This window comes from Paenibacillus oceani, from assembly GCF_014705615.1.
Taxonomy (GTDB): Bacteria; Bacillota; Bacilli; order Paenibacillales; family NBRC-103111; genus Paenibacillus_AB; species Paenibacillus_AB oceani.
On the sequence record NZ_JACXJA010000001.1, the window covers coordinates 1 to 230686 of the forward strand.

Below are 230686 nucleotides of genomic sequence, written 5' to 3' on the forward strand. Positions count from 1 at the left end.
TACTGACTTGTGTCGATAACTCGACTTGTTTTGATCTCTTGCGAGATCATCACTTGCACGCTCGTTGTTCAGTTTTCAAGGAGCAAATCGTTTGTCATCTTTTGTCGCTTTCGTTTTGCGGCGACCTCTTTAATATATCACAACCGCCTAGTACTTTGCAAGAAGTTTTTTTAAAACTTTATTGCCTTCGAGGTTGTCTAATCTTCCCTCGAAGAGGCGGAATTACAATATACCACGTATAGCCGCCTTAAGCAAGCAAAAAGAAAAAGCTTCTAAATCGAAGCTGCTTGCAGGATGTGAGACCCCATATAAGATTCAGTTATATCGTGCAGCTAATGCCGTTCCGCTTACCCGACCTTTAACGCTTCACTGCTCTAAATAACTTCCGCTCAGAACTTTGCATAAAAGCTTCTGCCGATCTAGCGGCGCCTCTGCTCCGTCCAGGTTTCCCGGGTTGCCGATTTCTTTTCTTAGACGTATCGATTAATACGATCGCGAAGCTCATCTTCACGCGGTATCCCGCTAGTTCTTAGAATAATACGAACTTCAACCCGACGAGCATAAGCAGCCCCGGGACACCCAGCATTAGCACCGTCGCGACCGTCGGCATATTGACCGGAATTCGAAAATCATAATACGAGCCGGCCAGGTTGACGAAGTACAGCAAAAAAGCAGCGACTACAATATGCAGCACGGCATAACCGATCCACTGGCGAGAATGTTTGCGGCGCATAAGGACAACAACCAAAAGAATCGATGAAATAAGCAGTACTCCGAGCCAGATCGTTCGCATGGTTACCCCTCCGCCACTCTGCTCATGCCGACATGAAGCGCATGGATATTCAATTTTTTGGCGTTTTTGAGCAGCATCTCATACCGTTTCTCCGCCGCTTCCAGCGCGTATATCGCGTAGTCAATCTGGTCTTGCTCGACCATATAATCCAGCCTTTGCTGAGCATACTGCCACTCCACCACCGCAACACGGATCTCTTCGAGCAAAATCTGCTTGTCCTTCAACAACGGATCTTCCTGCTTCTTTCTCCACTTCCAAGGAAAACGCCACAACATGTCCACCCCACCCCCATCGGTATCGAAGCTCTCGGCTTAGTAATACCTATGAAAGTAGAGGCTTTTCCAGAACGGAAATGTCGGGCGTACCGCAATTAAGAATACCCTTCGGGGAAAATCATCTTAATGTTTCTTGACGTGCAAACCCACGCGCATGCTCGCAGGAAAGGAGTGGGCACATTTGCATAAGTCGCTGGTTGATGAGGTTTTAAGTAAAACAACTCGACTCCAAATGAAGCTAGTTCCCCTCATTTTATAAGCAGAATATGTTCGCCTTGGCCAAACGCATGCACGCGGGCCAACTAACAAAATAAGAGCCTTTGGAATCTTCTATTTTCGACCTATTCGCAAAACTAAAACGAATAGAAGCGGTTTGCACCTCTTATCTCAACCAATTAGTGGGGGGTGTATCCTTTCCGCTGATTTTAGCAGCTTCAAACCACTCTTATTCCGTGTTCAAGCTGGTTTTCGGGCAAAATAAAGGTTACAAACCGCTCCTATTCGGCTCATCCTCCCCCCAGAAGAAGCAGGGCAGAAGAAAGGTGGCTTCTCTAACTTGGTTCCGGATGGCATTAGTTCCCTTAACGCTTTAGCGAGCGAACTTAATCATTCGCTCTCGTCAAATCGAGTAGGCCCATGCACAATTGCATGGGCCTCTCACAGATCCGGACGTGCGGGTCATCGCATCCGGCTCCTCCAAGATTATCCCCTTTGGGGGGTGATGTTGTAAAGCTCAAGAAGACTGCATAGACCCATTTCCTCAAACCACTTGTTTGGCATCGCGAACTGAGCATAGGTTGAATGTGAACTCCTCCATGCCCTCATACGTAGACCAGGCATATCACTGTTATCCCAACCTCGGCGCCTCATTTCACGGTGGAGCTTCCTTACCTTACTTCCAGCTGCGAAGTTGGACGGAGCGCAGACGCCTGCGAATCCAACCGTCTAATTCCCGAAAGCGTTTCTTTAAGGAGCTGAACCCATACCTAAGGGGATGGGGAAACTACTTGGGTCAAAGCTTGCAGCGACGACTTTGCGCCGCTTCACTTCCCCTTGCGGCCTTTCAGGTAAGCTTTTTCGCTACTATCCCTACGTCTGACTGCTCACCATCCATAGTCCTGTCTTATCCTTCACGGCTTTGATCAGGGTTTACCACCTTGCGATGGAAACGATGAACTCTCCTTGGGTCACGTCATTCGACTTTCACCCGAATCCAGTCCTCCTAACTTACGGGGTCTGTAGCGGTATTGGACATTCCCACTTTTCGCAAGGTTATCCGACTCCGTCAGCCATCATGGTTCGCCGCCTGTTCCGGGCTTTGCCTTCGCTACCTCCGCACCCATCCTCACGGACTGAGCACTATGCGTCAGCCACTACTTCCGCCGCCACGCGGTGTAGAGGAGACTTTCACTCCTTAGTCGAAGCGCTGCCAAGCGCACAAAAAGCCGCACGGAACGTATGCCACGTTCCGCACAGCTTATTCGCATTAACTCAGTTCCCTGCGTCCTTCGAGCGCCTTGGACAGCGTCACTTCATCGGCATATTCCAAATCCCCGCCTACCGGAAGCCCGTGAGCGATCCGTGTAACTTTGAGGCCGAAAGGTTTGACGAGCCGCGATAAATACATCGCCGTCGACTCCCCCTCGATATTCGGATTCGTCGCCAAAATTAGCTCCTGCACCTGTTCGTCTCCAAGCCGCCGCAGCAACTCCGCAATCCGAATCTCGTCAGGCCCGATTCCTTCCATAGGCGATATCGCCCCATGCAGCACATGATAGTAGCCGTTATATTCCTTGGTCCGCTCCATCGCCACAAGATCTTTGGCTTCCTGAACGACGCAGATGACGGAACCGTCCCGCTTCTTGTCCTGACAGATGCGGCACGGATCGACATCGGTAATGTTGCAGCATACGGAGCAGTAGTGCAAGTTCCGCTTGACGCTAACGAGCGATTTGGCGAAATCGAGCACATCCTCCTCCTTCATGCGCAGCACGTGAAAAGCCAGTCTGCCGGCCGTCTTCGGACCCACTCCCGGCAACCTCGAAAAGGCGTCTATTAATTTGGCGATCGGTTCCGGGTAGTACAAAACGAACGGCTCCTTTACGTTTCAATTAGAACAAGCCCGGCATCTTCATGCCGCCGGTCAGACGTCCCATATCCTGCTCCGCCATCTGCTCCGCCTTGGTAAGCGCGTCGTTGACGGCCGTCAAAATAAGGTCCTGGAGCATATCCACATCTTCAGGATCTACAGCCTCCGGCTTGATCACGATATTCGTTAGCTTGCGATGTCCCGTTGCGGTTACAGTCACAACCCCGCCGCCTGCGCTGCCTTCAACCGTTTTGGTGCCGAGCTCTTCTTGCGCCTTTACCATTTGCTCCTGCATCTTCTTCACTTGTTTCATCATCTGTTGCATATTGTTCATAGCGAGTTCATCCTCCCGGATTATTCTTTGATTACGACCAGATCTTGGCCGAACAACTTGATAGCTTCGTCTACGACGTCGTCGCCGGGCTGACCTGCCGCCTCTTGCGACTCCATGCGCATCACTTCAGGCTGCTCCGCCGTATCGGCTTGCGCAGCCTTCCAATCCTTAAGCATCGCCGTAACGAGCCGAAGCGGGGAGCCCAGCAATTCGGAGATCACCTGTTCGATCAGCTCTTTGTGAGCCGGTCTCTCTGTCGTCTCCCGGTGCATCGCGCTCTTGAAAGCTAGCAGCAGCGTATCTTCGCTCGCCGCTACCGGCTCCCCGTCCACCAGCCAGGCGTGGACCATAATTTTGCGCTCTTTTACCTGCTGCAGCACCTGTCCCCACTTGCTCAGCACCTGCTTATGCGTCGGCGACTCGGCATGCGGCAAGTAGGGGTCCAGCTTGATGCCCGCCTTCATTGCAACTGAGGAAGAAGTGGATCTGGGCGGGGCTGCGGATCGCTGGGACGATTCTTTGCCAGCCGGCGCCACCCCGCTTTTCAGAAGCTGATCCAATTTCTGCTCCAGCTGCGTGATTTTCCGGTTAAGCGCCGCGACTTCCGGATCTCCGCTTTTCTCGGCGGCCCCTTGCTGGGGTTCGACCGGGACGCTGCCCGCCGGCGAAGAACTGCACAGCTTAAGCACCGCCACCTCGAAGATCGTCTGCGGCTGGGCCGAATATTTCATCTCGGTCTGATAATGATTCAGCACGTCGATGATGTGGAACAGATGGTCGCTCGAGAACGATCCGATCATCGCACGGAACGCCCCCGGATCGGTAATCCGGTCGGTCCACTCCTCTGCGTTCGGCACCAGCCTCAGCATTAAGGCGTCCCGGAAATAATCGATCAGATTCTCCATACATTTCTCGGCGCTTTTGCCTTCCTGCATCAGAAGCTCGATGCATTCCAACGCCGCACCCGCATCCCGTCCCGCAACCGCCTCGGCCAGCCGGCCGAACTGCTCCAGTCCGATTCCTCCGGTGATGGCCAGCACTTCCTGAAGCGTGACGTCGTTGCCGGTATATGCGATAATCTGATCGAGCAGACTAAGCGCATCCCGCATCCCGCCGTCCGACAAGCGCGCTACGTATTGGAGAGCCTCGTTCTCCGCATTCACGTTCTCCTGGCTGCAAATATAGGTGAGGCGCGACACTTGCTCGTCCAACGGCACCCGGCGGAAATCGAACCGCTGACACCGCGAGATGATCGTGGCCGGGAGCTTGTGCGGCTCTGTCGTCGCAAGGATAAACATGACATGGGCAGGCGGTTCCTCCAGCGTCTTGAGAAGCGCATTAAACGCTTCCGTCGTGAGCATGTGCACCTCGTCGATAATGTACACTTTGTGCCTCACTTCGGTCGGGGCGTACTTCACCTTCTCCCGGATGTCGCGAATTTCCTCCACGCCCCGGTTGGAGGCGGCGTCGATCTCGACGACGTCCATCACGGCGCCTTCGGTAATGCGCCTGCAGGCAGAGCATTCGTTGCACGGCTCCTCCGCAGGACCCCTCTCGCAGTTTACAGCTTTGGCTAATATTTTGGCGGCTGTCGTCTTTCCGGTCCCCCGGGGACCGTTGAACAGGTAGGCGTGGGTGAGCCGTCCGTCCCGCAGCGAATTTTGCAGCGTTTGTGTAATATGCTTTTGTCCGACGATATCCCGGAAGGCTTGCGGCCTCCAAGTCCGGTATAATGCAATGTGCGCCATTGGCGTTTCTCCCCGAAAAGTTCGTTAGATCCTTCTCTAACCCATGAGGTTCATGTACTCCATTATACACTAAACCTCTTCCTTTTGACCAACCGCACGGGGTTAGCTCGGGGAAAACGGTACGATGACCGTAAATGTCGTGCCGAAGCCTTTGGAGGAAACGCGAATGCTGCCTCCTATATCGTGGATGATCCGCTGGCAGACGGAGAGCCCGAGGCCGGTGCCGCTGTCTTTGGTCGTAAAGAACGGATCGAATATTTTATCGATTAAATAAGCCGGTATGCCGGCACCCGAATCTTGAACTTCCACATGCACCTTTCTGGCCCGGGCGTCTATCTTCTCAATGATCGTTAATGTCCCCCCTTGCGTCATAGCTTCTATCCCGTTCTTGCATAAATTGATAAACACCTGCTTGAGCAGCTCCCGGTCGGCGATAATTTTCGGAATCTGGTAAACCGACTGATACTGGATCGTTACATTGTGCAGAACAGCCTGGTTGTTAATAATCGGCAATATGTCCCGCAGCACCGAGGAAATATCAATCTTGTCAAAGGTCACGTTTTTCGGTTTGCTCAGCAGCAAAAACTCGTTGACCAGCTCGTTAATCCGGTCAATCTCAGCCAGCATCAAATCCGTGTAGCCTTCCTCCCTCTCCATCCCGCTTTGATGGAACGTCCGGTTCAGCACCTGCAAGAAGCCCTTAATGGACGTTAGAGGGTTGCGAATCTCGTGGGCCGTTCCGGCGGCAATCTGTCCGATCATGGCGAGACGGTCGCTTCGCTGCACTTGCTGCTCCAAAGAACGGAGGTTGGTTACATCTTTGAAAATCACATAAGCTCCCACCACTTGGCCAAGCGGATCGCGAATGAGATTGGAGTCCATCAGCAGCTCGTAACGCTGCCGGTCGTTCGTCCAGGAGACCGCGTGGCTTCTGACCAACACACCGTCCAACAGTGTGCGCTGAACAAGACGATGCTCCTTCGGCACGGACCGGAACACCTCCTCCATCGGAAAACCTAGCGACGACTGCCGGTCGATTCCAAGAATATGGCAGGCCATGTCGCTAATATCGACCAGACGGAACTCCTGATCGACCACGAGAACTCCCAAATTGACATCCCGGACAAATGTACCCGAAAATTGCTGAAGCAAGCTCAGCTCCCCCGGCGCCAAACCGGACAATAAAAGAGCATACAGATGCCGTGCGCCCGACTCCGCACGCCCGAACCAGCAGCGGGTCGCCACCTGTTTTCCCTGTCCGGCCCTCAACTTGATCTCGATCGTGCCGTCCTCGTCCATGCTGTTCTCGCACCGCTCGCATATCGCTTCCAGACACGATTCCTCAGGCACCAGCATAAATATGGAGCCGCCTACGCCGCATCTCCCGCCGAACAGATGAGAAAAGGCGCGATTACACTCTACTATTGTGCCATCTGCATCCATAATGGCAGCCGGGACCGCATCGAGACTGCGAATAAACGTTTGCGTAGACGGCATCGTGATCCGGAATTTTTCCATGCAATACCACCTTCTATTTATAATACCGGGCTAACGTCCGGCCCGGCCCCCTTCTTATAACAATTCTACTCGGATCTGTTTTTTCCTTCCAAGCGATTCCAGTTCCAAACCAAAAAACGCCGAATCAGCGTCTCGCGACGTCTGAATCGGCGTTATTTCTCGGCAATCGTCATATTTAGTTACCGTGCACCTGCCGTTGATCTTGCGATCCGAGCGGAACCTTTACCGGTTAGCTCGAGTCAGGCACTCCTCCGGCACATGAACCATCTTGCTTACGGCTGCTTCCTTCCGGACCTGACCGGGTTCACAAGCGTCCATTGCGGAGGACCCGACCGTCAACACTTCGTGTAAAAGTCAGACCTCACATCGACAAGACCGAAAACAGGAATTCGACCCCGCTGTAGCGGATTGCGGGTACAGGGCACCGCTACCTCCCCATCTAGCACGGTAAACCTAGTATAGCGGATTGGCCGACTTAACGCAACCTTCATCATTTGGCATCTTATGAAGCGGCTCCCGGCTACTCGCTGCGGGTCGTGACTTTAAAATTGTATCGGGGCACCGCATGCTGCAACGCTTGCGCCGCTTCGCTGCGGATTCGCTCGTTCTCCTGCTCGGACAACCCCTTGGCGGTAATGACCCTTATGCTGGCATTCGCCCCGTTCATGACGATCCGGACATTCCGGACGCCCGCGATCGGCGTAACCGCATCGCGCATCATTCTGGTATCGACCTCATACGTATGGTAAGTCGGAGTCAAGGGCAAGCTCGGATTCGTGTTCGTCATGCCCAAGTAACCGTCGTTCTGGTACGACTTCGTCCTCGAGGTGCCGTCACCGCCCCCACATCCGGCAGTCAGCAGCATCGGAAGCAGCACGGCTGCAGTCAGCAAGCCTGGTCTGATCTTCATAAAGAAACAACCTCCCTTGGTTCTAGGATGACCAAGAGAGGTTGTTGTATACACGAGGAATCGTACGCCATACGTGTAAAATTAAATGCCGTATTTTTTCTTAAATTTATCAACACGTCCGCCGGCGTCGATAAACTTCTGCTTACCGGTAAAGTGCGGGTGGCATGCGGAGCAAATCTCCACGCGGAGGTTTTGCTTAATGGAACCCGTCTCAAACGAATTACCGCAAGCGCAAGTTGCCGTCGTTACATAATATTTCGGTTGAATTTCTGTTTTCATGAGCCTTTCACCTCTCTCCGCCCTGAGTCTCATTTGGACCCAGAGTTATATGGACACATGAGCGCATTATAACATGTTTTTTCCGATAAATGCAACACGTTTTGTACACCCCCATCATTTGGCTGGTGCCCGCGGCGGAATGTGCGTGTACGAGCCGATGACGACATCCGGAAGCTCCGCTTCGAATATCTCGATCATTTGCTTCATTCCGTAAGTGTTGCCGCGTTTTTGCGGTATAAGCTGCAAATAACCTTCCGGATCGATATTGAGGTTGCGCAGCTGGATCAGCCTCAATCCGGTCCGCTTGGCGAAGCCCAGCATCGCTTCGATCTCCTCTTCCCTGTCGGTTACTCCGGGGAATACGAGGTAATTGATCGATGTATACACACCCTTGGAGGTGGCGTAGGTGAGCGATTTCTCCACATTGGCCAGCGTATAGCCGCGAGGTTTGTAGTATGCATTATAATGGTCATCCAGCGCGCTGATCGTACTGACCCGCATCAGATCAAGACCCGCATCGACAATCGCCCGGATATGATCGCTTAAGCCCGCGTTCGTATTAATGTTGATATATCCGTTACGGGTCTGCTCGCGCACGCGGCGGATCGCCTCGATAATCAGCTTGGCCTGCGTCGAGGGCTCGCCCTCGCACCCTTGTCCGAAGCTGATGATCGCATCCGGAGTTTGCAATTGCTCCAGCATGACCTGAACGATCTCATCCACCGTCGGTCTGAAGTTCATCCGGGTCTGAGGCGCCGGAAATCCGCTGTCATCCGGCTGCTCCGAGATACAGCCGTAACATCCGGCGTTGCAGGAATACGACACCGGCACTGCCCCTTCCAGCCGGGACAAAAACGTGTTGGAGGCGGTTAAGCATTCGTACTCCAAGGCGCACTTGGACAAATGCTGGTACAGCCGGTTGTCCGGGTAAGCCCCGGTTAACCGGTTGACTCCAAGCTCCAGTTCCTTCGTATCGCAGTTGCGCGGATTCCACGGTTCGGGATCGTCGCTTTGCCGGGCAGCGACATAAAAAGCGCCGTCCTTCCAGGCAACCGCCGTATACCCGAATAACGGAAGCAATTGCGACTTGTCCTTCTTGGCATAGCCAGGAAGCAATAGACGCGTAAATCCTTGAGGAAGCAGCGCTCCGACCGCTTGATAGGGGCCTTCCATCGCCTGCATCGACCCGGCCTGCTCGTTCCAGCCAATCGCACGCGTTGCCGGCAGACTGACCAAGGTTGCCCCTTCCGGCAGCGGAATCAGCTCGTCTTCCCATATTTCCGTAATCATGTCACCGCTGCGGCCGAGTGCTGTCCACTCCGGATGATCGAATACGTTACCCGCTTCGTCCGCATATACCAAATACATGAGGCTTCCCTCTTTTTCATTTCAAGTATGCCGAGGCGGCTATTAAGAGGCGGAATTTTTGACCCGCTTGCCGTCCGGTTTGGCTTCCAGTGTTTCATAAAATTCACGATTCGTTTTCGTATCGCCGAGCTTTTTAAGAAACGCATCGACAAAATCGTGGGAATCGTTCATATTTTTGCGGATCGCCCAAATTTTCTCGAGCTCCTCTTTGGTTAGCAACATCTCTTCGCGGCGCGTACCCGAACGGCGAATGTCGATCGCCGGGAAGATACGACGCTCTGCAAGCTTGCGGTCCAGATGCAGCTCCAGATTGCCCGTTCCTTTGAACTCTTCGTAGATGACGTCATCCATTCTCGAACCGGTCTCCACGAGCGCCGTCGCCAAAATGGTCAAGCTGCCGCCTTCCTCGATATTCCGCGCAGAACCGAAAAACCGTTTCGGGCGATGAAACGCCGCAGGATCGATACCGCCGGACAACGTTCTTCCCGAAGGCGGTATGACGAGATTATACGCTCTCGCCAGCCGGGTAATGCTGTCAAGCAGAATGACGACGTCCTTTTTGTGCTCTACCAAACGTTTAGCACGTTCCAGAACGAGTTCGGCTACTTTGATATGATTTTCCGGTAGCTCGTCGAAGGTCGAAGCAACCACTTCCGCCTTGACGGAGCGCTGCATGTCCGTCACTTCCTCCGGCCGCTCGTCGATCAGCAGCACGAAAAGCTCCACATCCGGATAGTTCAGCGAGATGCTGTTGGCGATCTCCTTGAGCAGCAGCGTCTTACCCGCTTTCGGAGGCGCGACGATCAGTCCCCGCTGTCCCATGCCGACCGGGCTTAGCATATCCATAATACGGGTGGACACTTTCTCGGGAGTCGTTTCCAGAACGAATTTCTGCTGAGGGTACAGGGGCGTAAGGGCAGGAAAGTGAAGGCGTTCGGCAGCCGTCTCGGGCTTCTCTCCATTAACCGCTTCTACCTGCAGCAACCCGAAATAGCGCTCATTTTCTTTAGGCGGTCTGCATTTTCCCGATACGCGGTCGCCGGATCGCAAATCAAACTTGCGGATTTGAGACTGGGAGATATAAATATCTTCCGAGCTAGGCAAGTAGTTAATCGGACGCAAAAAGCCATAGCCCTCGGACAACACGTCGAGGATACCTTCCATAAACATCAATCCGCCCTTTTCGGCTTGGGCGCGTAAAATTGCAAAAATCAGTTCTTTTTTCTTCATTTGGCCGTATGAGGCTATTTGGTGCTCTTTCGCCAACTTGTACAAGTCGGTCAGTTTCAGCTGCTCCAGCTGTGCCAGATGCATATCCATCTCATTATCCACCACACTATTCGTTATTCAAACCGGCCAAAGCCATATAAACCTATCATTTCCGAATTTCTTTTAATCTATTCTTGCAACAGTCTCTACTCCCGCGTCTTCTTCCCAAATCTCCGCCCCGAGGCTGCGCAGGTTGGGCACCAAATTCTCATAGCCCCGGTATATATACTCGATACCGGAAATCTCGGTGACTCCAGACGGCACCGTTAATGCGGCGGTAAACAGCGCGGCTCCGGCACGCAAATCCGTAGCCCTAACCTTCGCAGCCGACAATATGCCACCTTCGATAATCGCTGAACGCCCTTCCACCTTAATCTTGGCGCCCATGCGAATCAGTTCGGGAACGTGCTTGAACCGGTTGTTGTACACATAATCGGTCAATATGCTGACGCCTTTGGCTTGGGTGAGGAGACTGGTCATCGGGGACTGGAGATCGGTGGCGAAACCGGGGTACACAAGCGCCTTGACGTCTACACTCTCGTATTCCGGCTGGCCTACGACGCGTATCGATTCGTCCATCTCGTAAATGTGGACACCCATCTCTTGCAGCTTGGCGGTTAACGCTTCCATATGCTTCGGAATGACATTGTCGATCACGACATCTCCGCGGGTAGCCGCCGCCGCGATCATATAAGAACCTGCCTGTATGCGGTCGGGAATGATGGAATGCCTGCAGCCGTGCAGCGAATCGGCTCCTTCAATCCGGATCGTTTCGGTACCGGCTCCTTTAATCTTCGCTCCCATGGCATTCAATAAGGTAGCTACATCTATAATTTCTGGCTCTTTGGCCGCATTTTCGATCAAAGTGGTTCCTTTGGCGCGAGAAGCCGCCAACATGATGTTGATCGTCGCTCCTACACTGACTACATCCAAGTAAATTTTAGCTCCGCGAAGCTGCTTCGCCCGGATATGTATGCTTCCGAACTCATTGCGCACTTCCGCTCCAAGCGCCTCAAACCCTTTGATATGCTGGTCGATCGGTCGAGGCTCGAAATTACATCCGCCGGGAAGCCCAATCGTTGCTTCTCCGAACCGGCCAAGCAAAGCACCCATCAAATAATAAGAAGCCCGAAGCTTCTTCACATTGCCATTAGGCATCGGCACCGATCGGATCGATCCCGGATCAATAATCATCTGGTCACCGCTGCGTACGACGCTCGCTCCGAGCTCGCCCAGCAAATCGGTATAAATATCGACATCGCTGATGAGCGGGAGATTATCGAGCACAACCTTCGTTTCCGCCAGGATCGCCGCGGGAATCAACGCGATCGCGCTGTTCTTCGCTCCGCTGATCGTTACCGTTCCACGCAGGGAGCGGCCTCCCGCGATCAAAAGTTTCCCCGTCATTCCGGCAAATTCCTCCCTATTAGGCAGACTCTCGGAGTCTTCCTCTACCATTGCCGTCTGCCGGACGGGCAGACTCCGGTATTGTACTTGTTGCACGCAAGCAGAAAGAAAAAGGAACCCCGGCGGGAAACCGTTCCCGCCGGTACAATCCTGTTATCGCTTCGCTAGACGTTTTATGTGTATGCTGGTACTTGTCGTTTTATGGATATTAAGCTTGGTTGCTGCTGCCGAACAGGCGGATTTTCGATTTCACGACTTCAACCATCGCTTTACGGGCAGGCGTCAAATATTTGCGGGGATCGTATACGTTGGCGTCCTTGGCAAGTACTTCGCGGATCGCTTCGGTGCAAGCCACTTGGTTTTCGGTGTTTACGTTGATTTTGCCTACGCCGGCTGCGATCGACAGACGAATCGCTTCGTCCGGAACGCCGGAACCGCCGTGCAGCACGATCGGCACGGGAACAGCCTTCGCCACTTGTTCGATAATGTCATAATGGATTTTCGGCTCGCCTTTGTACATGCCGTGTGCGGTGCCTACGGCAATCGCCAGGCAGTCGACACCGGTCTCTTCATAGAAACGGATCGCTTCCTCAGGCTTGGCCAAGCTCGCATGCTCTTCGTCGAGGCTGATGTCGTCTTCGACGCCGCCGATCGTTCCGAGCTCGCCTTCGACGGATACGCCCATCGCATGAGCGGCTTTTACGACTTCTTTGGTCAGGCGGATATTCTCTTCAAGCGTGTAATGGGAGCCGTCGAACATAACCGAGCTGAAGCCGGCGCGGATACATTTCATAGCGACTTCGAAGCTGCTTCCGTGGTCGAGGTGAAGAGCAATCGGCAAGCCGGATTTTTTGGCGGCTGCTTCCGCAATCGCTACCGTGTACTCCATGCCCATATATTTCAGTGCGCCTTCGCTCACACCAAAGATGAAAGGAGACTTCTCCTCCATCGCAGCTTCCATAATCGCTTGAGCAAACTCCAGATTGTTCATGTTGAATTGTCCGACTGCAAATTTATTCGCTTTTGCTTTCGGCAAAAACTCGTTCATTGAAACAAGCGGCATTTTCGTTCCTCCTAAACGTTCTTCTGAATTGGTTCCGAATGCAATACTGGACTATTATATCATACTCGTCCCTCAAATGGTAACGCCCGTCGGCGAATTGTCGGCCTGTCCCGCCCTTCGTACTCCGACGTTACATATATATGGAAGGATTTGATCTGCTCGGGCGCGATCGCCCTCCTTCCGCCGGCCGTCCGGACAAAAAAAATAGGATCCGGATTAGGATCCTATCGCCAGCCTCGGCGGGTCCGAGCGCAGTTGCTTGTTGACGGCGTGCCTCAAATCGTCAATATCGAAAGGCTTCGTAAAGTGCATAAGAGCTCCCAGGTCGGTCGCTTCCTTGATCATATCCAGCTCGCCGTACGCCGTCATCATAATGACCTTGATGCTTACGTCAATCTGCTTGATATGCTTCAAAATATCCAAGCCGTCCATACCCGGGATTTTCATATCGAGCAAAACCAGATCGGGAGATTCTTTGCGGACGATTTCGAGCGCCAATTTGCCGTTGGAAGCCTGAAACGTATTGTACCCTTCGTTGCTGAACACTTCCATCAGCAAAACCCGGATGCCGTTTTGGTCGTCGACAATCAATACCTTCTTCTTATCCAATCATCAAACCTCCTCACAACTGTGTATGAGCAGGTTTACCTCCCGCTCACACCCTCCGCTTGTTCGACGGGTACGGAAAACGCCCTATGGCGTGCCGATCCGTCTCATTACTAATTACTCATTCGCTGCGGTTCTTCGGATTCCTGCTGGATTCCAAAGAAAGTTGTCAGGTTTTACAAAAAAAGTTATTGTTTCAGTCCGTTTGGACCGCCAGCTCCATCGAAGCTCTCACAAAATGTTTGAACAGCGGCTGCGGACGGTTCGGTCTGGACGTAAACTCCGGATGGAATTGCACCGCCAAAAACCACGGATGATCCGGCAGCTCCACGACCTCCACCAGTCGTCCGTCCGGGGAAGTGCCCGATATTTTCAAGCCGGCCGACTCCAGCAACTCGCGATATTCGTTGTTGAACTCATACCGGTGCCGATGACGCTCATATACGAGCTCGTCTTCGTAGCATCGCATAGCCAGCGAGCCTTCGGCGATTTTGCAAGGGTACAGCCCAAGCCGCATCGTGCCCCCCAGATCCTCGATATCTTTCTGTTCCGGCAGAAGATCGATGACCGGATACGGCGTAGTCGGATGAATCTCCGAGCTGTTCGCCCCTTCCAGGTTGGCGACGGACCGTGCGTATTCGACGACAGCAACCTGCATGCCGAGGCAGATGCCGAAAAACGGAACGCGATTTTCGCGAGCATACCGGATCGCCGATATTTTGCCTTCGATCCCCCGGTCTCCAAACCCACCCGGTACGAGAATGCCGTGAACGCCGCTAAGCAGCTCGGCCACATTATGATCGTAAATTTCCTCAGCGTTGACCCAGCGAATTTTAACGTCGGTGTCGCAGTCGATGCCGGCATGACCCAAAGCTTCGACAATGCTCAAATAAGCGTCGTGAAGCGCTACGTATTTGCCTACGATAGCGATCTCCGTCCGGTTGCGAAGCGATTTGACTTTAGCTACGAGCCGCTCCCACTCGGTCATGTCAGGAGGATTGCGGAACGCGTCGAGCTTCAGATGCTTAACGACGATATCGTCAAGCCCTTGCTCCCGCAAAATCATCGGCACTTCGTACAGCGTGTCCGCATCCTGGCACTCGATCACCGCATCCGAATCGATGTCGCAGAACAAAGCCAGCTTCCGCTTCATCTCTTCGGCGAGCGGATACTCCGTCCGGCATACGATGACCTGCGGCTGAATACCGATGCTGCGCAGTTCCTTGACGCTGTGCTGGGTCGGCTTCGTTTTCACTTCTCCTGCAGCCTTCAGGTAAGGAATCAGCGTAACGTGAATGTACATGACGTTCTCGCGGCCGATGTCACTCTTGATTTGACGGATCGCCTCCAGGAACGGCAAGCTTTCGATATCCCCGACCGTACCGCCGATTTCCGTGATGACGATATCCGATTGCGTCTCCCGTCCCGCACGGAATACGCGATCCTTGATTTCGTTCGTAATATGAGGGATAACCTGAACGGTTCCGCCCAAATATTCGCCGCGGCGCTCTTTCGTAATGACCGATGAATAGATTTTTCCTGTCGTTACGTTGCTCGTCTTGGACAAATTAATATCGATAAACCGCTCATAGTGGCCGAGGTCCAGATCGGTCTCCGCACCGTCGTCGGTTACGAAAACTTCACCGTGCTGGTACGGGCTCATCGTTCCCGGATCGACGTTGATATACGGATCGAACTTCTGAATGGTTACCTTCAGCCCCCGGTTTTTGAGCAATCTTCCCAAGGACGCAGCGGTAATGCCTTTACCGAGCGAAGAAACGACGCCGCCTGTTACGAAAATATACTTGGTCACGTTTGTAAACCTCCGTTCAAGTCTGAAAACAAGTCCGCCCGGCTTGTCGGGCAAAAAAAATAAAAGTGACTCCCGCGAACGGGGCACTTTGTCGGATTCGTTGCCGAATTGTAAATCTACAGCCCAAAACATAGTTTACCCGGTCGCCGGGTGACTGTCAAGGGAACTTGGCGGGCGGACGGCGATCGCAAGTCCGCCCTTTCCAGCCCCTTATTTCTTGTCGTCATCGTCTTCTTCGTCGTCTTCAGCCTCTGCGGCCTCTTCGTCTTCTTCGAAGTCGTCTTCTTCCTCGGCTTCCTCGTCAATCTCTTCGATTTCGCCTTCTACTTCTTCAATCTCAGCGTCGTCGATCGTTTCCTCGTCCTGGTAGAAGTCTTCTTCCTCTTCCCCGCTGAACTCGTCTTCGCCTTCATACGACTCGTACTCTTCTTCGGCTTCCTCCTCCTCGGTGAAGTAGTCGTCGTCATCGTCGTCGTTAATAATGCGCGGATGTTTGGAGGTATTGACGCCGTCCTCGGATTTCTCGACCGGATACCAGCGCTTCAGTCCCCACAGGTTCGTGCCGACGCATGCAAACCTTCCGTCTATATTAATCTCCGTATATAACTGCGCAATCACTTGCATCACTTCTTCATCGGTCAAACCTTTGATTTTTGCGATTTCCTGCATCAGGTCCCGATAATAGTACGGGTTCTTGGATGCTTTCAACACTTCAAATGCGAGATCGACCATCGGCATCTCTTTGGCTTGTTCCGCATTGATCTTCAGCGTATATTGGCTGCTCATGGCCAGCACTTCCCTTCCAACATGGTCTGATGACAACCGATTCGTATACTTGCTCGCCCTGCCGGCCGCAAGCGACGTTCACTTCTCTAAAATGCCCATTATCTTCATTAAGTAAAACCTATTTTATACAAAAATGCAACTACCGGCGCATCCGGCAAGAAGAAGGATTCGTATCCGGCAAACAGCCGGCAAAATCCACCCGCAAAAAAAACGGAAGCCGAACTCGTCGACTTCCGCTGAGACTGTATCCGCATGGACGATGAACGACCGTTCACCACCTTGCATACGACAAGAGAGCCCTACGCGCCCTCTATTCATACTATGAGCCCGCCGATCCGTTGACACAACCGTCTGCCTAACTTTCGCGAAAAAAGGCGCTCATCTCATGCGGGCATATGGTACAGGTTCATATGATAATCGCGTAAACGACTTCAGCTGCAGGGGAGGGAATTCACTTGAGCGAATCGGCGCTGCTGCATATGCTGCACGAAGCGATCGGATCGTCCCGGGTAGCGGAGAAACGCCATATCATCCACTTCAAAACGAGATCGGCCTACACCCGGTTTATGGCCGCTTTCGAAGAAGCCGGCGAGCTGTTCCCCGTAAAATCGGTGATCCGTCCGATGAAAATCATTCATGCGATTTGCTGTACGATGAAATCCGGTTTCCCTCCGCTCCAACACCCGAGCATCCGGCTTATTGAAGAGGATATCCCGATTCGCGTCCACGCCGCCCGCATCCGGCACCCGCAGCAGCCGGTGCTGCTCCGCCAGGCCGGCAACTCCATTCCATGGGGCGTCAAGCAGATCAAGGCGCCGGAAGCCTGGAAGGAAACGCGCGGCAGCCGAATCCGGATCGGCGTCGTCGATACCGGCATCGATTATTCCCATCCCGACTTGCGGGGCCGCATCTCGCGGGGGATCAACCTGCTGAACCGCTCCTTGCTGCCGACCGACGACAACGGCCACGGCACGCATATATCGGGGACGATCGCCGCATCCAACCGCTCATCGGGAATACTCGGCGTCGCTCCTCTCGCGATGATCCATCCGGTCAAAGCGTTCGATAACAACGGAACCGCCTACGTCTCCGACATCGTGATGGGCATCGACTGGTGCGTTCATAACCGGATGCATATCATCAACATGAGCTTCGGTATGAAAAACCGCAGCAAATCGCTGCACGACGCCGTGCGCAACGCCCATAAGCTGGGTATCGTCATCGTCGCCTCCTCCGGCAACGAAGGCAAGCAGTCCTCCATCGATTATCCCGCCCGATTCTCTCAGGTCATCTCCGTAGGAGCTACGGCGCCTAACCGAAAGATTGCCTCGTTCAGCAATAAAGGACGATCGATAGACATCTACGCACCCGGCGATAAAATCAAATCGACCTGGCTGCAGCATAAATATATGGAGCTGAGCGGCACGTCCATGGCTACCTCGCACATTTCCGGCGTCATCGCGCTTATGCTGACGATCCGGCCGGAGCTAACCCCCGGGGACATCAAGTCGCTGCTGCAAAAAACGTCGAATCCGGTAACCGGGCTTAAATCCCGATCCGGCATCCGGGCTGGCGAGGTCGATGCCATGCGGGCGCTCCGGCATCTGGGAACTTAACAGGCGGGGGCAGACGCACCCCGCCTGTTCTCCGCGTCCCGCTTACATCGAGGCGGGCGCCGAAACGCCGACCATCGAGAGCACGTTGCGGATGACGACGCGAAGGGCAGCCAGCAACGCGAGCCGGGCTTGCGTCAGATCGGCATTCTCGGTGATGACCCGCTCCGCCTTGTAGTAGCTATGGAATTCGGAAGACAGCTCGTACACGTACCGGATCAGCCGATGCGGCGCATATTGGGCTGCGGCTTCGGCAATCTCGGCGGGCAGTTCTCCCATCTTGCGCAGCAGATCGAACTCCGCTTCCGACTGCAGGACCGACCAGTCGATCGTATCGAGAGGCTGCAGGGCGACGCCCTGCTCCTCCGCCTGCCGGAAGATGCTGCAGATCCGGGCGTGTGCGTATTGGACGTAAAACACCGGATTCTCGTTCGATTTGGAGATCGCAAGATCCATATCGAAATCGAGGTGGGAATCGTTGCTGCGCATCGTAAAGAAGTAACGGATCGCGTCGACGCCGACCTCGTCCATCAGGTCCTGCATCGTGACCGCCTTGCCGGTCCGCTTGGACATTTTGACCTTCTCGCCGTTCTGGTACAAGCTGACCATCTGGGCGATCAATACCGTCAGCTTTGTCGGATCGTAGCCGAGCGCGGCCATAGCCGCCTTCACGCGGGGGATGTATCCGTGATGGTCGGCTCCCCATATATTGATCATCTCGTCGTAGCCGCGGTCGTACTTCGTGCGATGATACGCGATATCCGGCGTAAGGTACGTGTAGCTTCCATCATTTTTCACTAGCACCCGGTCTTTGTCATCGCCGAGCGGGGTCGTTCGAAGCCAGGTGGCGCCTTCCTCTTCGAAGATGTGGCCACCGGTCCGAAGCTGCTCCAGCACCGGCCCGATTTTCCCGTCCGTGTACAACGACGTTTCGCTATACCATTCGTCGAAGGAAACGCGGAATCTGGCCAGGTCGCGTTTGATTTTGTCGAGCTCTTTGCCAAGCCCGTACGACTTGAAATAAGCAAGCCGCTCCGCTTTGGACAGCTCCAGCAGCTTGTCGCCCTCCTGCTCCTTCAGCTCCTGGGCAAACCCTTTGATATCTTCGCCGTAGTAGCCGTCCTCCGGCATGTCCGCTTCCCGCCCAAGCGCCTGCAAATAACGCGCCTCGATCGACTTGGCCAGGTTGTCCACCTGGTTGCCCGCGTCGTTGATGTAATACTCCCGGCTGACCTGGTAGCCCGCGAAATTCAGCACGTTGCACAGGGCGTCCCCGATCGCGGCTCCCCTGGCATGACCGAGATGAAGGCTTCCGGTCGGATTGGCGCTGACGAACTCAACCTGCACCTTTTGGCCCCCGCCCGTATTCACGCGTCCGTAATCGGCGTCCGCCGCCAGCACTTCCGGAATCACTTCATACAAGTAGCTTTTATCCATGAAGAAATTAATAAAACCCGGACCCGCAATCTCGACCTTGGCGATGTACGCCTTCTTTGTATCGAGACAGGCGATCAGCCGCTCGGCGATTTGCCGCGGATTTTGCTTCGCCACCCGGCTCAGCTGCATCGCGATATTGGTTGACAAATCCCCGTGCGCCTTCTCCTTCGGCACTTCCAGCCCGATGGCCGGAAGCTCAGCCGGCCCGGCAATTCCCGCCTCCGCTGCCGCCAGCGTAATCGTTTCCTTCAATAAACGTTCGATCCGTTCGATAGTGCTCATTCCGCTTGTTCCTCCTCAATGACTACCCTCAGCCGGATTCGCCCGGCATGTACGCCGTTCGCGTACAAATCGTAGCTCCAGGACAAGGTGCCCAATCCTCGGTCGAGCTTACGCTCGATACCGTGCGTGAAGCATTCCATCTCCATCCGGCCCTGTGGCAGCTCGTAGTAGCCTGCGGTTCGGGTACCGGAAATAAACGTCAGGTCGGACTGAACGTCCCCGTGACGAAAAACCTTGACCTGCTTGTCGTCCCACTTGACCGTCGCCGTCGTCTTCCCTGATTCCGAGTCCGGCTCCCTATAGCGCAAGTAGTACGATTCCTGCTTATGATAAAGCTCGCCAGCCGTTTCCTGGACATGGCTTTGCCCCGCTTGTCTGCTTTCGATGCGGATCCGGACCGTCCGTTTCATGTTTCCGTTCGCTCCCGCCTATGTATTCCAATAGAGGCTGTCGATTCATTGAAAACTCGCCAGAAATCTTTTCCCTTTCCACTTGGTTGTCCACATGGAATCGACAGCCTCCCAATTGTTCCTTAACCGTTCTTAGTGTATATGACGGCCGCCGGAATTTCAATCCGTCCCTGGGAAGCAAAAAAAGAGACGAAGGGTTCCCCTCATCTCTTCCCGTTACTTTTGGCATTATCCGCGAACCAGATCCTCAACGAACTTAGGCAGCGCAAACGCCGCTTTATGAAGCCGCGGGGAGTAATATTTCGTATCGATCTCCGGAATGCTCGCCTCGTCCACTTGCAGCGGATCGTAGGTTTTGCTTCCCATCGTAAACGTCCACAGCCCGCTCGGATACGTTGGAATGTTCGCCCCGTATACGCGCACGATCGGGAATATTTCACTTACGTCGCGGTGTACGGTGCGGATCAGGTCCGCCTTGAACCAAGGATTGTCCGTCTGGGCGACGAAGATGCCGTCTTCCTTCAGCGCTTCGTAGATGCCTTGATAAAAGCCGCGGGAGAACAATTCGACCGCCGGACCTACCGGTTCCGTCGAGTCTACCATAATAACGTCGTACGTATTTTTATGATCATGGATGTGCATATAGCCGTCGTTGACGATGACCTGCACCCGGGGGTTGTCCAGTTCGCCTGCGATTTCGGGCAAATACTTTTTGGAATACTCGATGACTTTACCGTCGATTTCGACCAATACCGCTTTCTCCACCTGCGGGTGCTTCAGCACCTCGCGAATGACGCCGCCGTCTCCGCCACCGACTACGAGCACATGCTTCGGGTTCGGGTGAGTGTACAGCGCGGGATGCGCCACCATCTCATGGTACACGAACTCGTCGCGCACAGTCGTCATGACCATACCGTCCAGCACAAGCATTCGGCCCCACTCTACCGTATCGATCATCGCCAAGTCTTGGAAATCGGTCTTTTCCGTGACCAGCGTTTCTTTAATTTTAGCCGTTATGCCGAATTGCTCGGTCTGCTTCTCCGTGTACCACAATTCCATTGGGGCATCCCTCTTTCCAGTTAATAAAGTTGATTATACTTGACCGCGGCCAAAAATGAAATCGCACCAGTCTGTATTATAGTAAATCGGCGCAAAAATGCAACTATGTAGGTTGAATGAAATGGACTTCTTCCAAGTAAATTCAGGAAGGCCGATCATTTCTTTCTTCTAATGATGAATAGCTGGGCTCAACTTTTTCCATACTAGTAAGACTATCGGTTTCCAAAGTAAACCAGCACCGATTAATTCATCAGGCAGCAATGAGGAAAGAGGGATCGCCATGGAGGAAAGCGTCAGCCGCAAACAAAGCCGCGCCGCCCGCGTAGAGCCGAAACCGGGCCGCCGCCCGCGAAAGGGACGTTTCCGCAAAGCGGTGACGTTTCTGTTCAGCTGCGCTCTGATCGGACTGGCGTGCCTCGTTGTACTTGCGCTTTATCTGCGTTCCCAAGCCCTTCCCGTAGGCACGTTCGCCTTGTCTTCCCAAATGTACGACATGCACGGCAACCTGATCAGTTCGTTCCAGTCCGGCAAAAATCGGGAATTCGTGCCGCTTTCGGGCATACCGAAACATTTAATAGATGCAACGCTGGCAATAGAAGATAAACGGTTTTACGATCATATCGGACTCGACGTCAGGGGAATCGCGCGGGCGGTCGTTGTCAACTTTCAGCATATGGACCGCGTGCAAGGGGCCAGCACGCTGACGCAGCAGCTCGCCCGCAACCTGTATTTAACCCAGGACCGGACCTGGTCGCGGAAAATAAAAGAAGCGATGTATGCGGTGCAGCTTGAGATGCAGCTGAGCAAAGATCAGATTATGGAGATGTATCTGAACGACGCCACCTACTACGGCAATTCCGCCTATGGTGTCCAGGCCGCCGCCAAGCTGTTTTTCGGCAAAAATGTAGGGGAGCTGACGCTTGCGGAAAGCACGATGATCGCAGGGGTGCCCAAAGGTCCCCGCTACTACTCGCCTTTCTTCGACCGGGATAAAGCCAAGGAGCGGCAGGAACTGATCTTGACGGAGATGGCCAGCCAAGGCTTCATTACGTCCAAGGAAGCGGAGGAAGCCAAGCGGGAGGAACTCGTCTACCAGCCGTCCGGAAAAAAAGCGGCAGTCGTCCAGGCGCCTTACTTCCGCGATTATGTGCGCAGGGTAGCGATCGACCGGCTCGGGATCGACGAACGGGAATTCGACGAAGGCGGCATCCGCATCTATACGACGCTGGATCTCGATATGCAGAAAACGGCGGAGGAAGCAGTGACCAGGGCGTTGCCCGATGAAGATGAACTGCAGGCGGCTCTAGTGGCAGTCGACCCTCGTACCGGTTACGTCCGGGCCATGGTCGGCGGGAAGCTGTACGGAGACAATCAGTTCAACCGTGCCGTCTCTACAAGCCGCCAGCCGGGGTCGGCCTTCAAGCCTTTCGTTTATTTAACCGCGCTTCAGCAAAAAACGGTCACGGCCGTCAGCCAGTTCAAAAGCGAGCCGACCGTATTCGAATACGATAACGGGCGCCAAACGTATACGCCGAACAATTTCAACAATAAATACCCGAACGGCCTGATCGATTTGCGGGAAGCGATCGCCAAGTCGGACAACATCTACGCGGTCCATACGATTCAGCAGGTGGGAGCGGACAAAGTCATCGAGACCGCCCGCAAGCTCGGGATTACAAGCAGGCTGGAGGCGCTTCCTTCGCTCGCGCTCGGAACGTTTCCGGTAAGCCCGCTGGAGATGGCGTCCGCCTTTGCGGTTCTCGCCAATCAGGGCGTGCGGGTCGAACCGACGGTGATCACGCGAATCGAATCGGCCACAGGAAAGCTTCTATATGAGTCGAAGCCAAAAAAAGAAAAAGTGGTTGGGCCCGAATACGCCTATGTGCTGACGAATCTAATGAAGAGCGTATTCGACCCCGGAGCTACGGCGAGCCGGGTCGCCGAACAGATCAAGCGCCCTGTTGCCGGCAAAACCGGGACGACGAACACCGACGCCTGGATGGTCGGCTTTACACCGGAGCTCGCCACCGCCGTCTGGGTCGGCTACGACCGCGATCGCACGATCAGCGCCGTGGAGTCCTACAAGGCGGCGCCAATCTTCGCCGACTTTACCGAGCACGCGCTCGAGGCGGTGCCGCCGAAGCTGTTCCCGATGCCAGACAATGTTACGAGCGTCTACATCGATCCGGCTTCCGGGAAGCTGGCTACCGACAAATGCCCGAATCCCCGGATCGAAGTATTCGTCAAAGGGACGGAACCGACCGAATACTGCTCCGATCAAGGAACGGCCGTGCCGAGCGACGGCGGCAAGGATACGCCAAAGAAAACGGGCAGATCGTGGTGGGACGACCTGAAGCGCTGGTGGAACGACTGAATGATACAGGAGGGAGTGACAGGAGCGTCCCGGCTTCCGGATGGGAAAGTTGCCGGCCGCAGTTGCAGCCGCGCCGGCAGCGGCGAAGCGGGATTTCCTCGGTGCATCGCCCTCTTTCCCGCTCCGCATCCGCCGGACACCAATACAAAAAGGCAGACGAAAATCGTCTGCCTTTTTGCTGTCCTAGTATATTGTGCAAATATACTCCAATTAGTTTAACCGAGAAGCCCAAATCTCACAACGGCTGACACACAATCGACACAAATCTTTTTGGGCCGCCCGGAATCAGGCAAGCCCTTGCTTGAGCGCTTCTCCCGAACGTTCCCACCACTCGGCGTTATGCTCGGCTAATACGCGCTTCAGCGCCGCCTTCTCGCCATCGCTCAACCCGTCGAGAATGATGCGCTGCTTCAGGGCGTAATCCATTTTATTTACGTGATCGGCAAGAATCTTCCACCCTCTGCGCGCTTCGGTATCGACAAGCATCTCGCATGCCGTGACTCCGGCATAAAACGGTCCTTCCTCGCTGCGCCCCACGTATACCCATACGATCCAGCACTTGCGGCCATTCGGCGTGTCGTCCTTATTCATCGAAAATTTGATCCCGCGCTCCACTTTGCTTTTCGCATGAATGGCACCCAGGTCGATGTATGCATCTTCCCCATCAATAATGATGCTGGACAGATTGGACAGGTCGAGCGCGCCGGCGCCGAATCCTTTATGCTCTTTATTGCTCACCACGTTCAGCGCGAGCTTTTTCCCTTTTTCACCTGTTTCCATGGCTATCACCTTCCATATAAGACCCCTAAGTAAGACTTCTTATCGAAGCCCTCTACAATGCGGACCTTCAGATTATATCGCTAAAAATTCGTACCTTTCATTTATTTTAGCTAATAATCCGGCAAATGCAAACATATACATGCTGTAGATGCTTGTCAACGGGGTGAGAATCGTTTATGATCAACCGCCTGTCCAAACGCAACACCTTATGGCTGCTCCTGATCCTGCTGATCGCCGGGACGATTACGATCGCCCAGTTCGCGGAACGCCCCGAGTCCCCCGCATCGATGTCCGCCCTGAACGAACCGCCGGCACAAGCGCTGGAGCCGCCGGCCCCCGCCGTGAACGATACTCCGAAGCCGCTCAGCAAACGCATCGTGGAGTATCATATCTCGGTGCAGCTCGACACGGAGCAGAAGACGCTGGCCGGCGCCCAGTCGCTTACTTGGAAAAATCCGGGGTCGAAGCCGGTCAGCGAGCTGGTTTTCCATCTGTATCCGAACGCGTTTCAATCCAAAAAGTCGACGTTTCTGCGCGAATCGGGAGGCAAACTGCGGAACGATCAGATGAAGGAAGACAGCTTCGGCCACATGAGCCTTGAATCGATTCAAACGGAAGACGGCGTCGATCTGATGCGCTCGATGCAGTTCATCCAGCCGGACGACGGCAACAAGCAGGACCAAACGCTGATGAAAATCCGCCTGCCCCAGCCGGTCAATCCGGGCGCGGAGACGACGATCAAAATTCGTTTCTCGGTCAAGCTTCCTTACGTGTTCGCCCGCATGGGGTATGTCGGCGATTTCGTCATGGCCGGGCAATGGTTTCCGAAAGTCGCCGTCTACGAGCCGAAAGGTACGCGCGGACGCGAAGAGGAAGGCTGGAACACCCATCAGTACCACGGCAACTCCGAGTTTTACTCCGACTTCGGCATGTATAACGTCCGCATCCAGGTTCCTACCAATTATACGGTGGCGGCTACCGGGTTTCCGACCAAGCCCGCCTCGGACGACGGCACGAAGAAGACGTATCAGTTTTATGCGGACGACGTTCATGACTTCGCCTGGGCCGCTTCCCCGAACTTTATATATTACGAGGAACCGTTCTCGGCGCCCAACGTGCCCGGCGTCAAAATCAAGCTGTACCTCGATCCCGCGCACCAAGGGCTGAAAGACCGGTACATCTATGCGGCCAAGCGCTCGCTCGCCAAATACAGCGAATGGTTCGGCACATACCCCTACTCCACGCTGTCCATCGTGATTCCGCCTCCGGGAGGCAACGGTGCGGGCGGTATGGAATATCCGACGCTGGTCACCGGCTGGGAAGCGTCCGGAGATACGGACAGCTTCGAGCTGGAGCGGGTGATCGTCCATGAGATCGGCCATCAGTATTGGTACGGCATGGTGGCGAGTAACGAATTCGAGGAAGCGTGGCTCGATGAAGGCTTTACATCCTACGCAGAAGATCTCATCATGATGAGCGAGTACGGAGTGCAGCCGAACTTTGCCATCGAATCGAGTTATATGACCTCGCCGGAGCCGCTGAAGCTGGCTTCCTGGCAATACGGGGGACATAGCCGCTACGCCGAGAACGTTTATACGCGAGCCAAGCTCGTGCTTGCCGGAATCGAGAAGCAGATCGGCCAGAAGACGATGCTGCGGGTAATGAAAACGTATTTTGACCGCTGGAAGTTCAAACATCCGACGACAAGCGATTTCCAGGCCGTTCTCGAAAGCGTAACAAAAACGAGCTGGGCCGAATACTTCGATCAGTTCGTGTATGGTGGCGGCATGACCGATTATTCCATCGAGCATGTGCAGATGCGGCCGATGAAGCAGGACGGCAAAACCGTCTACGAAACCGCCGTCCTAATCAAAAAAAATGGCGGCCATTATATGGACGTGCCGGTCCGCTTCCATTTCACGGACGGGTCCGATGTGGAGAAAGTGTGGGACGGACGGGACCCTCAGGTGCTGTATACGATTACGAGCGAAGCCCCTCTCGAATGGGCGGCGATCGATCCGCAGATGACGATGATCCTCGAGCATAAGCGGATTAATAACTTCATGCAAGTGAATGTCGACGATACATGGAAAGCGCGCCTGACGATCGGAATCGCGAAATGGATCGAGATCTTGTTGAACGGGCTCGCCTGGTGAGGAGGTGACTGCCGCCTATGATGCGTTATATGAAGAACGGCTTTAAAGATACGTTGTCGCAATCCTTCCTCCTGCTCGTCTTGTGGCTTTATCATTTCACCTGGGGCTTCCTGCTGCTGATGCTGGTCAAATCGGTCGTCGTTCCGCTGATGCACCGGTACCCGGGCGAGCATCTGTCTGCCGCCGCTTCGCAGCTGTTCCTGGCCGAAAGTCAATTCCGGCTTATGAAAACCGACATCAGTCATCCGTACATCTGGCTGCTGGTCGGAGTTGCGGCGGCGCGGATGCTGTTGACACCGGTTCTGAACGCGGGCGTCTACTACTCTCTGGCGAATCCGCATCTGAATGCCGGCTACCGCTTTTTGCAGGGCATCAAGCGGCTCAGCGGTTCGTTCTTCCTCTACTACGTCTTGCAAATGGCGATAACGCTGGCTCCCGTATATTGGCTGTTCCCGGTGGTCAAGAAAGCGTTCGCCCAGCACGCCGATTACGCTTCCCTCTCGCTTGCGCTGCTGCCCTGGGCAGCGGGCTATGCCGCATTCGGGTTTCTGATCCGCCTTCTCTTCATGTTCGTCCAGTTCGGCCGGACGACGGAAAGCGGACTCGGATCGTCACTCGGCCTGTTCGTCCGCAAGCTGCCGGCCATCGTGCTGCTGGCCTGCCTGTTGCTCGCGCTGTCCGGGGCGTTTACGGCCGCCGCCTTATCGGCTTCCCTGATCTGGGCGGGGCTGACCGCCCTGATCGTACAGCAGCTGCTCCATATCACCGATATGGTGTTCAAGCTATGGACGATCGCTTCCCAGTACCGCATCTATGCCGACTGACGGAGTAAGGCTCCCGCATTTGCAAGCAAGGCGAGACTTCCACCGTTCCCCTTTTCTTCCGCAGAAAAGGGTTTTTTCTGTGCCGTTGGGATTCGAAATTTCGATTTTTCAAAAAAATGTTGCGCAAAAGGAGGAAATCGTTGCTAAAAGGCGAATTATAATTACCCGGAAACAAAAAAATCGAACCATGCCGAATTCCCGCTTGCCGGGAAACGGGGGAACCATTCCGGGTGAATTGATCTCGCAGGAAAGTGATCATAGGGCACCTTCGACCGAACCCTCAGCTAACCTCGTAGGCACCTGGAAGGAGTCCGCTTCACTTGAAAAAGGCACTTATTATGATCACCACCGTGGTCGCACTGTTCTTCACCTCCGTTGGCAGCGCTTTCGCTGAAACGACGCTTGAGAAAACCGTGAACGAGCTGATCGGTGTGAAGTACAGAACCGCAGGAACGACCACAAAAGGCTTCGACTGCTCGGGCTTCACGATGTACGTCTTCAATCAATTCGGCGTAGATCTGGCTCATCAATCGAAAGCCCAAGCCAAAGAGGGCACCTGGGTCGACAAGAACGATCTGATTCCCGGCGACCTCGTGTTCTTTAACACCGACGGCAAAGGCATTTCCCACGTCGGCATCTACCTCGGCAACGACGAATTTATTCATTCGGCTTCCAACGAAGGGGTAGTGAAGAACAAGCTTAGCGAGAAGTACTACAAAACCCGTTATGTAACCGCGCGCCGCATCGCTGGTGACGATCTGTACAACCAGTTCATGGCGGAAGTCAAGTAATACAGGCAGCGGAACGGACAAGCCCAAGCCCTGGAGGAGCGAACCATTCGCCCTGCAGGGCTTGATTTCGTTCATCCCCGCTTCTTCCGACAGGAAGCGGCAGGGCGGCGAATTCGCACGGTTTGGGCGATTAGCCGCCGACACCGGTTTTCACCGTTTTCCCGGATTCGACCACTTGTCGGAACGTGTACGGACTGTTTGGGTGAGCGGATGCCCCGGAACGGCGGCGGGGTTGCGCTCTTCTGGCAGGAAAACGGCTGAGTCTTTGCGAATGTTTGTATCACGGATAAGCTTTCTACACTGCTTTAGGGGGACGGCCCGATGATTCTGTTTGTCCATCGCAAAGACCTGCGGGTAACCGACATGCCCGCTTTCGCTTATATCGCCCGGACCGGGCTTCCTTCCCTGCACTTGTTTATCCTCGATCCGGCCATCCTGAACGCGGAACGGGCCCGTGCGCATAGCGGACTCCGCTTCCTCGGTCTGCTCGCCCGACTTCAGTCGTTATACCGGCATCACGGTCAGACGTTGAATCTCGTATGCGGAACGCCCGAGGAGATCGTGCCGCAGATCGCGCTTGTTCACGAAGCGACGGAGGTGGTCTTCCACCGGGACAACACTCCTTACGCTAGGCACCGGGATACGAGCATCCATGAAACGCTGCACCGGCTCGGCATCCCGCTGACGACGATATCCGATCAGCCTCTGGCCGATCCCGAGGAACTGCACCGCTACGCCGGGCGGCAATCGCCGTATAAAGTGTTCACCCCGTTCTACCGCAAATGGAGCGAATTCGTGCATACGTATTTCCAGCCGCCCGTGACGACCCGGCTGGCCGATTTGCGCACGCTCGTGTTGGACGAATCGATCCGGCAGCGGTATGCGCCCCCTTACTCGCTGGAGCGGTTCCGCGGAGACGTGCGCCTGGAGGCGCCCGAAGAGAGGCTGGAACGGTTCATCGCCGACAAGCTCCCGGATTATGCACAGCGGAGGGATTCGTATGCAGATGATGCGACAAGCGGGCTGAGCGGTTACATCAATTCGGGCTCGCTCTCGGTTCGAACCGTCTGCGGCAAGCTGCTCGGGGAGCCGGACTTCGAGCCATGGAGGCGGCAGCTCGCCTGGCGGGATTTTTACTTGTACCAGTCGGTATTCGACCCGCTTTTCTTCGAATATGAGCACTATTACGACTTGTCCGGGCTCGGTGACCGGCATTTCGAAGCCTGGAGAAAAGGGCGGACCGGCATTCCGATCGTCGATGCAGCGATGACGCAGCTGAACGAAACGGGCAGCATGCCGAACCGGCTAAGAATGGTCACGGCGATGTTCCTGACAAAAAACTTGCTTGCGCCGTTTACGCTCGGCGAGCAAACGTTCCGGATGATGCTGACCGATGCCGATAATGTGCTGAACCGGGGAGGCTGGCTCTGGTCCGCCTCGCTCGGTTATGACGCCGCGCCGTATTTCCGCATCATGAACCCGGTCACCCAGTCGGAGACGTGGGACCCTTCCGGCGAATATATCCGCAGATGGCTCCCCGGCCAGCGCGGCTTATCGGACCGGGACGTGCACCGCCCGCTGCCGCATGCCGTCGTCGACCTGAAAGCCTCCCGCGCCCGCGCGATCGAAGTATACAAGCGCCTCATCGCCGAGGCTCGCGCCCGTATCGGCGTTCCGGACGGACAACCCGGCTCCGGCGATTCCGCAGACGAGTAGCAGGAGAGCGACTCCTAACATGAGTTCATTCCTGCCTTTGGGCGGTCAGGCCCCTTCTTTCCAAGCACTAACCTAGCTCTGAGCGGCGTCGGCGGCCACCGGCACAGAGCCGAGCGGAACCTCGTCAGCCGGAAAGGTTTCCGCAGCTCACAAGCCCGGCCTGGCGATCGTCCCGCCGGCAATCGTCCGGGCGAATCGTTCCGCCGCAGGCGGCAGCGGGTCCCCTGCTCTCCGGTACAGCCCGATCGGATTATCGAGCCGGATGTGCGGGACTCTCACCCTCGCAATCTCCTTTCGCCCGATGCTGTCCCGCACCTCCAGAGCGGATGCGATCGCCGCACCGTAGCCGGCCGCCACCGCCTTGACCGTCTCTCCCGGTCCGCTGCACTGCAGCCCGATGCGGGGCGCGGGCACTCCGTGCACCCGGCACAGGGCGGAGAGCCATTCCCGGCCGGAGCTCCCTTCCTCCCGCACGACAAACGGCTCGGCGAGCACCCGACCGAGCTCCGCCTCACGGTCCGCGAGCGGATGATCCGCCGGCACGATAAACCACAGTTCGTCTTCCATGAGCGGCTCCCGCACGAGTCCTTCCGGCAGGTCGCGGCCGCCTCCCACGACGGCGAGATCCGCTTCGTACCGCAGCAGCCGTTGGAAAGCGGTGCGGGAATTCACCGTCGTTAGCACAATATCCACGTCGGGATGGTCCCGCTTGAACGGCGCAATCCATCCCGGCAGCAGCAGGTTAGCCGGCAGATACGTTGCCGCGATGCGGACGGAGCCGGTATTCCCGTCGCGAAGCCGCTGTGCTTCCCGCTCGATCTCGCGTTCCAGCGCAAATAACCGCGCCGCCTGCTCCGCCAGCCTCTCGCCCGGCTCCGTCAGAACGACTCCCCGGCCTTTGGCGCGGAACAGCGTAAGCCCCAGCTCCCGCTCCAGATTGCGCAGCTGTGCCGTTACGGCAGGCTGACTAATATGCAGACGCTCCGACGCCTTCGTCACCCCGCCGCTTTCGACCACCTCATGGAACAGACGAAAGGCATGCAAATTCACGTTTCTGTCTCCATTCATAGATTTAATTTATGAAAACGAATTATATATATATTGGTTTTATGTTTCAGATTCTTTTATTCTATAACTGCGGCGCTGCATAAACAAGAACAAAGGAGGAAAGAGGAACGGCCGGTGCGGCTTTTCCGGTCGTTTTTCGTCCCCGATGAAATTTATATGTTTCGAATGTGCCAGGGAGTATCCCGTTGCTCATCCCGTCATATACCGCTGTGAATGCGGGGGACTGCTGGATACGGTCCACGATTGGCGTCATACAGATGCCGAACAGCTTAGGCGCTTGTTCGATATGCGCCGGGCGGATCGTCACACGCCGCTCTCCGGGGGCGTATGGCGGTACAAGGAGCTCATCCACCCTTCGCTTCCCATCGAGCACATCGTCACCAAATACGAAGGCAACACCGGACTATACGAGCACGAGCTGCTCCGCCGTTATACCGGCGTACGCCGTCTGTGGCTGAAGGCGCAATCGGAAAACCCGAGCGGGTCGTTCAAAGACAACGGAATGACGGTAGCGGTTTCTCACGGACTCTGGCTTGGCTGGGAGCGGTTCGCCTGCACGTCCACCGGCAACACGTCCTCCTCGATGGCGATGTACGCTGCGCTGGCAGGCAAGGAAGCCGTCGTATTTCTTCCCGCAGCCGGCGTGTCCCTCAACAAATCGCTGCAAACCGAAGCGTACGGCGCCCGGCTGCTCCGGACGGAAGGCGGCTACGACGAAGGAATCCGGTTTCTGGAGCAGTACGCCGGGCAGCTCGGGCTGTATGTGTGCAATTCGATCAACCCGCTTCGCATCGAAGGGCAAAAAAGCATCGTATTCGAGCTCGCTCACGATCTTCGGTGGAAGCTGCCCGACTGGATCGTCCTGCCGGGGGGCGCACTCAGCAACGCATCGGCGCTCGGCAAAGGACTGGAGGAGCTGCACCGGATCGGCTTGATCGAGTCTCTGCCCCGCGTAGCGGTTATTCAGGCGCAAGGGGCGTCCCCGTTCCATGCGATGCTCCGCTCGGAACGCCGGCAGCTGCATCCGGTCCTCTCCCCCGATACGGTGGCCTCGGCGCTGAATATCGGAAATCCGCCGAATTGGCCGAAGGCGCTGCGGTATGCGATTGAACGGACCGGCGGCGTTACGGCCTCGGTCTCCGACGAGGACATCCTGGCGGCCAAATCGGTTATCGATCGCAGCGGAATCGGCTGCGAACCGGCATCCGCCGCAGCGGTCGCGGGTCTGCGGAAGCTAGTGGCGGACGGCACGATCGGCCCGGACGAGACCGCCGCCTGCATCCTGACCGGCCATCTGCTGAAAGATACGGAGGCAATCGTCAAAAGCTTGTCGGCCGGCATTCCTGCCGGGAGGTATCCGGCGGCAGCCGCTACGGCCATAAGGCTGGACGCAGAACATGTAGCAAGAGCGTTACAGGCCTGAAAACGCAGCGTCCCCCCGCTGCCCGGGAATCCGGGCGGCAGAGGGACGCCTTCTTCTATATGCTGTTCTACTATGCGGATTAGGACTTGATCATATCGTGATCGACGTACCGCTCTCCGTTGATTTTGCTAAGGATGTTAATCGCAACCTTGGCGCCGTCTCCGGACGTAATGATCGTATGTACGCTCACACCTGCGCACGTACCTGCCGCCCAGATGCCCGGGATGCTCGTCTTGCCGGCGCTGTCGGCTTTGATGATCGTCTTGATCCGCGGCTCGGTGCCGGGAACGGTTTCGAGTCCGATCGCTTCCGCCAGATCGGCGAAAAGTCCGGTCGCCAAAATCACGTACTTCGCTTCATAGGAGCTTTGCTCGGTTTGCAAAGTGAATCCGCCTTCTCCGCGCTCAATTCCGCTTACTTTCCCTTGGACGATTTCCGCGCCGAATTTGACGGCTTGCTTTTTGCCTACTTCAATCAAGTCCGGACCCGATATTTGATCCACACCGTAATGATTTTCTACCCATGCCCGTTTCGTAATGCTCTGGTCGCTGTCGATGACAAGCACCTTTTTCCCCGCTTTCGCCGCAAAAAGGGCCGCGCTGGCGCCGGCAGGTCCCGCTCCTACAATCGCGATATCGAACATAAACTCGTCCTCCTTTTAAACATTGAAATGTATTTCTACACATTAGTATACAAAGTAGCACGTATAAAGCAAATGGAGAAGCGGCGTTTCATTTCAGTTCCCTCTTTATAGTGTCTCCAACCCGCCTGCTATAACCGGAGCATGCTAAAATCCGGGTCGCTCAACCGGCACCGCACGAAGGTTACCCCCTCGCCCGGAACTACGCGCGAAACTCTCCTGAACGCCGGCAGCCACCCCATCGCAGGCGAACTGCCGTCTATCACCGTGTTGCTCCACCATTCGGGTTGACAGACCGCTTCCGGAGGAAGCGGGACACCAAGGATTCCCTCCATCTGATCAAACGTCAGCTTAACGGATGCGGTTGTCTGAACGTGCAAGTAGTTTTCCAATCGTTTGTACGGTCTCATCTCTCATCACCTGTATCCACTGTATCGCAACCATCTCAACAATCCCTGAACAACTGACGGCTGCGAGGCTGGCGTACGGATTCTGACATTTGTCACCCGATCTTCATGACAATCCTTACTGACTGCCGACGTCCTGCAGCAGGTACAATAAATGTATCGAAGTGAAACGTTGATAGAAAAGGATGATTCCCGTGAAATATGCGATTGAAAGCAAGCAGCTCGTCAAACAATTCGGCGCTTTCCGTGCTGTCGACGGCATGGACCTCCGGCTGGAGAGCGGAAAAATATCCGCCCTGCTCGGACCGAACGGCGCAGGCAAAACGACCGCCATCTCCATGATGCTCGGCATGCTGAAGCCTACCTCCGGCGAGATTCGCGTCCTGGGCCAGCTAGCCGGCAGTCCCGAGCTGCGCGAGCGGGTCGGAGCTATGATGCAGGACGCTAGAGCCGCCGACGGCCTGACCGTTCGCGAGGTGCTGCAGCTGCTGCGCAGTTACTACCGCAATCCGCTCCCGCTCGACCGTCTGCTGGACGTATCGGGCCTTCACGGGGAAGCGATGAAACGCGCCTCCTCGCTCTCCGGCGGACAACGCCGCCGCCTTGCCTTCGCGCAAAGCCTGGCAGGGAATCCGCAGTTGCTCCTGCTCGACGAACCGACCGTCGGTATGGACGTCGAAGCCCGAATCCGCTTCTGGGAAACGATCCGGGAGCTGGCGGATCAGGGCACCACGGTACTACTGACGACGCATCACCTGGAAGAGGCGGACAATGTCGCCGACCATATCGCCGTGCTGGCGGCCGGGCGGATTATCGCAGAAGGCACGCCGGGCGAACTGAAGGTGAAAGCGAGTCTGCGGACCGTCTCCTTCCGGGCCGCATCGATGCCGCACGAGCATGAACTGCTGCAACTTCCGGGCGTCGAGAAAGTGGACAGCCGCGGCAGCCGTATCCGGCTTTATGTACGGAACGCCGATCTCGTCTTGCCGGAGCTGCTGCGAACCGGTTGGGGCGTCACCGATATCGAAGTGCAATCGGCCAGTCTGGAGGACGCCTTCCGGTCGATCACGGAGAAGCCCCTGGCTCAAAAACTGGCTCACAGCTGAACCTGAACCAGCTGCCTTTACCCGAAAGAGCCTAATAACCCGATTACGTTTTTATATAAGGAGGATTTTCCCTATGCTTGCCGCCCAAACAAAAGCCGAAACTTTGCGCATCGTGCGCAGCCCGTTTTTCCTGTTATTCTCAATTGCCATGCCGATGGTATTTTATTTCCTCTTTTCGGCCATCAACGGCGTTCAGACCGAAATCGCCTCGACCACATGGGGCGCCTATCTGCTCATGTCGATGACCGCCTTCAGTCTGGTTGGCACGTCCGTCGGACAATTCGGCATCCGTCTCGCTTACGAGCGACGCGACGGGTGGATGGCGCTGCTCCGCCTTACCCCGCTTCCTCCCACGGTCTGGCTCGGCGGCAAGCTGGGCGCACATATGGCGGTTCACCTGCTTATCATTGCTCTGTTGTTCCCGACCGCCGGTCTCGTCTACGGGATCGACCTGACCGCCGGGCAGTGGATCGCCTGCGGCTTATGGCTGTGGATCGGCAGCCTGCCGTTCCTGGCCATCGGGTCCTTGATGGGCTCGCTGAAAAACGCCGACGCCGCCACCGCGATCGCCAACATGGTTCACATGGGGCTGGCTATTCTGGGCGGATTGTGGATGCCGCTGCAGGCGATGCCCGACTGGATTCAGAAAATCGGCGTATGGACGCCGACCCACCGGTATGCGCACGGCGCCTGGAATATACTCGCCGGCAAAGCGCCGGATATGATCGACATCGGAATCTTGTCCGCATGCTTCCTTCTCTTTATGGTACTATCAGGGTATCTTATGAACAGACGGGAAGCGATCTAACGATGATTCGAGCGGCCAAGAAACTGTTCCCCGCATCCGAGGGCTGGTTTCCGCTTTTGCTGCTGGTGAACTTGCTGATTCCTTTGTACTTCGTCCTGCAGGAGCCCCCGGTCAAGCTGGCTCTGGGTCTGCTGCTGCTCGGCGCGTTCGTCGTCTTATACCGGCAGTTGTACTGGACGGCTTCCGCTGCGCCGGCCATGCTGATCGCCCAAACGGCGATTACGCTGACGTTGTCCGCCGCTTATCACCCGATGTTCGCCTACATCGGGTTTCTGTTCGCTTATCCGCTCAGCGAGCAGAAGACGCGGGTCATCGTCACGATCTCCGTCTCTTTTCTGGCAGGGATGGCGGCGATCCTCGTCATGCAGTACCAGATGCTCGGGCAAACGCTGCTCGCCGCAATCCTTCCGCCGCTGTTCGGCGTCTGCGTCATGCCGTTCCTCATCCGGGTGTCCGCCCAATACAAGCAGATGGCGAACCGGCTTCAGGCGGCTACCGCCCAAATCGAGAGAATGGCCCAGCAGGAGGAGCGGCAGCGGATCGCCCGGGAACTGCACGATACGCTCGGACATACGCTCACCTTGATCAGCCTGAAAAGCGAAGTGACGGAAAAGCTCGTGCACCGCGCCCCGGACAAGGCCGCCGAGGAAGCGCGCGACATTCGCATGACCGCCCGGGCCGCTCTGAAGCAGATGCGGGATCTCGTCACCGAGATGAAAGCGGTGCGCCTGGCGGACGAGTTCGCTCATGCGCTGGAATTGTGCGAGGCGGCCGGAATCGTGCTGACTCTGCCGGAACATGCGGCTGAATCCGATGCGGAACTGCCGCTCACGGCTTTGCAGCAATCCATCTTGGCGACTTGCTTCCGCGAAGCGTTAACGAACGTGGTCCGCCACAGCCGGGCCGCCCGGTGTGACGTAACTATCGATGTGGAGGACGGCTTGGTCCGCCTGAACGTATCCGATAACGGTACCGGGATCGGCAAACCTAACGCCATACCGGCAGGCGGCAACGGTCTGGCCGGGATGAGAGAACGTTTGGCGCTGGTCGACGGCAGTGTGGAGCTGTCGTCGGGACCGGCGTCAGGCACGATCGTCAGTTTAACGGTGCCGCGTGTCATCCGAAACAGTTGAAGGGAGAGAATACCTGCGTGATACAAGTGGTACTTGGAGAGGATCAGCGGCTGTTGCGCGGCGCTATGGCCACGCTGCTGTCGCTGGAGGACGATATTGAAGTAGTCGGCCAGGCGGAAAACGGCGAAGACGCCTTGCAGCTCATCCGTTCCGCCCGTCCCGACGTAGCGGTGCTCGATATCGAGATGCCCTTGAAAACCGGCCTCGATGTGGCCGAAGCACTGCGTCAGGACGGCTCTCCTTGCAAAATATTGATTGTCACGACATTCGCGCGGCCTGGGTATTTCCAGCGGGCGATAGCCGCCGGCGTCGCCGGCTACTTGCTGAAGGACAGCTCCAGCGACGAGATGTCGGACGCCATCCGCCGCGTATACGCAGGCAAGCGGGTCATCAGCCCGGAGCTATCCCTCGCCATGTGGGAGGCTTCGAGTCCGCTGTCTCTCCGCGAGCGCGACGTATTGCGCCTCGCAGCGGAAGGGCTGACGCTGCAGGATATCGGGGCCAAGCTGTTTCTGTCGCACGGAACGGTCCGCAACTATATGTCGGAAGCGATCGGCAAGCTGGGAGCATCGACAAGGATCGAAGCGATCCGCACCGCCCGGGAGAAAGGCTGGCTGGAGTAATCTTGCTGTGGAACGGGCACGCTATATAACGTTTTCGAGCAGTTGGACCTTATGCCGATAAAAGCTGTCGGCATTTTTTTGTATGCATCTGCAACATTTCAACAAGAGGCGGCGTCTGGAAGGAAGAGGACAACCTAATACATAGTCGGACCTAATCGACTCTGACTTGTACAGTCCGACCACATCAGAGGAGGCAGCACATAATGAAAAAAATGATGAAAGCCGTCACGATCGCCACGCTGGCCGTCGGAATGATCGGTACGTCCGCATTCGCCGCTACAGCCGATTGGACCGAAGTAAAAGGTATTTTCAATTCGAAAATCAAGGTAGTCATCGAAGGCAAAGGCCCTTCTGACATAACGCCGCTTATCGTGGACGGCACTGCGTACTTGCCGGTAAGAGAAATGGGCAACACGCTCGGCATGAACGTAACATGGAACGAGCAAGAATCCCGGATCGACATCCAGCAGATGAAACCTCCGGCACAAGTTCAAGCGCTCGACGGCATCGTGCTTGACGTTCAGGAAGGCAAGGACGGGGTCCGTTACGTAGACGTTCTCAATCAAGGGGCAGACGCGGTAAATGCGATCGTTCGCCTGGTCGTTCCCGCCGATTTCAAGGTGACGGACAACAAGTCCGAAACCCATGACGCTTCGATGCTGAAGGCCGGTATGAAGATCGAAGCGACCCACAGCCTTGCGATGACGAAGAGCATTCCGCCGCAAGCCAAAGCGGAGTCGATCAAAATCGTACATGAGCTCGGAATGACCGAAGGCACGATTCAATCGGTCCAATCGACCGATCACGGGCTCACGATCAAGGTTAGCGACAAAGCCGACGATCCGACGGCCGGAGTCGTGCTTCACGTGAGCAAAGATACCAAGCTGATGTCCGGGGTTATCGGCGGAGAAGCCGTCGCCCAGGATCAATTGAAGCAAGGCATGAAGGTGAAAGCTTACTACGGCCCTGTCATGACGATGAGCCTGCCGCCGCAAAGCGCCGCTCAAGCGATCTTCGTGCTGGACTCGAACGATAACGAAGCGAAGTAACTACGCCTGCCAGGGGAATTTTCCCATTTTCTAACAAAAAGACCTCAAATTCCACGGACATGTGGAGGTTGAGGTCTTTTTTCTCGGGCTTTGGGAACAACATAGGAGTCTTTGGCACATTCTATTTTCGGCATGTTGGGCTAACCGGCACGAATAGAGGCGGTTTGCCCCCTTATTTCAACCAACCCGCCCCGTCTGCACCTTTTTCGCCGATTTTAGCAGCTTCAATCCGCTCTTATTTCATCGCCCAAGCCGGTTTTTACAAAAATAAAGGGTACAAACCGCTTCTATTCGGTTCCTTCCCCGCTTGAAGCAGGGCAGTTGGCCGAGGACGCGGGCGCAGGTCCTACAGGTCTCGCTTTTACTTGTATCGGGGACTGACACTCCCTGTTAAAATTTCACGCGCGGAGCCACAATAAGGGATAACCGCTCGCTGGTGCTGGCACCAGTTTCAGCCATTTACATCCTATCTTGTTCCGCTTATACTTTCTGAGTTGAATCCATTACACACAGGATAGAGGGAATCATGAACAGGAACTTGTCAACCAGAATCAGAATCTCACTCCTCATCTTCGTGCTCCTTCTGCTGTCGCTGGGACCGGCCGCCTCGCTGCCGCTAGGGCACACAGCCGTCACTTATGCAGCGAACGAACCGGCAAAACCGGCCAAAAAGCTCGTGATGGGGACGTCGCCCGATTATCCCCCCTACGAAAGTGTAGACGCCAAGGGCGGTGGCGAAATTGTCGGTATGGATATCGATATCGCCAAATACATTACCGGCCGGCTCGGTTACGAGCTGGAGATCGCCAGCATGGACTTCAGCGGGCTGATCGCCGCTCTTCAGACCAAACGCGTCGATTTTGCCATGTCCGGCATGTCGGTAACCGAAGAGCGCAAACAAAGCGTCACGTTCTCCGACAGCTACTATACGGCGCGCAATACAATCGTATCGCATAAGGACCAGGCGTACGAAAACGTTGAGCAGCTCTCGGGCAAACTGATCGGGACCCAGCTCGGCTCGGTTCAGGATCAATATGCGCAAACCATTCCGGGAATTCAGCTGAAAAAGCTCAATAAAATCGCCGATTTGATTCAGGAACTGAACTCCCGCCGCATGGACGCCGCCATCGTTGAAGACGCGGTAGCTATCGAGATGGTCCGGGCGAATCCGAATCTCGTGCTGAACTTCCTCCCGGTATCGGAGCAGGATAACGGCTATGCGATCGCATTCCCCAAGCAGTCGGAGCTGGTCGACGACTTTAACCGGATTTTGCGAGAGATGAAGGAAAGCGGACAGCTGCAGCAACTGACCGACAAATGGTTCGAAGAAAAGGAAACCTCCGCCGGTAAAGACGCCGAGGGCAAGCTGATCGATTTCAGCGTCCTTGAGGGGTACGTTCCTTATATTCTTAAAGGCGTGTATGTGACGCTGCTGTTCACACTTGTCTCCGCGTTACTCGGATTGTTGTGGGGAACGATTCTTTCCCTGTTCAAAATATCGGGCATCCGCCCGCTGCAGTGGTTCGCCACCGCGTATACGTCGGTATTTCGCGGAACGCCCTTGCTCGTACAGCTGACGATCATCTACTACGCGACCCCGCAGTTGTTCAACTTCGACATCCCGGCGCTGCTTGCGGCCGGACTCGCGTTCGGGCTCAACTCTGCGGCTTACTTGTCGGAGACGATTCGCGGCGGCATTATGGCCGTGGATAAAGGTCAGCGCGAAGCGGCGATCGCCCTCGGCATCCCGTACCGCAAAATGATGGTGCGCATCATCTTCCCGCAGGCGCTGCGCCACATCCTGCCGGCGCTCGTGAACGAATTCGTCGCCCTGCTCAAAGAGTCGTCGCTCGTGTCCGTCATCGGGGTCGCCGAACTAATGCGCCGCGCCGACGTCGTTCGGGCCAGCACCTTCCGCGCCTTCGAAGCGTTGCTGCTCGTAGCCGTCATTTATTATGTGCTCGTGCTCGTCCTTACGTCTTTGGCGCGCATGCTGGAAAGGAGACTTCGCCGCAGTGATTAACGTAACCGATCTAACGAAAACGTTCGGCAAAAACCAGGTGTTGAAGGGGATCTCCACTCATGTGGACAAAGGCGAAGTCGTCGCCTTGATCGGGCCGTCCGGCTCCGGCAAATCGACCTTCCTGCGCTGTCTAAACCTGCTCGAGATTCCAACCTCGGGAACGATTACGATCGACGGGGCAGAGCTGACGAAGCCAAAAACCGATATCGCCCGGATCCGCCAGCGGATCGGCATGGTATTTCAGCACTTTCATCTGTTCCCGCATATGACCGTGCTCGATAATATTACGTTCGCCCCGATCGAAGTAAAGGGAATGTCTGCGGAAGCGGCCCGGACCAAGGCGCATGAGCTGCTCGCTCGCGTCGGTCTGGCGGATAAAGCGGACAGCTACCCTTCCCGGCTGTCGGGCGGACAAAAGCAGCGCGTAGCGATTGCACGCAGTCTGGCGATGGAACCCGACATTATGCTGTTCGACGAGCCGACCTCGGCGCTTGACCCGGAGATGGTCAAGGAAGTGCTGAACGTCATTCGCGGTCTCGCCGACAGTGGCATGACGATGCTGATCGTCACCCATGAGATGAAGTTCGCGCGCGAAGCGGCCGATACGATTTACTTCCTCGATAACGGGAAGCTGATCGAGCGCGGGGCGCCGCAGCAGTTTTTTACCAACCCCCAAAGCGAACGGGCCGCCCGCTTCCTGGAACAGGTTTTGTAACCGGACCGAACGAGGCTCGGGTCATTCTGTCTGGAAAAGGCTGCGCGATGCGCAGTCTTTTTGTCTTTTTTGCCCTATTTCGCAAATCCGGCAGAGAGTCAGATATGCTATACTTCCAGAAGAAACGTTTCGCTTACGGCTGGAGCCGGAAACGGCGGCCATTTCACAGCACCACCCGTAGAATCGGAAGCTTAGCAAGGGGAGAAACGACGATGAAGCTGGTATCCTGGAACGTCAACGGATTAAGAGCCTGCGTGAACAAGGGCTTTCTCGATTATTTCAAGGAAACGGATGCAGACCTGTTCTGCCTTCAGGAAACGAAGCTGCAAGAAGGGCAGATCAGCCTGGAGCTGGGCGAAGAGTACGAGCAATATTGGAATTATGCGGTCAAGAAGGGGTATTCAGGTACTGCCGTATTCACGAAAATAAAGCCGTTATCGGTCCGGTATGGGCTGGAAGAGGACCTGGAGCCCGAAGGCCGGATTATCACGCTCGAATTCCCTGCCTTCTATCTAGTGAATGTGTATACGCCCAACGCCAGACGCGATCTGTCGAGACTGGAGCTGCGGATGGAGTGGGAGGACCGCTTCCTCGCTTATTTGCAGCAGCTCGACGAGCGCAAGCCCGTGATCGTATGCGGCGACCTGAATGTGGCTCACCAGGAGATCGACCTGAAAAATGCGAAGGCCAACCGGGGCAATTCCGGATTTACCGAGGAAGAACGGGACAAGATGACCCGGCTGCTCGAAGCCGGCTTCATCGATTCGTTCCGGGACTTGTATCCCGACCGGACGGACGCCTACAGTTGGTGGTCGAACATGCCCCGAGTGCGAGAGCGGAATGTCGGCTGGCGGATCGATTATTTCCTCCTCTCCTCCCGGCTGAAGCCGGCGCTGCTGGACTCGCAAATCGACGCCCACGTGCTGGGAAGCGATCATTGTCCCGTAGTGCTGCAGATGGCGGACGAGCTTAAAGGCTAATCGGATACTTGCGCCGGGGATTTGCAGCTTTCCCTTGGAATGAATTCACCAGCTCTGCAGGCAAAAAGGGCGGCGACAAGTTGTCCGCCGACAATCTGCCACCGCCCATAACCTGCGCCCTATGCTCCGCATGAGATTCCGTCCGCCTTTATTTAAGACCATATTGCGATTTGGACTTTAATTCGTCTCCCAGAAAGACGAAGCTCGCGCTGCCGGAACCTCCCTTTCCTTCGTACGTAACGCCGATGGCGTACACCTTGCTGCCTTTTTCACCGCTCTCCGATACGATCTCGCCTTCGCCCCCTACGATTTGAACGACTTCCTTGTACTTCATTCCGTTGTTGATTCTGTCGTATTGTTCTTTTGTAATCGTACTTTTTTTGGAGGATTCCGACTTCTGTTCCGTTGAAGGGGCCGTCCCGCCCGCCGGCTTAATCTGGTTGCCGTCCTTCGAGCCGCAGGCCACCGCCGCGATCAGGATACCGATAACGATTGCTATACGAAAAATTTTCATAGTGCCTCCCGAATGATAGCAATTGTTACTCATAAAATTGTACTCACTCATCCGATCTTTTTTTTATGCGAAATGGACTATTTAGGACCTACGACTGAACAATTTCAGTACGACTCGCTCCTTTACGCCGCTTCCGTTGACTGCGGCTCCTTAACGATATGAAACCCTTTGACGATTAGCCAAAGAGGCATCACGATCTCGAATAAGGCTCCCGGAATGTATAGAATCATGCCGCTATGGCCCATAAGCTCCACGATCGCACTGGCCGACAACGAGACATATCCAATAAAGCCGAGAACCGAGATGAATCTGGGAATAAGGCTGGACCGGTACAACAAATGGCAAAACAAAAGGCTGTACAGTCCCAGCGTAATCATAGCCAGCTGAAAAGCAATGAAACTTCCTTCTTCCGCTATCACTCCCAGCGTATGAAAGTAAGAATCATCCGGAGCTCCTGCCGCGATAAATTCTTGGCTTAATCGCACGAGCAGCAGCGAACCGATTGCGCCAACAACCAGAAGTACGGCCTCTATGACCCGGAAACCGACGTAACCTACTGCGATTTTTTCGCTATGCCGCTTTAGAACCGGGAACAATACGACCGCGATTCCGACAACGGCGGCCGAATTCATAAACTCCAGCAATACCCCCGTAAGGATTTGGTTTTTGTGACTGTAGGCATTCGTGAGGTAATCCGGAGAACCTAAAATCGATTCGATCCTTGCATTTCCTAATGAATAGGCAGCTGTTGCAAATAAAAACAGGATGCCTGCAAGGACTGCCGCTTTTCTATCCGTGTTCATTTCTCCCCTTCCCTCCTCTGCGTTTGCGGGCTGGGCTGCGTGTAGCTTTGCCCGGCAATTGCGCTGTTCACCGTGCATTATAGTCGAATCCGACTCCGGCCTTACAGATACTAAAGTACGGCTTCAAAAACAAATCCCCGCAAATTTCATTCCATCGCGACGGAAAGATGCGTCATCGGAAGTTTTCGTCCGCTATAATGAAAATTATTATCACCAAAAAGGAGCACCTGCCATGCCGTCCATTGATCCATCCCGACCGGCCGGCCCCGAAGCCGCCCCTCTCTTCTGCCTTCCTGTCCGGATCGCCGAGGTAACTCCCCTTGACCGTGACTTAACCGTGGGAAACGAGCCGGGAGCTTATCGCCAGCTTGAACCCGGATCTGATCATTACGGGCAACAAGGACAGCTACAACGTTCTCAGCAAAATCGCGCTGACGATCGTATGTCGAGGACAGCGCTGGTCCGCCTGCGTGCCTCGTATCCGCCTGCGCGGCAGGTTCGGCAGATGTTCAGCCCTCCGCTTTCATCAGAAAGCGGGGGGCACCTTTTTTTTGCGTGACGGGTTGTAATGCGGCTTCTCCGTCGCCTGCACATCCATCCGCCGCAGCCGGATGGTCCGGCTTGCCGTCCGCCCCGCCAGCTCCGTAGGCTCTTTAGCTTCGCTGGTTATCCTTCCCGTATCCTTCTCACGTTCCGATTCATCAGATGCCGGACGACCTGCTGGTATACCACCTTCCGGATTCGACTCAAGTTTTGCGGATGGCGGGCAAAAAACGCATCCGGGCTGTCATACACACCCAAATCGCGCACAATCCCCTCTTTTTGCACATACGTATCGTTGCCGTCCCAATAGACGGGCGGGTTTTGGAAATCGTTCGTGGCCACGCCGTAACCGCAAAATGAACCTTCGCACTCGCTGAATGTTTGCTGCAGCTTGGTTAAGTAAGGAAGATCCAAAATAAATCCCTCCATATTCAGCCATCTTCCCTCGACATGCACTTCCACCCAGCTGTGGATGATTTCATTGGGCGACAGCCGGTAATACCAGCCTTTCATCGCGCCTTTTTGCAGCTTTTTATCGATCGTAAATCCGTGCATCCGGCAAGGCACCCCCACGGCTCGCAGCAAAGCCATGAACAGCACCCCCTTCGTATTGCATTGACCGTAGCCGTCCTGCAGCACCTCGGATGCCGGTATATCATCCGCCCGGTTATAACCGAACAGAACCGTATCGCGGACGTAGTTGTACATGTCGAGTAGTTGTTGCTGCGGCGCCAAGCGATCCCACTGCTTCGCCCGGATCAACTGCCGAATGCGGGGATGCGAGTAGTTAAGCAAAGCCGTTTCCAAGGTATACGTTCTCATGGGGAGCACCTCCTGCCCCCACTATACCGTCTCGTGTGCGTAAGAAACTTTCAAAAAGACGCTGTCTTTGCGAATATCTCTGGGTGTCATCCCGAGCAGCCGTTTGCTTGCGGCGGCAAAATGCGAGGGGCTGTCAAATCCCGCGTTCAGTGCGGCTTCTGTAATCGGCATCCCGTTCAAAATCAGGTAAATCGCCCTCTGAAGCTTATTTAACAGGATGTAGCCGCTTAACGGAATTCCCGTATGTTCTTTGAACAGATGAGATAATCGGCTGCCGGACAAGCCCAGCTTCCCGGCAAAATAACGGATGGAGTGGTCGTCGCTCTCCCCTTCTTTTAATATACCGATTAACTCCAGAACACGCGGATCAGCCATAACCGGTTGAACATAACGGACGCCCAGCAGTTCCAGGAGCTGCGTCAGGAAACGGTTATAGCCGGTACTGCCCGCAACGGTATGACTGAAGCTGCGCACAAACTCAGCGGCCGCAGCCGCCTTACCATCCGGAAATACGCCGTATCCGCGATCGCCGATCTGTTTCTTGAAGCCCACCGCCAATGTGGAGGTGCTGTCCATTAACAACAGCAGCAGCGGCTGGCCTTGCCCGTCCAGGCGGTGGCTCACATTGGAATCCAGAACGATACCGCCGCAGGTGCGAAGCGTGCCTTCCACTTCCATCTCAAACGTATCCTGCAAGGAGATCGTCGCTTGCAAAAACAAATGTTTGTGAATATCGGCATCGATGGTGTCAGTTAGTACCAATAGAATGGTGATCGGCACCGTATACGTTCATCATGCTTTGCCTCTCCTTATGCCATTGTACTTTCATCTCAGCTTGCCGTTCGCTTGTCCTGATCCGGCCTCTTCTTGAACCGTCAGCGTTCCCTGTGCCCATCTATCATGAAAGATTGTACACGCGCGCCAACGGCCTGTACAGATTCGATTCGTATAACCCTTTCCCTCTCCCCTTAACTTGTTGCGCTCTTGAAAACTTTGTGTCACACTATGAATATCAACCAGCAGCCAAGCGGCAAAGAATGCCCCGCTTCCTTTCTAACCGGAGAGGAAGCGGGGTTTTTAGGCTTGTATCAATCGAATATGCGAGGGAGGGATCGAGGAATGGGCTTCCAATTGGAACACGAGAACTGGATACGCGATCATCTAAAGCGAAGAAGAGGGGAACGTCTCGACGCTCTAAGACGGGGCCACGGCTACGGAAAGCGATTGTTCGCTGAGCAAATTTGGTGGCCGCTTGCCGGTCACTTTCACGGGATCCACCCCGAGTATGAGGTGAAGGACTGGCGGGGACGCTCTTACTTTGTGGATTTTATGTGGGTTGTAGGAGCGGTACGGATTATTTTTGAAATCATGGACAAGTCCGGATTTGGTCTGATTGTGGAGCGATCGTGCGATTGTATATGAAAAATCATATATATTTTCCTCCGAGTAGGCAAAATTAATGAATCTGTATGAATAATCATATAGAATTTATCATTTTGCATGGATTTGAAATATTCTATGCGAAAAATCATACAGAATCAAAGGTCGGCCGGGGCAAACCGACTTGGATTCACTCCAGCCTTGGTTGACCAACCGTCATATCGCGTCGAGCACCGCGCGCCGGGGTGCTTCGCGGTTCGGAAAGACGATTACGGGCAGTTGATCATACGCTCCTACCGACTATCCGTTCCGAGATCACCCCGTTCACGGAAGTTTGTTGTTCAGCAGTTTAGGGAACTCGTCCAGCAACATGTCACTGGTCAACATATCATTATAGTTCCATTTGGTATCCACAAAAGTGACTTTCCCATTTTGAACGGCAGGCAGCCTTTTCCAAATGGGGGATTCCAGCAATTCCTTGAAAGAAGTTTCGGCATCGGGATTGGAAAGATACAAGACGAACAGGCGGTCGCCGATAACCATCTCATGCAACAGCTCGGGCGAGACTGAAATGTAAGGGGACCTTTCCGCCGGTTTCAGACCTTTCACGGTCTCGGACATGGGATACCCTTCCTGCTGATACAGCAGTTCAGCCAATCCTCCTGTTTTCAAGCCAATCGCTCCAGTTGCGCTGCTTAAAAACCACTTTAAACAACAATATTTGTTCCTTGTCAAGACTCCACTCTCTCCCATTAATTTTTATTTACATTCAATATCGGGTATACCCTTCACTCGATATGTATAATATACTATTATAAAGAACAAAAAAATAAAAAAATGATCTTAAGGGGATATTTTATGGCAGCAATTAAAGGTGTCAAAAAGTTACCAGTAAGTGTGAATTCTCGGCAGGCAGCTGAATTGTTTATGAAATTAGCCAATATTTCTTCAGAAATTGGTAGACTAGATGAAAAGTTTAGACGTTCCATTTTAAAATCTGATTTAATTAATACATTAGCGTTAAAAGAATCTGTTCAGTCCACACGAATCGAAGGTACACAGGTTACTTTTACAGATATGATAGAACATAGCCACAAATCCGAACAAAAATCGGAGCATATTGAGGTGCTAAATTATCAAAGAGCACTTACTGTGGGTCAAGAGAGAATCCTAAATGGTTATCCACTTACAACCCGCCTCATTCTAGAACTACACACAACCTTAATGGATGGACCAGCAAGAGGTACCAACATTGCAAGCGGTGAATTTAGAAAAGTTCCAAATTGGATCGGACCCACAAAAAGGTTTGAAGATGCTGCTTATATTCCCGTACCCGCTAATGAAATAGAAGAATACATGAATAATTGGGAACTTTTCGCAAATAAACATCCATATGGCGAAAAATTGGAAACCTCTCATTTACCTCAAGAAGCATTTATTTTAGATGAGGATACTCATCCTCTTCTAAAAGTAGCCATTCTGCACGCGCAATTCGAATCTATTCATCCATTTTTAGATGGCAATGGACGTTTAGGACGAATACTAATCGCACTATTTATGATGCAATCTAAACAAATATCTAGCCCTATATTCTTTGTCAGTGAAGAATTAGAAAAACAACGTTCAAGGTATTATCATTTATTAAATGAAACAAGAGGAGACAATCCTAATTGGTTTAACTGGTTGAATTTCTTCTTAGATGCTTCAAAACGTATGGCCGATAAATTGAATATTTTGCTAGATAACGCTGAAGGATTAGCCTTAAATGGATTAAAAAAATGTGATACTCACAACCAAAAACAAATTTATTTATTGACTTTTAGATACCCTAACATAACTGCTAATCAAGTATCCGAACAGTTTAGAATTGCACCTTTAACTGCTAGGAGAATTTTAAATTCATTAAATGAACTGGGTCTAATCTTCAAAGACCCTGCTCAAAAAAGGAATATTGAGTATTTTAACTATGATTTGTTAGATTTATTAGATCATTAAGAGAATAACTTATACGCGAACTCGCACTTACTAATGTTGTTTACTCCAATATGAAGTAGCTAAAGAGTACTCACGAATACCCATCAACTTATACAGCACCAATTCCTAATAGTAAAGGCCAGATTCCTCAATCGAGGAATTCTGACCTTCGACTTCCTGTTGACTTCTATCCCCCCTTGCATTACACAAAAAGTACACCGCCACATGAACGATGTACTTCGAGTCACAACCTGTATATCTGCTTAAGCCTGGTCTTCGTCCCCCGTCGCAACCCGATTCTCCTCATAACTAATCCAATCGCTCCAGCTTCCCGCATACAGCTTCACATTCGTAAAGCCCGCTTCCTTCAGCGCCAGCACGTTCGGCGTCGCCGAGATGCCCGAGCCGCAGTAGACGATGATCTCGTCCGAGGCGCCGAGCTCTGCGAAGCGGTCGCGCAACTGCTGCGGGGACTTCCAGCTGCCGGCCTCGTTCAGCACGTCCTTCCAGAAATAGTTCACCGCGCCCGGTATATGCCCGGCGACCGGATCGAACGGCGCTTCCAAGCCCGCATACTGACGGGCGTCGCGCGAATCGACGAGCGCCGTACCGGTGCGGCGGCCTTCCGATGATGCACGCACCTCGTCCACACCCGCGAGCAGCTCCGGCCGCACGGCCGGCACGAATTCGCGGGGCTCGGGAGCCGGCTGCTCCCTCGTGACCAGCAGTCCTGCCGCCACCCAGGCGTCGTAGCCGCCGTCCAGCACATGGACGCGGTCCGCTCCCGCATATTTCAGCACCCACCACAGCCGGGCCGCGGCCGGACCGTTGCCGTCTTCGTAGACGACGACCGTCGACGACTTCCCGATGCCCAGACCGCCAAGCGTCCGGGCCAGCCGCTCCGGCGCCGGCAGAGGGCTCCGGCCCCCGTGCTCTCTCGCGGGATCGGCCAGATCCGCTTTCAAATCGACGAACACCGCACCCGGAAGATGTCCCCGCTCATAGGCGCTTCGCCCGTGAAGGGCATCCTTGGGCGAGAATCGAACGTCGGCGATGACGATTTCCTCTCCCGCTTCCAGACGGGCCTGTACCCACTCCGCTTTTACAAGATTCGAACCCGGCATCCTCATTGCTCCTTCCATTAGATCACATATTCCAAATGCTCCTGCGTCTTCACATCGTGAATGACCGCGTAAATATCGCTCTGAATCTTGAGCAGCTCGAGATCGTCGCGCTTGCGGGGGCGTCCGCCCGGAACGTGGAAAATCTTGCTGATCCGGCCGGGCCTCGGCGACAGCAGCACGACCCGGTCCCCTAGAAATACGGCCTCGGATACGTCGTGCGTAACGAACACGACCGTTTTTTTCTCCGCCTCCCAGATGTTCAGCAAGTCGTCCTGCAGCTGCAAGCGGGTCAAATGATCAACCGCCCCGAACGGTTCGTCCATCAGTAGCACCTCGGGATCGCCCGCAAGCGCCCTCGCGATGCCCGCCCGCTGCTTCATCCCCCCAGACAGATGATGCGGATATTTATGCTCGAACCCTTGGAGCCCGACCATATCCAAATATTTTTGGACCACCACTTTCCGCTCCGCTTTGGGAACGCCGCGAAGTTCGAGGCCCAGCTCGACGTTCCGGAACACCGTACGCCACGGATATAACGACGGGTCTTGGAACACGACCCCCCGCTCGACGCCCGGCCCTTGCAGCTTCTTGCCGCCGAAGCGCACCTCTCCCGACGACGGCAGCTGCAGCCCGGCCAATATTTCGAGAAGCGTGCTTTTGCCGCAGCCGCTCGGACCGAGAATGCTGAGAAATTCCCCGTCTTCGATCGTCAGGTCGATATTCGACAACGTTTCGGTCGGGACGGTCCCTCCGTACACTTTCGACACTGCGTTGATCGAGAATCCGGCCATACTTTCACCCCGCCTCCAGATCGTTTTACTTTTTAGGTATGAACCGCAAATCGACGATTTTATCCACGTCGTACACTTTGTCCTGGAAGCCCAGATCGACCTGGATCTGCTGCGTTTCAAGCAGCGATTTCGCATCGACGTTCGGATCGTTCTCCCACAGTACGTCCTCGCGCTTGAAGGCACTGTCCACCGCTTTCTCATCCACTTTGACATTTTGCAGGAAGTACGCCCGGTACTCGTCGAAATGGATTTTCGCATATTCCTGCGATTTGAAATAGGCGCGAAGCAGCTTCTCGATCAGTTCCGGCTGCTTCTCGATGAAATCGTTGCGCGAGGCCAGCACGCCTGTATGGAAATTCGGCAGATAGTCCCAGCCTTTGGCGAGCAGCGTCCCTTGGCCGCTAATCTCCACCAGGGAGGCGAATGGCTCGTGGATGATCGTCGCATCGACCTGGCCTGTCAGCAGACTGGCGTAAGCCGCTTCCTGCGCGCCGTTGGCCACGTAGGCTACGTCGTTTTTGCTGAGCCCGTGTTTCTGGAGAATCGTCTGCGTGTAGACGTCCAGGCCGCTGCCGAACGTGCCGGCGCCGACTTTTTTTCCCTTCAAGTCCTCGACGCTATTAATACCGGGAGCCCCGATTAAGTAAAACGGTCCTTTCGTCCGGAACATCGAGGAGACGATTTTGATCGGGGCGCCCTTGCCCGCGGCGATGATGGCGGTCGTCGTCGGGACATCGGCGATATCGACATCTTTGCTCGTAAGCCCCTCTACAGCGTTTTTGGTCGTAATGAATTCGACGTCGAGGCCCTCTTCCTTAAAGAAACCCTTCTCCGCCCCGAACCGTACCGCCAGACCGCTGATGCCGCTAAGCGGGGAATAGCGGATTTTCTGCAGCTTTCCGTTGTCCGCAGATGCGGGAGCGGAAGCAGGCGAAGCCATCTCCCCGCCGTTCCCTTTGGCGGCGCTCCCGGCGCAGCCGGACAGCATCAGCGCGGCAGCTATACTTGCAAGCAGGACGCTCCTCCATTTGTGTTTGATCATGGTTTTTTCTCCTTCTGATGGATCGGATGATTGTAATTAGGAAGACTTCCATTTCAGCACGACTTTTTTCTCCAGCGTATCGATGAACGCGATAATCAGCACGGATACGACGGTGATGATCGTAATGATCGCAAACGCCTTGGCCGTATCATACACGGATGTTGCTTGTATGAGCAGGTTGCCCATCCCTTCCTTCGATGCGGTCATTTCCCCGAACAGCGCCCCTACGAGCCCCGTAGCCGCCGACAGCCTCAGCGAGACGAAGATCGTTGGAGCTGCAGAAGGCAAAATCACTTTCCAGATCGTCTGGAACTTCGTCGCTTCGAACACGCGGGCTACCTTCAGATGCTGCTCGGCGGTCTGCTTGATCCCGGTAATCGTATTAAAGGCGATCGTGAAAAAGCAGAACAAAAATACGATGGCGATCTTATTGGACAGCCCGATCCCGAGCCACAGCATCAGCAGCGGGATGATCGTCACTTTGGGGATGGCCAGCAGCGCGGATAGGTAAGGCCGGAAGAACGTTTCGGCATTCGGTACGAGCACGAGAAACATCCCGGTCCCGATCCCGGCCAAGGCGGACAGCACGTACCCGGCGGCGAACTCCTGCAGCGTGACGAACAGATGACGAAACAGCTCGCCTTTCGTAAATAAAGCGGCGATTTCCTGCACAACCCGGGTCGGCTCCGGCACATACAAGCTGCCGACGATTCCGGCCCGGACGATATATTCGATAAATCCCAGACCGAGCAGCAGGAGCGCGATCTGACCGATGATGATACCGCCTCTGTAACGGGCGGCTTTCCCGTTGCCCATACATTTCCCTCGTTTCTCCCGCTTCGTACGGTACGATAATCAGGCGGGTTATTCCGCGACTCCCTGCAGAGCAGCCTGCTTGGCAAACCGGTTGTCCGGACGCGTCAGGCCGAAATGCTCCCGGAATGTGCTTCCCTCGTATTCGGTACGGAACAGTCCGCGGCGCTGCAGCTCCGGTACGACCAGATCCACGAACAAGTCGAGTCCTCCCGGCATGTACGGAGGGCATATGTTAAATCCGTCGGCGGCCTCCTGAACGAACCACGTCTCGATCTGATCGGCGACTTCAGCCGGATTGCCCACCACAAGCAGATGGCCTCTCGCCGTCGCGGCAAAGTAATGGAACAGCTCGCGAACCGTGATGTCCTCGCGTCCGGAAGCGCTTTGCGCCAGGGCGATCAGACGCCGGGCCTTATCGCCCGGGTGACTCGACTGCGACACATCCGGCAGCGGTCCGTCGAGCGGCAAACCGGTCAAATCGATGCCGAGACGCTGAGACAGCGGGGCCAGGTTATAATCCGTGACGAGCAGGGCGCTCAACTCCTCGTATTTGGCGCGTGCCTCCTCGCTCGTGCAGCCGACCAGCGGCACCAGCCCGGGCAGGATCGACAGCTCCCCCGGTGTGCGGCCGTATTTGGCCAGCTTGCTTTTGATCCCGGCGTAGAAGGCCTTGGCTTCCTCCAACAAAATCTCGCCTGTGAAAATGGCGCTGGAAAACCGGGCTCCCAGCTCCTGACTCCGCTCGGACGTGCCGGCGGATAGCAGCGGAATTTGCCCTTGCAGCGGCCTGGCTACGTTCAGCGGACCGGCTACCGAGAAATGTTCCCCGACATGGTTAAGCGCATGGACCTTGCTTTCGTCGACGAAGACGCCGCTTTTCTTATCCCGGATAAACGCCTCGTCCTCCCACGAATCCCAAAGCTCCTTCACGATCCCCACAAACTCGTTGGCATAATCGTAACGTTTGGCGTTGTCCCAATGCTTCTCGCGGCTGAAGTTCAGCGCCGCCCGGGTATCCGCGCCGGTTACGACGTTCCAGGCGGTCCGCCCGCCGCTCAAATAATCGAGAGACGCGGTCATCCGGGCCACGTGGTACGGCTCCGCATAGGTCGTATTGACGGTTACGATCAGTCCGATTTTCTCCGTCACGGCTGCCAGATAGGAGAGCATCGTGAACGGCTCCAGCCGGATCATTTGCGAAGGAAACGTGTACTGCTCATCCGCGCTGGAGGCGAGCCGGTCGCCGAGGAAAAAGAAGTCGAACTTCGCCCGCTCCAGCTTGAGGGCGACCTGCTTGAGAAATTCGGGGTCGAAGGCTCCGCCTGCGACCGCCTCGGGCAGCCTCCAGCCTGCCGGATGGTAGCCGGTGGAGAACAGAAACAGGCCGAGATGCAGTTGTCGTTTGGATATGCTCATGAGAGGTTCCTCCTAGGTTGGTATGCATGATGATCACAGGTTTAAATTATCAGACCGACTTTGCGGGAGATGGCGTCGATTTCGCTTAGCTCTTCCGGCGTCAGCCGCTGGTCCGCGTATTGGAGCGAATTCTGGATTTGCTCCGGCTTCGAAACGCCAAGAATCGCGGAGGACACGTAAGGATGACTGAGCACCCATGCCAGTGAAAATTGGGCCAGCGTCCAGCCCCGCTTCTCGGCCAGCGGTAAAATCGCTTCTACCAGGGCGTACGCGGGATTGGAATGCAGCAGCAGCTCCAGCCGCTTCTCGCCTGCCGCAAGCCTCGAGTCGGCCGGGGGCGCCTCGCCCTGACGGTATTTGCCGGTCAAGATCCCTCTTCCGAGCGGACTGTACGAGATGATGGCGACCTTCTCGGATTCCGCAAACGGGACGAGCTCCCGCTCGATGCCGCGCGTGATGAGGCTGTACTCCGGCTGCACGCTCTCGAACCGGTTCCATCCGTGAACGGCGCTGATACCGTGAGCTTTGGCGAGCTGCCACGCCGCGTAGTTGGAGCAGCCGATATACCGGATCTTTCCCTGCTTGACGAGATCGTCCAGGGCGCCGAGTGTTTCTTCCAGCGGCGTTTCCTTATCGAAATGATGGACTTGATACAGATCGATATAGTCCGTTTGCAGCCTTCTCAAACTGTTGTCCAGCGCGCGGAACAGATGATACCGGCTCTGCCCCTCGTCGTTGACGCCGGTCCCTACTCGGGCATGGGCCTTGGTCGCCAGGACGACGCGGTCCCGCTTGCCTTTCAGCAGCTTGCCGAGGATCTCTTCCGATTGGCCGCTTTGGTTCGGGTCCCCGACATCCATTCCTTTGCCGTAAATATCCGCCGTATCCACGACGTTGATGCCGGCGTCCAGAGCATAGTCCAGCACCTCCGCGGACGTCTTCTCGTCGATCCATCGTCCGAACGCCATCGTGCCCAGACTGACTTCTGACACTTTCAGGCCGGTTCTTCCTAATTTGCGGTATAACATAGGGATGTACGCCTCCTTGGCAGATGAAATGGTTCGATTCGGGCTCGCTCCGCTGCGGGGAACCCGTGTGCAGGCAAGCCGGTGCTGCGCTTGCGGGTAAAAGAGATCAACTTCGCCACATGACGATCTCCCCGGCGCTAAGTATGTGCGTGCCAAAGTTCGTTCCACAGCGGAAAACCGTGTGCGGGGCAAGCCGGTCTTGCGGGCAAAAGGTTGCGTCAGCTTCAGCTTCGCTGAAAACAAATCCTTCGTTGCTTTAACAAACAAGAACAGCCGGAAAGACGGCTTGTTTGGTTGCTTACAAGCGTCTCTCCGGCTGTCCGGTCGAGGAATATTAATATTACTATTCCGATGTATTAAGTAGGATAATAACATGAGACGAAACGGTTCGCAATCGTTTTTTTATTTTTGTAGATGCGTCTGTCCGAGCAGAGCCGTGTTGCGGTTTCTCGTGAAGCGGCTCCAATTGTGCTACAATTTAGGGTAAACAGGCTTAATGGAGGAATTTATGGCCGAGAAAGATGAATTGGTCCGATTCGGCGTTTCGATGCCGTCCGAATTAATCCAGCAGTTCGATCAGTACACAGCCGAGCAAGGCTATACAAACCGCTCCGAAGCGATTCGCGATCTGGTGCGCAGGGCGCTGCTGCAGCCGGGGCGTCTGCTGCCCGAGCAGATCGTCGCCGGAACGATCGTGATGGTGTACGATCATGACGTACGGGAGCTGCCGCTGCTGCTTATGGACCTCCAGCACCGGTTTCACCGGCAAATTATATCGAACATGCACATCCATATGAATCGCGACCAGTGTCTCGAAATTATTGCGGTTCGCGGCCTCCTCGCCAAGCTGAGAGAGCTGCATGCGCAAATTCAGGTGCAGCGCGGCGTACTGTACTGCGAGCTGTCGGTTACTTATGTGGACGAGCAGGAGCCGGGCGACGGCGACCACTCCCACCACCATCACGACCATGACCACGATCATGATCACGACCATCACGATCATCATCATCACCATCAGCATAACCACCATGATCACCATGCCCCTGAAAATCGCGATCATTCCGGGACGCCTTCCCCTGCAGGTGAACACGAGCATCCCCCGGCCAAGGCACATCCGAATCGTAACCGTCCGGCAGATCACCTCGAAAGATTTCATAGAAGTACGGATGCCAATCGAGAGCGCTTATAAGTTCCCGCAAATGCCGCCTAACGATAAGAGCGGTTCGCACCTCTTAATCCGGCGCCGTCGCTATCATTTTTACAATTAAGAGCGGTTTGCACCTTTTATTTCACCCGTTCTGCGCCGCAGCAGGGCATTCGGGGGAATATTGGAGCTGCAAACCGCTCTTATTTTCCGCTCAACCCGACTTTGAGACCAATAAGGGGTGCACATCGCTCTTATCCCTCCTATCCTCCAGCTTCCTGCAAAGAAACGTTGGTGCACGAACCAGCCTCTCTATTTCCCGTCTTTCCGCAGCTTATACTTGGCTATAGGGAGGAGGAACACTAGGATTCTGTCTGTTCGGCGATAGGAGCTGGCCCGGCGGTCTCCTTTTTTAATTCGTCTTTCATGGAAGCAAGAAAATTTTGTTAAAGCTCTTATTCTCCTCCGACCTTTGTGTTACAATGTCGATAAAACGTGTTACGAAAATAGAGAGACAGATGGAGGGAACCGTCTTGAAACGAAAATCTGTACACACCGTCCTCGTGGCGCTGCTCGCCTGCCTCGTGCTGGCCGGCTGCTTCTCCGGGGACAATTCCGGCGCCCGCAAGGAGGACGAGCTCGTGCTCGCCGTCGGCGCCGAGCCTGAAGCGGGGTTCGACCCGACGACCGGTTGGGGCCGGTATGGCTCGCCGTTATTCCAAAGCACGCTGCTGAAGCGGGACTCGGACATGAAGATTGCTAACGATCTGGCTACCGGTTACGAGGTAAGCCCCGACGGCACCCAGTGGACGATCAAACTGCGCAAAGACGCCAAATTTTCCGACGGCAAGCCCGTCACTTCCGCCGACGTGAAATATACGTTCGAGACAGCAGCGGCCAACGGCTCGATCATCGACCTGACCCATGTCAAAAGCATCGAAGCCGGGGACGACTACACCGTCAAATTCACGTTGAAGGAGCCGCAATCGACGTTCATCACCCAGCTCGTATCGACGGGCATCGTGCCGAAGCACGCTCATGGCAAAGATTATGCCTCGAAGCCGATCGGCTCCGGACCGTACAAGCTCGTACAGTGGGATAAAGGTCAGCAGGCTATCGTCGAAGCCAACCCGGACTATTACGGCGATAAACCGTTTTTCAAAAAGCTGACGTTTCTGTTTCTGAGCGAAGACGCCGCGTTCGCCGCCGCCAAGGCGGGCAAAGTCGACATTTCCTACATCCCGGCCGCATTCAGCAAGCAGCAAGTAAACGGCATGCGGGTCGAAGCCGTCCGTACGGTGGACAATCGCGGAATCGCCTTTCCCTATGTGAAATCCGGAGAAAAGACGAAGGACGGCTACCCGGTCGGTAACGACGTCACCGCCGATCCGGCCATTCGCAAAGCGATCAATACGGCGATCGACCGGAAAGCGCTCATCCAAGGGGTGCTCGAAGGCTACGGAACGCCGGCGTATACGGTGAACGACGGACTGCCCTGGTACAATCCGAGCGCGGCGGTAAAAGACGCCGACCCGGCGGCGGCGAAAAAGATGCTCACGGACGCCGGCTGGAAAGATGCCGACGGCGACGGAATTCTCGAGAAAGGGGCGCTTAAGGCTCAATTCTCGCTGATCTATCCGTCCGGAGACGTAACCCGCCAATCGCTCGCGCTCGCCGCCGCCGACATGATCAAGCCGATCGGCATCCGGATCGACGTGCTCGGCAAAAGCTGGGACGAGATCGGCAAGCTGATGCATGCCAACGCCATCCTGATGGGCTGGGGCAGCAACGATCCGCTGGAGATGTACAACCTGTACAGCAGCAAATACAAAGGCGTCGAATATTACAATACCGGCTTCTACGGCAATCCGGCCGTCGACGAATGGATGACCAAGGCGCTTCGGGCGACGAATGAAGCCGAAGCGATGGACTATTGGAAAAAAGCGCAATGGGACGGCACAACCGGCGTAAGCGCTCAAGGGGACGCGCCATGGGCATGGCTCGTGAACATCGATCACGTGTATGTCGTGAAGGAGAACCTGAGCATCGGCAAGCAGCGCATCCATCCTCACGGACACGGCTGGCCGGTAACCGACAATATCGAGGAATGGAAATGGACGAAGTAAGGCCTCGTATCGTAGAAAGGAAACTGGAACCATGGTTGTTCGCACCTTATCGTACACTCTGCAAAAGCTAATCCGCCTTCTCTCGCTGCTCGCCGCAATCAGTATCGTATCGTTCGTGCTGGTCAGCTCTTCGCCGATCGATCCGATTCAGGCGTATGTCGGCGCCGACATGATGCGGGTCAGTCCGGAGCAGCGGCAACTGATCGCGGAATATTGGGGGCTCGACCGTCCTCCGCTGGAGCGGTTCGCCGGATGGGCTTCCGCCTTGCTGCAGGGCAACCTCGGCACTTCGATGATGTACCGGCAGCCGGTGGCCGAAGTCATCGGCGAGCGGTTCATGAGCTCGCTATGGCTGATGAGCCTTTCCTGGCTGCTGGCCGGCCTGTTCGGCTTCGCCTCCGGCGTGATTGCCGCCATGAACAAGGACCGCTGGCCGGACAAGCTGATCAAGTGGTATTGCTACACGCTCGCTTCCACCCCGACGTTCTGGATGGGCTTGCTGCTCCTGATGGTGTTTGCCGTCTGGCTCGGCTGGTTCCCGGTCGGACTCGGGACGCCGGCGGGGGTGCTCGCCGAACAGGTGACCTGGAGCGACCGGCTGGAACATATGCTGCTGCCTGCGTTGACGCTCAGCATCGTCGGGATTGCCCCCATCGCCCTTCATACGAGGCAGAAGCTGTCCGACGTATTGGGCAGCGACTACATCCTGTTCGCCCGGGCCAGAGGCGAGCGCGGGTTCCGGCTGTTCCGCCGCCACGGTTTGCGCAATATTGCCCTGCCCGCTTTGTCCCTTCACTTCGCCGCGTTCAGCGAGCTGTTCGGCGGCGCCGTGCTGGCGGAGCAAGTGTTCTCTTATCCCGGTCTAGGGCAGGCGACGGTGGAAGCGGGCTTGCGCGGCGACGTCCCGCTCCTGCTCGGCATCGTCCTGTTCAGCTCCTTGTTCGTATTCGCAGGCAATCTGATCGCTGACCTGCTCTATCGTCTGATCGATCCGCGGATTCGGGAAAGGCGGCCTGCATGAATATTCACGAAGTAAATCCCGGAGCGGAAGCCGCGGCCGGTTCCCGGTTGTCCCGCTTCCGGTTCAACCGGAGGCAGCGGGCGTTAGGCGCCGTCGCCCTGGCCGGCCTGCTGGTCGTCTCCGTCTGGACGGCCGGCAGCCTCATGAGCGCGGACCCGCTCGCCACCCGGCTGGAGCTGCGTAATTCGGCGCCGTCGGCGGCACATCTATTTGGAACCGACTGGCTCGGGCGCGATATGTTCACCCGCACGATCAAAGGGCTGGCCTTGAGCATCAACGTCGGGATGACCGCCGCGGCCGCAAGTGTTGTCATCGCCGCCTTGATGGGACTGGCCGCCGCCCTGGGCAAAGCGGCCGACCGGGTCGTGAGCTGGCTGATCGATTTGTTTCTGAGCGTTCCGCACCTGGTCACGCTGATCCTGATTGCCTTCGTATTCGGCGGCGGCATGAAGGGCGTCGTCATCGGGATCGCCCTTACGCACTGGCCGACCTTGGCCCGTGTCATCCGTGCCGAAGTGCTGCAGCTCCGCACGGCGGAATATGTGCTGATCTCGCGCCGGATGGGCAAGTCCCGCTGGTGGGTCGTCACCCGCCATATGATGCCGCATATCGTGCCGCAGCTGTTGACCGGCCTGCTGCTCGTATTCCCTCATTCGATTCTGCACGAGGCGGCGATTACGTTTATCGGGCTCGGGTTGTCTCCGCACCAGCCGGCCGTCGGCATTATTTTATCGGAATCGATGCGTTACTTGTCTACGGGCATGTGGTGGCTCGCCTTTTTCCCGGGCTTATGCCTGCTATTGATCGTGCGTGCGTTCGATATGGCCGGAGAAAATTTGAGGCTGCTGCTCGATCCCCGGCGGATGCACGAATAACCGGCCGGATTGACGCTCCGCCGTAAAGATCGGCCGCAACAAAATCCGGCACCGAAAGGTTCGGCCAGGAGGAGAGGGAACCGTATGCCTATTCTCGAAGTGGACGATCTGTCCGTTTCGTTCATGCAATATACGCGCGGCTTCAAGCAGACCCGGCTCCAGGTGCTGCAAGGCGTCCAGCTGTCGGTCGGCCGGGGAGAGATCGTAGCGGTTATCGGGTCGAGCGGCTCCGGCAAAAGCTTGCTGGCGCACGCCGTGCTCGGCATCCTGCCGTCCAACGCTGCGATGTCGGGAACGATCCGCTACGACGGGGACGTGCTGACTGCACAGCGGCAGGAGCAGTTGCGCGGACGGGAGATTGCGCTCGTCCCGCAGTCCGTCAACTTCCTCGATCCGCTCATGAAGGTCGGCGCTCAAGTGCGCAGCTCGGTGAGAACCGGAGATCCGCTGGTCGAGCAGCGCAAGTCGTTCGAGCGGTTCCGGCTTCCGCCGGATGCCGAGAACCGGTACCCGCACCAGCTGTCCGGCGGCATGGCGCGCCGGGTGCTCGTCTCTACCGCAACGATCAGCGGCGCATCGCTGCTCATCGCCGACGAGCCGACGCCGGGACTCGATCCGGCAGTCGTGCAGGAGACGCTGAGCACGCTGCGGGAGCTGGCCGATCAAGGCGCCGCGGTGCTGCTCATCTCCCACGATCTGGAATCGGCGCTGCGCGTCGCCGACCGCGTGGCCGTCTTGTACGCCGGGACGACGGTCGAGATTGCAGCCGCGGAAGATTTCGCAGACAGCGGTCAGCGTCTGCGCCATCCGTACGCCAAGGCGCTGTGGCGGGCGCTCCCGCAAAACGAATTCCTTCCCATTCCCGGAAGCCAGCCGCAGCCGGGCGAGCTGCCGGACGGCTGCCTGTTCGCGCCGCGCTGTGCGCTGGCCACCTCCGAGTGCGGCCGGGAGCGACCTCCGATGCGGGTTCTTCGCGAAGGAAAGACGAGGTGTTTCCATGCCACTTGAAGGACGCCATCTCGGGTTCCGCTACAGCGGCGGCCCCTGGGTGCTGCGCAATATAGACATTTCCGTGGAACGAGGAGAGATTGTCGGACTGGCCGGCCCAAGCGGGCGCGGCAAAAGCACGCTGGCGCGTATGCTGGCCGGATACGAGCAGCCGCACGAAGGAACGGTCCGGCTGGACGGACAGGCGCTCCCGGAATCGGGCTACCATCCGGTCCAGCTCGTCTTCCAGCATCCCGAGAAAGCCGTGAACCCCCGTCTCAGCATGCGCCGCATACTGAACGAGGGCTGGGAGCCCGACCGGGCGTTCCGCACCTCGCTCGGCATCGCCGAGGAATGGCTGAGCCGGTACCCGAACGAATTGTCCGGCGGCGAGCTGCAGCGCTTTTGCGTCGCCCGCGCGCTCGGGCCGGATACGCGCTACTTGATCGCCGACGAGATGACCACGATGCTCGATGCGATTACGCAAGCGCAGATATGGAGCGCCGTCATTGGAATTGCCCGTGAGCGGCAGCTCGGCGTGCTGGTCATCAGCCACGAGCGCAGGCTGCTGGACCGATTATGCGATCGGATGATCGAATTGTGAACCGTTGTAAGACGTTGTGAACGGTACGTCTGCCGCCGATCGCAGCGCAGGCTGGAATCAGCCATACGCCAAAAACCTCCGGATAATCCCGCAGCCAGCGGAATCCGGAGGTTCTTTTTTGTCTGCTATGCGCTTGTCACAGGGCCTGGAACGTATGCACCTTGCTCCAGCTTTTGCCGCCGTCCGCCGTCGTGTACATCACGGACGGCCCTGTGCTGTCGGATATGATCCACCAGCCGTGCGTTGCGTCGGCGATCGCCAGCAGCTGATTGCCATAGCCTTCAAGCTGCGTCTCCCCGTTCGTCCACGTTTTGCCGCCGTCCGTCGTCCAGCCGATCGTATTCGGTTTGTCGCACGCCGGACACTGGCCGCCCATATAAGCGGTCTTCGGATCGACCACGTACAGGGCGCCCGGCTTGCTTCCCGTATTCTCCGGGCCGCTCGAATGATCGATCGGGAACCCGGGCGCCGGCCCGCCTCCCGCCGTCGAGTTCGCGATCACCGTCTGCCAGCTCTTGCCGCCGTCTGCCGTATGAAAGAGCGAATAAGACGTCTGGCTCATCCCGGAATCCCCGATACACTCCACCCATGCGTCGTCCGCTCCGGCGGAACGGATGAGGGCGCCGTTAAGCGGGGCTACCGTTTTGCGCGACATGACGCTTTGCCACGACTGCCCTCCATCCGTCGTTCGGAGCACCGAGATCGTATCCTTCACCTGCGCCACCGCCCAGCCGTTCCGCTCGTCGTGGAAGTAGGCGTCTCCCGTCGTGCGGTCGGGAACATGGAGCTCGTTCCACGTCTTCCCGCCATCCTTCGTCACCGCATTGGCGCTGAACGCTTCCGTCTTGGATACGAAATGGAGGAAGCCGTCGCTCGGGACGATCCCGGCCTCGGTCCATTGTTTCCCGCCGTCGGTCGTGCTCAGTAAAGTCCGCTTCGTCCCTTTGCCCGACCCGTCCGTCACGACCGCCCATGCTTCCTGGCCGTTCAGGGCAAACAACTGGCTCACCGTACCGGCTCCGCTGTACTGCCTCGTCCATGTCTTGCCGCCGTCGTCGGTTCGAGCGATCCAGCCTTCTCCGCCGGTCCATCCGGACTTCGGAGTGGCCAGCCGGACGGCTGTAACCTGATCCGCCCGGACCGCCGGCGAAGCGGCGCCGTTGTCGCTTCGCGGAGGAACGGTTCCGGGTGTCTCCTGCGATCCGGGAGCCGGCTGGCCCGGCCGCTCATCAGGCCCGTTGGCCGTGCCCGGGGCCGGATCGGCCGCCGAGGCAGCAGGCGTGTCCGGATCGGTTCCGGCTGCCGGATCGGGAGCTTGCCCTTGCTGGGACACACAGCCGGCGAGCACCGCCATCAGGATGCAAGCCCATAATGCAAATGCGATAAACCGCAATCGAGTTTTCATCAAAGTTCACTCCTTCTGGCCTTCTAGCTGTACTCCTTCAAGATATACCCTATTAGACGGCGTACTAATCCAAATAGTTGCCGAAGCATGGCACATCTCATCAACTAACGAACGACTGTTAGTTATACTGTCATTAATTCAAACTACATTCCCCCTCCGCTCGCCCGATGCTGCAAGAATCCTGCCGATCCCGCCGCCCCCAGCTCCTTCGGCAGACACCTTCCCCTGCTTCCTTCCCTTGCCCGGCGCGCCTAACTCTTCTTTTGAGCCGCCGCTATATGAGTTTGTACCTGTCAACCCGAGAGTACTTACATATAATATTGTAATTGATTTTCAGATTCTCCGATCCTACGGAATACTGCCAGAAAGGAGCTTACCTATGAAAGTCGTCATACTAGCCGGAGGGCTCGGCACAAGAATCAGCGAAGAAACGCAAGTGAAACCGAAACCGATGATTGTAATAGGAGAGCGCCCGATCCTATGGCACATCATGAAAATATACTCCCACTACGGGTTCCGCGAGTTCGTTATCTGTCTCGGTTACAAAGGAAACCTGATCAAAGAGTATTTCGCCAACTATTTGCTGAACGAGTCCGATGTCACGCTCGACTTCACCAAAAAGAACAACCTGCGCTATCACGATTCGAATCATGAGCCTTGGCGGATCACTCTCGTCGATACGGGTAGCGATTCAATGACCGGAGGACGGGTCAAGCGGATTCAGAAGCATGTCGGGGACGAGACGTTTCTGCTTACTTACGGGGACGGCGTATCCAATGTGAACATTCGCGAGCTGGTCAACTTCCACCGTTCCCACGGAAAGTCGGCCACCGTCACCGCCGTGCAGCCAGCAGGCAGATTCGGGTCTTTATCGATCGGAACCGGCAGCCAGGTGGAGCAGTTCAACGAGAAGCCGAGGGGAGACGGAGGATGGGTGAACGGCGGCTTTTTTATAATGGAGCCGAGCGTGTTCGACACCATCGAAGGCGATGCGACGATCTTTGAGAAAGAGCCGCTGGAGCAGCTCGCCCGATCCGGCCAACTGCATGCTTATAAGCATACGGGGTTCTGGTACGCGATGGACACCTTGAGGGACAAAAACCATCTGGAACAGCTGTGGCACTCGGGAAACGCGCCTTGGAAGCTGTGGTAGACAAGGCCGGAGGAAGATCATCCGTACGGACGGATCGGACAACGCGAAACCAACAAGGAGGGAATCCCATGAAGCCGCTCGTCAGCATCCTGATCCCCACCTATAATCGGCCGGATTACTTGAAGCAGGCGTTAAAGAGCGCGCTCTCCCAAACCTATACCCCTACGGAAATTATCGTATCGGACAACAGCGACAACGACCGGACCGATCAGGTCGTTCGGAAGCTCCAGGCGAAGGCGAAAGGTTCCCGAACTATCCAATATGTAAAAAACAGCCGGAATATCGGGCCGATCGCCAACCAGCGGCAGTGTCTGGAGCTGTCCTCCGGCGAGTATATCAATTTTCTGATGGACGACGATCTGCTGCACCCGGACAAAATCGACGCCATGCTCCCGTACATGCTGAAGGACAACAGCATCTCACTCGTCACCTCGCGCCGGACGATGATCAAGGACTCCGGCCGGGAGGTCGAAGTTTTGCCGAAGGACGAAGCGTTCCGGAAACAGTTTATCCGCGGCCGGAAAGTAAACGGGAGAGCGCTCAGCGAGAAAATGCTGCTTGGCCGGAACAATTACATCGGCGAACCGACCACCGTCTTATTCCGCAAATCCGACCTCAGCGAGCCTTTCGGCTCCTTCTGCGGCAAAACCGCTTACAACAACGTCGATGCCGCCTCCTGGCTCACCTTGCTGACGGCCAAACATGCCGTCTTCTTATCGAAGCCGCTCAGCTACTTCCGCAAACATCCCAGCCAATTGTCCAAAAGCACGCCTTCCCAAATGGCCCGGCTATGCGATTGGATCGACCATACCATTGATGCGAGAGAGAAAGGGCTTCTTGCCGACCAAGCCGTTTATACCCGGGCGATCCGGCAGCTGAAGCAGCAGCTTGTCGAGCAAATCCCCGATTGGAATAAAAAAACGAACGATCGTTATCTTGAAGAAATTCTATCCAGAATCCGGATGGTGACAGAAGCCGGAGCCCGCCTGCCCGGTTTTGCCGATGACGCCAAGGAGCTTCAAGCCCTTCTGTTCTGGTTGGAACTCCGGAAGATTTTTACTTAACCGCTTCTAGTTCTAAGTCGATGTTGAGGGAACCGGCCTCCTTATCCCCCCTTTTCGTTCCGGTGACGTGAAAGAACCTTCAGCTCCACCTAGCGTGGTTCTGAAGGTTCTTTTGCATCCTACTACCGGTTTCCCCAGGCTTCGTCCCTCACACGGACTTGGCCTCGTACGCCTGAATGCAGGACAACACGTACGCCACTTCCTCGTCGGTCAAATCGGGGAACAGCGGCAGTGTGACGAGTTCGCCCCATATCGCGTAAGCCGAGGGCGTCTCGCCCTTATACTTCATGAAGAGTGGATGCAGCGTAAGCGGCATATAGTGGACCCCCGTCGCGACGCCGAGCTCCTTCATATGAAGAATGAACGCTTCTCTGTCCGGGACCCGCACCATGTAGGCCCAATACGAGGAATGCTCGGGATGGTAAGGAAGCGCCTCACGAACTTTGGCGCATCCTTTCAGCCCCGCCGTATACTGCTTGATGATCGATTCCCTTCTGCGGTTCATCCCGTCCAGCTTCTCCAGCTGAGCGAGGCCGATCGAGGCCATCATATCGTTCATATTGTATTTGTACCCGATATCGGATATTTCATAATACCAGCTGTTCGCATCGCGGTTGTTCAACTGATTGGCCTCGTACCGCTCCCACGTATCTTTGTTGATGCCTACCCAGCGCGAATGACGCAGCGGCTTGAGCAGATCGGCATCGTCCGAGGAGATCATCCCTCCGTCGCCGGTCGTCATGCACTTTTTCTCCTCAAAGCTGTAGCAGCCGATATCGCCCCACGTTCCAAGCGTCTTCCCTTTATACTTCCCTCCGGCGGAATGCGCGGAATCCTCGATCACCTTCACTCCGCGCGGTTTCGCCCAAGCGACGAGCCGGTCCATCTCTGCCGGGTGCCCCGCAAAATGAACCGCCATCACCGCGGCGCAATCTTTGTCGTACTTCCGGTCCAGGTCCTCGAGGCTGATGCATAACGTTTGTTCGTCGATATCGACGAACACCGGTTCCAGACCGTTGTATAAAACCGCCATGGCGGTAGCCGCGAAGGTCAGCTCGGGCACGAGCACCTTTTTCCCTTTCGGAAACCGGTAAGCGGACAAAGCCAGATGGAGAGCCGCCGTACAGGAATTGACGCCGACGGACTCCCTGCACCCGACATAGCTGCTCCACTTTCGCTCAAACTCGCTGACACGGGGCCCTAATCCGAGCCAGGCAGCGGTGAAGCTGGCTTCCAAGCTTTGGAGCTCCTCCCTGCCGACGGAAGGCTTAAACAGCCTGATATTCACTAGCGGTCACTCCCCGTGTCATAAAATCTGCTTCAAGGTTTCATAGAACCCTTCCGTCCGCACTTTCATGGTAACGAGATACCGCTGCGCTTCGCCCCCGGTATCGTCGTCCTCTGCGACCACCCACCGCGTGACGTCGCCTTCCACCTGTTTCACCAGAGGCGTTCTTGTTTCTTCCTGGAAGCCGAGCTTCTTGTAGATCGCGATCGCACGCGCGTTGTCGGCAAGCACGTTCAGGTAGCCGGTCTGCAGATCGAGCACCCGGATGCTCCATTCCCCCAGGGCCAGCAGGGCGTAGATCATAATATTGCCGAATCGCCCTTTCCGGCCCCGCAGCAAATTATCGAATTCGCACTGCTTCTTGACCTCATCGTAGTGAAGGAAGCCTACCTGGGCGATCGGATTCCAATCCTCATCATCCACGAAAAATAAAATCCGGTCGTCCGCCTGCAGCACCTGCTGCTCGAGCCATTGGCGCGTTCCATGCTCCGTCACCGGGAATTGCGTCGTGAACCATTCGCCGGAGGCGCTCCGCCATTCGGTCAGCAGCCGGATTTCCTCCTCGCTGTGCAGCGTATCCGGCGTGATCGGACGCAGGCGTCCGCACGTTTTGCCGTTTACGGTGATCGGGATGCAATAAGACGGAAGCTGATCGGCGGGCGCATACTTATACCGTTTTAATAGTTCCTTCATCGCTCTAGCGTCCTTTCTTCAAGTAATCCTCAACCTTCTCTCGGAGGCCTTTGGGAATCGATATTTTTTTCATATATTTGTCGTATTCCTTCTCCGAGATATATCCTCTGGCCTTGGCAAACCGTAAAAACGTTTCCTTATCGAGCTTGGCGACTTCCCCCGCCATCTTGTGCTGCGACAGCTGCTTCGGATGATAGCGCAAATAGCTCAGCGGTTTGGTCATATAGACGCCTTTCCCTTTATCCAGCAGCGCCACCCAAGCGGCCAGATCGACCGCGTAGTAGACCTGCCTTCCCATCAGGACGCCGAACGGCTCGGTCAGATCCTTCTTGCGGAACATGGCCGTCGTCGGTTCTCCGATGTAGTTCGTTTGATCCCGCATCATGAGCCGGTTTAGCACTTTCCCGTCGACGACCGTATCGGTCTGGTACAGCTTCCGGAACGTCCACATCGGCGGGACATACAGCGGCTTGCCGTCCTTGTCGATGACCCGGCGCTGGGAAGTCACAAGCGTAACTCCCCGGTTATTGAGAAAATACGGAATCATCTTCGCGATCTTATCCGGGTGAAACAAATCGTCATCCATCAAATAATTGACGTATTCCCCCGAGGCGAGCCGCAGGCATTGCTGCTGATTGGCGATCGGACCGATATTTTTGGTATTGCGCACATACAGAATCTTCGATCCGTTCGGCTCCGCCTGATACCGTTTTACGATGAGCTCGGTCTCGTTATTATCGCTGTTGTCACAGACAACTATCTCAATGTTGGGGTACGTTTGCTGTAAGGCGCTCTTCAAAGCCAGCTCAAAATAACGGGGACGGTTGTAGGTAGGAATCAATATGCTTACCAGCGGTTTCATCCCGATCTCCCTTTCGTCTCGTCGTTCGCACTCGTTCCCATGAGCTCCTTCCACGCCGGCAGCCGGGCATCCCGGTCCGAGAGAATCGGCGCAGATACGGGCCAGTCGATCCGAAGCGTCTCGTCGTTCCACACAATGCCTCCCTCGTGAGAAGGAGTGTAGCGGTGATCCACCTTGTAAGTGACCTCGCAATGATCCGTCAACGTGCAAAAACCGTGAGCGAACCCTCTCGGTATATAAATCATCTTGTGATTGTCTTCCGTCAGCTCGATCGATCCCCATTGTCCGAATGAAGGCGAATCTCGCCGCATATCCACGAACACATCGAGAATCGCTCCCCGGCTTACCCGGACTACTTTCGTCTCCGCACAAGGCGGCCGCTGAAAATGCAGCCCCCGGATCGTTCCTTTCCGGCTGGAGTAGGAACGGTTCTCCTGAACCCAAGTCCGGTCCAAGCCGTAATCGCTCCATAGCTGCCGGTCGTACAGCCGGGTGAAATATCCCCGATGATCGTGGTGGGGCGTTCCCGTAATCTCATATACCCCTGATAAAGCACAAGGCTGGATCAACATGTCCCTAGCCTTCTTTCCCGTAATCTTGGATCTGTTGCAGGCAGACCGCTCTCATGTCGCTTTGCCGCTCGTAGGCTTTCACCCATTCGACGGTTTTCGCCAGCGCCGTATCCAGGTTCCAGACAGGATGCCAGCCCAGCCTCCGCTTCGCTTTGGAACAGTCGAGCATCAATTGCTGCGACTCGTGGGGATGCTCCCCCTCTTCCGCCTCATAGGCGCTGCTGCCGCCCCATAAATCGCACATCTTCCGGACGACGTCCGCCACCGGGAGCACGTCGCGATCATCCGGCCCGAAATTCCATTCCTCGGCAAAGGCGGGACCTTGCTCGAACAGCTTCTTCGCGAGCATCAAATAACCGCTGACCGGCTCCAGCACATGCTGCCAGGGCCGGACCGCCTGCGGATAACGGAGCTTGATCCGCTCTCCCCGGAGCAAGGCCCGCGTACAGTCCGGAAGGAGGCGGTCCTTCGCCCAGTCCCCGCCGCCGATGACATTGCCCGCCCTGGCTGTAGCGACGGCAACCCGATGACGGTCGTACGCGCCCGGAGGGAAAAACGCTTCCCGGTAGCCTGAAGTGATCAGCTCCGAGCAAGCCTTGCTGCTGGAGTACGGATCGCCTCCGCCGAGTTGGTCCGTTTCCCGGTATCCCCAAGTCCATTCCCGGTTCCGGTAGCACTTATCTGTCGTTACATTCAGCACGGCCCGGATCGGTACGCCTTTTTGAACCGCTCCTCGCACCGCTTCCAGCAGATTGACCGTTCCCATCATGTTCACTTCGTACGTCTCCGCCGGCTGTTCGTAGGAGCGTCTGACGAGCGGCTGAGCCGCCATATGAATGACAATGTCCGGAGCTGCATCTTCGAGGGCTGCTGCCAGCTGCTCCGGGTTTCGAATATCCGCCGTGTGGGAGGTCACCCATTCGTCCAATTGACACAGCTTATACAGACTGGGTTCGGTAGGAGGTTGCAGCGCATATCCGGTGACGGAAGCCCCTAGAGAGTGCAGCCAGATGCAGAGCCACGATCCTTTAAAGCCGGTATGCCCGGTTACAAAAACCTTTTTGTTGTTCCAGAAGCTTGGGGTTTTCCACTTCGTTGCCAGTACTGCCTGATTGCCCATGCGCCGCCACCCTCTGATTGTTTAATTTCATTTTCCTCTCCTAGAATGCCCGCCCTCTCTACCAGCACTCTCTCTTAACTCCCGCCACTAGCCATATAGTATGGTCCAAGCAATGAAGCCGAAACTGGCATCTATCCTTGCCCGGTCAAGAAATCAGCCTTAATCCAGTTCAACGTAAAATTGGAAAAAAATAATGCAGGTATACCATTCACTCGTCCAATCCTCTCATTCACCTGCCACATAGTATAGTTGCGAGAAGGGAGGGATTCACATGAGCAAACTGCAAGAAGAACTGATGAAGGTTTTGGCCAAAATAGGAGTCAACGAGCAAACGATGCTTCCGGTCATGCAGCGGCTCGGCGAAGTTCAGGCGAAGCTGGACTCGATCGACGACGAGCAGAACGTGACCTATATCCAGGAATTGCTGAGACAAGTGCAGGACCAGGTCGGTTCGCTGCAATGGAACGGACCTGAAGATTCCTCGATCGGGCAGGCGTTGAGCCAACTTCAATCCAGGGTAGCTTCCTTTAATCTGAATGAGCAGGCGATCGCAAACGCCTTGAAAGGCATCAGCTCCCTTCACGATCAAGCGGGAACGATGCTTCAAGAGCAACTGGCCGCATTGAAATTAAACGAGAAAGAAATATTAGACCTTCTGCAAAAATTCAAAAGATAGGTAAAGGCAGCGGCATGCAACCGTCGCTTCTATACCCGCTTGTAAAAAACAACGGCCGGGACGCACAGTCCTCCGGCCGTTGTTTTTCTTTATGCCGCTTGCTTTCGGCGAGCAAAAAAGAACCTTTGCACAGCCCGCTTGGCGGGCAGGAAAGGTTCTTCCGAAAGCTTAAGGCCGGTTGTCCTCGATGAACGCGCCGTTGTTATAGGTTGACAAATTGCTCAGCGGATCGTACGGAGCCCCGGTCGGGACATTTGCGAACAAGGATATATCGACTTCATTTACCGGCATTCCCCAGGAGTTCTCAGAGATGACGACAGAAGCTCCGTCAACCAGGAAACCTCCCTTTGTATAATAGATCACGTTGCCGACCATGTGACCGGTCGTCCCCGGATTAATATACATACCGGATCGCATCGAATAGAAAATATTGTCGCGGACCAGCAAATTGTCGGAGTTGATTTGGGAAACGATCGCACGGTTAACTACCCAGTCAGCCATCGGAAGCGGAGCTTGGTCCGGGCCGAAAATGACATTGCCCTGAACGCGGTTATTGCTTCCGCCGATTTGGATAAATTCAGCTACATACGCTATATCACTGGTCATCGTCAGTCCTTCAATCGTGATATTGTTCCCGACGACCATTAAAGGAATCAGCGGCGCTTGAAGAAACAACAAGTTCCCCGGATGTCCTTTGATCGTTACCCCTTGTTTATTTACGACAATTTGAGCGGTCAGGTTATAGGTTCCCGCCAAGATGTGAACTGTGCCGTTAACTGCAACAGCCGTAACTCCTTCTTGAATGGTGCCGTAAGGATTAGTGATCGTACCGTCTCCTCCTACGGCTCCTGCGCTGACGTATACGTCAAACGGAGGTCCGAACGTACCCGTTTCCCCGGTCGTTCCAGTAGCTCCGGTCTCGCCGGTCGGACCCGTTGGGCCCGTTGCCCCTGGTGCTCCATCCGCTCCGTCCGCTCCTGGTTCGCCGGTTGGGCCGGTCGGGCCGGTTGCTCCTGGTGCTCCATCTGCACCGTCTGCTCCTGGTTCGCCTGTCGGACCCGTTGGGCCCGTTGCCCCTGGTGCTCCATCTGCACCGTCTGCTCCCGGTTCGCCGGTTGGGCCGGTCGGGCCGGTTGCTCCTGGTGCTCCATCTGCACCGTCTGCTCCTGGTTCGCCGGTCGGACCCGTTGGGCCCGTTGCCCCTGGTGCTCCATCCGCTCCGTCCGCTCCCGGTTCGCCGGTCGGGCCTGTCGGGCCCGTTGCTCCCGGCGCTCCATCGGCTCCGTCTGCTCCTGGTTCGCCTGTCGGACCCGTTGGGCCCGTTGCCCCTGGTGCTCCATCCGCTCCGTCCGCTCCTGGTTCGCCGGTCGGGCCGGTCGGACCTGTCGCTCCCGCTGCTCCATCGGCTCCGTCTGCTCCCGGTTCGCCGGTCGGGCCGGTCGGACCTGTCGCTCCCGGCGCTCCATCGGCTCCGTCTGCTCCCGGTTCGCCGGTTGGACCTGTTGAGCCCGTTGCCCCTGGTGCTCCATCCGCTCCGTCCGCTCCCGGTTCACCGGTTGGGCCGGTCGGGCCGGTTGCTCCTGGCTCTCCATCTGCACCGTCTGCTCCCGGTTCACCGGTCGGACCTGTCGGGCCGGTCGCTCCGGGCGCTCCCTCCGCTTGTAGCAACTGGACATCATCGATCAGAAACGGGGCCGACCCGGCCGTGGACGCCTTGTCTATATACACCAGCGCTTGAGTTGCGTTCGGAGGAGTTTCTGTGGACACGGTGTAGTAGGTCAGCCACTGTGAAGCTGCCCCGTTCGGCAGCCGGCCGGGATAAATATTGTCGACGACTCCCCACCCGAGCAGATTGTTCATTGCGTCGTAGAAGGATACTTGAATGGTTATCAGGGCGTTAGAGCCGGCTCCGTCATTGGCAAACGATGCCTTCAACATGTATTTCTCTCCTGCCGATATCGGTACAAGCTGCGCTATATACCCGAATACCGCACCGCCGGGTATACGGGCGCTATATTGACCGCTATGGCTCTCTACACTCGTAATGGCGACGTTCATGGAAGACCAGGGGCTCAATGACCCGGTTTCAAATCCGCCGTTGACAATCACGTTGTTAAAAGACATGACTGCTTCTCACCTGCCGTCCCTATCTGATTTGCTAATCTCCGACCGGTCATAATGAGAGATTAGCATGTATCAGTATATGTGATGACGACAGTTTGGAGCGGGCTTATACAAGGGAAGACGGCCCATTTCTAGTCTATCAATCTTGCAGCGTAATCCGAAACCCTTCCGTCATCCTATATTTCGGATTTCGAATCGTCAGCTTCATACGGCTCTTGTCGTATCCGGTGAGTGCCAAATAATAAGTCGTAGCGTCGCCGTTTTCATCGAATTCCCATCCGAAGCCGCCGGTGCCGTCGACATCCAGATATACCCAATTTAGCTTGAAGGCGTCGCTTTTGTTTTGGAAAGACATTCGGATTTTTAACGCTTCATATAGGGTTCCGCTATTCCCGTCCGTATGCATGACTTTTTCCGTATCCAGCACCGTGACGTCAGCATCTTTAAATGACAAAGCCTTGTTCACCGTCAGCCGTTCTCCCATAGCCGGGACTTTTAGCGTTACAGCGGCGGCTTCCTCGCTTTCCAGCGTCACATGCGGAATATGCAGCACCGGATTGCTTTCGCCGTCATCCTTTCTGTCGAACTGAAACTGCCTGCGGACTCCCATATGGGGCGACCGGTCCTGAATATACGGCTTGGAGCCCTGATCCGTGATTAGATGGAGATCGCCTTGCAGCTTGTCGTTATACGGGTCTTTGGTAAACGAGCTGAGCTTATAGCCCCCTGTAGAGTACGGGTACAGGTTAACGGTAAGCTTGTCGTCCGACCAGGATGATACCGCCGTGATCGATAACGGGCCGTGAACCACAGTCGGCCCGATCTGCTCCAAAGAATGAAACCGTTCATACGACTGGAGCGTGAAGGCAATGGTCAATCCGGAATACGCATAATGAAGCCGGTACTCCGTGCCGGGCTTTATTTCGCTTTCCGGCAAAATAAAGTCTCCGTATACAATGTCGAACTTACCGCCGGTGCCCCAACCCCGATGGCTGATGTTATATGCCGCTTCTCCTGCTTGCAGCGTTACCTCGTGCCGTTGGGATCTCTCTCTCAGCAGCCGCTCTTTCTCCTCAGCCGCAGGGCCGTTATCCGGCTGCGTAAACTGCTTCCGTTCCAATGTGAAGATTACAGAGATCGTATTCCCGGAAGCTATAGCTTCATTTAGTGTGAGCCGGTAGACCTCATTCTCGGCCGTTACGCCCGGTGTTTGCATTCCGTACTTGATTCCGCCTTCCGGCTCGATGATGCCGTAACCGGGAACGTAGCCGAATAATTTGCCGATCGTCGCGGTAACCGAATCCATATTCATCGAAGCGAGCGCAGCCAGCAGGAAAAGCAGGGCGGCGGCCGCCGTCAGCCGCTTTCTCCGCCGTCTGGCCCGGACCGGACGGAAGCCGGCTTTTTCGTATACATTCGCCTTAATTCGTGCGGCGATTTTCCGGTCGACGGGAACGGACAGGTCGTCGTCCAGCAGCTTGCCGGTTTCATCGGCATCCAGCCGGTCCAGCAGCGCTTTCAGTTTGTCCTCCATTTACAGCACCCCCTCCAGCAGCGACTTCAGCTTGGCCAGCCCTCTCGATACTTTTTTGTCAACCGTATTGACCTTTAGACGAAGCGCCGCGGCGATGTCCTTCGAGCTTTGTCCCAAATAATATTTGCGGACCATAATTTCACAGTCAGGCTCGCCCAACGCTTGAATGCTCTCAATGAGCGCTTCCCTCGTTTCCTTGCCGGCAACCTGATCGGCCGGGCTCTCCGCCGCCTCGTCCATTCCGGCCAAGCTGCCGTCCTCCAGATTAACGAGCCTCTGCCTTCTGTTTAGGATCTTGTTGTAGCGGTTAATCGCTTTACGCTTGGCGATCAGCGCGACGAACGATTTGAGCGAGCTTTTCTGCGTGTCGATCGTGTCTCGGGCCTGATACAGCTCAAAAAAGATTTCGCTGACGCATTCCTCGATATCTTCCTTGTCGCAGACGGACGTCAGCTTATCGGAGACGATCGTGTACACGAGTCCCATGTAGCGGTTCATCAGCAGCTCCAGCCCTTTCTCCGGATGACGGGCGAGCTTCTCCAGTATGCGATCGTCCAAACGGTTCACCTTCCTTCACTGCCAAAAAAACGATATACCTTTATATTCCGCTCATCGCGGAAAACCTGACCACGGAAACGTCTGAGGCTAACGAAAAAAACAAAAACCACACCCGGCTCTTTGGCCGGAGGTGGCTTCCTGCACAGATGAATCAGGCCGATCGAGAGACGGCCGTGAGCGTACTTACCCGCTGCACTAGTCTTGAATCGGACCCAAGACCCGGATCGCTATCGATTCATCCGGTTTGCAATCGTCATCAAAGCGGTACTTCTCCAAAATCATCCCTCTTGTCCCTCGCTTTGCCGACCGGCTTTCCGGACTCGTTCATCAGACTCCGACCTTTCCGTTATAAAGTTGGACTGCTATTGAATGAAACGGAAACCGGTCGTCAAACTATACACTCCGAGGTCATTCTCCCCGTCCCGGCATCCGCAGCCAACCGCTATTTCTTACTGTTCCTCATAGCGGCGAGTACCTTCACGTCCCCTCCTGCACCTGCGGCAAACTTCCGGTACTCCGGGGATTCCATCGGCACGAGCGCCAGTTTGCCCTCCCCGTTGAAGTGGATGCCCCAGCCGTACTTTTTGGGCAGCATCGAAGCACGCAGGCAAGCTTTCGGCTTCGCGTAAAACTCGTCCCAGACCTGGGTTCCGCTCTCGGACAACTCTTCCCGGGTAATGCCCTTGTGCCGGACGTGTGCTTCGTACATAAGCTCTTCCATTGTATAACCGTACGGCTGAGACGAAGCCAGCTCATATTCGATACCGGGCTTCGTTTTCCCGGCTTTTTTGTCCGGAGGTACCGTGCCGGTCTCCGCCGGACAGTCCGGCGCTACCGTGATGAACGTATCATAATAGTTGAAGTCCATAGTTGTTCCTCCTTTGCTTGATCAAAAATACGGCCGAAGCCCAAGCCCAGCTGGACCAATTGCCGGAGCCGTGGCGCTCTGCACTGAAACGCGTGCTGGACCATCCGCCTGCCGCACCGGTGGACCGGACGATCACGCACGGCGAACGTCTGCCGATCGCCGGCGGGCTTGTCGTAATCGGTACCCCCGGACATACACCCGGGCATATCAGCCTGTATCATCAGCCAAGCCGGACGCTGATCGCCGCCGACGCTTTAACGGTCGAGGACGGCCGTCTGCTCGGTCCCTCCGCCGGCCAGACTCACGATATGCCGCTTGCGCTCCGGTCGCTGCTGGCGTTGTCGGAATACGACATCGACTCCGTTGTCTGCTACCACGGCGGGCTTTACCGGGACACCAATAGCCGCATTCGGGAGCGCATTGCGGAGATCGCCCGGGGCGGCTGACGCCAATCGAGCCCCGAGCGGGCAACGGCAGACCGCCATCCGGCAACCTGCTGCTGCTCGTACCCTAACCTTTCGCTCTCTGATCCGCTTGCGCCTTCGTTTTGGACACACGGTCCAGCAGGCTGACCAGGTAAGCGTCCAATCGCTCGATCATCATTTCCGTCGTGAGCCCCCCCATCCCCAGTGCCGTCCACCCGCCATATACTTCCGGAGGCCAGTAGGCGAAGTCGATCAGCGTGACGAGATCCCAATACGGGTCGTATGCGAAGGAATCGCCTGCATACTGCCGGTACAGCGTCAGAAATTCGTCAGCCGTCCTTACATCGTACAGCAGAGCCAGATTGACGCGGCAGTGACCGACATCGACGCCGGCGGGGCCGATGCACCCGTTAACCCAGTCGACAACTCCGCTAACGGCACCTCCCGACCACAATACGTTTGCCGGATGAAAGTCCCGGTGGATAAACCGTGCCGTAAACGCCGGACGTTCGCTCGTTACGATACCGGCGGCGATCTGCCACTGATCGGGCACCTTCGACCAGGACGACGTATCCAAAGAAGCGGCGTTGCAGTAAGGAGCGAAAGCCCATGGGAAATCGCCCGCCTTCACATCATGAATCTGTATAAGAGCTTGCGCCATACCGTTCAGCCAAGCGAACCTATCCTCCGGCTCCAATACGACCTTGCCTTCGAGCCGTGTCATCAGTAAAGCCGGCATGCCCGTACCGCAGCGGCTCCCCGTCTCGTCGAAGGCTACGACGGCCGGAATCCGCACTCCGGCAGCCTCGGCCGCCCGGCGCAAACTTTCCGCCTCACGAACAACCAGATCGGGCTGCTCCTGCAGCCACTCCTTATTGTCGATCTGCCGCAGCACGAAGTGCCGGACCTCTCCGTCTACACGCAGCGAAATGCCGTGAACGGGGGAGGAAACGCCTCCAAAAAGCCGCTCCGCCGAGAGCACTTCCGCTTCCGGATGAATCGCATCGACTACCCATTTAAGGGCGCGGTCCGACAACGTTGATTCTGTCGATTGCATTTGCCCCCTCCTTTATCTTAGAAAACCGTATATCCACTTGTGTTCTTTCATTAAAGAAATTCGCGGGCCTGCGGCCAATTCCCTCCACAAATTGTAAATCCCCTGCCCGCTCCAAATAGTGATCTCTAAAACTTGCTGACCCTAGGCCGAGCGGGTACGGCTTGCGGGCCATTAATATCCAAATGTCACGTGACAAAAGTGATGACACCGCTCACTACTAGGAAAGGAGGCGATAATTTATATTGATATACAAGCACTTCGTTCAAAGCAGCGGTTATCCGTTCCGAGTGCAGAAACATTCTGAAAAAGAGGGAAATGTCCATGTCGAAGAAACAATATCCCGTATATTTGTCTGTGGAAGAGCGCAACATGTTGCGAGCGATTGTTTCCAAAGGTACGGCCCCGGAAATAACGATGCGGCGAGCCCAAATTTTGCTTTTGTCCGATGAGCATCGCTCCGGCGGGAACAAAACGTTCGTCGAAATCGCCGACGAGCTGCAAATTCATGTCAACACGGTGTTGAACATCCGCAAAACGTTTGCACGCCAAGGCCTGCAAGAAGTGATTCGGCGCAAAAAGCGGATGAAACCTCCCGTTCCGCCAAAAGTAACAAACGAACTGGAGGCCCAGATCGTCGCTCTGAGCCGGAGCGAGCCTCCGTCAGGCAAAAGCCGGTGGTCGCTGCGCCTGCTGGCGAACAAAGCGATCGAACTGGAGTATATTGATTCCATCTCTTACGACACGGTCGACCGTATCTTAAAAAAACGGGGGACAGCGGCCGTACAAAAGCGTTCGTATCCTTGACAGCCCGCAGCCTTCGCCCGAAGGCCCCCCGGGCCCGGACCGGCTCTATGGCGGAACGTCAGGTTTGGGAACTGCCGCTCCCGGATTCGATCGCCTGGCTTTTGCGGTACTCTCCGGGCGGAACCCCGGTCATCTTCTTGAACATCCGGTTAAACGAAGTTACGTTCCGGTAGCCGATCCGAACACTTATATCCTGCACGCTCAGATCGGTATCCGACAACAGATCTTTCGCCTTGCGGATGCGAACCGCGTTAATATGCTCGCTGAAGTTGGCCCCCGTTTTTTCCTTGATATAGACGGATAAATAAGCGGACGACAAATTTAATTTATCGGCAAGCATATCCAGCGACACATCGTCGGCAAATTTGTTTTCCACATAATCCATCACTAAAGCTACCGTAGGATCCTGCTCTTCTTTCTTGGTCTGGATGACCGTCGTCGCCGCATGAAACAATTCGGCGTAAAACTGCTTGAATTGCTCCAGCGTGCAGCATTGTTGAACGACAGCCAGCTGCCGCCTCTGGAGCGAGGAATCCGCATCTTTCCCGAACGGCTCCAGTATTTTCGCCACCCTCGCAATTACGCCCTCGGCCAGCTGCCGCAGCTGCTGAATGCTCGCTTCCTTCTTGTTCATCTGATCCAGCATCCGTTCCATGAACGAGACGCAGAACTGGCGGTTGCCCGCCTGCAGATTCGCATACAGCTCCTGCTCCTGGGGAACCGTGAACGCCAGCTGGGGCGGGACGGAGCGGCGCTCGCGAATCAGTTGCGTCTCATCCATCGGTCTGGCCTGCTGCGCGATCTCCTGTACTTCGCGGTAAGCGTTATTGAACTGCTCCGACTGGTCGTAAACCGGACTGATCGCAATCGTCACAAGGAAAAACGCTTTGTCCCGGTCCAGAATCGTCTTCAGCTTCGACAACGTCTCCTCCAGCTCGCCGGGCGCTACCTCTCCCCGGATCAACGACAAAATCTGGTTGTTTTCGATCTGAAACGTATGCGACGAGGTCACCTTCTCCGACAGGACGAGACTGATATATTCCTGGATGTAATAGGACATCCGATCCGTCTTCATCTCGCTGTCCGCGACAGGCTGCAGCTTGAAGTGGAGCTGGAACAGCACGATGAAAAACGGTTCGTCCATCACCGCGATATCTTTCCATTCATTAATATCCGACGTAATCGATTTCAGCTTATTAATGTAGGAAAAACTCGTCAGCAGCGACTGCTTATCCAGCAGCTCTTTATGAACATCGGACTTCTCCCGCATCAGCTCGCGTATTTTCTGGTGAATCAGATCGAACTCGCGGATCGGACTTTGCAGCAAAGCCGAATCCTTTTCCATAATCGAGGTAACCATCTGCTTCACCGGCTGGTTGATTTTCCGGCTGAAATAGACGGACGCGAGCAGCCCGATAACGATCGACACCGCAAAGAGCAGCAGCAGCGTTAAGCTGGCGTTCCGGACTCTGGACGCGATGTTCGCATACGGGACCGCCGTTACGTACGTAAGTCCCCCCTCAGCATCCTTCTCGACAAAGTAGTAGTAGCCGTGAGACAAGCCATAACCGCCGCCCTCGAACACCGGAATATGCTCCGTCGTGAGATCCTCAGACGAACGGTACAGCAAAGATCCGTCTTTCTGCAAAATCATAAACTGCCGGTTGTCTTCCGTTCCGTAAAACGCCTCCTGCATCGTTTTGGCGTCCAGCAAAGCGATAATCTGATAGTTCGAAGACGGCATCCGCAGCGAGAACGGAATCAGCTCGTGGCCGGACGACGAGTTCAGCGACGTTACCGTAAATGTCGTTTGCGGATGAAGCTCGTAATTGCCCCCCCGGCGGAATTGCTCCTTCCAGTACGAGAGCGGATAGTCGCGGCTCACATAAAAACGGGAAAAGAACATATCCGCATCCACAGTTCCTTCCTTCTCCGCAATAAACGAGTTCGAATCAAAATACAAGACGATGTTGTTCAGATAAAACATCGGATTGTACGCCTCGGACCGAAGCTCCTTCAACATGACAGATGCCTGAAAATAGTCTACGTCCGACTCCCCGCTTACATGCAGCTGGCGGTTAAACGCCACGACTTTCTCATCCGTGTACAAATTAAACAGCAGCGTCTTGATTCGCTCAAAGTGGGTTTTGTACCGTTCCGCCGTATTGGTCAGCATGAGGCGGTTGTATTGGATGACCTCTTTTTGCACCCCTTTGTTGAACAGTTGAATGGAAATCACGTTAAAAATCGAAAACAGCACGATGATGCCGAGGAAGCTGATGAAGATGTTGAACATTAACGATTGACGGTTCCATGCAGCCCATTTCAAGCTTGGCCTACCCCTTTATTTCCGGCATGTCCGGGTCTTTTATAGTACTTCATTTATTGTATCGGAAGTCCAATTGCGGCAAAACACGCTTTTTTTTAGGTTATTATCTTTTTTTAATCCGGCCTAATCCGCCGCAAGAGAACGAAACAACTGTAAATACTTTTTCCCGCAGCGCTCTGCTATGCTCCAAAAAGAAAAGAACGAAAGCAGGTGGGGTCTTGTCGAAACAAACTTCCATGCCGGCGGCAGCCAGAGAGGCCGGAACCAAACCGAGGCGATCGGTGGTTTTGAAGAGAATCCGTAAAAATTGGGACTTATATGCACTGCTCGCGCCGGTCATCGCCTTTTTCCTTATTTTCGAATACGTGCCGATGTACGGCGTTCAGATCGCCTTCAAAAACTTCATTGCCACCAAAGGCATCTGGGGCAGCCCCTGGGTCGGGTTCCACCATTTCGAACGTTTTTTTGAAAGCTACTATTTCTGGAGGCTCCTCAAAAACACACTCGGCATCGGATTGTATCAGCTGTTCGTCGGCTTCCCGGTTCCGATTATACTCGCCCTGATGATTAATGAGGTACGATCCAAATCGTTCAGCCGGTTTGTGCAAACGGTAACGTACGCGCCTCATTTCTTATCGACAGTCGTTATGGTCGGCATCCTGATGATTTTCCTCTCCCCGCAAACCGGACTGCTGAACAACGTCATCACCTGGATTCGTGGAGAACCGATCGAATTTCTGACCGAACCGGGCTGGTTCAAAAGCATCTACGTCTTCTCGGGCGTATGGCAGCAAATGGGCTGGAGCTCGATCATCTATCTCGCCGCCTTAACCGGTATCGATCCGCAGCAGCACGAAGCGGCGCGGGTAGACGGAGCTACCCGCTGGCAGCGCATCTGGCATATTAATCTGCCGGGTATAATGCCGACCATAACGATCCTGCTCATTCTCAATATGGGCTCCCTGCTTAGCGTCGGTTTCGAGAAAGTGTACCTGATGCAAAACTCCTTAAATATGCAAGCGTCGGACATCATCTCCACGCACGTATACCGCAAAGGCATCATCGACGGACAATACAGCTATTCGGCTGCGGTCGGACTGTTTAATTCCGTCATCAATTTCATCCTGCTGGTGGTTGTCAATCGGATCGCCCGCAAAGTGAACGACACAAGCTTATGGTAGGAGGTATTCGGCTATGAACCGACAAAGCACCGGCGAGAAGCTGTTTGATTGGGGAGTCCATGCCGCTCTGGCGCTGATCTGCGTCATCGTGTTGTATCCGCTCGTCTTCGTCCTCGTCGCCTCGTTCAGCAGTCCCGAGGCGGTCATGCGCGGAGAAGTGTGGCTTTGGCCTAAAGACATTACGTTCGTCGGATACCAGAAAATATTCCAAAACAACGAAATTCTCACCGGATATGCGAACACGATAATATACACCGTAATCGGCACCTCGATCAATCTGGTCATGTCCGTTGCGGCCGCATATCCCCTCTCGCGCAAAGATTTGTACGGGCGCAACCTGATCTCGGCCATGATGGTATTTACGATGTTTTTCAGCGGGGGCATGGTTCCGACTTACTTGCTGATCAAAAATCTCGGCATGCTCAATTCGATGTGGGCGCTTATTATCCCGGGCGCCGTCTCCGTGTACAACATCTTGATCATGCGTACGTTTTTTCAAAACGGCATCCCTTCCGAGATGCAGGAAGCGGCCTCCATCGACGGCTGTTCCAATCTGTCCACGCTGATCCGTATCGTGCTTCCGCTATCGATGCCGATTATAGCCGTTATGATCTTATTTTACAGCGTCGGTCACTGGAACGCCTACTTCAGCGCCCTGATGTATTTGAGCGACCGCGACAAATATCCGCTGCAGCTGTTCCTTAGAGAGATTTTGATCCAGGGTCAAATGCAGGAGATGCTCGGCATCGGCGACGATTCCCATGCGAAAAGCGTGATGGAGGGCGAAGCGATCAAATACGCCGTCGTCATCGTAGCGAACCTGCCGGTACTGATTCTGTATCCGTTCCTTCAAAAGTATTTCGTAAAAGGCGTCATGATTGGGGCCATTAAAGGGTAAGGAGCATCAGGACCGCTCCTTTCCATCCAGTCGATCTCTCGTTCAAGTGCAGGAAAGCGCTTTATCCGTCAGGCTATTGAGGGCTTCGCCCTATTAGCGCATAATAACTATGGAGAAAAAGGGAGGATATTCATCCATGAACAACAAGAAACGGTGGATCGCCATGACCGCGACGGTTGCGGTAGCGGGCAGCCTGCTGGCAGCCTGCGGCAGCGACAATACATCCGGGAACGGCAGCGAGGCCGGCAAGGAAGGCGGCTCGAAGGAAACCGCCAACCTGAACGCATCCGGCATGCCGATCACGAAGGAACCGATTTCGCTCACCTTCTTTACAGGCAAGGCCGCGACCAACGGCAATAATTTCGAGGAAACGCTCGTATGGAAAGAATATGCGAAGATGTCCAATATGAACATCAAGTTTCAGCTGGTTCCGTTCGAGAACTTGACCGAGAAGCGCAACCTGGCGCTGGCCGGCGGCGACTATCCCGATGCGTTCTACTCCGCTAGAGTCCCGGCTTCCGACTTGATGAAGTACGGATCGCAAGGAACGTTCATTAAGCTGAACGACCTGATCGATAAATATGCCCCTAATTTCAAAAAACTGATGGAGAAATACCCGGATCTGAAAAAGGGATTAACGATGCCAGATGGCAACATCTACTCCTTCCCGTCGTTTTACAGCCCGGATTTCCTGCCAATGCTGATCGGCACTCCATTCTGGGTGAAGCAGGAATGGCTGACGAAGCTAGGCATGAAGGAGCCGACGACTACCGAGGAGCTGTATCAATACCTGAAGGCGGTGAAGCAAACCGACTTGAACGGCAACGGACAAGCGGACGAGATCCCGTATGCGGGAACCGGCATCAATCCGCTGATCGAGCAGCTTCGGGGCGCATGGGGTTTCGGCAACCGCGGTCTGGGCCACAAATTCGTCGACGTCGATCCGAAGACGAACGAGCTGCGCTTCTTCCGCACCGATCCGAAGTATAAAGAAGTGATTGAGTATGTCCGCAAGCTGTACTCCGACGGACTGATCGATAAAGAGATTTTCACGGTGAAGACGAGTGCTTTGTACGCCAAAGGCCAAACGGGAATTTTCGGATCGACGATCAATCCGAATCCGTCCACCCAGTTGAACCAGAGCGGGTACGTCGGACTTGGAGCGCTCAAAGGACCTCACGGCGATCAAGTGTATTCGCACGTCAAAGTGCCGGCCGTATGGCCGGGAGCGTTCGTCATCACGGACAAAAACAAACATCCGGAAGCGACTGTCCGCTGGATCGATCATTTCTTCGGCGACGAAGGCGCAACGTTCTACTTTATGGGAATCGAAGGACAGACCTACAAGAAGACGGCCGACGGCAAGCTTGAATTCGTCGACGAAATTACGAAAAACCCGAACGGCCTCACCATGGACCAGGCGCTTGCCAAATATATTACATGGCTCGGCGGCAGTTATCCGGGCTATGTCCAGGAGAAATATTTCAAAGGCTCGGAGACGTTGCCGGAGTCGATCGGAACTGGTAAAAAGGCGCAGCCTCATTCGGTCAAGGAGCTGTGGAACAGCTTCAATTTCACGGAAGAAGAGACGGAATTCCGTTCGACGGTCGGCTCCGATATGGAGACTTACATCGGCGAGATGGAAGCGAAGTTCATTACCGGCTCTCAGCCGATGTCCGAGTGGGACAAATACGTAGCCACCGTACAAAAGATGGGCCAGGACCAATATATGAAAACATACAAGCAAGCTTACGAGCGTTACAAATCGAGCAAGTAAACCGCCGGCATAACAGCAAGTCACTTCAGGAGGGTGCGGCACGATCGCCCTCCTGTTTTTGTTATGGCTGCATCACGAAAGGAGTTCAGCAATGTCCTATAAACGTTCTGCCCCTGCCATGGTTCTCGCGCTGCTCATTTTTGTGCTTCTTGCAGGCTGCAATGGAACCGCTGCCAAAACGGAACAAGCTGTCATCACGCCCGCTCCGGCCGTTCCGAAGACGACTGAGCTGCGAACAGAGCAAATACTCGATCATCAGGCGTACAAAGGCAAGCTGACGATCCGTTATTTCCATCTGGCAGGCGACAACTTGACCGGAGACAGCTTCCTGATCCAGTCCCCGGACGGCAAAACAATGCTGATCGACGCCGGACTGCCCGAGGTTGGCAACCAAGTCGTCGCCTACTTAAAGAAGCTAGGGATCGGATCGCTGGATATCGCGCTCAACACGCATCCGCACATCGATCATATCGGCGGCTACGCAACCGTTGCGAAAGACATTCCGATCAAGCAGTTTTACATGGAAAATCTCCCTTATCCGAAATCGAATCCTTACAACAATGCCATGGCAGCTCTTGATGCCAAGGACGTGCCGAAAAAAACGCTGGAGGAGGGCGATACGTTCGAGCTGGGGGAGGGCGTCCGGTTCGAGGTACTGAATCCTCCGAAGGGGGCGCTCCCGGATGCGGTAAAAACATTTTCCGCCCATGAAATCAACGATTATTCGATGGTGCTCAAAATGACTTACGGCGACCGAACGTTCCTGTTCACGGCCGATATTTACAAGCATCGCGAAGTCGAATTGTCCTCCTCCGCGCTGAAAGACAAGCTGAAATCCGACATGATGGATATTCCGCATCACGGCAGCGAGTCCACTTCCTCCTCCGAGGTATTCCTGCAAGCCGTATCGCCGCAAATCGTCATCATGAGCCAAAACATATATCAAAGCCCGAATTTGAAGGAGCGATTGGAGAAAAAAGGCGCAAAGGTGTATTCCACGGGGCTGCATGGCAACATTTTGCTCCACTCCGACGGCAAAACGATCGAAGTCGTCACGGAAAAAGACTGGGTGCCGCCCAAAAACGCAGACAAGAAGTGATCCAAAAAGGAGGACTTATTGATGACTGAACAACAGCAACCGAACCGCAAGATCAGCAGAAGGAAGCTTCTCGCCGCCATGGGCGTGACGGGGGTGGCCTTAGCGGCAGGCAACCGCTTATTCGGTACGGATGCGTCCGCTTCCGCACAAACGGTGGCGGGGGCCGTGTATAAGGACACAGAGAAGGAGCCGGCGGAGGGCAAAGGGAAGATCAAAGAGAAGGACAAGGAGGCGCTTCAAGCTCTGATCGCCGAGACGCTCCCCTTCTTCAATGTGAAGGACTTCGGCGCAGTCGGGGACGGTACGACGGACGATACGGCCGCCATCCAGGCCGCCCTGAATCAATCGCAACAAGGCCCGTGCTCGCACGTCATCATCCCCAAAGGTACATACAAAGTCATCGATACGCTGCGAATATACCGCAATACGCGTCTTACTTTACATCCCGGCGCCACGATTTTGCGGTGCCACGATTATTCGTTCCTCGTTAACGGCGACAATGGGGCAACCTACCAGGGCTATGAGGGTCACGGCAATATCATTGTCGAAGGAGGCGTGTGGGAAGGCAATATTGGGTTGTACCCCGACGCTTACAACGGCTTCGGCCTGGCCCGGGGCCGCAACATCCTGATCCGCCATACGGAGCTTCGCGATATCGTCACGAACCACGGAATCGACATGAACGCCTGCGATAACGTCTGGATCGAGGATTGCCGGTTTCTCGGATACCGCGACGGCTCGGCGGACCAATCCCGCGATTATGCGGAGGCGATCCAGCTCGCCAATCATACGCAAGCGGGCTTCTCGCAGTGGGGTGCCTTTGACGGTACTCCTTGTACGAACATCGTTATCCGCAACTGCTACTTCGGGGCGAGCGGAACGCCGGGCACTCAGCCGTGGCCGGCCGGAGTCGGGAACCATTATGCCGTATACAATTCGTTTAACTCCAATATTAAAATCACCGGCAACACATTCGCGGGCATGACGTTCGCCGGCGTTCGCAGCTTCAAATTTTCCGAATTGTTTGTGTCCGGCAACACGTTCCTGAACTGTAAACGGGGAATCATGCTGTCCAATCCGGCCGGCAATACCGAATCGTCCAAGGACGCGGCGGGCAATCAGACCGGACTGCCCCAATCGTCGGCCAACGTGATCATTTCCGGCAATATATTCCGGGGAACGCTCTCCGAAAACATCTACTGCGTCGGCTGGCCGAAAGACAACGACGTCTACGCCAAGGTCGAGTCGGTGACGATCACCGGCAATACGTTCGAGCAGGCGGTTTCGACCAGCAGCAATATTACGATGCGATGGGTAAACGGCTTGACGGTGAACGGCAACGTCTTCCGCAACGTCTATCGCGGGATCTGGCTCTCGTATGTAAGTCGTGCGAATATCGGGGACAATCATTTTCATAATGTGAAGACAGAGGCGGCCTATTCGGAAGAGCCCGACGCCGCCTATAAGAATAAAGGCCACACCGCCGACATCCATATTCATCATAATCAGATCGACCGCTGCGGCCGAACGGGGATTTACATGCAGACCGTCGACCGTTTCCAGGTCAGGGACAATACGATCCACTCGCCGGCCGTCGAAACCGACAATACCCGTCACGGCATCACCGTGGCCAACTCGGCGAAACACGGAACGGTCTCCGGCAACCGGGTTACGAAAGCTCCGACCGGCAACCAGAATCAATACGGCATCCATGTCACCTCCACCTGCAGCAACGTGCAGGTCACCGACAACTGCGCCGAAGGCAAGACGGCGCCGGTGTTCATCCAAGGCGCATCCAACTTTGACGGTATTTACATCCACGCTCCGAACGGGACGAGATATAAAATGACGATCGGCAATGACGGTTTGCCTGTTTATACGCCGGGTTGAGTGAAGCGGGATAGTTAGGGCTGCTTTTGTCTTGAAGAACAACCGTCTGGCACAGGTGATGTCCGGACGGTTGTTTGTGGTTGTGGTGCACCCATACGTTGTTGGGTACATGAGGGGAAAGGGATACCTTAGTGCTCCACCGCCCATTGATGAGGTTTTTTGGGAACAACTCGGCTTCAATGAAGCCTGTTACCCTCATTCTGATGAGCAGGTGAATCTAGCTTCGCTGAGACAAAATGCGTAGGGGCTTCCTAGTAAAATGGGAGTCTTTGGCACCTTATATTTTCAGTTATTTCGCAAAGACCGAAGCAAATAAAGGTAAAGCTTTTAAACGACTAAACGAGGTTGGCAACGGAATTCCCCATGAATCTGCTCCGCTCCACGACACCGTGAAGCGAACCTAGAGCTCTCGTTTCTGCGCAAGCCTGTTCCGTGGCTCTTGATCTCAAACCACGCGCAGTAAGAGATGTCCGTTTCTAATTCGGTGCGTGTTTTCATCATCAAGAATGAGACCGCTGTAATTTGGGGCTTCTACTCTGCTGAACAACCCGCTTCTTTCAAGGCGGCATCCATATTTTTCTTATAATCCGCCAAATATTTTTCTAAATCACTCGCGTTTCGGCTGCCGCTTCGGTTAAAGTCGTCCACGATCCTTGTGGATTGTCTGGCATAGTCCGTGATCATTTCCTTACACACCGTACTCGGATATTTCATCGTATTGGCGGGCTCCTCCGGCTCCGGCGGTTTATTAGGAACATAGGTGCTCTTCATCTCTACGACGTTGGCCCTGCCCCATTTGCTTAAAAACTGGTATTCTTCTATTTTCTTATTGTGGAAGTCCACGGCATCTGTCCGCTTAACTGTTACCCTTCCACTAATATCGTCGAGGTGAATCAGGTCGACCACAAGCGTCTCCGCCGGGGTTTCAGTCAGCAAGCCGGATAACGCGACGATCCGGTCGTTGTCTTTGTTGGAATCGTTCGCTTTTTTCAAATCTATTTGCAAGTACGGACCGTACTCATTGTAGGTCAGCCTTAGATTGCCCGCCTCGTATTCCTTCGCTTTTTCGCTCAATTTCTTCAAATCGCCGGAAAATGCCCGGGAAGGATCGGGAAGGGTTAGATCAACATGATAAGTCTCGGCATCCCATTTTACTTCCACGCCTGCTTGTCTAAGCAAATATAGCGGCACCACGGTGCGTCCGTCGCGAATAACAGCCGGAGCGTCTTCGACAACTAGCTTTTTCCCTCCGGATAAAACTTGAACGACAGGATCGCCCTTATAGTCGCCGTGCATGCTTGATGCCTGGACAACGCTGGCGCATCCTACAAATAGTAAAACGCTTGCAGTCACATACTTAAGTTTCATCTCTGCATCCCCTTGTTCCTTGTACTTTCACTCTTTTACAGTCACTGCGGCAACCTTGCCTCAATCAGCGCCCCGGGCATACAGCACCCAATACCCATATCCTAGATTACCAAATTTTACTGGATATCGTGGAAGTTTTTTTAGCGTGTTTTGTCGCATGTTGTGGATCGTGGCAATTTGAGGGCCGTAGCAAAACGAGTGTCTGAGCGGGGCGTTTCCTATTTGTATGCGGAACCTTCTTCTTCTTGCAGACAGTTCAATGAAAGGCCCAGGCAACTGAGCTAACAAGGGCCAGGCCAAGCCGTTAAACGAAAATACTAAAAAGGGCCGCAACAGGCTTGCCCATCGGCAACCTGCCACGCCCCCCCATGCTCGAATAGTTCTAACGTTAAAAAGTAGGGGTTCCGATCATCTCGGCGGGAATGCCCCGGAGGATAGGCCAGCGCCCATGTGCAACGGCCTCCCTTGGCTCGCTTGGGAGGACCTGTGAAGCAAGAAAACAGCTTGGAGACGGCCCTGTTTATGCGATTATTCCACCGGTACGACGGTTGTGCGATATATTTTGCTGAACGAAAGGTTCGTACAATCGATATCGAATGTTACGAAGAAATCAAGCAAATCTTATCGAATATAAATCCGCGTCGCGCATCCGCGCGGTCAATACCACTTCTTTGTCTGCAAATTTTGCAAGTTCACCGTTATCAAAGGTTATCACTCGGTCAATGGAATCACCGAAAATCTCGCAGCTTTCAAGTGATTCACCCGTGGACGACCGCAAAGTGAAGTATATATAACCCCGTGCCGATGTCGAAAAGTTAATCCTCATCTCACCGCTTGTGAAGGTAAACGGCTTGGTGGTTATTACTTTTTCGGTATAACCGGCGTGCAGCGAAACGAACCCATCGCAGCGTATGGTATACCGCCACAATTGTGCCGGCACATTCATCCAATGATTGTCATAACTGTATAATGACAACTCGGGCGGTTCGCCTTCTATCAGGGGAGGCGTTTCGATGAGCCCGCGTGCCGGAAAGCAGTCGCCGTAAACCCAATTCGAACCGTTTTCCCTACCGGGGCGCATAAAAGCCTCATCATACCGCGTAAAATTTAAACCGTCGCGGGAAACCATAAATACGCAGTCTGTAACCGCAAGTCCGTAGCGCTTGTGTATCTTCATGCGTTCAAGACGTTTTTCTTTTCCGCAAAGCTGCTCAAAACTGCCGCTCCATTCGGGGCGTTCTACATATCTCGACGGAAAACCTATATACATATGCGGTGCGCGGACATACGGCGAAACGCAGTTTGTATAGAGCGGATAATCCTCCGAGTCTCCAAAACAAATCAGTTCGGGGTCGCTCCATTTTTTTCCGTCTTCTGACCAAATGTAACGTATATCGCGTATTCCGGCGTTCCAGTCGTTGCCTATGATATTGTGGAACCCGCGTATATATCCGCGATATATCCCCGCAAGCTCGTCCCAGAAAACAACATTGAGAGAATCCATATATCCTTTTGTAGTGATAATATCGCCCATTGTAAAGTGAAGTCCGTCGGGGCTTGTGAACATTCGAAGCTCAATTCGCTGCCCAAACTGGGGATTATTATATTTTCCAACGCCTTTATATTTCTCGGACGCAGGAACGGCAGGGTTGTCATCGCGGAAGACCATAAAGTTATCAAAATTATTGGTATTCTTGTCTAAAATAATGTTGTTTTCGCGCGAGCCTTCCCATTCGCAGATTCCGAGCGCAGGCTTTGTCCATGTAATTCCGTCGCGGCTTTCGGCATAACAAACACGAATACCATTCGTCGTGTGATCCTTTTTGTCGGGGCTAAACATCTGCCAGGCAAGATAGTACATCCTGTATATACCGTTGTCATGTAAAATATTGTGGTAATTGCAACCGTCGCCCTCCCACGGTGCATCATGGCTTATTGCGATATGGCGGCGAGTCGGTTCATGCAAGCGGAATTCTGCCGTCGTTTTGGCATTGTCTATCAAATAGTCGTCGAAAAAGCATTCGCGTTTTGATGAAATGTTTATCATGCTACACTCCTTTATTGTCCAATATTTTTAATTTTACCAATCAAGCTTTGTTTCTGCCGCAGAGCCATTTTCGGCCTAGGCATAGCCGTCGCACCCGTCAAAATGACCTTTCGGGACAGCCCCATTTATGCCCATGCAGTTCCATTCCAGTATTTTAATGCATTTGAAATCACCGCTACTTGGACGTCTCTTCATTCTCATCGGACCACCTCCCGCTATTCCTTCCCTTCATCATATCGATCCCGGCCCCGGACGCTGGAACAATTTCAACCTACCCCATCATCGGCGATCTTTTCAATCACAATATATTAAAACCGTTGCAATGAGCGGCTTCCAGTCCCAAGTTCAACGAGTTGAATATTGTGATACAAAAAAATATCCTACGCTTCATATCCCCCCCATTTCATTTTTGCGGGAAGTGAAAAAGCCGACAGTGTTTCCTGTCGGCTTGCGAGTCGGACTGATCGTTCAGCTATCGGCGAGTTGCGGCTCTTTCTCCATGTTCCGCGTAAACAACAGCTCTCTGTACTTGTCCGGTTGTACCTAAGCGAATTGCTCCCAAAGGTGATCGTCCAAGCCAAAAAAGGGCCGCAACAGGTCACTTCTCGTAACCTGTCACAGCCCCCAAGCCCGCGTCCGACGCAGCCTTACGCCTTCTCCTCGTCCCCCGTAGCGATCGGATTCTCCGCGTACGAGACCCAGTCGCTCCAGCTTCCTCCGTACAGCTTCACGTTCCGGAAGCCCGCTTCCATCAGCGCCAGCACGTTCGGACAAGCGGTTACGCCGGAGCCGCAGTAGACGACAATCTCGTCGTCCGGGTTCAGCCCGGCGAATCTCGCCGCTTGGCCGTCCTGCCCTTTCCACCGTCCAGTTTCGTCCAGAGCGTCTTTCCAGAACCGGTTGACCGCCCCCGGAATATGGCCCGCCGCCCGGTCGATCGGCTCCTCGAGCCCCAGATACCTTCTCGGCTCCCGCGAATCGATAATCGTCGTACCGGGCTTGCCGATTCTCGACTTCACGTCCTCCATCGACAGCAGCATCTCGGACCGGACGTTCACGGTGAACGCTGTTTCCTTTGGCTGCGCCTGCTCGGTCGTCGTCGGATAACCGGCCGCTTGCCAGGAGCTGTAGCCCCCGTCCAGCAAGTATACGTTGTCATGCCCGGCGTAACGGAGCATCCACCAAAGCCGCGAAGCCATCGCCCCGCCCTGGTCGTCATAGACGACAACCGTTTTCGTCTCATCGATCCCGGCTTGTCCGGCCGTCTTCGCAAAAATGCCGAAATCCGGCAGCGGATGACGCCCCCCATGCATCCCGACCGGCGCAGACAAATCCCGGTCCAAATGAAAATAGACCGCACCCGGGATATGTCCCTGATCGTATGCCGTCTGACCCGCATCGGGTTGGCCCAGCACGAACCGGCAATCGGCTACAACGACATCCGGGTTGTTCAGACGTTCTGCCAGCCAGCCGGAGTCCACTACATTACGCATCGCAATCGCTCCTTCTCCATCTTGGGATAGCCAAACTAAAATCCTGAAAGGGAGGTCTCGCCTGGGGCCAGCCTCCCCCCTTTGCTTAATAACTGATCAAGGCCGCCATCAGCAGCCCGGTAGCAACGCTTAACCGGGAAGCGAAAATGCCTACGCTGACATTGCCGTTCGGAATTTCCGACACGACTTTAAACGGCGTGACCAGCTCGAAAATATAAAAGACGACAATCTGAAACACAATGCCAACCAAACCCCATACCAGCAAATCCAGCAGCGATACCGAATGGTACACCGCCGACGCCAGCACGATGGAGAGACCGATAATTTTGCCTCCGAGATCGTGGGCGGCCGCTTTTGCGGCGTTGATTTTACGAGGATCGTCGGTGGATGCCCCCTCGCGGATCAGCTTATATTCATTGTAAGGCGTCGTTACCATAAACACCATAATGCCGACGATCAGGATCGGCAGCGTCACGCCCAAGTAGGCGAGAAAATTCAATATATTGGACCATTGCTCACTCATGAAAAAACGTCCTCTCCATTCCCGCTATGTTGTTCCCTGCCGCCTTGCGGCCCGCATCATCCCGCCGGTTCCGGTTCAACCCCGGCCGGCGCCTCTGCTTCTCCAATCCCGACCGGGACGTAATACGCCATATTGCCGGTAATACGACCGCCTGCGCGCGCTACGATCGCCGAAGCCCGTCCCCCGATCCAGAACGATCCCCAGAGCAGCCTCGCCTCGGCCTCTCCGCCTTCATGGCGAATCGGAACGACCGGCAGCTCGACCCGCTGCTGGTAGATCATCGGCTGATCCCAGTACAGCTCCTCTCCGTCACGTTCCAGTGCCGTTCCGTCCGCTTCGTACAAGGTGACGCCTCCGCCTTCCCGCCCCAGAATCGGCTTGGTTACGTAAGGGCAACGGCCTTCGAAACGGTTCTCCATGTAGGTCGGCAGCATGTAGGTCCGAATTGCCTCCCGCTCCTCCTCCGTGTAAAACTCGCCAGCCTCGTACAAGTTCCATACGAGCGCCTGCATCGCTTTCGTCTGCGCGATCAAGGCGGACGGAGGATTCAGCACGGCCAGCCTCCGGTCCGCCATCAGACTGAGCGCATGCTCTCCGGTCGGATAACCGTCCTCGTCCCGGTCTTCGGCCAGCTTCTCCAGTGCATGGAGCCGGTAAAGCAGGTCGATCGGCTCATGCTCCCCGTCCGCCAGCAGACACAGCCGGTCTTCATACACGCGCAGATCGGATAACGCCGCGAAGCGCGCCCCGCTTAAGCCCGACTGCCTCATCAGATAACGGGTCGTCCCCGCATCCTCCTCGTGCCAGTCCAAGGCGCTGAATACGACACGGCCGGTCGGATAGCCGTTAAGCCGGTACGTTTCTTCCGCGTTCCGAAACGCCGCCGTCAGGTGGGTCGCCATATCTTCGTTCGGATCGGCCATCCCATACTGCTTGCAGATATGTCCGTTTACATGGAACGCTTCGACGATGCCGGTAGGCGTATCGCTGTTAAACTCCAGCATCTTCAGTCCTTCCTTCGTCCAGGCGAAGTCAAACCGGCCGATCACCGTCGGCAGCTGCTCGGATACCGCGATCCGGACGGCCCGCCACGTAGCTTCCGGCAGCCCGAGCTCGGCGAACAGCTCGAAGTCCGCCTGCCTAACGATCTCGGCCGTCCGCATCATCACCGCTCCGAGCCGCTCCGTCGCGACAGCCAGCTCGCGGCGTTCGTTCTCGGATATATGCAGCATCATGGCAAGCGCATATTCCTCTCCGTACATCCGGTCCCAAGTGAACGTCCCTTCTTCGCGAAGCGGCGCATACAACCGCTCCCTCCAATCTTCGTAACTCACCGGCTTCCCTCCCTTCCTTGCCGTTATCGTCCGCGGCGGCCGTCTCTTCTTCAGCTTCCGCTCGATCCGGAGCTGCCGATGCCGCCCTTAGAGCCGGTGGACACGCCGGACGACGGTTTATATGAGCTCCCTGACGAGCTGGTTACGCCGTTTTTATAATATCGCTTCTTTCCGTTCGAGTAGTAATAGCCGTTGCCGCCAACATAACTTCCGTCGTCATCGCAACGCCCGTCGTTGTTGTCATCCCAGCATTCGCCCGCCGATACCGTACGGCTGCTTCCGCAGCCGGGTGCTGCCACTAGAGCAGCCGCGACAAACAAGCTGACGAGCTTCCGGGTTTTACCGTTTTTCAACTCCAACCTCTTCACTCCCTGATCTTTCTCCCGAAGTCATCTGACCGGCTGTGCGTAATACACGTACACTTTACGGTCTTCGTCCACTTCCGCGGACGTCTTCGCCCACTCCACGCCGCCCAGCATCAAATAATCGCTCTGCAGGTGGAGCAGCGCATCGTCGTCGTCCTGAAACTGATAAACATGCACGACTGGGTAATCCGAAGTCCCCTCGATATATTCCCTAAGCTCGAGGCGAATTCCTCCCCAGTATCCGGAGAGCCCGGTTGCGCTCCCATGCGCGTTCTCCTCCTCTGCGACCTTAACATAGACGACATACGTCCGCGGTTCAATCGCACACGACGTTTTCTCGTACACGACGCGATCCTTCACCAGATAGTCGCACGCAAACCGCAGCGAGATTTCATCCTTATCGATAAAATCATAATAATACAGCAGAGGAAATCCTTTCGATTCATCGAACAGCCGGTATTCCAGTCTGGCCACTCCCGCGCCTCCTCCTTTTTTTTGGTAAACTATGATATATACGCTCGAGTCTGAAAAATGGTTTCCTGTGTCCGCAAACTTTTCGGTACAATGGCAATAAATGAAAAGGGGGCAGCCGCGATGCGGAAGGAGCAGACGGCTTCATGGATCTTCGTTCCGATGCTGGAAGAGCACGCGAAACAAATTTGCCGCTGGCGGTACCCGGAGCCCTATGCCGGATTCGATTGGCCTTCCTGGGACGTTTTGACGGAAAGGGCGGAGGAGATTGGCGACCCCGTCATCCGCCGGGAACAATATGAGGCTGTACTTGACGAGAAGGGCGAGCTGTGCGGATTCGTGCAATTTTTTCAGTTGGAGGGCTGGACCCGGATCGGCCTGGGCATGAAGCCCGAACGCTGCGGGCAAGGCTCCGGAGTTTCTTTTGTCAGTTCGATCGTGCGGCGGGCAACGGAACGCAATCCCTGGCATAAAATCGACTTGGAAGTGCAAACCGCCAACGCCCGGGCGATCCGCGTCTACCGGAAAGCCGGCTTCGTTATCGCCGATACGTACGAACGCAACTCAAGGGCAGGCCCGGATCTGTTCCACTGCATGGTATTCGAAGGCGGCTAGACGCCGGATATGGTATAATTATGGGAATGTCATGACGGAGTTGATCCCAGTATATGCTGAAAACGCAAATCACCCGCGAAGAGCTCGATCGCCTCGGCGAGGAGATTCACCAGTATTTCGAACTGCATATCGTCGAACGCGGACTCGAGTACCAGCAGAAAGGGTACGTCTATAATACCGAGGTGCTGCCCGGCCGGTCGATCGTGTCCAAAGTGCAGGGCAGCGAGGTATACGACGTCAAGCTGGATCTCGACTTCTTCGGCTTGAGCGAATGCTCCTGTCCGTATGAAGGATTTTGCAAGCATATGGCAGCTGTCTACTTCTACGCCTATTCCGTATACGGGCGGCCCGACGCCTTCGTGAAGGAATGGAAGCAGAAGCAGGAGGAGCCCCGCATTAAGCCGAGCAGCTCGAAGCTGCACCGGCAGACGGCGCTTCTTCCCTCCTCCCAGCCGGCTTCCGTCTCTCTGAAGGATACCGCTTCCGCACACGAGTGGCTGGAGCATACGGAGAAGGAATTCGAGGCGTTCTCCGAACGTCACAACAAGTATAAATACGATATCGACGAATATTACGACGCCGCCCTCCAGACGGCGCTTCGCCCTTCGACCTGGTGGGTGCCGGGAGCGAAGAAGCTGCTTACCCTGTTCGGCATCGTCGTCACTCTGAACCGATTGGAACAGGACTGCGATTCGGGAGGTCAGACGGTAGCCCCCCGTCTCATGTCCTACCGGACTACGGCGGAAGCGCTGGAACGCCGGCTGGAGGAAGCCGTGGACGACACCGATCCCGAAGAATCGATTCGGCGCTGGCCGGAGCATACGCTTCTGCTGGGCGACCTTGTCTCGCGGTCTATCGCCTCCCGGCCCACCCTGCCTCTAGTCCGCTGGATGGATGTGTACCGGCTGCTGTGGGGACGGCTGCTCGTGCACGAGCCCTGGGTAGAACGGGAGATCGCCTCAATCCGGCGGCTGCTGGCGTCTTCCGGCACGATGGCGGACAGCCAGCGGGATGACTGGCTGAAAGCCCAGGCTCATTTCGATGTGCTCGCCGGCAATGATCAGGACGCGTGGGGCCGTTTGCGGGAAACGTCCTCGTTTCATCCGGGGGAAGCTTTGTATTATACGAACGATTTCAAACGAAACGGCCAGTGGGAGAGGCTGTGGCTGTGGCTCGAATGGCTGCTGCCGCAATGCCGGAAGACGGACCGCGATCTGTTTCAGTCGCTGTGCGGCTACGCAACGGAGGCGGCCAAGCAGCTTGGCCGCGAGGACGAATGGGGGCGTGCGCTCGTCTCCATGCTCCCCGCCAGTTACTACGTCTACACCGACTTTCTGATCAAGACCGGACGCTTCCGGGAATGGGCGAGCTACCATCTGGCCGAACGCGTGGCCGTGTTCGAGCTGTACCCGGCCGACCTGCGGGCTGTCGAGTCCCAGGACCCGACGATCCTCTACCCGCTGTACCATCAGACGATCGAGAGAAGCATCGTTCAGAAAAACCGTACCGCCTACAAGGAAGCGATCCGCCTGCTGAAGAAGCTGGGCGCTTTGTACCATCAGGCCGGACAGCCGGAGAAGTATGAGCTGTTTCTGCAAAAATTGTCTCAGCAGTACGCACGGCTTCGCGCATTCCGGGAAGAACTGGCGAAAGGAAAATTGCTCCGATGAAAACGACTACGGCGCCGATAACGGTTCACGTACGATGGATTGCGTCCGGCTCCTTCTGGATGCGCGCCGAGCAGGGCGGATTCGCCCTGGATTCACTGGCGCAAAAGCAGCTGCTGTTCGCTTGGCACGAATCGTCCTTTTACGGCACGTTCATCGAAGTGCTCGAGCTGGATCGGCAGGAGGGCGTATTGCTGCCGGCTCTGGAAGCCGCCGACTACTTCGCGCTGCCTGCATGGAACCCGCATGCTCCGATCCGCTGGAGCGACGAGGCGAAGCCGCTGCATCACGTCTCCCGCCTGATTACCGAAGCGGTTAAGGATCGGAACCTCGTACCCGACTTTGCCAAATGGAAAGCCGGCGGATGGGGCTGGAAGCTGATGAACGAAGACGCCTATGCAACGGCGCTTGGCTTGTCTTCGGTGACGTATCCTCCTTATTTCGACGACTGGATTCAACTGATTATGGAGGCCCGCTACCCCGATATGGAAGTGGTCCTTCACGGTGCAGAGCGGAAGCGGCGGGCCGCGCTTTCGGCAGTCCCGCCCGCCTCCGATGCAGATGATCCGGCGGCGGAGACGACGGCAGAGACGGGTTCAGGCGAGTCTGCCGCGATCCCGCTTGAAGAGTTGTGGACGGATGAGCGCGACTGGCTCGTCTCGATCGGATGGATTCCCGACGAAGCTCCGTTCCGGCCCGCCTTGCGTCTGACCGAGCCCGATCAGGAGGAAGCCTGGTCGCTGACGGTGATTTTGCAGGACCGGAGCAATCCGGAGCGGATCGTCGACTGCGACGCGGACGGACGGCCCGCCGGCAACTGTCCGGAGGAATGGCTTCCGTTTGCCGCCTCGCGGATTCGTCAGGCTTTTGCCAAATGGACGGCCATCATTCCATGGCTGCAGGCGGATAGAGCCGAATCCGGAGAAGAGAGCTTGTCCATCCGGACGGAGATCGACTACGCGGAGGCATGGGATTTTCTTACCGACAAAAGTATTCGTCTGGCCGAAGTCGGCCAATCGGTACTGCTGCCCGCCTGGTGGGAACAGCTTCGAAAAACGAAGCCCCGGCTGAAAGCGAAAGTGCGGCCGGGCGTAGGCGGAGCCAGCCAATCGCTGTTCGGCCTGAGCGGCATCGTCCAGTTCGACTGGCGGCTCGCAATCGGAGACGCCGAGCTGGAAGAGATCGAGTTCCGCAGCCTGGTCGATGGCAACCGACAGCTGGTTCGCGTTCGCGGACGCTGGGTGCTGCTCGATCCCGAAATGCTGCAGCAGGTACAGCAGTGGATACGTCAAGTGCGCAAGAAGAAGGGATTGTCCTTTCGCGACGTGTTGGAGATGCATCTCCTCGGACCTCAGGATGGCGAAGCTTCCGGAGATGACGGCGATCCGCGCGACTCTACGGACGCCCTGCGCGTTGAAGTGGAGCTTAACGAGCATCTGCGCGGCTTTATTCGCCAATTGGGCCGCGCCCAGAGCGTGACGGAGCTGGAGACGCCCGCCGGCTTCCACGGCTCCCTGCGCCATTATCAGGTGCTGGGCGCCTCCTGGCTTTTGTTTTTGCGCAAGTTCGGGCTCGGGGGCTGTCTGGCGGACGACATGGGGCTGGGCAAAACGATCCAATGGATCACTTACCTGCTGGCCGTTCGCGAGCGGGAACAGCCGCAGTCGCCATCGCTGCTCGTCTGTCCGACCTCGGTGCTCGGCAATTGGCAGAAGGAGCTGGAGAAGTTCGCGCCGTCTCTGAACGTCCGGCTGCACTACGGACCCGGCCGGGCCAAAGGCGAGAAGTTCGCCGAAGCCGTGCAGGACTGCGATCTCGTGCTCACTTCCTACGCCTTGTCGCATCTGGACGAAGCCGAGCTTACGAGTGTTCATTGGAGCTCCGTCTGCTTGGACGAGGCACAAAATATTAAAAATGCTTATACAAAGCAAGCCACGTCGATCCGCAAGCTGGACGCCGATCACCGGATTGCCATGACCGGCACGCCGATCGAGAACCGGCTCACCGAGCTGTGGTCGATCTTCGATTTCCTGAATCCGGGTTATCTCGGCAACCTGCGCTCCTTCACGGAACGGTTCTCGAACAAGATCGAGAAGACGCAGGACAAGGAACTGATCGGTCAGGTACAGAAGCTCGTACAGCCTTTTCTGCTGAGAAGGGTCAAGAGCGATCCGGCGATCGAACTCGATCTGCCGGAGAAGATGGAGTCCAAGGCGTACGTCTCGTTAACGGTCGAGCAGGCAACCTTGTACGAGAACGTGATCGGCGATCTGTTCGAACGGCTCGACCGGCTTCCGCCGATGGAACGGCGGGGGCTGATCCTGGCCGCGCTGACCAAGCTGAAGCAAATCTGCGACCACCCGGTCGCCTATACGAAGGAAAGTCCCGCTGCCACGGGTCAAGTATCCCGATCGCAGAAGCTGGAGCGGCTGCTGGACATGGTCAGGGAACTCCGGCTGGAAGGCGACAGCTGTCTGATCTTCACGCAGTTCGTCGAAGTCGGCCATCTGCTGCAGCGGGTACTGGCTAGGGAGACGAAGGAAGAGATTATGTTCCTGCACGGCGGGACGCCGAAGGCCCAGCGCGACCGGATGATCGAACGCTACCAGTCGGAGAACGGGGGCGGAGTCTTCCTGCTGTCGCTGAAGGCCGGAGGCATCGGGCTTAACCTGACCGCGGCGAACCACGTCTTCCACTTCGACCGGTGGTGGAACCCCGCCGTCGAAAACCAGGCGACCGACCGGGCGTTCCGGATCGGTCAGACGAAGCGGGTGCAGGTGCACAAATTCGTTACGCTCGGCACGCTGGAGGAGAAAATCGACGAGATGATCGAGCGCAAACAATCGCTCAGCAAACAAATCGTCGGCGCCGGCGAGCAATGGATTACGGAGATGTCGACAGACGAACTGAAAGATCTGTTCTCTCTGCGGCGGCAATGGGTGGAAGTGTAACCCGGCATGGGTTCCTGCCGTCGCCTATCCGATCAAAAGCCCCTTCCTTGAAGGACAGGGGCTTTTGTTCATTCGTTCAGAGTGATCATTAATCCTCCAAGGTAATATAAAGGCTCACAGTTTTCGATTTGCCCCGGCACTCGGTCAACCTGTAAGAGGTTCCGTCCTCGCCCTTCACGGCCTCCAAGGAATTGCAGCTGGTTGAATAGATAATGCGATCATCCAGCTCCGACTTCGTATAGTCCACAAAGTAATGATACATATAACCGTCGAAAACCACGGATGTCGGAAGCGGCCCAGCATCGATGGTCTGACGGGCGATCCGAATCCAATCGGGCTTTTTCTGCAGCGTGTTATATAGAAACTCCGCGAACCGTTCCCGGTCCACATGGCGATTCTGGATATCGCCGTTGAGCGGGGCCGTACTGTAGCTGTACGTCTTGGGCATAAGCGCAAAGGGAGCGGCGCTGATCGATATGGACCCTTGATCTCCGTCGTAATATACCTTCGCTCCAAGCGCCTCGGATACGAACCGCAGCGGCACGTACGTGCTCCCGTTATGGCTGAGGATCGCCTGTTCCGGCGGAAGCTCCTTCTGCTCTCCGTTGACGAACAGCTTCACCGGAAATAACGCCATCTCCAGCGTACCGGATGCGTAAGCAAATGGGGCAAACGCCAGCAAGATCCCGAATAACGTACCGCATATAAATTTCTTCACTACCCTATACCTCCTTTTTTACCAAATATACACATGTAAAGTAATAAAGTTTCGGTTCATCTTCATCTTTTGCAACATTTTCCCAATCCCTCCCGTTAATAAAGGTACAATCTGAATGAAACCAACAAACGGTAGGAGGTATACCCGTTGAAAAAACCGATTCTTACCGGCCTGCTTGTAGTTGCTATGGCCGCCGCGCTAACACCGCCCGGGAATCAACCGCCTCTGCAGGTACATGCAGCTGCAAGCGAAGAAGGCAGCGACATCCAAATCCGCCTGAACGGACAGCCTTTTCGCGATGACCGCAATCCCCTGCTCGTGGAGGGGGTTACCCTTGTTCCGCTGCGCAATATCGCGGAAGCGCTCGGAGCGGAAGTGAAGTGGGACGAGACCACCCAATCGGTCCTGCTGCGCAAAGACACCTCCGAGATCGTACTCACCGTGGGCTCTGCAGACGCGGTCAAAAACGGCCAGCCGATCCGGCTGGAAGCGGCTCCCCGCCTGAGCGGCGACATCACGATGGTCCCTCTCCGCTTCATCGGCGAATCGTTTGATACGCTCGTCACTTGGAACGACGCCACACGTACCGTGTCGATCGATCCGCTGCAAGCGCTGCCGACGGTTGGCAGCTATGACAATTTGAAAGCGCTGCTGGAGAAGACACAGGTGGTGTCCGGCTCAACCAGCGACCTAAGACTGTTCAGAGAAAACAGCAGTACCGCCGTGATGGAAAAGTCGGAGACGTCGAATGCCATCAGCCAGTCGGATAGCGTCGCGGCAGCGCCTGCGGCACCCGCCGAGGCGAAAGCCAAACAGTCGGAAAGCGGCGAGTATTCCCAAACCAACACACAAGTCGAAGGCGTGGACGAAGCAGACGTCGTGAAGACGGACGGCACTTATATGTACCAGGTGAACCGGGGACGCGTCATCATTACGAAGGCGTTTCCTTCGAACGAAATGAAAGTAGAAAGCGTGGTCGATTTCGACGGTCAATCATTTCGGCCCAGCGAGCTCTACGTAGATGATAAGCACATGATCGTCATCGGCACGACCAACCGGAATGTGAATAACCCTGCCGCCGAACCGATGCCGGCTCCTGTCGAAGCCCCGGGCGGCGTCATGATCAAAATCGCGCCCGTGCTTCCTTCATCCTCCGTCACCAAAGCGGTCGTCTACGACATTACCGACAAATCGGCGCCGAAAAAGCAGCGCGAGCTCGAGCTGGACGGCAATTACGTCTCATCCCGGAAAATCGGCGACGCCGTTTATTTGATCACGAACAAAAACGCGCGTTATTCGTTTCTGGCCAAGCCGGCAACCGGCGTCGCAACCGAAGACGAGGCAAAGAAACATGCCCCCTCATACCGGGACACAGCCGTCTCGGACGAATGGAAGGCGATCGATTACGGCGAGATCCGCTATTTCCCGGACTCTCCGGAAGCAAACTATATGCTGATCGGCGGTTTTAATCTGAGCCGTCCCGGCCAAGCTATGGACGTATCGGCCTACCTCGGCTCCGGGCAGAACGTATTCGCCTCGGAGAACAACTTGTATGCCGCCGTCAGCAAGACGGAACCGATCCGCATCATGCCGGCGGAGATCCGCCACGATTCGGCGGCCCCCGCGACGCCAGGACCGGATGCCAGAATTCAAGGCTGGGTCGAGCCGCCGGCTTACGAACGTAAAACCGTCGTCTACAAATTCCGGCTGGAGCAGGGCAAGACCAAATTCGTCACTCAGGGGGACGCACCCGGTGCGGTGCTGAACCAGTTTTCGATGGATGAGCACAACGGCATTTTCCGCATCGCCACGACGAAGGGCGACATGTGGAGAACGGACGAGAATACGTCGAAGAACAACCTGTACACGCTGGACGAAGCGCTGAAGCCGCTCGGCAAAATCGAGGGAATCGCTCCGGGAGAGCGGATCTATTCGGTCCGGTTTATGGGCAACCGCGCCTACATGGTCACATTCAAGAATACCGATCCGTTGTTCGCCCTCGATCTTACGAATCCGGCGAACCCTACCGTTCTCGGCGCGCTTAAAATTCCGGGCTTCAGCGATTACTTGCATCCTTACGACGAGAACCACCTGATCGGCTTCGGCAAAGAAACGGTCGAGGTTCCGGTCAAAGGCGTCAAAAACCCGAATCCGGCGACGATGGTATATGTGCAAGGCATGAAGCTCTCGTTATTTGACGTAACGGACGTCTCGAACCCGGTTGAGAAACATAAAGAGGTGATCGGCAGCCGGGGAACGGACTCGGAACTGCTCCGCAATCATAAAGCGCTGCTGTACTCCAAAGAAACCAATTTGCTGGCGTTCCCCGTTACGGTTTATGAGTCGACGGATTCCGCAGCGGACGGCTTTACTACCGGCTCAGGCAAATTTTCGTTCCAGGGAGCTTATGTATATCGTCTTGATCTGCAGAGCGGGTTTGATCGCAAGGCGTCCATCACGCACATAAGCGAAGAGGAGAAAAAGAAGGCGGGCAACGGCTGGTACGGCAGCGATCGCAATGTAGAACGCATTCTGTATATCGGGGATACGCTTTATACGTTGTCCAAAGGGATGATTAAAGCAAACGACCTGTCTACTTTCGTGGAAAAAGACAGCTTGACTCTTCCTTAACCGGCTCGGTGAGAAGGGGAAGCCTGCGCCCCTCCAAATCGACCGTTTACACAAAAAAACCTCCAGTCTTGCGCTATAGGTCCGATTCGCCGGTTCATCCAACGAACGGGCAGCCTATAACGCAGTCTGGAGGTTTTTTACTTTAAAGCGGCCGTCCTGTTTGAACTAGATCAAGACGCTTTGGATGGCTCGCTTCCGTTCCGCGATCCGTCTACCGCTTTGTTTGCGCGCGACTTCTTGATCGCATAACCGGCACTCATAACGCCTACGACGACGAGAACAACGATCGTCCATTTCAGGAATCCTGTGCCTATCCATGCTTTCACAAAGTTCTCACCCACCATCATCTTACCAGCGGTCAAAGCGAGAACCCCTGCCCCGATATACAGCGTAGCGGGGAATTTCTCCAGCAGCTTCAGGATCAGCGTGCTGCCCCATACCATGATCGGTACGCTGATAGCCAGTCCGATTACGACGAGTATGAAGTCCCCATGCGCAGCTCCAGCGACGGCCAGAATGTTGTCGATCCCCATAACGGCGTCTGCAATGACGATGGTCCGGATCGCAGCGGCGAGCGTCGTGCCCGCTTTCACGTTATCATGACCTTTATCGTCGATTAGCAGCTTGATCGCGATCCATACGAGGAACGCTCCGCCCGCAAGCAGCAAGCCCGGTATTTTGAGCAGCCATACAACCGCAAGCGTCGCAGCAGCGCGGATCACGACAGCCCCTACCGTCCCCCATATAACTGCTTTCTTCTGTTGTTCCTTCGGCAAGTTCCGAGCTGCCATCCCGATGACTATCGCGTTGTCCCCGGCAAGCACCAGGTCAATGACGATAATGGCGAGCAAGGCAGACCACATGTCAGCAGTGAACCATTCCATCCTGATCCCTCCTAAATTGGTTGTCGGACAAGCGCCGCTTTGTCTGGACACAACAAAAACGACCTCACCCTTACTGGCAAAGGCCGTTTTTCGAAAAACGAAAAGACCTTTACCCTGTTCGGCAAAGGTCTTGCTTACAACGGTAGACGTTGCCAACAAAGCCGAGGACGGTTCGCGTCCCGTAATGACGACTTTGCTGTAGTAGCTACTCCCCTTTGATGCGATTGTTGTTATTGTAACTGATCGTTCACATTTTAGTCAAGCTTATGTGAGGTTTCTGTTTTGTATCATTTTCATGAAGCTGTACCTGTTACTTGGCTTTGGCCGCTTCGATCTTTTTGTTCGTCTCTTCTTCCGCTGCCCGGAAAATCGTATTGTAATCTCCGTCCATAACGACTTTCGGCACGGTTTTGGCATAAGGAGTGAGCAGCGTACTGTCGTAACGGGACTTGAACGGGATCGGAGCAAAGTTGTTGTAGAAAGCCGCTTTTAAGTTCTTGTCCTTAAAAAGGCTGTCTTGACCGTACACTTGAATGACCGCTTCTTTTTGCAGTACCGGCATGACTCCGATTCTCGACAGCTTCGTCTGAACTTCATCGGACAGCAGGTACGCAATCGCCTTCATCGCCTGATCTTTCTGCTTGGACATCGAACGTTCGTTCCAGCTTTTGCGATCGACGAATATGGCCGTCCAGCAAATCGCCTCGGCGCCAAATAACAAAATAAAAAGTCTTTAGCTCCCTATTTTCGGCCTAGCCGAAAGATTGAAGCGAATAAAGGCGATTTATACCGCTTATTTCAACCAACTGATGAGGTCTGCAGCTTTTCTGCCGATTTTAAAGGCTTCAAACCGCTCTTATTCGCTGCATGACGGCGGTCGGTTCACCACCTTCCTTCCGCCTATAAGCAGGGTACAGCGCCGAGTGATCACGCTGAGCAACCGGGACACTTGCTGCCACGGTTAAGGAACGCTTCTACGAGGCGAACTAGGCGAATCCTTTTCCCATCAGAATGCCTCTGCATAAACGGTAGTTTCCCTTTATTTCAATGTTTCGGTTCGCTTTTACGACAAAAGAGCTAGGCGCCGGAATGGCACTTAGCTCTTTTTGTGATTGTATCTTGACGGTTGCTGCGTCACTCGATTATTGCCGTTCGGGATGGGACAGCTCGATTACCGTCGGTGTCGGATTAAGGAGCGCTTCACGGGTCCGATCGCCGAGTTGGCCTTTATCGTTCGCTCCCCAAGTCAGAAAAGCGCCTTCCCGGGTTTGTGCCCCGCTGCTCATAAATCCGGCCGTCACCGATTGAACCGGCGTTTGGATGCTAGTCTTCACCGGAAGCGTGCGCGACAGATTCGATCCGTCTCCCAGTTGGCCGTTTTTGTTGTAGCCCCAAGCCCATACGGAGCCGTCTTCCTGCAGCGCCATGCTATGCAGGCCGCCGGCAGAGATCTGAACGATTGCGCCGATGCCGGGAACCGCCTCCGGGTAGGAACGATTCGTACGACTACCGTCTCCCAGCGCTCCTTCGCTATTGTCTCCCCACGCCCAGACCGTGCCGTCTTGCAGGAGAGCCATACTATGGAAGATACCGGCAGATACGGCCGTCACCTGACTTAGACCGCCGAGCTGCACAGGCGAGTGCCGGTCGGTTACGGTACCGTCTCCCAATTGACCATAGCCATTTTGGCCCCACGTCAACACCGTTCCGTCATTCTTGACGGCCAGGTTGTGAAAGGCGCCGCCGCTGATCGAAACGATCCCGTTCAGACCCGGCACTTGAACCGGCGTCAACCGGTCGGCCGTTGAGCCGTCGCCCAGTTGACCGTAAGCGTTCAGTCCCCACGCCCATATCGTACCGTCCCTTTTGAGCGCCAGAGAATGCAGCTGTCCGGCCTGGACCGCAATGACGTCATGTAATTCCGGCACCTGGACCGGATTCCGCTTCGACTCGGTCGTACCGTCCCCCAATTGTCCGTAGGAGTTGTCACCCCAAGCCCACACGGTCCCGTCCTCCCGGACCGCCAGAGAATGGTTATGCCCGGCAGCGACCGCATCTATCCCGGTTAATTCCGGCATTTGCACCGGGATAAAACTGGATGCCGCCGATTGACTGCCCAGGCGGCTTAACCGGGAATACCCCCATGACCATACGGCGCCGTCACGATCGAGCGCAAGCGTGTGCAGCGAGTTGGCTCGGCCCATAACAATTTTTGGGGCGTCAGCCGATGCGAGAGGCAGTGTACTTGCCATCACGATGTTGCTCATCGGCGATACGTTTCCCGCCGCATCCTTCGCCGCAATGGCGAACGAATAGGTGGTCCCGGCTGTGAGGCCCGTAATGGAAGCTGCATACGTTCCATAGGTGACGGTCGTTACCGATGCAGGAGACGTATGGTTGTAAATCACATACTCCGTTACGCCAATATTATCGGTTGCAGCCGTCCAACTAAGGCTGATGCTGTTGACCGTTCTGCTCCCGAGCTTTAGAAGAGGCGCCCCTGGAGGCGTGACATCCCGAAGCGCACTTCCCGGCGGTGGGGAGTACACGCTCCCGCTTACTGAGCTTGAACCGTAAGTAGAAGTCGTGACACTCCCGCCCGGAACCTGGACTGAACCGCCAACCGCCGGCTGCGTACCCGCGAGCGGTACGAGCAAAGGTAAAGCAAGAGTACAAACCAGCAATTTATTCGTTTCTATTTTTTTCATACCATACATTCCTCCCAAATGCTTGAGGCTCCGATCGAACAGGCGCAAACCGGACCTCTTCCGGTCCGATCTGCCTCGCCTGCCATCGGCATTTTATGCGCACTAGTCAATGCTTACCCCGGCGCTTGCATAACCTGGCAGGGTATTAACTAGACTAACACCGGTAGCAGTTGCCGAATACACCAATAACAATCGTTCGCCTTGAGCTACATCAACTGGGGTTGGTAAAGTGTGCAATCCGGTTGAAATGTTCCCGATTGAAATCATTCCTGTCATATCAGGCGTCAGATTAATGCCGTTCCCCGGTAGGACTGGCGTAAACACATTGCTGTTATAAGCCGCCTTGTATAACTGGACATGAATCGATACGGTTGTTCCTATATAGGCTGCAGCCTGTGTTGTGCTGAAAAAAGCGGAAATTGAAGATATTTTACCAGATCTGGGAACAACAAAAGCGTAATTCATCTCTGCCCCCCCAGAACCGGTTAGATCTATCGTTCCCCCTGATGGAGACGGAACATTACCGGACTTCCCGTAACCAAGAGCAACTACATCCCCCGATAATCCCCCGGCAATAGTTGTAACTGTAATAGGCGCACCTGAAGCAAACGGTATGATCGTGCCGGCTCCAGCCGGGCCCGTTGCTCCTGTTGCTCCGGTAGCTCCCGTCGGACCGGTTGCTCCTGTTGCTCCTGTTGCTCCCTGCAAGCCTGCCGGTCCCGTCGGTCCCGTTACTCCATCGGCCCCGGTCGGTCCCGTCGGACCGGTTACGCCATCGGCTCCTGTTGCTCCTGTTGCTCCCTGCAAGCCTGCCGGTCCCGTCGGTCCCGTTACTCCATCGGCCCCGGTCGGTCCCGTCGGACCGGTTACGCCATCGGCTCCCGTTGCTCCTGTTGCTCCCTGCAAGCCTGCCGGTCCCGTCGGTCCCGTTACTCCATCGGTTCCGGCCGGTCCCGTCGGACCGGTTACGCCATCGGCTCCCGTTGCTCCTGTTGCTCCCTGCAAGCCTGCCGGTCCCGTCGGTCCCGTTACTCCATTCGCTCCAGTCGCTCCCGTTGCACCTTGCGGGCCTGCGATTCCTTGCGCACCTTGCGGGCCTGTCGCTCCCGCCGATCCGCTATCGCCCCTGTCACCATTCTCGCCCTTCTCGCCCTGCTCTCCTTTTTCACCTTTCTCACCTGGATCGCCCTTGTCGCCCTTGTCTCCTTTGTCACCCTTTGGTCCCGCCAAAGCGCCCTCCGAAGCGGCTTCCACGAAAAATGCAATACTTCCGTTATGTACGACCGTAACAAGCTTTCCCGACTCCAGAACGGCTGCGCTTTCCGCAAAAACCACCGCATCCGCGTCCAGCTTGAATTCCGTCCTTGTGCCCTCGCGGTTCAATATTGCAATCATTGTCTCGGTCAGTTCCACCAATGTTCCGCGCGTAACCCGATCCAACTGCCGCTCCGACTGCCGCTCGGCATTACTTAACACGACTGCGAGCTGCGCGCGGGTGATCGGCTGCTTAGGTTTGAACGTATTATCGGGAAAACCGCTGATAACATTGAATTGTGCCGCCGCATTTACATACCCTGCGGCCCAACCGGAGATTTCGTTCGAGTCGACGAACGATACGGGCGTATTCGCAAGCGCTTCTGCCTGTGAAGTCTTGCCCATCGCGCGAACGACCAGCCTAGTCAGCCATTCGCGGCTCGCTGGCTGATTGCCCCAATCCGCTCCCGTAATCGACTCCTCGCTTCTCACGAGTATGCCTTTCTCCAAAGCAATCAGAACCCAATTCTTAGCCCAATCGTCGACCTCAAGCGACAAACTGGCCGGTAGAGGGGACGCGTCCTCATAGCCCAGAAAGCGAACGATCATAATAACGGCTTCTTGTTGACTGACCGGGCTGTCCGGATTGAAGTTGCCGATTCCGTCCCCCTCGGTTAGTCCCAAAGCAGCCGCCTTGGAGATGTATTTAAACGCCCAGGAAGAACGGTCCACGTCCGCAAAGGAAGCCGCATGTACGGTAGCGGGCTGCAAAGGACCGAAGCTGGGGAAGGACGATACCGCAAGCTGACTTACGACCAAAAAAGCCATAGACGTTTTAAAGAGGGATTGCTTCTTGTCTTTCATTCCTCATTACCTCCGAAGATTCTAGGATATTTTGAAAATACCGCCGATTGGCCAGCACCCGGCTATCGTTGGGGACATACGAAGCGGCCTGCTCGTTATGGCTGCGGGCCTGCTCCCGCCGCCCCAAGCGGTCATAGCAGACGCACAGCTGAAGATGCGGCAGCCAGGTCCAGCAGGCCAGCTCGATCATCGCGTTCGGTTCGCTCGGCTTCGGGAGAGCCAGCGCCTGCTCATACCAAAGGCACGCTTCCTCATACTCCCCGGACTGCATGAAGTAATAACCGAGCCTGCAGCACTGCTCCGCTCTCGGCAAGGCGTAAGCGAACGACTGGATCACTTTGTTCTTCGCCTCGGAGAGCCGGCCGAGTTCCGCCAAACAGTCGGCGGCCCGGGCGCAAGCGGATATTTTGTCCTCCACCCAGCCGGCGGGCATCTGCAGAAACTGCTCATATACGGCCGCAGCCCGCTCCCATTGTTTGTTGTCGCGCAGCTCGTTGGCGAAATAAAACGTGTCTCTCGGCGTGAACGTTTCATTCGAGGCCAGACGCGCTTCGTAAATACGCAAGTTTCGGGTAGAGTTCTTATGCATTCGGCGGTGAGTGATGCCAATGTCGGAGTACATAATGTTGCCAGATACTTTCAGGTATTCGTGCACCACGCCGATCCATTGAAAGTTGCGTTCCCGCCTCACCAACCTGTTTCTTCGCAGGCTTGCCGCAGGCCGCCCCTCCTCGTCGAACGACAGATTATAATGCATGGATACGGAATCGACATTCCACTCCAGAGAGGACAATACCGCTCTAAGCTTTTCGGCGTCCTCGGGCAGAACGACATCGTCCGCATCGAGCCACAGGATGTACTCCTTCGTAGCGAGACTGAATGCATAATTGCGGGCTTTGGCGAAGTCGTCCACCCATTCGAAGTCCGCGATCCGGTCGGCGTACCGGGCCGCCAGCTCTTTGGTTCCGTCCGTCGATCCGGTATCCACGATAACAATCTCATCGACCAGCTCGCGAACGTTGGACAAACAGCGCTCAAGCGTCGCCTCCTCGTTTTTGACGATCATGCACAGGCTCACCGTAACCGGCCTGCCCCATCGGTTGAGCGCTTCGTTGATATTCACGCCCCACTTCTCCTTGGCCAAAACCCGATTGCGCTCCAACTGCCGGTTGTACCAAAGGGGATCATCCGGGAACAGGGGCGGAGGCGGCAAATAACGCACAAAGCAATCCTCCGCTATATACAGGCTGAAGCCCTCCTTAAGAAGCCGATAACACAAGTCGTCATCCTCAAAAGCCTCCAACCCGAACCGCTCGTCAAATCCGCCCACGAGCTCGAAGGCGTTCCGTTTCACGAGGAGAAAACCGCTTAACAAACGGTTTACCTTCTTGCAGTGTCCCGTCCTCGTCAATTGCAGCGCTTTGGCCGTATGGTCCAATTGCTGCATATTGCCGCAAGCAACCGCCATATGCTGCTCTCCGCTTACGTCATTGCTATAGGGACCGGCCATCGCGGCATCCTCATAACGATCGAGACATACCGACAAGGAGTTCAGCCATCCTTCGGAAACGATCATGTGATCACGAAGAAAAACAAGTCGCTCCCCCTTTGCGGCCGAAGCGCCTTGATTATAGCCTTTCGCTACACCGACAGGGACTTCATTCGTAATCACCGTACAGTCCAGCTTCGACAGCCATTTGCTCTCGGGTTCGTCGATCGCCCCGTCGTTGACCACAATCAGGTCGTAAGGAGCATCTGTGTACATGCGGATTCTGGACAAACACATCTCTAGCAGCTGTTCATGCTGCGCAAGCAAAATAATGCTGACTGACATGGAGCCCTCCTTTTTCCGGCAGGGTAGCTTTGGGTACATCCATTACAAATGTACAGTCGGTTAAGAGCCTGTCCGATCGATGATCCTTGAAGCCGTTCCCGGAGCTCGACAGGAACCGACACATACGTCTATAGTAGCAAAACGATTTCAAACGATTTTTATTCGATCACCTCCTTTTGCTGAGCAAGTTCTGAGCAAATAGGACTACAAGACACTTTTTCGACAATATTTCCCAAAAACAAGCAAGAAATTTACAAAAAGTATTTGCGATCGCCAAAAAGACCCTGATCCGATCATCCGATCGGCCAGGGTCTTTTTTATCATTTCATTCCGTTTACTTCCACTCCGGACCTTTATAGCCGGAATCGTTCAATGCATCGTTCACTTCCTTCAGCACTTGAGAGCCGCCTTTGTCCATCCATTCCTTCACCATTTTGTCCCAATCGGAAATCGGCTTTTCGCCGAAGATCATTTTGGTTTGCTCGGTGTACAGGAATTTGCTCAGGTCGGAGTCTTTCGTCGCTCTTGTCTCAGAGAACACCGCATTGACCGGGTTGACATAATGCTTCATGTTTTTGTGCAGCGTTTCGAACTGGGCGGCTACGTCGCGGAGCAGCGGGATCGTATATTCTTTCGAATATCCGTTCGCGTCATCGCTTGGAGCCCACATGCGGCTATCCGGCAAGTAGTTCATCGGAGCCATTCCTTTTTCTTCGATCTCTCTTTGCACCGCGCCGTTTGCAATTTTGTAACCTTGGTTCTCAAGGCCGTTCAGCCAGTCAAAGTCTTTGTTGCTTGCGTTACGCTGTTCCAGCGTGTAGAATTTCCGGCCGTAGTCGATCATCTCGAGGATGCGTTTCACTTTGTCCGGATCGTCCTTCAGCTTCGCGCTGAGCATCACTACGCCGTAGTATCCAGGCGTCGTCGTGTAGCCTTGGCTTCCGTCCGGCGCTTTGAACATCGGAATCGGCGCCAGCTTGGCGTTCGGGTTAATGTCGACCAGACCTTGCATCCATGTCGGGTTCATACCGCGAGGCGTTCCGATAAAGATCCCCGCTTTGCCGCCGTAGAACTCCTTCGTATTGACCTGCGTCCAGTTCAAAAGCGCGAAGTCCTTGGTGATAGCGCCTTCCTTGTACAGATCGGCGAGCCATTGGACATGGTCTTTGCGCGCGTTCGAGATAAAGCCCGGGATGACCTGCCCTTGATCGTTTTTATGATACCAGGCGTTGAGGTCCCAGTACGTGCCCATCGCATATTGCGGGTTGATATTCTCTGCCATCGCGAGTCCGTACGTATCGGCTTTGCCGTTGCCGTCCGGGTCGTTTTTGGTGAACGCAATCGCCACCTGCTTCAGCTCTTCGTAGTTCGTCGGCATTTTCAGGTTCAGCTTCTCCAGCCAATCGGTCCGGATCATCGGCGTCAGTTCGTAAGTTTCGGTCAAATACTTCTGGATGCCGTAAATTTTGCCGCCCACGGAAACCGACTTGCGCACGTTTTCCGGAATGAGCTTGAACGACTCGTATTTGTCCATATATTCGTTAAGCGGCAAGAACGCACCCTGCTTCGCCCATTTGTAGAAGTTGGCGTCCGGCGCTTCAAGCACAATAATGTCCGGGATGTCGCCGGAAGCGACAACGGCGCTCAGCTTCTGAACATAGTCGGAACGGACGACGTATTGCGGCTTGTAATCGACGTTGAACTTCTCGTTAATCATCTGGATGCCCTTGCCGTCGGCCGGAGGCAGCGCTCCGTAACGGTAGTCGATCATCGAGATCGTATGTTTCTTGGAAGCCCCCGCCTGACCTTCGTTATTCGCGCCCGCTGCGGGCGGTTTCTCTGCTTCTTTGCCGGTTCCGCAAGCGACGGCCGTTGCCGACAGCGCGACGATCAGGCCGGCTGCCAATACTTTTTTCATTGCCATGTTGAATGGATCCCCTTCCCCTAATGGAATGATTGCACTTGATGATTCCCTACTTCTTTTCATAGTAGAAGTTGAACTACTAACTTCCTGGATAGACCGAATGCAATGGAGTAAAAGATCACCCCTTGACCGATCCCAGCATCACCCCCTTGGCGAAATGCTTTTGCAGAAACGGATACACGATCAGAATCGGTACGGTCGCGACAATGATCGCAGCCATCTGGATCGTCTCCGCAGGCGGAGCGTTCTCAAGCAGAATCTGTCCGTTCGCCAGCGTATTTTGCGCTTCGTTTACGACGACGATTTGCCGCAGGATCACTTGGATCGGCCACCAGCGCTGGTCGTTCATGTACAGGATCGCGGAGAAATAGTTGTTCCAGTGATATACCGCGTAGAACAGTCCGAACGCCGCCAGCGAAGGCTTGGACAGCGGCAGTATGATGCGCCAGAACGACTGCAGGTCGTTGGCCCCGTCGATATGAGCCGCCTCGTGCAGCTCGCTCGGAATGCTTTGGAAAAACTGCCGCATGATGATCAGGAAAAACGGCGTAATCGCCACCGGCAATATGAGCGCCCAGATCGAATCGATCAGGCCGGTTTCCTTCACGACCAGATAAGTCGGGATCATGCCGGCGTTAAACAGCATCGTGAACAACACCATAAACGTTACTGTGCGTTGACCGAACACCGGGCGCGACAAGACGTAAGCGAACGTCGACGTAAACGCCAGATTGACGAGCGTCCCGACGACTGTAATCAGCCCGGTCACCCATAACGAGCGGATGAACGATTTCGATACGAAAATGAATTCGTAGGCGTCCAGCACCCATTCTTTCGGGATGAGCATAAAGTCGCTCTGCATATATTCTTTGTAGGACGAGAACGATACGGCTACGACGTATACGAACGGAAACAGCATCACGAGCGCCGTAACCGCAAGCAAAATATAGTTGGTAAAATCGAGCACCCGGCTGGATATCGATTTGTCTTTCATGCTGCAGTCTCCTTTCCGGCCACCATCAGTACACGCCTTCTTCGCCGAATTTTTTGGCCAGCTGGTTCGCCGCCATGACGAGGACAAGCCCGACTACGCCTTTGAACATGCCGACCGCCGTAGCGAAGCTGTAGTCCGCCTGTTGGATGCCCTTGAAAAACACGAAGGTGTCGAGAACGTTTTGCGTCTCCTCGTTAAACGGATTGAGCATCAGGAATACTTGCTCGAAGCCGCTGTCAAGCACGGTGCCGAGACGAAGAATCAGCATGATGACGATCGTCGAACGGATCGCAGGCAGCGTGATATGCCAGATTTGCCGCATCCGGCTGGCGCCGTCCATCACGGCCGCTTCGTACAGGCTCGGATTCACTCCCGCGAGCGCCGCCAGGAAGATGATCGTGCCCCAGCCCGCTTCCTTCCAGATCACCTGCGTGATGATCATCGGCTTGAAGTAGGACGGATCGGTCATGAACGGAATCGTTTCCCAGCCTAGCGAATCCCGCAAGAAGATGTTGACGAGCCCTTCGCCCCGGAAGAAGATGATCCAAATACCCACTACGACAACCCACGACAAAAAGTGCGGCAAATAAATGATTGATTGGATGACGCGCTTGTACACCTGATTGCGCACCTCATTCAGCATAAGGGCCATCAAGATCGGCATCGGAAACGCGAATGCGATTTGCAGGAACGATAAGTACAGCGTGTTCCAAAGAACCTTTACGACCTCCGTGTCTTCGAATATGCGCCGGAAATGCTCCAGACCCACCCATTCGCTGTTGAATATCCCCTGAAACGGATTAAAATCGATAAACGCCAAATACAGCCCGAACATCGGCGCGTACTTGTATACGAGGAAATAAGCGAGTCCCGGCAGTCCGAGCAGCAGCAAGTACCGGTCTTTCCATAACCGGGCCCGCATCCGCTTCCATACCGATGTCTCTGCCTGTCCCGAAAGAACTGCGGCTGATTCCGTATTCATCTCTTTGTTTTGTCCCCCTTCTCGTCGGTCTTGGCTGTCTCTTGTCCGTAGCATACCCCGCATGCGTTTTTAATCGCAATTATCTGTTGCGGGCGCGGAGATGATAAACAATTAACGCGAAAAGATAAAGATTTCGTTAAGAGAAACAGGCATAACACGGCGGGAGTGGGGAGCGTCTCCGGAGTGTTTCAGGGAAGCGAATCGGCGAATTGGCGGATTGGGGGACCGGCAGATCGGAGCAAAAGAAAAACGACCGCCAAGCAGAGTCTGCTCGCAGTCGTTCAGGGGTACAAAAGTGCTATTTTTGATTTTCCTCCGGTCCCGGTTCGTCATCGTGATCGCGGAATTGCTTGCGGTACTGCCCGGGAGGAATTTGTACGGTTTGCTTGAAAATCCGGGTAAAGTTTTGTACGGACGTGTAGCACAGCTTCTCCGAAATGTCCTTGATCGGCATGTCGGTATGGACGAGCAGCTCTTTCGCTTTCTCCATCCGGTACTGGATCAGGTAATCTCCGAAATTGACGTCGGTCTCTTCCTTAAAGGTCCGGCTGAGCAGGGACGGCGACATCCCGAAATGATCGGCCACATGCTGAAGCGACAGGTCGGTATCGTAACGTTCGTGAATATAGTCGAGAACCTGCTGGATCGCCGACTTCTGCCTGGACGTGCGCAAGCTTCCCATATGCCGGGCGACCGCCGGGAAAATCGTTCCCGTCAGCCATTCCGTCACCTCGGTAATGCTCGTCTTGGCATACAGCTCCTTGTACGGATCGTCCGGGAAAAATGCCTTCGGATCAAGTCCCATCTCCTGAATCCGGACTTCCAGCTCTCCGATCAAGTAAGCGTACAACCCGAGCACGGTCTCCGAGTTTTGCACGTACAGCGGCACTTCCCGCATCATGTCCTCCAGCTCGACTCCGGCCGACTCCAGATCGCCTTGGGCGATGCTGGCGACGATTTTTTTCTGCCGCTTGATGATCGCGGTCCTGGATTGCTGGACGGAGGGCAGCAGCTCGCGGCTCGTGATAAGCTGGTTGTGGCCGAGCAGCAGCCGGTAGCTGAGCAGTTCCAGCGCCTGCTGGTATGCCTCGCTGATGCCCCGGTAGCTTTGCACGGGACGGCTTAAGGCGACGGTTACGGAAAATTGGAAATATTGCCGGACCTTCCCGTTAATTTGCCCGACCATCTCGCGAATCTCGCCCTCGACGGCGTCGCTGATCCGGTTCAGACCGATGACGATCGCCACTTGTCCCGGGAGCGGCGCAGCGGTAATGCAAGTGAAGGCGGGCTCTTGCTCGCACAACTCCTCGCACATTTTGCGCAGCGCGTACAGCATCAGCGACCGGTCCTTTTCCCGGTACGTTTCCCGGAACCGGCCGAACTCGTCTACGTCGACGAGCGCGACGGCGAACCAGCTTCCTTTCAGCGGAAATCCGAACTGTTCCGTTTTCTCGCGGATATCCTGGTCATCCATCTCTCCGCGAAGCAGCTGCTGGAGTACCGTTTCTTTGAAATACGGCAGCTGCTCATTCAGCCGGTGCTGCAGTCGGTCGTTCGTCTGCACGACATGATGAATAAACGAATCGAGCGCCTCCAGGCCGTCCTGCTGCGCCTTCCCGCCCCTTCCGTTCCCATTCCCGTCTCCCGAAAATTTGGCCGACAGCCGCTGAATCGGGACATACATCCATTTGGCTCCGAATAAGGCGATGAGCATCCATAACACGACCAAAATGGCGACGATCGTCCAGGTGAGCGACTGGATGCGTTTGGCCTTAACGGTTAACATCTCATTGTCGGTAAGAGCCAGATACGTCCAGTTGTTAAAAGCCGACCGCTCCATCGATACTTTGTAATCGGTGCCGTCCAAATGAAGGATCGAGGGCGCCCCGTCCGGGTCGCTCCAATACCGGTACAGCTCGGTCGAATAGATCCGGGTGCCGATCTCGTCCGGATTGTGGCTGGCGGCCACGGTCCCGTCCTTGTCGAGCACGAGCAGCCTGCGGTGCTCGCCGAGCTGCACGCTCTGCACGAAGTTGCTCAGCAGATCCGACGGGGCGTGCAGCATCAAGTACCCGTCCGGCTTCTCCGAATAAAACAGCGGCACCGGGCGAATGACCAGTAGTTCGTCCTGATTCGGATACGTCCGCGGCGAGATGACGACCTGCGTGCTGTACTGGGCGCTGATTTGCCGGACGATATCGCGGTATTGAAAATCGTCGAGGGTGTATAAGCCGTTGCCGTTGCGATTCGAATACACTTTGTTGAACCCGGTGTAGATGACGGAGATGTCGTAGCGGACTTCCGAGAAGCTGCGCTGCTTCTGCACAAGCTCGAACGCGTCCATCGTCAGATCGTACGTTTGCATGGAGGGGCCGAGCTGGACCGATTTCTCGATCAAGGAGTTGTTGGCCAGCTCGATCGAAGCTTTCTCCAGCGTCTGCAGAAACCGGTCGACCTGAAACTGAATCTGCTTCAGGATGATTTGATGGTTATGGTCCACCTCATCCTGCACCATGCTGGATGCAATCATCGAGGACAGCATACCGAGCACAAGTACAGGGACAATATAAAGGAGGAGCGAGTATAGATAAAGCTTCCTTTTAAATGTCGTATTCGCCAACAGCCGCCGCAGTTTATCCATCTCCGCTCCCCCTTTCTTTGTATCTGGTAAGCTCTGTTTGCAAGCGTTGGCAGTAGCAGTTGTTAGCACCTGTCGCTTGGTGGCAGTTGCAGCTGTTAGCGGCGGTTTACAGCTCTTATACCGGGCCAACTGACGGTTTTGTCAAAAATAGAGGTGGTTTGCAGCTTTTATTTTACGCGAATTTTGCCCATTTGGGGTTGCAGCCCCAAAATAAGAGTCTCATTTAGCTCTTAAAGTGCTTGGTTTCCCCATTTCGTTTCAGATAAGAGCTGGCAAAAGCTCTTATTCGGCGCCGTGACCGCTATGAAGGGTGAATCGCGCGCACATTTCGCAACCGTTTTCAAAAAAAGAAGCAGACCCCAATCTGTAACCAAGCGGAGCTGCGTCGTTTTTTGTCGAAATTATAGTATATTGGCTTCCGCGTGTCAATGTAAGCAAACGATATATTTGTCTGGCCCGTGATCGCTGGGAGAAGACTTCTGCCGGCGATACAAAAGCCTCTAAACGCAGTCCTTTCCAAGACGAATAACTTCGGAAAGGATGAATATTTTTTTCACATATCAACAATAAAAGGGAACTTTCCTCCAAAGTGTGCTATACTCATTGTAGTTCCTTTTTCATTTTATTTCAACATATAAGGAGATCGGTCCGATGGAGCGAGTCGCGTCGATTGCGGCGAAATTGAAAGTGTATCTGGACAGTTTACTCCGCCGGGATGATTCGGGCCGGCTGTATGTGCTGGATGATGAGCTCGGCGACCGCGCGAGCTGCTGCACGACGGCCGAAGCGGCTTGTCTGTACGTGCTGAATGCCCGCTTGAACGGCGGGACGGAGACGGATTCGGCTATCGCCGCCGAGCTGATCGACGACGTGCTGCGCCGCCAGCTTCCGTCCGGAGCGTTCGGCCAGCCCTATTACGTCAAGCGTGGCGAGACGAGTACGGTCGATATCGCCGAGATCGGCGCTGCGGCCAACAGCCTGTATCACGTCTACAAGGCGACAGGCAACGAATCGGCCAAAGCAAGTCTGATCCGATCCGCGGAATACTTGCTTACCCAGGTTGCCGAAGAAAATCCCGGCGCGGTCTACAAAAATCCGAACGCCCGCATGCACGACGTGCTGAACGGCGACATTTACGCTGCACACACGCTGGGAAGAGCCTATGAGCTTACGCAGGACCCGGTATATTTGACGCAGATCGAACGGATCGTCGCACACGTAGCCGAACGCTTCGGGCGTCACAGCCCCGGCTGGTGGCCTTACACCGAGAAGTGGGACGGATCGGTCGGCATGGGGAACAGCGTAGCGTACCAGGCGACGATTATCGCTTTCGCTCACCCGCTGCTCCCGCTCTTATCCGCGTCTCTGCAAGCTGCATGGAAACGAATCGAGGAAGAAGCGGCCGCAATCGTGCTGCAAGCGCTGCAGGACGGTCCGAACGATTATAACGAGGCCCCTTGGTGGTGCCGCGACTGGCCGAACGTGCCGGAAATTTTGCTCTCGCTCGCTCGCGTGCCGCATCTGGAGGAAGCCCGCGCTTACACCGAAGGGCGGCTGAAGGAAATGGAAGACGGCGTGACGGAGCACGGCATCGCTTATTTCCGGCCGAAAGTAAAAAACGACGATCCGGAGCGCACGCCGGTAACGACGACGTTCCGCAAGGCGGCCACCATCGGCGGCATCTTATGCGCAATCGGACTTGATTAACGAGCTGCCGGAACGTATCCGTTTCATCGTATCCTTTTGATCATCAACCAGACTATACGAGGAGTGTTTCACCCCATGAAACCGTTATTTGCAAAAAAAGGCTTGATCGTATCCTGCCAGGCGCTGCCCGGCGAACCGCTCTACCGGCAAGGCACGATGGCGCTTATGGCGTTGGCCGCCGAGCAAGGGGGCGCCATCGGCATCCGTGCGAACGGGCCGGACGATATCCGCGACATCAAAGCCGCCGTCAAGCTTCCGGTCATCGGCTTGCTGAAGCGCGACATTCCGGGATCGGACATTTACATTACCCCTGAGCTGGTCGACGTACAAGCGATCATCGAAGCCGGAGCCGAAGTCGTCGCCATGGATATGACGAATCGCGAAGACCGCGCCGAACGCGTTGTCGAGTTGATCCGCTACTGCCACGAGGCGGGCGTTGGCGTGATGGCCGACATCTCGACCGTGGAGGAAGGCGTGCTGGCCGAGTCGCTTGGCGCCGATCTGATCTCGACGACGATGTCCGGTTATACTCCTTACAGCCCGAAACAAGATGGGCCCGATCTGGAGCTCGTTCGCCAGCTGGCGCTGCGCCTGAAGAAGCCGGTTGTAGCCGAAGGCCGCATCTGGAGCCCGGAAGAGGCGGAACAGGCGCTGGAAGCGGGAGCCGAATATGTGGTCGTCGGCGGCGCGATTACACGTCCGCAGTTCATCACCCAAAAATATGCGGAGCGGCTCGGTCAATGGCTGAACCGGACGGGCGACCGCGAATAGGAAGGGATTCCGATGCAACAGAAGATGCAAAGCGACGTACTCGTTGTCGGAGGCGGGCTTGGAGGATGCGCGGCTGCGATGGCTGCCGCCAAGTCAGGCAAACGGGTTATCCTGACCGAAGAAACGGACTGGATCGGCGGCCAGGTAACGAGCCAGGCGGTTCCGCCCGACGAGCACCGCTGGATCGAGCAGTTCGGCTGTACCCGCACGTACCGGGCGTTCCGGAACAACGTGAGGGACTACTACAAGCGCAACTTTCCTCTGACGCCGTCTGCGATGGCGAACACCCGGCTCGATCCGGGCAACGGCATCGTCAGCCGTCTGTGCGTCGAACCACGCGCCGCATTGGCTGTTCTGAACGAGATGATGGCTCCCTATGTGCACAGCGGAGCGATAACGATCCTGCTGAATCACGTTCCGGTAGCCGCCGAAACCGACGATGACCGGGTCGTGAGCGTAACCGTGCGGCCTACCGCTGGCGGAGAGGAGCTGACGCTGTCCGCCCCGTACGTGCTCGACGCGACAGAATGCGGAGATCTGCTGCCGCTGGCCGGAGTCGAATATGTGATGGGCGCGGAGTCGAAGAGCGAGACCGGCGAGCCGAACGCCTTGGACGGGGACGCCGAGCCTGACGATATGCAGGCGTTCACGTACGTCTTCGCCGTGGATTACCAGGAAGGCGAAGATCATACGATCGGGAAGCCCCGGGATTACGAGTTGTGGAAGACGTACCAGGCGCCTTTTCAAAAAGACGTCATGCTCAGCTGGGCAACGTCGAACTACAGTCCTTTTCAATCGTACAGTCTGTTCCGCGTCCCGACTCCAGGCGTTTTCTCCTTGTGGGAATACCGCAGGGTGATCGACAAATCGAACTTCGTGCCGGGGACGTTCGACAGCGACATCACACTCGTGAACTGGCCGCAAAACGACTACTGGCTCGGCAACATCGTCGATGTAGACGAAGCGGAGCGGGAGGTCCATCTGGACCGCGCCAAGCAGCTAAGCCTTAGCCTGCTCTACTGGCTGCAGACGGAAGCACCGAGACCGGACGGAGGCTTCGGCTTCCCGGGCGTGCGCCTGCGCAAAGACGTGGTCGGCACCGAGGACGGCCTAGCCAAAGCGCCGTACATCCGGGAGTCCCGCCGGATCCGTGCGGAATTTACCGTCGTCGAGCAGCACATCAGCCCGGACGTGCGCGGCGCCGGACAAGGGGCCCAGAAATTCGCCGACTCGGTCGGCGTAGGCTGCTACCGGATCGATCTGCATCCGACGACCGGAGGGCGCGAGGGCTTCTACATTCCGAGCCTGCCGTTCCAGATCCCGCTCGGAAGTCTGATCCCGGTCCGGGTGGACAATCTGCTGCCCGCTTGTAAAAACATCGGCGTCACGCATCTGACGAACGGCTGCTACCGTCTGCATCCCGTCGAGTGGAACGTAGGCGAAGCGGCCGGTCATCTGGCTGCGTATTGCCTCGAGCACGGGTTAACTCCGCGTCAGGTACGCAATACGGAGCAGCATCTTCGCGACTTCCAGACCCTGCTCGTCCGTGAAGGCGTAGAGCTGGATTGGCCGGTTATCTCGCAAGTATAAACGAACAAACCTGATGGACAGCATGGCGAAAAGCCGCTTCGCTCCCGAGAAACCGTCACCGTTGGCGGCGTCTTGAAGAGCAAGCGGCTTTTGGTTGGTGTGCGGCTGCAAGCGCAAAAGCGCTCCGGCGCGCAACACCCCCCGTTTAATCGGCCGCTGCAGGCCCCTGGTTGCGACTCCGGATCAGTCCCGCCAACCCGCCCAGCAGAACCAGCAAAGCCGCAGCGTGCAGCATCACCCCGAATGAATCTCCTCCGATCGCAAGCCACAAGAGCAGCGGCGGAACGTGCAGCATCCCCGAGGTAGGCGCGAAGCCCATCAGCAACCTCACATGTCCCGGGTTATACCGCATAAGCTGGCCGACCGAGAAGGCGATCGTCATGAACGACGCGCCCATATTGATAACCGACCACAGCTCCACCGACGACGATTCGGACCCTTTCTCAGGTCCCAGGAAATCGAAGGAGAATCCGAAGCCCGACAAGTACAATAGCGAAACCGATAAAGACAGCAGTCCTCCGGCCAAAAGGACCAGAAGGAGTGCAGCATGTTTTCTTTCCGGCTCTTGTTTAACCATATACTCTCCTGCGCGCCTCCTCATAAAAAGCCCGGTTCGCCTTCACCCACGGGACTTCGGCTGCCTGCTCCTCGCTGAACAGTCCTCGTCCGAACGTTTCCGCACCTGAGCCTGCCGGAACGTCTTCCAGCTGGCTGACGCTCGCCCAGTAAAACACCATATAGCTGTCCGGGTACGGATACCGATGGCCGTCGGGCTTGGGGCCAAGCAGCCGAATTCTTTCGTAGCCGAGCACCCCGCAGGTGCCGGCGACAGCGCCCGCTTCTTCGTACAGTTCTCTTCTCATCGCCGCCTCAGCGGTTTCCCCGGGCTCCAGATGGCCGCCGGGAATGTCCCAGCCGCGCTCCTTCAGCATTGTGAGTACAAGCTTCCCTTCCAGAAAAGCCAGTACGAATGAACCCGTTATGAGCTCCAGCGCCGGCAATTGATCCGTTAACACCGAGCACGTTTCGTTGGGCAGCGGCAGACCTTTGTTGTTTTTCGATTCTCTGACTACCACGTTCATGGGTTCTCTGCTCCTTCGGGTTCCGACTTCCATCCGGGCTGCTCGAACGTGATCTCAAAGAAAGGATGGCCGGGGTCCGGACAAGGATCTCCCTTATCCCATAGCGGCCCCCTCCCTTTATCCTTGCGGTTGGCTTAGCTCTGCCTGCTCTAATTAGACGAAGGTTTGTGTATTTTCGTTTATTTTACCATTCATTTGAATCCGGTACTTGGAGAAAATCGTTTTAATCCTGCTTCCGGCCCCGGGAGGCTTGGCACAATCTTGCCTCATCGCTCCGAATGGTCCAGCAAAACGCGTCAAAATCGGATCTTCCCCTGATCCGGCATTCATGGCAAGATCAAGATCATATCCATCCGCAGGAGGTTTCGCTTATGACTACCCCATCCATCGAATACAAAATCAATACGCCGCTTCGGGCTGAAGAAGTTTCGGACGTTTTCAAGGCGTCCGGAATTAAACGTCCGGCGGATGACCTGGCCCGGATTCAAATGATGATCGACCACGCCAATCTTCAACTGACGGCCTGGGTCGGCGATACGCTTGTCGGGATCGCAAGAGCGGTCACCGATTTTTCATATTGCTGCTATTTGTCGGATCTCGCGGTGAGCAAAACGTATCAGAAGCGGGGGATCGGCACGGAGCTTGTGAAACGAACGCGGCAGCATCTGGGGGAGCAAGTGTCGCTGCTGCTGCTTTCCGCACCGGAAGCGATGGAATATTATCCGCGAATCGGCTTCAAGCGGATTGAGAACGCTTTTTTAATACCTCGAGTGAAGTGACGGGTTTAGCCCCGGCCAATCGAATATGGCGGCAGTCTGGAAGCAGGTCGGGGCGCTTCGGACTGCCGCAGCTCAAGGTAATCATTACTTGTGACGTCCACTGGTTAGCGGGCGCAGGCCGGGCCTACTCCTCCTGGAACAAAGGCGTGGACAAATACCGCTCCCCGGTATCGGGCAGCAGCACGACGATCGTCTTGCCCTTATTCTCCGGCCTGCGGGCCACCTCCACAGCCGCATGAAGAGCGGCGCCGGAGGAAATGCCCGCCAGCAATCCTTCGCAGCGCGCCAGCTTCCGCGCCGTATCGAACGCTTCGTCATTGCGTACCTGGATGACTTCATCCACAACGGAGCTGTCGTACACGTCCGGCACGAATCCGGAGCCGATGCCCTGAATCTGATGGGCTCCCGGTCTGCCGCCCGACAAAACCGGGGAATCGATTGGCTCCACCGCCACGACTTGAACGGACGGCTTTTTGCGCTTCAGCGCGTCCCCGACTCCCGTCACCGTACCGCCCGTGCCTACGCCGCCTACGAAGATATCGACTTCTCCGTCGGTGTCCCGCCATATTTCCTCCGCGGTTGTCCTCCGGTGCATCTCGGGATTGGACGGATTGGCGAACTGCTGCGGGATGAACGAATTCGGGATTTCCGCGGCCAACTCCTCCGCTTTGCGGATCGCCCCCTGCATGCCTTCCTCGCCGGGAGTCAGCACCAATTCCGCTCCGAGCGCCTTCAGCAGCTTTCTGCGCTCCAGGCTGTACCCCTCCGGCAACGTAATGATCAGCCGATAGCCCAGTGCAGCCGCCACGGAAGCAAGCGCGATGCCGTTATTGCCGCTGGTCGGTTCGATGATGACGGAGTCGTGACGCAACAGTCCTTTCTCCTCCGCATCCCTGATCATCGCAAAGCCGATCCGGTCCTTGACGCTTCCCGCCGGATTGAACGATTCCAGCTTAGCGATCAGCCTCGCCTCGAGCCGGTGTTTCCCGGCATATTGGTTCAACTCCAGAAGCGGAGTATTTCCGATCAGATCCGTTAAATTTTTGGCAATGTTCGCCATCAGACTCATCCCTTCCCACTTTCGATTAGTCGCCGGTTGTGACCCGGCCTGATGCCGCAGCAATCTCTCTGCTTTATTATACTGCAAACCGCGAAACAAGCCTAAAGACTGAAGGGCGAGCCGCTCTGTACGGCAGCGAGCTTCTAAGATAAAAATGTCCGGTTCCCGGATGAGCGGACTGGACTCCATTTCAATAAGAGTTGATGGCACCCTCTATTTTCCACCCATTCAACAGACTGAGGCGAATAGAAGCGGTTTGCACCCCTTATTTCAACCAACTCGTGGGGTATGCATCCTTTTTGCCCATTTTAAAAGCTACAAACCGCTCTTATTCCCCTAACCAAGCGAGTTTCGGACAAAATAAAAGCTACAAACCGCTCTTATCCGATTCGTTCTCGTTCATAAGCAGGGTGCAGAGCTGAGCCTGCACAAGAAACCACCTGCGATACTTGCAGGCGCCACCCGAAAGGAAGGTGAACGCCTTGCCCTACACTGCACTGCGCTGTCCTGCTCCCATTCCGGGACCTTATTAGTTCCGTAATATATGCAAAAAGCTTCTAAACGACTAAACGAAGCCAATCGCTGGCACTGTGTATCGGCGTGTTCGTCAGCTTTCTGTTTTTCATCGCGTCGGGCAGTATGTTGTATTTTAAGCTGTTTACGGAAATCCAACGATGCATGAACCTGCTTAAGAGGCCGCTTTTCCTGGTACAGAACACCCCGATTCGCTTTAACGCTTTACCCAGCATACACATTCTACGCTAAAAAAAGACGGAAACGCCCCACCCTAAGCGGCATGCTTCCGCCCAAGATGAACGCTTCCGTCCTGGTTTTCAGACCGGAGCCGGACAACCAACCCCGCCTCCCGTCTTAGCTTCTCTGTATCCTCATCCGGGTGCTCCCGCGAAAGCGATTCAGTCCGCCGCCAGCCAAGCCAGCTTCGCCGCACCCGCCAAGCCCGCCTGCTCGCCGAGCGCCGCCGGTACGATCCGGACCGGACCGTAGGCCGGCATCGTCTGCCGCTTCACCTGAGCTTCGATCCGGTCGAACAAAAAGTCGCCCTGAGCGGTAACGGCTCCCCCGATTACAACCGATTCCGGGTTCAGCGTATGAATCAGGCTGGTGAGGCCGACCGCGACGTATTCCGCATACCGGTCGATCAGGCCGAGCGCCTGCTCGTGACCGCTGCGGGCGAGCTCGAACAGCTTTTTCGCCGATCCGCCGGTAACCGACGGTCCCAAGCCGATTTCGGCGGCTTGCCGCATCAGCGCCGTGACGGATGCATACTGCTCCCAGCATCCTTTCAGGCCGCAGTTGCACGGCTGTCCGTCATGCTTGATCACGATATGCCCGTAGCCCCCGGCATACCCGCTGCGCCCGTAATACGGGGTACCGTTCTCCGTCACCCAGCTTCCTCCTACGCCTGTACCGAGCGTGATGCAGAGGAAACCTTCCGTCAGCTCTTTACCCGCGCCGATCCACGCTTCGCCGATGGCAAAGGCATGCGCGTCGTTCACGAGGGCGACGGGAAGCCCGGTCTCGCGGGCCATATTGTCGCGCAGCGGCACACCTGTCCAGCCAGGCAGGTTGGACGTCGCGTAGCCGATCCGGCCTTCCTTCACGTTGACGTAACCGGCCGTCGCTACTCCCATGCCGCGGGCTTCCCAGCCTTGGGCCGCCGCCTTCTCCTTGTAGCCGCGGGCGATGCCGTACAATTTGTCCAGCAGCGAGTCTCTCCCCGCGCCCGCTTCCGTCGGCGTGTTGTCGGCGTGCAAAATGCGCCCTTCGCTGTCCACGATACCCGACTTGATGTTCGTGCCTCCGATATCGATTCCGAATACGACCTGTTGTTTCATCGATTCCGCTCCGTCTCCGCCTGCCCCGCGATCGGCCACAACCCGTTGTCGCGCAGCAATGCCATGTAGTTTTCATACAGCTGTACCGATGTTTCATGCCCTGCATGTGCGGCGCTGCCCGGCTTGTTCATCATGCCCAAATATTGATAGCACAGCACCTTATCCGAATATTTCGATAAAATCTCCAACTGGCGGCGTACCCGCTCGGACGGTCCCGGATGGAGCACTTTGCCCGCGAACTTGAACAGCTCCAGATCGGACCAGAGCGGCTTGTTCGCGCGGTCGTGAGCTTCCCGCAGCCGTGCAAACGTCGCATCCACCGCTTCGAACGTCGTCCGGTCGACCCCGATCTCGTCTTGATAGGCGATATAATCGACCTCCAGCGAACGGAGCTGCGCGACGAACCGGTCGTCGCCGGTAATCGAACGGGTGCCATATGGGGCGATCATCACCCGCTGCGGTCCGATCTTGCGCAGGAAATCGGCCATCTCGTTGGCATATGCGATATAGTGGTCGGGGAAATGGGTGAAAATCGCTGCTTCCACCGGCAAATACCAGCCGGCAAACGAAGCATGATGACCGTACTTCGCCGCCAGCTCTTTGGCGAAATCATAACGAAGCGCCGACTTGTCTCCGGTAGTCGATAAACTGCCCATAATCGGTGTCGTATAAAAGCCGTTCCCTACATAAATCGTCAGGCCGAGACGATCCCCTGCCCGGAGAACCGCCTCCAGCGGGTCCTTACATACCGTATCCCACCGATGCGACCATATCTCCGAAGGGTAAAACGCTTTGCCATGCAGCGCAACATTCAGCAGCACCAGCGTATCCATCCCCGCCTCGGCCATCTCCGTCAGCTTGAAATCCCAATCTTCGTCGGTAAACTGCTGTGTCGTCGAGTTCCAGCAGTCCCCTTCATACGGATTCGGATGATAAAAATCGAACCAGGACCCCGTAATGCGCATAAGCGCCATGTCGCTTCCCCCTTATAGGACGATGCTTCCCGCGTCTTCTTACCTTTACTTAACTTAGCATCCCGCTTGTCGGGCAAATCCCAGCCTGAACCATTCCTCGGCAGTCGCCTGCCAGTCAAGCCTGAAGCGCGCCGCGCACGTTCCCGTCCGCTTCAGCCAATCGCCGGAATGCTTCCTCGGCCGATACGCCGGCAAGCAGCATGACGATGCTCGCCTTCATATGGTCGCCGGTGGCCGCCATCGCCGCCTCGACGGCCGATTCTTCCTCGCCTGTCGCCATGGCGACGATTCCCCGGGCGCGCTGCCGCAGCTTCCCGTTCGACGCTTCCATGTCGACCATGAAGTTTTGGTACACCTTGCCGAGCTTCACCATCACCCCGGTGCTGATCATGTTCAGCACGAGCTTCTGCGCCGTGCCGGCCTTCAGCCGCGTCGAGCCGGTCAGCGCCTCCGGTCCGACCGTCACCTCGATCGCCTTGTCGGCGAGGTCGCCGATCACGGAGCCTCCGCTGCAGGCGAGCGCGACCGTCGACGCTCCCGCCGAGCGGGCGTACTGCAGCGCGCCGACCACGTACGGCGTGCGGCCGCTCGCCGCGATGCCGACGACGACGTCTCCTGCCGCCAGGCCGCGCTCCGCCAGATCGGCGGCGCCCAGCTCGGGGTCGTCCTCCGCCGACTCGTCGGCGCGGTCCCGCGCCACGCCGCCCGCTACGAGCGCCTGCACGAGCTCCGGCGGCGTGCCGAACGTCGGCGGGCACTCGTACGCGTCGAGGACGCCGAGACGCCCGCTCGTACCGGCGCCGACATAAAACAGCCGTCCGCCCCGCCGCAAAGCGCCGGCGATCAGATCGACAGCCTCGGCGACGGCCGGAAGCGCCGCCTCCACCGCCACCGGAACGCGGAAATCTTCCGCGTTCATCAGCCGGAGAAGCTCCATCGTGGAGCATTGGTCCAAATCCCGGGTTCGCGGATTGACCTGCTCCGTATCCAGATGCCTGATACCAGGCGATTGTCGGTCCACGGAAATTCCCCTTCCGAAAATTTTCTCCATAAATCAAAAAACAAAAAGGAGCATATCTCCATTATAGAAGAGTGCTCCTTCTTCTGTAAAGCGTCGGATTCGACGCTGCGCCCAGCTGTTGCGTCAGCTGTTGCGGCATCCTGTCAACCTGCTCGGGTGCGTTGCTGCAAACGCAATCCGTAGACGTTGCCGCCCCATCAGCCCGCCTCCGCCGCCTCCCCTGCTTCCGCCGGTCTCGGCCTGCTGCGCGGCCGGTTCCTGCCGATCGAGGTCGCCAGCAAGACGCCGCCGATAATAAGCAGCGAGCCGAAACCCTGCTTGAGCGAAACCGCCGTTCCCAGGATCACATACCCGAGCGACATCGCTACGAACGGCTGCAGATTCAGGAATACCGCCGCCTTGCCGGCGCCCACGATCTGCATCTGCCGGTTCCAGACGAGCCCGCACACGACCTGCATCAGAAACGCGCTGGCAATCAGCAGCGTCCACGCCCACAGCTCGGTGCTCATGCCCGATACGTCCTCGCGGAGCAAAGCTACCGGGATCAGCATCGCGGTGCCGGATACCGTGGCGTACGAGGTGACGAAAAACGCGTCCCTGCGTTCCATCAGCTTGCGCGTCAAAATCGTCGAGGCGACAAACGTCAGCATCGCCCCGACAATCCACAACTCGCCGGCTGACAGATGAATCGAGCCGCCCTTGCCGACGACGAAAAAGACGCCGGACAAAGCGATCGCCGAGCCGATCCCCATCCGCAGCGTAATCTTCTCGCTGAGAAACAGCGGTGCCAGCAGTCCGATCATAATCGGAGACAGCGACAGGAGCAGCGACGAAGTCGTCGGGTCCGCATCCTGCATCCCGGTATAAAAACAGATTTGATTAAGCGCATTGGCGGCGCCGAGAGGAAGCAGCAGCTTCCAATCCTTCCACACCGGCCACTCGAACCGCCGTGCGGCCATCGCCATAACGACGTATACCGAGGAAGTGAGCAGCAGCCGGGAGACGGAGAGCAGCATCGGGGGGAAATGATCGACCAGAATCGCGCCGAACACAAAATTGCTTCCCCATATCGTTACGCAAACCAGCAGCAATAAATAAGAGCGGGCCATAGATCGTATTCCTTCGCTTTCATGTTGGGTCAATCGTTGTCTACTCCCATCTTACTTCGCCGCGAAAGGAAAAGCGAAGAACCCGCTCCCCCGTTTTCCACACTATGCGCCATAAACCCATATGCAATCGTTGCTATGCCCCCGTATGCTCCTCTTCACGGCTTATTTGCCGCCGCAGGGATTCGCCCGTTGTCAGCTCATCCTGACCTGAGCGTATACTAGCGCACTGGATGTAAGATTTCCCGTACCCCATGTCCGCCCGTTCGGGTATCAGCTTTGTGCCAACTGCTTCATATACGCCTTCCGGGCCAAGGCAAAGTAAAGGATCTGCATCCCGGTATACACCGCTATCACGTCGATCCCGTACTGCCATACGCTCGATCCGAGCAGATTGCCCAGCGTTTTATAGGCGAATGCCGCGTGAACCATGCCGACGACTACCGGCACGAAAAACGATATGCCGATTTGGGTCGTCGTCATTTTACGAATCTCGGCGTCCGACACCCCGATCCGGCTCAACGCCCGGAACTGCGTCTGATCCTCCTGGATTTCCGTAAACAGCTTAAAATACAGCATACTGCCCGACGCAATGAAAAACAGAAAGCTGACGAACACGCCGATGAACAGCGCCAGCGAGTTAAACTGGTGCATGGCCGCATAATCCTCGATCCGGCATTCCAGCTGCCACGAGCGTTCCTTGGGTACCGTTTCGCGAATATGCGAGGCGGCCGCCAACGACTCCTTCCAATTGCGAACCTCAAACCCGTAATACGCGTACAGCTCGGACTCCGGGACCGCCCGGCTCCATTCCTCGTATTGCCGATCGTTCACTACGATCATATTCGCAAGCTCCAGCCTCGAATTAATGATGCCGCCGTTACTTTGACCGTCGATCTGCAGCGTCACGTCCCTGCCCCCGACGACCGTATCCAACTGATCGCCCGGCTTGAAATATTCCACGGCCACTTGTCGGTTCGGATGAACGTAATAGGCATGACCCGGTTCAACCTTCAGCGTTTTTTTACGCTGCAGCTTCGCAACCCGGTTGTACGACTGCTCCGGTATGACGAGCGCTTCCGTCTTGTAGCGCATCGACTCCAGCGTGACGGGCACCTGGAAGCCGGACAACTGCACTTCGTAATCCAATTCGAGACCGTGAAGCGCGAGCTGCCGCTTCAGCTCCTCCGGATGGATGACCTCGTGAACGCCAAGCCCTTTCTCGATCACCCCGAACGATTGCGGAAACCGTTCCATCATCTGATTGCGCGTATCCTGAAACAAGACATAAAACGTCCCCGAAGCCGTCAAGATGACCGCGCATAAGATCGAAGCGGTAAACAGAGTGCGGGCGTTATCCTTGATCTTAAATAAAAGCTGGGCGATCGTGACGATATGCGTATGCCGGTAATACAACCCCGGCGTCCTCTGCAGCCGCCGCAATATCGCAACACTCGCCTGCGTAAATAAAAAATACGTGCCGACAATAACGGTGATCAGAATCGGCATCATATACGCGATAATCGTGTAGATGTGGGCCGTATACGCCATATAATAACCGCTCAGCAAACAAACGGCCGCCAGGGCGGTTAACCATTTCGAATACAGCGGCACGCTTTTCGGCTGTTTCGACGCTTTCATCAGCTCGACGATCTGGCTTCGTCCCAGATGCCGGAGCGTATACAGCGTGATAAGCTCGAACAGCGCCAAAAACCCGAGAGCGGTGATCCAGATCGCTTTAGGCGCAAGAATAAACCGGATCGGGCTTGTTACCTGCAGCAGCTGGGCAAGCACCATGAAGAACAGCTTGGTGAACAAAGCCCCGAAGCCGATACCCGCCGCGATCGCAAGCAAAGCGATCAGCGTATTTTCGTACACCACGAGCAGGGCGATTTGGCGGTTCGTCGTGCCGAACAGACGAAGCAGGCCGAACTCCTTTTTCCGCGACCTCAGAAAGGCCGACATCGAATACAGCACGAAAAAGAAGGAAAAGATGACGATGATGTACTCGCATAAAATCATCCCTTGCCGCACCTTGCTGGCTGCGGGGATATTGCCGCTCACCACGTCCGGATGGAACAGAAACGCCGCATAAATAAAAAAGATCATGACGGAAAACGTGCTGCACAGGAAAAAAGCGACATACCGGTGCCAATTGCCCCGGACGTTATTCCGGGCGAGTCGGCGAAACGTCATTGAAGTTCCCTCCCAGCACGCTAAGCGCATCCAAGATTTGCTGGAAAAAGGCCTGACGGTTCGCCCCCCGGCGAATCTCCGAGAACAGCCGGCCGTCCTTAATGAACACGATTCGCCGGCAATAGCTGGCCGCGAACGGATCATGCGTAACCATAAGGATGGTCGTCCCCTGTTCTTCATTCAACCGCTTCAGCGCCTCCATCGCGTCCTTGGCCGCCTTCGAGTCCAGATTGCCGGTAAGCTCGTCCGCCAGCACGATCGCGGGACGGTGGATGATCGCACGGGCAATCGCCGCCCTCTGCTGCTGTCCGCCCGACACTTCATACGTGCGCTTGTCCAGGATAGCCGCTATGCCTAACACTTCGGCGACTTCGCGGACGCGGCGCTCGATCTCCGCGGCTTTCAAGTTGTCCAGTACCAGCGGCAGGACGATATTATCCTTCATGGACAACGTATCGAGCAGGTTGAAGTCCTGAAAAATAAACCCGAGCTGCCGGCGACGGAAGAGGGCGAGCTCCTTATTGGACAGCTTGCTCGGGTCGGTTCCGTTCACCTCGATCCGGCCCGAGGTCGGCTGATCGATCGTAGACAGCAGGTTGAGCAGCGTCGTCTTGCCGCTGCCGGAAGGCCCCATCACGCCGACGAACTCCCCTTCGGACACTTCCAGATGGATTTGATCAAGCGCCCGGTAAGTCATTTTGCTCGATTTGGCTCCATATATTTTCGATAGCGCCTGCGCCTTTAATACCGTCATAACTAAGTTCCTCCATCATGCTACAGCGATTGTGTGCAGCCTCTATTCCCAGTGTACCCGAAGAAACCAATCCGCACGATGGGGGAAGCTTTCAAATACCGAATACGCGGCTTACAGTTTTGTCATCTAATTTTTCCGTGATATTTGCAGCGAAGATGCGGTTGCCCCCTGTCGAAATATGATATACTATGAAAAGTTCAGACTATACAAAAGTTCAGGGTGATAAAATGGCACAATTTTATGTGACGGACCTGCAGCAATCCGATACGAATGAGAAGGCTGGGCTGTACCAGTTTTTGGCCACCTTTTCCGACAAGACGAAGGCCCGGGTGTTCTACACGAAAAATCCCGACTGGAAAATTACAAGCATCACCAGACTGCTCACGGTACCTTGCCCCATCTGCCGCAAAGACTACTTCTGCAATTGCCTGGAGCGGTTCTCCGACACGATCCATAACGAGATCGTGGACAGCGGTCTGCTTCCCGAGTAAGCGTACCCGGTATCGGTTCTTCGACGCACACCCCAAAAAGTCCCTGACCGTTCTTCGGCAAACGAAGAATTCAGGGACTTTTTGCATCGGTCCGCCATCACAGGCGGCCAGGGCGCCACTTTGCGATCCATGTTAGTGGCCTTGCTCCAGAACCATCTCCATGTCGATTTCTCCGTTTTTGACACCGATGCGCAAATCGTAATCGCCAATAAACCAGCCGTCCTGCTCCTCCAGGAAAAAGGCGATCCCGTCCGCTTCCGCGCGAACCGCCGGCTTGACCGGAGCTTCCCGGATGATGCCGAGCGAGTAGTTGGGATGAACGGTGCTGTGGCCCGCCAGCTTGACGAACAGGCGCAGCTCGTCCCCGCCCTTGAGCCCCATTTCCTTTTTGTAATACGCTGCGGCTTCGTTCGTGATGTGCAGTTGCATCGCAATCCCCTCCGTTGTTCGTTTCCGTTAGGATAACCGATTCTCCGGGGAGGAACAAGGATAAACGTCACAACGGGAGGCGTCGTCCCGAAGCCTACCGCCCAACGCCAGCAGCAGGAGGATTACCCGTCCAGCGTATGAATCCCGTCCGCACGGGGAATCGTCAACGTAACGACCGTCCCTTCCCCCAGCACGGAGGAAACCTCCAGCCGGTGTCCGAGCCGCAAGCATACCTGCTTGGCCAAATACAGGCCCATGCCGGTCGATTCGGCGACACGCCTTCCGTTCTCGCCGGTGAAGAACGGGTCGAAGATGCGCGGCAGGTCGTGGCCCGCGATGCCGATCCCTTCGTCCCGGATCGAGATCCGGCATTCGCCCCGTTCCTCCGCAAGCGAAACCAGAAGCGTCTTCGTCCCTTCCTTCGGCTTCGAATATTTGATCGCGTTCGTCATCAATTGGTGAAGAATGAAGACGATCCATTTCTCATCGGTTTCCGACCAGATCGTCTCCGCATCGGTCTCGATTTTCGGGAACAGGCGGTACCGGATGCACGCCTTTTTATGTTCGTTAATGACCCCCCGAACAGTGTGCACCATCTCCACCCGTTTAATATGCAGATCGAACTCGAACTTCTCCAGGCGGGCCGTGTGGAGCATCATATCGAGTCCATGCGCCAGCTTCTCGTTCTCCTCCTGAACGCTGGTCAGCAGCTCCTTGGCCTCCCCCGTACCGGTGCGCTCTCCCTGCTGAACGAGCAGATCGATGACCGATACCGGCGTCTTCATCTGATGCACCCATTGACGGACGAACGTCTGGTGAAGGTCCTGCTGCTGCTTGTACTGCTCCAGCCGCTCCATATACTTCATATAGTTGTCGATGACCAGCTGCTGGGTCGCCCGTTGTTCGCGCGTCGCCGCTCCTTGCAGCATCAATACGTCGTCGATAGCCGCCTCCCCGCTCGTCAGCACATCGATCTGGCGGTGGAACGGACGGCTGCGGATATAATCTATCGTCAAATACACGCCGAGGCCGACCAGAGAGAGCACAGCGGCGTAGATGACCGTTTCGCGGCTGATGGAGACGTTCTGCCCGAGCAGGTCCAGCCACACGACGAGCAGCACCAGCAGCAGATTCGCCATATAGAGGACGATATACCCGAGCCGGTCGGCCAGGAAATGTCGAAACCTCACGTTCTCGCCCCCCATGTAACTTGCAACCGGTAACCGGTTCCCCGCACCGTGTCGATCGCTTTATCGATCCCGATCTCCTCCAGCTTCTTGCGCACCCGCGTTACGTTTACAGTCAGCGTATTATCGTCCACGAACGTCACGTCGTCCCACAGCGCTTCCAGCAGCTGTTCCCTCGTGGCGATTTGCCCGGCCCGTCTCATCAGCTCTTCGGCCAGCTTGGACTCGTTGCGGCTTAAGTCGATCTTGTGCCCGTTCCATTCGAGCGTTCCCCGGCCCCGGTCCAGCACCAGTCCTTCCACATCGACAATGTCCGTATTGCCGTGCGGAGCCGACGCATATTCGCCATAGGTCCGGCGAAGCGCGCTTTTTATTTTGGCCATGACGATCTCCAGATGGAACGGCTTCGTGATATAATCGTCTCCCCCGTTCTCGATCGCCATCACTTGATCCATCTCGCCGACGCGCGCCGACAGGAACAGGATCGGCACATTCGAGACGGTGCGGATTTGCCGGCACCAGTAAAAACCGTCGTATTGCGGGAGGTTAATATCGAGCAGCACCAGATGAGGCTGCAGCCCGGCAAAAGCCTGCTTGATATTCCGGTAGTCCGTAACGCGCGTTGCCTCGTATCCGTACTTGTCCAGATACCCTCCGAGAATCGAAGCGATTTTGTCGTCATCCTCTACAATCATAATTTTGTACAAAAGGGCCGCCTCCATCCGTCTTCCTCTGGTTCCATTATACAAGCAAGCTCCGGCAATACGAAAGGAAGGAGGGGATCGGTCTTATCACCAAAAAGCCCCGCCTCCCGGTCAAGACCGGACAGACGGAGCTTCGTTTGCGCCCCGCGGCCTCCGCTTGAACGTATCAAGCAGCACGGCGGCACCCAAGCTTTGCAGGATGAACACGCACGGAAAAATATCGAACCGGTATCGCGTCTGAACTTCGATGACGATATGGAGCGCCGCATAACCGAGCAGCAGCAGCACGAATATGGACGCTTCCGCGCTTGCGCCCCGGTACGCCATCACGGTCATGGCGATCAAGCCGAAAAACGCCAGCAGGACGTATTGCACCCGCTCGGTCTGAATCAGCTTTTTTTGCAAAGCCGGCCGGTTCTGTTCCGGAATGCTCCACATCGGAGCCGAATCTTCCGCCCCCCACATGGACTTCGCTTTGCTGAGAAACAGCGCCCCGACCTGCCGCTTATCGGCCATACGCTGCTTGAGCAGCTCCAGCTCCGCGCGATTCCGTTCCTCGCCTTGCGGGAACTGCAGCACATACACCGTATCGTCGTACGACCAGCCCCCGTTCGTATCCGGATTCAGACCGATCATAAACTTCCAGTACGGCTCCTGATTCGATAACGGGTGCAAAATGACGCCAGTCTGCACGAGGGCGAAGCTCGCGGATTGCTGCACGATGAAGTAGACGGCGACCGCTCCGGCCGTCTTGACGGCCAATGCGATCCACTTCCTCTCGCGGAACCCCGGCAGCAGCTTAAACAGCACGATATAAGCAACCAAGCCGATTACAAAAAAACTGCCCAGCGGCCTCATCAGATTGGCGAAACCGAAACAGAGCCCGACGGCAATCCAGTCCGCCTTCCCGCCCAAGCCCCGGCGTATCAGCACATAGACGCCAAGGAAGAAGAAAAAGACGGAAATATGCTGGTTCGTCAGCACCGAGCACATCATAATATTCGGCGCGTACACGGCGTACAGCAGCGCCGCCGCTCTCCCGCCCGTCTCCCCGAACGCACGGGCCGCCGACAAATAAACGAGGACTACCGTTCCCGCCTGAAACAACACGTTAAACAGCTTCAGTACGATCAGATCCGTACCGAACCCTGTAATGATCAGCGCTTCGTAAAGCGTAAATCCGATCTGATACACCCACCGGGTGAAATAGTCATTCGTCCCGAACGAGAAATCGCCGCTAGCCGCGCTTAAAGCCCCGGAGTGCATATCGAGAAAATCCGATACCGGCTGTGTATCGACTGTAACGATCCATATAAGTCTCGCACTGATCGCAGCGGCAAGCACCACAACCAGAAACACTCCGCGCCCGGCATAACGCGAGGCGAAGCCGAGTAACAGCAGAACGGCTGCAGCCGAGCCTGCCGTCAGAAGCAGCACGGTGAGCGGCCCCGACTCGAAATAGGAGCTCGCGCTCGCAAACGAGTGCCACAGCATCCATGCAAACAAAGCAATACCGCACGCCGCGAGGAGCCGGGCGATCCATTTACCCGCTGAGCTTGCCTTTCCTATATCCATGAGGCTTCGTCCTTTCCTTTCCGTTCCAGATGCCCGATTCGTATCCCGCTGTCCCGCCAGCACGAGCTAAGCACAGACCGTATACGACTAATATTACTCAACCGGAACTAGGAACGTAAAGGGTAATGGTAGAAAGTCACTGTGGTTTTACCTGGTTGCGCTAGCCGCCTAATTCCGTAACCAACCAAAAAAGCTTCGCTTCCGGAGCTTGTTGAACTCCAGAAAGCGAAGCTTGTTCGCCGGGTGCCGGCCTCTTACCCCTTAATGGCCCCGATCATAACGCCTTTGACGAAATACTTTTGCAGGAACGGATACAGCAGCAGAATCGGCACGGTAGCGACAATGATCGTGGCGTATTTGATCGTCTCGCCGATCGGCATCTTGTCTGCCCCGCCTACTCCGGTCATCATCGAGTCGGTGCTGTTCGTAATCAGAATCTCCCGCAGGATCAACTGCAGCGGATACAGATCCCGCGTACGCAAGTAGATCAGCGCGTTAAACCAGCCGTTCCAGTGGCTGACGCCGTAGAACAAGATCATGACCGCCACGACCGGCATGGACAGCGGCAGCACGATGCGGAACAGAACCGTGAAGTCGTTCGCGCCATCCAGCTTGGCCGACTCTTCCAGGCTGACGGGAATGCCCTGGAACGAGGTACGCATGATGATCAGATTATAGGCGCTCATCGCGCTCGGGATAATGAGCGCCCAGCGGCTGTCGAGCATGCCCAGCTCGTTGATGAGCAGGTAGGTCGGGATCAGCCCCCCGTTAAAAAACATCGTGAATACGATGATGAACATAAGCGGATTTTTCCACATCACCGACTGCCGCGACAGCGCATACGCCCCCAGCGAAGTCATCAGGATGTTCAGCGCCGTGCCGAATACGACATAGATCAGCGTGTTCACGTAACCGGTCAGGATCGACGGGTTGGCGAATACGAGCTTATACGCCTCGATCGTAAATCCTTTCGGGTACCAGATCAGCCCCCGCATCTGCACGACCCAGGACGGATCGCTGAGCGATGCGAACAATACGTACAGAAACGGATACACCGTCACTGCCGATAACAAAATCATGAATGTAACGTTAGCCCCGTCAAACAGGCGTTCCCCTATACTCCGTCTAATCATGTGTCCCCGCCCCCTTACCAAAGCTTGTTGTCGCTGGTACGGCGGCTGATGGCATTGGCCAGCACGAGCAGCGTGAAGTTGATGATGGCGTTGAACAGACCGACGGCGGCACTATAGCTGAAGTCGGACTCCAGAATCCCTTTCCGGTAGACGAACGTGCCGATGACGTCGGCCGTCTCATACGTCGTGCTGTTATACAAAAGCAGAATTTTCTCGGTGCCGACCGACATGAAGCTGCCGATCTGCAGGATGAGCAGGATGACGACTGTCGGCATGATCCCCGGAAGCGTAACGTGCAGCGTCTGTTTCCACCGGCTTGCGCCGTCGACCCGGGAAGCTTCGTACAGCGAAGGATCGATACTTGACATCGCGGACAAATAAATGATCGAGCCCCAACCGATGTTCTGCCATATGTTCGAGGAGACGAAAATCGTCCGGAACCAGCTGCTTTCGCGCAGGAAGGCGATCGGCTCGAAGCCGAACCAGGCAAGCACGTTGTTGATCAGACCGTCCCGCGCCAGGAAATCGACCAGCATCCCGGAGATGACGACGATCGAGATAAAGTGCGGCATGTACGTTACCGTCTGGACGACGCGCTTCAAGGCGGCGCTGCGCAATTCATTGAGCAATAAGGCCAAAATGATCGATGCCGGAAAAGCGAACAAAAGCTCGTATAAGCTAAGCAGCAGCGTGTTGCGCAGCAGCCGCCAGAAGTAGTAACTGTTGAAAAACGATTCGAAGTGCTGGAAGCCGACCCATGGACTGTCCCACATGCCAAGCCCCGGCGAGAAATCCTTGAACGCAATCTGCAGGCCGTACATCGGCACATAATAAAACACTACATAATACGTAATTACCGGTATAAGCATCAAGTACACGTACTTGTTTATTTTCAAATCGCGCAGAGAGCGGTGTTTGAAGCTGTTTTTGTCGACCGGCTTCGGGGGGCCGGACTGGGCTTTGGGCATAACGGACATAACGGGCCCTCCTGTCTAATCCTAGTATGGATGGTATCTCGCTGTACAGCTGCTGCGCAGGCGGGAAGCGGCGGCGTTCAAGATCGTGCCGCCATCCCGCCTATCGCGGTAGGTTTTCGGATTGGAGCGTTTACTTCCGGTTGTTGAACCGGTCGAGGGCTGCCTGCCGTGCCTTGACGGCTTCTTCAATTCCCATGCTCTTGATCGTTTGTACGAATTTATCGAAGTTTTCAATCGGCTCCGCGCCCATGATGAATTTGTTGATCATCTCGTCGCGGTACGTTTTGACGTCGTTCATAATCGATGCGGTCTTCGAGCTTTCTTCCGCCGTCAACGTAATCGGCGGCATCTGCTTGGAGTGATCGGCGGCCATCCACGCCTTCTGGGCATCGCGCTGCTCCGGCATCGTGAAATATTGCTGGATGTAGCGTTTGTCCTGAACGATCGGACCGCTCCAGCTGGCGATGAAATACTTGGCCATCGCTTGCGTGATTGGCAGCTTATCCGGGTTGTTCATGATAAGATCCGTGTACTTCGGATTGCCGTTCTCCATCTTGTAGCTTTCGCCTTCGATACCGAAGTTGAACAGCAGGTGGCCTTCCTGACCGTATTTGTAGTCCAGCCACTTGACGATTTGCTCCGGATTCGCCGCTGTTGCGGAGACCGCGGCTCCGATGCCGGAGAACGCGAACTGATATTGGCCGAGCGGCTTGTCGCCGGCCTTCAGGCCCGGATACGGAGCGCCGACGAGAGAGAAATTCGGCGTGGTCGGCTGCACGAGCGTCGTATAGCGGGAGATGCCGCTTCCCGGATAAGCCGACAACGAGCCCAGCTGATTGTTCGTCACTTTCGCGTCCTTCAGCTTCGCATCCGTAGTCGCATAGTCTCGGTCGATCAGTCCGGCTTTGTACCATTTGTTCATCGTAGCCAAAAATTCCTTAAACTGCGGCTCGATCGGTCCGTACTTCACTTTCCCTTTCTCATTGTAGAAATCCATGCCGATGCCCCAGGCGCCTACGAACAAATGGTTATATTCGTTGTCCGCTATCGAGAACAAGTACGGAATTTCGTCCTTTTTGCCGTTGCCGTTCGGGTCCTGATCGCGGAAAGCGGTCAGCACCGTCTCCCATTCGGAAATCGTGGTCGGCACTTTCAAATTCAATTTATCGAGCCAGTCTTTCCGAATGACCGGACCGTTAACGATCGCCAGCAATTCGTCGCCGAGCAGGAACGGCATCACGTAAATATTGCCTTCATCCGTTGTGATCAATTTGCGGAATTCCGGATTATCCTTCAATACTTTGGACAAGTTCGGCGCATGCTTGTCGATCAGCTCGTTCAGGCGGATTATCCGCTTCTCTTTAATTAAGCTGTCCGCCCCTTTCGGTGCCGTGCCCCAAGTATATTCGATAACGTCAGGGAGCTTGCCCGAGGCGAGCATCAGGTTGAACTGGTCTTTCTCTTGTCCGACCGGAGGATGCTGGAATTCGACCTTCGTGCCCGTCTTTTTCTCTAATTCTTTATAAGCAGCTATTTCACCGAAGCTTTTCATGGTAGCACCGACATTGGAATTCAGGGACACCCAGTAGCTGACCGATTTCGGATAAGAAACATCTTTAGGCGCTTCCCCTCCGGCAGCGGGTGCCGGATTCGCCGTTCCCGGCTTTTCTTCCTTACCTCCGCAAGCTGCAAGTACGGTTGCCATGAGCGAAACTGCTACGAGACTAGTTGTAAGCACTTTCATTTTTCTAACCATATCTTGGTGACCCTCCTATACATTTGTTTTGCGTCAGCGTTTCCGCTTGCAATTTCACTATAGAGGAGCCTGCGCTTACTGCCTACAATCCGTTGTTCGAGACGTAAACCGCCCTTCATATCGGGCATAAACCGATTTTCATCCGGACCAACCGTCCTTCACATCGCCTTGCTGGGCAAGCATTTCCCGGTATTTGCCGGGGGTGATGCCCTCCCATTTTTTGAACACCCGGATGAAACCGATGTCGGTGGCGTAACCGACTTTTTGTGCGATTTGCAGAACGGTCAGCCCGTTTTCGGCAAGCAGCCGCTTCGCTTCCCTCACTCGAACCTCGACCATATAATCGGTCAGATTGATTCCGTTTTGTTTTTTGAAAAATCCGGACACGTACTGCGGCGTCATCCCGAAATGGTCTGCGATCGAAGTCAGGCTGAGACCATTGTCCGCGCTGTTCTCCTCGATATATTGCTTCAGCCGCTCGTTCAGCCGCCCGCTCTGATCGGTCCGGGCTTCCCGGACGCTGTCGCAGATCGCCAGGCTCAACTCCTTGATCCGGCCCAGCATCTTCTCGGCCGAGGAGCTACTCATAATATGCTTCACCGGATCGGAATCGATGCCCGGCAATTGCCTGGCGTCGATTTTCAACGCGTTCATCACCTTCAGAACAGTGCTGAGCAGATTAAACAGCAGCGTCTTGCCCAGCTCCGGCGTAATGCTGCGGGCGGCCACATTGTGCTCGTATAATCCGTCCAGCAGCCGGACGACTTCCTCGTAATCGCCGCTTTTCATATAATTCATCAGCTGTGCTTCCGTCTCGATCGGATAATGATAGTACCCGCGCTCGATTTCGCGAATCTGGTCAAATAATATAACGGTTCCCGATCCGTGGATAATCCGGTAGTCCAGTGCGGACAACGCTTCCCCGTAGCACCGGCCGATTTCCGTCAAGCCGGAACGGACCGAGCTGACGCCGATGGCCGTTCGCATCCGGAACCGCTCCTCGGTTACCCGCTTCAGTTCCCGGATGATCCGGTCGCGCTCGCTGCGGGTTTCTTCTCCGTCATCCGGCACGTTCATCAGCAGCGCCAGCCGGTTGCGGTCCGTCTCCGTCACGTAGCCCAGGTCACTTAGCAGCTCGCTGCTCAGGTTAAACAAAATAAACCGGATAAGCGCCCATTCCCGTTCGCTTCCATCCGCTATAAACTCGCTGCTCTCATCCACCTCGACCAAAATGACGCATACGTCCGTATAAGGAAACCGGACGCCCATGAACTGAAGCGACTCCTCCTCCATCGATTCCGGTTCGGCTTGTCCTTTCAAAAGTCTGGACAGAAAATACGCCCTTACGACCGGGATATGCCCCTCCAGCTTATCTTTGAGCTCCTTGCCTTCAGCCATCGTCTCGGCGATCGACGTCTTGATGAACTCATACTCATTCCCCAGAACAGGAGCTTTGTCCGCCGGATTTCCGTTCATCAGGGCGAATACCATATCGCGGATCGGACTATAGCTGCGGTAGGCCATCCAATAAGCCGCCACCGTTCCGGCAATGACGACAAAAGCAAGCAGCGAAATCGCCCATACCTCGATTTCATTCACGCGCTGCAGGACGACCGCTTCGGGGACAAGCGATACGTACTTCCACCCGCTCTGTCCGGTCGTATACGAGAGCATGCTGTCTTTGCCGCCGTCGGAATAAGACTGGTAGCCGCTCCCCCCGGTAATTTCCTGGCGCAGCCGCTCCGAGAACTCATAGTTCCCTGATGTCGACAAAATCACCTGACCCGTGTCGTCCAAAATGTAGATCGAGCCGCTGTTCACCCACTCGATTTTTTTCAGCAAGTTGTAAATCTGCTCCTCGCCGATCGTCATGATGAGCGTTCCCCATACATTTTCCGCTTCTCCAAGCGGTAACGATACGGCGCTCTGAATCACGTTCCTCCGGGTCGCTCCGTCCAGCATGGCGGTTACCGGCCAATACGTCTTGAAATGATAACCGGACAGCAGATCGGAGCGCACCTGCTCCAGCGTCTTGTCGGCATACGGGTACAGCTTCGTAAAATACGTTTCCGCATCCGTCTTTACACGCGAAGTCAGGATAATATCCTCGTCCCTCATATGAATAAAAAAGCTGTCGACGAAGCCGGAGCCTTTGCCGATATTCATCAGCGCCCTGACCGCTTCCTCGTATTGGATATATTTTTCGCTGTCCCGGATCGTCCACAACGTTTGAAGCTTCGGATGCGTGGCGATCTGAACGGCGATTTGCTCGATTTCCTGCAGATGGTTATCGACGATCTGACGAACCTGCTCCAGCATGGCCAGGTTCGAACGGCTCGCATTCTCAACCATCGTCTTCTCCATACTCGTGTAAAGCGCAAAGGATACAGACACGGGTATGATCAGGATGGCGATGTAGGATAACCATAACGTCAAAAAGACACTTTTGCGGCGACGAATCATGCAAAGCCCTCCTCGTCTAGAAATGTAAGGAATTTCTTCTTTTTGCATTGAAACCGCTTTCCCCAATAAGCGTGCTCAGTAATGGGTGAAGTTTATCATATTTGCAAGATGCCATCAAATTAAATATCGATTAACCAAAACCGAAATCACACCCTTGTGTAGGGTCGGAGACGAGAAAGCGCCCGTTCTCACCGGGTTTGTGAATCGGCGTCTCCCGTCAACTGTAAATAGGTTACTAAATCATAGGATTGATTGAGGTGAAACAGAATGCCGGGGGGAAAAACAAAAATCAAAAAACCTTACAGAACCATTTCTGTAAGGTTTTTTGCCTTCGGATCGCACGCCAATATCGTATTGCAGACCATCAAGGTCAGGGCTTCCACAACGTCGCCGCAATATAGCACGCTCCGCCGAGCTCGTCATTGTAGTAATAGATGATGACGAGCGTCCCGTCCTCATGCAGCACCGTACGGGGATAACCGATATCGTGGCTGCCCGCTGCGGCGTTCAGGACGATATCCTCGCCCCAGGTTTGCCCTTCATCCGCGCTTAGCTTGGCTCTCATGCCATACGGCGCGTTCCGGTATGCATACGTCATGCACAGCCGTCCGTCGTGCAGCCGGGTCAACGTCGGCGGATTGCCACCGTGTCCCGTATCGGCTACCGGGCGGCACACATACGTCCACGTCGCCCCGTTATCGGATGAGCGGTACAGATCGATCCAGTTGGCCGACACGTTGTCTTCGCCCGTTCTGCGCTCGCGCGTGGCGACCAGGATGTCGGTATCCGATAACCGGACGCTGGCAGGCATGATCGAGAAGCCGTTGCCCGATTCGGGACCGACCCAGGAGACGAACTCGAACGTCCTGCCGCCGTCCGACGCGCGGGCGCACAATACCCGACTGCCTGTCTCCGTTCCTTCCGCCGTCGGCGCCGTAAGGAAAAACAGACATTCGTCCGGACCGGACACCAGATAGTCGGTGCGTGCCGCCAGACCGATCTGCCCCATCATCGGGATCGCAAACGGTCCATCCCACGAGTGGCAGCGATCGGCCGACGTGTAAAACCACGATCTCGAGCCGCCCGTCAAATCCTGTCTCGCACACATCAAGGCAAAATCCGGGTGGGTGAAGTCGATCGCCTGCTCCACGGGAACGGGTTCGTTCCCCCCTCCGTTCTCTCCCGCCTGCGAATCGGAATGTTCCCCCGCCGACAATCCTTTGTTGCCCGGGGTACGAACCGGCATTTCGACTGATTGCCAGCTCTCCCCTCCGTCCAGGCTGCGCGCCTGCATGGCGACGAACGGCCTCGTTTTGTCGCGGGCGTGAAACCCGCCCTCCGTGCTATGATAGCCCAGCGTATAACCGACGACGATCTCGTCGCCCCACGACCAGATGCCGTAGTTGGCCGGCCAGCCGGCGTATCTTCCCGCTTCTTTATAGATGATGACTGTTTTCATGAATGTCCTCCATCACACGTAATTCAATCCTTTCGTATAGGGAAACGGAATCGGCAGGAAGTCGGAAGCCGCCTCTAGCCATTCCCGGTCCGGCGCAAGCTCCTCCGGCCGCTTGTCGAATAGGAGCGCGGTCAGCTGAGCCGAATTCAGCGCAACTTTTTTACAACTGCCGATCGCGATGATGTATGTGCCGTCTTCGCCGACGCGCACCTGCGGCACGTCTCCTTCAATGTCGGCTGCCCGGCCCCAATACGGGCGAAGCTGTTCGAGCAGTGCGGCCGGATTCACGATGTGAACGGTGCCCGAATTGCACTCATCCGCAGACGTGCCGGCTCCGGCCAGCAGCCGCTCCATCTCTTCCTCCTGCCAGCCGACTGTAATGTCGAGTTTGTCCGCCAGCCCGTTCGCGAGGGCGTGCAGCACAATCGAACAAACGTCCTCCGTCCGGCCTGCCCATTCGAGCACATAGCTGTTGCGGGCTCCGTAATCGACTCCGTCCCGCAAAAGCGCCAGCACACAGAAGGCGACGGCCTTGCCGTCCCGTTCGGCGATCAGCGTCGTCTGCTTCATCCGCTGCATCGACGTTACCGCAGCCGCGGCATGCAGGTCCGCCAAGTCCCATACGCTCTGCTCGTAATGGACAGACTTCGAAGCGGACAGTTCCTGCAGCCGGAACCAGTCCGCTGCATCCGCCACCCTGCACTGTACTCCCGGAGACAAGCAGGGAGCGAGCGCTTCCGTCCGATCCGCAGACACCGTGTGCCTGCGAAACGCGCCGAACGGATGACAGCCCGCATCTGTGTACAAGGAACGGGTGCCTGAGACGAGCAGCAGGGAGGCCCCGGCTTTAGCGATATGCCGTTTGGCATAGTCCAGAATGAGACTGGCGCAGCCTCTTCCCCTGAAGTCGGGATGCGTGCATACCGCACCGTACGAATACACCTGCAGACGCGCATCCCCAATCCGGATCAACGACGGTACCAGCCCGGCGAACGAGACGAGCCTCCCCTCGTCATAGCCGCCGACCGCCTGACCCAGGCTGCCGGAAAACAACTTCGGCGACGAAACCGCAAGCGAAGGGCGGTCGTCATTGCGAAACGTCTGGTCGACAAGCAGAATCGCTTCCTTCATATCGCCGCCAGTCAACAGGCGAATATCCATAGGCTTCTCTCTTCCTCCATCGGCACGAGTTGCCTAGCGTGTTTCCCCATGCGGACTGCCGCCTTGCGGGGCTTCGTATTCCGAAACCGCTGCTGGCGGCAGTCCGACCCTGGCAAGAAGCCGGTCATGTTATCATGCTATGCGTGTGCCCTGCCGTTCTCTTATTTCATCCGTTTCCACGCGGCATTGTAAATGTCCTCGATCTCGCTTGCCCCGCCTGCCGCGACTTCCTTCGCGAATGCGTCAAGCTCGCTGAGCGGACGGCTGCCGAGGATGAACTTATCGACGTTCTGAGTGACGATCGTGTCCACCTTCGTCGTAAGCTGCTTCAGCTTCTCCCGTTCTTCCTCAGTGAACGGCGGGTCCAGCGGCTTTTCGATCACTTCCTTGCTATCTTTCTGCTGCTTGACGCTGTCGGACCATATCTTCAGCTCCGGCGGGGAGATCGTCAGCATCGGCGTATCGTCGGTGAACGTGCTGAATGCCAGCAGTCCCGTTCCCAAGAAAGATTGCATCGCCCGGTACGGGTCCTGCTTATCCTTGAACTGATCAATCAGGCTCGAAGCGATCGTCACTTTGTCGCCCGAACGGGTGAAGTGCTCTCCCGGCACGCCGAAGTTGGTAATATCCGCGCCTTCGTCCGTATACATCCAGTCGAACAGCTTGACGATTTCCTCCGGATTTTTCACCTTGCTGCTGATCGCATAGGAATTAAAGCTGGACGGATTGTCCATATAGTTCCGTTTATTGCCGGACGCGTCCTTGAAGACCGGCAGCATGTCGAATTTCGCCTTCGGATTGACCTGCTGCAGCGCGGCGTTGAAATTAACTGCAAACGTATAGTTGTCGTAGAAAAACAGCGACTTGCCGGAGCTGAGGTTCTGCTGCCACTGCTGAGCCGTCAAGTTCGTAAAGTTCGGATCGAGCAGCTTCTCCTTGTACAGCTTGGTCAAATACGTCATCACTTCTTTGAATTCCGGATGCGCCGGACCGTACAGGTACTTATCCGACTTCGGCTCGTAATAGATGGAGAAGCCGCTGCCGAACGCGTACGCCAGGAACCGCAAATTGTATTGCGAGCCGCTGCGCATCGTCCACGGATACGAGTCCGGATACTTCGCCTTGAACGCCTTCAGCACCTCGTACAGCTCCTCGAACGTCGTCGGCGCCTTTAAGCCCAGCTCCTGCAAAATATCGGTACGGATCATCGGGAAGTTGCCCACATTCGCCGCCACCGACTTGCGTGCCATGATCGGGAAGCCGTAGAAGTTGCCGTCGATTTTCAGCTTGCTCGCCTCCGGCTCGCTCTCCAGCCGTTTCTTTAAATTCGGCGCATGCTTGTCGATAAGCGGAGACAGATTCAGGAAGATGCCTGTGCTCGCGTAGTTCGTAATATCGGTCCGCGATACGTGCAGCACGTCCGGAATATTGTTGGTGGCGATCAGCGTCTTCTTTTTCGCCTCGTAATCGCTGCTCGGCACGCCTTCCATATTGACCTTCACGTTCGTCTTCGCCAATATCTGCTTCAGCGCAGGAGAGTCTTTCAGCACCGGCTGAATCGAGCTGTCGCTTCTCATCACCGTAATCGTTCTCGCTTCCGGCGTCTTGGCGGCCGAACCGTCCGCTTCGCCGGCTTTCCCGTTCCCGGTGGAGGAGGAGCAAGCCGACAGCATCGCTACCGCAGGCAGCAATACGCTCAGTGCCGCGGGAAGTACCCGTTTCTTCGATCTCATCTCAAAAACACCCCTTCTGATTTCGTTCAATCAGCCTTTCAACGAGCCCACCATGGAGCCTTTGACAAAATATTTCTGGAGGAACGGATACAGCGCAAGTATCGGCAGGATCGCAACCATCACGACTGCATATTTAATATTTTGGTCGACGACGAGCGTACCTACCACGCCGCTCATCTCCGTCGATTGGGCCGACATGTCGCCCTGGATGACAATATTGCGCAGTATCATCTGAATCGGATATTTGCTGCTTTCATTCAAATAGATCAATGCCGAGAAAAAGCTGTTCCAGTGTCCTACAGCGTAAAACAACGTCATCGTCGCAAAGAGCGGCGCCGACAGCGGAAGCACGATTCTCAGGAACACTTTCCAATCGTTAGCACCGTCGATATGGGCCGATTCGATCAGTGCATCGGGAACCGCCTGGAAGAAGGTGCGCATCATGACCATATAGAAGACGTTGATCGCCGGCGGCAGCACAATCGCCCACAGCGAGTTGAGCAAGCCGAGACTGTCGACCACCAAATAGCGGGGAATCATGCCTCCGTCGAAAAACATCGTAAACACGATCATCATCGCGAATATGTTTTTGCCGTAAAAATGACTGCGCGAAAGCGGATAGGCGCATAGCGCGGTCATCGCCAGATTGATCGTCACGCCGACGGACGTATACAACAGCGTATTTTTGTACGCCTGCACGATCGGAGCACTGGAGAAAATGATCTCGTACGCTTTCAAAGTCACATCGACCGGATAAAATCCGACCTCTCCCCGGCTGACCGGCCCTCCCGAGCTGATCGAGATAATCGCCATATAGTACAGCGGATACAGCATCAGGAACACGACGCCGATCATCAGAAGGGCGTTGACGATATCGAACAGCGAAATACGCCTTTTGCGGAAACGGGACATAGCTACACCACCGCTTTTTACCATAGACTGGTCCCCCCCAGCCATCTCGTGAACCGGTTCGCTCCTACGACCAATATATAGGCTACGACCGATTGGAACAGGCCGACGGCGGAGGCGAAACTAAGATCGCTTCCGAGCAGCCCTCTCCGGTACACATACGTCTGGATGACGTCGGCCGTCTCATACGTCGCTCCATTATAGAGCAGCAATATTTTCTCGTAGCCGACGGACAGCGAATTGCCGATCGCAAGCAGGAACAAGATCGTAATAACCGGAACGAGGCTCGGCAGCGTCACATGCAGCGTCTGCTTCCACCGGTTCGCTCCATCCATCCGGGCCGCTTCGTACAGCTGTGGATCGATGCCTGTAAGCGCGGCCAAATAAATAATCGTCCCCCAGCCCACCTGCTGCCAAATATCCGAGGCGGTGTAAATTGTCCTGAACCAGGATGGCTCGATCAGAAATTGAATCTGCTCCCCACCGAACCATTCGATCAGCCGGTTCAGCATCCCGTCCAGCGCCAAAAAGTTGACGAGCATCCCCGAGATGACGACCGTCGACAGAAAATGGGGCAAATACGCCACCGACTGCACGAACCGTTTGAAAAGCTTCGCCCTCAGCTCGTTCAGCAGCAGCGCGAGTATGATCGGCGCCGGGAAATTAAACAGCAGACCGTACAGGTTGAGCATAAGCGTGTTGCGTAACAGCTTCCAAAAATAAGGGTCGTACAAAAACACTTTAAAATGCTCGAATCCCACCCACGGGCTTTTAATAAATCCGCTGAACACGTTGTAGTTCTGAAATGCGATAACGTTGCCGAAAATCGGAATGAAATGAAACAACACGAAATAAATCGCGGGCAGAGCAAACATCGCATATAAATATTTGCTTCTCCTAAGCTGCCTCTTCCAATGCGGGGTCCCTACTCCGGCCATCTGTGTGCCGTTCACCTGGCAAGCCTCCAATCTCTTACTCACACACAAGAGATAGTTGGTTCTTTATGGAAGAACCCTATTCTCCATAATATCCGGCCCAATGCCCTTCGCCTTCCTCGTCTCTCCTTTCCGTACCGGCGGTACCGTTATGTCGTTGCTTTTTTAGCATAGCCGGCCGGTGAAGCGCTTTCTATTGTCAGTAAGGCGAAAACCGTCCCAATTTCCCGCCAATCGGAACAGTCTCAGATTTCCTTGCGAGTCTCAAAATCCGCTATTCGGGCGAAACTTCGCCTTCCTGCAGCATTTTCCGGTAGTCCTGAGGCGTAATCCCCTCGTATTTTTTGAACAGGCGGAAAAAGGTGGAGCGGCTGACAATGCCTACTTGTTCCGCGATCTCATCATTTTTGAGCGCCGTCGTGGCAAGCAGCTCCTTCGCTTCCGCGATCCGTTTGATCTGGATATACTCCGTCAAATTCGTGCCGGTCGATTCCTTGAACAGCTTGGAAATATATTTGGCCGATAAATTCATTTCCCCCGCCACTTGTTCCAAATACAAATCGTTCCTGTAATTGTCGTCGATATATTGAATCATCTTCATGACGATTTTCGCCGCTTTATTGTCCTCCTGGGACGTTGCGTTGTCTATGATTCCCCGGCAAAAGCGCAGTAGCAGCGACAAATGCTCCTGCAGATCGAGAAGCTGGGAAGCCCGGCCGACCAGGATGAGATGGTCGTTCTCCGTCAGCAGGCGCTGAGGAGGGATGCCTTTCTCCATCAGAAATTTGACGCCGATATTGTACAGCTCGACGAGCAGCAGATTCATGTACCAGTTCGACGTTCCCTTCTCCAGGTTCAAGTCGACGATAGCCCGGATCTCCTCTTCCAGCACCGGCATCTCCCCGCTCCGCAGCGCATTGATGATCTTGCGCTCCTCAACGAAGCCGAAATGGTAGTACTGCTCCAGAGGAAAAAAGGAGGCTTCGATAATCTGGGTATCGCTGTTCTCGTCCGCCTTGGCGAGCGCCAGCCGGCCGTCGCCGTACGACTTGGCCAAATCGCCGATCTGCTCGTAGATCCGGCCGACCCCGACGGCCAGCCGGCAATACCGGGTATCGTAATCGAACGTCTCGATCAGCGCCGAGAGGGCTTGGTCGAGCGCGGTGCGGTCCTGCCCTTCCTTCAGATTAACCATCGCCGCGTACATCTGCTTCTGGGCGTCGATAACGTAGGCCGACACGTGCCTTTGCAAAATGCCTTGAATGATCTTTTTCATATTTTCCTGCACGATGAGCCGATCCGTATCCTGGATCTCCTCATAAAACGGCTGCTTGAAATGAAATTTGACGCAGACGCATACATACTGGCCGTTCTCAAAGCCGATTTCCTGCATCAGCGCCTCATGCTTGCCGAGCCGGTTGCCGCTTAACACATAAGTAAACGCGTTCTCCAGAAACTCGCCGGAAAATTTCTCCCGCCGATGCTGGGCGTCGAGCAAGTTGCGGATCGGATTGTACAGCTTGTTGCTGAATATAAAGGAAAACAACACGCCGAGCACGATCAAAATCGCCGACATCCATTTGATCAAGGACAGGATGCCGCTGGCCAAGCCGGTATACTCCTCGGCCGGTGTTACCGAGTAATAGTTCCAGCCGTATTCCGAGCGGTATACGTTCACGATGAAGCGGTTCTTATCCAGCTTCAACTCGGTGTAGCCGTCGTCCATCCCGCCTACGGATTCCGTAATCCGCTGGAAGACGGAGGGCTGCAGCAAGTCCGGAGAGCCGGTTACGACGCGCTGACTCTGGTCCGTCACGAGAAACGCACTCGAATCGGCCACCCGGTTCTGCTGCAGAAAGCGGTTGATCTGCGTAGCGGATATGGTGGCGACGAGTACGACCCGGTTGCCGGCTATATATTGGGACAGGACGAAAGGGATCACCGTTTCGCCGCCTTCTTTATACGATTTGCGCACCTCGGTCGGCTCCAGCACGCGTAGCGAGAAGTCGCCGCGCAGCAGGTCGGACCAATAGCTTTCTTCATAGTCGGCAAACCGGCTGAATTGGGTGAAAAACGAATGAAAACTTTCCATTCCGTCGCTTTTGTATACCCACTCGCTATCGGTATATACGAACATATCGTCTACGTAAGGACTGACAATGTTGCGATTGGACGCCAGCCATTTGACGATACTGGTTATTTTTTCTTTCTCGTCGAAGCTTTGCTGCTGATAAGGGACCAGATAGCGCTGTACCGTGTCGTTCATCAGGAAGTTCATCCCGGTCTGCTCGGTGGTGCGCAGCACGTTGTCGATCGCCTTGGAAGAAGAGATCAGATTCGAGCCAATTTTGTCGACGGTCTGCTGCTTGAACAGCGCCACGTTGGCCATATAAATCCCCGAGCCGATGATCAGGATCGGGACCAGTAGAAATAAAAAGTAGGAGAGGATGCGAAAGTACAGCTTGTTGGTTCTTGCCGGCAATCTCCATTTCCCGAATGTCATCTTGTTCGAACCACCCTTTTCTCTCGTTGAACCTATTGTATCAGCAAGGCCGGAGCAAGCATAGACGGGGAATCGCGGCAAGTCCGGCGCGCCTGCGTTGCAGATGCTGGGCAAGCAGCAGCTCCTGCCGGCAGCCTCCCTTCGTAGGTGCTGTACGAGTAGGCTTTTGGCTGAGTCGCTCGAGACCAACGGCGAACTTGCCGCGTAACGGATATGAAACGCTGGGCAGCATTCCTCGAGCCTAACGGCAAACTTACCTCGTAACGGACACCAGCGCATCTTAGACAGTCTAAATTGAAAAATTCCAAAGCTAACGGACAAAAACGACGCTTACAATGCCAAAGGCGCTGTAAATATGGAGTTATCGGCTGCTTAAAGACTCATATGTCCGTTAGAAATCAAATTTGCTCATTTCTTACGTTTTAGCGGCTGTGGTGTCCGTTAGCCGTCGCCCAGCATCGCTCGAGCCTCTGCAATAAGTTAAACCGTCCGGCACATACACCGGACGGTCTTTAACATGCAAAGCTATACATTCGTGCGTTGGAAGGAAGGGGGTACCGGGCTCCAACCGCTCGTCTGCAAGCTTTGCCTTTTGAAGTTTAATAGTTACAACAACGCGATTTCAAATGCGGTCTGAGTATGATTCTGGTGAGCAGCTTGCCAAATCACTTCTCCAGCGAATCTTTCTTCTCAGCCGAGCTTAAAGCCCTGGATCGCAACGACGCCGCAGCGCGCAATTTTGTCGCCCGGACGATGCGGCCACAGGCTGGTCGGCTTGCTCAGATCGTCCGTCATCTCGCCCGGATGCTGAATGGACAGAAACAGCGTATTCTCATCCGGCGTGAAATACGGCCCCGTCAGCTCGCTCTCAACCGGTGCCGAAGCGAACTGCAGCGCCTGCGCCATGCCCGGCCCGTGAGTCGGGACGACGAACAGCCCGTTGTTCATAAACGTTTTGTACACGCCCTTATTGTGGCTGCTGGACGAGATGTCCGTTACGATCCACAAGTTGCCGTTCGAGTCGAACGCCAGGTTGTCGGGCGAGCTGAAGCCGGACTGACGGCCGCCGGCGATGAAAATTTCGAAGTCGAACTCGGTCGCGCCAAGATCGTCGCCACTTTCGAAAATACGGGTAATGTGCCCGTGAATGTTGCCGTGCGTATCGTTATTCGTATGGCTGACGAACACGGTGTTGTCGAACGGGGAAATCTCGATGTCCTCCGGACGGTCGGTCGGCGTCCCGCCTACGATCAGCGCCGCCTCGTGGCAATTCGTCACGACGTCGCCCTCGTTTTTGAACTTCGCCAGCAGTTCCTCGCGGGTCCCTTTCACCCCGGTAGGAGCTTTGAACTTCTCGTTCGCCAGCAGCTTGGAGACCGCTTCGTACGTTACCGGCGCCCATTTGCCCGATTTGAGATTGGCTACATACAGCGTGCCTTCCTCCAGCAGGGCGGAGTTGGCGCGGTCTTTCATCGGATCGTACTTGCCTTTGCTGACGAATTTGTATACGCAAGCGTCCTTCTTATCGTCCCCCATATATACGACGACCCGGCCGTCCTTCGTCAGACCCATCGCCGTGTTTTCGTGATTGAACCGGCCCAGGGCGGTATGCTTCCTCGCGTATTTTCCGTCGAACGGATCGATCTCCACGACCCACCCGTAATGAGTGAGCGGCAGCCCGGCCCGCTCCGCCGTCTCCGAGAAGTTCTCCTCGCACGACAGCACGGTATTCCACAGCGTGACGCCTCCGGAGCAATTGGCAAAAGTCCCCTTGACCGCGGTTGCGTGGCCGACTGCCGCAGTCCCTTTGGCCGGACCGGTCAGCTCGAACGGCGAGAAGCCGTTGATACGGCGGGCGTATTGGGAGCCTGTATCCATTTTCCACGAGCCGTCCATGTCACGGAACACCTCGATAACCGACATCCCCTGGTAGTACAAATCTTTCTCAATCTGCTCCTTCGACCAAGCGCCGTCCGCGGCGATCGGTCCGATCGAGAAAATGTTCGTATATTCGTGGTTGTTCACGAGCAGGCCGCGCGTGTTCGAGTCGTGAATCGGGAAGTAGGCGTTGTAATCGGAGCCTTGTCCGAATTTCTCGCCGGCTTTGTTGATCACATCGTCAAACGCCGCCACTACGTCGTATTTGAATCCTTTGGGCAGCAGCAGCGCATCTTCCTTCGACGGTGCGATCGGCTCGAAGTATCCGCTTACTTTATTCGTCTTGAAGCCAAACAGATGATCCGCCGTAGGCGACATGGCGGACGCTTTCCCCTCCAGCACGCCAAGCCCGGCGGATGCGGCGGCCAATGCGGCGGCTCCTGTCCCGATATACGATAAAAATGTGCGGCGGTTGATCTCCTTCATACGTACCACTCCTCGTCCACGATAATGTCCGCTAACGCGCTTTCTGTATTCCACGATAAGGGACGAATGTCATCGCAGTGTTTGGCGCAGATGAAGAAGTTGTTAAGACGATCTCCACGAGCGGACGAGCGACGAATGACGAAAAAGCCTCAAGCTCCTCTCTAACAGGGACTTGAGGCTTTACATATATTAGGACACGCTGGAAATCGCTCCGCTGTCTTGCGTCTCTGCTTCCAGCTTGCGGACGATCAGACGCGATACGCGCATGTGGTCCACTTCATCAATAATCATCTCGAAATCTTCAAACTGCACGCGTTGGTTTTTCTTAGGCGGGATTTCGACCTGCGCATACATCCAGCCGCCGATTGTATCATAATCATCCGATTCGATCTCCAAGCCGAAGTAATCGTTAAATTCCTCGATATGGAGCATGCCGTCCACGGAATGAGTGTATTCGTCCCTTTTCTCGATGCTCGGCCTATACTGGTCGAATTCGTCGTGAATTTCCCCGACAAGCTCCTCCAAAATATCCTCCATCGTCACAATACCGGACGTTCCGCCGTATTCGTCGATCAGCAGCGCCAGCTCGGTCCGGTTCTTCTGCATCATTTTCAGAAGCGTACTGATGGACATCGATTCCGGAATGCTCATAATCGGGCGTACGACTTTGCGAATGTCGTCAAGACCGTCACGGGCTTTTAGCAAATCCTTAATGTGCACAAATCCGATGATGTTATCTTTGTCGGGATCGCACAGAGGGTATCGGGTACGCATCTCTTTGGTGGCGATCTCCATATTTTCTTCAAACGACCTGTCGGCGTACAAGCAGGCCAGCTCCGTGCGGGGTATCATAATCTCCCGGGCTACCGTCTCGGTAAAATCGAATACGTTGTCGACGAGCGCCAGCTCCGTATTGTCGATCAGCCCGTTCTTATGGCTTTCCTTCACCAAAAGACGAATCTCTTCTTCCGTATGAACTGCGTCGTGCTCGGATTCCGGCTCGATTCCGGACTTGCGGAGCATCCAGTTGGAAGCGCCGTTCAGCACCCAGATGAACGGGTACATCAATTTATAGAACACTACCATCGGAACCGCCGACCATAGTGTGACCTGTTCGGACTTTCGAATCGCGTACGTTTTGGGTACTTGCTCACCGATTGTAATATGGAATGCTGTCACGATCGTAAAGCCGATTATAAAAGCAATGACATGAATAGCGCTGTCCGGCAGATGAAACGACTTCAAGGTCGGTTCAATCATTCGTGCAATCGTCGGTTCTCCCAGCCAGCCGAGGGCAAGCGACGTGAGCGTAATGCCGAGCTGACAGGCAGACAAGTAGGCATTCAAATTGCCCAGTATACCGCTTGCAAGTTTGGCGCTAATCCTTCCTTCCAGAGCCATCGCATCGATACGATTTGTTCTCGCTTTCACCATCGCGAATTCCGCAGCTACAAAAAATCCGTTTAACAATACCAAAACTAACGCAATCAACAAATTGAGTACTATCGGTCCTCCAGGGTCACTACCCAAATAATTTCCCGTCCGCCTTTCTTGAGGCAGACAGGTGCACCTCCCTTATTCTAAAAATGAATGTAACTCCATTATAAAGGAACGTCAGTAAACATCAAACGTTCGCTCGAGTTCGAAAAGAGGCGTCTCGAACCAAAATGTCAGAACATTCGGCAAAAAGGGATCGTTATTCAATGTTTATTCGCGTTTCCTGCTCTTTGTGCGGGTTGCTTTCTGTTTTCGAATTCCGGCAAGCCCAAATTAGGAGTCCGTTCCCAGATTTTGCAGAAATAACGTCGCATTCAAAAACCGTCTAGCCAGCGACTGGAAATACGTCGTCTGCACCGAAACCATCGCGATCAGCACCGTATTGCTTACCGCTTCTCTCTGCTCGGCGTTGAGGCTGTCCAGCGTTTGCACGTAGGAATCGGTAATTTTCTTGATCATATGCTCCATCATATGATCGTGATTTTGTTTTCCGCTCTCGTGGCCCGCCAGGTCGAGCACCTGGTCGTTGTTTTTGTCCAGCTCCTCGAACAGGTACGAGTAGGCGGCGTACAATCGCAGCGGGCGAATGAGGTCATCGGAGTCGTCCTGCGGATTTTGGAAGACGAGCGTCAGCAGCTTGCGGATTGATTCGAAATCAAGCGTCGCCTTCAGATCGTCGATGATGAACAACACGGCCGTTTGGTCGACCGAATACTTTTTGCCGATTCTGGGCGGTCCGATCAGGTCTTTGAAATCCCGCTTCACCCAATTTTGCACTGAAGTGACGGAATAATAGGTGTATTCGATCTGGTTGCCCAAGGCAACAATATCCGTAAGGGAGAAACCTTCTCCGGTTTGCTTCATTTTGATAATTTTCTCGAAGATCGGCGGCAGCGACGTGGAGATAAAGGCGCCGAGCGTTTTCCCGTGCTCCATATCGGCCTTGTGCGACTTGGCCCATACTTCCTGGAGCGTTGCAACCGGCGTTTTATCAAAGCTTCCTTGAAGCGACAGCAGCAAGGTAGCCATTTGTTTTCGGGTCAAATGAAAAGTTTCCATTTTGGATCAACCTCCCGTTCGAGGTGTAAGTTCTTATGAACTAATCATATGACGCTAAAGTAATTATGTCAAAGGCTTCATAAATCGAAGTGCGTCCCTATCTAATGCCGCTCACCACCCAGAATGAACCGATTTACTAAAATTCGGCCCAAAACGGACTTTGCGCACCGGATTCAAATCCGATATTATAGGTTCATAAGAACTTGTATATGTAGGGTTCTATTAAACAACTTTCCTGACTGGAGGACAGAATGATTACTCTGAATTTGGTGTTGGTCGCTTTGCTGATCGCCGCCACCGCTTTTTTCGTCGCTACGGAGTTCGCTATTGTCAAAATCCGCCCGAGCCGCGTCGACCAAATGGTGCTCGAAAACCGGAAAAATGCCCATGCCGTCAAAAAAGTAACAGAAAATCTAGACGGTTACTTATCCGCTTGCCAGCTCGGAATTACGATCACGGCGCTCGCTCTCGGCTGGCTCGGAGAGCCGACCATCGAGAAGCTGCTCCATCCTATACTTGAGCCTTTCCATATGCCTGAGGAAGCATTGCACATTTTATCGTTTGCTATCGCCTTTATTCTGATGACTTACTTGCACGTTGTTCTCGGCGAACTTGCCCCGAAGACGATCGCCATTCAGAAGGCGGAATGGATCGCTACGATTACGGCAAAACCGATCATGTTTTTCTATAGAATGATGTACCCGTTTATCTGGCTTTTAAACGGCTCGGCCAACTCGCTCGTACGCCTGATGGGCATGAAGCCCGTTAAAGAACACGAGGACGCGCACTCCGAAGAAGAGCTGCGCATTATTTTAACGGAGAGCTACGAAAGCGGCAAAATTAATAATACCGAATACGGCTACGTGAACCGGATCTTCGCCTTCGATGACATGCTTGCCCGCGAAATTATGGTTCCGCGAACGGATATGGTCTGCTTGCATCTGGACCGTACGCTGGAAGAAAACTTGCGCATCATTAAGGAAGAGCAATATACCCGTTTTCCGGTTATTAGAGAAAGCAAAGACGTTATTATCGGAATGGTGAACACGAAGCAGTTCTTCCTCCGCTATGACGACAACCCGAATATCGAGCTTTCTGAACTGATTATTCCCGTCATGGCGGTTCCGGATTCCATTCCGATCAAGTCGTTGCTTCGCAATATGCAGCAGGAACGCACCCATATGGCGATTCTCGTGGATGAGTACGGCGGCACCTCCGGAATGATTACGATTGAAGACATCCTGGAAGAGATCGTCGGCGAGATTCGCGACGAATTCGATGGCGAAGAGAAACAGGACATCGAGATTCTGGACGAAACCCATATGATTGTTGACGGCAAAATGTCGATCGCCCATATGAACGAGCTGCTTGGCATCCATATCGAGAGTGAAGGTCCCGACACGATCGGAGGCTGGCTGTACGGCCAGCATGCGGAACTGAAAAAGGGAAGCGAGTGGCATTTCAGAAACTACACGTTTCGGGTCAAAGAGAAAGAACGTCACCGGATCCGCAAAATCGAAATTATCCGACACGCCCTGCCCGAGGATGCGGACGACGAATCCGATACGAACCGAGGAGATCGACATGGGAACGACATGGGAGCTACTTAAGAAAGGCAATACTTCATCTTTGATCGCCGCGCTTGGCAACACCGGAGTCGCTGTGGTGAAAGGGATCGGCGCCGCCCTGAGCGGAAGCGGGACGATGTTCGCTTCGGCGATGCATTCAGTGGCGGACGCGATCAACCAAGGGTTCGTCTTCGCGGGCAGCGTGCTCGCGGAGCGGAAGCCGACGAAACGGTTTCCGACCGGCTTCGGCCGTGTCATCAATCTGTTCTGCATGGCGGCAGTTATGGTCGTATCGTTCATGGGGTACGAGACGATCCGCGAAGGATTCCATCTGCTGGCCCATCCGGCCGAGGCGACCAACTTCTGGCTGAACTTCTTCATTCTGCTTATCGCCATCGGTATTGACGGAGCAATTTTATGGAAGGCGATGAAGGAGATTGTCCGCGAGACCCGCTCGGGCGCCAAAGGACTGGCCGTCCTGTCCGCCTCGTTTAGCAACGTAGGGCGTGCCGCGCCTCCGACCCGCTTGGTCTTCTACGAGGACATCGTAGCTACGACCGGGGCCGTATTGGCACTCGCCGCCGTCATGGCGACGCAGTTCTCGGATTTTAAGGCGCTGGACGGGATCGCTACGATTCTGATCGGATTTTTGATGATCGGGGTGGCGTTTAAGGTCGGATATGACAATATGGTGGGTCTGATCGGGGTGGCTGCCCCCAAAGATATCGAGGATCGGGTTGCAGGGGTTCTTCTGTCCGACCCCGACGTCTCCGATATTAACCGGCTGCGCATACTTCAGGAAGGCCGCACGTACCACGTCGACGGATACGTCGAGCTCCGCAAAGGGCTGACGCTGGCGGAAGCCGACGACATCAAGTGGAGGCTGAGAGCGCTGCTGCTCGAAGACCCGGACATTACCGACGTCACACTCGGCATCCTCGAGGATGATGACCGGCAGAGCTGGCGGCCCGGCGATACGGTTGTGCACTAAGAAATAAGCAGCATTTTTAGAAAAGCGGCTAAACGAAGCCTTTGCAACGAAGAATGGCCCCTGTATGTGTAAGGGGTAACTTTTTCTTGGTTCAGATTGTCTCGGTCTGATTTAGCGCACTGAAACATTCCAAATCTTCAGAGAAACCGTCCGGTAAAGGGATCCGGACGGTTCGTTGACGTGCAGACCCACACGCTGGTGCGTGGGCGGGCGCCTTCGCTTCAACAGCTCGTAGGATGAGGCTTTGGAGGGTCATACCAACTCCTTCAACTCCACTCCGAATGAAGCCCTTACACAGCTTTCTTGGGAGCGGGTGGGGTTCACCTTTGCCAAAACGTATACACGCAGGCTCTGAACAAATTAGGAGTCTTTGCACCTGCTATTTTCGCCTTTTTTGCATAACGTAACCGAATAGAGGCGGTTTGCACCCCTTATATTAGCCAACTAATGGGGGATGCAGCCTATTCGCCGATTTTAGCAGCTTCAAACCACTCCTATTCCGTGACCAAGCGGCTTTTCCGACCAAATAGCGGGTACAAATCGCACTTATTCCCGTGCCTCCCCCCGCTTGAAGCAGGGTGGCGAGGCTCAACTAATCGCAAAATGACTTGGGACAGCCTCTTCCCCATTCGACACGGAACATATCTTCGTTCAGAAGCTCTCTTATCTTCGGTATGTGTCTTTGGTCACCGTATTCGGCTCCGGCGAGTCTACGCCGATGACATTCGCGATCTTGAGCGAGTCGTCGGCAGGCAGTCCGAGTCGGGAACGGAACGCCGTCAACGCCGTCTTCACATCCTCCTCGGTCGGCACGATATACGGACTGTCCCATCGTCCTTCCAAAGGAACAAATTCCAGCCGATCTGGCTTCAACTTGCCATATTGCAAAATCCATTCGCGCAGCAGCGACACCGGAATGTCGGTTTTGACGCTCTCCCCGGCAATATCCAGCACGCTTCCCCACTGCGCGATCCCGTTAAAGGAAGTCAGCTTGTCAAGCAATTGGCCGAGCACCTGGTGCTGCCGCTCGTTGCGGGCGAGATCGGACGATTCGGCGGTACCCTGATTCGATTTGCGGTAGCGGACAAAATCGAGCGTTTCCTTGCCGTCCAGAATTTGCCGGCCTTTCTTCAGATTAATATCGGTTCCGTCCTCCGTGTCCACATACCTCATATCCATATCCACATCGATATTCAGACCGCCCAGCGTGTCTACCAGCTTGCGGAAGCCGTCGAAGTGGATGACCGCCATGTAATCGATCGGGATGTTAAACAACTCGCTGAAAAACTGCTTCGTATTCGGAATGGCGGCTTCCTTGTCTTTGTTATAGTGATAAGCATAGTAGTAGTTCGCTTTCTGCGAAGAGATCTGCTTCGGCTTCAGCCGCATATCTCTCGGCAGGGAAACGACCGTCGCGTCCTTCGTCTCCGGGTTTAGCGCAACAAGCATAAGCGCGTCGGTATTCATCGATCCGCCGCCGCCCTCCCGGTTATCCACTCCCGCTAGCAGGAATGAGATCGGTTTCATCGGTTGTCCGGTGGTTTCGCCGCCTGCAGGCTGCCCCGGTTTGGCAGGCTGGGCGGCCGCCATCCGGTTTAGCGCCGTATCGGCTTTGTTGTACAGATAGCCGGTGTACACAGCGACGCCGCCTACAAGGACTCCTAGTACGGATACGGTGGCGATTACTATTTTTTTGCGTAATCTGTTTGGTTGTTTCTCACCCATGATGTTCCTCCGTAATGGCAAACGACTGGTTTCGACAGCAGTTGTCGGAATTTGAGCTCCATAGTTGTAGACGACCGACAAGGTCATCGGGTTTAATCGAGATAGTAAACGAGATTCCAGCCTCGTTGCAGATGCCGATTTGAACAGACGGCAGATCCATGGTATAATAACAGGACTTTTATGGAAGTGTGTGGTGGTTTTCTTGTTGATGAGGCCTATAACCGAACATCCATATATGTATCCAAACCCTTGACCGCAACCGGTCAAGGGTTTTTGTTTCCTACGGGAAAAATTGATGCAGGGGGTAACAAATTGTGACCGAGGGGAACAACAAGGCGTCCATGCTCGCCGTATGGATCAGCCTGGTCAGCAATATCGCATTAACGGTCATGAAGCTGCTGGTCGGCTTTTTGTTCGGCTCTCCCGTACTGATCGCCGATGGCGTCCATAACGCGGGAGACGTTATCGCTACGGCTGCAGCCTTAAGCTCCATGCGCATCTCCAAGCTGCCCGCCGACGACGATCATCCGTATGGCCACGGCAAAGCCGAAGTGCTCGGCTCCGGAATCGTCGCCATTATACTCGGGCTTGCCGCCATCTATATCGGGTATCATGCGGTACTCGCCTTCTTTCACGAACCGACCGAGTCAAGCTGGATCGCGCTGATTGCAGCCGCGATCTCCCTGATCTGGAAGCAGCTTCTCTACGTATACACGATGAAGCTGGGCCGTCAAACGAACAGTAAAGGGCTGATCGCCACAGCGTACGATCATCTGGCTGATGTGTACGCTTCGATTGCCGCCGTCATCGGGATCGCACTCGCCCTGATCGGAGACCGCTACGATATCCCGCTGCTAGCCTACGGTGATCCGGCCGCCGGTATCATTGTCTCGATACTCGTCTTGAAGCTCGCCGTGCATATGGCCCAGGAAGCGATCGATATTTTGATGGAAAAAACAGTGAGCCAGGAGCAGCTTGCCGAATACACCGAGCTCGTGCGGAGCGTCCCGCAAGTGATGCGCATCGACCGGCTCCGGGCGCGGGAGCACGGCCATTACATTCTGGTCGATGTGCGCGTCAGCATACCGGCGGAGCTAAGCATCCAGGAAGGCCACGACATCTCCCGCTCGATCAAAAAAGCGATCATGGACCGCTGTCAGGACGTCGACGAAGTGCTCATCCATCTGAATCCCTGGTATCCGGTCGGCTAACCGTTCATACTGCCGATCCCGAAGGCATCGCGCTGGCCGGCATCCCCCCCGCCTGGATCATCAGAGCCGGATACTGATACGCCTGCGGGTCCCGCTCGCACAGCCGGGTCCACGCATCGACGCATGCCGGATCGAAGTGAGTCCCTTTCTGATCGTTCAGAAAGGCGATCGCTTCCAGATGAGACCGGGCTTGCCGGTAAGAACGGTTGGAAGTCAGCGCGTCGTACACATCGGCCACGGCGACGATTCGGGCCAGCAGCGGGATGCGTTCCCCGACCAGCCTATCCGGATATCCGCTGCCATCCCACCGCTCGTGATGATGCCGGATGATGTCCAGCTCCTCTTTCATAAAGCCGAGACCGCGGCACATCTCGTAACCTTTGGCCGGATGCTGTTCGATGGCCGCCCGTTCCTCTGCGCTCAGCCTGCCGGGTTTGTTCAGGATCGCATCGGGAACGTAAATCTTGCCCACGTCATGAACGATGGCGCCTTGGGCCAGCGCGCGCAGCTGCTCCGGTTCGAGCTGCAATTCCTCCGCCAGGCGGAGCGCATACATCGTCACCCGGAAATTGTGGCCGGCCGTGTACGGGTCTTTCGTCTCTGTCGCCACGATAAGCGCTTTCACGCTGGGACTGATGCTGTTCGTGATCCGCTCGATCGGATCGTTGGTGAACAAAGCTTTGACCGCATCGACGATCGATTTCTTGGACGCATACTGAAGAAAAAGACCTATGAGCATTACGATCATCGAACCCAGCAGCAAATAATGGTACAACCACCAGCTAAGCATCCACACTTGCCCGGACACCATAATCATCTGAGCGGCGAACAGCCACCCCGTACTGTATATAATCGACGCCTGGAGCGGAAACCGCGAATAACGATAAGACTGGTAATACCGGTACATCGTCACCAAATTCAGAGCAAGCGTGCCGATCGTCACAATCGCCTTGAGCGGGTTGCGGTTCCAAGGCACCACGGAGACGATATCCGGAAACAAGATTCCGGCCAGAGCGAATACGCCGAGGGCGACCGTCCAGACCGGCACGAGCCAGTCCTTATATTGCGAGAGACGGACTACGAGCGGGTTATCGGAAGACAGCGAGGACAGCCACAGCCAGATCGAAGCGAGCAATACGCTCAGCTGGGCGGCGACGGCGGGAAGCACCGTGGAATGCATCACAAAACCGGGTGTGGAGAAACCGTGTAGAGCGAACATCTCGGCGAGGGAAATAAAAGCGAGCGCCAAAAAGCTGACTTCGATATTGCGAAGCCGGCTGCCGGCGATTCCTACCAGAACGGCGATTACAACGGACAGGAGCGCGACGACGCTGACGATGTAAAAATGTCCGTGTGGGCTTTTCAATTCAACGTCCAACTGCGACCACGATTTCATAAACTCGAACACGAGCAGAGGCAAAACGATTGCAAGCAAAGGACCGACAAAGCCATGGAATCGCATACCGGGATTTCTCCTTCTTCACTGTCGAATCATCTGCAACTATTTTACCATAAAATTCTTAAAATCTGATAAAAGCGGCGGGCAAATCGGCAAAAAATCGCTCGACGAAGCAGCTCAGTCAAGCCGTTATTCCGGCTGGGCGAAAACAGCCCAAAAAGGCCGCTTTTCGGGTAGAAAAGCAGCCGGTCGTATCATGCCGCGACATTGCCCTGCAAGGCGGCTAATCCGCCAGATTCACAAGTGCACGGCCCAACATCCCGCCGCGCAAAATCGTCTCCAAATAGACGGGCAGCTCGTCCAATCCGATCTCGCCCGCCACAAGCGGCTCATAGCCGCCGGGCGGCTTCCACTCCCGCGCCAGCCGGCCCCAGATCCGGGTCCGCAGCTCATGCGGACAGTGGACGGAGTCGATGCCGAGCAGGCTGATGCCGCGGAGAATGAACGGATACACGGTAGCCGGGACATCGGCTCCCCCGGTCAGGCCGCTGACGGCAACCGCACCTCCGTAGCGCACCGCGGCCAGCAGCCCGGCCAGCGTCGCCCCGCCGACAGGGTCGACCGCGCCGGCCCAGCGCTCCTGCTGCAGCGGCTTGCCGGCAACGCCCGCGAGCTCCTCGCGGCCGAGCACGTCGGCTGCGCCGAGGCCGCGCAAATAACCGGCCGCGTCCGGCTTGCCCGTGCCTGCGGCAACCTCGTAGCCGAGGGCCGCCAGCAGCAGGACGGCGGCGCTGCCTACTCCGCCGGTCGCGCCGGTCACGGCCACGGGGCCGCCCTCGCCGGGCCGCACGCCGTGCTCCCGCAGCCGCTCGATCGACAGCGCCGCCGTAAATCCGGCCGTGCCGAGAATCATCGCCTCGCGCGCGCTCAGCCCCTCCGGCAGCGGCACAAGCCAGTCGCCCGGCACGCGGGCCAGCTCGCTGTAGCCGCCGAAGTGCGAGACGCCGAGGCCGTAGCCGGTCGCAAGGACAAGGTCGCCCTCCAGAAAGCGGGGGTCTGCGGAGCCTACGACCGTGCCGGACAGATCGATCCCGGGAATGAACGGATACCGGCTGACGATTCTGCCGTCTGTCTGAACGGCCAAGCCGTCTTTGTAGTTCACCGACGAATACGAGACCCGGACCGTCACCTCTCCGGGAGGCAGTTCGTCCTCCGTGATCGTCCGGACGCGGGACACGCACCGTCCCTCTTCCTTTTCTACATAAAGCGCGCGAAACATGGTCATCGTCCTGTCCTCCGCTTTATTATTGCTGAACTGCCGCCTCTTACGGCTGCTGCAGCTTGCTTCTTGCCGCCTCCACGAGAGCGTCGAAAAAATCGTCGTCCTCCTCCAGAAGCGCCTCGGCGGCTTCAATCTCCTTCTCGATGCCGGAGTCGCGGGCGAAGTTCAGACTGTAGCTCCACTCTTTTCCTTTGGTGCTGTGCAGCGTCACTTCATAATTGGTCCGGTGCCCTTCAATAGTAAATAACACTTTGCCCACAAATCCGTGTTCTTTCGTATGCGACATATCCGCATCAGTAATGTCCCACTTCATAGCTATCCCTCCGATTCAAGCCATCTTCTCATCGTGAAAAAGAAACGAGGATTCCCGGAAAGCGCGGAACGCTGGCCTGGAACCCTCATTATATCATGCTGCTCCGTAGTTCCGGAACGATCGTCGGCGGTACGTTCACAAGACGCGGAAGAACGCTCAACGAAGACGTTCCCCGTTTCCCGGTCGATGCCGTATGCTACGGTCCCGGAAGAAACCAGCAACCCGTATGATCAGGATGGGGAGGGGTGACGCACGATCTGGTTCCACCGCCAAAACAAACGGATACTGAAGACGAACAGACCTACAAAAGCGATAAAGTAAACGATCCCTCCGAGCTGGCCGTATAATTTGAACCACGGTCCCGCCAGGCTTCCTCCGAACAGTCCGGCCATGCAGACGGCCAGCGACAGCCACCAGCCGATCACGTCGCCTCTTCCCGGCACGACGCTCTCTTCCTCTTGAAGCGGCTGACGGGGGTGGCGCTTCCGCTTTTTGCGGGTTTTCCAGAGCGAACACAAACTCACGACCGCGAGAAAACAAAAATGGACGAACACCGTGATAGGCACTGCCGCGTAGTTGCCGAACCGATACACTTCCATGACGCTTCGGAACGATACCAGGGTCAGCAGCAAAATCATCCAGCCGCTCATCATATTGATTCCCCGCAGCTTGCCGGTATTCAGCATCGACGACAGCCCCGCCATAAAGCTGAAATACAGCACAATGATTTTCATCAGAAACGCCGGCATCCAGAATCCGATCAGTACGACATCGAGCCGGTCCAGGAAGTCGGTGATATTGATTTCCTGCATCATCGTATAGGCCGGGTACATCGCCCGTCCCGTAATCGTATGCCCCAGTATGGCCGTACACAGAAGCATCATGACCGTCAGTACAAACGCCGAGGTGACGATTCCGAGCCTAAGCGATTCATAGTATTGCCGGCTGCTCCGGATGTAATTGAGGAACGCCCCGAAGATGAAAATATCGCCCGCCCATCCGGTGCTGAGCACGCCTCCTTTGAGTATGACCCCGGACCCTTGCGACAGGATGGGCAGCAGATTGGACAGATCCGTCTCGTTGACCAGCAGGAGCGGCAATATGACGATGCTGATCATAAAAATCGGGAAAAACAAGTTGACCGAACGCGCAAACTCCTCCAAATTGCCTGTAGCGTAATACATCAGCACCAGCATCGCGGACAAGTAAATGAACTCCGTCGGCGTCCTCTGCAAAACCGCCGTACCGACGAAATCCCCGAACATCCGCAGGTCCCGGATAATCAGATGCAGGATGTACCACATCACGAGAATATTCAACAGCTTGCCGGCCCATTTGCCGCAGACACTCTCGCTGATCTCGAACATATTTTTGCCCGGATGCGCCGCCGACAGCTTGTACAGCAAAAACGCGATACAGATCGCGTACAGCATCGAAAATATAAAATTGAACCAGGCGTCCGGTCCTGCCACCTCGGACAACGTCTTGTACAGACTGATCATCCCGCCGTTAATATAGAGAATGCTGCATAACATGAACAGCTGGTACCCGCTTATCCGCTCCGTATTCAACTTTGTCCCCCCTTCACGAACTGTTCGACATAAGGTGTAATATATTTCGTAATCGTCCGGGTAGGCAGCGGCCAGTCCAGCCCAAGCCAATATAATGCGAGCATGCCCAGACTCAGGACGGTGAACGCTCCGTACAGCCAACGTTCCGCAACATGCATGGAACGCAGCGGCTTCCATTCCGCTGCGACGGTCCCGGCAATTCCGAGCAGGATCAAAAGCTTAAACAAAGAATCATTCATGCGGATGCTCCTTCAGTCCGATGTTCTTGGAGAACATCCCGGTCCTGTTAATCACGATATGAACCTTCACCTCATACTGGGCGCCTTCCAGAGCAGCCGGCCATCTGGAGCTCCATTCGCGCTTCCAGAGAGTCGGATAAGCCCGGTTCAACAGGAGACCGAAGCCGGGAATATCGACCTGCCTCTCCCGGGCGAGCCGCTCCACCGTCCTGATTTCTCCGGCGATCTTGCTTTCAAGCCGCTGCTCCAGCAGCTCCACCGCATTTTTGTGCTCGTATTCCTTGTTGTCCAGCGCTTCCAGAATCGTGCCTTCTCCCGCCGCCTCAATCCGATAATGGAGAATGCCGTCCGACAGGTACGGCTTGATCGTGCACTTTCCTCTGCGGATCGTGACGCTTACGGGCCCTTGATCCGTTTCCACAGTCTCGAGATACGGCTTGAACGTGCTGCGGCTCAGCCAGCGGATGCCTACGGCCTCGTCTTCCCTGGCGACCCCGATCATTTTCCCTTGGCGCGCATAGGCATATCCGCCAATCTGGATTTCCTCGTTCGGTTTGGAACTGCCTTTGCTCTTAACCACCTCGACGTAGGGAAGGATGGCATCCTTGCCCTGCACGTTCAACTGGTGGGCCACATCCTTCACTTGGATCTTGATGACTCCGTCGGATTTCAGCAGCTCCCGTAACGCTTCGGCGGGAAACCGCTCCAGCTTGGGCGCAGCGTTCAGCATCTCATAGGCGTTGCCTTTCGTTACGGCCATGAAGCTCGTCAGACGGTTTTCCGCAAGCCGCGCCGTAATGTCCAGCGCATCGGGAAGGTTCTCTTTCGCCAGCTCTTCTCCAATCAGCAGCACCTTCCGGTGTCCGTAAAATAAACGGCGCGCCATTCGCGCTTGCATCCGCTCGCTTGCCTCTCGTATCGTGCGGCCGGTGTCGGAGTCGATCGTATACGGACGGTCGCCGCCGCTTCCGCCTCCGCCGCCTGTCGCTCCGCCCATGTTGCCTACGAGCGGAATCATGACGCTTACCCGATAGCCTTCCTTATCTTTATCGATAGCGGCGGCCATCACAATCGCAATATCGTTCACTTCGGTCCGGTCCCAGCAGCCGGTCGCCAGCAGCAAAACAAGGAACAACGCGGCTATCCGGACTCGCGGACGGCGCGGCATTCGCTTCTTCATTTCCGATCCGGCTCCCCTTCCTTGGCCTTGCCGTGATGTGGAGCCTGGTCTTCATTCGTCATCTCCGGCTCTTTACCCATAATCCCGATATTGCGGCTGTCGGACTCGTTAGCCTTGCCCAGCCGGTTGAAATTCCGGACGTCAAGCGACATCGGCCGGCGCTTCATCATCCACCAGGGCACGCGGATGAACGTATCCTTCATGTCCGAGAATGTCAGCGGGCTGACCGGGGCCAGATAAGGGACTCCGAACGATCGTAGCCGCGCCAGATGCCCGATAATGATCATCCCCCCGATTACGATGCCATAAAGGCCGAACACCGCAGCAAGCAGCATTAGCGGAAACCGCAGCAGCCTGACCGAGATCGCGGCGTTGAACTTCGGGATCGCGAACGAAGCGATCCCTGTGATCGATACGACTATGACGAGCGGCGCCGATACGATGCCGGCTTCTACGGCCGCTTGACCGACTACGAGCGCCCCCAGAATACTGACGGCTTGGCCGACCGCCTTCGGCAGCCGGACGCCCGCTTCCCGGAGCGCTTCGAACGACAGCTCCATGATCAGCGCCTCGACCACCGCCGGGAACGGGATCGCTTCGCGGGCCGCCGCCACACTGAGCAGCAGCGTCGTCGGCAGCATCTCCTGGTGGAACGTCGTTACAGCGATATACAGGGCGGGCGTCGTCAGCGCAATGAACATGAACAAGCTGCGGACCGACCGGAGAAACGACGAAATCTGAAACCGCTCATAGTAATCTTCGTTCGCCTGTAAAAACGACCAGATCGTCACCGGCACGATGAGCGCGAAAGGCGTGCCGTCCGTCAGGATGACGACGCGGCCTTCCAGCAGCGCTCCGGACGCCGTATCCGGACGTTCCGTGTACATAATCTGGGGAAATGGCGAATAGCCGTGATCCTGAATCATTTCCTCCAAATAACCGGATTCGAGCACCCCGTCCATATCGATCGCTTCGATCCGCCGGACGACCTCCTTAACCAGCTCGGGGTCGGCCAAGCCGTCAATGTAAGAGACGACGATATCGGTATTCGTCTCCTTGCCGACGATCAGCGGCTTCATTTTCAGTCTCGGCGATTTGATCTTGCGCCTCAACAACGTCGTATTCGTCCGCAGCAGCTCCGTGAACCCTTCGCGGGGACCGCGTACGGTCGACTCCGTCTCCGGCTCGGTCACGCTGCGGTGCTCCGCCCCGCGGAGACCCATAATCAGAGCTCTGCCACTGCCGTCCACGATCAGTCCGACATCGCCGCTTAGCACACGCTGCATGCAGTCGCCGAAATTATCCGACTCGGAGATTTGCGACACCGGCAGCGTCCGGTTCAGCACTTCGTCCAGCTCCGTCCGGTCGCCCTTGCGGATCATCAGACTGCCGATCACCCGGTCGACAAGCTCTGTGTTGGACATGCCGTCCACATAAAAGATAAGAGTCTTAACTCCGTTCTCCATCTGGAATTCCCGGATGACAAAATCCGAACATTCGGCCATCATCTTGTGCAGCCGGTCCGCGTTGTCCTCTACGCCTTCGCTAAGCCGCACTTTTTTCAAATTCTCGATGTACAGCTCGTCTTGAAGAGGCTCTCCGGACGAAGAGCCGCGCTTATTTTTCCGGCCCATGTTATTCCTCTCCTTCCCGGAAACATCACCCGCATCCTTGCTTCGGTTCTACTTACTTTTCCATGTTTTGCGCAAAGTTATTACACCTTTTCCAGTATCCCCCGCCGTCCCGTTTATCCGGACACGCCAAAAACGCCGGAACCGGCAATCCGCATACACAGGCAAAGCCTGACTTGTACGGGACTGCGAGGTTCCGGCGCTAACGGGCCGTGCGCGGGCTGCCGGTCTGTGACGGAAGCCGGCAGCTACTCGCGGCAAGTTCGTCCTGCGGGCTTACTCTGGCATCCTACCGTTCGGAATTCGCCTGCTCGCTGTTACGCAAGGCGCTGAGCTCCTGCTTCTCTTGGGCCAGCATCTCCTCGGCCAGCTCGACCGGAGCCTGATTCAGGCTTAAACCGGCCTGGTCGATCGCGCGCTCGGCTTTGGCGATCGCATTTTCCGCTTGCGAGATGGTCTGCTCATTCGGATGCGACTGCGCCTGGGACACGGCGTTATGTACCGTTTCTACCGAGTTTTGCGCCTGCGAGATCGGATTTTGCGATTGCAGGCTCGTATCGTATCTGGTTTTGCTCATGCAAGTCTCCTCCGGTTCGGGTTGAAATCAGTTGCTTCTTACGCGGGTTTACGTCCTTACTATGACGAGTCTGGGCCGGTTTTATACCCAAAATGGGAATCCCGCACTACATCCGCAAGCAGGAAAAAACACCCTCTTCGTCAAATTGATGTAATCAGGTGGGAGGGATCGCATTGCTGCGCATTTTCATCAGCTCGACTATACGCGACTTGCATTTCGTCCGGGCTAGCCTGGCCGGACAAATCGAATCGACGCTCGGCCACAAGGCCGTAGCCTCGGAATCGATCGAATTTAATTTCACCGGGTCCGGCAATATTATAGAGAGCTGTCTCGAAGAAATCGACAAATCGGACGTTTACGTTCTTGTCATCGGGGAGCGCTACGGAAGCATCGTATCCGAGTGGGGCATCAGCATTACGCATGCGGAATACCGGCATGCCCTCGCGGCGCGCAAGCCCGTGCTCGTTATCGTGATGAATCGGATCTGGATCTTGTATCAGGACGACTCCCCTTCGCTAGAGCCGCAGCTGAAGCAGTTTATCGACGAAGTGTCGAGCCATTTTGCCCGCAACGTCAAGCCGTTCGACAATGCCGATGACGCTTTCGGCTATATTCGGGCCCAATTGTCGATTTTACTCAAAAATTATGTGCGTACCGGACTGAATCCGCTCGACGTTCATGATATAATGAGGACAAGCAAGGTTTATGAGAGCGCTAACCGGTTCTTCGTGTCGCTGATGGAGAACAGCCAGCACGCCTCTCCCGATTATGCGAGAGTGCTGTCGGTCTTCATCCAGGAGCTGCAGACCGGAGAAATCCGCAACCATCTGGTGCAGATCCAGCTCAGTCAGGTGACCGGGGCGACGCTGTACAAGCTGTCGGCCGATGGCGAACGTCTGGTCAAGCTGGGCAGCGCAGGCAATGTGGGCGGCAAGGAATCGTTCGGGGTAGGCGATACGACGAGTTATGTGTGCCAGACGTATATAAGCGGAAAAACGGAATTATTTGAAGTTGAGAAACTCGGGTTTCGTGAATATATTATTTGCATACCCATTTCGAAGCATTACATCGTCACTTTGCACTGCTTCCTGGAGAAGCAAAGCCGGAGCGCTTTCAACTCCCGGATGGTGCTTGACGAGGTTACTCATAAAAACCAGGTGCTGCTCGGCATCCTGGCACTATTTCTGGAAAGGGTGTGAGTACGATGACAAAACGGCCGAACGGTACGGAGAAGGCGGTCCGCGCCAAGAAAAGGATCGAAGAAGAACGGGAAGCGGTATATACGAGCGGGCCTTCCGTGTTGAAGGGCGACATCGTGTTCAAGAAATTGGCGTCCGTGCCCACCTCGTTCCTGCATCCCCGCGATGCGTTCGCTAAGATGAAAGCTTGAGCGGCACACGCGGGACGCTCCTGCACCTTCGCCCCGGATCGGGGTGAAGGTTTTTTTCTTTTTTTCGTTTGGGGCCGGGTCGTCATCGGTTCAGTTTCCAGGAGAGGAGTCGGTCCGTGCATAAGTCATGTTACAGTAGGCGGATCATAGGGTAAATGGAAGAACTTATTCAGAGTAGCGGAGGTTGGGGGCTATGGACAAAACGGAGGCAGCATTCATGAAGGAGGCGTTGTCGCTGGCGTGCGGCAATGCGCAAGGAGAGCGGGGAGGACCGTTCGGGGCCGTCGTCGTCAAGGACGGGCGGATCATCGGCCGCGGAGCCAACGAGGTGACTTCGGCGAACGATCCGACGGCCCATGCCGAGGTGCAGGCGATCCGGGACGCGTGCCGCAGCCTGGGCGATTTCCGGCTAACCGGCTGCGACGTGTATACGAGCTGCGAGCCGTGTCCGATGTGCCTCGGCGCCCTGTACTGGGCGAGGGTGCGCGCCGTCTACTACGCCCTGGACCGGGCCGATGCGGCCGCAGCCGGATTCGACGACAGCCTGATCTACGAGGAGATCGCCAAGCCGCTCGAAGAGCGCCGGCTTCCAATGATCCGGCTGGAGCCCGACCCGTCGGCGGCGAATCCGTTCGAGCTGTGGTGCCAGTCGACGATTAAGACGGAGTACTGAGCAGGCAGGGCGGCTGGGGGCGCGGCTCGCGCAAACGGCATGCGCTTGCCGCTCTCCGGCCCGCGGCCGGTCGGCAGGCTGCCACCTGCGGAACCGTGTCAGCGAGAAACCCTCTCGCGTGGCGGCCAAGGAGGGCCCACCCGGAGCTTGGCCGAGCAGTGTGGGGCAGAGCTACAACTAGCGATCATTAGAGTCTTTAGAGTCTTTAGAGACTCTTATTGTCCATCCGCTCGCTGGTTTGGAGTAAATAAGAGATGTTTGGAGCCGCTATATTGAGGCAATTATGCAATATCCGATCTTTCGCCGATAATAAAAGCTCCAAACATCCTCTATTTTGCTGGACCGGCCGGTTTTTCACGAAATAGCGGTCTCAAAAACCTCTTATAGGCGTGCCATATAAGGAGACTGACTGCACATGGACGCGATGCGGGTCTTCGCATCGCTCCGCACGATCGGCTTTAATCCCACCGGTCCAGGCTACAATATGTACTATGTGTTAACGTGGTACGCGTTGTGTGTGTTGAGCGTGTATTCTGTGTTTTGTGTTTTGTGTTTTGTGCTCTGTGTTCTGTGTTCTGTGTTCTGTGTTCTGTGTTCTGTGTTCTGTGTTCTGTGTTCTGTGTTCTGTGTTCTGTGTTCTGTGTTCTGTGTTCTGCGCTCTGTGTTCTGTGTTCTGCGCTCTGTGCCCTACGCTCATAACAATAACCGACTACACTTGACCAAGCGCCGAAAGCCTATAGCCACAGCCTACTCCCCAAACAAGTCCAGCTGGACGGGAGGCGTTGGAAGCTCCGGGTAGTCCAGTCTCAGCAGTTGCGCCAGCTCCAGCGCGTTCGACGCTGCGTCCCCGCCGGAGTTGTTGTTGAATAGCACGCATATCTCCTTGGTTCCCTCCTGCAACAAACGCAGACGCTCCACCCACTCCGCAAGCTCCTCCCGGTTATAACGGTACAAATAGCGCACATCCCGCCAATTCGGCTCGCCGCTGCTGTGCCAGCCCTCCGTATTGCGCCCGTGAAACCGGACGACCGTCAGCTCCGGATGCGTAGGTACAAGCACGATCGGCACCGAGCCGATTCCCGCCTGAGGTTCGTCGCAGATGCTGTGCGCCCAACTCTCCCGTTCCATGAACGCAAGCGTACGCTCTCGCATCTCCGGCTCAAACCAGGTGCGGTTGCGGAATTCGAGCGCAAGCGGCACGTCGCCCATTCGCTGCTTGGCTTGGCGCAGCGTCTCGACATGCTTCCGCGTGCAATCGAACCAGGGCGGATACTGGAACAGCACCGCCTTCAGCTTCCCCGCTTCCCGCAAAGGTCGGATAGAAGCCAGAAAAGCGGCGAACAGAGACTCCTCCGAATCGTGCGGCGGCTTGCCTCGCTGATGCCCGGTCATCCCCTGATACGCCTTCACGATAAATCCGAAATGCACAGGCGTCTCCTGCGCCCATTTCTCATAATTGCGCTCCGGCTGGATGGCGTAAAACGAACTGTCCACCTCGACGATCGGAAACGTCTTCCCGTACACGCGCAGTTTGTCAGGCGTCGCCGTACCGTTCCGATACAACGCTTCGTGATCGCCCCAACCGGTAAGTCCGATTCGAATCATAACCTTCTCCTTGACTCCTTAAACCGGCGCCCCCCTCTCGCTCGAAGCTCCGGACGAGTATACAAGCTGTCGCTTCTATTGTACCACAAGGACAGCAAGATTTTTTTGGGCAGACCCGGTTTCAAAGGGCAGGGATCGGTTTAAAGAGGAAGTAAGAGGGCATGTGCAAGGACGCCCCGGCGCTTGCCCGCATGCGATCCGACAAGGCGCCGAGGTCAGCTGGAGCACGCTCTCCGCCCAATCAGGCGTGCAGGAGGCACGCAGGGACGACCGTAATCGTTAGCCGGCGAAACTTCAGTACCGACAAATTTTTTGAAGGTGGTGCAGGAGCATGGGATGGATGATTATGATTGTAGCGGCCCTATTGGTGATCGGATTGTTTGCCGTCCGCAGCACGGGATGGAAGACAGTGCTCGCCTCCAGCGGAGGCAATGCTGACGAGCTGGAGACAAAATGCGCTTATTTGAAATCGAACAACGTCAAATGCCGGATTCAGTCCGAAGTCGCCGAGCAAGCTGGGATTACCGCGCAGCACAACCTGAACGGGGGGAATTACTCGACCGTTAAGCTGTACGTTCACAAAAAGGACGTAGAACGGGCTAACATTCTGCTGGAGCAGTTCGAACGGGACGCGCGGGCTATGCAGTGGTAACAACCGACACAGCTAACTAACCCTATACGCATACAACCATACAGGCATACAAAAGGGAGGCCCTCCCGACATTTCTGGTACGGGGCCTCTTTTTTTTGCGTTTCCGCCGCTTCCGGGCAGTCCCTTACTTGTCCGCCTGCTCCTCCAGTCTCCGAAACACTTTAAGAAACGACTCCGGCGGCTGCGCTCCCGACAGCCCGAACTTCCCGCCCACGATAAAAAACGGAACCCCAGATATGCCGATCTTTCTCGCCATGGCGAAGTCCTCCTCCACCTGCCGCTCTCCCTCGCCGCGATCCAGCCGTTCCCCCAGTTCCGCAGACGCAAGCCCGTTCTCTTCGGCGATCTCCAGCAGCACCGAGCGACTGCCGATGTCCCGGCCTTCTTCGAAATACGCCCGGTTGATCGCCTCAACCAGGTCCATCTTCGCCGAATCCGGCGCGATCGCGATCAAACGGTGGCTGAGCTTCGTATTCGGCATCATGTCGACCTTGTCGAAATCGAACTTCACGCCTGCGGCGGCTCCCGCTTCGACAACCCGGCTGATCTTCCCTTCTTTGGAAAACTGCTTCCCGTACTTTTGCCTCATCGTGCTCATAAATGGAAGGCCTTCCTCCGGCACGCTCGGATCGAGCATATACGCCCGCCAGCGGATCGTCACCGGCTCCCCGCTATATTCTTCGAGCGCCCGAAATAAATTTGCCATGCCGATCCGGCACCAGGGACATACGTTATCTTGAAAAATATCGATGATCATCGGCTATCCACTCCTCTTGATGGATTGCTCGGCTGCAAACCGTAAGCAGCTCGGCCGGGCTTTACCGATAGTGTAACCGAAATCGGGCCAAGGGGAAACGTATGGTATAGTAAAAACGTATAGTAGACGATAAAACGAATATTCACGGGCAGGAGGGTGTGCAGGGGATGTTTCAACGCGATTACATCATGCGTCTGATCGAGCAGATCAGCAGTTCGATCGGCGCCATACTAGGCATGAAAAAGCAGCTTAAGCCGCAGGAAGCGATGGAGCTGGTGGGGGAAACGTACAAGCGGCTGTTCGGGATCAATCCCGGTCTCGTCCGCGCTTTATCCGAGCGCGATCTCGTTGATTTGCTCAGCCGGGACGGAGAGTCCGCTTCGGAGAAAATGTTTTTGATCGCCGGCCTGCTTAAGGAAGAAGCCGAGCTGTGCGGCATGCTGGAGAAGCCGGACGACGAGTACCGGCTGAATCTGAAGGCGCTGAACTTGTCACTGATTGCCCACAAAGATCATCCGAACGTGGAAGGATGGGATACGCAAGGCCAGATCGAGGAGCTGGTTGAGCGGCTTAGCCACTACGAGCTCCCGCGCGGTACGAAAGAGCTGCTCTGGCCGTACTACGGCTCTGCAGGACGATACGCGGATGCGGAAGACGTCTTGTTCGAGCTGCTGGATGACTCCCGGGAAGAAGCGGAGAATGCCGCCCCGGGCTTCGACCGTACCGCCTATATCCGGCTGCTGGACGAAGCCTGTCATTTCTACGAGCGGTTGCTGGAGACGGACGAGCAGGCACTCGAAGCCGGACGGCTGCCGATCGGCGAAGTGCGCGACGGGCTGGCGGAGGTGCAGGCCAGAGCGGAAACGCTCGCGGATCGGAAAATCTGAGAACCCACCCTCCCGCCTGCCTGCCTCCCTGCCTATGGCGGGCAACTTGGAGCGTCACCGGCCAAGCCGCCCGATAATCCCCGGTTGCAGTCGGCTCCTCCCGCTCGCTTGCCCCAAGCCGCTTCTCAAGGCAAGGCCATTCGCTGATTCCTTGATGCTTTACTTCCCGTCCTCGCGCTTCTCGAACAACCCGAGGTCACGGGCTTTGCGGGCCGCATCTTTGCTGCTGCCGCCGCCCATCTTCTTCAGCACGTTGCCGACATGCACCTTGATCGTCCGGATCGAGACGACCAGCTTGTCGGCAATGGCCGATTGCGGCATGCCATTATCGATCATCTCGAGAACCTGCAGCTCGGAAGGCGTAATTTTTTCCTTCAGTTCCTTCTGTTCGTAGGTTTTTTCCAACTGCTTCAGCCTCCGGAATTCTTCCCGCATCTGTGCGGCTGCGGCCGCGCTAATCGGCGATTCGTTCCGGTAGGCGTCGCGGATCGCGTCCGGAATCCGTTCAAAGTCCGATTTGATCAAATAATCGGCCGCTCCCGCGCGGAACGCGTCGAACATCAGCTCCTTCAGCTCCATCGAGGTCAGCATGAGCACTCTCGCATGATTCCCGCTCATCAGCACTTCCTGAGCCAGATTGATGCCCGCCACCTCGTCCGCCAGCATAATATCCATCAGCACCACGTCGTATTCGAGCTCGCGGATCGCCTTGGCAGCGTCTTCAACCGTGCCCGCGCTGCCCGCGATCTGCAGGCCCGGCTGAGCTTCCAGATAAGCGGTCAGCCCGCGGAGCCAATCCGGATCGTCTTCGATGATGAGTACGCGTATGTCGTTCATCGTCTTCCGCCCCTTTGTTTCTTCTTCGGAAACCGCATAACCGCCGTAACGCCTTTCCCCGGCTGGCTGTATAGATCAAACGTGCCGCCGTGCTTGCGCATCACCTGGTAGCAATACGACAGCCCCAGCCCGAAATTCATCCGGCGTTCTCCCTTTGTCGTAAAAAACGGCTCCATTACCTGGCTGAGCAGCTTTTTATCCATACCCGGTCCCGTATCTTTGATCTCAAACACCGTGTGGTGCTTCACTTCGTACGCTTTCACAAAGATGTCCCCGCCTCCCGGCATCGCCTCGATCGCGTTGGAGAGCACATTGTTCCAGGTCTCCACCGTCTGCGCGCGGTCGCACAGCAGCTCCATGTCCGCCGGAACCCCGAGGTGGATACGGACGTTCGAATTGCCTGTGTCGAGCTGATCGCGGAGCGCCTCCAGCATATCGAGCGGACGGTGCCGTCCCGGCCGGAGCGCCAGCTCCTGCGTCTGGTCCTGCACGCGGGCGATCATCTCCTGCACGTGCCGGGATGCCGCAAGCACGACGTTAATATCGGCGGCCAGCTCGGGCTGATCCGTCCGCTCCGCGTAGGCGCGTATTTTCTCGCCGAACAGCTTCATTTTGCCGACATCGTTCTTGATCGCGTGGTTCAACACGGCGGTTCCCGACGTTACGGCGCGGATAGACACATCCAGCTTGCGGGTCTGGATCAGGACGCGGACGCCCAGAAACCCGTAATTAAATATAGCTATCGTAAACACAAGCACCGCAAATGCGATAATCCAAGTATTGTACCGCCACATTTCAAAAAGACCGAAGCTTGGAAGCACATAGTTCATCACCGCACAAAGCAGTACCGCGGGGACGATCGCAAGAATCGTCAACCGGTCGCTCAGCTTCGTCGTTGCATGCGTCTGCCGCTTGAATACGATCCACAGTGAGCCGAATGCCGCGTACGGAAGCGCCCATGCGGCCGTCAGCCGGAATGGTATCGGGTGAATCGGACGGACGAGCAGCATGGTAAGCGCTATTGGCAGCAGTAACGCAAGCGCCAGCCACATATTACGCCGCCGGGTCAGCCAGGACGGCGGGTTGTAGCTTACCGCGAACAAAACGAACGTATAAGGCAATCCGTAATATTGGAGCAGCGAGGACAGCTTACGCAGCCCCTCCATCACATCCAAAAGTCCGGCCCCCGCTTCTCTCGCCAGGGCCAGCGGTATCAAGGTATCACCAAGCAAAGCCGACAAGGCCCCCGAGCCGCCGCAAAAAGCAACGCCGCTGAGCCAGCGGATCGAGCTTTTCTTAAAGTCCGATATGAGCAGCACGACAGCTACGCTCCATAAAGCTATAAGCACAAACAGCATAATCGTTGTCCCTCTCCCACGCAAACAATACCCATTCCGACAATATTATACCACGGAATTCTTTCCCCCCTTATAGGAAGCAAGTATAATAAATTTAGAAATAGTATTGGATTCGGTAGTAGGGGGAGAACGGCTTGGTCAAATCGGGAAGTGTGTGGCTCCGGATCTTGCTCGCGGCATGTATCGGAATCGGGTGGGCAGGAGTGCCGGTATATGCGGAAAGTCCCGCAAGCTCCGGGAGCGAATTATGGATCGAGGACAGGTTCGAATCGGAATCGGGATTGTGGAGCATGTTGGGCGCGTCTGCGTTAGCGGATGGCAGCTTGCGGCTGACGTCCTCGCTTCAGGATCAGGTCGGAACGATCTGGCTGAAGCAAAACATCGCCCCGCCCTATGACGTATCGTTTCAGTTCCGGATTACGGATCCGTCCCCATACGGAACGGCCGACGGAATCGTCTTCATGTTCAACAAGGAGAAAAACGAATTTCCGGTCAAAGGCGGAGGGATGGGATTCGAGGTGGGCAGCGGATACGGGGTCGAATTCGATACCTGGGCCAATTACGAGCATGCCGAGTATAGTCCCAACGTCTCGTTGTTCCACAACACCCCGGTGCATTGCTGCGACCCTGAACAATCGTCTCCCCGTTTAGCCTATATAGATCAGGCATATATCGCTTTGGATCAGTGGCACGATGTCACGGTTCAAGTCAGAAACGACGGTGTGAAGGTCGTCTGGAACGGCGATCCGGTGATCGATTACTCCGGCCAACTGGACGGACGGTTTAGCGGGATCGGCTTCTCCGCCAGCACCGGCGATGCGGTCAGTACCCAAGAGATCGACAACGTCACGATTGCTCGGCCGTTTCACGCCTCCTCGTCAGTTGGCGAACTTCTGGTTGCAGCGGACAGCCCCTACGGCTCGTACGACTGGATTATACCTTCCGGAGCGACGGAGCTGCCGCTGCGCCTCGTCGTGGCCGACCGACGTTCGCAGCTAACCGTAAGCGGCGCGGCGTATACCGTTACGAACAGCACGTATTCCGATTCCGGCCCTCTCATTCAGGAAATGATCATCCATCTCCCCGAATCCGAGCCGGGAGCGAGCCTGCTTATTACGACAGCTTCGGATGACGGTCTTGGGGAAAACTCGTACTCCTTTACCATCCGCCGTCCTCCTGCGGTACAGCCGATCGGATACGCCTTGCTTAGAGGCGATGGGCGAACCCTTGAGCTGTATTCCAAAAAAGCGCTGTACACCGACACGGGCCCGATTCCTCTGGAGTCGATCAAACTAAACGGACTGCAGACGACCGTCCAATCGGTTTCTTTTGGCGAGGGGCCGGGCGAGATTCATCAGGTGTTCGTCACACTGGCACAACCGGTTGCGGCAGGCAGCCCGTTCACGATCAGCATTTTGCCCGGAGCGTTGGAGGATGCCGAAGAGAACCAAGTGATCCAGTTGGAAATCCCCGTCGTTCAGGAGAACGGATTGCGGGCCGCGTACGAAGACGACGACGGCATTCATATCGACGATCTGATCGGGACGATTACGTCCGGCTACCCGGACGTGAACGGCTTGCCCGGCTTTGACCGGTACGATGTGCTGATGCTGCTCCGGCTCGTTCTTCCTCCGGCGTCTTCGGATTAAGCCGTTAGCGGTAAACTTCGCGTGCAAGCAAATAAGAGCCTCCCGCCACACAGTCAGTGGCATCGGAGGCTCTTTGTTATTTGGCCGGGCTTTATTTCGCGCCCGGATCGTACGAGCTTTTCAGTGACACGATGCGGTTGAACACCGGCTTACCCGGTGCGGAATGCTTGGAATCGACGTTGAAATAGCCGTGGCGGAAAAATTGGAACTTGTCCTGCGGCTGGACGGAAGCCATATCCGGCTCAACGAAGCCGCCGAGAACCTCCAGCGAGTTCGGATTGAGACGCTCCAGGAGCGTATCGGCATCGACCTTCTCATCCAGCGCAAGCGGCTCGTAAAACCGGAATTCCGCCGGAATGCCCTTTGTCGCGTCGACCCAATGGATCGTTCCTTTCACCTTGCGCCCGGTAAAGCCGCTGCCGCTTTTCGTCTCCGGATCGTATGTGCAATGAATCTCGATGACGTTGCCGTCCGCGTCCTTGATGACTTCCTCGCACTTGATGAAGTAAGCGTGCTTCAGACGCACCTCGTTGCCCGGGAACAGGCGATGGTACTTCGGCGGCGGATTTTCCGCAAAATCGTCCCGCTCGATCCAGATTTCCCGGGAGAATGGAATTTGCCGGGTGCCCATCTCTTCATTCTCCGGATTGTTCTCGGCGTCCAGCATCTCCACTTGGCCTTCCGGGTAATTCGTGATGACGACCTTCAAAGGCTGAATGACCGCCATCGTCCGGGGCGCCTTCAGCTTCAGATCCTCACGCAGGAAATGATCGAGAAATTGCGAGTCTACCGTAGACACGGCTTTGGCCACACCGACCTCGCGCATGAAGCTGCGGATCGCTTCGGCCGTATACCCGCGTCTGCGCAATCCGGTAATCGTCGGCATCCGCGGATCGTCCCAGCCGTCGACGACTTTGGAATCGACGAGCATTTTCAGGTAACGCTTGCTCATGATCGTATTGGTCATGTTGAACCGGGCGAACTCGTACTGGCGGGAGACGTGCTCCATCTCGCATTCGCGGATGACCCAGTCGTACAGCGGACGATGGTCCTCGTATTCGAGCGAGCACAGCGAGTGGGTGATGCCCTCCAGCGCGTCCCCGATCGGATGCGAGAAGTCGTACATCGGATATATGCACCAAGCGTCTCCGGTTTTATGATGATGCGCATGGATGATCCGGTACAACGCCGGGTCGCGCATATTGATGTTTGGCGAAGCCATATCGATCTTGGCGCGGAGCACTCTCTCCCCGTCCGGAAACTCGCCGGCCCGCATCCGGGCGAACAGGTCGAGGTTTTCTTCGACGGAGCGGTTCCGGTACGGGCTGTCTTTGCCCGGCTCGGTCAGCGTCCCTCTAGCCAGCCTCATTTCCTCCGGCGTCTGGTCGTCCACGTAGGCCAGTCCTTTGCGGATGAGGAGGACGGCCCGGTTGTACGTCTCTTCGAAATAGTCGGAAGCGAAATGCAGCTCCTCCCATTCGAAGCCGAGCCAGCGAATATCGTTCAGGATGCCGTCGACGTATTCGGTATCTTCCTTAACCGGATTCGTGTCGTCAAAGCGCAGGTTCGTCCGCCCGCCGAATTCGTCGGCCAGCTCGAAGTTCAGGCAGATCGCCTTCGCGTGGCCGATATGCAAATAACCGTTCGGCTCGGGCGGAAACCGGGTGACTACTTGCGCGGTCCGGCCCTCTTTCATGTCTTCTGCAATAATGGTTTTGATAAAGTTCGATGATTCCGTCTTCGGCTCCATCTCCTCGTCTACCTTCCCTTCTCGCCGATTGGGGCGCGCTCTAGATTATCTCTCTATCATACACAAAACCGGAGGAAAATTATACTGGAACGGCCGGGTTTTGCCTCATTTGAATGGAGGTCGCGATTGGCAGCGTTTACATGATGGTTTCGCCGAGCAGGGATGCGATCAGCTCTACGGCCGCCTTGGCTGTCTTGTTCCTTAGGTCCAGCACCGGATTGACTTCTACAAACTCGGCGCTGGTTAAGAGGCCCGAAGCAGATAATATCTCCATGGCCAGCAGACTCTCCCGCAGACTGATGCCGGCGGGCACCGGGGTCCCTACTCCGGGAGCGTCCTCCGGGTCCAGTCCGTCCAGGTCGAGGCTGAGATGAACGCCTTCCGTCCCGGCGGATGCGAGACGCACCGCCTGCTCCATCACCGCAGATATGCCGATCCGGTCGATCTCGTGCATCGTGTAGACGGTGACCCCGTGCTGCTTCAAAAAGATACGCTCGCCCGGGTCGAGCGACCGAGCGCCTACGAGAACGACGTTGCGCGGATCGATGCGGGGAACGCCGCCGCTGCCGATTCCGATTCCGGTCAAGGCGGGATGCCCGAACCCGAGCGCCGCAGCCAGCGCCATGCCGTGAATGTTGCCGGACGGGGAGGTGTCCGGGGTATTGACGTCTCCATGCGCATCGTACCAGATGACGCCGATCCGCTCCTTGTACCGGGTCACCCCGGCGAGTGTCCCGATCGCAATGCTGTGATCTCCGCCCAGAATGAGCGGGAACCAGTCTCCTGCCGCCGTTATGGCTGCGACTTTCTCCGCCAGCTCCTCATTCACCCGGACGATCTCGTACGCATATTTCATATTGGTTTCGGGCAGCGTGCTCGAGTATGCCTTGGCTCTGCGGACCACGAGGTCGCCTTCGTCCTGAACGGCGTAGCCGAGCTGCTCCAGTCTGGCCTCAAGACCCGCGCACCGGATCGCGCTGGGCCCCATATCGACTCCGCGCCGGTCGGCCCCGAGGTCCATCGGGACGCCCAATACGGAAATCTGTTTGCATATATTCGGGTTCATGTGACCGCTCCTTTCAACACGCGCTCGATCCGGTCCAGGCCCCAGTCGAGCTCCTCCCGGCTGATCGTCAGCGGTGGCGCCAGCCGGATCGTGGTCGCATGCGTTTCTTTGCACAGCACGCCTTGTTCCATGAGCCGCTCGCAGTACGGCCTTGCCTCGACGGTCAGCTCCAGCCCGATGAACAAGCCTTTGCCGCGGATCTGGCGCAGGATGGGGCTTTGGACGGAGCGAAGCCGCTGCATCGCATGATCGCCCAGCTCCCGGGAGCGCTGCGCCAGCTGTTCCTGCTCGAAAACATCGATCGCCGCTACGGCACAGGCACAAGCCAGCGGGTTGCCGCCGAAGGTGGAACCGTGGGAGCCCGGGTCGAATACGCCGAGCACGTCCTTGTCCGCCGCTACCGCAGACACCGGGTATACGCCGCCGCCGAGCGCTTTGCCGAGAATGTAGACGTCCGGGACGACGTGCTCCCAGTCGCAGGCGAACGGCTGGCCGGTACGGCCGAAGCCAGTCTGGATCTCGTCGGCCATAAGCAGGACGTTGTGTTGTTTGCATAAGGCAGCGGCTTTATTTAAATACCCTTCCTCCGGCACGATGACTCCGGCTTCGCCTTGAATCGGCTCGACCAGAAAGGCGGCCGTGTGTGGCGTAATCGCTTGCTCCAGCGCCGCAGCGTCGCCGTATGGGATGGTGGTGAAGCCGGGTGTGAACGGACCGAATCCTCTTCGGTATGCCGGCTCGGTCGAGAAGGACGTTACGGTCACGGTGCGACCATGAAAGTTGCCTTCGCATACGATGATGTCGGCTTGCCCGTCGGGGATATTTTTCTTATCGCAAGCCCATCGACGAGCTGCTTTTATGGCGGTTTCGACTGCTTCGGCACCGGTATTCATCGGCACGATTTTCGATTTGCTGGTCAGCCGCGCCAGCTTCTCGTACAAGGCGCCGATCGGCTCGCTGTGGAAGGCGCGGGAGGTTAACGTAAGGCGGTCCGCCTGCTCTCGGAGGGCGGCGATCACCTTGGGATGCCGGTGCCCGTGGTTCAGCGCGGAGTAGCTGCTCAGCATGTCCAGATAACGCTTGCCCTGCGTATCCTCTACCCATACGCCCTCTCCTTTCACGAGCATGACGGGAAGCGGGTTATAGTTGTTCGCGCCGTATCTTCGAATGTTGTCCATGGCGGAATGGTTGGAACTCATGCTGCTCGCCCCTTTCCGTGGTGGTGAAGCTGTTCCAGTGCAATCCTTGCGGGTTCTGGTGAAATGGCGGTCCGCTCCTAGCCCGGATGATGCCTTCGATCGCCGTTGTTCCCGGATTTTTTGGATGGAAGCTTCTAGGGTGAAAATCCGGGAACAAATGCGAACGCTTCGCTTCTACGGCATTCATCCGGGCTCTCCACTTGGATTCACTGGAAGTGAAGGAGTATCCTTCGGATGCAGCTGTTTAATATAAGTGTAAATGCAATCCTTGCGGGCTCTGGTGAAATGGCGGTCCGCTCCTAGCCCGGATGATGCCTTCGATCGCCGTTGTTCCCGGATTTTTTGGATGGAAGCATCTATGGTGAAAATCCGGGAACCAAATGTGAACGCTTCGCTTCTACGGCATTCATCCGGGCTCTCCGCTTGGATTCTCAGGAAGCGGGGGAGTATCCTTCGGATGCAGAGTTTATGTACACAGTATATGCGGTGTAACTGCTTCGGGTACGGATATGCGGAACAGAGGGAACAGTCGTGAAACGGTGACTACTGAAGGGGGCCTCGGGAAGGAAGCACGAAAAGCCGGACGAATAGGTCCGGCAGTTTTTATGAGGGAGAATACTATGGGAGCTGCTATCGAATGAGGAAGATATCGTCCCGATCCGCTCTCAGCAGGGCGGATTGTGGCGAGATGCCCAATTTGCCGGTTACTTGGATAATATCGCCGACTTGGAGCGAAGCCGCCTTCGTGGACAAAAGCAGCGAGCCGGTCTCGTCTTCCACAACGAACTGACAGAAGCCGTTCGCTTGGGGAGTAGGTACGGACACTACTTTTCCTTTTATCGTAACGGTGTGGCCCGGCAAATCCTTGGCTTCGAGGATCGACAACAACGGCAAGCTCATCGGCTTAGCTGCCTCATCCGGTTGGGCATGAAGGATCCGGTCTGCTGCTGTCGTGTCGTCGAATTGTCCCTGAACCGTCTCGTGGGCGATGAGTAAAACAATCATCAGAATCGGGGCCAGCCATATCCGGACTTTTCGGATCATGAATGCATACCTCCTAAGCGTTGTTCGCTTATCGGACTATGCTTCTAGCTTAACCACCGATTGTTATCGTGAATCGCAAGTTTTGTAAATATTTTGCTAACGGTGGTGCATAGGCGGGTTTGCAGCTTGCAGACGCGATGACAGGGGGTGAATCGGTGGCGGTTTATGTGGTGCGCGATTTCAAGGGATGGGTCGATGCGTGTTCCATCGAAGATGCTGAACGTGCGGTTTCCGCGAAGCGCTGGAATGCGGCGGCGTTATTCGGGAATGTACAGCTGCTCGGGCTGGCCGGACGCTTTCCGCAGTTCGTTGGCCAAGTAATTGCGGCGGATTTTGTCTTCGCGGGAGGCCTGATCGAACTCGTGGCTGAGGAAACGCTCGATCATTTCGTTCACGTCCTCCGCTTTCAAGTTATATCTCATCACTGTACTCCACCCTCCTTCGTCTCCGTAGGAATCGTTCAGATCGATTCGAACGCCGTTGACTACGATATCGTTGCGGTATTGATACAGATGGATGCCTTCCGCTTTATGCCCTCGGCTCCAGGCGTACGTTTGCCAGTAGCGGGTGCAGACTCCGGCTTCGCGGACAGCCTCGATCACACGGTAGGAACCGTACACCCCGGTCAAATATCCGGGAGAAGCTTCGGAAGCGGCGCGGATGTAGTCGATCACGACGGGCATCTGATGGGTGGTTGCATCGAAATCTACCGCATAATAAACCGCGCTGCCTTCCGGCTGCCCGATCGCGTGAGCGGTTCGAAGCGCAGTCGCCCCGTCAGCCAATCCCGCCGCTCGCCCTCCAAGCGCCCGGTCGGCCGTCATCTCGAAGACGGAGATGACCTGCAGCCCCGCCTCGGAGATCAGCTCGGCTTCTTCGCGGGTCAGCCGCTTCCAGCCCGTCGGGACGAGGTATCGGCAAGCAAATTGATAGCCGTCTCGGGCAAAAGCCTCGGCCGAAGCTTGTTGGAGCGGCGTCGCGCAATCAAGTCCTTTCATTGGTGGATTCACCTCCGGGGGGATGAATGGATTTGTTTTGGATCTGCCCGGCGGCAGCCGCTACGAGAAAAGCGTTGGCGAACGTCAGAAAGTATGTCCGCCAGTCGTGGGCAACTTGTACCCCGATCGCAAACTGGGCGGCGAGCAACACGATCCAAGCGACCAGCACGGCATACAGATCCGTGGGCACCCGCCACTTTTGCAGGATGCGGTCGATTAGAACTTTGGTATATTGCACGATGTAGAAGGTCAATAAAGAAGCCCCGCCGATGGTCAGCAGGGCTTGCCAGGTAAATAGTTGGGTGTCTGGCACAATGTTACTCCCCCTTCGTCTTGATGACCATTGCCAGAACTGCAATGATCACGCTGCCAATAATCGTTGTCGCCGCCCAGTACACGATTTTTTCCAGCCGGTCTAGCCTCTGGTGGGCGGATTTGGTGGATTGGAGCGCTTCCTGAGCGATGTCGCGGGCATTCATCATATAATCGATTTTTGTCTCAACGCGCGCTAACCTTTCTATAATCTGCTCTTGGGTTTCAACTGGCAATCGAATCGCCTCCTCTTCACCCCTTACGGCAGGTTAAATGGAATGCCCCGATTGCTCGGGGCTTGTGTGGTGTGACGTAATCTTTTCAAGGTAACCTCTTTCTTCTGTAGTTACAGTTAGAAGATGTTGTGTTCCTAGCGGCTGCTCGTTTTCGGCCCCTTAAAGATGCCTTACTCTTCCTTGACTACAACAAATACTAGCTTGTGTTTTCTATTCAGAAAACGTGCTGACAGTCAACCTGACGCTCATTCCGTCGACGCAACTCAAGACTGTGTATATGGCTTCCAGCAAGTCTGCCTCATTAACCCTGCTGAAGTCTTCTCGGATGATCCTACCACTACGCGGGAGTAATGCATTATATTTGGCATCTGCTATTGCTATCGTCCCCTAATCTTCAAATAAGATAGCCCCGATTGCTCGGGACACCCGTTGATTCTGTATACATCATGTGTTGGAGCTTCATTTACGTCATTCCTTTCGGATTAGTTTTACGTCGAGAACCAAAGGTCTCTTACGTATAGCTGCGACATTCCATCGGAGTACGCGGTGTTGTATAGAGTTATGCCTGTTTTGGCCGACGTTCCGGTTAGCGCAATATCAACGCCTAGAGTCCGCATTGATGGCGACGGATAGCGTGATGATTCAATAATTTGTCGGTGAATCGAAAAATCACGATTAATTTGTAAATGCCACTCTCCGCCGTCTCTGTCGTCACGCGCGTATACCATTATGTTAAGACGTTTATAAGAACTCATATTAACGTTGCCAAGGTTCCACGTGAGCCGCGTCACACCGCCATCGTTAGCAAACAAGCTTAGCGAGCGTCCATATATAACATTTGCAGGTTCGTGGAATATGTTCGCGTCGCCGTATTTTTCCGGAGCATATGGGACCGCCGGGTCAACGATGAGTCCTTGGCGGAGCAGGTAAAGTTCCGGCTTAACAGTGACGTCGACCCACGAAACTCCTCCCCAAAACTTCATCTTCGTACGTTCGACCCATTGTGATCCATCCCACGTTCGAACCGCTTTGGGAACGACCCAAGAGGATCCGTTCCACCATTTCATTTGCGGCATTGCTTACGATGCCTCCCTTCGTTAAGCTGATGTGTCGATCCAGACGTCGCCGACTTGTAGCGGAGTAGGAGCGGTAGCTTGCACGGATACTCTATGCGAGTTTTGCGAGTGCCACATAACAGATCCTGCTCCGGGCAAACACTCTGCTAAATTTAGCGATATGCCTCTGTTGCTGCCTCCGGACTCGTAGAATCGAAGGCTGTTGCTGTAAATGTTCATTATGGTATGTGGTCCGCTTAACGTTGAACCTGACGCTGGGTTTCCGAGATAGAATGTACCGCTGTTTGCGAATATACTCCCTGCGCCAGTTACGACGAGACTTCCGTAAATATTTTGCCCACCGCCGCTATGGATGAACTCCCGCACAACCGTGCCATCCCACCACGTCGGCGTAGCAGATGAGTGCACGCCGAATGGAATATTCGGTGTTCCGGTAATTACTGTGCCACCGCCATTTTGATCTAAAAAAATCATATTCTCGGTAGAATCATCACTCTTCGTACCACTCAAAGCAGCGCCCTTTCCTATACGCGCTCCTGCACTATGGACTACGTAGCCAGTGAACGCCCCTCCATCCGAAGTCATAATCGCGTACCATGGTGTCCAAGAGCCCGTTCCTCCCGTTGCAGAAGGGTTACCGCTGCGAACGTACATCGCGGAATTGTTGTATGACTTCACGATCTGAAATATCGTATCCCCACCTCTGCAAACAATCATCTGACCGTGGCCATATTGTGGAGGCGCATCCGGATGGGGATCTTGGAGGCGATAGAAGCCGGATTCGATGACGTCGTTTAATGAGGAACCGGGAGGTACATATGCATCCGGTTGCACCGCATTCGCACCTTTATCAAACGCCTCTTTAACCGCCCGCGCCGTAGCCGCTTTATCCGTCGCTGTGCTGTTCACCGCATCGACCAGCGTTGTATGGCCGTATCCCCCACCTGTAGTTGCTTTTACATCGGCATGCTCCGTGATTTCTTGTTTACGCGCCACATCATCAGCCGCCGCCGGTGCCGCCGCCTTAAAGCGGCCGCTGGCATCCCGCTGCACCATCATAGAAGCTGTCGCTGCACTCGTAGCGGCGTCCAGCTTCGCCTTGTCCGCTGCGGACATCCGTCCTGGGGCGGTAGTAGAAGCAAGTTTGGCAACCTCCGTATCCAATTTATCCGCATTTTCGTTTAGATCAGCAATATCAACGACGTCTGTGCCTTCGGGCTTCTTTAAGTTCAGGTTCGGCGTCAGTTGCATCCAATCAGCCTCCTTCTATGTCTGCAGTACGTTCCAAATTATGCGCTGGCGCTGACCATTCAAGCGGCAACACCCCCAAGATGTAGGGATTAATCCCACCGTTACGGGAAGAGTCATTACTAAGGTAACCACGATATGGCTTGATTGAACGGGGAAACCGCTACTTGTATTCGTTGACTGTTCCCCTTTGCAAAGTCATTCATGTATAACTGGCTGCCAAGCCGAGCTAGGAAGAGGAAGACCAATATATGCATTGGATCTTCAGGTCGAGTCAATTGTTGCGATCCTTCTTACGTTGAAGTGTCGATCCAAATGTCGCCAACCTGCGGATTTGCATGAGGCGTAGTAGATACGAATAATCCTCGCTGGTCCCAAATCTTATAGGAGTTAGTGCCCATCGACCAGCCACCTATTTGTAATCGTTGGGTATTCGCATCGAGACCGAAGTGGCAGGCGAAATTATTCGGTATATGAAATGACATAAAGGCATCAGAGGTTGTGCTATTGCTGCGTACTTCAAGAGTTACTGTCTGACCACTTACCGCCTCCATTTCCCCGGATGCTCCAGCAAACAAACCGAGGCCATTAACGGTAATATTACCGAAAGTGGTAATTCCATTGATTGTTTGGCCGCCCCCATCATGAATAAGATTACGCATAACTGCTCCGTTGTACCACGTCGGAACTGCTGACGAATGGATTCCGGAAGGTATTCCAATCCCTCCAAATATGGAAACATTTTGATCATTTACGTGGGCCAGTAGCGTATTGCTTCCATTCGTTGTCTTACCCACAAGACCGACCATGTTTCCGAGGTACAGTCCAGTGCCGGGGGACATCTCTACGTTCCCTATGAATGTTGTGCCTTTCGATGTAACTAACGGAGCCCACGCAGAGTATAATCCCGTAGGTGTACTTACCTGCGGAGGATTACCGCAACGTATGTACGTGTACGTTGGATCACTATACGCAAAAACAAGTTGTGTGATTGTGTCAGAACCTCCACGAACTACAAGCATATTCCCGTATTCACAAGCAATATGAGGATTGTTAGAGTGTGACGTCTGTAAACGGTAGAATCCCGGAGCTATAACATCGTCCAAGTTCATACCGATAGGTAAAATATTAACCGCAACTCTACTCGCTTGATCAAACGCCTGCTTGACCGCATTAGCCGTCGCTGCCTTGTCTGTAGCGACGCTACTCGTGGAGTCGACCAGCGTTGTATGTCCATATCCCCCACCTGTAGTCGCTTTTAAATCGGCGTGATCCGTGACTTCTTGTCTACGCGCCACGTCATCAGCCGCCGCCGGTGCCGCCGCCTTAAAGCGGCCGCTAGCATCCCGCTGCACCAGCGTGGAGGCTGTCGCTGCGTTAGTAGCGTTATCCAGCTTCGTTTTGTCCGCTGCAGACATTCGTCCGGGGGTGGTAGTGGAAGCTAGTTTGGCAACCTCCGTATCCAATTTATCCGTATTCTCGTTCAGATCGGCAATATCAACAACGTCCGTGCCTTCCGGCTTTTTTAAGTTCAGATTCGGCGTCAGTTGCATCCCATCACCCTCCTTCGTAGGTTCGCAGTTCGCTCCAGGTTTTTGAGACGGCATCCGACCAATGAAGCGATAACAAATTGCCCCATGTGGTGTACGTGTAGGCGAACGAATAAGCCAAATGAGCCGGCTTAATGTCCTCCAGCATCCGGATAAATCCGGCCATATTGGACGGTATCCCTTTCACGCCGACAAATTTAACCTCAAAGCGGCTCTCCTCCGGGTACTCGATCACTTCAACCTCGCCACCGGAAAATGAAGCGGCTGCTTCAATGAGCATTCGCTTCGTTGTGGTTCCGGTTCCCCGCAGCTTGGCACGGATTAACTCCCGCCTTCGCGCAGGAGGACTTGCGGAATCCGTAGAGAGCCCCAATTCCTTTTCCCACCCGTCCAGCCCCCACGTCGCCGAATCCACAAAAAACTGCTTCAGCGTTTCATCCAAGGCGAACCGAAGCTGGCCAAGCTCGGCTGCATCCACCGACTGAATCGCCTTCATCACTCTGCTGTTCCGGTAGTACTCCGGAATTATCCGCATGAGGTCGGGAAGCGAAATCCCCTCCTGACCGTCCCCGTCAGCCAGCTCGCTAAAGGTCAGTACTTTGTATACGTCATGCTCGTATGACATCCGGCTAGACCCCCAAATTCACAGTTCCAAGAACCGGTATTTGTTCCGCGTCCAGCGGCACGTTGGCCGTTCCGCCATCGAGGGCTAGGCCTGTGTGGTCCGTCACTCCGGGCGTATTCAGCAGAAGCGTGGCGATCCGGGCGTAGCTCACATACGAAGAGGTGAACGCCGTTTCCTTGAAATAATCAACCATAGCCGCAGAGAAGGCATCGACTACGTTCTGGATCGTAAACCCGGCAGCCAGCGTAACCGTTGCGGCAATCGATATCGGCTTTGCCGTTGCCGACACGATGGTTGGATTCGCTCCAATCGGACGGACCTGCTCCAGGTAAGCGGCTACTTCGGCCAGCGTTTGCGGACCGACGGGCTGACGATCCGCGTCCACTACGGCTACTTTTACGGTTCCGGGGCCGTCCCAGAGCGGGAATACTTGGGCATCCCCGATCCCCGGCACTTCCATCGCCCATTGCCGGTATTGGTGCACGTTGCCCGATGTTGCCGGCTGGCGCACCTTGGCGAGATAACGCTGGAGAAGCGACTCGTCATCCTCCGTGTTTTGTCCTCCCGTCGTGGGGATTTCGTTGCGAACACTGGTTACCCCGGGCACGGACGACGCTAATAGACTGATCGCAAGGGCGGGCACATTGCCTTCTTTTCCAGCACGAACCGCTTCGATTGCTGCGCTGCCTGCTCCCTGCCCATTTAAAGTAACCGGACTTTTCGTGGCAAATGAGATCGAAGGCGTTCCGGTTACCGGGTCCGCCAGCGTCACCACTACCGTTCCGGCAGGTACAGTCGCCCCCGCCTTTCCGCTGAAAATGACTTGGCCGGTCGACCGGACAGCGGGTTTACGCGTCACCCCATGCTCCTCGCAACGCAAATCCAGGTACGTCCCAAACGTAGTGCCCGCAAAGCCGCGGCGCAGCGCCTCCTGGGCCCAGATCGCCGCTTGGGCGAGCTCGATTGCAGCCGGGGAGACGGCGTCCCAAATAAAAGAACCCTCCGACTTGTCCAGATCGGAGGGCAAAGCGTCAAGCATCCGGCGCAGAATCTGCTCTTCGCTCTGATCTTGCAAATAATTCGGCAATGTCGCCATCAGGCTGTCACCACACTTCCGTCTATCGTTGTTTTTTGCCCGCGTACGCTCGTAACTTCGCATTGGAAGCTGCAGCGATCGCCTTCCCACGTAAACGAAAAACCGCCGACGCTTCCCGTCCGCGGGTCTGTCTTCAAAGTCTCTGTCGCAATCCGCACAATCTCCGATTCGTTGGCGGTGCGGGGGAGATTCCGGGCGATCAGTCCGTCAAATTCCTGGCCGTAGTTGCGCGAATAGGCCAAGTAGGTGTATCTTTCGGTGCGCAGCGCCTTCTTGCACCATTCGATCCAGGCGTCGGTCTCGGCAGAGCCGGCAATCTTGCCGGTAGGCGTCACGACGAAGTCGCCGCGCTCGTAATCGAAACGCCAGCTCCGTCCGAACCGGACAGCTCCGTTTGTCGTTTCATTGGCTTTCCCGTCCGGGGCGCCGGAGCCGCTAGGAAACAGATTAGGCATTTCCCTTCACCACCTTGCACAACACGACGGCTTCCGAACCGCCTGCAACGGGAACGGCCAGGACGCGGTCGCCCGGCTTTAAGCCGTTCTTGAACATCAGTTCCGCCTCTTCGACCTCGGCAGCCTGAAACGCAAACGAGCCGCTGCCCTGCACATCGCGGCCGTCTCCGTCTTTTAACCCGGAAACTGTGCCTGTCATCGTAAATGCAGGCAGCCGCAGCGTCGCACGCCAGTCTGCAACCAGATAGTCCTGGATCTCATGCTTAAACCCGTCCAGCTTCAGTCCGCTCGCCGTCATCGTACCCAGCTCGGACGGGACGCCGCTTAGAGCGCTGGCTGCATGCCCGGACATCCGGAAATCCAGGAGAGAGGCGAGGTTTTTAAATGGATCCATCCAAGTAGTACCTCCTCTTCACGTAGTCGTACGAAGCGAGCTCCAGCGTCATTTTTCCGGGCTGTCCGAGCTCGTGCCGGACGGAAGTCACGATCAGCTCCATTCCGCTGCCGATCAGCGCCACTTTGTCGCCCGCCCGGATCGTGTTGACATCCGGAGAAGTGACGCTAAACGTCTCCTGGATGCCGGACAGCAAACCTTTCGCCGCTTTGACCGCTTCGCTGACGGTTGTAAGGGTACTGTCCAGCACGACCTTTTGCAGCGTGCCGAATTGGTCGGTATCCGCCTCCTCGACCGCCAGCACTTCTGTCGCGCTTTCCGGGTCGCTTTCGTTGCCGAGCACCTTCACCTTCGTCACGGTTCCTTCCAGCGTCCTGCGCTGGGTAAGCGATTCGATGTTCCCGTTCGGCTCCAACGCCCAAACCGCTTCAGCGCTGCCAATCTCGAACAGCTCCAGCCCGTTTGGCGTCATCCGGGGACGGTACAAGGCTCCGCCTTTGCGGGCGGTTTCCTTTAAGTCTGCTTGGATCATCGAATAAATGGGTTGGGAACGATACACGTTTTTGCGGAGAACCTCGGCCGTATCGACGAAGTTATTCAAGGTGATGCCCCAGTCTGACGCATAACGCTCCAGTCTTTGGGAGGCCGTCTGCCCGGCCGGGAACAAGTACTCGTCCTCCGACTTGGCCAAATAGATCGTGGAATCGTAAATGGTCACCGCCAGCTTGTCCGAGCTCCCATAGACGTTCTCGCATTCCCAGACGACTCCCGGATGGAGCAGATACACCATATTCGTACCGCCAATCGGCACGCCGGATACGCGGATTTCCTGACCGGGCCGGATACCCGGAAAATCTGCCGTGAGCCGCATATTTACGCTCGCCCGGTAAGCAATCTCGTCCAGAGATTCCTCCAGCGTCAAACTTTCGACGAGATCGCCCAAGGCGTACTGTTTATCCAATATGACCTCATAAAACCGGCTTGTTTGCTCGCTCATTCAGGCATCACCAGCTCTTGTCCGGGATAGATACGGTCGCTGTCCGGTCCGACCACACCTGCGTTGGCGTCGTAAATTTCTCTCCAGCGGCTGCCCGAGCCCAGATTGAGTTTCGCGATTCCCCACAGGGTGTCGCCGGGCTTGACCGTATACGTTTTGGGGACCGGCTTGATGTCCGGCCGGGGCTCGACCGCAGTGGTTCCTCCGCCGATTTCGGAAACGGAACGGACTTTATATTCTCGCCATGTGCGAAAGGTCAGGTCAAAATACACATCTCCCGGCTCGCCGCCGCGGAAGCTGCTGTTATGCGAGGCGATCATCACGAGCACGTTCACATCGGTATTCGTAATGATCAGTCTCAGCGGCTGCCTGCTGACCATCCAGGTATTGAGCTGATTCATGGCATGCTGCGGATTCGGGACCTCTGCCGTTCGGCAGTAGCCCGGCTCGTGCTGGATCGGGAAAAAGGACGAAAACGAAATCTCCTTGATTTTCTCGCCGCCGGGAATGTCGAACTCGCCTTGCAACGCAAGCGTCAGCGTTTCGTAGCTTTTGTCCCGCTTGATGTTGATCTCCGGCGGGTTTACGGGGAAATGCAGTTGGAGTCCTGTCGGGTCTTCGAGAAAAATGTCCATATCCGGCAATTTGACTGTGGTTGTCATGTCGCCACCCTGTTATCCATAGCCAGCTTCATTTTGCTTACGATTTCCCATCCGATTTTCCTGGCCAGGCTTTCCTCGTCGATTTCTTCCTTCGGCATATTCAGCTGCACCCCTTCGACGGAGATGTTGTATGTCGGCGCCGGAAGGTCGGTATTATTCGGGACTGCCGGGTAGCCTGGACCGGGGGGCGGCAAGGGTGTGGAGGCGGGATATAAACTCAGGTTGGATGCCGGACTAGACAACGCTGCAGAGTTTACAGGAGGACCGCTCTCCTCCTCCTTTTTCTTCTTGCCAAACCAACCGCTATTGTTTATAAAACGCCCGGCTTTCTCACCCAGCCAGCCTCCGACCATTCCACCTACTACCGTGCCTACACCCGGCAGGATGGCCGAACCGATGATCGAGCCCACTGTGGCGCCCCCTGCACTGGCAAGCGTATCGACAACCGCAGCCGTTTTGTCTTCGGCCGCTGCGATACTCATCATCCCAAGCGCAGTTCTCCCCAGTGGATTCGATCCGCCTAAATATTTCATTGCGCTTTTTCCCAGTTTGCTGAGTCCTTCAAAAGCTTTAAAGCCCCCCGAACCGCTCACGAAGTTGTTCGATCCCGGCCCTGGACCTGGCGGTTTTTTGGAATCAGGAGAGGTTGACGGACGCGTTTTATCGTCCAGATTTGTTGGTTGATTATCTTTAATGTCGGATTCTTTACTTGGCCCCGGTGTTACCGGCTTTGTTTTATCTCCAAGTGTTTCTTCTGGAATTTTAGGTGGTTGGGTGGTGTCAGCCTTTGTAGGAAAAGGTACTACATCCGCTTTACGACGCGGCTTCTTCTCCGAGTCCGCTATTGGTTTATTGGCCTCTGCTGTGGACTTGTTACTGGGTAAGTTTGACTTTGTTCGTTCACCTGCAGATTTGTCCAGCGGACTGCGCCTTGTCCCCCCGTCTCCACCTCTGGTTCGGGTTCTAGGAATTCTTCGAGCTGAGGACCTTTTGTTGCCGCGATCCGGGCCATCTGAAGGGGGCGTTTTTTTGTCATCGCAGCAGCATTTACATACGCAGACTATTTGTTGGGCTGCGTTGGAGGACTTATTTTTATTAAATATCTCTTTGGTTTTATTTACAATGTCCCAAGTATCGTTTATTACGCCAATGTAACCCGTAAATTTAGATATATCGTCCGCCACTTCTACCGCTTGTTTCCATTTACTTTTCTCATCCTTATTTGATAACTTCTCGAGTAACTCATTCATTTTTTTTACAGACTCAGTAAAATCATCTTTTGAATCTTTGTTGTCACTACTTTGAATACTTATGGATATTGAGTTTTTAGGGTTGTTAGGAAACTTAGCCCCAACCATACGCAAAACAGCCAAAGCCGCCCTCCGCGCATACTGCTCCAGCCTGTAAAACGCCACGCTCGTGCGATCGGCGCTTTCCCGAAGCCGGTCCTGAGACCGGAGCAGCCGATCTATCGTATCGCGAGCCGCCATATCGGCCATACTCTCACCGCCTTCCCTGCTTGGTTCCCTGCGCCGCTTGGGTCAGTCTGGCCTCCGCGGCCAGTTCGAGCTCCATGCTGGCCAGCAGAAACAACTGCTCGCCGCGCGGCAATTGCCAGAACGCTCCGGGGCGCAGATGATGCCTCACCCAGATGGCGTGAAGCATACCGGCCAGCCCCCCGGAGTCGATCAGTTTTTTACTTCGTCTAGCTGCGTGTTGAAGCCGCTCAGATCGAGCACTTCATCGCCGAGGGCGGACAGCTCGCCCGCGAGCAGGATGCGCTTGATCACTTCCTCCCCGCCGCTCGCCTCGTATTTCGCCAGCAGCCGGGAGTCTCCCCAGTTCGGGGAGACGGTGGCCGCGGCGATGAGGGCGACGTTGAACTGCTCTTCGTCCAGACGCTCGGACTTCTGTCCGCGGCGGTCGGAGCGCTCGGTGCAGCGTTCGCGCAGCAGGTACACCTGCTTGCCAGTCAGGCCGCGGAGCGTGACCGGGATGCCGAGACGCGGCAGCGTAACGGTTTTCTCCGGGAGCCGGTCGGCGTCGAGCAGCTTTTGCAAAATTTGATCGTCCATCATCGTCGGAGTCCTCCTACCTATTCATGATCTATATAAACCCGGCGTTAGGTCAAAGCCGGGGCAAGTAATTGCAGATTCGCGAAATAATCCGTCACCTTGACCCAAAAATCCCGTGCCAAGCCATAAGCACAGCCGATTCCAAGCCGGAGTCCCGCATTACACCGCCTGAATACGATCCAGCAGCTCGTAGCCCTCGAATGTAAAGGACACTTCCTCCTTCACCTCTTCGCCGGCGGTCCAGTTCGCGAGCTGCAGCTTGTCCAGCATGACGCTGCTCAGCTTGACCGTCTCGTAGCCGTACGCCTCCGGATCTTCGAGCTTGGCGTACATATCGAACTTGGCGAAGCCGCGGGCGATCATATCGCTGGTCACTTTAAACCCGCTCACGGTCCCGGTTCCTTTCATCGGCCCTTTCTTGTGGCGGACCCACGGGTCGCCGGCGAGGTTCAGCTCGCGCTTCTGCATTTCCACGCTGGCTTCCAGGTGGTTAAAATTCGTTTGCCAATGGCCGTCGATAAAAATTTTGCCGTACGTACCCATAATGACGCGGCTAGCATCCATACTCATCGTTTAGGTCCCCCTCAAAGCACGATAAACGTGCCGAAAATTTGTTCCATCGCATCCGTCAGACGAGCTTCCCAGCTCAAAAACACTTGATCCGGCCCCGGAGTGAACACGGCGGACGGACCGTAATATTGCGGATTCAGGTACACATCCCAGCCTTCCGCCTCGATGACGCCGGATTGAGCCAGCGACTGCATATATTGCTTGGCGGCGCCGATCAGGGCAAGCCGGCCTTCGGCGGTGTTGTTCACTTTGCCGATATAGCTGCCTTCCGCAGAGGCGGTCAGGTCGGTTTGGATCGCGTCCATAACGCGGACGGTTCGGATTTTTTTCCACGCGTTGTTCTGGCCTTGCCGCAGGCTCGACAACGAGTTGACGCCGCGAAGCGCCTTGACCCGTTTGCCGTCGTGAACGAAGAGGAAGACGCCGGCCGTTACCGCCTGCTCCTGTTCGCCGCGCGTCCAGCGGCGGGTAACGTCCTGGAACGGGGATACCGCATAAGTGGACGATTCGCTCAGCTTCTGCCCGGCGATCAGCCCCGCCACATATGCGGACAACTGGGCCGAGCTGTAGCTGGCACCGTTCAGGATGGCGCCTGTGCCTACGTTGACTACGGCCTCATGGTTAAAGGCGCTGCTGCGCGCCACTGCCGCGCTGACCGCCGAAGACGAGGTGTCGTCTGCGGACGAGCCGCCAAGGACGGCCATAACGGTTTTGCCTTCGGAGCGGACCCGGTTCACCCACGCGACGACGCTCGTCTGAATCGCGGAATCGGCAATCCCGTCGAGCGCGAGCAGGTTAAATTCCTGCGTCTCGCATGCGGAGAGCGCATAGGTGTAATCGCCGGCGGCGATGCCGTCGATCCCGGAGTCGCCGCCCGCAAACGGGAAGCTGCTGCCATCCTTGAGCTCCCCGCTGCCTTCGGCAAGCTTCGATGCGACGACCCACTTGTTGGCCGGGTCGGCATTGATCGCGTCCACTGCCGCTTGTGCGGTGCCCGACGCGAACGTGAATGTTTTCAGAAGCGTCGTCCCTTCAAGCAGGCGGATGTCTTTCTTCGCCGAATCGACCGGATTCGTCTGCACGGTGACTTGAAAACCGTTGCCGCGCGCCCCCGGATATTTCGCTTCCAGCTTCACGATCGCCACCGGTGTAGCCGCGTTGTCCTGAAGCGTACAGGACGCCTTCGCCGCGTCTGCGTCGGCAAGCCGGTACGCGAGTACGGTTTTGGCGCCGCCGAACAAGGCGAGCTTCAAAGCGGAATAAGCGGTCGCCCCGTCCGATTCGTCGCTCGTATACGTTTCGTCCGCAGCGGACAAGCCGGTGATCTCCACAAACTGCTTGACCGGTCCCCAATGGGCTTTCAGCGGAATCGCCACGACGCCGCGCGCGCCCGGCTGGACAGCGGACAGCGCCGCCGCCTGAAAATTCATGTACATGCCCGGCAAAACGGGCGTATCGGTCGTGCTCCAAGTTCCTCCAGCCATTAGCGCTGCACCTTCCTTTGTTGAAATTGGCGGATCAACCGCCCGGTTTCTTCAATCGTTAAAGCCGATTTTGTATTGCCGTGCAGAGCGCCGGTCAATACTTCGGGCTTCACTGCAAACAGCGCCTCTGCGCCTGCCAGCAGCTCCTCCCGGGTATATGCCGGCCGTTCGCTTTGCTCCGCCTGATCCGCAGCTTGCTGCTGCGCGGATTTTTTAAATGCCATGCGAGTCGTCTCCTCCTTCGTATATTGCCTGCCGGATGCCGGATGCGGACGTAGCGGCCTTCGACCCGGACCCTCCGTGCTTGTTACTTAACGAAAGCCGCCGTCATAATGGACCTCCCGGATAAGCGGTCCGGTCGGAGCCGCCTTCCGCACCTTCTGGCGCAGCGTAACGGTCAGTTGGCCGGTCGTCAGGCCATCTGCACGGTAATCCCCGATGACCGTAACCGGTACGACATACTCCTGCGTTGCGGGGTTGGCCTCCAGCTTGGTAACGCCTCCGAGCCCGGATGCCAGCGCGCCGACCATAGCCGCCTGCTCCGCTTCATCTTGGCTGAGCACATGGCCGATCACCGTGCGGTGAAGCTCGATCATCGACGCGCTGCGGTTCTGCGCATCCACCTGCTCCAGCCTCCATAGAATCGCGGGAGCCGTATAGGCTTGCGGCCACCGCTGCCGGTAGACTTGCCAACCGGCTCCGGCCTTGTCCTCGGTCCAGACGCATAAAGCTTCCAGCGCCTCATCTGCCGACGCCGAGGAAGCGGCTTCTCCGGTTCCAACAGCGGCCACGGCCAACCGGAGCGTCCGGACCGAAGCCGGAGCACCGCCGCCGTCCGTTATTCCGGGCTCGGCAACCCCCTCCAGCCGGCATGTAAACGCCGGTCCGGACGGCCCGCCGGTCAACTGTACGCCATGCAGCGCAAGCACCGCTTGATCGGCGAGCGCATCCATAACGCTGCCATCGCCGGGTTCGCCGTACAGCGCTACCTCGTACACGCGTTTAACCCCGGTCCATAAGTTTTCTGGTGTCTCACCATTCAGTTTCACGGTCGCATACGGCTTCACAGTCGTACCCGACGGCTCCTGAATGTCGTAACAACGCCCGCTCAGGGCGGTCAATTCGGCGGCAAGCCTTGCTTTAATCGCTGCGCGCATGTTGGTTCCACCCCAGTCGTTCCTTCATCTGACGCAATAATCCGCCGCGGCCGGCATTCCTCGGAGCCGGTCCGTCACGCGGCCGTATGCTGTTCCCTCGTGCCCGCAATTTTGGCGCTCACCCCCTTTCACAGCCGTCGGTCTCTTCGACGGTTTCTTTGACGCACACCGGCAGCATGCAAAATTGCCGGCTCGCCTCCCACCTGCCCCACACGCAAGCCATACACTTGTCCGGCTGCTTGAAGGTGCACCCATCCTTGGGCTCAGGAGCTTGGATCATCGCGATTCCCCCTTTCCGGTTGGCTCCGGGTATTTTCCGCCGCCGTTGCCGGATCCGACTCGCCGCACGTTCTGCGGGCAACAAAAAGACCGCCTTATGTAGGGCGGCCTGTTCGGATCTATTCGGATCTGTATGTGCTAAAGACTCCTATTTCCCTGCTCCAGCCTGTCACGCTTTGCCTCTTTGTTTCGTTTCGGCTTATCTTGCTGACTCCAGTATATAGCAGGAACGTATGTTCTCACAAATTTTGTCGCGCTTGTCCTTTTTGTCCGAATCGTAAACCTGTCATCCGCCCCCCTCGATTCCCACCTATCCATCCTTCCTTCCAGCTTCCCTCCTTGCCGTTCCCCTCACGATCTTCTCCTGCTTTACCCGGTACGATAGATCCGCGTATGAAGCCGTCCTCTCCTTCGTCTCAGGCGTCCGCCGGGTTTGCAGCGTTCAACGCTTTCCACTGCCAGGATTACGAAATATCCTCCCGCTTCTCCCCGAAAATGTCCTCCGCAAGCGTACGGACCAGCTCCCGCTTCATCTCGTGCAGACGCTGCCGCGATACCCCGATATGCCGGGCAATCTGATTCATCCGTTGTCCTTCCATCAGACAGGCGAGCACGGTTCGTTTGCGATTGTCCTGGACCCGCTCCGCCGCAGCGTCCAGCCGCGTCACTTTTGCTTCCAACTGCTTCAGGCGGCTCCAATGTTTCTCGCGCTTGTTCGCTTCGCGGTGGACCGTGTCCGCATGCCCTCCCTTTCCTTTCGGCATCGCCGCGTCCAAACCATACACGCCGGTCATCCCCGCCCCGACCTGTTCGAGCAGCCCGCGCAGCCGCTCGATTTCGCGAAGCATCCACGGATAATCCTTCAGCTCTTCTTCCACCTGCTCCATCTCTTCCGTCTTCGCCGCCGTCCGGTCCAGATCGGTCTCGTACGCTCCGCTTACGATCCTTCCGGTCTCCCACTGCGGACATGCCTCGATTTGGCCGATGGAACATTGATGCACGCGGCATATGCTCTTCGATCCCCACAAGCTGCCCGGACAACGCCCGCATACCTCTTCCCTGTAAACGTCAAGCTGCTCGACAGTCGCCTTTTTCATCGCATAAATCCCCTTTCCCGTTGCATTCATACGCTTTACGCGTCCTTTATTCCAACCCCAAAACCCAAACATACGTTCGCATGTCTATATTATGTACGCGTATCGCGTACTTTTCAACCGTTTTTCGCAAAATCTTCCTAATATATTGAAAAAAGGTGCGCGGTATGCGAATATAGAAGTGGGTTTGCAGATGGAAAATGAGAGAAGAGGAACGGAGCGTGGCCCGATGATCGGTGAGACGATCGCGCAACTGCGTAAACAAAAGCGCTGGTCCCAGCAAGCGGTGGCGACCCGGCTGCAAATTGCCAAAAGCACATACGCCGGTTACGAATCGGGATACCGCACCCCTTCTCTGGAGACGCTGAAGCAATTGGCGGAGCTGTTCCACGTCAGCCTGGACAGGCTGGTCGGTACGCAGGAGGAGACGTTCAACACTGAGAACGCGGCCGAACGAACCGAAGCAGCGCCCCCTCACCCTGCAGAAACCGGCGACCCCGGGCTGGGCATATGGTTCAAGGAGCTTCTGGAAGCCCCGGAGGAGAGACGCGACGAGCTTCGCAAAATATGGGAGATTATCAAGACGAGGGAAGCGGACCGGAAACCGGGCGATAAGCAAGGGGAATGATTCGGGTTGCTCGGGACCCGCAGGAGCTTGGACCTTGGACTGGAGCAGGCAGGAGATTCGATTACACAACCCTTTGCCCCGTACTATCCGGATTCAACACACAAATCGCCAGCGGAAAGCGGACATAAGGCGCACTTTACGGAAGTTTAGCGGACTTTCAACAATGACATGCCCTGGCAGGGCTTTTATTTTCCGCCAAAATACGAACATATATTCCCTAATATGAAAGGAGATTCCGTTATGTACCCTTACACGCCCACGCCCTTGGAGCAGTCGATCGAGCGGTTATTTCAGGCGATGGAGATCGCCGAGCCGCACCAGCTCGACCCGGAGGCGATCGCGCATCGGCTGAGCATCTGGGTTCATTATGCGCCGTTCTCAAGCCAGGCGATCGATCGCAGCGGCCTGCAGTCGATCGTGCTCGATAACCGCTTGTCGAAGCAGGAGCAATGGCAGGATTTCGGCCACGAGCTGTGTCATCTGCTGCATCATGCGGGCAATCAGCTCGCGATGGGCGAGTCGTTTATCCGGTTTCAGGAGACGAAGGCGATGAATTTCGCTTATCAGTTCTGCATCCCGACGTTCATGCTGCTCAAGACCGAGCTTCCGCGGCTCGAAGCCGAGGCCGTGACGACCATTAGCGGCACATTCGGGGTAACGCCGGAGTTTGCCAGGGAGCGTCTGAAGCGTCATTACCGTCAAGTGACGTCCAATCGTCTCGCGGAGAAGCTGACCGCCTTTTTTCATGCAGAGGAAATTGTCAAGCGGACCGAGGGAATCGACTATATCGTGCCGACCGGACGCTCGAAAATGCTGTTCTGCCGCGAACGCGGCGTGATCGGCTACATGAGGGACCGCGATGAATCCGAGTAAAGTGATTCCGGTCGTCACGACCGGGTATACGAGCAAGTTTTTCACGCTGGATCTCGACAGCGCCGACTTGTCCGGCAGCGCGCACCTGCAGCTTTGCGGTTATTCGGAAGCTTTGTTCGCCCTCCGAATGGGCGATAGAGGGCTGGATTCGCTTGGCGTAGCGCCCGGCGATTATGTGCTGTTCAGTACGACGTCCGCGCTCCGATCGTCCGGGCAGCTGTCCCTGGTCCGCCAGGAGGGCGAATATATCATTCGCGAGACATACTGGTCAGGGGACACGACCCTGCTGCGCGTCCCGGGCGACGTCTTCCCTCCACTGAACCTGCCGACCGAAAATATCCGCATCGCCGCCGCTCTCTGCGATGTGATCAAGGACAACGAGCTGGCTCCCGTTGTCCATTTTGGATAAAGCGCCTCTTGCAGTCCGCCCTGACCGGACCTTCGCCGTAGAAGCAAGCTTCCGGTGAAGGTCATCCTCATAATAATGTTCCGTTACTATTTTGTACGCCTCCGCACCGTCCCACTACAAACCCCATTCCTTCCCTCCCACAAGCAGTAGAGAATTCCGGCATACGGCAAAACACCCTTGACACCATCCGCCTATCCGGCCTACTCTTATACTTAGCCGACTAATGAACGGAAGGGGCGAAAATATCCGATGAACCCTAATATTCCGAATGACCGTGATGCAAACACGACTTCCCGAGAGCCGCGGGACCCGGGCCCGCCTGAGTCACTCACCCGAATGATGGCCAAACTGACGCGCCAGCACCAATACAACTCCCATCTGCTGCTCAAAGACCATGAGGTACATCCCGGACAGCCGCCGCTGCTGTTCCTGCTGTCCCGGCACGAGGGACTGCGGCAGAGCGAGCTGGCCGAGAGGCTTCGCATCAAGCCGGCCACCGTCACCGTCATGCTGAACCGGATGGTGAAGAACGGCCTCGTCGAGCGGCGGACCGATCCGAAGGACCAGCGCGTCTCGCGCGTTTATTTGACAGACCGGGGATGGTCTGCCGTGGAAGAGGTAAGAATCGCGCTGCAGACGAGCGAAGCGCACGTGTTCGAAGGGGTCACGCCCGAGGAGAAAATGCTGCTGCGAAGGCTGCTGCTCCATATGATCGACAACGTGACGAAGTACGAGCAATTGCTTAGCCGTCAAACTAAGGAGGAATAACCCGGCGATGCAGAAAGTCAAATGGACCCGCTACTTAAAGCCATACTGGCTCCCTGTGCTTCTGGCCCCTCTGCTTATGCTGGTCGAGGTGTACATGGACCTGCTGCAGCCGAAGCTGATGGCCGATATCGTCAATAACGGCGTGATGCAAGGCGACATCTCCTACATCCGCCAGACGGGGCTGCTCATGCTGGGCATCGCCCTGATCGGACTGGTCGGCGGGATCGGCTGCTCGATCTACTCCAGCATCGCTTCCCAGCATTTTGGAGCCGATCTGCGGAAGGACGTATTTACCAAGGTGCAGTCGTTTTCCTTTCAGAATCTGGACCGGTTCCAGGCCGGATCGCTCGTAACCCGGTTGACCAACGACATCGTGCAGATGCAAACGCTCGTGCAGATGACGCTGCGTATCCTGGTGCGCGCGCCGTTCCTCGCGATCGGGAGCTGCGTGATGGCTTATATGATCAGCCCGCGTCTCGCGCTTATTCTGGCCGTAGCCGTGCCGGTTCTGTTCGTCACCCAGTACGTGCTGATCCGCTCCTCCTTCCCGCTGTTCGCCAAAGTGCAGGCCAGGCTCGACGGCGTGAACACCGTGCTGCAGGAAAATTTGTCGGGTATCCGCGTGGTGAAGGCGTTTGTCCGCTCCGTCTATGAGAACAGCCGCTTCGGCAAGGCGAACGCCGATTTCACCGAAATCGCCATCAAAGCTTCGAGAATCGTCGCGATCAACATGCCGATCATGATGTTCATCATGAATGCGAGCATCGTCGCCGTTCTCTGGTACGGCGGGGGGCTGAACTGGGAAGGCTCGCTGCAGATCGGCGATCTGATCGCGTTTATCAACTACGTGACCCAACTGCTCTCCTCGCTGCTGATGGTCGGCATGATGATGGTGGCCGTCTCGCGCGCGAAGGCGTCCGCCGACCGGGTACGCGAAGTGCTCGAGACCGAGCCGGACATTCAGGATGCTCCGCATGCGAAGGACGGCGTCATCCGGGCCGGACGGGTCGAATTCGACCGCGTCTCCTTCGGATACGACCCGAAGCGAGGGTACGAGCTGACGGAGATCAGTTTCACCGCCGAACCGGGGCAGACGGTCGCCATTCTCGGCGCCACCGGGTCCGGCAAATCGTCGCTCGTCAGTCTGATCTCCCGGTTGTACGACGCTTCCGGGGGCAGCATCCGGATCGACGGCGCCGATATCCGCAACATCCGGCTCGGGCATCTGCGCACCAAGGTCGCCACCGTGCTGCAACAATCCATCTTATTCAGCGGGACAGTGAGAGACAATATCCGCTACGGCAAGCCGGACGCTTCCCAGGAAGAGGTCGAGGAAGCGGCGCGGGCGGCGCAGGCCCACGACTTCATCTCGCAGATGCCGGACGGGTACGATTCGATCATCGGGCAGCGCGGGGTCAATTTATCCGGCGGGCAGAAGCAGCGGGTATCGATCGCCAGAGCTCTGCTGACCCGCCCTTCCGTACTCATCCTAGACGACAGCACGAGCGCTGTCGATCTGGGAACCGAATCCCGCATCCAGCGCGCTTTGAAGGAGCTGATGAGCTCCAGCACGACGATCGTGATCGCCCAGCGGATCTCTTCGGTTATGGACGCGGACCACATCCTTGTCATGGAAGACGGGCGGATCGTCGCCCAAGGGACGCATGCCGAATTGATACGCACGAGCGCCGTTTACCAGGATATATACCAGTCCCAGCTCGGAAAGGAGGAGATGAGCCATGGCGGAATCGCCTAACCGGAATTCAGGCGCCATGGGCGCTCCGGCTTCGCCGCCGATGGGCGGACCCGGTCCGATGGGCATGGGCGGCAGCGGTCACGGAAGGGGCATGATGCCGAAAGCAAAGCCCAAAAAGCTCGGGCCGACGCTGAAGCGTCTATGGAACTACCTCGGGCGGCAGCGGGCCGGACTTGTCGCGGTTTTCATTCTAACCGCCCTCAGCTCCGGCATCGCCTTGATCGGTCCCTACCTGATCGGACGCGCCATCGACCTGTATATCATTCCGAGAGACTACGACGGACTATTATGGCTGTGCTGCTTCCTGCTCGGCGTATACGCGTTCAGCGCGGCGATGGGCTGGGTTCAGGGCTTCGTCATGGCCGGCGTCTCGCAGCGTACGGTACGAGAGCTGCGGCGGGATCTGTTTGCGAGGATGCAGAAGCTGCCGCTCCGCTTCTTCGACAGCCGGACGCACGGCGAGCTGATGAGCCGGACGACGAACGATATCGAGAACGTATCCAACTCGCTGAACCAGAGCGTCTCCCAATTAATCAACAGCCTGCTCACGGTCGTCGGTTCGCTCGCTCTGATGATCGGCCTGAACGTCTGGCTCACCTTGGTTAGCCTGGTGACGATCCCGGTCATTATGTTGGTGACGGGCCAGATCGCGAAGCGGACGCGCAAACATTTTACCGCCCAGCAGCAGCACCTCGGCGAACTGAACGGATATATCGAAGAGACGGTAACCGGTCAAAAGGTCGTCAAGTCGTTCCATCGCGAGGAGCAGGCGATCCGCCAATTCCAGTCTCACAACGAACAGCTGAGGAACGTCAGTATCCGCGCGCAGATTACGTCCGGCCTGATGGGCCCGGTCAACAACGTCGTCAACAACTTCAGCTTCGCGCTGATCGCGGCGATCGGCGGCTGGATGGCTTTGCGCGATCTGACGACGATCGGGATCGTCGTCAGCTTCCTGAACTACTCGCGCCAATTCACGCGGCCGATCAACGAGCTGGCCAACCAGTTCAATATGATCCAATCCGCCATCGCCGGCGCGGAGCGCGTATTCGAGATTATGGATGCGCCGTCCGAATACGAGGAGGAGGAACGCGGCGGAACGAAGCGGGATTGGATACGACGCGACATCCGCGGCGAGGTCCGGTTCGATAACGTCACGTTCGGCTACAGGGAGGACGTCCCCGTGCTGAAAAACGTGACGCTGATCGCGAAACCAGGCGATACGATCGCTCTCGTAGGTCCGACAGGCGCGGGGAAAACGACGATCGTCAACCTGCTCACCCGGTTTTACGATATCGATCAAGGCTCCATCACGGTTGACGGCGACCCTGTACGGCACTGGGACAAAAACCGGCTGCGTGAGCAGCTCGGCATCGTGCTCCAGGACGCCTACCTGTTCTCCGAGACGGTGCGCGAGAATATCCGGTACGGCAGGCTGGACGCCACCGACGAGCAGATCGAAGCGGCGGCCAAGCTGGCCAATGCCGACGGATTTATCCGTAAGCTGCCGAACGGCTACGACACGGTGCTGTCTGCGGAAGGCGGCAACCTGAGTCAAGGGCAGCGTCAGCTGATCACGATCGCCAGAGCGATTCTGGCCGATCCGGCGATCCTGATCCTCGACGAGGCGACGAGCAGCGTAGACACGCGAACGGAGATGCATATTCAAGAAGCGATGAAGAAGCTTATGAAGGGCCGCACCAGCTTCGTCATCGCCCACCGGCTGAGCACGATCCGCGAAGCGGACCAGATCCTCGTCATTCAGGGCGGGGAGATTATCGAGCGGGGCAATCATCAGGAGCTGCTCGATCAGCAAGGCTTCTATAACGAGCTGTACACCAGCCAGTTCAAGCGCGTCGTGTGATTGACCAAGAGAAAGAGCTTCGGCAGCAATCGCCGAAGCTCTTTAGTATCATTCCCCGCAATCAACCTATAGCCTGCATCCGGCTTAAGGACCTGAAACTTATTCCGCGCTTCCAGCCGCAGTCACGACCCGCTTCACACGGCCGACCTGCCCGTCCTGCAGCCGTACTTTGATGCCGTGAGGATGATCCGGCGATTTCGTCAAAATATCTTTGACGATTCCCCGGGTCGTTCGGCCTGTCCGCTGATCCTGCTTCAGCACAATATCGACTTCCAGTCCGGGCTTGATCCCGGCCCGTTTTGTTCCGTCTATTGCCATCACACTCGCACCGCATCCGACACTCCGATCGGGTCCTTTCTGTCGTGTCCTTACGTTATTCCGCCGTCCTGCCTGGACCGCGCAGGCGGTTTATTTGAAATATTTCGATTCGATTTTGCGTCCGGTGTAGGCCATCAGAATAAACATCGCTACGATCAGCACCAGTTTCCAGGGCTGCTTGAACAGATCGAAGAGGTCGTAGCCGACGACCGAGACCATCAGAATCATAACCCCTTTGCCAAGGGCAGTTGCCGTGATGAACGTATGGAACGGCACCTTCGAGATGCCCGATACGAGATTGACGAGAAACGACGGCGTAAACGGGAAACATGCCAATAAAAAAATAGGCATAAACCCGTGCCGCTCCAGCCAGTGAATCAGCCTCGTCGACCTCGGGCTCTTCCGCTCGATGAAGTGGCGCAGCCGGCCGCCGAAACGGCGCACGATCCAGAACACGGTGACCGCTCCGCTGAACACTCCGATCCACGATAACAAAAAACCCTCGCCCAGCCCGTATATATTCACATTGGCGATCAGAATCGCCACCAAAGGCAAAAATGGAAGGAGCGATTCAAGCCATGCCGCCAGTATGCCGGGAAACGGACCCAGCGCCTCGAACTGGTTCAGCATTCGCTGTACGTCTTCCAAAGTCACTCCAAACAGATCTAAACTTCCGCTCATCCGATTTGTTCCACCCCTGTACAATTACTACAACTATACTATCCGATAACGGGGAAATGCAAATCAGACGTCGGTCGCGTTCGAACCTGTCCCTGAGTCGGGGCAGCCGCCGGCCGCAAAGGATGCGACGGGCACGAAAAAGCCCTGCCCGGTATAGGAGCAGGGCAAGGCCATACGCTTACTGCGGACAGGGCTTGCGCTGGAGAGAATATGCATGCACTTACAACGCCAGTTTTCCTTTTCTTTCGGCCGCTTTTGCAGAGCCCGCGTCTCTCCGGCCCGCCGGCCGTAAACGGGGTGACTAACCGGGCGAAGCGACCGGGATCGGTTTTATTTTTTCTTCTCTGCAATCAATTTGTTGGCGGCTTCCTCGGCTTCGCGCAGCGCGCTGTTCATATCGCTTTTTCCCGCGATTACATTCGTCCCGGCCGTGTTCAGCTGAGGGCTCGCGAGCTTGTCAAATTCGTTCGAGTACGCAAGATCCGCAGCTTTGTGCTTGAATACGGCTTCCAGACGTTTCCCCTTCAGCTCCTCAACCGCGGTTCCGAACGATTTCACGAGGTCCGGATCGGTCAAGATCGGCATTTTCCCGGTTTTGGACAGCTCCAGCTGCCCCTCTTTCGATGTCATGAGGTGAGCGACGGCGTCCATGGCGGCTTCTTTATGCTTGCTCGATTTGGATACGACAAAATAGTACGGTTTGTAAAAGCCGGACACCTCCGGCTCTTCCTTCGATTGCGGCATCGCGGCGATATCCCAGTTCAGCGGGCTTCCGCCCTTGCGCGCGCCTTCGAGCAAACCGACCATAATGCTGAAGCTTTGCTGGAGCATGGCGAGCCTCTGCTCTTTGTAAAACGTTTCGTTCGTCAGCTTCTCGTTCCCCGGAATGCTGTTGATGTCGTTCAACAAAGTGAGCGCTTTTTTCCACGAATCGGTCTGGAACGAGGCGAGCCCGGTTTTCGGGTCGATGACGGGATACCCCCACTGCATGCCGGTCGTGTGCAGGTTGATCGTGCGCATGCCTGCGTATTGGACGCCGCCGTCCAGCCGCGTCATTCGCTTCACAAGCCCGACGAATTCGTCCACCTTCATATCGTCCGTCGGATACGGGACGCCGAACTTCTCAAACAAATCTTTATTGTAGAACAGCATCATCCGGTCCATATAAAACGGCAGGGCGTACAGCTCCCCTTTGGCGCCGATCCTTTTGCCGCCTTCGATCATCTGCGGATTGACGTTATCCAGCCCGATCCGCTTCGCTTTCACGAATTCGTTCAAATCCTGGGGGTAGTCGAACTCCAGCAGACCGGACAAGTTCGGGTAATCGGTAAAGACGATATCCGGGACATTGCCCGACGTGATCAGGTTTTGCAGCGTGCTCCCTTTCAACTGATCCAGATATTCGAACGAAATGTGCGGATACTTCTTTTGGATAGGCGCTACGATATGGTTATCGATGACTTCCTGCGAAATCACCGTGTTGAAGTTGTTGATCTTTAGGGTTACGGGTTCGGGAGGAAGCTCGGCTTTCGTTGCGGCGTTATCCGCCGTTTCTTGGCCAGCGCACCCGGACAAGATTGCGGCCAAGCAAACGACCGCGGCCGTTCCCGCCCGAATTCCTTTGGGAGTTGCCATGCAGACCCTTCTCTCTATATTATTTTTGCGCAGCGTACCAAGCGTTCACTTCCTGTGTAATCGCATCGCCGCCAAGCCTTTTCCAGTCGTACACATAATTGTCGAACTCCTCGATCGGAGCGGCTCCCGCAATGATGCGCAGAAACGTCTCGTCCCGGAGCTTGTTCAGCGCCTCGCCCCGCTCGGTCATAGTCGGAGTCGGTGTGGACGTATAACGGTTCGGCAGGAACCGGTCGTTCCGGATGATGTCGTCGATGATCGCCCCGGACCCGCCAGGACCGTTCTGGGCGTATTCGCCCCACAGCTTTTGGTCCCCGCTCAAATACTGCATGGTCCGTTCGTATACGTTGCGTCGTTCGGGGGCGAGTTGCCCGGCCTGCAAGGTGCCGTTTAGTACGGCCGCTGCCTGCCTGTAATTTTCAATATTGTTGTCCGGCAAATAGATCCGGATCGGCGCCATCGACCAGGTCGCCGACTTGTCCTCCCGGCTCGGGTTGATAAGCGTATAGAACAGTTCCTCCGACGTATTGAAATAATAAGCGTTCAGCCACAACTCCAGCATGTGAAGCAGCGCTTCGGGGTGCTTCATCCCTTTTTTCACAACCCAATAATATTTGTATATATTCAGCTGCAACGGATACAGCAACGGGTCGCCGTCCGCGGATGGAATCGCATACGCCTGCCATTCCCGGTCCGGAGTCAAGCTGGCAAGCGGATAGTTCGCAGAGCCCCGGGCCCCCGCCATCATGCCGATTTTACCGGAGCCGATGCCCTCGAATACTTTGAATGCAGGCTTGACCGTAAACTCCGGATCGATCTGCCCGGCTTGGAACAGCTCCTTCAATTGGAGCAGTCCCCGCTTCATCTCCGGCTGAATCGTACTGTAGGCGAGCTTGCCGTCCTTACCCTCGAGCCAAATGTCCCAGTAGGCATGGTAGCCGGTCAGCAGGCCGATCGCCAGTCCCAAATCGCGGTCGAGCGCGAGGCCGAACGTGTCGTGCTTGCCGTTCCCGTCCGGGTCTTTGAATGTAAACGCTTCAGATATGGCCCATACGTCATCCATCGTTTTCGGTGCAGACAGCTCCAGCTTCTCCATCCAGTCCTTGCGAATCCATAGAATAGGAGGGCTTTCCTTGGCCGTCCCGGTGAAAGGAATCGCCATCAGCCTGTCATCAATCTCAGCCGACCGGATCACCTCCGAACCGGCATCCCGAATGACCTTTTTTACAATTTCGGGAGCGTGGTTGTCGTAAACGGACGTCAGATCCTCGAGCAAACCGGCCTGGGCGAGCTGCTTGAACTGCGCCGGAGTAGCCGCAAAAAAATCGGGCAGCTCGCCGGACGAGATCATCAGATTGCTTTTCTTCACATACTCCGACTCGGGAACCGTCCAAGCGGTATTGATCTTGATGCCGAGATGACGCTCGATATAACGGGTCCAGGGGTTGTTTCTAATATCGTCGCCGCGGGCATATTTAACCGACGGAATGCTGAAGGCGACCGTAGTGAATTCAATAGGCGGATCGTACTTGGCTGGCGTCCATGCCTCCAAAAGGATCGGGATCGGACCGGGTTCAGTCGCCTTCGGCTTCTCCGCGGTATTGTCGCTGTAGTCGCAGGCCGCCACAAGCAGCATCACGGCCAATCCAATCCATATGGCCCAAGACGACCGTACCTTTCTCATCGCTATCCCCCCGTTAACTGGTAGGCTAGGCTCCGGCTACAGCAGAGACACCTGCTTCCAGCCCGTAGGACCCGTACCCGATTGCTTGACATATTGGATTCCTGTGGCTGTGTCCGTATACTCGGAGCCCGGAGGCGCGGACAGTACGCTTTCCGGCGTGCCGTTGTCCTGAATCCGGTAATAGCCGGTTGTCGCTTCCACGTTGGCGCCTTCTACGACGCCGAGCGCGTAATCGCTCAGCTTGTTGCCGAACGAGGATACATCGATGATCCGAATATCGGAAGGCTTCACCCCGCCCGCATGCGGGAAAAATTCGATGCCGTAATCTTGCGTTTTCGTCTCCTGACTGTCGAATACGCGCCCGCCCTGTACTGTCACCCGGCTCGCGCCGCGTATGACGATGCCGCCGATGGTGAGCAACTGCGCGTTATTGTATACGTTCGGGTTAATCACGTCGACGTTGGTTACCAAGCCGGCTCCGTTGTCGATAAGGATGCCGCCGCTGCCGTTTTCCTTAGAGGTATGATTCGTGACGGTTACGTGATGTCCTCCCGTAATATTGACGCCGTGCAGCTTATTGTTGCTCGTGTCCGCCCCGATGATCTGAAAATGACGGGGATACTGTCCGGGAACGTTCGTCCCTGTCAGAATGCCGTGCCCCTGGTTGTTGTGGAACTGTCCTCCGATCACCTGAACGTTAGTGGCAGGCGTACCTGCGGGAGCCGGATAACCGTCCGTCGAAATTTGCAGTCCCGCCCCCTGGTTATGGTGCGAATTGCAGTGTACGAACTGAATCCGGTCGGCCCCCGACACCCCCATGCCGGGCTGAGCTCCGAGATGTCCGGAGACGTTGCGCGCCTCGCAGCCCTCCACTCGCAGATCGCGTGTGCCGTTGGCCACATAATAGCCGGGTTTGCTGACGCCGTCCACGACACAGTTGCGGAGGACGCCGTTCGTCCCTTGCGATGTGGCGATGCCATTCGTCATCCGCTGTCTTGCCGTCAGTTGGGCCGAATCGCCGATGACCCGCACGTTGTCGACCAGTACGTCGATGCAATGGTTCAGGGCGACGATGCCCGCATTGCTCGGTCCGAATCCTTTGACAGCCTGAAACGTTAAATCCCGCACCACTACATTGCGCACCGGCTCCACCGTCGTCGAGGGCGGAGTCGTTTTGTTTACTAGCAGTGCGATATAGTCTGTCTCCAGCGAGATAACGGACGCTCCGGTCCCTTGCAGCACGATATTGTCCACTTCCGCCCGAATCGCCTGGTTAACGATGTAGGTTCCGCTCGGAATCCAGACAACGGTCGTTCCGGTCGTTCCGGACTTGACCGCTTCGATCGCCGCCTGGATGGCGCACCAATCCGTCTCGTCCGACAGCGCCTTGGCGTGAGGATACCATACTCTGGCGGCCGCCAAGGTTGCGAACGTATCGGATAACGGATGATTGTAGCCGTCTCCGAACGCCCCGAACCATTTGACATCGACCGATTCCCCGACGATCCGTTTGAATCTCGCCCCGGAAGAAGAAACGAATACCGTGCCGTTATTGTCGGCGGTTGTCGCGTCAGCCGGATCGTAGACAAACATCCCTTCCCGTCCCCGGTCCGTTACGTAATATAGACAGCTTTCGTCCGCCGAAGCAATCGTCCGAAGTTCAGCGATCGTGACCGGGACGACGGAATCTCCGGCCCAGGCCGGCCCCGGACCGTAAACGGCAGCCCTCACGCTCCCGGCTCCTGCCGATGTCGATGTCCGATTCAGCAAGCTTGCCGATAATAACCCGACGCCGGTCATGCCCATCACCGCGAGCATGCCTCTGCGATTTAACGGCTTGCTATCCGCGCTATCCGCCATACGCTGCCGCTGTCCCTTTCCATGACCGGATTGCTCGCCCGCTCCCGGCCGTTCCGTCTCCGTAACTGTGGCGCCCTCCTGCCGGCCTCCGGTTCTTCCCGATTCCGATTCCGCCGCCCCGCTCCATTCCTCCGCTTCGCCCATGTAGTCCGCCTCCTCTGCATTGGGCCGTTCCCATGCATGCTGCCTCGATGCCGAACGCCTCACGGCCTTGCACCCTATCGTAGCGAACCGGCTGGCAGACCGAAATCACCATCTGAGCATTTTATATACTTTCCTGCATACTTGTTGTCTGATAAAGCGTTTTCAATGCATAATGGAATAAGGTATGCGAAATTGCATATAGGGTTAGCCCGCACGATTTGCCATAATAGATGCGTTACCTAACGACAAGCACGGTGTCAGCAGCAGATAGCGGGATCGCAGAACGTTCAGGCTCCGGTCAGCCAACCGGCCCGTCCGAGGAGACCTGTATCCGCTCTGACCTTATTCCCGATCAAGGAGAGGCTTCCGCATGACGTTCCGTTTGCGATGGTTCCGAAATACGTTGTTCGTCAGGCTGATGATCGGCTTTTCGACCGTGATCGCGATTTCGTTCGCTTTTAACGCCTTATCGTTTCACGTATTTTCGGGAAGTATCCGTGACGAATTAATCCGCTACAACACGCTCAACCTGTCGAATACGGCGAACGGGTATGAGAAGCAGCTCGGCTTGTTAAACGATCTGCTGGACAGCTTCTACTTCAACGGAACACTGGACGGTCTGGACAACCGGAGAAGCGACGGCGGCGTCGGCTTCGAGTCGATCAACCGCGTAATCGGGCAATTCAAGGCGATTGCCGACGATTATAATCTGTATGTGAACGATGCCTTCGTCTACTACCGGGATAGCGACAGCCTCATGAACAAAACAAGCCTGCACACGTCGCAGGATATGTTTGAGAATTATTATAAATCCGAGGCTTATCCCCGCGAATTTTGGACCAGACAGTTCGAACTCGATTATTCGATGAAATTATATCCTGCGGCGACGTTCCAGACGCCGCGTCTGGATACTTCGCTGTCCGGGTCCGGGGTTTATTTCCCGCTGATCGTCAAAAGCAAGCTGTACAGCCATGCCTACATGGGCGCGATGCTGGACGCAGCCGCCATGTTCGAGCATCTGCACTTGTCGGTTAACGATAATTTCTATATCGTCGACGACGCGGGTAGTCTGTATTACCGTTCGGCCGGACTTGACCCAGACGAGCTTCCGCTGCGCTTCGGAGAAGGCGGAACGCATCCGATTCACGGCAAATACTATTTCACGCACCGCAGCGCGGCTACCGGGCTCACGTATGTCAACGTGATCCCCTTCGAGCACATATCCCGGCAAATGAACGGTTTAAGGCTTATCCTCATCGGATTCATAACGCTGTCCGTTATGATCAGCCTCGTCTTGTCCGTACCGCTCAGCAGCAAAATCCGCCGTCCGATCCAGACGATTCTGGAATCGTTGAAGCATGGGCGCGGGATGACGGCTGCAGCCGGACGAAGTAATATTCACGAGTTCATGCAGATCCGCGACGGCATCGACCGGATGTTCGATTCGATGCACCGGAAAGACTCGTTACTGCGTAAATACGGTTATCTCGACAAACTGAAGGATACGAACCTGAATCACGAAGACGTCCAGCAGTTGATCGACGGGGAACGTGCCCATTTCTTCGTAATGTTCCATATTCATTACATAAACCGGGTGCAGCCGTCGGCCGAATGGCAGCGGAAATCGACTTATGTCCTGGAGTTTGTTCATTTGACTTTTAATGAGGCTTTTCCCGATTCCGTAACCCTGCAAATCGAGAAGGATGTGATCGTCTCTATCGTGTTTCCCAAAGACGAGGGCGCCGAAACCGTCCTGTTCGAGAAGCTTCATTACTTGAAGCAAGTGTTCGATCATGACAAGCGGTACTATCATCTGACGATCGCCTTCCATCCGCAGCTGCGTCTTCCGCCGGAATTTGCCCCGGCTTGCCGGGAAGCCGGCGCCATGATCCGCAAGCGCAAGCTGAACGACGAAACGCAGATCATTACAGACCCGAGCCCGCCGGATGAGCCTCCTCCGTTCACGCCGGACGAAGAGCGCCAGTTCATGGATAGCCTGTCGGCAGGCAATGCGCGCAATATGGGAAGCCTGGTTGGCCGTTCGCTCGAAAGACTGCGGAAGCTCGATGCCGGGGAGTCGGTGTACAAGCAGTTCGCCCATACAATCGTCTCCAAGGTGCTTTTGACGCTTATGGCCAACAACATCGATACCCGGGAGCTGCATCCGGAACAATCGCCGTTCGATGAAATCGATACGTTCGTTTCCTCGGAGCAATTCGAGACGTTCCTCGAAAGCCTGCTGCGCCAAACAGCTGCCTTCCTGGAGGAGAAGCGGGCGCAAAAAGACCCGATCGTCGATTTTGTGCGCAATTTTATCGAACAACGGTATGGAGATGATCTGTACTTGGACCTGATCGCCGACAAGCTGAACATATCGCCCGGCTATTTGCGGCAATATTATAAAGAGAAAACCGGACAAAGCGTCAGCGATAGCGTCGATGGCGTCCGCATTCGCCAGGCGAAGCGTTTTCTGGCCGAGACGGACTGGAAGGTCCACGAGATCGCCGCGAAAGTCGGCTACCGCAACGCCAACTCGTTTATCCGCATGTTCCGCCGGCTGACAAATGTTACACCGGGCGAGTACCGCCGGGGGATCGCCACCGGAGACATCCGGGGCGAGCATGCAGACGCGACGGACGGACAGACGTAGAGGCAGGCGTTTCCTCGGATCAAGTACGACTTCGCCAAAACGTATGCCCCCTTGGGTCAGAACAAAATAGGAGTCTCTGGCAACCTCTATTTTCGGCCTTTTCGAAAAACGAAAGCGGATAGAGGCGGTTTGTCACTCTTATTTCAGCCCACTGATGGGGAGTGGACTCTTTTCGCCGATTTTAGCAGCTTCGAACCGCTCTTATTCCATGCCGAAGCGGGTTTTCGGACAAAATAGAGGATGCAAACCACTCCTATTCGGTTCCTTCCCCGCTTGAGCAGGGCAGAAGGTACAGGCAGCAGCCAACGATAAGCAACTGCGTCGCTCGTTGACTCGATAAGGAAGAAGACCTTTTGATCCTATGAAAAGCGGCTAAACGAAGCGTTTCCACGACAAACTATACAAAAAAGCCGCCGGGAGTAGTCCCAGCAGCCTGATTTGCAAAACATACAAGAGTGAATACCAGCAGCATTACGCTACACTGACATCAAGCGGATCTTCTTCGTCCCGGTCGAACGCTTCGCGGTCGAATTCACCCTCGGCATTCGCCACGAGCAGCGAGGTGACCGTCGTACCGGTCGCATTCACAGCCGTACGGCCCATATCGATGACCGATTCGACAGCGATGACAAGCCCCATACCTTCGATCGGCAAGCCAAGCGCAGTCAGCACGACCGTAGTCGAGATCGTAGCAGGCCCCGGTACACCGGCAACGCCGATGGAGGAAATAACGGCCACGAGAATAAGCACAATATATTCGGACAAGCCCAGTTGAATGTTGTATACTTTCGCTACGAAAATCGCCACGATCGCTGGCCATATTCCGCCGCAACCGTTAAAGTTCATCGTAGCTCCGAGCGGGGCCACGAAGCTCGCGATTCTAGGCGATACGCGCAGCCGCTTCGTTATCACTTCCAGGTTCACCGGCAGCGTCGCATAGCTGCTCCGCGTCGTAAACGCAACGGCAACCGTCGGATACGCTTTGCGGAAAAACTTGATCGGATTCACTTTGGCGACAAGCCAGACCAGTCCGCCGAAGACAACAACGAAATGAATGATAAGAGCAACATAAGAAGCTGTAATGATTTTAGCCAGCGGAGCCAGCGTTTCGAGACCGTAACGGGCGGCCATGGAGCCGACGAGAGCGTACACCCCGTACGGAGTAAGACGGATGACGTACTTCACGACTTGGTGCAAAATTTGCGTCAACGATTGAATCAGCGTTTTGACAGGTTCGACGACATCCGGCTTCTTGGAGCCTACGTGAATGATCGCTACCGCTACGAATATAGCGAAGATCAGTACCGGTACCACTTTGCCGGCTGCTGCGTCGCTGATCGGGTTGGACGGAACCAGTTCGAGAATGACCTGCGAGAACGTCGGAATGTCGCGAGGTTTGTAGTCCTTCGGAACGGCAGCTTCGATCCCCGCTCCCGGATCGATGATCAGAGCGACGATCAACCCGATGATGGCGGCAATTCCGGTCGTGAGCAGAAACCACGATATCGTTTTAATACCAATTTTGCGAAGCTGCCCGATACTCGACAGCTGGGCGATGCTGTTGATGACCAGTACGAATACGAGCGGCATGACGAGCATCTTGATCAGGTTGACGTAGATCGTCCCGATCGTGCTGACGCTTTTGTAATCAAGTTTGAAACTGTTGAAAATAATGCCGGCAACGAGACCGAGTCCGAGCGCCAGCATCACTCGCGTACCGAAGCCCACCCGTTTCCTGGCCAGCACGAACAGCACGCCGATTATAATAATCGAGACCACGAGGCTGACCCAGTTCGTCTGAAGCGCTGTCCACAAGTTGTTTTTCATAGCCTTCCATCTCCTTTGATCTATTCCGATATTTCCAATGGGAATTATGATGATAAGAATACTCCCGACTTCACATTGTTGTCAATCTTTTTTTTCGGATAGCCGAACCTCCCTCTCCCATCCCGCTTTTCCTCGGAATAAAGCGGCAGTCGATTTATTTTTTCCTATTTGCCGAACTAGCTATCGGTTCTTTTCCTCCGCACTTTTCCTCTATTCGCTATCAATGTATTTTGACCGGGGACCAAACATTCCTGAGTGGATGAAGCCGATTACACGCAAACATGATCAAGCCGATCGGTTCCATGTTTTTTCGTCATTTTTTATGTACATTCACCAACTAAATAGAACCCTTCAATCGTTATATAGGGGAAGGGAGGATGCCGATGGAAGAGAAGTGGCTGGAGGATATAAGCAGGGGCCGGATCGAGTCGCTTGAGCTGCTTTACTCCGAATTGCGAGTGCCTGTATACGGATATATTTTGTCTATCGTGAGTCACCGGGCACTGGCAGAAGATTTGACTCAAGACACGTTCGTGCAAGTTTATTCGAAGGCCGGGCTGTACCAAAAAGGAACCAGTCCGCGCAGCTGGGTGTTTACGATCGCCCGTAATTTGGCCTACGACACGCTTCGGCGAACTTCCAGGATGACTTCCGTTCCGAGCGAACAGATCGACACCCGGGCATCTGCCGACAATCCGGAAACGGAAATTGTAGACACTCTCTACGTCATGAAGATCCTAAACAGCCTTAGGGACCCGGAACGCCAAATCGTTATCCTGAAGCTTCTTAACGGATGCACCCACTCCGAAATATCGGATATTCTGCAAATTCCAGAAGGTACCGTCAAATGGAAGTATCGAAAAGCGCTTCACCATCTGGAGAACCAATTTGGAGGCGACCGCTGATGACATTTCACGAAGAGTTGGTGGCAGCACTGCGAAACCAGCTTGGAGAAGAAGCTCCAGACCGTTTCGAGGATGTAAGACGACGAATCGCACGCACCTTAGCCGACCAGCTGCTTGAACAACTTAGCGGACCTCCATCTTCGCAAGGACTGCTGCTTCAACTTGTCTGCGAGGAGATGGCGGAACCGTTTCATTCCAACTACAAGAAAGGAGCATAAATTCATGCCCCATGAACATGACAAGGATCGGATCCAGGAATTGATTCGCTTGTATGAATCGAAGGGAGAACCGAAGTATTTTGATGAAGCCCATGAACGGCTTACCCAAGAAATATCCGAAAACCCGGATAACGCCGACCTGCTTCGACAATTGAGCTACCTGCACGAATGCAAGGCGAGTCGAGAGATTCGAAAGGCAGCGGGACTCTTGGAAAAGGCCATTGAGCTAAGCCCGGAGGAACCCGCCTTTCACCGGCAGTTGGTTCGTCTCCGTTCGCGGGCATTGGAAGATAACCGTTCCGTACAATATTACAAAAAATGGATCCACGCCCGACCGGATGATGCGGTAGGTTACACGATGCTGGCTGAAGTGTATTTGAAAATGTTTCAGCTGGAAGAGGCAAGAAAAGTGATCGAAACGGGGCTAAAGATCCATCCGGCACAATTCGATCTGATCTTGCTGGAAGGGGAGCTTTTCGCCAAACAAGGTATGATCGACAGCGCTCTTGCATCGTGGAAACGCGCCTGCGAGCTGGACCCGGCCAATGCCGAGCTGCATGAGAAAGTCGGCGAGCAGCACGCCAAATTTGGCCGGTTAGACCATGCTTTAGGCTATTGGGAGAAAGCCCGCGAGCTGGATCCGAAGCTGATTCGTACCCGGTTCTCGGCGGTGTTTCTGCTGGAGCATGCGGGAAGGTTGGAGGAAGCGATTCACGAATGGAAGGAAATCGTATCGTTTCTTCATGCCAATGGGTTCCACCACGAAGCGGAATGGCCGCAGCGGGAGCTTCAAAGGGTGGAGAATAAAAAGAAGGGGATGGATACTCCTTATTGACGATATGGACAGCAGAACTATTTATGTAACTTCTATATAGTCACATCAAATTAAAACCGCCCGAGATTAATCTTCGGGCGAGTTTCAGTTCTTAAGATATCGTTTTAGCTCTTCATAGAAGTTTTCTCTGGAACCGGCTAGAATGACGACTACCAGTTCGCCGGCTTCATTTTCCTCTAACCGGTAGGCTATCTCATAATTCGTGCCTTGATAAGAAACATCGTACCCGTAAACGCCGGTTAAGTCGCCTGTTTTTTGTTCCCCTATTGACGGATCAAGTCGAATCGCTGTTATTGCATCCAAATAAGCTTTCTTTAGCGGTTTTTCGACCAACTTCTTAAAATATCGTTTTGCGGGACTAAGATAGGTAACGGGAAGCATCTAATCCCCCATAACGTCGCCAAAAATGTCTTCCGTTTCGTCGTCGCCAGTTCCTTTAAAGCTACGGGCTGTTTTGTCGGATTCGGCTATTAATTTTTTAATTGCAACGTGAAGTTCGCCTTGTTTTTGGCGGAATTTTTCCAATAGCTGCTCGCCTGTAAATCCTTCTTTGATTAGATCGGCTAAAATAAGATCCGCAAAATAGTCGTTCCCCACATGTTCACGAACAGGGCGCATGATGATGTGATTTCCCTTAATTCCGAATTCTACTTCATCTTTAATCCCTGCTTGTTCAAAGAGCTTTTGAGGAATTGTAACTTGGCGCTTTGGAGAGACACGCGCACGTTTCCAATCCATACGGCCCACCGCCTCATCTGCTATTGCCATAATATTATCCCTCCTTTATTTGTTTTATTCCTAGAAAACAAATTTCTTTGTTTCCTTACTTCCTACTTTACACGAAATTTTATAGTTTTACATCTCTTTATCAAAATGAATTTGTTCAGAAAGGCCGCCTTCATTCGAAAGATCCCTATAGACATTTACAGGAAAGATTTAATTAAATTAAACTTTCCCGTCCCATCGGCACAATCCCCCGTTGACAACAATACAATATATCGTTTATTTTTAAATCGATATATCGTTAATTCGAATAGATGGAGATGATCCGATATGAGAAAACGACCGGATTGGGGATGCCGGGGAGAAGGACGCGGCGGCGGACCCGGGAGACGTTATTTTGGCCGGGGAAATGTGAAATTTGCCTTGCTGGAGCTGTTGGCCAAGGAACCGATGCACGGCTATCAGATGATGAAAGCGCTTGAAGAGCGTTCGGACGGCAGATATACGCCAAGCGCCGGCTCGATTTACCCGACGCTGCAAATGATGGAGGACCGGGGCTGGATCGATCCCGAGGAGGAAGGCGGGAAGAAGGTGTACCGGGCTACGGCCGCCGGCCTTGCTGCTTTGAAGGAGTGGAATGAACAGAGCCGCAGCGAGTGCGAGCGGTTGGATGCGGAACCGCTCTCCTCCCGGGAGCGCCGGCTGGGGGATACGTTCGAGTTGATCCGGCTGCTGACGAAGGCGGAGAAAAAGGCGTCCTTCTCGGCCGGTTACGCCGCCAAATACGAATCGTTTCTGAACACGTCGCTGCAGGAGCTTCGGACGCTTCTTACCGACGGCCGAACCGAAGAATCGCGTGACCGAAATCAGGCGGCTGACGATGTTACCGATATATCGGAGTCGGAAGATACTGATAGAGACGATACATCTGCCATCCAATCGAAGCCTCGACGGGGAGAGTGATCGCGATGGAGAACCGGTGGGGAAGAACGCGGCCTCACGATGACAGACCGCCGACGAAAATCAAAGACAAGACGATCCGGAATATGTACAAACGGATGTTTTTCCACGTTAAAGGGCATTGGTCTCTTCTGCTACTTGCACTCGTCTGCCTGATCGCCAACTCGCTGCTTGAATTCGTCATCCCGCAGCTCACCCGCTACACGATCGACGTCGCGATTCCGGCGAAAGACTACCAGGTACTGCCCTGGATTGCCGGAGGCGTGCTTGGGACGGCCGTACTGCTCGGGCTGTTCGGCTATTGGAGCAGCACTACGCTGGCTTCCGTGGGGCAACGCGCGATCTTCGATTTGCGTAACGAGCTGTACCGTCATCTGCAAAACCTCGACATGGCTTACTATGACCGCAACCGGACTGGCGACCTGATGTCCAGGGTGACAAGCGATGTGGGCATGCTGCAGCAGCTCGTCTCCAACGGCATGATGCAGATTGCGACCGACCTGTTCACCTTTACCGCTATCGCCCTATATATGTTTTACGTGGATTGGCAGTTAACGCTGCTGATGCTGGCGACCTTCCCGCTCATGCTGTTCACCACAAGAATGTTCAGCAAGCGGATTCGCTCCTCGTTCAAAACCGTCCAGCAATCCGTAGCCGAAGTAAGCAATCATCTGCAGGATACGTTAAGCGGCATCCGGGTGATCAAATCGTTCGCGAACGAAGACTACGAGTCCGAGCGGTTCGCCGTCCGAAGCGAAACGAATATGAGAGCGAACCTCCGCACCGTCCGGCTGCGTGCCGTCTACGAGCCGATCATCGATCTGCTGAACTACCTCGGGATGGTCGCGGTCCTCGTATTCGGCGCTTGGCAGGTGATCCGCGGCAACCTGACCGTCGGTACGATCGTCGCCTTTCTCGCTTATCTCCGGCTGCTGCAAAATCCGATCCGCCACTTCAGCCGCATTCTGAATACGATCCAGCAGTCTGCCGCCGCCTACGAGCGCATCACCGAGGTGCTGGAGACGAAACCGCAAGTGACGGAAAAACCGGACGCGATCCCGCTCCCGCCCGTCCGCGGTCATATCCGGTTTCGCGGCGTCGGGTTCTCCTACCGGGGCGACGTGCAGGTTCTGAAAGATTTCAATCTGGAGATCAATCCGGGCAAAGTGACCGCCCTGGTCGGACCGTCCGGCGCAGGCAAATCGACCGTCGCGCATCTGATCGCCCGTTTCTACGACCCGCAGCAAGGGTTCATTACGATGGACGGTCATGAGCTGAAGGACATTACGCTGAAGTCGCTGCGCGAGCAGATGGGCGTCGTGTCGCAGGATATCGTGCTCTTTAACGGCACGGTGCGCGATAATATCCGTTACGGCAAGCCCGATGCGACCGAGGCGGAGATTATGGCGGCAGCCAGAGCGGCGAACGCTCACGACTTTATCGTATCGTTCCCCAGCGGCTACGATGCGGAGATCGGGGAGCGCGGCGTGAAGCTGTCTGGCGGCCAGAAACAGCGCCTGTCGATCGCCCGTGCGATCTTGAAAAATCCGCGGCTGATCGTGCTCGACGAAGCGACCGCATCGCTCGATACGGAGTCCGAGCATCTGATTCAGGACGCACTGTCCCGCCTGCTGGCCGGACGTACGTGTCTCGTCATCGCCCACCGGCTCTCCACCATCCAGTCGGCCGACCGGATCGTCGTATTGGACAGAGGCACCATCGCCGAGTCCGGTACGCACGACCAATTGCTCGCCTTAAACGGCAAATACCGCAGATTGTACGATTTGCAGTTTCCGCAGGATCAGGGCGAGCCAAATCCGACCTAGCTTTATAGAGAGCGCAACCTTCCGCATGCACGGTTACCGGGATGCCGAGACGTTCGTCGCGCAATTCACTTTATGTGTGATATAATTCCCTTCAAACGGACATACGGCCGTTCGTTCCGGCGTCCTTTAGGGAGGTGCTCGCATGTTATTTTTCAGCAGACTATTTCTACGCATGATTCATATGAGCAACCGGGTCGTTTTCGGAACAGCCGGTCTTCTCCTGCTGCTCAGCTCGTTTTTGATCTACTGGCTGGAGCCGGAAACCTACGAGAATCCGTTTAACGGCTTCTGGTGGGTGATGACAACGGTCACTACGGTCGGATACGGGGATTTTTATCCGCACACCGTGCCCGGCAAGCTGCTTGGCATATTTCTGTACTTGTTCGGGATCAGCCTTATATCCGTCGTTATCAGCAAGATGATCGACTTCATCTTCGCATATCACCGCAAAAAGGAGGAGGGCAAATTGCGTTACACGGGCGAAAGTCACTTTGTGCTGATCGATTGGAGCAAACACGCCGAACTCGCCATACAGGAAATTCGGCGAAGCGACCCCGAAGCGGAGATCGTCCTGATTGCCCAGCTCCCGAAAACTCCCATCTCCGACGAACGGGTCCACTATATTCAGGGCAATCCCGTGCTGCGGGAGACGCTCGACAGCGCCAATCTATCCAAAGCGAGATCCGTATTTTTATTCGCCGACGATATGACGGAAAACCAGCTATTCATCCGGGACAGCTCGTTTATAGACGGCAAAACGCTGCTGATCGCCACAACGATCGAGCGATACTTTCAACACGTCCATACCGTTGTGGAAGTAAGGGACCGGAACAATATACCGAACTTTACACATGTGAAAGTAGATGAATTTATCGTCGGCTCGGAGACGGTGTCCCGGCTTGCGGTGCGCTCCGCCTTCAACCACGGGGCGTCACGGCTTGTCTCGCAGCTGCTGACAAGCCACGAGGGCGGCGATTTGTACGAGATCCGCAAACGTCCTCAATGGAAAACGTTCCGCGACGCCTTCGAGGAACTGCTGCGGGAAGGCGCAACCTTGCTTTCTGATGGCGACAATCTTAACGTCAGCCGACGACTGGATGAGCCGATTCCCGAAGACGCCAAGCTGTTTGTTATCTGCGACAGCGAGACGTATACACGCTTGATCGGTGGAACCCCCAGCGGCCGAAATACAAGTTTAAAATAAAAGCAGGAGGGCTTTTATCCGCTCTCCTGCTCCCATTATATCGGATTCGATTTGATTTCAGTTCTCACTCTCCGTTCCTTCATCCGATCGGTTTCTACCCGTACTACTTTTTGTTCGTATAGGATCCCTTCACGTCGCTGACCTCTACGCCGCCCGATCCGTCGCTGCGTATCGTAACATCCTTTTCCACGCCCCGGATGACGATGTCGCCGCTCTCGTCATCGATGACGACGCTGCCGTTGATATCACGAAGCTCGATCTCTCCGCTCTCGTCCTCTATCGTCACATCGCCGGTATGATTGCGGATCTTCATATCACCCGATTGGTCGTCGATCTTCACGTCACCGGAAGAGCCGGTTATCTCGATATCCCCGGACTGGTCCTTGATCTCGATCTTGCCCTGAACGCCTTTAACAACCATATCTCCGGACTGATCAATGATGCTGACGTCTCCTTGTATATCTGAAATGTGCAAGTCACCCGATTCGTCGTCTACCGTCACGTTCAGCTTGGACGGCACCGTTACCGTAATATCCATCGACCGGTTGTTGAAGCCGAACTCCGACTTGAATCGGGAGACCAGCTTGGCCGTCTTGCCGTCCTTCTCGAGCGTGAACACCACCGCTTTATCCTCCGCCCCCTGGGCGCTGCGAATCGTAGCGACCGCCCGGATCGAATCCGCCTGATCGTCGCCTTTTATCGTAAAGTCGCCGGACGCGGTATCCACTTGAAGCGTTTCTATCGATTGTGCGGGCAGTTCCAGCTCCCTCTTCCCTTCTTTCATCGCGAAGCCGCAGCCCGTTATCCCGATCATTCCCGCCAGCAATACCGGCAGCCCCCAACGTTTCCACATATCCGTCACTCCTAATGTTCTTGATTCTCGCCCTGTTGTTCCCTGTTACCATCATACCATTGCCCCCTCCCCCGCTCTACGGACTTCGGAATGTATTGGGACCCGGTCTGAGGTCGAGTTGCCATACGGCTGCAGACCGAACCGCCGGGGCGTGAGGTGAGCATCATGTTCCGTTGCGCTTGGTGGCATACTAGGAATGGACAGGAGGGATTCGCAGGTGATTACCAAAATTGCAACGGCGGCCATATACGTAGAAGACCAGCAGCGCTCCAAAGCATTCTGGTCGGAGAAAGCCGGATTCCATATTGTGAGGGAAACGCCGATGGGCGCTTCCGGAAGCTGGATCGAGGTCGCTCCGTTTGGCGCGGAAACGGCGCTCGTTATCTATCCGCGAAGTATGATGGACAACTGGAGCGAGCTGAAGCCGTCCCTCGTATTCGACTGCGAGGACATTGGTGCAACTTACGAGACGATGAAGCGCAACGGGGTTTTATTCCAAGGGGAGCCGAAAACGATGCAGTGGGGCACCTACGTCGCATTTGTGGATGAGGAAGGGAATTCGTTTTTGTTGAAAGGCTGAACGGTTCGGCAAGCAGCCGCTTCCGGATGGAGGGACGGCATGAATCGGTGTAAAGATGAAAAGGCGACCTGAACGCTTCGCGGTGATCTCCCGGGCTGCGGGCAAGTTCCGCACATACGTATGCTCCGGCATGTCATCAGAGCGGAATCGAAGCCCGGTCCAGCAGCAGCAGCTCCCGGAACACATCCGCGGCCCGGGTGTGGAACTTCGTTGCGGGAGTGATCAAATAAAACCGGCGCGCAACGGGGGTTCCCTGTACATGCAATCGCTTCAAAGTGCCAAGGGCGATTTCTTTGCGGACGGCCCATCTCGATAGCAGCGTAATGCCGAGCCCCGCCTCTACCGACTCTTTGATCAGCTGGTTGCTGCCGAATTCCATAAACGACCTCGGTCGGAATCCGAGCCTCGCGAACATCGATTCCACCGCATCTCTCGTCCCCGAACCGGACTCCCGTACGATCCAGGTCTCCTCCGCCAAGTCCGTGATTGCCACCGGCTCCTGCCCGGCCAGCCGATGGGCGGACGACACCATGACATCCATCAGATCCTCCGCAAAAGGCTCGATATGCAGCTTCTCATGAGGAAATTCGCCTTCGACGATGCCGATCTCGAACTCGCTTCCGGCTACCCCCTCCGAGATATCCTTCGTATTGCCGATCGTGATCGCCGGTTGGATCAAAGGATACTGCTCCTGCAGTCTGGCGATAATACGCGGAAGCACATACTCCCCGAACGTATAGCTCGCCCCGATCGCCAATGGCCCGGTCGCCTTGTGCAGCAGATCGTCGACCAGGTACTGCATGCGCGAATATAATCCGACGATTTCTTTGGCATGGTGGTAGACGATCTCGCCGGCCTTGTTCAGCTGAACGTACTTGCTGCTGCGGTCAAGCAGCTTCGTTCCGGCATTTCGCTCGAGCATCTGGATATATTGGCTTACCGCCGGCTGCGTCATATGCAGCTCTTCCGCCGCCCGGGTGAAGTTCTTTTTCTCCGCAACCGTAATAAAGACAAGCAATGCCTGATCCATCTAAACTCCCCCGCCATGTCATGTCATCGTTAACAGGTTATCGCAAATACATCGCCCGGTGAGGAGGATCGAGAATCCGATAATCTGACCGTCCATCTTAAAACCCAATCCAATCATAAGTTAAAACTTATCGTTTATATCATAACGATTTATTTCCCTTATTTCAAGGAACGCCGTATGCTGAAGGTGACGAAACCGGAGGTGCTCAGAATGACTGTACCCAACAGAAGGATGGCACCGGGCGTAAAGCCTGATCTCACCTACCATCAAACGGACAAGACGCCGGATACACGCCCGGACGCGGCGTCGGCTTCCTACGCACGACAAGCCGAAGAGACGGCAAAAACTACGGGGAGAAACGCTGGATCTGGCGCTCCCCCATCGGAGAAGGCCACGCAGCGGCATGCCGGGACAACCGCACCAGCGTCGTATCGGCTGTGGGCGTACGGAGTAGCCTTTACCTTTGCGCTCGCTATGCTGGGCTGGGGACTCGCCCAAATGCCCGGTTTCAACCGGGCCGGGCCTTTGGCTTGCGCGATCGGCGTCGCCGTTGCTTACCGTCATTTTCGCGGGTATCCGGAGCCGCTCCGGGCGGGCATCCGCTTCTCTTCGAAAACGCTGCTGCGGCTCGCTATCGTCCTGTTCGGACTAAAGCTGAACATCGACGTGGTTTTAAATGAAGGGCTGGGCCTGCTGGTCCGCGATGCGGCCACGATCGCATTCGCCATCGCGCTCACCGTCTGGATCGGCAAACGTCTGAAAGCCGACTCGGCCTTAACGCTGCTGGTCGGAATCGGCACGGGCATCTGCGGTGCGGCGGCGATCGCGGCCGTCTCTCCGATCATAAACGCCAAGGACGAAGACACGGCGATCGGCGCCGGTATGATCGCCTTGGTCGGCACCCTATTCGCGGTTGCATATACGTTGTTGTTGCCGCTGCTACCGTTAACACCGGACCAATACGGAGCGTGGTCCGGCGTCAGCCTTCACGAGATCGCCCATGTGGCACTGGCGGCCGAGCCCGGGGGGCCGAACGCGCTGGCGACGGGACTGCTCGCCAAGCTGGGACGCGTGTTCCTGCTCGTTCCGCTCTGTTTGCTGCTGATCGGCTGGAAGAAACGTTCGGGTACTTTTCAGTCCGGGACTAAAGTGGAATTCCCGTGGTTTATGGTCGGTTTTATCGCGATGAGCGTTATCGGCAGTTATGTGCTCGGCGACTACATTCCCGTAACGGCTTCGGTTCTGGATGGCGTATCTCTCGTTACTACCGTACTTCTGTCGATGGCCATGGTCGGACTCGGCCTGAACGTCAATCTGAAGCAGCTCCGCACGAAAGCGTTGAAGCCTTTGCTGGCGATGACCGTTACGTCGGTTCTGCTGTCTGTATTGACTTACCTTACTATCTGAGTGGGGCTGCAGTTGTCTGCGGATTGCTTGCTCCAAGAAAACCCCGCCAGGATACGCGCGTCCGGACAGCTTTTTGGCGTGCAAGTCCATACGTTTGTTGCAGCAGGCCAGCAGGCAATCGACTTCAACCGCAGCCTGTGAAGTTTCTTCCGGAAGTAATACTTCCGTTATCTGATTTTTGCAGCAGGAATTCGACGTATAGCGGAACCCTTTGTTCCGCTATTTCCAGGATAATCGCCCGTATCCCCCAAAAAACCGAAATAACGGAAACCAAACTTCCGCTATAGCGTGAAAATTACGTACATCGCGGGAATAATGGAAGTAACTCTTCCGCTTCACCTATGAATAACCGTTGATTTTCGGCGAATCTTGAATAGGAATATTCCCTCCATTGCTACACCAAGCCGCCTCCCTTAACTAAGGGGGTAAGGCTCCTTTTCTTATAAGGAAGCCCCTCATTTCACTCCAGCATAGGGACAGCCTTACTGAAAACTTACACATACTCCCTACGAAAAAAAGGGTGCCGAGGGCACCCTTTTCTCATCGCAGCCGATTAATAAGCCAGCGTGAACAAACCGTTGATATGACTCAGGTAGCGAATGTTGCTCGCTTCCTTCATATACGTAGCCAGCGCGCCTTTCAGCTTCGTCTGGTTGCCGCCGATCGTTCCGATCGCGTCTTTGCGGCCCAGGCTGGCCAGCGTACCGGAGAATACCGGCTGGAACGTGTTCATCGTCGCGCCTTTGAAGTAAGCGAAGATGTTGTAGCCGATCGTTTCGCCCATTTGCCAAGCAAGCTGAGCGGTTGGCGGAAACGGACGGCCTTCCGGACTCATCACGACAGCGCTGTCGCCTGCCACGAAGATGTCAGGATGCGAAGTCGACTGCAAGCCTTCCGTTACCGTAGCACGGCCGCGGTTGACTTCGATGCCACAGTTTGCGACAACCGAGTTGCCTTGTACGCCGCCGGTCCATACGATCGTGTTCGTTACGATCGAACGGCCGTCTTTGAGGAACGCTTCGCCCGGCTTCACTTCCGTAATCGGAAGTCCGGTCAGGAATTCTACGCCGCGCTTCTCCAGGCTCGTTTGCGCGCGCTGCACGAGATCAGGGGCGAATCCAGCCAGGATGGAAGGAGCCGCCTCTACGCAATATAGCGAAATTTCGCTGAAGTCGACCGCATATTTGCTGCACAGCTGAGGCAGCATGTCCGCAAGTTCGCCAACGAGCTCGATACCAGTCAGGCCGCCGCCGCCGACAACAAACGTAGCGTCCGCTTTGTCGCTGGTTTTGCTATATTTCTCGATGCTTGCTTCGATGTGGGCGCGGAGCTTGTTGGCATCGCTAACCGACTTCAGCGTGAAGCTGTGCTCCTGCAGTCCCGGAATACCAAAGAATGCCGTTTCGCTGCCCATCGCCACGACCAGAACGTCGTAACGGAGGAAAGCGCCGCCGGCCAGCTTCACTTGCTTCTGATCCGGGGTAATTTCTTGAACCGTATCAATCATCAGATTGATTTGTTTGCCGCGCAGCAGCTTCTCCAGCGGAAGCGCCACGGATTTTTCGTTCAGGCTGCCAGCAGCAAGGCGGTGCAGCTCCGTAATGATCTGGTGAGTCGGGAACCGATTGACGACTGTAATCGTAGCCTCTTCAGCCGACATATATTTGCGCGTCGTCAATGCAGCGAGCAAACCGCCGTAGCCGCCGCCCAAAATTACTATTTGCTTCGACATACTGTTATCCTCCGTCCTGATTTGCGCGTTTTGGGAAACCTAACATGAACACGCAGCCTTGCTTGATCGCCCGGAAGCGACACCAAGCTTCCATACCGGGAAATGAAAAATTACCGCAAAAAAAGCGGCTAATCGATTCCATACGCCTTTTGTGTCGCTGCTGCCGGGAATCAGCCGTTTTGATTTTTGCGCTCGCCGAGCACTTCCAGGAAAGCTTGAGCGAAGCGAAGCGTTTGCTGAACTTGCGGGTCTTTCAGCATTTTGAGCAGTCCGAACAGCCCGATTGTGCTCGCTTCCGCTTGGGTGCGGTCGTTAGCTTCAATCGCGGCGGCGGCGACGCCTTTAGCTTTATCCGCTATCGGCTTCACGAACTCCTCCATACCTACTTTCAGATCATCAATCAGTACTTTGTCGGTTACGACGTTTTGGACGACATCATACGTCTTCGTCAAAATCGTGACCATCTCGGCCAGTTTCGGCAAGTTCTCGACCAACACCGTTAGCGATTGCTGCACCTCAGGTTTCATCAGTTGATCGAGCACATCCGTTTGTGGTGCCGCGGGAGCGGAAGTAAGCGCCGCTTCTTGCGTGGATGTTTGTGACATTAGTAAACGTCCTCCTTTGCATTAAAATAGAAGCCCTGTTTTGTTCCAATCCCTGTTCAAGCCAGGTAGACGTGACGCTTCTTCGCAAGAGAAACGGTGTAAACCGGAGAACAAGCCCCGTTTAACGAGTAAATCCGTAAGTTAGCGATAGAAATTCTCGAATACCTGCGTATTTGTACCATTTTTCACAAATACGGCCGGAACGCGGCCGTTAGGCGCTTCCCGGTTGGTCGTTCAGGCGTTCAAGCCGCAAAATCATGTCTTTCTGTGCCGGTGAGCAGGAACAGG

General features: G+C 55.7%; 204 protein-coding genes, 1 other RNA gene, 3 pseudogenes and 1 riboswitch. Of the genes and pseudogenes, 68 read left to right on the forward strand and 140 right to left on the reverse strand.

Annotated features, from left to right (window positions below):
* Nucleotides 1–529 precede the first annotated feature (529 nt).
* From IDH45_RS00005 to rpoE, 17 genes and pseudogenes are all read right to left on the reverse strand, one after another.
* On the reverse strand, nucleotides 530–793 hold the full coding sequence (locus IDH45_RS00005) for a pro-sigmaK processing inhibitor BofA family protein (protein ID WP_190923485.1): 264 nt from the start codon (nucleotides 791–793) through the stop codon (nucleotides 530–532).
* Nucleotides 794–795: 2 nt separating this feature from the next.
* The gene (locus IDH45_RS00010) at nucleotides 796–1068 is read right to left on the reverse strand and encodes a DUF2508 family protein (RefSeq protein WP_190923487.1); all 273 of its coding nucleotides are present in this window, start codon (nucleotides 1066–1068) and stop codon (nucleotides 796–798) included.
* An 892-nt stretch (nucleotides 1069–1960) separates the two neighbouring features.
* Nucleotides 1961–2011 (reverse strand): annotated as a pseudogene (locus IDH45_RS35165) (hypothetical protein); the annotation flags it as partial.
* A gap of 543 nt (nucleotides 2012–2554) precedes the next feature.
* Nucleotides 2555–3154 (reverse strand): recombination mediator RecR, encoded by a 600-nt coding sequence (gene recR / locus IDH45_RS00015; RefSeq protein ID WP_190923489.1) that lies wholly within the window; start codon nucleotides 3152–3154, stop codon nucleotides 2555–2557.
* A 25-nt stretch (nucleotides 3155–3179) separates the two neighbouring features.
* Complete coding sequence (locus IDH45_RS00020) at nucleotides 3180–3491, reverse strand: YbaB/EbfC family nucleoid-associated protein (protein ID WP_190923491.1); 312 nt, start codon at nucleotides 3489–3491, stop codon at nucleotides 3180–3182.
* Between the two features lie 20 nt (nucleotides 3492–3511).
* Nucleotides 3512–5239: a DNA polymerase III subunit gamma/tau gene (gene dnaX, locus IDH45_RS00025; protein WP_190923493.1), complete on the reverse strand. Its 1728-nt coding sequence runs from the start codon at nucleotides 5237–5239 to the stop codon at nucleotides 3512–3514.
* A 102-nt stretch (nucleotides 5240–5341) separates the two neighbouring features.
* Nucleotides 5342–6757, reverse strand: a complete 1416-nt coding sequence (locus IDH45_RS00030) for an ATP-binding protein (protein WP_190923495.1) — start codon at nucleotides 6755–6757, stop codon at nucleotides 5342–5344.
* A 182-nt stretch (nucleotides 6758–6939) separates the two neighbouring features.
* An RNA gene (ffs, locus tag IDH45_RS00035) (signal recognition particle sRNA large type) lies at nucleotides 6940–7205 on the reverse strand.
* A gap of 72 nt (nucleotides 7206–7277) precedes the next feature.
* On the reverse strand, nucleotides 7278–7667 hold the full coding sequence (locus IDH45_RS00040; protein WP_190923497.1) for a hypothetical protein: 390 nt from the start codon (nucleotides 7665–7667) through the stop codon (nucleotides 7278–7280).
* Between the two features lie 81 nt (nucleotides 7668–7748).
* A complete protein-coding gene (rpmE, locus tag IDH45_RS00045) occupies nucleotides 7749–7946 on the reverse strand; it encodes a 50S ribosomal protein L31 (RefSeq protein ID WP_190923499.1) in 198 nt (65 codons plus the stop codon).
* A gap of 114 nt (nucleotides 7947–8060) precedes the next feature.
* Nucleotides 8061–9314, reverse strand: a complete 1254-nt coding sequence (locus IDH45_RS00050; RefSeq protein ID WP_190923501.1) for a radical SAM protein — start codon at nucleotides 9312–9314, stop codon at nucleotides 8061–8063.
* Nucleotides 9315–9356: 42 nt separating this feature from the next.
* Nucleotides 9357–10634, reverse strand: coding sequence for a transcription termination factor Rho (gene rho / locus IDH45_RS00055; protein ID WP_190923503.1), 1278 nt, complete (start codon nucleotides 10632–10634; stop codon nucleotides 9357–9359).
* Nucleotides 10635–10706: 72 nt separating this feature from the next.
* Nucleotides 10707–11990, reverse strand: coding sequence for a UDP-N-acetylglucosamine 1-carboxyvinyltransferase (locus IDH45_RS00060; protein WP_190923505.1), 1284 nt, complete (start codon nucleotides 11988–11990; stop codon nucleotides 10707–10709).
* A 208-nt stretch (nucleotides 11991–12198) separates the two neighbouring features.
* Complete coding sequence (gene fba / locus IDH45_RS00065; protein ID WP_190923506.1) at nucleotides 12199–13053, reverse strand: class II fructose-1,6-bisphosphate aldolase; 855 nt, start codon at nucleotides 13051–13053, stop codon at nucleotides 12199–12201.
* A 216-nt stretch (nucleotides 13054–13269) separates the two neighbouring features.
* Nucleotides 13270–13662, reverse strand: coding sequence for a response regulator (locus IDH45_RS00070; protein ID WP_190923508.1), 393 nt, complete (start codon nucleotides 13660–13662; stop codon nucleotides 13270–13272).
* 193 nt (nucleotides 13663–13855) lie between these two features.
* Complete coding sequence (locus IDH45_RS00075; RefSeq protein WP_190923510.1) at nucleotides 13856–15472, reverse strand: CTP synthase; 1617 nt, start codon at nucleotides 15470–15472, stop codon at nucleotides 13856–13858.
* 210 nt (nucleotides 15473–15682) lie between these two features.
* The gene (gene rpoE / locus IDH45_RS00080; RefSeq protein WP_190923512.1) at nucleotides 15683–16258 is read right to left on the reverse strand and encodes a DNA-directed RNA polymerase subunit delta; all 576 of its coding nucleotides are present in this window, start codon (nucleotides 16256–16258) and stop codon (nucleotides 15683–15685) included.
* Nucleotides 16259–16713: 455 nt separating this feature from the next.
* Between rpoE and IDH45_RS00085 the strand changes: the two genes are divergently transcribed.
* Nucleotides 16714–17874, forward strand: a complete 1161-nt coding sequence (locus IDH45_RS00085) for a S8 family peptidase (RefSeq protein WP_223836261.1) — start codon at nucleotides 16714–16716, stop codon at nucleotides 17872–17874.
* 42 nt (nucleotides 17875–17916) lie between these two features.
* Here IDH45_RS00085 and argS read toward each other — a convergent pair whose 3' ends face one another.
* The 3 genes from argS to speE form a co-directional block, all read right to left on the reverse strand.
* Nucleotides 17917–19590, reverse strand: coding sequence for an arginine--tRNA ligase (gene argS, locus IDH45_RS00090; RefSeq protein ID WP_190923514.1), 1674 nt, complete (start codon nucleotides 19588–19590; stop codon nucleotides 17917–17919).
* On the reverse strand, nucleotides 19587–20000 hold the full coding sequence (locus IDH45_RS00095; protein WP_190923516.1) for a DUF1934 domain-containing protein: 414 nt from the start codon (nucleotides 19998–20000) through the stop codon (nucleotides 19587–19589). Before IDH45_RS00095 ends, argS begins: the two co-directional genes overlap by 4 nt.
* Nucleotides 20001–20228: 228 nt before the next feature.
* Nucleotides 20229–21059 carry a polyamine aminopropyltransferase gene (gene speE, locus IDH45_RS00100; protein ID WP_190923518.1) on the reverse strand — a complete coding sequence of 277 codons (831 nt, stop codon included), beginning with the start codon at nucleotides 21057–21059 and terminating at the stop codon, nucleotides 20229–20231.
* A 280-nt stretch (nucleotides 21060–21339) separates the two neighbouring features.
* Here speE and IDH45_RS00105 point away from each other — a divergent pair, with 280 nt between their 5' ends.
* Nucleotides 21340–23433: a transglycosylase domain-containing protein gene (locus IDH45_RS00105; RefSeq protein WP_190923520.1), complete on the forward strand. Its 2094-nt coding sequence runs from the start codon at nucleotides 21340–21342 to the stop codon at nucleotides 23431–23433.
* A 285-nt stretch (nucleotides 23434–23718) separates the two neighbouring features.
* Here the strand turns inward: IDH45_RS00105 and IDH45_RS00110 are convergent, their stop codons facing one another.
* Complete coding sequence (locus IDH45_RS00110; RefSeq protein ID WP_190923522.1) at nucleotides 23719–24213, reverse strand: YwhD family protein; 495 nt, start codon at nucleotides 24211–24213, stop codon at nucleotides 23719–23721.
* Nucleotides 24214–24389: 176 nt separating this feature from the next.
* Here IDH45_RS00110 and IDH45_RS00115 point away from each other — a divergent pair, with 176 nt between their 5' ends.
* The 4 genes from IDH45_RS00115 to IDH45_RS00130 all read left to right on the forward strand — a co-directional run bounded on the left by IDH45_RS00115 (nucleotide 24390) and on the right by IDH45_RS00130 (nucleotide 29700).
* Nucleotides 24390–26369 carry a M1 family metallopeptidase gene (locus IDH45_RS00115; protein ID WP_190923523.1) on the forward strand — a complete coding sequence of 660 codons (1980 nt, stop codon included), beginning with the start codon at nucleotides 24390–24392 and terminating at the stop codon, nucleotides 26367–26369.
* Nucleotides 26370–26386: 17 nt separating this feature from the next.
* Complete coding sequence (locus IDH45_RS00120; RefSeq protein ID WP_190923525.1) at nucleotides 26387–27193, forward strand: hypothetical protein; 807 nt, start codon at nucleotides 26387–26389, stop codon at nucleotides 27191–27193.
* A 178-nt stretch (nucleotides 27194–27371) separates the two neighbouring features.
* Nucleotides 27372–27507: riboswitch (cyclic di-AMP (ydaO/yuaA leader) on the forward strand.
* Between the two features lie 6 nt (nucleotides 27508–27513).
* Nucleotides 27514–27984, forward strand: coding sequence for a C40 family peptidase (locus tag IDH45_RS00125; RefSeq protein WP_223836262.1), 471 nt, complete (start codon nucleotides 27514–27516; stop codon nucleotides 27982–27984).
* A gap of 321 nt (nucleotides 27985–28305) precedes the next feature.
* Nucleotides 28306–29700: a cryptochrome/photolyase family protein gene (locus IDH45_RS00130; protein ID WP_190923527.1), complete on the forward strand. Its 1395-nt coding sequence runs from the start codon at nucleotides 28306–28308 to the stop codon at nucleotides 29698–29700.
* Between the two features lie 147 nt (nucleotides 29701–29847).
* On the opposite strand, the gene IDH45_RS00135 is transcribed toward IDH45_RS00130, so the two are convergent.
* A complete protein-coding gene (locus IDH45_RS00135; RefSeq protein ID WP_190923529.1) occupies nucleotides 29848–30750 on the reverse strand; it encodes a LysR family transcriptional regulator in 903 nt (300 codons plus the stop codon).
* Nucleotides 30751–31054: 304 nt separating this feature from the next.
* On the opposite strand from IDH45_RS00135, the gene thrC reads away from it, so the two are divergent.
* Nucleotides 31055–32191, forward strand: coding sequence for a threonine synthase (gene thrC / locus IDH45_RS00140; protein ID WP_317891109.1), 1137 nt, complete (start codon nucleotides 31055–31057; stop codon nucleotides 32189–32191).
* Nucleotides 32192–32270: 79 nt separating this feature from the next.
* Here thrC and IDH45_RS00145 read toward each other — a convergent pair whose 3' ends face one another.
* Together IDH45_RS00145 and IDH45_RS00150 are read right to left on the reverse strand one after the other, a co-directional pair.
* On the reverse strand, nucleotides 32271–32834 hold the full coding sequence (locus IDH45_RS00145; RefSeq protein ID WP_190923533.1) for an FAD-dependent oxidoreductase: 564 nt from the start codon (nucleotides 32832–32834) through the stop codon (nucleotides 32271–32273).
* Between the two features lie 128 nt (nucleotides 32835–32962).
* The gene (locus IDH45_RS00150; protein ID WP_190923535.1) at nucleotides 32963–33241 is read right to left on the reverse strand and encodes a DUF7662 domain-containing protein; all 279 of its coding nucleotides are present in this window, start codon (nucleotides 33239–33241) and stop codon (nucleotides 32963–32965) included.
* Nucleotides 33242–33423: 182 nt separating this feature from the next.
* Between IDH45_RS00150 and IDH45_RS00155 the strand changes: the two genes are divergently transcribed.
* The 8 genes from IDH45_RS00155 (at nucleotide 33424) to IDH45_RS00190 (ending at nucleotide 41675) form a co-directional block, all read left to right on the forward strand.
* The gene (locus IDH45_RS00155; protein ID WP_223836263.1) at nucleotides 33424–34344 is read left to right on the forward strand and encodes an ABC transporter ATP-binding protein; all 921 of its coding nucleotides are present in this window, start codon (nucleotides 33424–33426) and stop codon (nucleotides 34342–34344) included.
* A 73-nt stretch (nucleotides 34345–34417) separates the two neighbouring features.
* Nucleotides 34418–35152: an ABC transporter permease gene (locus tag IDH45_RS00160; RefSeq protein ID WP_190923539.1), complete on the forward strand. Its 735-nt coding sequence runs from the start codon at nucleotides 34418–34420 to the stop codon at nucleotides 35150–35152.
* A gap of 2 nt (nucleotides 35153–35154) precedes the next feature.
* The gene (locus IDH45_RS00165) at nucleotides 35155–36285 is read left to right on the forward strand and encodes a sensor histidine kinase (protein WP_190923541.1); all 1131 of its coding nucleotides are present in this window, start codon (nucleotides 35155–35157) and stop codon (nucleotides 36283–36285) included.
* Nucleotides 36286–36302: 17 nt separating this feature from the next.
* A complete protein-coding gene (locus IDH45_RS00170) occupies nucleotides 36303–36908 on the forward strand; it encodes a response regulator (RefSeq protein ID WP_190923543.1) in 606 nt (201 codons plus the stop codon).
* Between the two features lie 203 nt (nucleotides 36909–37111).
* Nucleotides 37112–37957 carry a stalk domain-containing protein gene (locus IDH45_RS00175; RefSeq protein WP_190923545.1) on the forward strand — a complete coding sequence of 282 codons (846 nt, stop codon included), beginning with the start codon at nucleotides 37112–37114 and terminating at the stop codon, nucleotides 37955–37957.
* Nucleotides 37958–38483: 526 nt separating this feature from the next.
* Nucleotides 38484–39980: an ABC transporter substrate-binding protein/permease gene (locus IDH45_RS00180; protein WP_190923547.1), complete on the forward strand. Its 1497-nt coding sequence runs from the start codon at nucleotides 38484–38486 to the stop codon at nucleotides 39978–39980.
* Complete coding sequence (locus IDH45_RS00185) at nucleotides 39973–40695, forward strand: amino acid ABC transporter ATP-binding protein (protein WP_190923549.1); 723 nt, start codon at nucleotides 39973–39975, stop codon at nucleotides 40693–40695. Before IDH45_RS00180 ends, IDH45_RS00185 begins: the two co-directional genes overlap by 8 nt.
* Nucleotides 40696–40907: 212 nt before the next feature.
* Nucleotides 40908–41675 (forward strand): exodeoxyribonuclease III, encoded by a 768-nt coding sequence (locus IDH45_RS00190; protein WP_190923550.1) that lies wholly within the window; start codon nucleotides 40908–40910, stop codon nucleotides 41673–41675.
* A 148-nt stretch (nucleotides 41676–41823) separates the two neighbouring features.
* Here the strand turns inward: IDH45_RS00190 and IDH45_RS00195 are convergent, their stop codons facing one another.
* Together IDH45_RS00195 and IDH45_RS00200 are read right to left on the reverse strand one after the other, a co-directional pair.
* Nucleotides 41824–42189, reverse strand: coding sequence for a DUF3862 domain-containing protein (locus IDH45_RS00195; RefSeq protein ID WP_190923552.1), 366 nt, complete (start codon nucleotides 42187–42189; stop codon nucleotides 41824–41826).
* Nucleotides 42190–42311: 122 nt separating this feature from the next.
* Nucleotides 42312–42992: a DUF4386 domain-containing protein gene (locus tag IDH45_RS00200; protein WP_190923554.1), complete on the reverse strand. Its 681-nt coding sequence runs from the start codon at nucleotides 42990–42992 to the stop codon at nucleotides 42312–42314.
* A 368-nt stretch (nucleotides 42993–43360) separates the two neighbouring features.
* Between IDH45_RS00200 and IDH45_RS00205 the strand changes: the two genes are divergently transcribed.
* Nucleotides 43361–43561, forward strand: a complete 201-nt coding sequence (locus tag IDH45_RS00205) for a hypothetical protein (protein ID WP_190923556.1) — start codon at nucleotides 43361–43363, stop codon at nucleotides 43559–43561.
* Nucleotides 43562–43658: 97 nt separating this feature from the next.
* Here IDH45_RS00205 and IDH45_RS00210 read toward each other — a convergent pair whose 3' ends face one another.
* Nucleotides 43659–44357, reverse strand: a complete 699-nt coding sequence (locus IDH45_RS00210) for a transglutaminase-like domain-containing protein (RefSeq protein ID WP_190923558.1) — start codon at nucleotides 44355–44357, stop codon at nucleotides 43659–43661.
* A 21-nt stretch (nucleotides 44358–44378) separates the two neighbouring features.
* Nucleotides 44379–45137, reverse strand: a complete 759-nt coding sequence (locus IDH45_RS34865) for a helix-turn-helix domain-containing protein (protein ID WP_190923560.1) — start codon at nucleotides 45135–45137, stop codon at nucleotides 44379–44381.
* A 339-nt stretch (nucleotides 45138–45476) separates the two neighbouring features.
* Between IDH45_RS34865 and IDH45_RS00220 the strand changes: the two genes are divergently transcribed.
* Entirely contained in the window at nucleotides 45477–45779 is a 303-nt protein-coding gene (locus IDH45_RS00220) for a hypothetical protein (RefSeq protein ID WP_223836266.1), read from the forward strand.
* A 282-nt stretch (nucleotides 45780–46061) separates the two neighbouring features.
* On the opposite strand, the gene IDH45_RS00225 is transcribed toward IDH45_RS00220, so the two are convergent.
* Nucleotides 46062–46472, reverse strand: a complete 411-nt coding sequence (locus IDH45_RS00225) for a TroA family protein (protein ID WP_190923562.1) — start codon at nucleotides 46470–46472, stop codon at nucleotides 46062–46064.
* Between the two features lie 123 nt (nucleotides 46473–46595).
* Between IDH45_RS00225 and IDH45_RS00230 the strand changes: the two genes are divergently transcribed.
* Nucleotides 46596–47732 (forward strand): Fic family protein, encoded by a 1137-nt coding sequence (locus IDH45_RS00230; protein ID WP_190923564.1) that lies wholly within the window; start codon nucleotides 46596–46598, stop codon nucleotides 47730–47732.
* Between the two features lie 242 nt (nucleotides 47733–47974).
* Here IDH45_RS00230 and IDH45_RS00235 read toward each other — a convergent pair whose 3' ends face one another.
* From IDH45_RS00235 to IDH45_RS00260, 6 genes are read right to left on the reverse strand one after another with little or no spacing between them, the layout of a single operon-like run.
* Nucleotides 47975–48835, reverse strand: coding sequence for a sulfurtransferase (locus IDH45_RS00235; protein ID WP_190923566.1), 861 nt, complete (start codon nucleotides 48833–48835; stop codon nucleotides 47975–47977).
* 17 nt (nucleotides 48836–48852) lie between these two features.
* The gene (locus IDH45_RS00240; RefSeq protein ID WP_190923567.1) at nucleotides 48853–49626 is read right to left on the reverse strand and encodes an ABC transporter ATP-binding protein; all 774 of its coding nucleotides are present in this window, start codon (nucleotides 49624–49626) and stop codon (nucleotides 48853–48855) included.
* A 25-nt stretch (nucleotides 49627–49651) separates the two neighbouring features.
* Complete coding sequence (locus IDH45_RS00245) at nucleotides 49652–50668, reverse strand: ABC transporter substrate-binding protein (protein ID WP_190923569.1); 1017 nt, start codon at nucleotides 50666–50668, stop codon at nucleotides 49652–49654.
* A gap of 36 nt (nucleotides 50669–50704) precedes the next feature.
* Nucleotides 50705–51484: an ABC transporter permease gene (locus tag IDH45_RS00250; RefSeq protein ID WP_190923571.1), complete on the reverse strand. Its 780-nt coding sequence runs from the start codon at nucleotides 51482–51484 to the stop codon at nucleotides 50705–50707.
* A gap of 48 nt (nucleotides 51485–51532) precedes the next feature.
* Nucleotides 51533–52900, reverse strand: a complete 1368-nt coding sequence (locus IDH45_RS00255) for an LLM class flavin-dependent oxidoreductase (protein ID WP_190923573.1) — start codon at nucleotides 52898–52900, stop codon at nucleotides 51533–51535.
* 41 nt (nucleotides 52901–52941) lie between these two features.
* The gene (locus IDH45_RS00260; RefSeq protein ID WP_190923575.1) at nucleotides 52942–53928 is read right to left on the reverse strand and encodes an aldo/keto reductase; all 987 of its coding nucleotides are present in this window, start codon (nucleotides 53926–53928) and stop codon (nucleotides 52942–52944) included.
* 508 nt (nucleotides 53929–54436) lie between these two features.
* On the opposite strand from IDH45_RS00260, the gene nikR reads away from it, so the two are divergent.
* From nikR to IDH45_RS00290, 6 genes are all read left to right on the forward strand, one after another.
* Complete coding sequence (gene nikR / locus IDH45_RS00265; protein WP_190923577.1) at nucleotides 54437–55117, forward strand: nickel-responsive transcriptional regulator NikR; 681 nt, start codon at nucleotides 54437–54439, stop codon at nucleotides 55115–55117.
* Nucleotides 55118–55605: 488 nt separating this feature from the next.
* Nucleotides 55606–57198 (forward strand): ABC transporter substrate-binding protein, encoded by a 1593-nt coding sequence (locus IDH45_RS00270; protein ID WP_317891110.1) that lies wholly within the window; start codon nucleotides 55606–55608, stop codon nucleotides 57196–57198.
* A gap of 31 nt (nucleotides 57199–57229) precedes the next feature.
* Nucleotides 57230–58219, forward strand: a complete 990-nt coding sequence (locus IDH45_RS00275) for an ABC transporter permease (RefSeq protein ID WP_190923580.1) — start codon at nucleotides 57230–57232, stop codon at nucleotides 58217–58219.
* Nucleotides 58216–59094 carry an ABC transporter permease gene (locus tag IDH45_RS00280; protein WP_190923582.1) on the forward strand — a complete coding sequence of 293 codons (879 nt, stop codon included), beginning with the start codon at nucleotides 58216–58218 and terminating at the stop codon, nucleotides 59092–59094. The genes IDH45_RS00275 and IDH45_RS00280 overlap by 4 nt, the downstream gene beginning before the upstream one ends.
* 84 nt (nucleotides 59095–59178) lie before the next feature.
* The gene (locus IDH45_RS00285) at nucleotides 59179–60102 is read left to right on the forward strand and encodes an ABC transporter ATP-binding protein (protein ID WP_190923583.1); all 924 of its coding nucleotides are present in this window, start codon (nucleotides 59179–59181) and stop codon (nucleotides 60100–60102) included.
* Nucleotides 60092–60685 (forward strand): ABC transporter ATP-binding protein, encoded by a 594-nt coding sequence (locus IDH45_RS00290; protein WP_190923585.1) that lies wholly within the window; start codon nucleotides 60092–60094, stop codon nucleotides 60683–60685. The genes IDH45_RS00285 and IDH45_RS00290 overlap by 11 nt, the downstream gene beginning before the upstream one ends.
* A gap of 136 nt (nucleotides 60686–60821) precedes the next feature.
* On the opposite strand, the gene IDH45_RS00295 is transcribed toward IDH45_RS00290, so the two are convergent.
* The gene (locus IDH45_RS00295) at nucleotides 60822–62090 is read right to left on the reverse strand and encodes a WD40/YVTN/BNR-like repeat-containing protein (protein ID WP_190923587.1); all 1269 of its coding nucleotides are present in this window, start codon (nucleotides 62088–62090) and stop codon (nucleotides 60822–60824) included.
* Between the two features lie 379 nt (nucleotides 62091–62469).
* Between IDH45_RS00295 and rfbF the strand changes: the two genes are divergently transcribed.
* On the forward strand, nucleotides 62470–63243 hold the full coding sequence (rfbF, locus tag IDH45_RS00300; RefSeq protein WP_190923588.1) for a glucose-1-phosphate cytidylyltransferase: 774 nt from the start codon (nucleotides 62470–62472) through the stop codon (nucleotides 63241–63243).
* 68 nt (nucleotides 63244–63311) lie between these two features.
* On the forward strand, nucleotides 63312–64307 hold the full coding sequence (locus tag IDH45_RS00305; protein ID WP_190923590.1) for a glycosyltransferase family 2 protein: 996 nt from the start codon (nucleotides 63312–63314) through the stop codon (nucleotides 64305–64307).
* A gap of 148 nt (nucleotides 64308–64455) precedes the next feature.
* On the opposite strand, the gene IDH45_RS00310 is transcribed toward IDH45_RS00305, so the two are convergent.
* From IDH45_RS00310 to rfbG, 5 genes are read right to left on the reverse strand one after another with little or no spacing between them, the layout of a single operon-like run.
* A complete protein-coding gene (locus IDH45_RS00310) occupies nucleotides 64456–65595 on the reverse strand; it encodes a DegT/DnrJ/EryC1/StrS family aminotransferase (protein ID WP_190923592.1) in 1140 nt (379 codons plus the stop codon).
* Between the two features lie 18 nt (nucleotides 65596–65613).
* Complete coding sequence (locus tag IDH45_RS00315) at nucleotides 65614–66288, reverse strand: GNAT family N-acetyltransferase (protein ID WP_190923593.1); 675 nt, start codon at nucleotides 66286–66288, stop codon at nucleotides 65614–65616.
* A gap of 4 nt (nucleotides 66289–66292) precedes the next feature.
* A complete protein-coding gene (locus IDH45_RS00320) occupies nucleotides 66293–67150 on the reverse strand; it encodes a glycosyltransferase (RefSeq protein WP_190923595.1) in 858 nt (285 codons plus the stop codon).
* Nucleotides 67147–67722, reverse strand: coding sequence for a dTDP-4-dehydrorhamnose 3,5-epimerase (rfbC, locus tag IDH45_RS00325; RefSeq protein ID WP_190923597.1), 576 nt, complete (start codon nucleotides 67720–67722; stop codon nucleotides 67147–67149). Before rfbC ends, IDH45_RS00320 begins: the two co-directional genes overlap by 4 nt.
* Nucleotides 67723–67726: 4 nt before the next feature.
* On the reverse strand, nucleotides 67727–68842 hold the full coding sequence (gene rfbG, locus IDH45_RS00330) for a CDP-glucose 4,6-dehydratase (protein ID WP_190923598.1): 1116 nt from the start codon (nucleotides 68840–68842) through the stop codon (nucleotides 67727–67729).
* 271 nt (nucleotides 68843–69113) lie between these two features.
* On the opposite strand from rfbG, the gene IDH45_RS00335 reads away from it, so the two are divergent.
* Nucleotides 69114–69518 (forward strand): hypothetical protein, encoded by a 405-nt coding sequence (locus tag IDH45_RS00335; protein WP_190923600.1) that lies wholly within the window; start codon nucleotides 69114–69116, stop codon nucleotides 69516–69518.
* A gap of 168 nt (nucleotides 69519–69686) precedes the next feature.
* Here the strand turns inward: IDH45_RS00335 and IDH45_RS34870 are convergent, their stop codons facing one another.
* The 4 genes from IDH45_RS34870 to IDH45_RS00355 all read right to left on the reverse strand — a co-directional run bounded on the left by IDH45_RS34870 (nucleotide 69687) and on the right by IDH45_RS00355 (nucleotide 74602).
* Nucleotides 69687–71642, reverse strand: a complete 1956-nt coding sequence (locus IDH45_RS34870; protein ID WP_317891111.1) for an NTTRR-F1 domain — start codon at nucleotides 71640–71642, stop codon at nucleotides 69687–69689.
* A 139-nt stretch (nucleotides 71643–71781) separates the two neighbouring features.
* A complete protein-coding gene (locus tag IDH45_RS00345) occupies nucleotides 71782–73176 on the reverse strand; it encodes a DUF4179 domain-containing protein (protein WP_190923602.1) in 1395 nt (464 codons plus the stop codon).
* Entirely contained in the window at nucleotides 73177–73734 is a 558-nt protein-coding gene (locus IDH45_RS00350) for a sigma-70 family RNA polymerase sigma factor (RefSeq protein ID WP_223836267.1), read from the reverse strand.
* Between the two features lie 442 nt (nucleotides 73735–74176).
* Nucleotides 74177–74602, reverse strand: a complete 426-nt coding sequence (locus IDH45_RS00355; RefSeq protein ID WP_190923604.1) for a DUF6157 family protein — start codon at nucleotides 74600–74602, stop codon at nucleotides 74177–74179.
* 17 nt (nucleotides 74603–74619) lie between these two features.
* On the opposite strand from IDH45_RS00355, the gene IDH45_RS00360 reads away from it, so the two are divergent.
* A complete protein-coding gene (locus tag IDH45_RS00360) occupies nucleotides 74620–75048 on the forward strand; it encodes an MBL fold metallo-hydrolase (RefSeq protein ID WP_223836268.1) in 429 nt (142 codons plus the stop codon).
* Nucleotides 75049–75112: 64 nt separating this feature from the next.
* Here IDH45_RS00360 and IDH45_RS00365 read toward each other — a convergent pair whose 3' ends face one another.
* Nucleotides 75113–76084, reverse strand: coding sequence for a phosphotransferase family protein (locus IDH45_RS00365; protein ID WP_190923607.1), 972 nt, complete (start codon nucleotides 76082–76084; stop codon nucleotides 75113–75115).
* Between the two features lie 414 nt (nucleotides 76085–76498).
* Between IDH45_RS00365 and IDH45_RS00370 the strand changes: the two are divergent.
* A pseudogene (locus IDH45_RS00370) lies at nucleotides 76499–76855 on the forward strand (helix-turn-helix domain-containing protein); the annotation flags it as partial.
* 91 nt (nucleotides 76856–76946) lie between these two features.
* Here IDH45_RS00370 and IDH45_RS00375 read toward each other — a convergent pair.
* Nucleotides 76947–79217, reverse strand: a complete 2271-nt coding sequence (locus IDH45_RS00375) for a helix-turn-helix domain-containing protein (RefSeq protein ID WP_223836269.1) — start codon at nucleotides 79215–79217, stop codon at nucleotides 76947–76949.
* Nucleotides 79218–79453: 236 nt separating this feature from the next.
* Here IDH45_RS00375 and IDH45_RS00380 point away from each other — a divergent pair, with 236 nt between their 5' ends.
* The 5 genes from IDH45_RS00380 to IDH45_RS00400 all read left to right on the forward strand — a co-directional run bounded on the left by IDH45_RS00380 (nucleotide 79454) and on the right by IDH45_RS00400 (nucleotide 86062).
* Nucleotides 79454–80398, forward strand: a complete 945-nt coding sequence (locus IDH45_RS00380; RefSeq protein ID WP_190923972.1) for an ABC transporter permease — start codon at nucleotides 79454–79456, stop codon at nucleotides 80396–80398.
* Between the two features lie 13 nt (nucleotides 80399–80411).
* Nucleotides 80412–81296 carry a carbohydrate ABC transporter permease gene (locus IDH45_RS00385; protein WP_190923609.1) on the forward strand — a complete coding sequence of 295 codons (885 nt, stop codon included), beginning with the start codon at nucleotides 80412–80414 and terminating at the stop codon, nucleotides 81294–81296.
* Between the two features lie 136 nt (nucleotides 81297–81432).
* A complete protein-coding gene (locus tag IDH45_RS00390) occupies nucleotides 81433–83073 on the forward strand; it encodes a type 2 periplasmic-binding domain-containing protein (protein ID WP_190923611.1) in 1641 nt (546 codons plus the stop codon).
* A 91-nt stretch (nucleotides 83074–83164) separates the two neighbouring features.
* A complete protein-coding gene (locus IDH45_RS00395) occupies nucleotides 83165–84172 on the forward strand; it encodes a ComEC/Rec2 family competence protein (protein WP_190923613.1) in 1008 nt (335 codons plus the stop codon).
* Between the two features lie 21 nt (nucleotides 84173–84193).
* Nucleotides 84194–86062, forward strand: a complete 1869-nt coding sequence (locus IDH45_RS00400) for a right-handed parallel beta-helix repeat-containing protein (RefSeq protein ID WP_190923615.1) — start codon at nucleotides 84194–84196, stop codon at nucleotides 86060–86062.
* Between the two features lie 531 nt (nucleotides 86063–86593).
* Here IDH45_RS00400 and IDH45_RS00405 read toward each other — a convergent pair.
* The 7 genes from IDH45_RS00405 to IDH45_RS00435 all read right to left on the reverse strand — a co-directional run bounded on the left by IDH45_RS00405 (nucleotide 86594) and on the right by IDH45_RS00435 (nucleotide 93666).
* Nucleotides 86594–87430 (reverse strand): stalk domain-containing protein, encoded by an 837-nt coding sequence (locus IDH45_RS00405; RefSeq protein WP_190923616.1) that lies wholly within the window; start codon nucleotides 87428–87430, stop codon nucleotides 86594–86596.
* Between the two features lie 610 nt (nucleotides 87431–88040).
* Nucleotides 88041–89477 (reverse strand): glycoside hydrolase family protein, encoded by a 1437-nt coding sequence (locus IDH45_RS00410; protein ID WP_190923618.1) that lies wholly within the window; start codon nucleotides 89475–89477, stop codon nucleotides 88041–88043.
* Nucleotides 89478–90124: 647 nt separating this feature from the next.
* Complete coding sequence (locus IDH45_RS00415) at nucleotides 90125–90970, reverse strand: sulfurtransferase (RefSeq protein WP_190923620.1); 846 nt, start codon at nucleotides 90968–90970, stop codon at nucleotides 90125–90127.
* Nucleotides 90971–91055: 85 nt separating this feature from the next.
* On the reverse strand, nucleotides 91056–91493 hold the full coding sequence (locus IDH45_RS00420; RefSeq protein WP_190923622.1) for a DUF350 domain-containing protein: 438 nt from the start codon (nucleotides 91491–91493) through the stop codon (nucleotides 91056–91058).
* Between the two features lie 56 nt (nucleotides 91494–91549).
* Entirely contained in the window at nucleotides 91550–92827 is a 1278-nt protein-coding gene (locus IDH45_RS00425) for a glutathionylspermidine synthase family protein (protein WP_317891112.1), read from the reverse strand.
* 50 nt (nucleotides 92828–92877) lie between these two features.
* Nucleotides 92878–93180 (reverse strand): hypothetical protein, encoded by a 303-nt coding sequence (locus tag IDH45_RS00430; RefSeq protein ID WP_190923624.1) that lies wholly within the window; start codon nucleotides 93178–93180, stop codon nucleotides 92878–92880.
* A gap of 36 nt (nucleotides 93181–93216) precedes the next feature.
* Entirely contained in the window at nucleotides 93217–93666 is a 450-nt protein-coding gene (locus IDH45_RS00435) for a hypothetical protein (RefSeq protein WP_190923625.1), read from the reverse strand.
* 120 nt (nucleotides 93667–93786) lie between these two features.
* On the opposite strand from IDH45_RS00435, the gene IDH45_RS00440 reads away from it, so the two are divergent.
* The 3 genes from IDH45_RS00440 to IDH45_RS00450 are packed head-to-tail and all read left to right on the forward strand — an operon-like array spanning nucleotide 93787 to nucleotide 98896.
* Nucleotides 93787–94278, forward strand: a complete 492-nt coding sequence (locus IDH45_RS00440) for a GNAT family N-acetyltransferase (protein ID WP_190923627.1) — start codon at nucleotides 93787–93789, stop codon at nucleotides 94276–94278.
* 53 nt (nucleotides 94279–94331) lie between these two features.
* A complete protein-coding gene (locus tag IDH45_RS00445) occupies nucleotides 94332–95948 on the forward strand; it encodes an SWIM zinc finger family protein (protein WP_190923629.1) in 1617 nt (538 codons plus the stop codon).
* A complete protein-coding gene (locus IDH45_RS00450) occupies nucleotides 95945–98896 on the forward strand; it encodes a DEAD/DEAH box helicase (RefSeq protein ID WP_190923631.1) in 2952 nt (983 codons plus the stop codon). Before IDH45_RS00445 ends, IDH45_RS00450 begins: the two co-directional genes overlap by 4 nt.
* Nucleotides 98897–98984: 88 nt before the next feature.
* On the opposite strand, the gene IDH45_RS00455 is transcribed toward IDH45_RS00450, so the two are convergent.
* Nucleotides 98985–99614, reverse strand: coding sequence for a copper amine oxidase N-terminal domain-containing protein (locus IDH45_RS00455; RefSeq protein WP_190923633.1), 630 nt, complete (start codon nucleotides 99612–99614; stop codon nucleotides 98985–98987).
* Nucleotides 99615–99761: 147 nt separating this feature from the next.
* Here IDH45_RS00455 and IDH45_RS00460 point away from each other — a divergent pair, with 147 nt between their 5' ends.
* Entirely contained in the window at nucleotides 99762–102245 is a 2484-nt protein-coding gene (locus IDH45_RS00460; RefSeq protein WP_190923635.1) for a beta-propeller domain-containing protein, read from the forward strand.
* A gap of 170 nt (nucleotides 102246–102415) precedes the next feature.
* Here IDH45_RS00460 and IDH45_RS00465 read toward each other — a convergent pair whose 3' ends face one another.
* The 9 genes from IDH45_RS00465 to IDH45_RS00505 all read right to left on the reverse strand — a co-directional run bounded on the left by IDH45_RS00465 (nucleotide 102416) and on the right by IDH45_RS00505 (nucleotide 116330).
* On the reverse strand, nucleotides 102416–103129 hold the full coding sequence (locus IDH45_RS00465; RefSeq protein ID WP_190923637.1) for a TerC family protein: 714 nt from the start codon (nucleotides 103127–103129) through the stop codon (nucleotides 102416–102418).
* A 310-nt stretch (nucleotides 103130–103439) separates the two neighbouring features.
* Nucleotides 103440–103778, reverse strand: a complete 339-nt coding sequence (locus IDH45_RS00470) for a hypothetical protein (protein ID WP_190923639.1) — start codon at nucleotides 103776–103778, stop codon at nucleotides 103440–103442.
* Between the two features lie 493 nt (nucleotides 103779–104271).
* Complete coding sequence (locus tag IDH45_RS00475; RefSeq protein WP_190923641.1) at nucleotides 104272–105837, reverse strand: RCC1 domain-containing protein; 1566 nt, start codon at nucleotides 105835–105837, stop codon at nucleotides 104272–104274.
* A gap of 102 nt (nucleotides 105838–105939) precedes the next feature.
* Nucleotides 105940–107955 (reverse strand): exosporium glycoprotein BclB-related protein, encoded by a 2016-nt coding sequence (locus IDH45_RS34875; RefSeq protein ID WP_190923643.1) that lies wholly within the window; start codon nucleotides 107953–107955, stop codon nucleotides 105940–105942.
* Complete coding sequence (locus IDH45_RS34880) at nucleotides 107927–109789, reverse strand: glycosyltransferase (RefSeq protein ID WP_190923645.1); 1863 nt, start codon at nucleotides 109787–109789, stop codon at nucleotides 107927–107929. Before IDH45_RS34880 ends, IDH45_RS34875 begins: the two co-directional genes overlap by 29 nt.
* Before the next feature lie 334 nt (nucleotides 109790–110123).
* Nucleotides 110124–111713, reverse strand: a complete 1590-nt coding sequence (locus tag IDH45_RS00490) for an extracellular solute-binding protein (RefSeq protein ID WP_190923647.1) — start codon at nucleotides 111711–111713, stop codon at nucleotides 110124–110126.
* 118 nt (nucleotides 111714–111831) lie between these two features.
* The gene (locus IDH45_RS00495) at nucleotides 111832–112707 is read right to left on the reverse strand and encodes a carbohydrate ABC transporter permease (RefSeq protein ID WP_190923648.1); all 876 of its coding nucleotides are present in this window, start codon (nucleotides 112705–112707) and stop codon (nucleotides 111832–111834) included.
* Nucleotides 112708–112732: 25 nt separating this feature from the next.
* Nucleotides 112733–113689: an ABC transporter permease gene (locus IDH45_RS00500; protein WP_223836270.1), complete on the reverse strand. Its 957-nt coding sequence runs from the start codon at nucleotides 113687–113689 to the stop codon at nucleotides 112733–112735.
* A 298-nt stretch (nucleotides 113690–113987) separates the two neighbouring features.
* A complete protein-coding gene (locus IDH45_RS00505; protein WP_190923649.1) occupies nucleotides 113988–116330 on the reverse strand; it encodes a helix-turn-helix domain-containing protein in 2343 nt (780 codons plus the stop codon).
* Nucleotides 116331–116981: 651 nt separating this feature from the next.
* On the opposite strand from IDH45_RS00505, the gene IDH45_RS00510 reads away from it, so the two are divergent.
* The 3 genes from IDH45_RS00510 to IDH45_RS00520 all read left to right on the forward strand — a co-directional run bounded on the left by IDH45_RS00510 (nucleotide 116982) and on the right by IDH45_RS00520 (nucleotide 120398).
* Nucleotides 116982–118037: a glycoside hydrolase family protein gene (locus IDH45_RS00510; RefSeq protein WP_190923650.1), complete on the forward strand. Its 1056-nt coding sequence runs from the start codon at nucleotides 116982–116984 to the stop codon at nucleotides 118035–118037.
* Nucleotides 118038–118112: 75 nt separating this feature from the next.
* Nucleotides 118113–118808, forward strand: coding sequence for an N-acetylmannosamine-6-phosphate 2-epimerase (locus IDH45_RS00515; protein ID WP_190923651.1), 696 nt, complete (start codon nucleotides 118113–118115; stop codon nucleotides 118806–118808).
* A 12-nt stretch (nucleotides 118809–118820) separates the two neighbouring features.
* A complete protein-coding gene (locus tag IDH45_RS00520; RefSeq protein WP_190923652.1) occupies nucleotides 118821–120398 on the forward strand; it encodes an FAD-dependent oxidoreductase in 1578 nt (525 codons plus the stop codon).
* Between the two features lie 145 nt (nucleotides 120399–120543).
* On the opposite strand, the gene IDH45_RS00525 is transcribed toward IDH45_RS00520, so the two are convergent.
* Together IDH45_RS00525 and IDH45_RS00530 are read right to left on the reverse strand one after the other, a co-directional pair.
* Entirely contained in the window at nucleotides 120544–120975 is a 432-nt protein-coding gene (locus IDH45_RS00525) for a hypothetical protein (protein ID WP_190923653.1), read from the reverse strand.
* The gene (locus IDH45_RS00530; protein ID WP_190923654.1) at nucleotides 120968–121480 is read right to left on the reverse strand and encodes an NUDIX domain-containing protein; all 513 of its coding nucleotides are present in this window, start codon (nucleotides 121478–121480) and stop codon (nucleotides 120968–120970) included. Before IDH45_RS00530 ends, IDH45_RS00525 begins: the two co-directional genes overlap by 8 nt.
* A gap of 371 nt (nucleotides 121481–121851) precedes the next feature.
* On the opposite strand from IDH45_RS00530, the gene IDH45_RS00535 reads away from it, so the two are divergent.
* Nucleotides 121852–122259: a GNAT family N-acetyltransferase gene (locus tag IDH45_RS00535; RefSeq protein ID WP_190923655.1), complete on the forward strand. Its 408-nt coding sequence runs from the start codon at nucleotides 121852–121854 to the stop codon at nucleotides 122257–122259.
* A gap of 124 nt (nucleotides 122260–122383) precedes the next feature.
* Here the strand turns inward: IDH45_RS00535 and cysK are convergent, their stop codons facing one another.
* On the reverse strand, nucleotides 122384–123319 hold the full coding sequence (cysK, locus tag IDH45_RS00540) for a cysteine synthase A (RefSeq protein ID WP_190923978.1): 936 nt from the start codon (nucleotides 123317–123319) through the stop codon (nucleotides 122384–122386).
* Between the two features lie 582 nt (nucleotides 123320–123901).
* Here cysK and IDH45_RS33790 point away from each other — a divergent pair.
* Nucleotides 123902–123991, forward strand: a pseudogene (locus IDH45_RS33790) (hypothetical protein); the annotation flags it as partial.
* A 242-nt stretch (nucleotides 123992–124233) separates the two neighbouring features.
* On the opposite strand, the gene IDH45_RS00545 reads toward IDH45_RS33790, so the two are convergent.
* The 6 genes from IDH45_RS00545 to IDH45_RS00570 form a co-directional block, all read right to left on the reverse strand.
* A complete protein-coding gene (locus IDH45_RS00545) occupies nucleotides 124234–125175 on the reverse strand; it encodes an ROK family protein (RefSeq protein ID WP_190923657.1) in 942 nt (313 codons plus the stop codon).
* On the reverse strand, nucleotides 125172–126149 hold the full coding sequence (locus IDH45_RS00550; protein ID WP_190923658.1) for a DUF4434 domain-containing protein: 978 nt from the start codon (nucleotides 126147–126149) through the stop codon (nucleotides 125172–125174). The genes IDH45_RS00545 and IDH45_RS00550 overlap by 4 nt, the downstream gene beginning before the upstream one ends.
* Before the next feature lie 115 nt (nucleotides 126150–126264).
* Nucleotides 126265–127170 carry an N-acetylmuramic acid 6-phosphate etherase gene (murQ, locus tag IDH45_RS00555; protein ID WP_317891113.1) on the reverse strand — a complete coding sequence of 302 codons (906 nt, stop codon included), beginning with the start codon at nucleotides 127168–127170 and terminating at the stop codon, nucleotides 126265–126267.
* 197 nt (nucleotides 127171–127367) lie between these two features.
* On the reverse strand, nucleotides 127368–128312 hold the full coding sequence (locus IDH45_RS00560) for a DMT family transporter (protein WP_223836271.1): 945 nt from the start codon (nucleotides 128310–128312) through the stop codon (nucleotides 127368–127370).
* A 237-nt stretch (nucleotides 128313–128549) separates the two neighbouring features.
* Nucleotides 128550–130472: an ABC transporter permease gene (locus IDH45_RS00565; protein WP_190923662.1), complete on the reverse strand. Its 1923-nt coding sequence runs from the start codon at nucleotides 130470–130472 to the stop codon at nucleotides 128550–128552.
* A complete protein-coding gene (locus IDH45_RS00570; RefSeq protein WP_190923664.1) occupies nucleotides 130444–131226 on the reverse strand; it encodes an ABC transporter ATP-binding protein in 783 nt (260 codons plus the stop codon). The genes IDH45_RS00565 and IDH45_RS00570 overlap by 29 nt, the downstream gene beginning before the upstream one ends.
* Nucleotides 131227–131453: 227 nt before the next feature.
* On the opposite strand from IDH45_RS00570, the gene IDH45_RS00575 reads away from it, so the two are divergent.
* A complete protein-coding gene (locus IDH45_RS00575; RefSeq protein ID WP_190923666.1) occupies nucleotides 131454–131717 on the forward strand; it encodes a hypothetical protein in 264 nt (87 codons plus the stop codon).
* A gap of 132 nt (nucleotides 131718–131849) precedes the next feature.
* Here IDH45_RS00575 and IDH45_RS00580 read toward each other — a convergent pair whose 3' ends face one another.
* The 17 genes from IDH45_RS00580 to IDH45_RS00660 form a co-directional block, all read right to left on the reverse strand.
* Nucleotides 131850–132146, reverse strand: coding sequence for a HesB/YadR/YfhF family protein (locus IDH45_RS00580; protein WP_190923668.1), 297 nt, complete (start codon nucleotides 132144–132146; stop codon nucleotides 131850–131852).
* Nucleotides 132147–132268: 122 nt separating this feature from the next.
* The gene (locus tag IDH45_RS00585; RefSeq protein WP_317891114.1) at nucleotides 132269–133336 is read right to left on the reverse strand and encodes a sensor histidine kinase; all 1068 of its coding nucleotides are present in this window, start codon (nucleotides 133334–133336) and stop codon (nucleotides 132269–132271) included.
* The gene (locus tag IDH45_RS00590; protein ID WP_190923670.1) at nucleotides 133333–134040 is read right to left on the reverse strand and encodes a response regulator transcription factor; all 708 of its coding nucleotides are present in this window, start codon (nucleotides 134038–134040) and stop codon (nucleotides 133333–133335) included. The genes IDH45_RS00585 and IDH45_RS00590 overlap by 4 nt, the downstream gene beginning before the upstream one ends.
* A 108-nt stretch (nucleotides 134041–134148) precedes the next feature.
* Nucleotides 134149–135612, reverse strand: a complete 1464-nt coding sequence (locus IDH45_RS00595) for a glycosyltransferase family 39 protein (RefSeq protein ID WP_190923672.1) — start codon at nucleotides 135610–135612, stop codon at nucleotides 134149–134151.
* 254 nt (nucleotides 135613–135866) lie between these two features.
* Nucleotides 135867–136745, reverse strand: a complete 879-nt coding sequence (locus tag IDH45_RS00600; protein ID WP_190923673.1) for a carbohydrate ABC transporter permease — start codon at nucleotides 136743–136745, stop codon at nucleotides 135867–135869.
* A gap of 14 nt (nucleotides 136746–136759) precedes the next feature.
* Nucleotides 136760–137722, reverse strand: a complete 963-nt coding sequence (locus tag IDH45_RS00605; protein ID WP_190923674.1) for an ABC transporter permease — start codon at nucleotides 137720–137722, stop codon at nucleotides 136760–136762.
* A gap of 130 nt (nucleotides 137723–137852) precedes the next feature.
* On the reverse strand, nucleotides 137853–139478 hold the full coding sequence (locus tag IDH45_RS00610; protein ID WP_190923675.1) for an extracellular solute-binding protein: 1626 nt from the start codon (nucleotides 139476–139478) through the stop codon (nucleotides 137853–137855).
* Nucleotides 139479–139616: 138 nt separating this feature from the next.
* The gene (locus tag IDH45_RS00615; RefSeq protein ID WP_190923676.1) at nucleotides 139617–141941 is read right to left on the reverse strand and encodes a helix-turn-helix domain-containing protein; all 2325 of its coding nucleotides are present in this window, start codon (nucleotides 141939–141941) and stop codon (nucleotides 139617–139619) included.
* A 370-nt stretch (nucleotides 141942–142311) separates the two neighbouring features.
* Complete coding sequence (locus IDH45_RS00620; RefSeq protein ID WP_190923677.1) at nucleotides 142312–143400, reverse strand: sialidase family protein; 1089 nt, start codon at nucleotides 143398–143400, stop codon at nucleotides 142312–142314.
* Between the two features lie 12 nt (nucleotides 143401–143412).
* Nucleotides 143413–144561 carry a GNAT family N-acetyltransferase gene (locus IDH45_RS00625; protein WP_190923678.1) on the reverse strand — a complete coding sequence of 383 codons (1149 nt, stop codon included), beginning with the start codon at nucleotides 144559–144561 and terminating at the stop codon, nucleotides 143413–143415.
* Nucleotides 144562–144722: 161 nt separating this feature from the next.
* The gene (locus tag IDH45_RS00630; RefSeq protein ID WP_190923679.1) at nucleotides 144723–146294 is read right to left on the reverse strand and encodes an extracellular solute-binding protein; all 1572 of its coding nucleotides are present in this window, start codon (nucleotides 146292–146294) and stop codon (nucleotides 144723–144725) included.
* Between the two features lie 30 nt (nucleotides 146295–146324).
* Entirely contained in the window at nucleotides 146325–147230 is a 906-nt protein-coding gene (locus tag IDH45_RS00635) for a carbohydrate ABC transporter permease (protein ID WP_223836272.1), read from the reverse strand.
* A complete protein-coding gene (locus IDH45_RS00640) occupies nucleotides 147224–148156 on the reverse strand; it encodes an ABC transporter permease (protein WP_317891115.1) in 933 nt (310 codons plus the stop codon). The genes IDH45_RS00635 and IDH45_RS00640 overlap by 7 nt, the downstream gene beginning before the upstream one ends.
* 256 nt (nucleotides 148157–148412) lie before the next feature.
* Nucleotides 148413–150641, reverse strand: a complete 2229-nt coding sequence (locus tag IDH45_RS00645) for a helix-turn-helix domain-containing protein (RefSeq protein ID WP_190923680.1) — start codon at nucleotides 150639–150641, stop codon at nucleotides 148413–148415.
* Between the two features lie 690 nt (nucleotides 150642–151331).
* Nucleotides 151332–153005, reverse strand: coding sequence for a PhoX family protein (locus IDH45_RS00650; protein ID WP_190923681.1), 1674 nt, complete (start codon nucleotides 153003–153005; stop codon nucleotides 151332–151334).
* 189 nt (nucleotides 153006–153194) lie between these two features.
* Complete coding sequence (locus tag IDH45_RS00655) at nucleotides 153195–154439, reverse strand: hemolysin family protein (protein WP_379210976.1); 1245 nt, start codon at nucleotides 154437–154439, stop codon at nucleotides 153195–153197.
* Nucleotides 154440–154775: 336 nt separating this feature from the next.
* A complete protein-coding gene (locus tag IDH45_RS00660; protein WP_190923684.1) occupies nucleotides 154776–155561 on the reverse strand; it encodes a DUF1836 domain-containing protein in 786 nt (261 codons plus the stop codon).
* A gap of 251 nt (nucleotides 155562–155812) precedes the next feature.
* Between IDH45_RS00660 and IDH45_RS00665 the strand changes: the two genes are divergently transcribed.
* Both IDH45_RS00665 and IDH45_RS00670 read left to right on the forward strand, forming a co-directional pair.
* Complete coding sequence (locus IDH45_RS00665; protein ID WP_190923685.1) at nucleotides 155813–157171, forward strand: hemolysin family protein; 1359 nt, start codon at nucleotides 155813–155815, stop codon at nucleotides 157169–157171.
* The gene (locus IDH45_RS00670; protein ID WP_190923687.1) at nucleotides 157146–158120 is read left to right on the forward strand and encodes a cation diffusion facilitator family transporter; all 975 of its coding nucleotides are present in this window, start codon (nucleotides 157146–157148) and stop codon (nucleotides 158118–158120) included. The genes IDH45_RS00665 and IDH45_RS00670 overlap by 26 nt, the downstream gene beginning before the upstream one ends.
* A gap of 663 nt (nucleotides 158121–158783) precedes the next feature.
* Here the strand turns inward: IDH45_RS00670 and IDH45_RS00675 are convergent.
* Nucleotides 158784–159845: an LCP family protein gene (locus IDH45_RS00675; protein WP_190923689.1), complete on the reverse strand. Its 1062-nt coding sequence runs from the start codon at nucleotides 159843–159845 to the stop codon at nucleotides 158784–158786.
* A 314-nt stretch (nucleotides 159846–160159) separates the two neighbouring features.
* On the opposite strand from IDH45_RS00675, the gene IDH45_RS00680 reads away from it, so the two are divergent.
* On the forward strand, nucleotides 160160–161056 hold the full coding sequence (locus tag IDH45_RS00680; RefSeq protein ID WP_317891116.1) for a cation diffusion facilitator family transporter: 897 nt from the start codon (nucleotides 160160–160162) through the stop codon (nucleotides 161054–161056).
* Nucleotides 161057–161060: 4 nt separating this feature from the next.
* Here IDH45_RS00680 and IDH45_RS00685 read toward each other — a convergent pair whose 3' ends face one another.
* The 8 genes from IDH45_RS00685 to IDH45_RS00720 form a co-directional block, all read right to left on the reverse strand.
* Nucleotides 161061–162518: an HD-GYP domain-containing protein gene (locus tag IDH45_RS00685; RefSeq protein ID WP_190923691.1), complete on the reverse strand. Its 1458-nt coding sequence runs from the start codon at nucleotides 162516–162518 to the stop codon at nucleotides 161061–161063.
* Nucleotides 162519–162738: 220 nt separating this feature from the next.
* Complete coding sequence (locus IDH45_RS00690; protein WP_190923693.1) at nucleotides 162739–163740, reverse strand: acrylyl-CoA reductase family protein; 1002 nt, start codon at nucleotides 163738–163740, stop codon at nucleotides 162739–162741.
* A 40-nt stretch (nucleotides 163741–163780) separates the two neighbouring features.
* Entirely contained in the window at nucleotides 163781–164050 is a 270-nt protein-coding gene (locus tag IDH45_RS00695) for a hypothetical protein (protein ID WP_190923694.1), read from the reverse strand.
* A gap of 230 nt (nucleotides 164051–164280) precedes the next feature.
* Nucleotides 164281–165621, reverse strand: coding sequence for a GerAB/ArcD/ProY family transporter (locus tag IDH45_RS00700; RefSeq protein WP_190923696.1), 1341 nt, complete (start codon nucleotides 165619–165621; stop codon nucleotides 164281–164283).
* A complete protein-coding gene (locus IDH45_RS00705; RefSeq protein ID WP_190923698.1) occupies nucleotides 165618–165860 on the reverse strand; it encodes a hypothetical protein in 243 nt (80 codons plus the stop codon). The genes IDH45_RS00700 and IDH45_RS00705 overlap by 4 nt, the downstream gene beginning before the upstream one ends.
* Nucleotides 165853–167040: a Ger(x)C family spore germination protein gene (locus tag IDH45_RS00710; RefSeq protein WP_190923699.1), complete on the reverse strand. Its 1188-nt coding sequence runs from the start codon at nucleotides 167038–167040 to the stop codon at nucleotides 165853–165855. The genes IDH45_RS00705 and IDH45_RS00710 overlap by 8 nt, the downstream gene beginning before the upstream one ends.
* The gene (locus tag IDH45_RS00715; RefSeq protein WP_190923702.1) at nucleotides 167037–168674 is read right to left on the reverse strand and encodes a spore germination protein; all 1638 of its coding nucleotides are present in this window, start codon (nucleotides 168672–168674) and stop codon (nucleotides 167037–167039) included. Before IDH45_RS00715 ends, IDH45_RS00710 begins: the two co-directional genes overlap by 4 nt.
* Before the next feature lie 286 nt (nucleotides 168675–168960).
* Nucleotides 168961–169248 carry a hypothetical protein gene (locus IDH45_RS00720; protein WP_190923704.1) on the reverse strand — a complete coding sequence of 96 codons (288 nt, stop codon included), beginning with the start codon at nucleotides 169246–169248 and terminating at the stop codon, nucleotides 168961–168963.
* A 173-nt stretch (nucleotides 169249–169421) separates the two neighbouring features.
* On the opposite strand from IDH45_RS00720, the gene IDH45_RS00725 reads away from it, so the two are divergent.
* From IDH45_RS00725 to IDH45_RS00735, 3 genes are all read left to right on the forward strand, one after another.
* Nucleotides 169422–170447: a DUF4062 domain-containing protein gene (locus IDH45_RS00725; protein WP_190923706.1), complete on the forward strand. Its 1026-nt coding sequence runs from the start codon at nucleotides 169422–169424 to the stop codon at nucleotides 170445–170447.
* 5 nt (nucleotides 170448–170452) lie between these two features.
* Nucleotides 170453–170638, forward strand: coding sequence for a hypothetical protein (locus tag IDH45_RS00730; RefSeq protein WP_190923708.1), 186 nt, complete (start codon nucleotides 170453–170455; stop codon nucleotides 170636–170638).
* Between the two features lie 193 nt (nucleotides 170639–170831).
* Complete coding sequence (locus tag IDH45_RS00735; protein WP_190923710.1) at nucleotides 170832–171311, forward strand: nucleoside deaminase; 480 nt, start codon at nucleotides 170832–170834, stop codon at nucleotides 171309–171311.
* Between the two features lie 747 nt (nucleotides 171312–172058).
* On the opposite strand, the gene IDH45_RS00740 is transcribed toward IDH45_RS00735, so the two are convergent.
* Nucleotides 172059–172916 (reverse strand): DUF72 domain-containing protein, encoded by an 858-nt coding sequence (locus IDH45_RS00740; RefSeq protein ID WP_190923712.1) that lies wholly within the window; start codon nucleotides 172914–172916, stop codon nucleotides 172059–172061.
* Between the two features lie 331 nt (nucleotides 172917–173247).
* On the opposite strand from IDH45_RS00740, the gene IDH45_RS00745 reads away from it, so the two are divergent.
* Nucleotides 173248–173568, forward strand: a complete 321-nt coding sequence (locus IDH45_RS00745) for a hypothetical protein (RefSeq protein ID WP_190923713.1) — start codon at nucleotides 173248–173250, stop codon at nucleotides 173566–173568.
* 124 nt (nucleotides 173569–173692) lie between these two features.
* Here the strand turns inward: IDH45_RS00745 and IDH45_RS00750 are convergent, their stop codons facing one another.
* Nucleotides 173693–174325, reverse strand: coding sequence for a DsbA family oxidoreductase (locus tag IDH45_RS00750; protein WP_190923715.1), 633 nt, complete (start codon nucleotides 174323–174325; stop codon nucleotides 173693–173695).
* Nucleotides 174326–174492: 167 nt separating this feature from the next.
* On the opposite strand from IDH45_RS00750, the gene IDH45_RS00755 reads away from it, so the two are divergent.
* Entirely contained in the window at nucleotides 174493–175212 is a 720-nt protein-coding gene (locus IDH45_RS00755; protein WP_190923717.1) for a DUF6483 family protein, read from the forward strand.
* Nucleotides 175213–175371: 159 nt separating this feature from the next.
* On the opposite strand, the gene IDH45_RS00760 is transcribed toward IDH45_RS00755, so the two are convergent.
* Nucleotides 175372–176049, reverse strand: a complete 678-nt coding sequence (locus tag IDH45_RS00760) for a response regulator transcription factor (protein WP_190923719.1) — start codon at nucleotides 176047–176049, stop codon at nucleotides 175372–175374.
* Nucleotides 176046–177407 (reverse strand): sensor histidine kinase, encoded by a 1362-nt coding sequence (locus IDH45_RS00765; protein ID WP_190923721.1) that lies wholly within the window; start codon nucleotides 177405–177407, stop codon nucleotides 176046–176048. The genes IDH45_RS00760 and IDH45_RS00765 overlap by 4 nt, the downstream gene beginning before the upstream one ends.
* A 134-nt stretch (nucleotides 177408–177541) precedes the next feature.
* Between IDH45_RS00765 and IDH45_RS00770 the strand changes: the two genes are divergently transcribed.
* Nucleotides 177542–179056 (forward strand): family 16 glycoside hydrolase, encoded by a 1515-nt coding sequence (locus tag IDH45_RS00770; RefSeq protein ID WP_190923722.1) that lies wholly within the window; start codon nucleotides 177542–177544, stop codon nucleotides 179054–179056.
* A gap of 91 nt (nucleotides 179057–179147) precedes the next feature.
* Here IDH45_RS00770 and IDH45_RS00775 read toward each other — a convergent pair whose 3' ends face one another.
* From IDH45_RS00775 to IDH45_RS00895, 25 genes are all read right to left on the reverse strand, one after another.
* On the reverse strand, nucleotides 179148–180806 hold the full coding sequence (locus IDH45_RS00775; RefSeq protein WP_190923724.1) for a glutamine--tRNA ligase/YqeY domain fusion protein: 1659 nt from the start codon (nucleotides 180804–180806) through the stop codon (nucleotides 179148–179150).
* 136 nt (nucleotides 180807–180942) lie between these two features.
* On the reverse strand, nucleotides 180943–181872 hold the full coding sequence (gene rocF, locus IDH45_RS00780) for an arginase (RefSeq protein ID WP_190923726.1): 930 nt from the start codon (nucleotides 181870–181872) through the stop codon (nucleotides 180943–180945).
* On the reverse strand, nucleotides 181869–183071 hold the full coding sequence (gene rocD / locus IDH45_RS00785; RefSeq protein WP_190923728.1) for an ornithine--oxo-acid transaminase: 1203 nt from the start codon (nucleotides 183069–183071) through the stop codon (nucleotides 181869–181871). Before rocD ends, rocF begins: the two co-directional genes overlap by 4 nt.
* A gap of 630 nt (nucleotides 183072–183701) precedes the next feature.
* Nucleotides 183702–184115, reverse strand: a complete 414-nt coding sequence (locus IDH45_RS00790; protein ID WP_190923730.1) for an OB-fold nucleic acid binding domain-containing protein — start codon at nucleotides 184113–184115, stop codon at nucleotides 183702–183704.
* A gap of 257 nt (nucleotides 184116–184372) precedes the next feature.
* Entirely contained in the window at nucleotides 184373–185113 is a 741-nt protein-coding gene (locus tag IDH45_RS00795; RefSeq protein ID WP_190923732.1) for a DUF1906 domain-containing protein, read from the reverse strand.
* Nucleotides 185100–185426, reverse strand: coding sequence for a hypothetical protein (locus IDH45_RS00800; RefSeq protein WP_190923734.1), 327 nt, complete (start codon nucleotides 185424–185426; stop codon nucleotides 185100–185102). Before IDH45_RS00800 ends, IDH45_RS00795 begins: the two co-directional genes overlap by 14 nt.
* 4 nt (nucleotides 185427–185430) lie before the next feature.
* Complete coding sequence (locus tag IDH45_RS00805) at nucleotides 185431–185661, reverse strand: hemolysin XhlA family protein (protein WP_223836273.1); 231 nt, start codon at nucleotides 185659–185661, stop codon at nucleotides 185431–185433.
* Between the two features lie 488 nt (nucleotides 185662–186149).
* Nucleotides 186150–186737 (reverse strand): hypothetical protein, encoded by a 588-nt coding sequence (locus tag IDH45_RS00810; RefSeq protein WP_190923736.1) that lies wholly within the window; start codon nucleotides 186735–186737, stop codon nucleotides 186150–186152.
* A gap of 21 nt (nucleotides 186738–186758) precedes the next feature.
* Entirely contained in the window at nucleotides 186759–187988 is a 1230-nt protein-coding gene (locus tag IDH45_RS00815; protein ID WP_190923737.1) for a tail fiber protein, read from the reverse strand.
* A gap of 290 nt (nucleotides 187989–188278) precedes the next feature.
* Complete coding sequence (locus IDH45_RS00820; RefSeq protein ID WP_190923739.1) at nucleotides 188279–189538, reverse strand: pyocin knob domain-containing protein; 1260 nt, start codon at nucleotides 189536–189538, stop codon at nucleotides 188279–188281.
* A gap of 4 nt (nucleotides 189539–189542) precedes the next feature.
* Nucleotides 189543–190160 carry a YmfQ family protein gene (locus IDH45_RS00825; protein WP_190923741.1) on the reverse strand — a complete coding sequence of 206 codons (618 nt, stop codon included), beginning with the start codon at nucleotides 190158–190160 and terminating at the stop codon, nucleotides 189543–189545.
* A gap of 4 nt (nucleotides 190161–190164) precedes the next feature.
* Nucleotides 190165–191256 carry a baseplate J/gp47 family protein gene (locus tag IDH45_RS00830; RefSeq protein ID WP_190923743.1) on the reverse strand — a complete coding sequence of 364 codons (1092 nt, stop codon included), beginning with the start codon at nucleotides 191254–191256 and terminating at the stop codon, nucleotides 190165–190167.
* Nucleotides 191256–191711 (reverse strand): DUF2634 domain-containing protein, encoded by a 456-nt coding sequence (locus tag IDH45_RS00835; RefSeq protein WP_190923745.1) that lies wholly within the window; start codon nucleotides 191709–191711, stop codon nucleotides 191256–191258. The genes IDH45_RS00830 and IDH45_RS00835 overlap by 1 nt, the downstream gene beginning before the upstream one ends.
* Entirely contained in the window at nucleotides 191704–192105 is a 402-nt protein-coding gene (locus IDH45_RS00840; protein ID WP_190923747.1) for a hypothetical protein, read from the reverse strand. Before IDH45_RS00840 ends, IDH45_RS00835 begins: the two co-directional genes overlap by 8 nt.
* Nucleotides 192092–193102: an XkdQ/YqbQ family protein gene (locus IDH45_RS00845; RefSeq protein ID WP_190923748.1), complete on the reverse strand. Its 1011-nt coding sequence runs from the start codon at nucleotides 193100–193102 to the stop codon at nucleotides 192092–192094. Before IDH45_RS00845 ends, IDH45_RS00840 begins: the two co-directional genes overlap by 14 nt.
* Nucleotides 193099–193737, reverse strand: a complete 639-nt coding sequence (locus tag IDH45_RS00850; RefSeq protein ID WP_190923991.1) for a LysM peptidoglycan-binding domain-containing protein — start codon at nucleotides 193735–193737, stop codon at nucleotides 193099–193101. The genes IDH45_RS00845 and IDH45_RS00850 overlap by 4 nt, the downstream gene beginning before the upstream one ends.
* A 23-nt stretch (nucleotides 193738–193760) precedes the next feature.
* Nucleotides 193761–195263 (reverse strand): hypothetical protein, encoded by a 1503-nt coding sequence (locus tag IDH45_RS00855; protein ID WP_190923750.1) that lies wholly within the window; start codon nucleotides 195261–195263, stop codon nucleotides 193761–193763.
* A 4-nt stretch (nucleotides 195264–195267) separates the two neighbouring features.
* Entirely contained in the window at nucleotides 195268–195429 is a 162-nt protein-coding gene (locus IDH45_RS00860; protein ID WP_190923752.1) for a hypothetical protein, read from the reverse strand.
* A gap of 23 nt (nucleotides 195430–195452) precedes the next feature.
* Nucleotides 195453–195842: a phage tail assembly chaperone gene (locus IDH45_RS00865; RefSeq protein WP_190923754.1), complete on the reverse strand. Its 390-nt coding sequence runs from the start codon at nucleotides 195840–195842 to the stop codon at nucleotides 195453–195455.
* Between the two features lie 156 nt (nucleotides 195843–195998).
* Complete coding sequence (locus tag IDH45_RS00870; protein ID WP_190923756.1) at nucleotides 195999–196409, reverse strand: phage tail tube protein; 411 nt, start codon at nucleotides 196407–196409, stop codon at nucleotides 195999–196001.
* A 14-nt stretch (nucleotides 196410–196423) separates the two neighbouring features.
* Nucleotides 196424–197893, reverse strand: coding sequence for a phage tail sheath subtilisin-like domain-containing protein (locus IDH45_RS00875; RefSeq protein ID WP_190923758.1), 1470 nt, complete (start codon nucleotides 197891–197893; stop codon nucleotides 196424–196426).
* On the reverse strand, nucleotides 197893–198117 hold the full coding sequence (locus IDH45_RS00880; protein ID WP_190924007.1) for a hypothetical protein: 225 nt from the start codon (nucleotides 198115–198117) through the stop codon (nucleotides 197893–197895). The genes IDH45_RS00875 and IDH45_RS00880 overlap by 1 nt, the downstream gene beginning before the upstream one ends.
* Before the next feature lie 87 nt (nucleotides 198118–198204).
* Nucleotides 198205–199050 (reverse strand): hypothetical protein, encoded by an 846-nt coding sequence (locus IDH45_RS00885; RefSeq protein ID WP_190923759.1) that lies wholly within the window; start codon nucleotides 199048–199050, stop codon nucleotides 198205–198207.
* 118 nt (nucleotides 199051–199168) lie between these two features.
* Nucleotides 199169–199330 carry a hypothetical protein gene (locus IDH45_RS00890; protein ID WP_190923761.1) on the reverse strand — a complete coding sequence of 54 codons (162 nt, stop codon included), beginning with the start codon at nucleotides 199328–199330 and terminating at the stop codon, nucleotides 199169–199171.
* 463 nt (nucleotides 199331–199793) lie between these two features.
* Entirely contained in the window at nucleotides 199794–200456 is a 663-nt protein-coding gene (locus tag IDH45_RS00895) for a hypothetical protein (RefSeq protein WP_190923762.1), read from the reverse strand.
* Between the two features lie 196 nt (nucleotides 200457–200652).
* Here IDH45_RS00895 and IDH45_RS00900 point away from each other — a divergent pair, with 196 nt between their 5' ends.
* From IDH45_RS00900 to IDH45_RS00925, 6 genes are all read left to right on the forward strand, one after another.
* Complete coding sequence (locus IDH45_RS00900; RefSeq protein ID WP_190923764.1) at nucleotides 200653–201051, forward strand: helix-turn-helix domain-containing protein; 399 nt, start codon at nucleotides 200653–200655, stop codon at nucleotides 201049–201051.
* 240 nt (nucleotides 201052–201291) lie between these two features.
* On the forward strand, nucleotides 201292–201924 hold the full coding sequence (locus IDH45_RS00905) for an ImmA/IrrE family metallo-endopeptidase (protein WP_190923766.1): 633 nt from the start codon (nucleotides 201292–201294) through the stop codon (nucleotides 201922–201924).
* Nucleotides 201911–202333: a hypothetical protein gene (locus IDH45_RS00910; protein ID WP_190923767.1), complete on the forward strand. Its 423-nt coding sequence runs from the start codon at nucleotides 201911–201913 to the stop codon at nucleotides 202331–202333. Before IDH45_RS00905 ends, IDH45_RS00910 begins: the two co-directional genes overlap by 14 nt.
* Nucleotides 202334–202582: 249 nt before the next feature.
* Complete coding sequence (locus tag IDH45_RS00915; protein ID WP_190923769.1) at nucleotides 202583–203101, forward strand: MarR family winged helix-turn-helix transcriptional regulator; 519 nt, start codon at nucleotides 202583–202585, stop codon at nucleotides 203099–203101.
* A gap of 7 nt (nucleotides 203102–203108) precedes the next feature.
* Nucleotides 203109–204857, forward strand: a complete 1749-nt coding sequence (locus tag IDH45_RS00920) for an ABC transporter ATP-binding protein (protein WP_190923771.1) — start codon at nucleotides 203109–203111, stop codon at nucleotides 204855–204857.
* A complete protein-coding gene (locus IDH45_RS00925) occupies nucleotides 204841–206721 on the forward strand; it encodes an ABC transporter ATP-binding protein (RefSeq protein ID WP_190923772.1) in 1881 nt (626 codons plus the stop codon). The genes IDH45_RS00920 and IDH45_RS00925 overlap by 17 nt, the downstream gene beginning before the upstream one ends.
* 99 nt (nucleotides 206722–206820) lie before the next feature.
* Here IDH45_RS00925 and IDH45_RS00930 read toward each other — a convergent pair whose 3' ends face one another.
* The 5 genes from IDH45_RS00930 to IDH45_RS00950 all read right to left on the reverse strand — a co-directional run bounded on the left by IDH45_RS00930 (nucleotide 206821) and on the right by IDH45_RS00950 (nucleotide 213043).
* Nucleotides 206821–207033 (reverse strand): YwbE family protein, encoded by a 213-nt coding sequence (locus IDH45_RS00930; RefSeq protein WP_190923993.1) that lies wholly within the window; start codon nucleotides 207031–207033, stop codon nucleotides 206821–206823.
* A 96-nt stretch (nucleotides 207034–207129) separates the two neighbouring features.
* Entirely contained in the window at nucleotides 207130–207720 is a 591-nt protein-coding gene (locus tag IDH45_RS00935; RefSeq protein ID WP_190923774.1) for a TVP38/TMEM64 family protein, read from the reverse strand.
* A 330-nt stretch (nucleotides 207721–208050) separates the two neighbouring features.
* On the reverse strand, nucleotides 208051–209355 hold the full coding sequence (locus IDH45_RS00940) for an ABC transporter substrate-binding protein (RefSeq protein ID WP_190923776.1): 1305 nt from the start codon (nucleotides 209353–209355) through the stop codon (nucleotides 208051–208053).
* A gap of 19 nt (nucleotides 209356–209374) precedes the next feature.
* Nucleotides 209375–211039, reverse strand: coding sequence for an extracellular solute-binding protein (locus tag IDH45_RS00945; protein ID WP_190923778.1), 1665 nt, complete (start codon nucleotides 211037–211039; stop codon nucleotides 209375–209377).
* A 36-nt stretch (nucleotides 211040–211075) separates the two neighbouring features.
* A complete protein-coding gene (locus IDH45_RS00950) occupies nucleotides 211076–213043 on the reverse strand; it encodes a right-handed parallel beta-helix repeat-containing protein (protein WP_190923780.1) in 1968 nt (655 codons plus the stop codon).
* 370 nt (nucleotides 213044–213413) lie between these two features.
* On the opposite strand from IDH45_RS00950, the gene IDH45_RS00955 reads away from it, so the two are divergent.
* Entirely contained in the window at nucleotides 213414–215693 is a 2280-nt protein-coding gene (locus tag IDH45_RS00955) for a helix-turn-helix transcriptional regulator (protein WP_190923782.1), read from the forward strand.
* 471 nt (nucleotides 215694–216164) lie between these two features.
* Here IDH45_RS00955 and IDH45_RS00960 read toward each other — a convergent pair whose 3' ends face one another.
* On the reverse strand, nucleotides 216165–217520 hold the full coding sequence (locus IDH45_RS00960; protein ID WP_190923784.1) for a dicarboxylate/amino acid:cation symporter: 1356 nt from the start codon (nucleotides 217518–217520) through the stop codon (nucleotides 216165–216167).
* Nucleotides 217521–217903: 383 nt separating this feature from the next.
* On the opposite strand from IDH45_RS00960, the gene IDH45_RS00965 reads away from it, so the two are divergent.
* The 3 genes from IDH45_RS00965 to IDH45_RS00975 are packed head-to-tail and all read left to right on the forward strand — an operon-like array spanning nucleotide 217904 to nucleotide 219478.
* A complete protein-coding gene (locus IDH45_RS00965; RefSeq protein ID WP_190923785.1) occupies nucleotides 217904–218425 on the forward strand; it encodes an RNA polymerase sigma factor in 522 nt (173 codons plus the stop codon).
* Entirely contained in the window at nucleotides 218425–218643 is a 219-nt protein-coding gene (locus tag IDH45_RS00970; RefSeq protein WP_190923787.1) for a hypothetical protein, read from the forward strand. Before IDH45_RS00965 ends, IDH45_RS00970 begins: the two co-directional genes overlap by 1 nt.
* A gap of 4 nt (nucleotides 218644–218647) precedes the next feature.
* The gene (locus IDH45_RS00975; protein WP_190923789.1) at nucleotides 218648–219478 is read left to right on the forward strand and encodes a tetratricopeptide repeat protein; all 831 of its coding nucleotides are present in this window, start codon (nucleotides 218648–218650) and stop codon (nucleotides 219476–219478) included.
* An 84-nt stretch (nucleotides 219479–219562) separates the two neighbouring features.
* Here the strand turns inward: IDH45_RS00975 and IDH45_RS00980 are convergent, their stop codons facing one another.
* Nucleotides 219563–219859 carry a type II toxin-antitoxin system RelE/ParE family toxin gene (locus tag IDH45_RS00980; RefSeq protein ID WP_190923790.1) on the reverse strand — a complete coding sequence of 99 codons (297 nt, stop codon included), beginning with the start codon at nucleotides 219857–219859 and terminating at the stop codon, nucleotides 219563–219565.
* Nucleotides 219860–220246, reverse strand: coding sequence for an AbrB/MazE/SpoVT family DNA-binding domain-containing protein (locus tag IDH45_RS00985; RefSeq protein ID WP_190923792.1), 387 nt, complete (start codon nucleotides 220244–220246; stop codon nucleotides 219860–219862). It abuts the gene before it with no gap.
* 285 nt (nucleotides 220247–220531) lie between these two features.
* Between IDH45_RS00985 and IDH45_RS00990 the strand changes: the two genes are divergently transcribed.
* The 3 genes from IDH45_RS00990 (at nucleotide 220532) to IDH45_RS01000 (ending at nucleotide 224191) form a co-directional block, all read left to right on the forward strand.
* Nucleotides 220532–221164 carry a PadR family transcriptional regulator gene (locus IDH45_RS00990; protein ID WP_190923794.1) on the forward strand — a complete coding sequence of 211 codons (633 nt, stop codon included), beginning with the start codon at nucleotides 220532–220534 and terminating at the stop codon, nucleotides 221162–221164.
* Between the two features lie 5 nt (nucleotides 221165–221169).
* Nucleotides 221170–222987 carry an ABC transporter ATP-binding protein gene (locus IDH45_RS00995; protein WP_190923795.1) on the forward strand — a complete coding sequence of 606 codons (1818 nt, stop codon included), beginning with the start codon at nucleotides 221170–221172 and terminating at the stop codon, nucleotides 222985–222987.
* Between the two features lie 142 nt (nucleotides 222988–223129).
* Nucleotides 223130–224191: a potassium channel protein gene (locus tag IDH45_RS01000; RefSeq protein WP_190923797.1), complete on the forward strand. Its 1062-nt coding sequence runs from the start codon at nucleotides 223130–223132 to the stop codon at nucleotides 224189–224191.
* A 103-nt stretch (nucleotides 224192–224294) separates the two neighbouring features.
* Here the strand turns inward: IDH45_RS01000 and IDH45_RS01005 are convergent, their stop codons facing one another.
* A complete protein-coding gene (locus IDH45_RS01005; protein ID WP_190923799.1) occupies nucleotides 224295–225044 on the reverse strand; it encodes a DUF4097 family beta strand repeat-containing protein in 750 nt (249 codons plus the stop codon).
* Nucleotides 225045–225261: 217 nt separating this feature from the next.
* Between IDH45_RS01005 and IDH45_RS01010 the strand changes: the two genes are divergently transcribed.
* Entirely contained in the window at nucleotides 225262–225624 is a 363-nt protein-coding gene (locus IDH45_RS01010; RefSeq protein WP_190923800.1) for a VOC family protein, read from the forward strand.
* Between the two features lie 136 nt (nucleotides 225625–225760).
* Here IDH45_RS01010 and IDH45_RS01015 read toward each other — a convergent pair whose 3' ends face one another.
* Nucleotides 225761–226654, reverse strand: coding sequence for a LysR family transcriptional regulator (locus IDH45_RS01015; RefSeq protein WP_190923802.1), 894 nt, complete (start codon nucleotides 226652–226654; stop codon nucleotides 225761–225763).
* Between the two features lie 210 nt (nucleotides 226655–226864).
* Between IDH45_RS01015 and IDH45_RS01020 the strand changes: the two genes are divergently transcribed.
* A complete protein-coding gene (locus IDH45_RS01020; RefSeq protein ID WP_223836275.1) occupies nucleotides 226865–228061 on the forward strand; it encodes a YeiH family protein in 1197 nt (398 codons plus the stop codon).
* 553 nt (nucleotides 228062–228614) lie between these two features.
* Here IDH45_RS01020 and IDH45_RS01025 read toward each other — a convergent pair.
* Together IDH45_RS01025 and IDH45_RS01030 are read right to left on the reverse strand one after the other, a co-directional pair.
* A complete protein-coding gene (locus tag IDH45_RS01025; RefSeq protein ID WP_190923804.1) occupies nucleotides 228615–229793 on the reverse strand; it encodes an NAD(P)/FAD-dependent oxidoreductase in 1179 nt (392 codons plus the stop codon).
* Between the two features lie 170 nt (nucleotides 229794–229963).
* Nucleotides 229964–230398 (reverse strand): DUF1641 domain-containing protein, encoded by a 435-nt coding sequence (locus IDH45_RS01030; protein ID WP_190923805.1) that lies wholly within the window; start codon nucleotides 230396–230398, stop codon nucleotides 229964–229966.
* Nucleotides 230399–230686 lie beyond the last annotated feature (288 nt).

Bases quoted from the DNA above. Each gene is read 5' to 3' on its own strand.
- IDH45_RS00665 (WP_190923685.1), top strand. From the start codon at position 155,813: ATGATTACTCTGAATTTGGTGTTGGTCGCTTTGCTGATCGCCGCCACC.
- IDH45_RS00570 (WP_190923664.1), bottom strand. From the start codon at position 131,226: ATGACGGTATTAAAGGCGCAGGCGCTATCGAAAATATATGGAGCCAAA.
- rpoE (WP_190923512.1), bottom strand. From the start codon at position 16,258: ATGAGCAGCCAATATACGCTGAAGATCAATGCGGAACAAGCCAAAGAG.
- IDH45_RS00825 (WP_190923741.1), bottom strand. From the start codon at position 190,160: ATGTCATACGAGCATGACGTATACAAAGTACTGACCTTTAGCGAGCTG.
- IDH45_RS00645 (WP_190923680.1), bottom strand. From the start codon at position 150,641: ATGACATTCGGGAAATGGAGATTGCCGGCAAGAACCAACAAGCTGTAC.
- IDH45_RS00530 (WP_190923654.1), bottom strand. From the start codon at position 121,480: ATGAACGTGGTAGTCAGAGAATCGAAAAACAACAAAGGTCTGCCGCTG.
- IDH45_RS00900 (WP_190923764.1), top strand. From the start codon at position 200,653: ATGATCGGTGAGACGATCGCGCAACTGCGTAAACAAAAGCGCTGGTCC.
- IDH45_RS00385 (WP_190923609.1), top strand. From the start codon at position 80,412: ATGAACCGACAAAGCACCGGCGAGAAGCTGTTTGATTGGGGAGTCCAT.
- IDH45_RS00955 (WP_190923782.1), top strand. From the start codon at position 213,414: ATGACGTTCCGTTTGCGATGGTTCCGAAATACGTTGTTCGTCAGGCTG.
- fba (WP_190923506.1), bottom strand. From the start codon at position 13,053: ATGCCGCTTGTTTCAATGAACGAGTTTTTGCCGAAAGCAAAAGCGAAT.
- IDH45_RS00515 (WP_190923651.1), top strand. From the start codon at position 118,113: ATGAAACCGTTATTTGCAAAAAAAGGCTTGATCGTATCCTGCCAGGCG.
- IDH45_RS00620 (WP_190923677.1), bottom strand. From the start codon at position 143,400: ATGAAAACAGTCATCATCTATAAAGAAGCGGGAAGATACGCCGGCTGG.
- IDH45_RS00150 (WP_190923535.1), bottom strand. From the start codon at position 33,241: ATGAGACCGTACAAACGATTGGAAAACTACTTGCACGTTCAGACAACC.
- rho (WP_190923503.1), bottom strand. From the start codon at position 10,634: ATGGATATGCATCTGGCACAGCTGGAGCAGCTGAAACTGACCGACTTG.
- IDH45_RS01030 (WP_190923805.1), bottom strand. From the start codon at position 230,398: ATGTCACAAACATCCACGCAAGAAGCGGCGCTTACTTCCGCTCCCGCG.
- IDH45_RS00705 (WP_190923698.1), bottom strand. From the start codon at position 165,860: ATGAATGATTCTTTGTTTAAGCTTTTGATCCTGCTCGGAATTGCCGGG.
- IDH45_RS00660 (WP_190923684.1), bottom strand. From the start codon at position 155,561: ATGGAAACTTTTCATTTGACCCGAAAACAAATGGCTACCTTGCTGCTG.
- IDH45_RS00155 (WP_223836263.1), top strand. From the start codon at position 33,424: ATGATTCCCGTGAAATATGCGATTGAAAGCAAGCAGCTCGTCAAACAA.
- IDH45_RS00690 (WP_190923693.1), bottom strand. From the start codon at position 163,740: ATGACCATGTTTCGCGCGCTTTATGTAGAAAAGGAAGAGGGACGGTGC.
- IDH45_RS00910 (WP_190923767.1), top strand. From the start codon at position 201,911: ATGAATCCGAGTAAAGTGATTCCGGTCGTCACGACCGGGTATACGAGC.
- cysK (WP_190923978.1), bottom strand. From the start codon at position 123,319: ATGGCGAACATTGCCAAAAATTTAACGGATCTGATCGGAAATACTCCG.
- IDH45_RS00760 (WP_190923719.1), bottom strand. From the start codon at position 176,049: ATGAACGACATACGCGTACTCATCATCGAAGACGATCCGGATTGGCTC.
- IDH45_RS00415 (WP_190923620.1), bottom strand. From the start codon at position 90,970: ATGCGTAATGTAGTGGACTCCGGCTGGCTGGCAGAACGTCTGAACAAC.
- IDH45_RS00575 (WP_190923666.1), top strand. From the start codon at position 131,454: ATGGCACAATTTTATGTGACGGACCTGCAGCAATCCGATACGAATGAG.
- IDH45_RS00110 (WP_190923522.1), bottom strand. From the start codon at position 24,213: ATGGAAACAGGTGAAAAAGGGAAAAAGCTCGCGCTGAACGTGGTGAGC.
- IDH45_RS00685 (WP_190923691.1), bottom strand. From the start codon at position 162,518: ATGCGATTCCATGGCTTTGTCGGTCCTTTGCTTGCAATCGTTTTGCCT.
- IDH45_RS00810 (WP_190923736.1), bottom strand. From the start codon at position 186,737: ATGCCGCAAATGAAATGGTGGAACGGATCCTCTTGGGTCGTTCCCAAA.
- IDH45_RS34880 (WP_190923645.1), bottom strand. From the start codon at position 109,789: ATGTCAGTCAGCATTATTTTGCTTGCGCAGCATGAACAGCTGCTAGAG.
- rfbC (WP_190923597.1), bottom strand. From the start codon at position 67,722: ATGTTGATCCAGCCTTGTGCTTTATCAGGGGTATATGAGATTACGGGA.
- IDH45_RS01000 (WP_190923797.1), top strand. From the start codon at position 223,130: ATGTTATTTTTCAGCAGACTATTTCTACGCATGATTCATATGAGCAAC.
- IDH45_RS00145 (WP_190923533.1), bottom strand. From the start codon at position 32,834: ATGTTCGATATCGCGATTGTAGGAGCGGGACCTGCCGGCGCCAGCGCG.
- IDH45_RS00850 (WP_190923991.1), bottom strand. From the start codon at position 193,737: ATGGACATTTTTCTCGAAGACCCGACAGGACTCCAACTGCATTTCCCC.
- IDH45_RS00765 (WP_190923721.1), bottom strand. From the start codon at position 177,407: ATGCTGTTTGTGCTTATAGCTTTATGGAGCGTAGCTGTCGTGCTGCTC.
- IDH45_RS00365 (WP_190923607.1), bottom strand. From the start codon at position 76,084: ATGCAATCGACAGAATCAACGTTGTCGGACCGCGCCCTTAAATGGGTA.
- IDH45_RS00940 (WP_190923776.1), bottom strand. From the start codon at position 209,355: ATGGCAACTCCCAAAGGAATTCGGGCGGGAACGGCCGCGGTCGTTTGC.
- IDH45_RS00160 (WP_190923539.1), top strand. From the start codon at position 34,418: ATGCTTGCCGCCCAAACAAAAGCCGAAACTTTGCGCATCGTGCGCAGC.
- rpmE (WP_190923499.1), bottom strand. From the start codon at position 7,946: ATGAAAACAGAAATTCAACCGAAATATTATGTAACGACGGCAACTTGC.
- IDH45_RS00915 (WP_190923769.1), top strand. From the start codon at position 202,583: ATGAACCCTAATATTCCGAATGACCGTGATGCAAACACGACTTCCCGA.
- IDH45_RS00115 (WP_190923523.1), top strand. From the start codon at position 24,390: ATGATCAACCGCCTGTCCAAACGCAACACCTTATGGCTGCTCCTGATC.
- IDH45_RS00630 (WP_190923679.1), bottom strand. From the start codon at position 146,294: ATGAGATCGAAGAAACGGGTACTTCCCGCGGCACTGAGCGTATTGCTG.
- IDH45_RS34875 (WP_190923643.1), bottom strand. From the start codon at position 107,955: ATGAAAGACAAGAAGCAATCCCTCTTTAAAACGTCTATGGCTTTTTTG.
- IDH45_RS00210 (WP_190923558.1), bottom strand. From the start codon at position 44,357: ATGAGAACGTATACCTTGGAAACGGCTTTGCTTAACTACTCGCATCCC.
- IDH45_RS00060 (WP_190923505.1), bottom strand. From the start codon at position 11,990: ATGACGGGGAAACTTTTGATCGCGGGAGGCCGCTCCCTGCGTGGAACG.
- IDH45_RS00335 (WP_190923600.1), top strand. From the start codon at position 69,114: ATGAGCAAACTGCAAGAAGAACTGATGAAGGTTTTGGCCAAAATAGGA.
- IDH45_RS00565 (WP_190923662.1), bottom strand. From the start codon at position 130,472: ATGACGTTTCGCCGACTCGCCCGGAATAACGTCCGGGGCAATTGGCAC.
- IDH45_RS00880 (WP_190924007.1), bottom strand. From the start codon at position 198,117: ATGGCATTTAAAAAATCCGCGCAGCAGCAAGCTGCGGATCAGGCGGAG.
- IDH45_RS00165 (WP_190923541.1), top strand. From the start codon at position 35,155: ATGATTCGAGCGGCCAAGAAACTGTTCCCCGCATCCGAGGGCTGGTTT.
- IDH45_RS00860 (WP_190923752.1), bottom strand. From the start codon at position 195,429: ATGCTTCACGCCATCTGGGTGAGGCATCATCTGCGCCCCGGAGCGTTC.
- IDH45_RS00500 (WP_223836270.1), bottom strand. From the start codon at position 113,689: ATGAATACGGAATCAGCCGCAGTTCTTTCGGGACAGGCAGAGACATCG.
- IDH45_RS00775 (WP_190923724.1), bottom strand. From the start codon at position 180,806: ATGGAGCCGAAGACGGAATCATCGAACTTTATCAAAACCATTATTGCA.
- IDH45_RS00580 (WP_190923668.1), bottom strand. From the start codon at position 132,146: ATGCAACTGCACATCACGAACGAAGCCGCAGCGTATTACAAAAAGGAA.
- IDH45_RS00255 (WP_190923573.1), bottom strand. From the start codon at position 52,900: ATGAGCATATCCAAACGACAACTGCATCTCGGCCTGTTTCTGTTCTCC.
- IDH45_RS00625 (WP_190923678.1), bottom strand. From the start codon at position 144,561: ATGGATATTCGCCTGTTGACTGGCGGCGATATGAAGGAAGCGATTCTG.
- IDH45_RS00550 (WP_190923658.1), bottom strand. From the start codon at position 126,149: ATGGCGCTTATGCGCATTACGGGGTCCTGGTTCGATTTTTATCATCCG.
- IDH45_RS00510 (WP_190923650.1), top strand. From the start codon at position 116,982: ATGGAGCGAGTCGCGTCGATTGCGGCGAAATTGAAAGTGTATCTGGAC.
- IDH45_RS00925 (WP_190923772.1), top strand. From the start codon at position 204,841: ATGGCGGAATCGCCTAACCGGAATTCAGGCGCCATGGGCGCTCCGGCT.
- IDH45_RS00275 (WP_190923580.1), top strand. From the start codon at position 57,230: ATGGTTGTTCGCACCTTATCGTACACTCTGCAAAAGCTAATCCGCCTT.
- rfbG (WP_190923598.1), bottom strand. From the start codon at position 68,842: ATGGGCAATCAGGCAGTACTGGCAACGAAGTGGAAAACCCCAAGCTTC.
- IDH45_RS00790 (WP_190923730.1), bottom strand. From the start codon at position 184,115: ATGATCCGAAAAGTCCGGATATGGCTGGCCCCGATTCTGATGATTGTT.
- IDH45_RS00245 (WP_190923569.1), bottom strand. From the start codon at position 50,668: ATGATCAAACACAAATGGAGGAGCGTCCTGCTTGCAAGTATAGCTGCC.
- IDH45_RS00465 (WP_190923637.1), bottom strand. From the start codon at position 103,129: ATGGAATGGTTCACTGCTGACATGTGGTCTGCCTTGCTCGCCATTATC.
- speE (WP_190923518.1), bottom strand. From the start codon at position 21,059: ATGGAATTGTGGTACACGGAGAAGCAGACCGAGCAATTCGGCATAACG.
- IDH45_RS00755 (WP_190923717.1), top strand. From the start codon at position 174,493: ATGTTTCAACGCGATTACATCATGCGTCTGATCGAGCAGATCAGCAGT.
- IDH45_RS00895 (WP_190923762.1), bottom strand. From the start codon at position 200,456: ATGAATGCAACGGGAAAGGGGATTTATGCGATGAAAAAGGCGACTGTC.
- IDH45_RS00175 (WP_190923545.1), top strand. From the start codon at position 37,112: ATGAAAAAAATGATGAAAGCCGTCACGATCGCCACGCTGGCCGTCGGA.
- IDH45_RS00095 (WP_190923516.1), bottom strand. From the start codon at position 20,000: ATGAAACGGACGGTCCGGATCCGCATCGAAAGCAGACAAGCGGGGCAA.
- IDH45_RS00865 (WP_190923754.1), bottom strand. From the start codon at position 195,842: ATGATGGACGATCAAATTTTGCAAAAGCTGCTCGACGCCGACCGGCTC.
- rocD (WP_190923728.1), bottom strand. From the start codon at position 183,071: ATGAGTTCCAACCATTCCGCCATGGACAACATTCGAAGATACGGCGCG.
- IDH45_RS01020 (WP_223836275.1), top strand. From the start codon at position 226,865: ATGACTGTACCCAACAGAAGGATGGCACCGGGCGTAAAGCCTGATCTC.
- IDH45_RS00470 (WP_190923639.1), bottom strand. From the start codon at position 103,778: ATGTCCAAGCAGAAAGATCAGGCGATGAAGGCGATTGCGTACCTGCTG.
- IDH45_RS00380 (WP_190923972.1), top strand. From the start codon at position 79,454: ATGCCGGCGGCAGCCAGAGAGGCCGGAACCAAACCGAGGCGATCGGTG.
- IDH45_RS00475 (WP_190923641.1), bottom strand. From the start codon at position 105,837: ATGAAAAAAATAGAAACGAATAAATTGCTGGTTTGTACTCTTGCTTTA.
- IDH45_RS00410 (WP_190923618.1), bottom strand. From the start codon at position 89,477: ATGATAAACATTTCATCAAAACGCGAATGCTTTTTCGACGACTATTTG.
- IDH45_RS00710 (WP_190923699.1), bottom strand. From the start codon at position 167,040: ATGAAGAAGCGAATGCCGCGCCGTCCGCGAGTCCGGATAGCCGCGTTG.
- IDH45_RS00600 (WP_190923673.1), bottom strand. From the start codon at position 136,745: ATGATTAGACGGAGTATAGGGGAACGCCTGTTTGACGGGGCTAACGTT.
- IDH45_RS00450 (WP_190923631.1), top strand. From the start codon at position 95,945: ATGAAAACGACTACGGCGCCGATAACGGTTCACGTACGATGGATTGCG.
- IDH45_RS00820 (WP_190923739.1), bottom strand. From the start codon at position 189,538: ATGCAACTGACGCCGAATCTGAACTTAAAAAAGCCGGAAGGCACGGAC.
- IDH45_RS00615 (WP_190923676.1), bottom strand. From the start codon at position 141,941: ATGATTCGTCGCCGCAAAAGTGTCTTTTTGACGTTATGGTTATCCTAC.
- IDH45_RS00250 (WP_190923571.1), bottom strand. From the start codon at position 51,484: ATGGGCAACGGGAAAGCCGCCCGTTACAGAGGCGGTATCATCATCGGT.
- IDH45_RS00230 (WP_190923564.1), top strand. From the start codon at position 46,596: ATGGCAGCAATTAAAGGTGTCAAAAAGTTACCAGTAAGTGTGAATTCT.
- rfbF (WP_190923588.1), top strand. From the start codon at position 62,470: ATGAAAGTCGTCATACTAGCCGGAGGGCTCGGCACAAGAATCAGCGAA.
- IDH45_RS00315 (WP_190923593.1), bottom strand. From the start codon at position 66,288: ATGAAGGAACTATTAAAACGGTATAAGTATGCGCCCGCCGATCAGCTT.
- IDH45_RS00260 (WP_190923575.1), bottom strand. From the start codon at position 53,928: ATGTTATACCGCAAATTAGGAAGAACCGGCCTGAAAGTGTCAGAAGTC.
- IDH45_RS00290 (WP_190923585.1), top strand. From the start codon at position 60,092: ATGCCACTTGAAGGACGCCATCTCGGGTTCCGCTACAGCGGCGGCCCC.
- IDH45_RS00490 (WP_190923647.1), bottom strand. From the start codon at position 111,713: ATGGCAATGAAAAAAGTATTGGCAGCCGGCCTGATCGTCGCGCTGTCG.
- IDH45_RS00650 (WP_190923681.1), bottom strand. From the start codon at position 153,005: ATGAAGGAGATCAACCGCCGCACATTTTTATCGTATATCGGGACAGGA.
- IDH45_RS00305 (WP_190923590.1), top strand. From the start codon at position 63,312: ATGAAGCCGCTCGTCAGCATCCTGATCCCCACCTATAATCGGCCGGAT.
- IDH45_RS00920 (WP_190923771.1), top strand. From the start codon at position 203,109: ATGCAGAAAGTCAAATGGACCCGCTACTTAAAGCCATACTGGCTCCCT.
- thrC (WP_317891109.1), top strand. From the start codon at position 31,055: ATGCGCCGGGCGGATCGTCACACGCCGCTCTCCGGGGGCGTATGGCGG.
- IDH45_RS00535 (WP_190923655.1), top strand. From the start codon at position 121,852: ATGACTACCCCATCCATCGAATACAAAATCAATACGCCGCTTCGGGCT.
- IDH45_RS34870 (WP_317891111.1), bottom strand. From the start codon at position 71,642: ATGTCTTTTAACAACGTGATTGTCAACGGCGGATTTGAAACCGGGTCA.
- rocF (WP_190923726.1), bottom strand. From the start codon at position 181,872: ATGAACCCGAATATATGCAAACAGATTTCCGTATTGGGCGTCCCGATG.
- IDH45_RS00905 (WP_190923766.1), top strand. From the start codon at position 201,292: ATGTACCCTTACACGCCCACGCCCTTGGAGCAGTCGATCGAGCGGTTA.
- IDH45_RS00105 (WP_190923520.1), top strand. From the start codon at position 21,340: ATGGAGGAAAGCGTCAGCCGCAAACAAAGCCGCGCCGCCCGCGTAGAG.
- IDH45_RS00405 (WP_190923616.1), bottom strand. From the start codon at position 87,430: ATGAAACTTAAGTATGTGACTGCAAGCGTTTTACTATTTGTAGGATGC.
- IDH45_RS00995 (WP_190923795.1), top strand. From the start codon at position 221,170: ATGGAGAACCGGTGGGGAAGAACGCGGCCTCACGATGACAGACCGCCG.
- IDH45_RS00730 (WP_190923708.1), top strand. From the start codon at position 170,453: ATGACAAAACGGCCGAACGGTACGGAGAAGGCGGTCCGCGCCAAGAAA.
- IDH45_RS00040 (WP_190923497.1), bottom strand. From the start codon at position 7,667: ATGAAGATCAGACCAGGCTTGCTGACTGCAGCCGTGCTGCTTCCGATG.
- IDH45_RS00635 (WP_223836272.1), bottom strand. From the start codon at position 147,230: ATGGTAAAAAGCGGTGGTGTAGCTATGTCCCGTTTCCGCAAAAGGCGT.
- IDH45_RS00320 (WP_190923595.1), bottom strand. From the start codon at position 67,150: ATGAAACCGCTGGTAAGCATATTGATTCCTACCTACAACCGTCCCCGT.
- IDH45_RS00840 (WP_190923747.1), bottom strand. From the start codon at position 192,105: ATGGATCCATTTAAAAACCTCGCCTCTCTCCTGGATTTCCGGATGTCC.
- IDH45_RS00280 (WP_190923582.1), top strand. From the start codon at position 58,216: ATGAATATTCACGAAGTAAATCCCGGAGCGGAAGCCGCGGCCGGTTCC.
- IDH45_RS00495 (WP_190923648.1), bottom strand. From the start codon at position 112,707: ATGAAAGACAAATCGATATCCAGCCGGGTGCTCGATTTTACCAACTAT.
- nikR (WP_190923577.1), top strand. From the start codon at position 54,437: ATGGCCGAGAAAGATGAATTGGTCCGATTCGGCGTTTCGATGCCGTCC.
- IDH45_RS00010 (WP_190923487.1), bottom strand. From the start codon at position 1,068: ATGTTGTGGCGTTTTCCTTGGAAGTGGAGAAAGAAGCAGGAAGATCCG.
- IDH45_RS00795 (WP_190923732.1), bottom strand. From the start codon at position 185,113: ATGAAAGGACTTGATTGCGCGACGCCGCTCCAACAAGCTTCGGCCGAG.
- IDH45_RS00505 (WP_190923649.1), bottom strand. From the start codon at position 116,330: ATGGATAAACTGCGGCGGCTGTTGGCGAATACGACATTTAAAAGGAAG.
- IDH45_RS00400 (WP_190923615.1), top strand. From the start codon at position 84,194: ATGACTGAACAACAGCAACCGAACCGCAAGATCAGCAGAAGGAAGCTT.
- IDH45_RS00950 (WP_190923780.1), bottom strand. From the start codon at position 213,043: ATGGGCGAAGCGGAGGAATGGAGCGGGGCGGCGGAATCGGAATCGGGA.
- IDH45_RS00610 (WP_190923675.1), bottom strand. From the start codon at position 139,478: ATGGTTAGAAAAATGAAAGTGCTTACAACTAGTCTCGTAGCAGTTTCG.
- IDH45_RS01025 (WP_190923804.1), bottom strand. From the start codon at position 229,793: ATGTCGAAGCAAATAGTAATTTTGGGCGGCGGCTACGGCGGTTTGCTC.
- IDH45_RS00520 (WP_190923652.1), top strand. From the start codon at position 118,821: ATGCAACAGAAGATGCAAAGCGACGTACTCGTTGTCGGAGGCGGGCTT.
- IDH45_RS00855 (WP_190923750.1), bottom strand. From the start codon at position 195,263: ATGGCCGATATGGCGGCTCGCGATACGATAGATCGGCTGCTCCGGTCT.
- IDH45_RS00195 (WP_190923552.1), bottom strand. From the start codon at position 42,189: ATGAAAATTTTTCGTATAGCAATCGTTATCGGTATCCTGATCGCGGCG.
- IDH45_RS00595 (WP_190923672.1), bottom strand. From the start codon at position 135,612: ATGGATATAGGAAAGGCAAGCTCAGCGGGTAAATGGATCGCCCGGCTC.
- IDH45_RS00605 (WP_190923674.1), bottom strand. From the start codon at position 137,722: ATGTCCGTTATGCCCAAAGCCCAGTCCGGCCCCCCGAAGCCGGTCGAC.
- IDH45_RS00220 (WP_223836266.1), top strand. From the start codon at position 45,477: ATGGGCTTCCAATTGGAACACGAGAACTGGATACGCGATCATCTAAAG.
- IDH45_RS00285 (WP_190923583.1), top strand. From the start codon at position 59,179: ATGCCTATTCTCGAAGTGGACGATCTGTCCGTTTCGTTCATGCAATAT.
- IDH45_RS00985 (WP_190923792.1), bottom strand. From the start codon at position 220,246: ATGGCAATAGCAGATGAGGCGGTGGGCCGTATGGATTGGAAACGTGCG.
- IDH45_RS00675 (WP_190923689.1), bottom strand. From the start codon at position 159,845: ATGGGTGAGAAACAACCAAACAGATTACGCAAAAAAATAGTAATCGCC.
- IDH45_RS00890 (WP_190923761.1), bottom strand. From the start codon at position 199,330: ATGATCCAAGCTCCTGAGCCCAAGGATGGGTGCACCTTCAAGCAGCCG.
- IDH45_RS00965 (WP_190923785.1), top strand. From the start codon at position 217,904: ATGGAAGAGAAGTGGCTGGAGGATATAAGCAGGGGCCGGATCGAGTCG.
- IDH45_RS00870 (WP_190923756.1), bottom strand. From the start codon at position 196,409: ATGAGTATGGATGCTAGCCGCGTCATTATGGGTACGTACGGCAAAATT.
- IDH45_RS00190 (WP_190923550.1), top strand. From the start codon at position 40,908: ATGAAGCTGGTATCCTGGAACGTCAACGGATTAAGAGCCTGCGTGAAC.
- IDH45_RS00655 (WP_379210976.1), bottom strand. From the start codon at position 154,439: ATGGTGAAAGCGAGAACAAATCGTATCGATGCGATGGCTCTGGAAGGA.
- IDH45_RS00130 (WP_190923527.1), top strand. From the start codon at position 28,306: ATGATTCTGTTTGTCCATCGCAAAGACCTGCGGGTAACCGACATGCCC.
- IDH45_RS00830 (WP_190923743.1), bottom strand. From the start codon at position 191,256: ATGGCGACATTGCCGAATTATTTGCAAGATCAGAGCGAAGAGCAGATT.
- IDH45_RS00355 (WP_190923604.1), bottom strand. From the start codon at position 74,602: ATGGACTTCAACTATTATGATACGTTCATCACGGTAGCGCCGGACTGT.
- IDH45_RS00935 (WP_190923774.1), bottom strand. From the start codon at position 207,720: ATGAGCGGAAGTTTAGATCTGTTTGGAGTGACTTTGGAAGACGTACAG.
- IDH45_RS00990 (WP_190923794.1), top strand. From the start codon at position 220,532: ATGAGAAAACGACCGGATTGGGGATGCCGGGGAGAAGGACGCGGCGGC.
- IDH45_RS01005 (WP_190923799.1), bottom strand. From the start codon at position 225,044: ATGTGGAAACGTTGGGGGCTGCCGGTATTGCTGGCGGGAATGATCGGG.
- IDH45_RS00445 (WP_190923629.1), top strand. From the start codon at position 94,332: ATGCTGAAAACGCAAATCACCCGCGAAGAGCTCGATCGCCTCGGCGAG.
- IDH45_RS00835 (WP_190923745.1), bottom strand. From the start codon at position 191,711: ATGCCTAATCTGTTTCCTAGCGGCTCCGGCGCCCCGGACGGGAAAGCC.
- IDH45_RS00005 (WP_190923485.1), bottom strand. From the start codon at position 793: ATGCGAACGATCTGGCTCGGAGTACTGCTTATTTCATCGATTCTTTTG.
- IDH45_RS00720 (WP_190923704.1), bottom strand. From the start codon at position 169,248: ATGAGCAAAACCAGATACGATACGAGCCTGCAATCGCAAAATCCGATC.
- IDH45_RS00240 (WP_190923567.1), bottom strand. From the start codon at position 49,626: ATGGCCGGATTCTCGATCAACGCAGTGTCGAAAGTGTACGGAGGGACC.
- IDH45_RS00525 (WP_190923653.1), bottom strand. From the start codon at position 120,975: ATGGTTAAACAAGAGCCGGAAAGAAAACATGCTGCACTCCTTCTGGTC.
- IDH45_RS00745 (WP_190923713.1), top strand. From the start codon at position 173,248: ATGGGATGGATGATTATGATTGTAGCGGCCCTATTGGTGATCGGATTG.
- IDH45_RS00420 (WP_190923622.1), bottom strand. From the start codon at position 91,493: ATGAGTGAGCAATGGTCCAATATATTGAATTTTCTCGCCTACTTGGGC.
- IDH45_RS00960 (WP_190923784.1), bottom strand. From the start codon at position 217,520: ATGAAAAACAACTTGTGGACAGCGCTTCAGACGAACTGGGTCAGCCTC.
- IDH45_RS00020 (WP_190923491.1), bottom strand. From the start codon at position 3,491: ATGAACAATATGCAACAGATGATGAAACAAGTGAAGAAGATGCAGGAG.
- IDH45_RS00235 (WP_190923566.1), bottom strand. From the start codon at position 48,835: ATGCCGGGTTCGAATCTTGTAAAAGCGGAGTGGGTACAGGCCCGTCTG.
- IDH45_RS00945 (WP_190923778.1), bottom strand. From the start codon at position 211,039: ATGAGAAAGGTACGGTCGTCTTGGGCCATATGGATTGGATTGGCCGTG.
- argS (WP_190923514.1), bottom strand. From the start codon at position 19,590: ATGAGCACTATCGAACGGATCGAACGTTTATTGAAGGAAACGATTACG.
- IDH45_RS00815 (WP_190923737.1), bottom strand. From the start codon at position 187,988: ATGCAACTGACGCCGAACCTGAACTTAAAGAAGCCCGAAGGCACAGAC.
- IDH45_RS00735 (WP_190923710.1), top strand. From the start codon at position 170,832: ATGGACAAAACGGAGGCAGCATTCATGAAGGAGGCGTTGTCGCTGGCG.
- IDH45_RS00200 (WP_190923554.1), bottom strand. From the start codon at position 42,992: ATGAACACGGATAGAAAAGCGGCAGTCCTTGCAGGCATCCTGTTTTTA.
- IDH45_RS00120 (WP_190923525.1), top strand. From the start codon at position 26,387: ATGATGCGTTATATGAAGAACGGCTTTAAAGATACGTTGTCGCAATCC.
- dnaX (WP_190923493.1), bottom strand. From the start codon at position 5,239: ATGGCGCACATTGCATTATACCGGACTTGGAGGCCGCAAGCCTTCCGG.
- IDH45_RS00750 (WP_190923715.1), bottom strand. From the start codon at position 174,325: ATGATCATCGATATTTTTCAAGATAACGTATGTCCCTGGTGCCGGATC.
- IDH45_RS00885 (WP_190923759.1), bottom strand. From the start codon at position 199,050: ATGCGCGCAGCGATTAAAGCAAGGCTTGCCGCCGAATTGACCGCCCTG.
- IDH45_RS00390 (WP_190923611.1), top strand. From the start codon at position 81,433: ATGAACAACAAGAAACGGTGGATCGCCATGACCGCGACGGTTGCGGTA.
- IDH45_RS00345 (WP_190923602.1), bottom strand. From the start codon at position 73,176: ATGGAGGACAAACTGAAAGCGCTGCTGGACCGGCTGGATGCCGATGAA.
- IDH45_RS00670 (WP_190923687.1), top strand. From the start codon at position 157,146: ATGGGAACGACATGGGAGCTACTTAAGAAAGGCAATACTTCATCTTTG.
- IDH45_RS00740 (WP_190923712.1), bottom strand. From the start codon at position 172,916: ATGATTCGAATCGGACTTACCGGTTGGGGCGATCACGAAGCGTTGTAT.
- IDH45_RS00545 (WP_190923657.1), bottom strand. From the start codon at position 125,175: ATGAAACAACAGGTCGTATTCGGAATCGATATCGGAGGCACGAACATC.
- IDH45_RS00440 (WP_190923627.1), top strand. From the start codon at position 93,787: ATGCGGAAGGAGCAGACGGCTTCATGGATCTTCGTTCCGATGCTGGAA.
- IDH45_RS00970 (WP_190923787.1), top strand. From the start codon at position 218,425: ATGACATTTCACGAAGAGTTGGTGGCAGCACTGCGAAACCAGCTTGGA.
- IDH45_RS00030 (WP_190923495.1), bottom strand. From the start codon at position 6,757: ATGGAAAAATTCCGGATCACGATGCCGTCTACGCAAACGTTTATTCGC.
- IDH45_RS00975 (WP_190923789.1), top strand. From the start codon at position 218,648: ATGCCCCATGAACATGACAAGGATCGGATCCAGGAATTGATTCGCTTG.
- IDH45_RS00295 (WP_190923587.1), bottom strand. From the start codon at position 62,090: ATGAAAACTCGATTGCGGTTTATCGCATTTGCATTATGGGCTTGCATC.
- IDH45_RS00180 (WP_190923547.1), top strand. From the start codon at position 38,484: ATGAACAGGAACTTGTCAACCAGAATCAGAATCTCACTCCTCATCTTC.
- IDH45_RS00695 (WP_190923694.1), bottom strand. From the start codon at position 164,050: ATGAAGTGGGACATTACTGATGCGGATATGTCGCATACGAAAGAACAC.
- IDH45_RS00845 (WP_190923748.1), bottom strand. From the start codon at position 193,102: ATGAGCGAGCAAACAAGCCGGTTTTATGAGGTCATATTGGATAAACAG.
- IDH45_RS01015 (WP_190923802.1), bottom strand. From the start codon at position 226,654: ATGGATCAGGCATTGCTTGTCTTTATTACGGTTGCGGAGAAAAAGAAC.
- IDH45_RS00715 (WP_190923702.1), bottom strand. From the start codon at position 168,674: ATGGGCCGGAAAAATAAGCGCGGCTCTTCGTCCGGAGAGCCTCTTCAA.
- IDH45_RS00050 (WP_190923501.1), bottom strand. From the start codon at position 9,314: ATGTATTTGGTATATGCGGACGAAGCGGGTAACGTATTCGATCATCCG.
- IDH45_RS00395 (WP_190923613.1), top strand. From the start codon at position 83,165: ATGTCCTATAAACGTTCTGCCCCTGCCATGGTTCTCGCGCTGCTCATT.
- IDH45_RS00980 (WP_190923790.1), bottom strand. From the start codon at position 219,859: ATGCTTCCCGTTACCTATCTTAGTCCCGCAAAACGATATTTTAAGAAG.
- IDH45_RS00875 (WP_190923758.1), bottom strand. From the start codon at position 197,893: ATGGCTGGAGGAACTTGGAGCACGACCGATACGCCCGTTTTGCCGGGC.